This window comes from Streptomyces sp. NPDC004435, from assembly GCF_042873895.1.
In the GTDB taxonomy this organism is placed as follows: Bacteria; Actinomycetota; Actinomycetes; order Streptomycetales; family Streptomycetaceae; genus Streptomyces.
The window spans coordinates 166040-394085 of sequence record NZ_JBIAMB010000008.1; the positions used below are offsets into that span (position 1 = coordinate 166040).

Annotated in this window: 198 protein-coding genes and 5 pseudogenes; 102 read left to right on the top strand and 101 right to left on the bottom strand. The window is 72.8% G+C overall.

Annotation, left to right across the window (positions count from 1 at the left end; translation table 11 throughout):
• Positions 1–117 precede the first annotated feature (117 nt).
• Positions 118–630 carry a MarR family winged helix-turn-helix transcriptional regulator gene (locus ACFYT9_RS16655; protein ID WP_376602803.1) on the bottom strand — a complete coding sequence of 171 codons (513 nt, stop codon included), beginning with the start codon at positions 628–630 and terminating at the stop codon, positions 118–120.
• 107 nt (positions 631–737) lie between these two features.
• Here ACFYT9_RS16655 and ACFYT9_RS16660 point away from each other — a divergent pair, with 107 nt between their 5' ends.
• From ACFYT9_RS16660 to ACFYT9_RS16705, 10 genes are all read left to right on the top strand, one after another.
• Positions 738–1949, top strand: coding sequence for a PP2C family protein-serine/threonine phosphatase (locus ACFYT9_RS16660; protein ID WP_389164207.1), 1212 nt, complete (start codon positions 738–740; stop codon positions 1947–1949).
• A 116-nt stretch (positions 1950–2065) separates the two neighbouring features.
• Entirely contained in the window at positions 2066–2512 is a 447-nt protein-coding gene (locus tag ACFYT9_RS16665; protein ID WP_389164210.1) for an ATP-binding protein, read from the top strand.
• Between the two features lie 245 nt (positions 2513–2757).
• The gene (locus tag ACFYT9_RS16670) at positions 2758–3171 is read left to right on the top strand and encodes an STAS domain-containing protein (RefSeq protein ID WP_389164212.1); all 414 of its coding nucleotides are present in this window, start codon (positions 2758–2760) and stop codon (positions 3169–3171) included.
• Positions 3168–5381, top strand: a complete 2214-nt coding sequence (locus tag ACFYT9_RS16675) for a SpoIIE family protein phosphatase (protein ID WP_389164215.1) — start codon at positions 3168–3170, stop codon at positions 5379–5381. Before ACFYT9_RS16670 ends, ACFYT9_RS16675 begins: the two co-directional genes overlap by 4 nt.
• A 174-nt stretch (positions 5382–5555) precedes the next feature.
• Complete coding sequence (locus ACFYT9_RS16680; protein ID WP_387278653.1) at positions 5556–7238, top strand: PP2C family protein-serine/threonine phosphatase; 1683 nt, start codon at positions 5556–5558, stop codon at positions 7236–7238.
• On the top strand, positions 7235–8353 hold the full coding sequence (locus tag ACFYT9_RS16685; RefSeq protein WP_389164218.1) for a B12-binding domain-containing protein: 1119 nt from the start codon (positions 7235–7237) through the stop codon (positions 8351–8353). The genes ACFYT9_RS16680 and ACFYT9_RS16685 overlap by 4 nt, the downstream gene beginning before the upstream one ends.
• The gene (locus tag ACFYT9_RS16690; RefSeq protein ID WP_389164221.1) at positions 8350–8760 is read left to right on the top strand and encodes an STAS domain-containing protein; all 411 of its coding nucleotides are present in this window, start codon (positions 8350–8352) and stop codon (positions 8758–8760) included. The genes ACFYT9_RS16685 and ACFYT9_RS16690 overlap by 4 nt, the downstream gene beginning before the upstream one ends.
• 170 nt (positions 8761–8930) lie before the next feature.
• Positions 8931–9356, top strand: coding sequence for an SsgA family sporulation/cell division regulator (locus ACFYT9_RS16695; protein ID WP_376603986.1), 426 nt, complete (start codon positions 8931–8933; stop codon positions 9354–9356).
• 120 nt (positions 9357–9476) lie between these two features.
• The gene (locus ACFYT9_RS16700; RefSeq protein WP_389164224.1) at positions 9477–10334 is read left to right on the top strand and encodes an RNA polymerase sigma factor SigF; all 858 of its coding nucleotides are present in this window, start codon (positions 9477–9479) and stop codon (positions 10332–10334) included.
• A 352-nt stretch (positions 10335–10686) separates the two neighbouring features.
• Complete coding sequence (locus ACFYT9_RS16705) at positions 10687–11304, top strand: VanZ family protein (protein WP_389164227.1); 618 nt, start codon at positions 10687–10689, stop codon at positions 11302–11304.
• Positions 11305–11503: 199 nt separating this feature from the next.
• Here the strand turns inward: ACFYT9_RS16705 and ACFYT9_RS16710 are convergent, their stop codons facing one another.
• On the bottom strand, positions 11504–13003 hold the full coding sequence (locus ACFYT9_RS16710; RefSeq protein ID WP_389164230.1) for a cryptochrome/photolyase family protein: 1500 nt from the start codon (positions 13001–13003) through the stop codon (positions 11504–11506).
• A 287-nt stretch (positions 13004–13290) separates the two neighbouring features.
• Between ACFYT9_RS16710 and ACFYT9_RS16715 the strand changes: the two genes are divergently transcribed.
• A complete protein-coding gene (locus ACFYT9_RS16715; protein ID WP_389164233.1) occupies positions 13291–14208 on the top strand; it encodes an SDR family oxidoreductase in 918 nt (305 codons plus the stop codon).
• A 594-nt stretch (positions 14209–14802) separates the two neighbouring features.
• On the top strand, positions 14803–16017 hold the full coding sequence (locus ACFYT9_RS16720; protein WP_387278089.1) for a glycoside hydrolase family 64 protein: 1215 nt from the start codon (positions 14803–14805) through the stop codon (positions 16015–16017).
• A 173-nt stretch (positions 16018–16190) separates the two neighbouring features.
• On the opposite strand, the gene ACFYT9_RS16725 is transcribed toward ACFYT9_RS16720, so the two are convergent.
• Entirely contained in the window at positions 16191–16991 is an 801-nt protein-coding gene (locus ACFYT9_RS16725; protein ID WP_387278087.1) for a VOC family protein, read from the bottom strand.
• A 379-nt stretch (positions 16992–17370) separates the two neighbouring features.
• Between ACFYT9_RS16725 and ACFYT9_RS16730 the strand changes: the two genes are divergently transcribed.
• Positions 17371–17583 carry a hypothetical protein gene (locus ACFYT9_RS16730; protein ID WP_387278085.1) on the top strand — a complete coding sequence of 71 codons (213 nt, stop codon included), beginning with the start codon at positions 17371–17373 and terminating at the stop codon, positions 17581–17583.
• Between the two features lie 57 nt (positions 17584–17640).
• Here ACFYT9_RS16730 and ACFYT9_RS16735 read toward each other — a convergent pair whose 3' ends face one another.
• Positions 17641–18522, bottom strand: coding sequence for an alpha/beta fold hydrolase (locus ACFYT9_RS16735; protein ID WP_389164237.1), 882 nt, complete (start codon positions 18520–18522; stop codon positions 17641–17643).
• Between the two features lie 162 nt (positions 18523–18684).
• Here ACFYT9_RS16735 and ACFYT9_RS16740 point away from each other — a divergent pair, with 162 nt between their 5' ends.
• The gene (locus ACFYT9_RS16740; RefSeq protein WP_389164240.1) at positions 18685–20073 is read left to right on the top strand and encodes a serine hydrolase domain-containing protein; all 1389 of its coding nucleotides are present in this window, start codon (positions 18685–18687) and stop codon (positions 20071–20073) included.
• 67 nt (positions 20074–20140) lie between these two features.
• Here ACFYT9_RS16740 and ACFYT9_RS16745 read toward each other — a convergent pair whose 3' ends face one another.
• From ACFYT9_RS16745 to ACFYT9_RS16755, 3 genes are read right to left on the bottom strand one after another with little or no spacing between them, the layout of a single operon-like run.
• Positions 20141–20860 (bottom strand): response regulator, encoded by a 720-nt coding sequence (locus ACFYT9_RS16745; RefSeq protein ID WP_389164243.1) that lies wholly within the window; start codon positions 20858–20860, stop codon positions 20141–20143.
• Between the two features lie 3 nt (positions 20861–20863).
• Positions 20864–22033, bottom strand: coding sequence for a sensor histidine kinase (locus ACFYT9_RS16750; RefSeq protein WP_389164246.1), 1170 nt, complete (start codon positions 22031–22033; stop codon positions 20864–20866).
• A gap of 17 nt (positions 22034–22050) precedes the next feature.
• Entirely contained in the window at positions 22051–22845 is a 795-nt protein-coding gene (locus ACFYT9_RS16755; RefSeq protein ID WP_389164249.1) for a hypothetical protein, read from the bottom strand.
• 316 nt (positions 22846–23161) lie between these two features.
• On the opposite strand from ACFYT9_RS16755, the gene ACFYT9_RS16760 reads away from it, so the two are divergent.
• The 5 genes from ACFYT9_RS16760 (at position 23162) to ACFYT9_RS16780 (ending at position 27242) form a co-directional block, all read left to right on the top strand.
• Positions 23162–23653, top strand: coding sequence for an SRPBCC family protein (locus tag ACFYT9_RS16760; protein ID WP_389164252.1), 492 nt, complete (start codon positions 23162–23164; stop codon positions 23651–23653).
• A 196-nt stretch (positions 23654–23849) separates the two neighbouring features.
• Positions 23850–24410 (top strand): hypothetical protein, encoded by a 561-nt coding sequence (locus tag ACFYT9_RS16765; protein WP_389164255.1) that lies wholly within the window; start codon positions 23850–23852, stop codon positions 24408–24410.
• Positions 24411–24548: 138 nt separating this feature from the next.
• Positions 24549–25283, top strand: a complete 735-nt coding sequence (locus ACFYT9_RS16770) for an SOS response-associated peptidase (RefSeq protein ID WP_389164258.1) — start codon at positions 24549–24551, stop codon at positions 25281–25283.
• Between the two features lie 127 nt (positions 25284–25410).
• On the top strand, positions 25411–25950 hold the full coding sequence (locus ACFYT9_RS16775) for an ArsR/SmtB family transcription factor (RefSeq protein WP_389164261.1): 540 nt from the start codon (positions 25411–25413) through the stop codon (positions 25948–25950).
• On the top strand, positions 25947–27242 hold the full coding sequence (locus tag ACFYT9_RS16780) for an MFS transporter (protein ID WP_389164264.1): 1296 nt from the start codon (positions 25947–25949) through the stop codon (positions 27240–27242). The genes ACFYT9_RS16775 and ACFYT9_RS16780 overlap by 4 nt, the downstream gene beginning before the upstream one ends.
• Before the next feature lie 141 nt (positions 27243–27383).
• On the opposite strand, the gene ACFYT9_RS16785 is transcribed toward ACFYT9_RS16780, so the two are convergent.
• Positions 27384–28787, bottom strand: a complete 1404-nt coding sequence (locus ACFYT9_RS16785) for a hypothetical protein (RefSeq protein ID WP_389164267.1) — start codon at positions 28785–28787, stop codon at positions 27384–27386.
• A gap of 500 nt (positions 28788–29287) precedes the next feature.
• Here ACFYT9_RS16785 and ACFYT9_RS16790 point away from each other — a divergent pair, with 500 nt between their 5' ends.
• The 3 genes from ACFYT9_RS16790 (at position 29288) to ACFYT9_RS16800 (ending at position 30812) form a co-directional block, all read left to right on the top strand.
• A complete protein-coding gene (locus tag ACFYT9_RS16790; RefSeq protein WP_389164270.1) occupies positions 29288–29845 on the top strand; it encodes a GNAT family N-acetyltransferase in 558 nt (185 codons plus the stop codon).
• A gap of 116 nt (positions 29846–29961) precedes the next feature.
• Positions 29962–30516 carry a tellurite resistance TerB family protein gene (locus ACFYT9_RS16795; protein ID WP_376597749.1) on the top strand — a complete coding sequence of 185 codons (555 nt, stop codon included), beginning with the start codon at positions 29962–29964 and terminating at the stop codon, positions 30514–30516.
• A gap of 68 nt (positions 30517–30584) precedes the next feature.
• The gene (locus ACFYT9_RS16800) at positions 30585–30812 is read left to right on the top strand and encodes a DUF6296 family protein (RefSeq protein WP_389164273.1); all 228 of its coding nucleotides are present in this window, start codon (positions 30585–30587) and stop codon (positions 30810–30812) included.
• A 177-nt stretch (positions 30813–30989) separates the two neighbouring features.
• Here the strand turns inward: ACFYT9_RS16800 and ACFYT9_RS16805 are convergent, their stop codons facing one another.
• Positions 30990–31823: a restriction endonuclease gene (locus tag ACFYT9_RS16805; protein ID WP_389164276.1), complete on the bottom strand. Its 834-nt coding sequence runs from the start codon at positions 31821–31823 to the stop codon at positions 30990–30992.
• Positions 31824–32228: 405 nt separating this feature from the next.
• Between ACFYT9_RS16805 and ACFYT9_RS16810 the strand changes: the two genes are divergently transcribed.
• Complete coding sequence (locus tag ACFYT9_RS16810; RefSeq protein WP_389164279.1) at positions 32229–33053, top strand: glutamate ABC transporter substrate-binding protein; 825 nt, start codon at positions 32229–32231, stop codon at positions 33051–33053.
• 120 nt (positions 33054–33173) lie between these two features.
• Here ACFYT9_RS16810 and ACFYT9_RS16815 read toward each other — a convergent pair whose 3' ends face one another.
• Positions 33174–34115 carry a ScbA/BarX family gamma-butyrolactone biosynthesis protein gene (locus tag ACFYT9_RS16815; protein ID WP_389164647.1) on the bottom strand — a complete coding sequence of 314 codons (942 nt, stop codon included), beginning with the start codon at positions 34113–34115 and terminating at the stop codon, positions 33174–33176.
• A gap of 128 nt (positions 34116–34243) precedes the next feature.
• Between ACFYT9_RS16815 and ACFYT9_RS16820 the strand changes: the two genes are divergently transcribed.
• Together ACFYT9_RS16820 and ACFYT9_RS16825 are read left to right on the top strand one after the other, a co-directional pair.
• A complete protein-coding gene (locus ACFYT9_RS16820) occupies positions 34244–34888 on the top strand; it encodes a ScbR family autoregulator-binding transcription factor (protein WP_387278056.1) in 645 nt (214 codons plus the stop codon).
• Between the two features lie 49 nt (positions 34889–34937).
• Positions 34938–35711, top strand: a complete 774-nt coding sequence (locus ACFYT9_RS16825) for an SDR family NAD(P)-dependent oxidoreductase (protein ID WP_389164284.1) — start codon at positions 34938–34940, stop codon at positions 35709–35711.
• Between the two features lie 306 nt (positions 35712–36017).
• Here the strand turns inward: ACFYT9_RS16825 and ACFYT9_RS16830 are convergent, their stop codons facing one another.
• The gene (locus ACFYT9_RS16830) at positions 36018–37256 is read right to left on the bottom strand and encodes an IS701 family transposase (protein WP_389164287.1); all 1239 of its coding nucleotides are present in this window, start codon (positions 37254–37256) and stop codon (positions 36018–36020) included.
• A 439-nt stretch (positions 37257–37695) separates the two neighbouring features.
• On the opposite strand from ACFYT9_RS16830, the gene ACFYT9_RS16835 reads away from it, so the two are divergent.
• From ACFYT9_RS16835 to fdxA, 10 genes are all read left to right on the top strand, one after another.
• The gene (locus ACFYT9_RS16835) at positions 37696–38313 is read left to right on the top strand and encodes a TetR family transcriptional regulator (protein ID WP_389164290.1); all 618 of its coding nucleotides are present in this window, start codon (positions 37696–37698) and stop codon (positions 38311–38313) included.
• 672 nt (positions 38314–38985) lie between these two features.
• On the top strand, positions 38986–40230 hold the full coding sequence (locus tag ACFYT9_RS16840) for an FAD-dependent oxidoreductase (RefSeq protein ID WP_389164293.1): 1245 nt from the start codon (positions 38986–38988) through the stop codon (positions 40228–40230).
• A gap of 45 nt (positions 40231–40275) precedes the next feature.
• Positions 40276–40632 (top strand): cupin domain-containing protein, encoded by a 357-nt coding sequence (locus tag ACFYT9_RS16845; protein ID WP_376603249.1) that lies wholly within the window; start codon positions 40276–40278, stop codon positions 40630–40632.
• A complete protein-coding gene (locus ACFYT9_RS16850) occupies positions 40629–42230 on the top strand; it encodes a class I tRNA ligase family protein (RefSeq protein ID WP_389164296.1) in 1602 nt (533 codons plus the stop codon). The genes ACFYT9_RS16845 and ACFYT9_RS16850 overlap by 4 nt, the downstream gene beginning before the upstream one ends.
• Before the next feature lie 70 nt (positions 42231–42300).
• On the top strand, positions 42301–42669 hold the full coding sequence (gene panD / locus ACFYT9_RS16855) for an aspartate 1-decarboxylase (protein ID WP_376603247.1): 369 nt from the start codon (positions 42301–42303) through the stop codon (positions 42667–42669).
• 64 nt (positions 42670–42733) lie between these two features.
• On the top strand, positions 42734–44065 hold the full coding sequence (locus ACFYT9_RS16860; protein WP_389164299.1) for a SidA/IucD/PvdA family monooxygenase: 1332 nt from the start codon (positions 42734–42736) through the stop codon (positions 44063–44065).
• Positions 44062–45147, top strand: coding sequence for an NAD(P)/FAD-dependent oxidoreductase (locus tag ACFYT9_RS16865; protein ID WP_389164302.1), 1086 nt, complete (start codon positions 44062–44064; stop codon positions 45145–45147). Before ACFYT9_RS16860 ends, ACFYT9_RS16865 begins: the two co-directional genes overlap by 4 nt.
• The gene (locus ACFYT9_RS16870; RefSeq protein WP_389164305.1) at positions 45144–46478 is read left to right on the top strand and encodes a hypothetical protein; all 1335 of its coding nucleotides are present in this window, start codon (positions 45144–45146) and stop codon (positions 46476–46478) included. The genes ACFYT9_RS16865 and ACFYT9_RS16870 overlap by 4 nt, the downstream gene beginning before the upstream one ends.
• A 4-nt stretch (positions 46479–46482) precedes the next feature.
• On the top strand, positions 46483–47337 hold the full coding sequence (locus ACFYT9_RS16875) for a VOC family protein (RefSeq protein ID WP_389164307.1): 855 nt from the start codon (positions 46483–46485) through the stop codon (positions 47335–47337).
• A gap of 138 nt (positions 47338–47475) precedes the next feature.
• Positions 47476–47799 (top strand): ferredoxin, encoded by a 324-nt coding sequence (gene fdxA / locus ACFYT9_RS16880; RefSeq protein WP_389164310.1) that lies wholly within the window; start codon positions 47476–47478, stop codon positions 47797–47799.
• Between the two features lie 195 nt (positions 47800–47994).
• Here the strand turns inward: fdxA and ACFYT9_RS16885 are convergent, their stop codons facing one another.
• Complete coding sequence (locus tag ACFYT9_RS16885; RefSeq protein ID WP_389164313.1) at positions 47995–48909, bottom strand: LysR substrate-binding domain-containing protein; 915 nt, start codon at positions 48907–48909, stop codon at positions 47995–47997.
• A gap of 125 nt (positions 48910–49034) precedes the next feature.
• On the opposite strand from ACFYT9_RS16885, the gene ACFYT9_RS16890 reads away from it, so the two are divergent.
• Positions 49035–50249, top strand: a complete 1215-nt coding sequence (locus ACFYT9_RS16890; RefSeq protein ID WP_389164316.1) for a cytochrome P450 — start codon at positions 49035–49037, stop codon at positions 50247–50249.
• 74 nt (positions 50250–50323) lie between these two features.
• Here ACFYT9_RS16890 and ACFYT9_RS16895 read toward each other — a convergent pair whose 3' ends face one another.
• The 5 genes from ACFYT9_RS16895 to ACFYT9_RS16915 form a co-directional block, all read right to left on the bottom strand.
• A complete protein-coding gene (locus tag ACFYT9_RS16895) occupies positions 50324–51139 on the bottom strand; it encodes a thioesterase family protein (protein ID WP_389164319.1) in 816 nt (271 codons plus the stop codon).
• Positions 51129–52601 carry an amidase gene (locus tag ACFYT9_RS16900; protein ID WP_389164322.1) on the bottom strand — a complete coding sequence of 491 codons (1473 nt, stop codon included), beginning with the start codon at positions 52599–52601 and terminating at the stop codon, positions 51129–51131. The genes ACFYT9_RS16895 and ACFYT9_RS16900 overlap by 11 nt, the downstream gene beginning before the upstream one ends.
• Complete coding sequence (locus ACFYT9_RS16905) at positions 52588–52788, bottom strand: hypothetical protein (RefSeq protein ID WP_389164325.1); 201 nt, start codon at positions 52786–52788, stop codon at positions 52588–52590. The genes ACFYT9_RS16900 and ACFYT9_RS16905 overlap by 14 nt, the downstream gene beginning before the upstream one ends.
• Positions 52789–52948: 160 nt before the next feature.
• Positions 52949–54799: an asparagine synthase (glutamine-hydrolyzing) gene (asnB, locus tag ACFYT9_RS16910; RefSeq protein ID WP_389164328.1), complete on the bottom strand. Its 1851-nt coding sequence runs from the start codon at positions 54797–54799 to the stop codon at positions 52949–52951.
• 173 nt (positions 54800–54972) lie between these two features.
• Positions 54973–56190, bottom strand: coding sequence for an MFS transporter (locus ACFYT9_RS16915; protein WP_389164331.1), 1218 nt, complete (start codon positions 56188–56190; stop codon positions 54973–54975).
• Between the two features lie 434 nt (positions 56191–56624).
• Between ACFYT9_RS16915 and ACFYT9_RS16920 the strand changes: the two genes are divergently transcribed.
• Positions 56625–56849: a hypothetical protein gene (locus tag ACFYT9_RS16920; protein WP_389164334.1), complete on the top strand. Its 225-nt coding sequence runs from the start codon at positions 56625–56627 to the stop codon at positions 56847–56849.
• Positions 56850–56982: 133 nt separating this feature from the next.
• Entirely contained in the window at positions 56983–57954 is a 972-nt protein-coding gene (gene ppk2, locus ACFYT9_RS16925) for a polyphosphate kinase 2 (RefSeq protein WP_389164336.1), read from the top strand.
• Between the two features lie 14 nt (positions 57955–57968).
• Here ppk2 and ACFYT9_RS16930 read toward each other — a convergent pair whose 3' ends face one another.
• The 4 genes from ACFYT9_RS16930 to ACFYT9_RS16945 all read right to left on the bottom strand — a co-directional run bounded on the left by ACFYT9_RS16930 (position 57969) and on the right by ACFYT9_RS16945 (position 61787).
• Complete coding sequence (locus ACFYT9_RS16930) at positions 57969–58574, bottom strand: maleylpyruvate isomerase family mycothiol-dependent enzyme (RefSeq protein ID WP_389164648.1); 606 nt, start codon at positions 58572–58574, stop codon at positions 57969–57971.
• A 283-nt stretch (positions 58575–58857) separates the two neighbouring features.
• Positions 58858–60252, bottom strand: coding sequence for an MFS transporter (locus tag ACFYT9_RS16935; protein ID WP_389164650.1), 1395 nt, complete (start codon positions 60250–60252; stop codon positions 58858–58860).
• Positions 60253–60371: 119 nt separating this feature from the next.
• A complete protein-coding gene (locus ACFYT9_RS16940; RefSeq protein ID WP_389164339.1) occupies positions 60372–60977 on the bottom strand; it encodes an NAD(P)H oxidoreductase in 606 nt (201 codons plus the stop codon).
• A 51-nt stretch (positions 60978–61028) separates the two neighbouring features.
• Positions 61029–61787 (bottom strand): SDR family oxidoreductase, encoded by a 759-nt coding sequence (locus ACFYT9_RS16945; RefSeq protein WP_376604494.1) that lies wholly within the window; start codon positions 61785–61787, stop codon positions 61029–61031.
• Between the two features lie 199 nt (positions 61788–61986).
• On the opposite strand from ACFYT9_RS16945, the gene ACFYT9_RS16950 reads away from it, so the two are divergent.
• Positions 61987–65388: a BTAD domain-containing putative transcriptional regulator gene (locus ACFYT9_RS16950; protein WP_389164342.1), complete on the top strand. Its 3402-nt coding sequence runs from the start codon at positions 61987–61989 to the stop codon at positions 65386–65388.
• Between the two features lie 253 nt (positions 65389–65641).
• Here the strand turns inward: ACFYT9_RS16950 and ACFYT9_RS16955 are convergent, their stop codons facing one another.
• Positions 65642–66823 carry a hypothetical protein gene (locus tag ACFYT9_RS16955; protein WP_389164345.1) on the bottom strand — a complete coding sequence of 394 codons (1182 nt, stop codon included), beginning with the start codon at positions 66821–66823 and terminating at the stop codon, positions 65642–65644.
• A gap of 211 nt (positions 66824–67034) precedes the next feature.
• On the opposite strand from ACFYT9_RS16955, the gene ACFYT9_RS16960 reads away from it, so the two are divergent.
• A complete protein-coding gene (locus ACFYT9_RS16960) occupies positions 67035–67640 on the top strand; it encodes a dihydrofolate reductase family protein (RefSeq protein WP_376602124.1) in 606 nt (201 codons plus the stop codon).
• 49 nt (positions 67641–67689) lie between these two features.
• Here the strand turns inward: ACFYT9_RS16960 and ACFYT9_RS16965 are convergent, their stop codons facing one another.
• Positions 67690–68004, bottom strand: a complete 315-nt coding sequence (locus ACFYT9_RS16965) for a hypothetical protein (RefSeq protein ID WP_389164348.1) — start codon at positions 68002–68004, stop codon at positions 67690–67692.
• Positions 68005–68560: 556 nt separating this feature from the next.
• Here ACFYT9_RS16965 and ACFYT9_RS16970 point away from each other — a divergent pair.
• The 6 genes from ACFYT9_RS16970 (at position 68561) to ACFYT9_RS16995 (ending at position 73803) form a co-directional block, all read left to right on the top strand.
• Positions 68561–69748, top strand: a complete 1188-nt coding sequence (locus tag ACFYT9_RS16970; protein ID WP_389164351.1) for a sensor histidine kinase — start codon at positions 68561–68563, stop codon at positions 69746–69748.
• Positions 69745–70146: a roadblock/LC7 domain-containing protein gene (locus ACFYT9_RS16975; protein WP_376602127.1), complete on the top strand. Its 402-nt coding sequence runs from the start codon at positions 69745–69747 to the stop codon at positions 70144–70146. The genes ACFYT9_RS16970 and ACFYT9_RS16975 overlap by 4 nt, the downstream gene beginning before the upstream one ends.
• Positions 70143–70520, top strand: coding sequence for a DUF742 domain-containing protein (locus ACFYT9_RS16980; RefSeq protein WP_376602128.1), 378 nt, complete (start codon positions 70143–70145; stop codon positions 70518–70520). Before ACFYT9_RS16975 ends, ACFYT9_RS16980 begins: the two co-directional genes overlap by 4 nt.
• The gene (locus ACFYT9_RS16985) at positions 70495–71097 is read left to right on the top strand and encodes an ATP/GTP-binding protein (protein WP_376602129.1); all 603 of its coding nucleotides are present in this window, start codon (positions 70495–70497) and stop codon (positions 71095–71097) included. Before ACFYT9_RS16980 ends, ACFYT9_RS16985 begins: the two co-directional genes overlap by 26 nt.
• Positions 71098–71102: 5 nt before the next feature.
• A complete protein-coding gene (locus ACFYT9_RS16990) occupies positions 71103–72464 on the top strand; it encodes a cytochrome P450 (protein ID WP_389164354.1) in 1362 nt (453 codons plus the stop codon).
• 223 nt (positions 72465–72687) lie between these two features.
• A complete protein-coding gene (locus tag ACFYT9_RS16995; RefSeq protein WP_387274356.1) occupies positions 72688–73803 on the top strand; it encodes a tryptophan dimethylallyltransferase family protein in 1116 nt (371 codons plus the stop codon).
• Positions 73804–74078: 275 nt separating this feature from the next.
• Here the strand turns inward: ACFYT9_RS16995 and ACFYT9_RS17000 are convergent, their stop codons facing one another.
• Positions 74079–75383 (bottom strand): flavin-containing monooxygenase, encoded by a 1305-nt coding sequence (locus tag ACFYT9_RS17000; protein ID WP_387274358.1) that lies wholly within the window; start codon positions 75381–75383, stop codon positions 74079–74081.
• 262 nt (positions 75384–75645) lie between these two features.
• Complete coding sequence (locus tag ACFYT9_RS17005; protein ID WP_376602876.1) at positions 75646–76638, bottom strand: LacI family DNA-binding transcriptional regulator; 993 nt, start codon at positions 76636–76638, stop codon at positions 75646–75648.
• 330 nt (positions 76639–76968) lie between these two features.
• Here ACFYT9_RS17005 and ACFYT9_RS17010 point away from each other — a divergent pair, with 330 nt between their 5' ends.
• The 3 genes from ACFYT9_RS17010 to ACFYT9_RS17020 all read left to right on the top strand — a co-directional run bounded on the left by ACFYT9_RS17010 (position 76969) and on the right by ACFYT9_RS17020 (position 81159).
• Complete coding sequence (locus ACFYT9_RS17010) at positions 76969–79086, top strand: discoidin domain-containing protein (RefSeq protein WP_389164359.1); 2118 nt, start codon at positions 76969–76971, stop codon at positions 79084–79086.
• A 151-nt stretch (positions 79087–79237) separates the two neighbouring features.
• Entirely contained in the window at positions 79238–80617 is a 1380-nt protein-coding gene (locus tag ACFYT9_RS17015; RefSeq protein WP_389164362.1) for a DUF1996 domain-containing protein, read from the top strand.
• Positions 80593–81159, top strand: a complete 567-nt coding sequence (locus ACFYT9_RS17020; RefSeq protein ID WP_389164364.1) for a DUF305 domain-containing protein — start codon at positions 80593–80595, stop codon at positions 81157–81159. Before ACFYT9_RS17015 ends, ACFYT9_RS17020 begins: the two co-directional genes overlap by 25 nt.
• Positions 81160–81248: 89 nt before the next feature.
• Here the strand turns inward: ACFYT9_RS17020 and ACFYT9_RS17025 are convergent, their stop codons facing one another.
• On the bottom strand, positions 81249–81902 hold the full coding sequence (locus ACFYT9_RS17025; RefSeq protein ID WP_389164366.1) for a hypothetical protein: 654 nt from the start codon (positions 81900–81902) through the stop codon (positions 81249–81251).
• A gap of 153 nt (positions 81903–82055) precedes the next feature.
• On the opposite strand from ACFYT9_RS17025, the gene ACFYT9_RS17030 reads away from it, so the two are divergent.
• Positions 82056–82850, top strand: a complete 795-nt coding sequence (locus ACFYT9_RS17030) for an SDR family NAD(P)-dependent oxidoreductase (RefSeq protein ID WP_376606084.1) — start codon at positions 82056–82058, stop codon at positions 82848–82850.
• A gap of 47 nt (positions 82851–82897) precedes the next feature.
• Here ACFYT9_RS17030 and ACFYT9_RS17035 read toward each other — a convergent pair whose 3' ends face one another.
• Together ACFYT9_RS17035 and ACFYT9_RS17040 are read right to left on the bottom strand one after the other, a co-directional pair.
• The gene (locus ACFYT9_RS17035) at positions 82898–84034 is read right to left on the bottom strand and encodes a polyprenyl synthetase family protein (RefSeq protein WP_389164368.1); all 1137 of its coding nucleotides are present in this window, start codon (positions 84032–84034) and stop codon (positions 82898–82900) included.
• A complete protein-coding gene (locus ACFYT9_RS17040; protein ID WP_389164371.1) occupies positions 84031–85227 on the bottom strand; it encodes a tetratricopeptide repeat protein in 1197 nt (398 codons plus the stop codon). Before ACFYT9_RS17040 ends, ACFYT9_RS17035 begins: the two co-directional genes overlap by 4 nt.
• A 261-nt stretch (positions 85228–85488) precedes the next feature.
• On the opposite strand from ACFYT9_RS17040, the gene puuE reads away from it, so the two are divergent.
• Both puuE and ACFYT9_RS17050 read left to right on the top strand, forming a co-directional pair.
• Positions 85489–86403, top strand: coding sequence for an allantoinase PuuE (gene puuE / locus ACFYT9_RS17045; protein WP_389164374.1), 915 nt, complete (start codon positions 85489–85491; stop codon positions 86401–86403).
• Positions 86404–86677: 274 nt separating this feature from the next.
• The gene (locus ACFYT9_RS17050) at positions 86678–87883 is read left to right on the top strand and encodes an oxygenase MpaB family protein (protein ID WP_389164376.1); all 1206 of its coding nucleotides are present in this window, start codon (positions 86678–86680) and stop codon (positions 87881–87883) included.
• Positions 87884–87931: 48 nt separating this feature from the next.
• Here ACFYT9_RS17050 and ACFYT9_RS17055 read toward each other — a convergent pair whose 3' ends face one another.
• Positions 87932–89110: a TetR/AcrR family transcriptional regulator gene (locus tag ACFYT9_RS17055; RefSeq protein WP_376601527.1), complete on the bottom strand. Its 1179-nt coding sequence runs from the start codon at positions 89108–89110 to the stop codon at positions 87932–87934.
• A 108-nt stretch (positions 89111–89218) separates the two neighbouring features.
• Entirely contained in the window at positions 89219–89716 is a 498-nt protein-coding gene (locus tag ACFYT9_RS17060; protein ID WP_389164378.1) for a DUF4334 domain-containing protein, read from the bottom strand.
• 121 nt (positions 89717–89837) lie between these two features.
• Here ACFYT9_RS17060 and ACFYT9_RS17065 point away from each other — a divergent pair, with 121 nt between their 5' ends.
• Complete coding sequence (locus ACFYT9_RS17065) at positions 89838–90455, top strand: TetR/AcrR family transcriptional regulator (RefSeq protein WP_389164381.1); 618 nt, start codon at positions 89838–89840, stop codon at positions 90453–90455.
• A 26-nt stretch (positions 90456–90481) separates the two neighbouring features.
• On the opposite strand, the gene ACFYT9_RS17070 is transcribed toward ACFYT9_RS17065, so the two are convergent.
• The 8 genes from ACFYT9_RS17070 to ACFYT9_RS17105 all read right to left on the bottom strand — a co-directional run bounded on the left by ACFYT9_RS17070 (position 90482) and on the right by ACFYT9_RS17105 (position 100391).
• Positions 90482–91975 (bottom strand): aldehyde dehydrogenase family protein, encoded by a 1494-nt coding sequence (locus tag ACFYT9_RS17070; RefSeq protein ID WP_389164384.1) that lies wholly within the window; start codon positions 91973–91975, stop codon positions 90482–90484.
• Complete coding sequence (locus ACFYT9_RS17075; RefSeq protein ID WP_389164386.1) at positions 91975–92919, bottom strand: oxygenase MpaB family protein; 945 nt, start codon at positions 92917–92919, stop codon at positions 91975–91977. Before ACFYT9_RS17075 ends, ACFYT9_RS17070 begins: the two co-directional genes overlap by 1 nt.
• Before the next feature lie 308 nt (positions 92920–93227).
• Positions 93228–94229 carry an NAD(P)H-dependent flavin oxidoreductase gene (locus ACFYT9_RS17080; protein WP_389164389.1) on the bottom strand — a complete coding sequence of 334 codons (1002 nt, stop codon included), beginning with the start codon at positions 94227–94229 and terminating at the stop codon, positions 93228–93230.
• Positions 94222–96432: a 3-hydroxyacyl-CoA dehydrogenase NAD-binding domain-containing protein gene (locus ACFYT9_RS17085; protein WP_389164391.1), complete on the bottom strand. Its 2211-nt coding sequence runs from the start codon at positions 96430–96432 to the stop codon at positions 94222–94224. The genes ACFYT9_RS17080 and ACFYT9_RS17085 overlap by 8 nt, the downstream gene beginning before the upstream one ends.
• Before the next feature lie 27 nt (positions 96433–96459).
• Positions 96460–97668 (bottom strand): acetyl-CoA C-acetyltransferase, encoded by a 1209-nt coding sequence (locus tag ACFYT9_RS17090; protein WP_389164393.1) that lies wholly within the window; start codon positions 97666–97668, stop codon positions 96460–96462.
• A 153-nt stretch (positions 97669–97821) separates the two neighbouring features.
• Positions 97822–98985: an acyl-CoA dehydrogenase family protein gene (locus ACFYT9_RS17095; protein ID WP_389164396.1), complete on the bottom strand. Its 1164-nt coding sequence runs from the start codon at positions 98983–98985 to the stop codon at positions 97822–97824.
• Positions 98986–99153: 168 nt separating this feature from the next.
• Positions 99154–100266 carry an alcohol dehydrogenase catalytic domain-containing protein gene (locus tag ACFYT9_RS17100; protein WP_389164398.1) on the bottom strand — a complete coding sequence of 371 codons (1113 nt, stop codon included), beginning with the start codon at positions 100264–100266 and terminating at the stop codon, positions 99154–99156.
• Positions 100263–100391: a hypothetical protein gene (locus tag ACFYT9_RS17105; RefSeq protein ID WP_389164400.1), complete on the bottom strand. Its 129-nt coding sequence runs from the start codon at positions 100389–100391 to the stop codon at positions 100263–100265. Before ACFYT9_RS17105 ends, ACFYT9_RS17100 begins: the two co-directional genes overlap by 4 nt.
• Positions 100392–100914: 523 nt before the next feature.
• Here ACFYT9_RS17105 and ACFYT9_RS17110 point away from each other — a divergent pair.
• Positions 100915–102504, top strand: a complete 1590-nt coding sequence (locus ACFYT9_RS17110; RefSeq protein ID WP_389164403.1) for a long-chain-fatty-acid--CoA ligase — start codon at positions 100915–100917, stop codon at positions 102502–102504.
• 132 nt (positions 102505–102636) lie between these two features.
• On the opposite strand, the gene ACFYT9_RS17115 is transcribed toward ACFYT9_RS17110, so the two are convergent.
• The gene (locus tag ACFYT9_RS17115; protein WP_389164404.1) at positions 102637–104070 is read right to left on the bottom strand and encodes a carotenoid oxygenase family protein; all 1434 of its coding nucleotides are present in this window, start codon (positions 104068–104070) and stop codon (positions 102637–102639) included.
• A 195-nt stretch (positions 104071–104265) separates the two neighbouring features.
• On the bottom strand, positions 104266–104646 hold the full coding sequence (locus ACFYT9_RS17120) for a hypothetical protein (protein WP_389164407.1): 381 nt from the start codon (positions 104644–104646) through the stop codon (positions 104266–104268).
• Positions 104647–104895: 249 nt separating this feature from the next.
• On the opposite strand from ACFYT9_RS17120, the gene ACFYT9_RS17125 reads away from it, so the two are divergent.
• Positions 104896–105969: a PI-PLC domain-containing protein gene (locus ACFYT9_RS17125; protein ID WP_389164410.1), complete on the top strand. Its 1074-nt coding sequence runs from the start codon at positions 104896–104898 to the stop codon at positions 105967–105969.
• A 92-nt stretch (positions 105970–106061) separates the two neighbouring features.
• Here ACFYT9_RS17125 and ACFYT9_RS17130 read toward each other — a convergent pair whose 3' ends face one another.
• From ACFYT9_RS17130 to ACFYT9_RS17165, 8 genes are all read right to left on the bottom strand, one after another.
• Positions 106062–107906 (bottom strand): N,N-dimethylformamidase beta subunit family domain-containing protein, encoded by a 1845-nt coding sequence (locus ACFYT9_RS17130; protein WP_389164653.1) that lies wholly within the window; start codon positions 107904–107906, stop codon positions 106062–106064.
• 65 nt (positions 107907–107971) lie between these two features.
• Entirely contained in the window at positions 107972–109432 is a 1461-nt protein-coding gene (locus ACFYT9_RS17135) for a condensation domain-containing protein (protein ID WP_389164412.1), read from the bottom strand.
• Positions 109429–109767, bottom strand: coding sequence for an acyl carrier protein (locus ACFYT9_RS17140; protein WP_387270153.1), 339 nt, complete (start codon positions 109765–109767; stop codon positions 109429–109431). Before ACFYT9_RS17140 ends, ACFYT9_RS17135 begins: the two co-directional genes overlap by 4 nt.
• Positions 109764–109988, bottom strand: a complete 225-nt coding sequence (locus ACFYT9_RS17145) for an MbtH family protein (protein WP_389164415.1) — start codon at positions 109986–109988, stop codon at positions 109764–109766. The genes ACFYT9_RS17140 and ACFYT9_RS17145 overlap by 4 nt, the downstream gene beginning before the upstream one ends.
• A complete protein-coding gene (locus tag ACFYT9_RS17150; RefSeq protein WP_389164418.1) occupies positions 109985–113104 on the bottom strand; it encodes an amino acid adenylation domain-containing protein in 3120 nt (1039 codons plus the stop codon). The genes ACFYT9_RS17145 and ACFYT9_RS17150 overlap by 4 nt, the downstream gene beginning before the upstream one ends.
• Complete coding sequence (locus ACFYT9_RS17155) at positions 113101–114678, bottom strand: class I adenylate-forming enzyme family protein (protein ID WP_389164421.1); 1578 nt, start codon at positions 114676–114678, stop codon at positions 113101–113103. The genes ACFYT9_RS17150 and ACFYT9_RS17155 overlap by 4 nt, the downstream gene beginning before the upstream one ends.
• A gap of 14 nt (positions 114679–114692) precedes the next feature.
• Positions 114693–120542: an amino acid adenylation domain-containing protein gene (locus tag ACFYT9_RS17160; RefSeq protein WP_389164423.1), complete on the bottom strand. Its 5850-nt coding sequence runs from the start codon at positions 120540–120542 to the stop codon at positions 114693–114695.
• Positions 120539–123790, bottom strand: a complete 3252-nt coding sequence (locus tag ACFYT9_RS17165) for an amino acid adenylation domain-containing protein (protein ID WP_389164656.1) — start codon at positions 123788–123790, stop codon at positions 120539–120541. Before ACFYT9_RS17165 ends, ACFYT9_RS17160 begins: the two co-directional genes overlap by 4 nt.
• A 634-nt stretch (positions 123791–124424) precedes the next feature.
• On the opposite strand from ACFYT9_RS17165, the gene ACFYT9_RS17170 reads away from it, so the two are divergent.
• The 3 genes from ACFYT9_RS17170 to ACFYT9_RS17180 all read left to right on the top strand — a co-directional run bounded on the left by ACFYT9_RS17170 (position 124425) and on the right by ACFYT9_RS17180 (position 127865).
• Positions 124425–126293 carry a glycosyl hydrolase family 18 protein gene (locus ACFYT9_RS17170; protein ID WP_389164426.1) on the top strand — a complete coding sequence of 623 codons (1869 nt, stop codon included), beginning with the start codon at positions 124425–124427 and terminating at the stop codon, positions 126291–126293.
• Between the two features lie 222 nt (positions 126294–126515).
• Positions 126516–127160 carry a T6SS immunity protein Tdi1 domain-containing protein gene (locus ACFYT9_RS17175; protein WP_389164429.1) on the top strand — a complete coding sequence of 215 codons (645 nt, stop codon included), beginning with the start codon at positions 126516–126518 and terminating at the stop codon, positions 127158–127160.
• Positions 127161–127325: 165 nt separating this feature from the next.
• On the top strand, positions 127326–127865 hold the full coding sequence (locus tag ACFYT9_RS17180; RefSeq protein ID WP_389164432.1) for a helix-turn-helix domain-containing protein: 540 nt from the start codon (positions 127326–127328) through the stop codon (positions 127863–127865).
• 30 nt (positions 127866–127895) lie between these two features.
• On the opposite strand, the gene ACFYT9_RS17185 is transcribed toward ACFYT9_RS17180, so the two are convergent.
• Genes ACFYT9_RS17185 through ACFYT9_RS17195 form a run of 3 tightly spaced genes read right to left on the bottom strand, consistent with a single transcriptional unit; the run spans position 127896 to position 129318 of the window.
• On the bottom strand, positions 127896–128225 hold the full coding sequence (locus ACFYT9_RS17185; protein WP_389164434.1) for an Asp23/Gls24 family envelope stress response protein: 330 nt from the start codon (positions 128223–128225) through the stop codon (positions 127896–127898).
• Positions 128222–128842 carry an Asp23/Gls24 family envelope stress response protein gene (locus tag ACFYT9_RS17190; protein WP_389164659.1) on the bottom strand — a complete coding sequence of 207 codons (621 nt, stop codon included), beginning with the start codon at positions 128840–128842 and terminating at the stop codon, positions 128222–128224. The genes ACFYT9_RS17185 and ACFYT9_RS17190 overlap by 4 nt, the downstream gene beginning before the upstream one ends.
• Complete coding sequence (locus ACFYT9_RS17195) at positions 128839–129318, bottom strand: RNA polymerase sigma factor (RefSeq protein WP_389164662.1); 480 nt, start codon at positions 129316–129318, stop codon at positions 128839–128841. The genes ACFYT9_RS17190 and ACFYT9_RS17195 overlap by 4 nt, the downstream gene beginning before the upstream one ends.
• A 281-nt stretch (positions 129319–129599) precedes the next feature.
• On the opposite strand from ACFYT9_RS17195, the gene ACFYT9_RS17200 reads away from it, so the two are divergent.
• From ACFYT9_RS17200 to ACFYT9_RS17215, 4 genes are read left to right on the top strand one after another with little or no spacing between them, the layout of a single operon-like run.
• Positions 129600–130115 (top strand): Asp23/Gls24 family envelope stress response protein, encoded by a 516-nt coding sequence (locus tag ACFYT9_RS17200; RefSeq protein WP_389164437.1) that lies wholly within the window; start codon positions 129600–129602, stop codon positions 130113–130115.
• Positions 130116–130165: 50 nt separating this feature from the next.
• Positions 130166–130348, top strand: coding sequence for a hypothetical protein (locus tag ACFYT9_RS17205; protein ID WP_389164669.1), 183 nt, complete (start codon positions 130166–130168; stop codon positions 130346–130348).
• Positions 130345–131247 carry a DUF6286 domain-containing protein gene (locus tag ACFYT9_RS17210; RefSeq protein ID WP_389164440.1) on the top strand — a complete coding sequence of 301 codons (903 nt, stop codon included), beginning with the start codon at positions 130345–130347 and terminating at the stop codon, positions 131245–131247. Before ACFYT9_RS17205 ends, ACFYT9_RS17210 begins: the two co-directional genes overlap by 4 nt.
• Positions 131240–131767: a hypothetical protein gene (locus ACFYT9_RS17215; RefSeq protein WP_389164442.1), complete on the top strand. Its 528-nt coding sequence runs from the start codon at positions 131240–131242 to the stop codon at positions 131765–131767. Before ACFYT9_RS17210 ends, ACFYT9_RS17215 begins: the two co-directional genes overlap by 8 nt.
• 47 nt (positions 131768–131814) lie before the next feature.
• On the opposite strand, the gene ACFYT9_RS17220 is transcribed toward ACFYT9_RS17215, so the two are convergent.
• Entirely contained in the window at positions 131815–132282 is a 468-nt protein-coding gene (locus tag ACFYT9_RS17220) for an anthrone oxygenase family protein (RefSeq protein ID WP_389164445.1), read from the bottom strand.
• 97 nt (positions 132283–132379) lie between these two features.
• Positions 132380–133339, bottom strand: a complete 960-nt coding sequence (locus tag ACFYT9_RS17225) for an SDR family NAD(P)-dependent oxidoreductase (protein WP_389164447.1) — start codon at positions 133337–133339, stop codon at positions 132380–132382.
• A gap of 131 nt (positions 133340–133470) precedes the next feature.
• Between ACFYT9_RS17225 and ACFYT9_RS17230 the strand changes: the two genes are divergently transcribed.
• Both ACFYT9_RS17230 and ACFYT9_RS17235 read left to right on the top strand, forming a co-directional pair.
• Positions 133471–134811 carry a sensor histidine kinase gene (locus ACFYT9_RS17230; protein ID WP_389164450.1) on the top strand — a complete coding sequence of 447 codons (1341 nt, stop codon included), beginning with the start codon at positions 133471–133473 and terminating at the stop codon, positions 134809–134811.
• Positions 134808–135461 carry a response regulator gene (locus tag ACFYT9_RS17235; RefSeq protein WP_389164454.1) on the top strand — a complete coding sequence of 218 codons (654 nt, stop codon included), beginning with the start codon at positions 134808–134810 and terminating at the stop codon, positions 135459–135461. The genes ACFYT9_RS17230 and ACFYT9_RS17235 overlap by 4 nt, the downstream gene beginning before the upstream one ends.
• A 12-nt stretch (positions 135462–135473) precedes the next feature.
• Here ACFYT9_RS17235 and ACFYT9_RS17240 read toward each other — a convergent pair whose 3' ends face one another.
• Complete coding sequence (locus tag ACFYT9_RS17240; RefSeq protein WP_389164456.1) at positions 135474–136241, bottom strand: class I SAM-dependent methyltransferase; 768 nt, start codon at positions 136239–136241, stop codon at positions 135474–135476.
• A 93-nt stretch (positions 136242–136334) separates the two neighbouring features.
• On the opposite strand from ACFYT9_RS17240, the gene ACFYT9_RS17245 reads away from it, so the two are divergent.
• The 4 genes from ACFYT9_RS17245 to ACFYT9_RS17260 all read left to right on the top strand — a co-directional run bounded on the left by ACFYT9_RS17245 (position 136335) and on the right by ACFYT9_RS17260 (position 138958).
• Positions 136335–136868 carry a winged helix-turn-helix transcriptional regulator gene (locus tag ACFYT9_RS17245; protein ID WP_389164459.1) on the top strand — a complete coding sequence of 178 codons (534 nt, stop codon included), beginning with the start codon at positions 136335–136337 and terminating at the stop codon, positions 136866–136868.
• 146 nt (positions 136869–137014) lie between these two features.
• Entirely contained in the window at positions 137015–137365 is a 351-nt protein-coding gene (locus tag ACFYT9_RS17250) for a DUF6191 domain-containing protein (protein WP_389164664.1), read from the top strand.
• On the top strand, positions 137362–137847 hold the full coding sequence (locus ACFYT9_RS17255; protein WP_389164462.1) for a DUF3995 domain-containing protein: 486 nt from the start codon (positions 137362–137364) through the stop codon (positions 137845–137847). The genes ACFYT9_RS17250 and ACFYT9_RS17255 overlap by 4 nt, the downstream gene beginning before the upstream one ends.
• Before the next feature lie 154 nt (positions 137848–138001).
• Positions 138002–138958 (top strand): ankyrin repeat domain-containing protein, encoded by a 957-nt coding sequence (locus ACFYT9_RS17260; RefSeq protein ID WP_389164463.1) that lies wholly within the window; start codon positions 138002–138004, stop codon positions 138956–138958.
• 306 nt (positions 138959–139264) lie between these two features.
• Here the strand turns inward: ACFYT9_RS17260 and ACFYT9_RS17265 are convergent, their stop codons facing one another.
• Positions 139265–139903 carry an HAD-IA family hydrolase gene (locus tag ACFYT9_RS17265; RefSeq protein ID WP_389164466.1) on the bottom strand — a complete coding sequence of 213 codons (639 nt, stop codon included), beginning with the start codon at positions 139901–139903 and terminating at the stop codon, positions 139265–139267.
• 300 nt (positions 139904–140203) lie between these two features.
• Between ACFYT9_RS17265 and ACFYT9_RS17270 the strand changes: the two genes are divergently transcribed.
• Entirely contained in the window at positions 140204–140644 is a 441-nt protein-coding gene (locus ACFYT9_RS17270) for a ferredoxin (RefSeq protein WP_389164468.1), read from the top strand.
• Between the two features lie 13 nt (positions 140645–140657).
• Here ACFYT9_RS17270 and ACFYT9_RS17275 read toward each other — a convergent pair.
• Positions 140658–140993 (bottom strand): annotated as a pseudogene (locus tag ACFYT9_RS17275) (IS5/IS1182 family transposase); the annotation flags it as partial.
• 26 nt (positions 140994–141019) lie between these two features.
• On the opposite strand from ACFYT9_RS17275, the gene ACFYT9_RS17280 reads away from it, so the two are divergent.
• Entirely contained in the window at positions 141020–141784 is a 765-nt protein-coding gene (locus ACFYT9_RS17280) for a class I SAM-dependent methyltransferase (protein WP_389164470.1), read from the top strand.
• A gap of 113 nt (positions 141785–141897) precedes the next feature.
• Here the strand turns inward: ACFYT9_RS17280 and ACFYT9_RS17285 are convergent.
• The 4 genes and pseudogenes from ACFYT9_RS17285 to ACFYT9_RS17300 form a co-directional block, all read right to left on the bottom strand.
• Positions 141898–142182, bottom strand: a pseudogene (locus ACFYT9_RS17285) (transposase); the annotation flags it as partial.
• 475 nt (positions 142183–142657) lie between these two features.
• Positions 142658–142873: pseudogene (locus ACFYT9_RS17290) on the bottom strand (antibiotic biosynthesis monooxygenase family protein); the annotation flags it as partial.
• Between the two features lie 12 nt (positions 142874–142885).
• Complete coding sequence (locus ACFYT9_RS17295; protein ID WP_389164471.1) at positions 142886–143017, bottom strand: hypothetical protein; 132 nt, start codon at positions 143015–143017, stop codon at positions 142886–142888.
• Positions 143018–143186: 169 nt separating this feature from the next.
• Positions 143187–143786 (bottom strand): maleylpyruvate isomerase family mycothiol-dependent enzyme, encoded by a 600-nt coding sequence (locus ACFYT9_RS17300; protein ID WP_389164473.1) that lies wholly within the window; start codon positions 143784–143786, stop codon positions 143187–143189.
• A gap of 71 nt (positions 143787–143857) precedes the next feature.
• On the opposite strand from ACFYT9_RS17300, the gene ACFYT9_RS17305 reads away from it, so the two are divergent.
• Positions 143858–144778: a LysR family transcriptional regulator gene (locus ACFYT9_RS17305; protein ID WP_389164475.1), complete on the top strand. Its 921-nt coding sequence runs from the start codon at positions 143858–143860 to the stop codon at positions 144776–144778.
• Positions 144779–145076: 298 nt separating this feature from the next.
• Positions 145077–145280 (top strand): EF-hand domain-containing protein, encoded by a 204-nt coding sequence (locus tag ACFYT9_RS17310; protein WP_376597135.1) that lies wholly within the window; start codon positions 145077–145079, stop codon positions 145278–145280.
• A gap of 372 nt (positions 145281–145652) precedes the next feature.
• Here the strand turns inward: ACFYT9_RS17310 and ACFYT9_RS17315 are convergent, their stop codons facing one another.
• On the bottom strand, positions 145653–146042 hold the full coding sequence (locus ACFYT9_RS17315) for a hypothetical protein (RefSeq protein WP_389164477.1): 390 nt from the start codon (positions 146040–146042) through the stop codon (positions 145653–145655).
• Between the two features lie 320 nt (positions 146043–146362).
• On the opposite strand from ACFYT9_RS17315, the gene ACFYT9_RS17320 reads away from it, so the two are divergent.
• The gene (locus ACFYT9_RS17320; protein WP_389164479.1) at positions 146363–147868 is read left to right on the top strand and encodes a hypothetical protein; all 1506 of its coding nucleotides are present in this window, start codon (positions 146363–146365) and stop codon (positions 147866–147868) included.
• A 159-nt stretch (positions 147869–148027) separates the two neighbouring features.
• Here the strand turns inward: ACFYT9_RS17320 and ACFYT9_RS17325 are convergent, their stop codons facing one another.
• From ACFYT9_RS17325 to ACFYT9_RS17350, 6 genes are all read right to left on the bottom strand, one after another.
• Complete coding sequence (locus tag ACFYT9_RS17325; protein WP_389164482.1) at positions 148028–148174, bottom strand: hypothetical protein; 147 nt, start codon at positions 148172–148174, stop codon at positions 148028–148030.
• Between the two features lie 109 nt (positions 148175–148283).
• On the bottom strand, positions 148284–148754 hold the full coding sequence (locus ACFYT9_RS17330) for a hemerythrin domain-containing protein (RefSeq protein ID WP_389164483.1): 471 nt from the start codon (positions 148752–148754) through the stop codon (positions 148284–148286).
• Between the two features lie 285 nt (positions 148755–149039).
• On the bottom strand, positions 149040–149756 hold the full coding sequence (locus tag ACFYT9_RS17335; protein ID WP_387270123.1) for a nitroreductase family protein: 717 nt from the start codon (positions 149754–149756) through the stop codon (positions 149040–149042).
• Between the two features lie 123 nt (positions 149757–149879).
• Positions 149880–150110, bottom strand: a complete 231-nt coding sequence (locus tag ACFYT9_RS17340) for a hypothetical protein (protein WP_387270122.1) — start codon at positions 150108–150110, stop codon at positions 149880–149882.
• A gap of 123 nt (positions 150111–150233) precedes the next feature.
• Positions 150234–151373 carry a MerR family transcriptional regulator gene (locus ACFYT9_RS17345; RefSeq protein ID WP_389164485.1) on the bottom strand — a complete coding sequence of 380 codons (1140 nt, stop codon included), beginning with the start codon at positions 151371–151373 and terminating at the stop codon, positions 150234–150236.
• A 59-nt stretch (positions 151374–151432) separates the two neighbouring features.
• Positions 151433–151870 (bottom strand): SRPBCC family protein, encoded by a 438-nt coding sequence (locus ACFYT9_RS17350; RefSeq protein ID WP_389164487.1) that lies wholly within the window; start codon positions 151868–151870, stop codon positions 151433–151435.
• 348 nt (positions 151871–152218) lie between these two features.
• Between ACFYT9_RS17350 and ACFYT9_RS17355 the strand changes: the two genes are divergently transcribed.
• Complete coding sequence (locus tag ACFYT9_RS17355) at positions 152219–152602, top strand: DUF6479 family protein (RefSeq protein WP_376597121.1); 384 nt, start codon at positions 152219–152221, stop codon at positions 152600–152602.
• Positions 152603–153003: 401 nt separating this feature from the next.
• Here ACFYT9_RS17355 and ACFYT9_RS17360 read toward each other — a convergent pair whose 3' ends face one another.
• A complete protein-coding gene (locus ACFYT9_RS17360) occupies positions 153004–154230 on the bottom strand; it encodes a glycosyltransferase (RefSeq protein ID WP_389164490.1) in 1227 nt (408 codons plus the stop codon).
• 600 nt (positions 154231–154830) lie between these two features.
• Here ACFYT9_RS17360 and ACFYT9_RS17365 point away from each other — a divergent pair.
• Positions 154831–156780, top strand: a complete 1950-nt coding sequence (locus ACFYT9_RS17365; RefSeq protein WP_389164492.1) for a glycosyltransferase — start codon at positions 154831–154833, stop codon at positions 156778–156780.
• A gap of 73 nt (positions 156781–156853) precedes the next feature.
• Here the strand turns inward: ACFYT9_RS17365 and ACFYT9_RS17370 are convergent, their stop codons facing one another.
• From ACFYT9_RS17370 to ACFYT9_RS17380, 3 genes are all read right to left on the bottom strand, one after another.
• Complete coding sequence (locus ACFYT9_RS17370; RefSeq protein WP_389164495.1) at positions 156854–158197, bottom strand: MFS transporter; 1344 nt, start codon at positions 158195–158197, stop codon at positions 156854–156856.
• Positions 158198–158330: 133 nt separating this feature from the next.
• The gene (locus ACFYT9_RS17375) at positions 158331–160094 is read right to left on the bottom strand and encodes a sulfatase-like hydrolase/transferase (protein WP_389164497.1); all 1764 of its coding nucleotides are present in this window, start codon (positions 160092–160094) and stop codon (positions 158331–158333) included.
• Positions 160091–160660, bottom strand: a complete 570-nt coding sequence (locus tag ACFYT9_RS17380; RefSeq protein WP_389164500.1) for a PadR family transcriptional regulator — start codon at positions 160658–160660, stop codon at positions 160091–160093. The genes ACFYT9_RS17375 and ACFYT9_RS17380 overlap by 4 nt, the downstream gene beginning before the upstream one ends.
• A 227-nt stretch (positions 160661–160887) precedes the next feature.
• Here ACFYT9_RS17380 and ACFYT9_RS17385 point away from each other — a divergent pair.
• Positions 160888–161559 (top strand): annotated as a pseudogene (locus ACFYT9_RS17385) (SUMF1/EgtB/PvdO family nonheme iron enzyme); the annotation flags it as partial.
• Between the two features lie 23 nt (positions 161560–161582).
• Here ACFYT9_RS17385 and ACFYT9_RS17390 read toward each other — a convergent pair.
• Positions 161583–161954 carry a glycoside hydrolase family 3 N-terminal domain-containing protein gene (locus ACFYT9_RS17390; RefSeq protein WP_389164502.1) on the bottom strand — a complete coding sequence of 124 codons (372 nt, stop codon included), beginning with the start codon at positions 161952–161954 and terminating at the stop codon, positions 161583–161585.
• Between the two features lie 233 nt (positions 161955–162187).
• Between ACFYT9_RS17390 and ACFYT9_RS17395 the strand changes: the two genes are divergently transcribed.
• On the top strand, positions 162188–162802 hold the full coding sequence (locus ACFYT9_RS17395) for a TetR/AcrR family transcriptional regulator (protein WP_389164504.1): 615 nt from the start codon (positions 162188–162190) through the stop codon (positions 162800–162802).
• A gap of 194 nt (positions 162803–162996) precedes the next feature.
• Here ACFYT9_RS17395 and ACFYT9_RS17400 read toward each other — a convergent pair whose 3' ends face one another.
• Positions 162997–163602, bottom strand: a complete 606-nt coding sequence (locus tag ACFYT9_RS17400) for a TetR/AcrR family transcriptional regulator (protein ID WP_389164505.1) — start codon at positions 163600–163602, stop codon at positions 162997–162999.
• Positions 163603–163723: 121 nt separating this feature from the next.
• On the opposite strand from ACFYT9_RS17400, the gene ACFYT9_RS17405 reads away from it, so the two are divergent.
• Together ACFYT9_RS17405 and ACFYT9_RS17410 are read left to right on the top strand one after the other, a co-directional pair.
• The gene (locus tag ACFYT9_RS17405) at positions 163724–165223 is read left to right on the top strand and encodes an APC family permease (protein WP_389164507.1); all 1500 of its coding nucleotides are present in this window, start codon (positions 163724–163726) and stop codon (positions 165221–165223) included.
• A 6-nt stretch (positions 165224–165229) separates the two neighbouring features.
• Positions 165230–166120: a carbon-nitrogen hydrolase family protein gene (locus ACFYT9_RS17410; protein ID WP_389164510.1), complete on the top strand. Its 891-nt coding sequence runs from the start codon at positions 165230–165232 to the stop codon at positions 166118–166120.
• Between the two features lie 47 nt (positions 166121–166167).
• On the opposite strand, the gene ACFYT9_RS17415 is transcribed toward ACFYT9_RS17410, so the two are convergent.
• From ACFYT9_RS17415 to ACFYT9_RS17425, 3 genes are all read right to left on the bottom strand, one after another.
• Positions 166168–166296 carry a hypothetical protein gene (locus tag ACFYT9_RS17415; RefSeq protein WP_389164512.1) on the bottom strand — a complete coding sequence of 43 codons (129 nt, stop codon included), beginning with the start codon at positions 166294–166296 and terminating at the stop codon, positions 166168–166170.
• Between the two features lie 168 nt (positions 166297–166464).
• Positions 166465–167496 (bottom strand): hypothetical protein, encoded by a 1032-nt coding sequence (locus tag ACFYT9_RS17420; protein WP_389164515.1) that lies wholly within the window; start codon positions 167494–167496, stop codon positions 166465–166467.
• Between the two features lie 144 nt (positions 167497–167640).
• Positions 167641–168735 (bottom strand): serine hydrolase domain-containing protein, encoded by a 1095-nt coding sequence (locus ACFYT9_RS17425; protein WP_389164517.1) that lies wholly within the window; start codon positions 168733–168735, stop codon positions 167641–167643.
• Positions 168736–168830: 95 nt separating this feature from the next.
• Between ACFYT9_RS17425 and ACFYT9_RS17430 the strand changes: the two genes are divergently transcribed.
• Positions 168831–169607 carry a MerR family transcriptional regulator gene (locus ACFYT9_RS17430; RefSeq protein WP_389164519.1) on the top strand — a complete coding sequence of 259 codons (777 nt, stop codon included), beginning with the start codon at positions 168831–168833 and terminating at the stop codon, positions 169605–169607.
• Positions 169608–169868: 261 nt separating this feature from the next.
• Here the strand turns inward: ACFYT9_RS17430 and ACFYT9_RS17435 are convergent, their stop codons facing one another.
• Both ACFYT9_RS17435 and ACFYT9_RS17440 read right to left on the bottom strand, forming a co-directional pair.
• On the bottom strand, positions 169869–170717 hold the full coding sequence (locus ACFYT9_RS17435; protein ID WP_389164522.1) for an alpha/beta fold hydrolase: 849 nt from the start codon (positions 170715–170717) through the stop codon (positions 169869–169871).
• Complete coding sequence (locus ACFYT9_RS17440) at positions 170714–171307, bottom strand: TetR/AcrR family transcriptional regulator (RefSeq protein WP_376597110.1); 594 nt, start codon at positions 171305–171307, stop codon at positions 170714–170716. The genes ACFYT9_RS17435 and ACFYT9_RS17440 overlap by 4 nt, the downstream gene beginning before the upstream one ends.
• Positions 171308–171709: 402 nt before the next feature.
• Here ACFYT9_RS17440 and ACFYT9_RS17445 point away from each other — a divergent pair, with 402 nt between their 5' ends.
• Positions 171710–172294, top strand: a complete 585-nt coding sequence (locus ACFYT9_RS17445; RefSeq protein ID WP_389164525.1) for a DUF4383 domain-containing protein — start codon at positions 171710–171712, stop codon at positions 172292–172294.
• A 213-nt stretch (positions 172295–172507) separates the two neighbouring features.
• On the opposite strand, the gene ACFYT9_RS17450 is transcribed toward ACFYT9_RS17445, so the two are convergent.
• Both ACFYT9_RS17450 and ACFYT9_RS17455 read right to left on the bottom strand, forming a co-directional pair.
• Complete coding sequence (locus tag ACFYT9_RS17450; protein ID WP_389164527.1) at positions 172508–174676, bottom strand: MMPL family transporter; 2169 nt, start codon at positions 174674–174676, stop codon at positions 172508–172510.
• Between the two features lie 4 nt (positions 174677–174680).
• Positions 174681–174896, bottom strand: coding sequence for a hypothetical protein (locus ACFYT9_RS17455; protein ID WP_389164530.1), 216 nt, complete (start codon positions 174894–174896; stop codon positions 174681–174683).
• Positions 174897–175100: 204 nt separating this feature from the next.
• Between ACFYT9_RS17455 and ACFYT9_RS17460 the strand changes: the two genes are divergently transcribed.
• The 3 genes from ACFYT9_RS17460 to ACFYT9_RS17470 all read left to right on the top strand — a co-directional run bounded on the left by ACFYT9_RS17460 (position 175101) and on the right by ACFYT9_RS17470 (position 178584).
• The gene (locus ACFYT9_RS17460; RefSeq protein WP_389164533.1) at positions 175101–176249 is read left to right on the top strand and encodes a sensor histidine kinase; all 1149 of its coding nucleotides are present in this window, start codon (positions 175101–175103) and stop codon (positions 176247–176249) included.
• A complete protein-coding gene (locus ACFYT9_RS17465; RefSeq protein ID WP_389164536.1) occupies positions 176246–176917 on the top strand; it encodes a response regulator in 672 nt (223 codons plus the stop codon). The genes ACFYT9_RS17460 and ACFYT9_RS17465 overlap by 4 nt, the downstream gene beginning before the upstream one ends.
• A 269-nt stretch (positions 176918–177186) precedes the next feature.
• Positions 177187–178584, top strand: a complete 1398-nt coding sequence (locus tag ACFYT9_RS17470; protein ID WP_389164539.1) for a sulfatase — start codon at positions 177187–177189, stop codon at positions 178582–178584.
• A 139-nt stretch (positions 178585–178723) separates the two neighbouring features.
• Here the strand turns inward: ACFYT9_RS17470 and ACFYT9_RS17475 are convergent, their stop codons facing one another.
• The 16 genes from ACFYT9_RS17475 to ACFYT9_RS17550 form a co-directional block, all read right to left on the bottom strand.
• Positions 178724–180790, bottom strand: a complete 2067-nt coding sequence (locus ACFYT9_RS17475) for a radical SAM protein (protein ID WP_389164541.1) — start codon at positions 180788–180790, stop codon at positions 178724–178726.
• A 33-nt stretch (positions 180791–180823) separates the two neighbouring features.
• Entirely contained in the window at positions 180824–182356 is a 1533-nt protein-coding gene (locus ACFYT9_RS17480) for a GMC family oxidoreductase (protein ID WP_389164544.1), read from the bottom strand.
• The gene (locus ACFYT9_RS17485; protein ID WP_376604696.1) at positions 182353–183282 is read right to left on the bottom strand and encodes an adenosine kinase; all 930 of its coding nucleotides are present in this window, start codon (positions 183280–183282) and stop codon (positions 182353–182355) included. The genes ACFYT9_RS17480 and ACFYT9_RS17485 overlap by 4 nt, the downstream gene beginning before the upstream one ends.
• 163 nt (positions 183283–183445) lie before the next feature.
• Positions 183446–184330 carry an HAD family hydrolase gene (locus ACFYT9_RS17490; RefSeq protein ID WP_389164547.1) on the bottom strand — a complete coding sequence of 295 codons (885 nt, stop codon included), beginning with the start codon at positions 184328–184330 and terminating at the stop codon, positions 183446–183448.
• Positions 184327–184878 (bottom strand): NUDIX domain-containing protein, encoded by a 552-nt coding sequence (locus ACFYT9_RS17495; RefSeq protein WP_387270095.1) that lies wholly within the window; start codon positions 184876–184878, stop codon positions 184327–184329. Before ACFYT9_RS17495 ends, ACFYT9_RS17490 begins: the two co-directional genes overlap by 4 nt.
• The gene (locus ACFYT9_RS17500; protein ID WP_389164550.1) at positions 184875–185774 is read right to left on the bottom strand and encodes an SDR family oxidoreductase; all 900 of its coding nucleotides are present in this window, start codon (positions 185772–185774) and stop codon (positions 184875–184877) included. The genes ACFYT9_RS17495 and ACFYT9_RS17500 overlap by 4 nt, the downstream gene beginning before the upstream one ends.
• Before the next feature lie 14 nt (positions 185775–185788).
• Complete coding sequence (locus ACFYT9_RS17505; protein ID WP_389164551.1) at positions 185789–186853, bottom strand: ROK family protein; 1065 nt, start codon at positions 186851–186853, stop codon at positions 185789–185791.
• Positions 186846–188012: a sugar phosphate nucleotidyltransferase gene (locus ACFYT9_RS17510; protein ID WP_389164554.1), complete on the bottom strand. Its 1167-nt coding sequence runs from the start codon at positions 188010–188012 to the stop codon at positions 186846–186848. The genes ACFYT9_RS17505 and ACFYT9_RS17510 overlap by 8 nt, the downstream gene beginning before the upstream one ends.
• Positions 188005–190122 (bottom strand): glycogen/starch synthase, encoded by a 2118-nt coding sequence (locus tag ACFYT9_RS17515; protein ID WP_389164557.1) that lies wholly within the window; start codon positions 190120–190122, stop codon positions 188005–188007. The genes ACFYT9_RS17510 and ACFYT9_RS17515 overlap by 8 nt, the downstream gene beginning before the upstream one ends.
• Before the next feature lie 5 nt (positions 190123–190127).
• Positions 190128–191672, bottom strand: a complete 1545-nt coding sequence (locus ACFYT9_RS17520; protein ID WP_389164558.1) for a phosphotransferase — start codon at positions 191670–191672, stop codon at positions 190128–190130.
• Positions 191673–191675: 3 nt separating this feature from the next.
• Positions 191676–192482: an ABC transporter permease gene (locus ACFYT9_RS17525; RefSeq protein WP_376598626.1), complete on the bottom strand. Its 807-nt coding sequence runs from the start codon at positions 192480–192482 to the stop codon at positions 191676–191678.
• Positions 192479–193291 (bottom strand): ABC transporter permease, encoded by an 813-nt coding sequence (locus tag ACFYT9_RS17530; protein ID WP_389164561.1) that lies wholly within the window; start codon positions 193289–193291, stop codon positions 192479–192481. Before ACFYT9_RS17530 ends, ACFYT9_RS17525 begins: the two co-directional genes overlap by 4 nt.
• Positions 193288–194331: an ATP-binding cassette domain-containing protein gene (locus tag ACFYT9_RS17535; protein WP_389164563.1), complete on the bottom strand. Its 1044-nt coding sequence runs from the start codon at positions 194329–194331 to the stop codon at positions 193288–193290. The genes ACFYT9_RS17530 and ACFYT9_RS17535 overlap by 4 nt, the downstream gene beginning before the upstream one ends.
• Complete coding sequence (locus ACFYT9_RS17540) at positions 194328–195629, bottom strand: aspartate aminotransferase family protein (RefSeq protein WP_389164566.1); 1302 nt, start codon at positions 195627–195629, stop codon at positions 194328–194330. Before ACFYT9_RS17540 ends, ACFYT9_RS17535 begins: the two co-directional genes overlap by 4 nt.
• The gene (locus ACFYT9_RS17545; protein WP_389164568.1) at positions 195626–196057 is read right to left on the bottom strand and encodes a cupin domain-containing protein; all 432 of its coding nucleotides are present in this window, start codon (positions 196055–196057) and stop codon (positions 195626–195628) included. Before ACFYT9_RS17545 ends, ACFYT9_RS17540 begins: the two co-directional genes overlap by 4 nt.
• Positions 196058–196120: 63 nt before the next feature.
• Entirely contained in the window at positions 196121–197344 is a 1224-nt protein-coding gene (locus tag ACFYT9_RS17550) for a sedoheptulose 7-phosphate cyclase (RefSeq protein WP_389164571.1), read from the bottom strand.
• Between the two features lie 191 nt (positions 197345–197535).
• On the opposite strand from ACFYT9_RS17550, the gene ACFYT9_RS17555 reads away from it, so the two are divergent.
• Together ACFYT9_RS17555 and ACFYT9_RS17560 are read left to right on the top strand one after the other, a co-directional pair.
• Positions 197536–199200: a glycoside hydrolase family 13 protein gene (locus tag ACFYT9_RS17555; RefSeq protein WP_389164574.1), complete on the top strand. Its 1665-nt coding sequence runs from the start codon at positions 197536–197538 to the stop codon at positions 199198–199200.
• A gap of 70 nt (positions 199201–199270) precedes the next feature.
• Positions 199271–199381 carry a DUF5958 family protein gene (locus ACFYT9_RS17560; RefSeq protein WP_389164667.1) on the top strand — a complete coding sequence of 37 codons (111 nt, stop codon included), beginning with the start codon at positions 199271–199273 and terminating at the stop codon, positions 199379–199381.
• Positions 199382–199571: 190 nt separating this feature from the next.
• Here ACFYT9_RS17560 and ACFYT9_RS17565 read toward each other — a convergent pair whose 3' ends face one another.
• Positions 199572–199799, bottom strand: a complete 228-nt coding sequence (locus ACFYT9_RS17565; protein ID WP_389164575.1) for a hypothetical protein — start codon at positions 199797–199799, stop codon at positions 199572–199574.
• A gap of 158 nt (positions 199800–199957) precedes the next feature.
• On the opposite strand from ACFYT9_RS17565, the gene ACFYT9_RS17570 reads away from it, so the two are divergent.
• The 7 genes from ACFYT9_RS17570 (at position 199958) to ACFYT9_RS17600 (ending at position 209212) form a co-directional block, all read left to right on the top strand.
• Positions 199958–202603: a helix-turn-helix domain-containing protein gene (locus tag ACFYT9_RS17570; RefSeq protein ID WP_389164578.1), complete on the top strand. Its 2646-nt coding sequence runs from the start codon at positions 199958–199960 to the stop codon at positions 202601–202603.
• A gap of 236 nt (positions 202604–202839) precedes the next feature.
• A complete protein-coding gene (locus ACFYT9_RS17575) occupies positions 202840–203940 on the top strand; it encodes an alpha/beta hydrolase (protein ID WP_376598502.1) in 1101 nt (366 codons plus the stop codon).
• A 104-nt stretch (positions 203941–204044) separates the two neighbouring features.
• Positions 204045–205232, top strand: a complete 1188-nt coding sequence (locus tag ACFYT9_RS17580) for a DUF4185 domain-containing protein (RefSeq protein WP_389164581.1) — start codon at positions 204045–204047, stop codon at positions 205230–205232.
• A gap of 62 nt (positions 205233–205294) precedes the next feature.
• Positions 205295–206164 (top strand): hypothetical protein, encoded by an 870-nt coding sequence (locus ACFYT9_RS17585; RefSeq protein ID WP_389164583.1) that lies wholly within the window; start codon positions 205295–205297, stop codon positions 206162–206164.
• Positions 206165–206196: 32 nt separating this feature from the next.
• A complete protein-coding gene (locus tag ACFYT9_RS17590; RefSeq protein WP_376598507.1) occupies positions 206197–206754 on the top strand; it encodes a hypothetical protein in 558 nt (185 codons plus the stop codon).
• Positions 206755–207362: 608 nt separating this feature from the next.
• Complete coding sequence (locus tag ACFYT9_RS17595; protein WP_389164586.1) at positions 207363–207950, top strand: winged helix-turn-helix domain-containing protein; 588 nt, start codon at positions 207363–207365, stop codon at positions 207948–207950.
• Positions 207947–209212 (top strand): MFS transporter, encoded by a 1266-nt coding sequence (locus tag ACFYT9_RS17600; protein ID WP_389164588.1) that lies wholly within the window; start codon positions 207947–207949, stop codon positions 209210–209212. Before ACFYT9_RS17595 ends, ACFYT9_RS17600 begins: the two co-directional genes overlap by 4 nt.
• Positions 209213–209779: 567 nt before the next feature.
• Here the strand turns inward: ACFYT9_RS17600 and ACFYT9_RS17605 are convergent.
• On the bottom strand, positions 209780–210091 hold the full coding sequence (locus tag ACFYT9_RS17605) for a hypothetical protein (RefSeq protein WP_387270062.1): 312 nt from the start codon (positions 210089–210091) through the stop codon (positions 209780–209782).
• 1458 nt (positions 210092–211549) lie between these two features.
• Here ACFYT9_RS17605 and tpg point away from each other — a divergent pair.
• From tpg to ACFYT9_RS17625, 4 genes and pseudogenes are all read left to right on the top strand, one after another.
• Positions 211550–211961 (top strand): annotated as a pseudogene (gene tpg, locus ACFYT9_RS17610) (telomere-protecting terminal protein Tpg); the annotation flags it as partial.
• A gap of 105 nt (positions 211962–212066) precedes the next feature.
• Positions 212067–212399 (top strand): metalloregulator ArsR/SmtB family transcription factor, encoded by a 333-nt coding sequence (locus ACFYT9_RS17615; RefSeq protein WP_389164590.1) that lies wholly within the window; start codon positions 212067–212069, stop codon positions 212397–212399.
• Positions 212396–213142, top strand: a complete 747-nt coding sequence (locus ACFYT9_RS17620) for a DUF2071 domain-containing protein (protein ID WP_389164593.1) — start codon at positions 212396–212398, stop codon at positions 213140–213142. The genes ACFYT9_RS17615 and ACFYT9_RS17620 overlap by 4 nt, the downstream gene beginning before the upstream one ends.
• Positions 213143–213250: 108 nt before the next feature.
• Positions 213251–213613 (top strand): hypothetical protein, encoded by a 363-nt coding sequence (locus ACFYT9_RS17625; RefSeq protein WP_389164595.1) that lies wholly within the window; start codon positions 213251–213253, stop codon positions 213611–213613.
• A 125-nt stretch (positions 213614–213738) separates the two neighbouring features.
• Here ACFYT9_RS17625 and ACFYT9_RS17630 read toward each other — a convergent pair whose 3' ends face one another.
• Positions 213739–215715 (bottom strand): sigma-70 family RNA polymerase sigma factor, encoded by a 1977-nt coding sequence (locus ACFYT9_RS17630; protein ID WP_389164597.1) that lies wholly within the window; start codon positions 215713–215715, stop codon positions 213739–213741.
• A gap of 208 nt (positions 215716–215923) precedes the next feature.
• Complete coding sequence (locus ACFYT9_RS17635; protein ID WP_389164599.1) at positions 215924–216247, bottom strand: YciI family protein; 324 nt, start codon at positions 216245–216247, stop codon at positions 215924–215926.
• Positions 216248–216421: 174 nt separating this feature from the next.
• On the opposite strand from ACFYT9_RS17635, the gene ACFYT9_RS17640 reads away from it, so the two are divergent.
• Positions 216422–217120: a DUF998 domain-containing protein gene (locus tag ACFYT9_RS17640; RefSeq protein WP_389164602.1), complete on the top strand. Its 699-nt coding sequence runs from the start codon at positions 216422–216424 to the stop codon at positions 217118–217120.
• A gap of 385 nt (positions 217121–217505) precedes the next feature.
• Here ACFYT9_RS17640 and ACFYT9_RS17645 read toward each other — a convergent pair whose 3' ends face one another.
• Entirely contained in the window at positions 217506–217769 is a 264-nt protein-coding gene (locus ACFYT9_RS17645; protein ID WP_389164605.1) for a hypothetical protein, read from the bottom strand.
• A 1085-nt stretch (positions 217770–218854) separates the two neighbouring features.
• Between ACFYT9_RS17645 and ACFYT9_RS17650 the strand changes: the two genes are divergently transcribed.
• From ACFYT9_RS17650 to ACFYT9_RS17665, 4 genes are all read left to right on the top strand, one after another.
• Positions 218855–225586, top strand: coding sequence for a polymorphic toxin-type HINT domain-containing protein (locus ACFYT9_RS17650; protein WP_389164607.1), 6732 nt, complete (start codon positions 218855–218857; stop codon positions 225584–225586).
• A 101-nt stretch (positions 225587–225687) separates the two neighbouring features.
• Positions 225688–225987 carry a hypothetical protein gene (locus tag ACFYT9_RS17655; RefSeq protein ID WP_387280356.1) on the top strand — a complete coding sequence of 100 codons (300 nt, stop codon included), beginning with the start codon at positions 225688–225690 and terminating at the stop codon, positions 225985–225987.
• A 4-nt stretch (positions 225988–225991) separates the two neighbouring features.
• Positions 225992–226576 carry a hypothetical protein gene (locus ACFYT9_RS17660; RefSeq protein ID WP_389164610.1) on the top strand — a complete coding sequence of 195 codons (585 nt, stop codon included), beginning with the start codon at positions 225992–225994 and terminating at the stop codon, positions 226574–226576.
• Between the two features lie 128 nt (positions 226577–226704).
• Entirely contained in the window at positions 226705–227535 is an 831-nt protein-coding gene (locus ACFYT9_RS17665) for a glycoside hydrolase domain-containing protein (protein WP_389164613.1), read from the top strand.
• Positions 227536–228046 lie beyond the last annotated feature (511 nt).

The window sequence follows — 228046 nt, forward strand, 5'->3', positions numbered from 1 at the left end:
ACTGTATCCTTGAGGCAACATCTGACGGGGTGCCCGGAAGAACGCCGTCAAGGAAGACCAGAGGTGGCGATGAGGACATGGGGTGTGCGCCCGGCCGGAGCCGGCGTCGCGCGGGGATCAGGCCGAACTGACGTCCTTCAGTGGCGTGCGGGACGGTGAGGAGGCGGCCGCTCCGCCCCCTTCCACGGCCTCGTGGAACCCGGTGAGCCCCCGCAGCAGCGCCTTGCGGTGCGTCGGCGACATGTCCTCGATGACCGCGAGCAGGGCCTCCTCGCGCTGGGCCCTCAGGTCCCGCAGGTACGCCTTGCCGTGCGCCGTCAGGTGCAGCTCCAGCTGCCGCCGGCTCACCGGGCTCGGCAGCCGCTGTACGAAGCCCAGCGCCTCCAGCCGGTCGCACATGCGGCTCACCGAGGGCGGCGCGGAGCCGAGCAGCTCGCCCAGGGTCCGCAGGCTGATGCCCTCCTCGCGGTCCAGGCTGTACAGCACGCGCAGCTGACTCGCCGAGACCGGTGTCGACGACACCATGTCCCGGCCGCGCTCCCACAGCACCTCCAGCAGCTCGATCAGCTCCCGGGCGGCCTCGGCCGCCCGCTGCGGTTCCCGCGGCGACGGGGCGGGGTTGCTGTTCATGCCTGCCGACACTCCTCGGACGTCCGGGGCCGGGGACCCCGCCCTCGCGACGGACCTGTCATCTCCACAACTCTCCAGAAGGCGGTACGGATCCGGTGGATCGACACGTGACAGTGGAAGGCGCACTGCGCGGGGCGGCACCACACCTCCTCCTGGACTCCCTCCGTACCAGTCTCGCGCACCTGTACGCCGCGACCTCCGCCGACCTGCTGCTCGTCGACTACGGATGCACGACCCTGCGCCCCGTGGAGCCCGTACAGACCCCTGCCGGGATGCCTCACGTGCCCGTGGACGCGGGCCCCGCCGGCCGCGTCTTCCACACCCAGCAACCATATCTTTCCCGTGATGTCGGGCCCACGGCGACCGTTCACCTCCCCGTCACCGTCCGCGGCGACCGGTTCGGCGTCCTCGTCGTCGACCTGCCCGCGGACCGCTGCACACCGGAGACCACCGCCGCCCTCGCCCGCGTCGCCGAGACCCTCGGACACGCCCTGCGCGTCGCCGACCGCCACACGGACCTCTACCGCCGCACCCGCAGGACGCGCGCCCTCAGCGTCGCGGGGGAGATGCAGTGGGACACCCTCCCGGGCCGGGCCTGCACCGGACCCGCCTTCGACCTCCACGCCCACTGGGAACCCGCCTACACCTCCGGAGGCCACCTCCTGGACTGGAGCGCGACCGAGCGGGAGCTCCTGGTCGTCGTCGCCGACGGCACCGGGCCCGGCACCCCGGCCGCCCTGGCGAGCACCCTCGCCCTGACGGCGATCCGCAACGCCCGGCGGGCCGGACTCGACCTGGTGACGCAGGCCAGCCTCACCGACCAGGCCCTCTACGGGCAGTACCGGGGCACGCGTCCGCTCGCGGCCCTGCTGCTCCGGCTCGACCTGACCACCGGCGAGGCCGAGGTCGTGGACGCGGGATCGCCGACGCTCTGGCACGTCCGCTCCACCGGGACCCGACGCGTCGAACTGGACCGCCAACTGCCCCTGGGCATGTTCGAGGACACCGTCTACGCCACCCAGCGCCTGCGCCTCCTGCCCGGCGACCGCCTGGTCTTCGCCGCCCACGGCACCGGGGAGCCCGCGGCCGGCGGCGGGCCCGAGTCGCCGGACGGCCCCGTCGCCCGCGCGCTCTCCGGCGACGGCCGCCCGAACGGCGCGGACGTCCCCCGGGCCGTCGTACGGGCGCTGCGCGAAGGTTCCCACGGCGTGCCGGACGCCGTCCTCGTACTCTGTCTGGACTGGCACGGCCACGCTGCCGGGAAACCGGACACGGGCCCGCGCGGGGAACCCGCACCGGCCCCGCCGGTGTCCCCCTGACGTACGGCCCGCGGGTGCTATCCGAGGTGCCGGCGGTGTGGGACCGGTGAAGAGGGGAAAGGCGGGTACGAGAAGCCAAGCCGCCGACCCATCCGGACGAGGGGAGTACCAGCGCCATGACGGACGCGATCACCGCGGAGCGTGCCCTACCGGAGCCCCTGCTGTCCGCGGGGGCCGTCTACGACGACGGCTCCGGAGGCGGGGCCATCGCCGCCGCCCGCGCCTTCACGGCCGACTTCCTCGCGACCGCGACGACGGTGCTGCCGGGAGGTGTCGAGGACGAGCACGTCGAACTCGCGCAGCTGGTGGTCAGCGAACTGGTCACCAACGCGATCCGGCACACCGACGGCCCCTGTCGCCTCCTCCTCGAACTGGGTCGCGACACCCTGGAGATCTCGGTCTTCGACGGCGAGGCCGCCGCCCCCGTGCCCCGTGGACACGACCCCCGCCGCATCGGCCAGCACGGCGTCGAGATCGTGGTCGCCGTCTGCGAGAGCCTCACCGTGGAGCCCGCCCCCGGAGGCAAGCGCGTCCGTGCCCGCCTCTCCCTCCTGCCGGAGTAGTCCGACGCGGCGCGTCCGCCGGACGGGCGACCGCACCGGCCGGGCGCCCACCCCGACGCACCGGCACCCCGCCCTCCCCTTCGGCCCCACCGGCCCCACAAGGAACGACGGACGCCGGAGACACGCCGAATCCCACGCCTCCGCCATGAATCCGGAAGACCGGGGCACGCGGAAGGGCACAGTGGTGTCCCCGCCGCCCCGGCCGGGAACGTCCCACCACCAGGCACACACGGAGGAAGTCGAGGGTGTTCTCGGTCGACATCGGACAGGAGGAGCGGGGCACGGTGCTGGTGCTCCGCGGCGAACTCGACTTCGACAGCGCCGTCCAACTGGACGAGGCGTGTCGGACGGGCCTGGCCCCCGGCAGCGGGGAAGGGCCCGTCGTCGCCGACCTCGCCGCCCTGACCTTCTGCGACTCCAGCGGCATCAGCGCCCTGCTGCGGCTCTACCACCATCTCTCCGCCCACGGCAGATCCCTCGGACTCGCCGCCGTACCCCGCACCGTCCAGCGCCTGTTCACCCTGACGGGCCTGGACCAGATCTTCGCCGTGCACGCCGACGTGCACGAGGCGCTCACCGCGGGACCGGCCCGGCCGGACACCGCACCCGCACCCGGAGCCGGAGCACCGGCGCGACCGCACAGGAAAGAGACCGCATGATGCGCGTACCGGGTCAGCACCCCCACCGGCCCGATCCGGCGCAGGACATCGGTCATGCCGCCGCCGCCCCGGTCGAGGACGACCTCAGGGCCCTCTTCGGCGAATCCACCGCCGTCTTCGCCTCCCTCGCCGGACCGGCGCACATGGTCGAGAGCGCCAACCCCGCCTTCTTCGAGACGATCGGCGCAGGCCCCCGCGCCCGCACCGGCCTGCCCCTCGCACAGCTGCTGCCCGAACTCGCCGACCAGGGGCTCATCGGCCTGCTCGACCGCGTCTACCGGTCGGGCACCCCCCGCACCGGCCGCGACGCCCGGGTCCTCCTCGCCGACGGCACCGAGTCCCGGGAGGCGTTCTTCGACTTCAGCTACGAGCCGCGCGTCGACTCCGGAGGCAACGTCACCGGCGTCCGGGTCATCGGCGTGGAGACGACACAGGTCAGGCAGGCCCAGCGGTTCACGGCGGAACACCGCGTGCTCCTGGAGCAGATCGCCCGGCAGGCGCCGCTGAACGAGGTCCTGGAGGGAATGGCCCGCGCCATAGAGGAACTGTCGCCCGAGGACCTCGTCGTCTCCGTCCTCCTCGCCGACCACGAGGGCCGGCGTCTCCTCCACGGCGCGGCCCCCAGCCTCCCCGACTTCTACAACCGGGCCGTCGACGGGATCGGCATCGGTGAGGGCACGGGGTCCTGCGGCACCGCCGCGCACCGCCGCGAGACCGTCGTCGTCGGCGACATCGCCACCGACCCCCTGTGGGACGACTTCCGCGACCTGGCGCAGCGGGCCGGCCTGTCCGCCTGCTGGTCCACCCCCGTCCTGGGCCGCGACGGCGCCCTCCTGGGCACCTTCGCGATGTACCACCGCACCCCGAGGCTCCCGCAGCCGGCCGACCTCGCCCTCGCCCGCCTCTTCGCCGACACCGCCGCGCTCGCCGTCGAGCGGCAGCGGGAGGAGGCGGCCCGCGGGGCCGCCGAGACCCGCGAACGGGCCGCCCGCGAGGACCTCGCCTTCCTCCTCCGGGCCAGCACCGCCCTCACCGTCGACCTCGACGCCGTCCAGACCCTGGAGCGACTGGCCGCCTCCTGCGCCCCGCGCCTGGCACCCCTGTGCGCCGTCGACGTCGTCGAGAACGGGCGCCTGCGCCGCGTCGCCACGGCCGCCCCCGACGAACGGCAGCGCCAGGTCCTCGCCTCCCACATCCCGGTCTACGACGCCGACGACGACGCCGTCGCCCGGGTCCTGGCCACCCGCGTCAGCGAGATCGCCCGGCGCGCCCCCACCGGACCCGGCCCCTGGCGGGACCTCGGCGTCACGGGCTACCTCTGCGTCCCGCTGCTCGACCGCGGCACCGCCTTCGGCACCGTGACGCTGCTGTCCACCGAGGAGGAGCCCTTCGACGGCCACCGCGTGGCCCTCGCCGAGGAACTCGCCCGCCGCGCCGCCTCGGCCGCCCGCAACGCCCGCCAGTACACCCACCGGGTGACCCTCGCCCGGGACCTCCAGGCCGGGCTGCTCATGCCGGAACTCCCCGACGTGCCCGGCGCGGACGTCGCCACCTCCTACCACCCCGCCGGCGAGGGCCTCGACATCGGGGGCGACTTCTACGACGTCTTCCCGCTGGGCGACGACCGGTGGGCGTTCCTCCTCGGCGACGTCTGCGGACGCGGCGCCATCGCCGCCACGACCACCGCGCTCGTCCGCCACACCGCCCGCGCCGTCGCCCCCCTCCTGCCCGGCCCCGAGGACGTCGTCGCGGCCGTCAACCGCGCCCTCGTCAACCGCCCGGGCAGCCACGGCACCGGCTTCGTCACCCTCGTCTACGGCACGCTCACCCCCACCGGCAGCGGACTGGACGTCGAACTCGTCCGGGCAGGACACACCCTGCCCCTCCACCTCGACGCCCGGCACACCACCCACCCCGTCGACGCCCCCGGATCCCTGCTCGGCATCTCCGCCGCCACCGACGTTGTCTCCCGCACCCTCCACCTCGACCCGCACGAGAGCCTGCTGCTCTACACGGACGGCATCACGGAGGCCCGGGACGGCGCGGGCGAGCAGTTCGGCGAGGACCGCCTCGCCGAGGCCGTCGCGGGCACCCCGCCCGGCCCCTCGGCCCAGACGCTCATCGACGCGCTCACCCGGGCGGTACGGGCGTTCACCGGCGGGCTGGACATCGACGACGACCGGGCCGTCCTCGTCCTCACCGCCACATGAGAACCCCCTCCGGTGAAGCCCCTGTGCCGGAATCGTGGGGATAGTGCGGGGAAGCGCCGGGTACGTACCGGAGGGGAGGGGTTCACTTGCTCTGCGGCGCCCGCTCCGCAAGGGTGGAAGGACGAGCTGTCGTCGAGTCGGGAAGGTGGCGGGCCCGCACACGCGGCCACGCTTATGACTGTTTTCGAAGACGAGTCCGGTCGCTCCCGGGAGGCCCCGGGAGCGGCGGGCACCTCCTGGCTCGGATCACCGCACCCCGCCGTCGTGGCGGACCGCCACGGCGGGGTCGTGGAGTTCAACGCCGCCGCGGCCGACCTCTTCCCGCGGATGAGGGTCGGTACGTGGCTCGACGAGGTCGTCCCGGGATGGCTCGCGGACGCCCACCGACGCCTCGCCGACCCGCCCCTGGCACCGGCCGGCGCGGCGCCGGTGCGGAAGGGCCCCGCCCCGCTGCGCGGCAGCCACGACGGCCGGCTCCTGAGAGCCCACCCCACCGAGGCCGACCACGGCGACGTCGCCTGGTGGCTCGTCGACGACTCCGACCTGACGGCCGCGCAGGACGCCCTGCGGACCGAACGGGAGCGCCACGAGCTCCTGGCCGAGGCGTCCACCCAGCTGCTGGCCTCGCTCAACCCCGACCGCTGCCTGGAGAAGGCCGCCCTCCTCGCCGCCGCACACCTCGGCGACGCGGCCCTCGTCGTCTCCCCACCCGTGCGGAACCGGTACACCGTGGTCACCGCGATGGGCGAGGGCTTCGAGCGGACCCAGATCGCCCTCGACCCGGCCCTCGTACCGGGTCTCGCCGAGGCCCTCCAGGGCTTCCCGCCGGTGCCCGCCCGCTGGATCGACCCGGCCGAACTGCCCTCCTGGGCCGTGCCCGAGGGCTTCGGAGGAACCCCCGGATCCGTCGCCATCACCCCGCTGCCCGGTCACGGCGTCCCCGCGGGAGCCCTGATCCTGCTGCGCCGCGGCGGACGACGGGCCTTCGACGCCTCCGAGGAACTCTTCGCCCGCCTGTTCGCCGCCCGGGCCGGCGCGGCCCTCTCGGCCGCGCGCCTCTACGCGGAACAGGCCCGCATCACCCGCGCCCTGATCGCCGAACTCCTCCCGCCGCAGCTCCACCACGTCGGCGGCGTCGACTTCGCCGGCGGCTACCGCACCTCCCAGGACACCGAGCGGATCGGCGGCGACTTCTACGACGTGCACCCCGGCACCGAGGACGGCCGGGACACGCTCGCCGTCCTCGGCGACGTCTGCGGCAAGGGACTGGACGCCGCCGTGCTCACGGGCAGGATCCGCAGCACCGTCCACGCCCTGCTCCCGCTCGCGGGCGACCACCAGGACGTCCTGCGGCTGCTCAACGGCGCCCTGCTGACCGCCCGCCACACCCGCTTCGCCACCATGATCCTGGCCTCGGTACGGCGCACGGGCGGCACGGTCCGACTCCGGCTCACCAGCGCGGGCCATCCCCGCCCCCTCATCCTGCGCGCCACCGGCGAGGTGGAGGAGGCGGACACCGGCGGCACCCTGGTGGGCGCCCTCCCCGACGTCACCAGCCGGTCCGCCACCGTCCACCTCTCGCCCGGCGAGACCTGCCTGCTCTACACCGACGGGATCACCGAGGCCCGCGGCGGGCCGCTCGGCTCGGCCATGTTCGGCGAGGAGCGGCTGCGCTCCGCGCTCACCGAGTGCGTGGGCCTCCCGGCGGAGGCCGTCGTCGAGCGCGTGCAGATGGTCGCCGGGGACTGGGTGGGCCGCGGCCCCCACGACGACATGGCGGTCGTCGCCATCACCGCGCCCCACACCCACCACCTGTCCGCGGTGAACGGCCACACCCGGGGCAGGTACACCGGATGAGCACGCAGACCCCGATCCCCACCACCCCCTCCACCACAGGCCTCGCCGCCACCCGCCGACAGCTGTGGGCGGCCCTGGAGGCGCGGGACGAGCAGGCGGCCGCCGCGGCCGTCCTCGGCGCCCACGACGCAGGCGTCCCGGCCGAGGAACTCCTCCTCGACGTGATCGGACCCGTCCAGGCACGCATCGGCGCCGAATGGGCCGCCGACCGCATCGGGGTCGCCCAGGAGCACGCGGCGACGGCCATCCAGGACCGCGTCGTCGCCGCGCTCGCCCACCGCACGGCGGACGCGCCGGCCTCCTGCCTGAAGACCGGGACGGCGCCCCGGCGCGTCACCGTCGCCTGCGTCGACGGCGAGTGGCACGCCCTGCCCGCCCGCCTCCTCGCCGAAGTCCTCCGCGGCCGGGGCTTCCTCGTCGACTACCTGGGGGCGCACGTCCCCACCCCGCACCTCATCGCACATCTGCACCAGACCGGCACCGACGTCGTCGCCCTCTCCTCCTCGCTGCCCCTCCGGCTCCCGACGGCCCACGCCGCCGTCACCGCCGTCCAGGCCATCGGACTCCCCGTCCTCGTCGGCGGAGCCGCCTTCGGACCCGACGGCCGGTACGCCCGCCTGCTGGGTGCCGACGGATGGGCACCGGACGCCCGGGCCGCCGCCCGCCTCCTCGCCGCCGGCCCACCGCGACCGGACACGGCCCGGCCGACGACCACCGACGACCTGCCCCATCTGGCCGACCAGGAGTACACCCTGGTCACGCGCGCCCGCACCCAGCTGGTCCGCCAGGTCCTCCAGGGCCTCCAGGACACGGTGCCGGCCATGACCGGGTACACCGACAGGCAGCGCGAACGGACCGCCGAGGACATCGCCCACATCGTCGACTTCCTCGGTGCGTCCCTCTACGTCGACGACCCCGAGCTGTTCACCGGCTTCGTCACCTGGACCGCCGGGATCCTCCGCGCCCGCGGCGTCCCCGGCGACGCCCTGATCGCCGCACTCGACCTGCTCGCCGATGCCCAGCACGACTTCCCCCGCGCGCGGGCGCACCTGGCCGCAGGCCGCCGCGCCCTCCTCCACGTACCCGCCCCGCCGGCCCCAGGACCCCGCTCGTGAACACGCCCGAACCCACCTTCGAAGTCCGGGCGGCCGCCGCGCCCGACGGAGTACTGCACCTCACGCTCAGCGGCGAGCTGGCCTGGGACAGCGCCGAGGACCTGCTGGACACGGCACGGACCCACCTCGACCCGGCCTCCGCCCCCACGGACCTCCGCGTCGACTGCGCCGGACTGACCCTGTGCGACTCCATGGGCCTGTCCGCCCTGCTGACCCTCCACCGGCTCGCCACGGCCGCGGGAGCCCGGCTGCACCTCGATGACAGGCCGCCCCTCCTCGACCGGCTGCTCCTGCTCACCGGCACGTACGAGCACCTGACGGGCCGGCCCGGGTCCGCCGCGCCCGAAGGGGACACCCCCAGCGGCGCGGCGGACGCGGCGGAGAACCCTCGCCCCGTCGGACCCTGACGGTCCTTCTTGGCGCTCCTCGGCCTTCGCGGCCCCGACGCCCTGCGCGTCCTTCACGAAACCCCGACATCATCGGCACATCCGCCGCGGCGGCACGAGGTGTAACAGCGAGGGGACGGGTCAAGCGGACACCGCACCCGCACGCTGACACCCCCTCAGCCGGAGGATCCATGTACCAGCACCCCGTCGCACCGCTCCCGGCGCCGCGCGTCCTCACCCAGCCGATGGCCATGGAACTGCTCACCGCGGACATGGCGCTCCGGATCGACACCACCGTCTGCTACGACTCCCGCGACCCCCACGCCCTGAGCATCGCCTTCCACCTCCTGGGCGAAGAGCCCGTCGTGTGGCGCGTCGACCGCGAGATGGTCCTCGCCGGATCGCTGCGGCCCACCGGAGACGGCGAGGTGCGCGTCCACCCCGGCCCCGACGGAACGCTCCTCCTGCGCCTCGGACCCGCGGGCGCCCGCGCCGTCGTCAGGTGCGAGCAGGAGGCGCTCGCCCGCGTCGTGCGCGAGACCTTCGTCCTGGTGCCGCAGGGTACGGAGGAACGCCACATCGACTGGGGACCGCTGCTCGCGTCCCTCGGGGCCTGACGTGAGGAACGGACCGGAAACACCTCGGAATTTCGTGGGTGTGGACGTGGGAACTCCGGGTAGGCGGGCTTGGACAGGGCCGTGTGTCCCGGTTCGGGATCTGTGGGAGAGGGGATTGGTGTGACGGTCACCACGATGGCGGGTGCTGGGGTCGAGGTCGGGGCGGGGGCGTTGCCGTGGATCCCGGACACGATGGCGGTGGCGCCGAAGGATGCCAGGGCTCTGTCGAAGGTGTTCTTCCGTGAGCTGGCGGTGCTGGAGGAGGGGACGCACGAGTACCAGTACGCGCGGAACACGCTGATCGAGATGAACATGAGCCTGGTGCGGTATGCGGCGGGGCGGTTCCGTCATCGTGCGGACGAGATGGAGGACATCGTCCAGGTGGGGATGATCGGTCTGATCAAGGCGATCGACCGGTTCGAGCTGTCGCGGGAGGTGGAGTTCACGACTTTCGCGGTTCCTTACATCGTGGGGGAGATCAAGCGGTTCTTCCGTGACACGTCGTGGGCGGTGCATGTGCCCCGCCGGCTTCAGGAGGCTCGCGTGGAGCTGGCGAAGGCGACGGAGGAGTTGAGTACGCGTCTGGGGCGGTTGCCGACGGTGAAGGAGCTGGCGGAGCTGATGAGTCTGACGGAGGAGGAGGTGACCGAGGCGCGGCTGGCGTCCAACGGTTACAACTCCTCCTCCCTGGACGCGGTACTGGGCGGGGAGGACGAAGACGGTGACGCTTCCTTGGCGGACTTCATTGGCAGTGAGGATCCGGCGATGGAGCTGGTGGATGATTTCCACTCGCTGGCTCCGCTGATCGCGGAACTGGACGAGCGCGACCGGCAGATCATCCACCTGCGGTTCGTCGAGGAACTGACACAGGCCGAGATCGGCGAACGACTCGGGTGCTCCCAGATGCACGTCTCGCGCCTGCTCGCCCGCACGGTGAAGCGCCTGCGCACGGGCCTGCTGGGCACCGGCGTGGGCTGATCGGTCCGGCCGCTGCCGGTCGGCTGACACGGCTCCAGGTCTCCCGTACCGGACGCGCGTCCGGCACGGGAAACCTGGAGCCGTTCGCATGTCCTGCTCCCGGTCACCGCGAACCGTCGTGAGGGCGAGGAGCGACCACGGGACCGGAGGTTACCTCATGGCATGCCGTACACCGCCGGGGGTAAGCGGGATCCGTTCGGACGAGGATGCCCAGGGGAGGAGAAGACCCATGTTCGGTCGGAGAGCGTCGAAGAGACGGGGCGGAGCATCCGCCGGAGGAGACGCAGCACCCGGAGAGGGCGGGGGAGACACGGGTGCCGAGGCGAAGTCCGGCGGGTTGAAGGCCGGCGAGGTGAAAGCCGGCGGAGTGAAGGCCGGCGAGGTGAAGGACGACGAGGTGAAGGCCGGCGGTGCGGGGAGCCCGGAGCGTCATGAGCCGGAGACCGCAGCCCCGCCGTCACGGGTCCCGGCCCGTCGAGGCCCGGGACGGTTCGTGCGGGCGCTCGTGGCTCTCGCCGCCCTCGTGGGGATGGTGGCGTTCGCCGCGGTCCTGGCCCGGCTGACGCTGGAGGCGTCGCCGGCCTCCGTGTCCCTCACCCACAGCAATCTGACGCCCGGCCGGTCGATCGAGGCGTACCTCGGCCGCCCCGCCTTCGTCGACACCGTCAAGCAGCTCGGCGGGAACATCCTGCTGGGCGTCCCTTTCGGAGTCCTGCTGCCGTTGCTGTCCCGCAAGGCGCGCGGCTTCCTCCGGGTCGCGCTGGCCACCGCGGCCACCATGCTGCTCGTGGAGCTGGTGCAGGGGGCGCTCGTCACGGGCCGTGCCTTCGACATCGACGACGTCCTCCTCAACACGGCGGGCGCCCTGCTCGGCTACCTGCTCGTCGGGCGACGCCTCGGCCGTGCCGTGCATCCCCGCACCCACCCCCACTGGTGGCAGCGCCGACGACGCGCCGACGCCCCGGTCTGACGACCGGAACCGCGGCCCCCGGCGTACGACCCGCCGGGGACCGACGCGGCGGCCACAGCGCAAGACCGCACCTCGCCCGTCCGCGCCGGGGCGACGTCGACCCTCGGAACGAACCCCCGGCCCGGACCCCGACACGAACCCCCGACACGAGCCCCCGGCCCGGACCCCCGGCCCGGACGCTGCTTCACCCGCGGTCCCGTCACGGCGGGCCGGCGCCCCGCTGCCGCTCCTGCTCCAGGAGGGCGGGGAGGTCACGCAAGCGGTCGAGTCCCGCCACCGGCCGGGACGTGCGGGCGTTGTGGGCGAGCCGGTCACGGTGCCGGTGGAGGAAGGCCCAGTACCCGGCCGTGAACGGGCACGCGTCCTCGCCCACCCGCCGGTCCGGGCGATAGGGACACGGCCCGCACAGGTCGCTCATGCGGTCGATGTAGGCGCCGCCGGAGGTGTACGGCTTGCTCGTCATCCGGCCGCCGTCCGCGTACTGGGACATGCCGACGACGTTGGGCAGCATCACCCAGTCGTAGCCGTCGGCGAAGCTGCGGTGGAACCAGTCGGTCACGGCCGCCGGGTCCCAGCCGCGCTGGAGCGCGTAGCTCCCGAGGACCATCAGGCGCGGGATGTGATGGGTCCAGCCCGTGTCCCTGACCTCGCGCAGGGCCGTCGCCACGCACCGCGCCGACACGGCGTCCGCGTCCAGCTCCTCCCACCAGCCGGGGACGGCACCGGTGTGCCCGAGGACGTTGCTCGTCCGGTACTCCTCGCCGAAGTGCCAGTAGAGGTGCCAGACGTACTCGCGCCAGCCGGCGATCTGCCGGACGAAGCCCTCCACGGACGCGAGCGGCGCACCCCCCGCCCGCCAGACGGCCTCCGCCCCCTCCACGCACTCGGCCGGGTCGAGGAGTCCCAGGTTCAGCGAGGTCGACAGCAGACTGTGGCTCATCACGCCGTCGCCGGCCAGCATCGCGTCCTCGTGCGCCCCGAACCCGGCGAGGCGGTGGTCCAGGAAACGCCGCAGGGCGGCGAGCGCCTGCCGCCGGTCCGCGGGGAACGCCCGGGGGCCGTCCTGGCCGACGAAGCGGACGTCCCCGTCCCGTTCCCAGCGGTCCAGATCGTGCCGGACCTCCTCGTCGATGTCGTCCTCCCTGGGCCGGTACGGCGCCGGCGCGCCCAGCGTGCGGGCTCCGCGCGGAGGCGGTTCACGGTTCTCGTGGTCGAGGTTCCACACACCTCCGACCGGCCCGTCGCCTTCCATCAGGAGGCCGTGGTCGCGGCGCACCCGCCGGTAGAAGTCCTCCATGCGGAGCGTGCGCCGCTCCCGCGCCCAGGCGGCGAAGTCGTCGGGACCGACGAGGAACCCGCGGGGCGGCAGCACCGTGACGCCTTCGAGCGTTCGGACCAGGCTCAGGGCCGCCCGGGAGGTGGGGTGGTGCACCGTCACCCGCCCGCGGCCGACGGCACGCCGCAGTCCTTCCCGGTAGGTGTCCGCCCGCACGTACGTCACCCGGTCGCCGAGTTCGGCGGCGCGGTGCCGCATGGCCGACAGGACGAGGTGCGCCTTGGCCCGGTGGAAGCGCCGGCGGCGGAAGACGGCGCGGGACTCGACCATCACCACGGGGGCGTCACGCGCGGGCCCGCCCTCGCCCGGCGCCAGGAAGGAGGGCCCCAGCTGGTCCCCGAACAGCCAGTGCGCGTCACTCATGCCTCATCCGTCCCTCTCCGGGGGGTCCCGTACGCCGTGCCGGGTGGTCCCGTACGCCGTCGGTCCCGTCCCTGACGCCCTCCGGGGCAGTCCGCCGGGCGTCCGGGCCGTCCCGTACGCCCCCGGCCTCCGTGGACAGCTCCTCACGACCTCGTCACCCCCGATTCCTGCCGCGCGCGGCCCCCGGATGCGTCGTCGCCCGTTCGGAGCACTCCGCCGCATCCGCCGCACGTTCGCCGGAGGAACTGCTCACGAGTCCTCGTCCCGCCGACGCATCGGAGGCCCTCATGCCCCGCTCCTGGGAACTCGAAGGACGTACGGCCGTCGTCACCGGCGCCGCCCGCGGGCTGGGCGCCGGGCTGGCTCGCCTGTTCGCCGAGCGGGGGATGCGCGTGGCCCTGCTGGGGCGGGAGCACACCACGCTCGCCGCCGTGGCCGCGACGCTCGGCACGGAGAGCCACTCCGTCGAGGTCGACGTGACCGACGACGCGGCGATGGAGCAGGCCGCCATGGAGGTCACGCAGGTCCTCGGCGCCCCGTCGGTCGTCGTCGCCAACGCGGGTGTCGCCGAGGGCGGGCCGTTCGAGACCTCCGACCCCGGGACCTGGCGCCGTGTCGTGGAGGTCAACCTCGTGGGCAGCGCGGTCACCGCGCGAGCCTTCCTGCCCGGACTGCGGTCCAGCGGCGGGTACTTCCTCCAGGTCGCGTCCACCGCCGCCTTCGGCGCGGCACCGATGATGAGCGCCTACTGCGCCTCCAAGGCGGGCGCCGAGGCGTTCGCCCGCTCCCTGCGGGCCGAGGTGGCGCACCAGGACGTCGGCGTGGGCGTGGCGTATCTGCACTGGACCGACACCGACATGGTCCGCGATGTCGACCGCCACGCGGTGCTGCGCGAACTCCGGGGGCACATGCCCGGCCCCGCCCGCCGCGTGTATCCGGTGGACCGGGTGGCCACCTGGCTCGTGCGGGGAGTGGAACGGCGCTCCGCCTCCGTGTACGCGCCGCCCTGGCTCAGGCTCGCGCAGGCCGGCCGCCCGTTCTTCCCCCTCGCGGTGGACCTGCTCTCCCGGCGCGAACTGCCCCGCCTCCTGAGAGAGCACTCGTTCGAGCAGACCGGCCTCCTCGGCGCGGGCGGCCACATCGAGGAGAAACTGATCGACCGGACGCCCTCCGGCCGGCACAGGGACGGACGCCCGGCCCGCTGAGGTCGGTCACGGCCCGCATCCCTGCCGCGCGCACGTCAGTCCCCGCGGTCCGTTCCGCCGCTGGAGCGAATGCGTCGCGCTGCTCCTCGCTCGGCGGCTCCGGGCTCGGCTCCGTGCCGCCGGCCTCCAGCACGTGGTGTGCGCCCTCGTGGCCGGGCACCTCGGTGGGCAGCCGGTACGCGGACGTCTCCCCGGCCGGTAGGCCGGTGTCGGGCCGGTGCGGAGGGGACCCGGAGCCGGGCGACGGCACTCCCCGGCCCCTCGGCCCATGGCCGATACGAAGGCGCCGAGGCGGACCGTAACGAGGACCGGTCCTCGGAGCCCGGGGCGAGTCCGTCCGCCGGACACCTGCGGGCTGCGTGAGGGGACCTGCGTCGATCGCGTACGTACGCACTGCTCACCCCCTGCGTCGGCCCCGCGCTTCCCGTACGACCCGTGCGGCCTACGCGCCTCGCGCGGCCTGCGCGGCTCGGGTTTCCGGTCCAGTCCATTGACAGGTCCAGTTCATTCTCGCCATTCTTGAGAGCGCTCTCTTGAGAGCGCTCTCATTCGTCGTTCCCCCCCGTCCGGAGCCCCACCTCCGAGGAGCCCCTCATGTCCCCACGGCACAGGCGCGCCCGCGTCCGGCTCGTTCCCCTGGCCGTCGCCGCGTGCGTCGGCACCACCCTCACCGTCGTCGGAACCACCGGCCCCGACCCCGCCTCCGCGGCCGTCCCCGCCACCATCCCGCTCACCTTCACGAACAACTCGGCCCGCGGTGAGCAGGTCTACGTCTACAACCTCGGAACCGAGCTCTCGACGGGCCGACAGGGATGGGCGGACGCGAACGGGGTCTTCCACCCGTGGCCCGCCGGGGGTTCGGTCCCCGTGCCCGCGCCCGACGCGGCCATCACCGGACCGGCGGCCGGCCGGTCGATGACCATCCGGCTGCCGAAGTTCTCGGGCCGGATCTACTTCAGCTACGGCCAGAAGCTGGTCTTCAAGGTGGCGACCGGCGGCCTCGTCCAGCCCGCCGTGCAGAACCCCAGCGACCCCAACAGGAACATCCTGTTCAACTGGTCCGAATACACGCTCAACGACGCGGGCCTGTGGCTCAACAGCACCCAGGTCGACATGGTCTCGGCGCCGTACGCGGTCGGCGTGAAGCGTCCGGACGGGACGGTCCTGAACACCGGGCGCCTCAAGCCCGGCGGCTACCGCGGCTTCTACGACGCCCTGCGCGCCCGGCCCGGCGGCTGGGCGAACCTGATCCAGACCCGCTCCGACGGCACCGTGCTGCGCGCGCTCGCGCCCGGCCACGGCATCGAGGCGGGCGCACTGCCGGCCGGTGTGATGACCGACTACATCAACCGCGTCTGGACCAAGTACGCGAGCTCGACGCTGACCGTGACGCCCTTCGCGAACCAGCCCTCGGTCAAGTACCACGGCCGGGTTTCGGGCAACGTCATGAACTTCACCGACGGCTCCGGCAGGGTCGTCACCTCCTTCCAGAAGCCGGACTCCGACAGCGTCTTCGGCTGCTACAAGCTGCTCGACGCGCCGAACGACCAGGTGCGCGGTCCCATCTCCCGTACGCTCTGCGCCGGGTACAACCGCTCCACCCTGCTGACCAACCCGAACCAGCCGGACACCTCGTCGGCGGGCTTCTACAAGGACGCGGTGACCAACCACTACTCCCGCGAGATCCACGCCCGGATGGCCGACGGCAAGGCGTACGGCTTCGCCTTCGACGACGTCGGGGCGCACGAGTCCCTGGTCCACGACGGCGACCCGCGACAGGCGTACATCACGCTCGACCCGTTCGACTGACCGCGCCGGCAGACGGCCGGGACGGCCGCGTCACCCTGGCGGAACGCCCCGGGTGACGCGGCCGCCGGCAGCTCGCCGCCCGGCGGCTTCCCGCTCGGACGCTTCCCGCCCGGCCGCTTTCCGGCCGGCTGCCCACCGCTCGGACCCCTTCCGGTCGACCGCTGCCCGCTCGGTCACTCCCCGGTCGGGGCCAGGACGACGAAGTCGGCTCCGGAGGGGTCGAGGCAGACGGCGAGACGGCCCACGTCCTCGGCGTCGTCCGGTCCCATCTGGACGCTGCCGCCGTGCGCCCGGACCTTCGCGACGGCGGCGTCGCAGTCGACGACGTCGAAGACCGGGTGCCAGTACGGGCGGCCGTCCGTGAGGGAGAGTTGCTCGCGGGGGAGTTCCATCAGACCGCCCTGCATGCGCTCCTGCGGCAGTCCGGCCGGGGTGATCAGGGTGTACGTGCCCCCGTCGCCCGGCATCTCCATGTCGGAGTACTGCCAGCCGAAGACATCGCCGTAGAACTCCCGGGCGCCCGCGGCGTCGCTCGTGTACAGCTCGGTCCAGGACAGCGAGCCGGGCGCGTCCACCAGATCCACGCCCTTGGTCGTGCCCGGCTGCCAGACGGCGAACTGACCGCCCAGCGGGTCGCTGTACTGCGCCATCCGCCCCCACTCGTCGAGGTCCATGGGGGCGACCCGCACGGTGCCGCCGCCGCGTGTCACGGCCTCGGTCGTGGCGTCCGCGTCGGTGACGCCGTAGTAGATCATCCAGGCGGAGCGGGCGCCCTGCTCGGTGAGCTTGCCCAGGCCGGCGACGATCTTGCCGTCCTTGCGGAACATGCCGCCCTCCATGTCCTCCCCGCCGTCGGTCATGGGCTCGTAGTCCCAGCCCAGGACGGCGCTGTAGAAGGCCGCGGCGGCGGGCACGTCGGGCGCGCCCAGGTCGAGCCAGCAGGGGGAGCCAGGGGGGAAGTCGGTGGTGATCATGGGGTTCCCTTTCGCAGATCCCGTACGGCCCCAGGCTCCCACCGGCCACCCGTCCCCGCCCCTCGACCACCCACCGCCCGTCACGCTCCGGAGCCGTCCGATGCGGAAGGTGACCACCGGTGTCGCGTCGGCCGACGGTGTTCCGTTTCCCGAGGGCGGGCGTCGCGGCCCCCGGGCACCGTCACGACCGTGCGTGCGACCTCGCCGCCCCGGACCGAGCGCGGCGAGGGAGCACAGAGCGGCGAACACGGCGGACGCCGGGCGCGGCGCCGCGTCCGCCTGCGAGAGCCGGGCCGGCAGGACTCCGCGGAGCGGGCCGCCGGCTGTGGCGGGGGCTCACGCCCCGTGCCCTGTCGCGACCCGCGTCGTTGAGCCCGGCATGACGATCTTCAACCGCCGTGTCCTCGCCTCCGCCGCCGTCGCCGCAACCGCCGTCCTCGCCTCCGCCGGGGCGGCGTCGGCCGACAGCGTCGGCAACCACCTCCCCGGAGTCGGACTCCTCTCCCAGACCTTCGGGAACGGAGACCAGCAGAGCGAGGCAGCGGACACCCTGCCCACCCACGACGCCCTCAACAACATCACCGTCCCCTGACCGAAGTCGTCCCGCGGCACGGAGGCCTCGCCGGGAGTCCGGGATCTGACGCCCGGGTCAGCGGGTGGCTTCCGAGGCTTGGTCGAGGACCTGGCGAAGCCGGTGCGCGAACTCGTCCGGCTTCCCCGGGTATCCGAACTCCCCGTCGCAGAAGCCGCCGTGATGGCTCGGGAACACGGTCGCCCGCTGTCCGAGGAGTTCGGCGACCGCGGCGGAGGTGCGCCCGGTCTGCACGTTCTCGGACTCCTCGCCCACGGCGATCACCACGCGGGTCGGCGCTGCGGCGATCGCGTCGGTGTCCGGCCGGTAGCCGCTGATCGCCCATGACCGGTCGGACAACAGGGGATCCTCGCGCGTGCCGTCGTCCTCCGTGGGGAGTCCGAACGCGGCGGGGTCGGCTTCCGGCCGGGCGAAGTACGCGTCGGTGAACTCCCCCTCCCACGAGGTCATGGCCACGAAGGCGGCCATACCGGCCCCCCACCCGCGCTTCTCGTAGGTGTCCCGCACTTCCGCCCGCGCCCGGACGGCCGCCGGGCCGTCCGGCGTGAGGGTGATGAGCGGTGGCTCGTGGGCGACGAGAGTGACCACGTCCGTGGGGTACTTCGCCACGACCGCGAGCGCGGTGACGGCTCCGCCGCTGCTGGCGAACAGCTCGACCGGGCCGGCTCCGAGGGCCTCGATGACGGCGTGTACGTCGTCCGCCTGGGTCTGCGGAGTGTGGTCGTCTCTCCCGTCCTTACGGGCGCTGCGGCCGAGCCCGCGCGGGTCGTAGGTGGCGACGGTCCGCTCGGGGAAGCGGGCGGCGAGCGCGGCGAAGCCGGTGGCGTCCATGGGCTGCCCGATCATGAACAGCGGCGGGCGTCCGTCCGCGGTGGGCAGCGGCCCGCGAACGTCGTAGACGAGGTCCGCGCCGGCTGTCTCGAGTGTGTGCGTTTCCATATCCGTGCAGACCGGCCTCGGCCCGGAAACTCATCGGTGCCGCCCCGAACACGTCGGAAGTTCTCTTGAACTAAGTACTTGAACTTAGTGAAGGGAAGCATCTATCGTCCTCTTGTACTTAGTTCAAGCGAGTTCGGGCCGAGTCCCTGGGGGATCACCGTCATGCAGCAGCAGCACCAGCAGGACCGCGAGGACGCGTTCGGGGCGGTCGTCGCCCGCCTCGCCGAGGAGCACGGTGTGCCGGGCGCGTCCGTCGGCATCCTGAACGGCGGCCGGACGTCGTTCGTGAACCACGGGGTCACCAGCCTCGACCACCCGCGGCCGGTCGACGAGCACACCGTCTTCCATCTGGCGTCGATCTCGAAGACGTTCACCGCGACCGTGCTGCTCCGCCTGGTCGAGGAGGGCAAGGTCGAGCTCGACGCGCCGGTCCGGCGGTACGTCCCCGAGCTCGTCCTCGCCGACGATGGGGCCGCCGCCCGGATCACCGTGCTCAACCTGCTCAACCACACCGCGGGCCTGGACTGGAACCTCGTCGACCCCGAGGGCGAGGACGGCTCCCTCGCCGCGTTCGTCGCCCAGCTCGACCGGCTCCCGCTCGTCTCCGAGCCCGGCGCCCGGGCCTCGTACAGCCAGGCCGGCTACAACCTGGCCGGGCGGATCGTCGAGAACGTCACCGGGCTGACCTTCGAGCAGGCCGTCGCCGCGACGGTCCTGGAACCCCTCGGTCTCACGGACACCGTCTTCGACGCGGACGACATCATGATCCGGCCGTTCGCCACGGGCCACGTCCACGGCGAGGACGGCCGGCCGAGGGCCGCCCGCCCCTGGAAGGCGTTCCGCGCCGGAACCCGCGGGAACAACCCCGGCGGCGGGGTCGCCTCCACCACGGCCGACGTTCTCGCCTGGGCCCGCTTCCACCTGGGAGACGGCGACGGCGTGCTGCACACCGACACCCTGCACGGGATGCGCGAGGAGACGGCACCACTGCGCGGCAGCACCCTGGGCGACGGCTTCGGACTGGGTTGGTTCCGCCGCCCCGTGGACGGGGTGCGCACCATCGGCCACGGCGGCTCCGGCAACGGGCAGTACGCCGAGCTGCACCTCGCGCCCGAGCACGACTTCGCCGTCGTGGCGCTCGCCAACAGCGAGGAGGGGTACCTCTTCAACCAGGCCGTCGTCCGCGCCGCCTTCGAGCACTTCCTCGGCCTCGTCGAGAAGGCCCCGGAGCCCGTGCCGTACGACGAGTCCCGCGCCCGTGAAGTCGCCGGACGCTACGAGATCGACGCCATGAACCTCGACATCGCCACCGACGGGGTGCGGCTGACCCTGGCCGTGGAGATCAAGCCGGAGATCCGCCAGGCCTCGGACGCGGACATGCCGCCGGACATCGCCCCCGCCGCCATGGGCTTCCTGCCCGGCGACGGAGACGAGTACACGCTCACCGATGGCACCCTCGCGGGCCAGCGCGGCTTCTTCACCCGCGACACCGCCGGCCGCGTCACCGGGGTGGACCTGGGCGGCCGGCTCTTCAGCCGGACCACCGGTTGAACTTCGGAAGGGACCCGGCCGGTCGGCCGGGTTTCGCCCGGGTGGCCTCTCCGGACCGCAGGGCCGCTCAGCGTGTCGCCAGGCCGCCGTCGGAAGGTGACACGACGCCCGCCTCGTAGGCCGCGATCACCAGCTGGGCGCGATCGCGGGCGGCCAGTTTGGACAGGAGGCGGCCGATGTGGGTCTTCACCGTGCCCATGCTCAGGTGCAGGCGTGCGGTGATCTCGTCGTTCGACAGGCCCCGTGCGATCAGTTCCAGGACCTCCCGCTCCCGCTCCGTCACCTCGGGCAGCGGGGCGGCGCCACGGGCCGGGGCCGGAGCGGGGCGGCGGGTGAACTCCTCGACGAGGCGGCGGGTGACGGAAGGGGCCAGCAGGGAGTCACCCGTGGCGACGATCCGGATGGCGGCGAGCACCTCCGCGGGCGGGGCGTCCTTGAGGAGGAAGCCCGCGGCGCCGGCGTGCAGGGCGGCGTAGACGTACTCGTCGAGGTCGAAGGTGGTCAGGATCAGCACCCGTACACCGGCGGTCTCGGGGGAGCCGCAGATCAGCCGGGTCGCCTCGATACCGTCCGTCCCCGGCATCCGGACGTCCATGAGCACGACGTCCGGACGGTGCAGGCGGGCCAGAGCGACGGCCTCCGCGCCGTCCCCGGCCGCTCCGACGGCGGTCAGCCCCGGTTCGTTCTCGACGAGGATCCGGAAGGAGCCGCGCAGCAGCACCTGGTCGTCGACCACGAGCACCCGCGTCTCGTCCGTCATACCGTCCTCCCCCTCGGTTTCCTTCATCTCTCACACCTTCGTCCCCGTACCGTCCTGCGGCAGGCGGACGGAGACCGCGAAGCCCCCCTCGGGGCGCGGGCCCGCTCGGAACGTCCCGCCGTGCATCACCGCCCGCTCCCGCATGCCGATCAGCCCGTGACCTGCCGGCCGTTCGCGCCCCGCACTCCGGATGCCGTCGTCCGTGACGTCGATGCGCACCTCGTCCGCGTCGGCCTCGACCGTCACCCGGCAGCGTGCGGGGGACGCGTGCTTGACCACGTTGGTGAGGGATTCCTGGACGATCCGGTGGACCGCCAGGGCGAGGCCCGCGGACAGAGCGCCGTCAGGCAGCCGGACGACCGCGTCGACGTCCACGCCCGCCCGTCGTGCCTGGTCGGCCAGCCCGCCGAGCGCGTCGACGCCGGGTGACGGGCCGAGTGGTGCCGACGGGGAGCCGACACGGAGCACACCCAGGGTGCGGCGCATCTCCTTCATGGCGGCCCTGCCGGTCTCTTCGATGACGCGCAGAGCGTCCTCCGCCTCATCCGGGCGACCTCGGGCCACGTGCCCGGCGACCCCCGCCTTCACCACGATCAGGCTCAGACTGTGCGACACGATGTCGTGCAACTCCCGCGCGATGCGCAACCGTTCCTCCACGACGGCGCGTTCGGCAAGGTGCGCGGCCCGATCGGCCTCCCGGGCTCGCCGGGTGCGTACGGCGAAGCCCGCCGCCCACCCGCCGCAGAGGACCAGCCAGACCAGGGCGGTCACGCCGAGCGCCCCGCTCCAGGTCTCGGCCGGGGTGACGACGGCCTCCCCGGCGGTGACGGCGGCCGCCGCCAGCACGAGCGAGCCGACGAGGACGGGAACCGAGCGCCGTGGGGGCGTGGCGCTCGCGACCGTGTACAGAACGAGGCCGACCGCGGCCCACGGCTCGCGCGTGATGTCCGACAGCGTGGCGGCGGAAGCTCCGGCCGAGGCCGTGACCGCGGCCGCCACCGGCCACGGACGACGGACGGCGACCGGGAGACCCACCGCCGCCGCCACGAGCACGCCCGCCCACGCGGGTCCGGAGTAGGCGGGCTGGACGCCGTCGCCCGGCATCCGGGCGAATCCGACGTACACGACGGCGATCGACAGTGCGGCCGCCAGGTCGAGCGCGAGCAGATGAACGCCGTGCGGCCGCCGGGAGACACGCATGATCCGACCGTACATCGTCAACCAGCCCTTCCCACCAGGGTCATGAGAGCCGCCGCCGCGGAGACCACGAGGACCCAGCGCAGCACCGTCGCCCGGCCGGGCGACGGACCGTCGCGCAACACGGTGACGCCGAGCGGGACGAGCGCGAGACAGAGACCCGCTGCGGCCACCACCGACAGCGGCGTAGTCCCCTTGAGCACGCCGAGCGGCAGCGCGGAGACGGCCGCCAGGGCCAGTGCGCGGACGGGACCCAGCACGCGCGCCCGCCAGGCACCGGCGGCGAGGAACAGCCAGCCCCCCATGATCGCGACGTTGAAGGCGCTGAAGATGTGGAAGGCGCCGTACGTCTCCCCGACGAACCGGGCGGCGGCCTCCGCCCCCTGCCGATCGGCGAACTGGAAGGCGAGATGGTCCACACCCGCGTGGAACGTCCTCGCGAAGAGCCCCAGCACGGCGAGGACGCCACCCCACAAGGCCGCCCCCGGACTGCGGCGGCCCACCCGCACGGCCAGCACGGCGAGGGCCGGCCACAGCAGGACGGTCCCGGCCGCGAAGGCACCGTAGGAGACCGCGATCGGACCGGGGTGCTCGACACGGGCGGCGAGCTGGTCGGGGAAGAAGAAAGGGAACGGCAGCCGCAGCAGGACTCCGACCGTGAGCAGTACGGGCGCCACCACCAGCGCGACACCGCCCACCCACCGCCCGGGGAAGGGCGCGTCACCGTCCCATGCCACGGGCAGGAAAACGGACTTGGCCGGCGTGGTGGCGGTGGTGCCGGGTGCGGAGGGCGGTCTCCGCCTCGTGGTCGTCATGTCCCGAACGATCCCGCCCGGACGGCGGCCTCCGCATCGGAGCACGGTCCGATCCTGTCGCCGCCCGGCATCGGCCCGTGGTCCGACGGCCCCCGGTGGGACGGGGGTGAACCCCGCCTGATCGCCAGGGCAGTCCCCGCCGTGCCCGCCCCACGCCAGGCCGTGCCCGCCCCACGCCAAGCCGGCCGAGCCCGACACACAGGGGAGCTTCCAGGGGCGTCGACCCCGAACGGCGATGACCTTGTTAGGGCGTTCCTCGCGTGGGTGAGAGATCAGTGGTGTCGCCCGTTCGCTCAGGGACCTGGAGGGCTCCGCCATGAAGTACACCGTCTCGATCGAGATCGCCCTGCCGCGGGAGAGGGTGGTCCAGCTGCTCGCCGACCCGGCCCAGATGCCGAAGTGGCTGCGGGGCCTGGTGCTGCACGAGCCCCTGAGCGGCGTCCACGGGCAGGTCGGCACCAGGTCGCGGGTCGTGCTGCAGATGGGGCAGCGGAACTTCGAGTGCACCGAGACGATCACGCGCCGGGAGCCGTCCGACCTGAGCGAGATCCCGGAGGCGAGCGTCGTCCGCTTCGACCGCGAGATCGTCGGCGAGGGCATGTGGAGCGCCGTGCGCGACCGGCTGACCGAGGCGGGCCCGGGGACGACGCTCTGGGCGAGCGAGAACGAGTACCGGTTCAGCGGCTTCCTGATGCGCCTGGTCGGACTCCTGATGCCCGGCGCCTTCCGTAAGCAGTCGCAGCAGCACATGCGGGACTTCAAGGCGTTCGCCGAGGAGGGGAAGGACGTCCGCGAAGCGAAGGGCTGAGCCGCGTGCGGACCGCCGGCGGAGGGCGGCCGGCTCTCCCGGCCGGCGAGGACTCCTGCCATGTGCGTGAGTCCGCCCGTCGCGCCGGGTTTCGTCCAGCCGGGTGTCGTCTGTCCGGGGCTCTCCGTGGGACGGAAGAGGCGGGTGGGGGTAAGGCTGGGGGAAGTCCGAGCCCCCTTCGTCGAGGAGTCCGCGTATGGCCCGCACACCCGCCCTGGTCCTGGCGGGCGCCGCCCTGCTCGCCGCGGCGCCCACCGTCGCGCACCCCGAACCCCGGCCCGGCGGGGCCGTGGCGGAGAAGGCTCTCACGTACCGGGCGACCGCTCCGTTCCAGCAGCACGCGCAGGCCGTGCGCGCCGGCTACAAGCCCGATCGGTACTGCGTCGCCGACCGAGCGGGCGGCAGCGGCGCACTCGGCTACCCGCACTTCAACCACGACCACGACAACTCGACGGACCCCGCGAAGCCCACGGCTCTGTACTACGAGGACGACGGGCGGGGCGGCAAGCGACTCGTCGGGGTGCAGTGGACGGTCTACGACCGCGACCAGGACCCGCGGACGGACGAGGACCGGCCGAGCATGTTCGGGGTGCCTTTCAAGGGCCCCAACCGTGGCAACTTCCCCGGTCAGCCCGTCCACTACGCCCTCCACCTGTGGCTGTGGAAGAAGAACCCCAAGGGCGAGTTCACCACGTACAACCCGGCGGTCGCCTGCCTGCCGGGGACGACCCGCCCGCAGCCCGGCCGGCTCTCCTGATCCCGGGAGACGCTGCTCCTCCGTGCTCCGCCGCCGCGAGGGCGCCCGACGCGACCTGCTGCGGGCCGGTCCGCCGCCTGCCGCCGTGTCGGGGTGGCGTGAGCGGCTTCGAGCGGGGCGCGGTGGCACAGTGACCGTATGTGCGGCCGCTATGCATCCACCCGCAGTCCCCAGGATCTGACCCAGCTCTTCCAGGTCACCGACTGGCGTCCCGAGGAGGCGCTGGCTCCGAGCTGGAACGTCGCTCCGACGGACGACGTCTACGCGGTGCTCGAACGCGCCGACCGGGAGTCCGGCGAGGGTGTGACCAGGCAACTGCGCACCCTGCGGTGGGGCCTGGTGCCCTCCTGGGCGAAGGACGTGCGGATCGGCGCGAGGATGATCAACGCCCGGGTGGAGACGGTGCACGAGAAGCCCGCGTTCCGCAGCGCCTTCGCCCGGCGCCGCTGCCTCCTGCCCGCGGACGGCTTCTACGAGTGGGACCCCGTCGAGGACAAGGCTTCGGGCAAGGTCCGCAAGCAGCCGTACTTCATCCACCCGACCGACGGGCAGGTGATGGCCCTCGCCGGTCTCTACGAGTACTGGCGCGACCCCGACATCGCGCACGACGACCATCCGGACGCCTGGACGACGACCTGCACGATCATCACCACCGAGGCCACGGACGCCGCCGGCCGGGTCCACCCCCGCATGCCCCTCGCCCTCACCCCGGACCACTACGACACCTGGCTCGACCCGGCCCATCAGGACACGGACGACCTTCGCGCCCTCCTCACCCAGCCCGCCGAAGGACGCCTCCGGGCCCGCGCCGTCAACACCGCCGTGAACAGCGTCCGCAACAACGGCCCCCACCTCCTCGACGAACCGGCCTGAGCACGCCCGCAGCCGCATCCGTCGGCAGACGGCACCTCGCCCCTCGACCCCTCTCGCGACCGACCCCGCTCGTTCGGCCGCGGGAAACCCCTTGCCCAATGGTCAAGAATCGTTGACCATTGCTCGTATGCCTACGGATGATCTTCCCGAGACGTTTCACGTCACCACCGACGAGCAGCTGCGTGCCGTCTCCAACCTCACGCGCCACCGGATCATGGCCGTGCTCCGCTTCGAGCCGGCGACGATCACGCAGATCGCCGAACGGGTCGGCCTCGCCAAGGGGAGTTCCAGCTATCACGTGCGGCTGCTGGAGCGAGCCGGCCTGGTGGAGGTCGTGCGGACGCGGAAGGTGCGGGGGGTGACCGAGCGGTACTACGCGATGGCCGCGCGGTCGATCGTGCTGCCGGATCCGGGCGAGGGCGGGCCGGACGTCCTGATGCGCAACGCGGTCGCGGACCTGGAGGCGTCGCCGGCGGACGCGGAGCGGCACGTACGGATGGCGCATCTGCGGCTCACCGACGAGCAGTTCGCCGAGCTGGGCGCGCGCCTGCAGGCTCTGGCGGACGAGTACCAGGAGCTGTCTGATCCGTCGCTGCCGGACGCGTCCCTCGTCTTCGCGCTGTTCCACCCGGCATCGCGCACGCAGGCCGGGGAGGGCGCCAAGTGACGTCGGACGTGCAGAAGTTGCCGGCCGGGTTCGGTCGGCTGTGGACCGCGCAGACGATCTCCTCCCTCGGCGACGGGGTGACCCACGCCGCGCTGCCGCTGCTCGCGCTGACCCTGACGCGGGATCCGATGGCGCTCGCCGTCGTCACGGCCGCGGGGACGTTGCCGTGGCTGCTCTTCGGAGTGCTCGGCGGTGCGCTGGTGGACCGCTGGGACCGCCGACGCACCATGTGGGTCGCGGACACGGCACGTGCGGTCCTCCTCGGCATACCCGTGGCCGCGGCGGCGCTCGACGTGCTGAGCATTCCGCTGCTCGCGGCCGTCGCCTTCCTGCTCGGCCTCGGCGGCCTCTTCTTCGACACGGCCGCCACCGCCTATCTGCCGGATCTGCTCCGCCGTGACCCCGCACTGCTCGAGCGCGCCAACTCCCGCCTGCGCGGCGCCCAGACCGCCATGTCCGGCTTCGTGGGACCGCCCGCGGGCAGTGCGCTGCTCGCCCTCGGACGGGCGGTGCCGCTGCTCGCCGACGCCGTGTCGTTCCTGCTCTCCGCGCTGCTCGTGCGCACGCTGCCCGCCATGCCCCGGCCCGCGCCGGAGGCCCGTGAGTCGCTGCTCCGGCAGGCACGGGCCGGCGCCTCGTACGTCTTCCGGGACCGGGTGCTGCTCGGGCTCGCGCTCCGCCCGGCGGTCGGCAACATCGCCTTCTCCGCCGTGGCGACCGTCCTGGCCCTCTTCGCGCACGACCGCCTCGGCATCGACACCTACGGCTTCGGCCTGCTGCTCACCGCGGAGGCCGCGGGCGGCCTGCTCGGTGCGGGCATCGCCTCCCGCCTCGGCCGACGCCTGGGCACCGGCACCGCACTGACCTGCACGGCGGCCGTCGAAGGGCTCGCCATCCTCGCCCTGGCCGCTGCCCCGAACCCGTACGCGGCCGGACTGGCGCTCGCCGTCTGCGGGGCGGGCATGGGCGCCACGATGGTGCTCGGGCCCTCCCTCCGGCAGGCGATCGTCCCCGCCCACCTCATGGGCCGGGTCGCCTCCACCTCGCGCATGCTCGCGATGTGCGCCGCCCCCGTCGGGGCCTTCCTCGGCGGGTGGCTGGCCACCACCCACGACATCCGTACCCCCCTCTACGCCGCCGGCGGGCTCCTCCTCGCGATGACGGCCGTCACCGCCTCCATGACCAGCAACCGCCGCGTCGAAGCGGCGCTCCGTACGGCGGCCGCGGCCGACGGTCCGGATCGGCAGGCGCCCGAGGAACCCGCCCGGGCGAGCACACCCGAGGTCCTGTGACGCGGCCGGCCGCGAGCCGTCGAGCCACGTGCCGAGCCGTCACGTCCGTCCCGGTCCGCCGCTGCCGGCGTCCGCGCCGCCCCGGCTCCCGGGGAGGCCCGCGTTCCAGGGACGCGGGCCTCGAAGGTCGGAGCGGCCGGGTCAGGTCCGGGGCACGCAGGGATTGCAGCAGGTCGGTGCCGGTTCGACGCACACGGTGACGGAGTCGGTGTTGTCGGCGGGGTCCGGGTCCTTCTCGACCGCGGTGACCGTGGCGGTGTTGGTGACGCGGACCGGCCTGGTGGCCTTCGCCCGCAGAGTGAGGGCCGCTCGGGCCCCCACGGCCAGGGTGCCGACGGTCCACCGGCCCGTCGCGGGGGAGTAGGAACCGAGGTCGGCGTCGGCGGACAGGAAGACGAGGCCGTTCGGGAGCCGGTCGGCGACCGTGACGCCGGTCGCCGGGCTGGGGCCGGCGTTGTGGACGGTCAGGCGGTACGTCACGGTCTGCCCGACGGTCACGGTGGTCGCGTCCGCCGACTTCGCCACGCTCAGGTCCGCGGCGGGCCTGACCTCGGTCACGGCCTCGTCGGACGTGGACGACAGCGGCTCGGGGGTGGAACCGAGGCGGTTCTCGTACGTGGCGGCGGCGGTGTTGGTGACACGGGTGCCCGCCGTGTCCAGACCGAGCGTGACCCGGTACTCGACGGTGGTGCCTCCCGGCAGGGCCGCGGTGTTGGCCAGGCTGCCGCCCTGGGTGGCAGAGGCCCCGGTGCCGAGCCGGAAGACGACCGCGCCGGCCACCGGGTCGTAGGCGGCCTCGTCGTCACCCGCCTGATCGGTCTTCGCTCCGGCGTTCGGACCCTCGACGATCCGCAGCGACCCGGGTACGTACGCGGTCCCCGCGGGCAGGACGTCGGTGAGGGTCAGCCGCTCGGCCGCGCCTCCCCCCTCGTTCCTGGCGTTGATCCGATACGTGACGACATCGCCGACGTCCAACGGTCCGGCCGGTACGGCGGTCTTGGTCAGCACCACGTACGGGGCCGTGCCGAAGAACACGCCGTCCAGGAAGTTGCCGATCCCGCGGTTGCCGCCCGCGGCCGAGACGGACCGGAAGGCGAAACGGGTCGTGGTCTGCCCCGCGGGGACGGTGTACGTGCCGGTGTAGTACCCCCAGGCCGTGTTGCCGTCGGTGAAGGTGCGCTGCTCGACCACGCTGCCCGGGGCGCCGATGTCCAGGGCCATGGTGTCCTGCCCCTGCCGGCCGCGGTGGTAGAGCCGCCAGTACAGCCGGGACCCGGGGGTGGTCGGCAGGTCCTGGTAGAGCGTGGAGACCTGATTGGCGTTGAGCTCGGCGAACTGCTCGCCCTCCGCGGAGGGCACGCCGTTGAAGCCGGAGTGCCACACCTCGACCATGTGGTCGGTGGCGGTGGTGAGCCAGCCCGGAACGTGCCGTGGCGCCTGGGTCTGCGAGGCGTCCGGCAGAAAGGCCATGTCGCTGACGGTGGGGTGCTCGAAGCTCCCGTTGACGAGGGCGACCCGGAGCGGGACGGAAGGAGGTGTACCCATGGTGACGTCTCCAATCGGTCGACGGTGCGCGGCAGCCGCCTCCCGCACGCCGGGTTGCCGGCAGGGTGGGAGGACGGATCCGGAACGCTCCGTAGCTCACCGCCTCCGCTGCGCCCGGTACAGCCGGAGTGGAGACGTCCTGGCCAGCGCCCACCGGCGGGTTTACCGCTGCCGACACGGTCGGCCACGGCACGGCGGCCCCCGCCGGGCCGGTCGCACCGCCCCTCGGGTCACCGCCGGAGCACGGGCCGCGCGCGTCCCTTCCGTCGTGACCTGATGGCACCGTCGGCTGGCACCCACGCGCCACCCGAGGGGGTGAATCGGACGTCGCCGGATTGACGTTTCGTCCTGTCGGGGCGACCGGACACGACCGCTGCGACGGCGGTACGCGAATCGCGCGAACGCCTTCCGCGGGAGGTCCACCGGCTGTCGGCCGCCCTCCCCTTCCTTCCCGGTCAAACCGATGGCCGCAGACGATCGGGAAGGGCAGGATGCTCCGCATGACGCCGGCCACTCCCGAGCTGCACACCGCCCGCCTCCGACTGCGGCCGTTCGCCGACGCCGACGCGGCGCCGCTCTTCGCGTTGCACAGCAGCGCCCATGTGCTGCGGTACTGGGACTCCCCGCCGTGGACCGATCCGGCCCGCGCCCAGCGCTTCATCGCGCGCTGCCGGACGATCGAGGAGGACGGCACGGGAGCGCGGCTGGCCGTCGACCGTGCCTCCGACGGCGCGTTCATCGGCTGGTGCGGCCTGACCGACTGGAACCCTGAGTTCCGCACCGCGTCCCTGGGGTACGTCTTCGACGCCGCCGCGTGGGGCAGGGGATACGCCACGGAGACCGCGCGGGCCGTCGTGCGGTGGGCGTTCGACACCCTGGACCTGAACCGCGTCCAGGCCGAGACCGACACCCGCAACGCGGCGTCCGCCCGGGTTCTGGAGAAGCTCGGCTTCGTCCGCGAAGGCACCCTCCGTGAGGACTGCGTCGTCGACGGCGATGTCTCCGACACCTGGGTCTTCGGCCTCCTCCGCCGAGAGTGGCCCCCGACGGCCGGCTGAGGTGCGGCTCCCGGTGGCCGGGCGGAACTTCATGGTGTGGGGAACGCGTTGGCAGGGTGGTGCGCGACGACGCGTGTCCGAAGACGGACGGAACGGCAGAAGCCGAGGTGGCACGAGTGGCGATGTGGGATCGGATCAAGGACCAGGCGACCAGAGGTCTGCAGCAGGCGCAGGGGGCGCGCGGTGGGTCCGGTGGCCATGGACCGTCGGGCGCGCGGCCCGGCGGCGGTTCCAGGGCCGAGCTCGTGAGCGCGCTGAAGTTGCAGCTCACGTCGCTGAAGACGGAACTCAAGAGCGGCGCGTTCCGGGACGCCAGCATGGCCATGTGCGCGCTGGTGGCGGCTGCCGACGGCCGGATCGACCCGGCCGAGCGCCAGCACGTCGAATCGCTCATCCTCACCAACGACGTGCTCCAGAACTTCCCCGCCGACCAGCTCCGCCAGCGCTTCAACAAGCACGTCGACCAGCTCTCGGCCGGTTTCGTCATCGGCAAGGCGACGGTGCTGCAGGAGGTCGCCAAGGTGGCGAAGAAGCCCGCCGAGGCCCGCGCCGTCATCCAGACGGGCATCGTGGTCGCGGGTGCGGACGGCTTCATCGAGCCCGCCGAGGAGCAGATCATCCGCGAGGCGTGCGCGGCGCTCGGTCTGTCGGCGGCGGAGTTCGGCATCTGACCCGCTCCTCCCGGTGAAGAGGCGCGCGGCCGGTGCGCGGGTCACGATGGAGGAAGGTGGTGGCGTCGATGGAGTTTCCCGAGATCTACGAGCTCGTCTTCCAGGAGTCGGCGGTACTCGACGACGTGGTCGTGGTCCGCCGCACCGAGCGTGCCGGCCCGGGCGGCTGCCCGGTCTACGAGGACGACACGGGCATCGTCCGCGCGGAGATCAGCGAGCAAGGAGACGTACGCATGCTCGCGAGCGGCGGCCACCAGGCCCACTCCTTCCGCGTGACGGCCCGGGCACGGGATTAGGGCGGGGGCGACGCCTAGAGGGAGAGAGGGCGTGCCCGCTGTGTCGGGCGTCGCCTGACACAGGAGTGCGCGTCTCCGCGTCGCTCGCGGCCTCACCTGTCGGCGACAGCTGAGGGAAACCGCCGACGAAGAAGCCACCGACGCCTCGCCGGCTCCGGCAGGGGCCGGGTGGGCGTCTCAGGCGGTGTCGCAGGGGATGTCGTCGCGGGGGCCCGGGGCCGGGTCGTCCGCCCGTGCGGCCCAGGGAGGCGGTGCCGTCGACGCCGTCCAGGCCGCCAGGTCCGTACCGTCGACGCAGACGATCCCGCAGGAGGCCGCGTATTCCAGGGCGGGGTCCGTGAAGGAACTGGTGGTGACGAGGACGGCCACGTCGGCGTCGTGCACGGCGTAGCAGGTGCCTCCGAAGCGCTGGAGGTCCGGGGAGCCCACCCGGTGGTCCTCCCCGTACTGCTTGCACTGCAGGACCACTCGCGTGCCGGCGGGGGTCGTCGCTATCACGTCCGCGCCGAGGTCACCTGCGCCGCCGACCACCTCGACGGGGGAGCAGCCGTCACGGGCGCACAGCGCGGCGACCGTGTGCTCGAAGCCGTCCGGATCGACGGCCTCATGGTCCAGGGCCCCGGAGTCGACGGCGGGCGGGGCGCCGAGCCTGCTGGGGAGGGTTTCCGTCCTGTGGTCGCCGGGATCGGTCAGGGGGATCGTGTGGGCGACTTCGGTCAGCATGTTCTCCCCCGGGTCGTTCCACTCCCTCCCGTCCCGGCCCCGCACGCGCGTCGCCGTGGTCCTGCGCCGTCGGATCGTCGCCGCCGCGACGCCCAGCAGCAGTGCGAGGGCCGCGAGGATGACGGGGAGGTACGAGCCGGTCGCCCGAGCCGTCCTGATCATCAGGGCCGCACCTCCGGTGACCACCCCCACGAGCCCCACCACGAGCACCAGGTCTCGGGCGGACCGGGCAGGGACCTCCCGGCGCCCCATGCCCCCGCACGCGTCTCTGTCGTCGACCGTCGTCATTCGGCCCCCTCCTCGTACGGCCCGTCTTCCTCCGACCGGCCCTCCCCTGACACCGACCCGCCTCACCCCGACGGCACGGTCGAAACTCGTTCGGACCACGGCGATGGCCGGACACCAGCGGGAACGCGGGAGAGCGCGGGTGGGGGAGAACTGTGAGGGCGGCGTGATGCGGCCACCTCAAGTTCCGCTCAGATGTGATGACAATCCCTCGAACGTGTCTCTAGTGTCCTCGCAACTGAGGAGGACGAAGCACGTGCAGAGGAGAAGGCCGACCTCGTCCGGAGGTCACGAGAACACCCCCGGATCCACGAGGATCCGAAGGGCCTGCCCGGAGCGGGCAGGCACGGCGGGGACCGGACGCGGGACTGCCTCTCCAGCACACTTCTCCACGGGTAAGGCACCGTCGTGACACTTCGCAGCATCCGTTCGGCCGGCGTCTTCGCCGGCACCGCGGTTCTCGTCCTGACCATGTCCGCGTGCGACCTCGGGTCGGAACCCGGGGGCAAGGGCGAGAAGATCTCCATCGGCATCAAGTTCGACCAGCCGGGCCTGGGCCTGAAGGAGTCGGACGGCTACTCGGGCTTCGACGTCGACGTCGCCCTGTACATCGCCAAGAAGCTGGGCTACTCCGAGGACGAGGTCGTCTGGAAGGAAGCCCCGTCGGCGCAGCGCGAGAACCTCATCGAGAGCGGCGACGTGAGGTTCGTCGTGGCGACCTACTCGATCAACGAGAAGCGCCTGAAGGAGGTCGACTTCGCGGGCCCGTACTTCCTGACCCACCAGGACCTGCTGGTCCGCGGCGACGAGGTCTCGATCACCGAGGTCGAGGACCTGAACTCCAGGAAGCTCTGCTCGGTCACCGGCTCGACCTCCGCCCGGAACGTCAAGGAGAAGCTGGCCCCCGAGGCCGACCTCCAGCAGCTCGGCGGCTACTCCGCGTGCCTGACGGCCCTGGAGAACAAGAAGGTCGACGCCATCACCACCGATGCCGCCATCCTGGCCGGCTACGCCTCCCAGCAGCAGCACTGGGGCAAGTTCAAGCTCGTCGGTCTCTCCCTGAGCGACGAGAACTACGGCATCGGCCTCAGGAAGGGCGACACCGAGCTCAAGGGCCAGATCAACAAGGCCCTGGGGGAGATGGTGTCCGACGGCACCTGGCGGAAGCTCGTGCGGAAGCACTTCAATCTGTCGAGCTACAAGAGCGAGCCCCCGCCGAGGATCCAGGACTGAGCCGAGGATCCAGGACTGATCTTTTCCGCGAGAACGGCCGGAAGCCCGTGGCTCCCGGCCGCTCCCGGGCGCCGGTACCGAGAGGGGAGGCCGGCCGAAGGGTCAGGCGGGCACAGGGGCTCAGGCGGGCACGGGGGCGCACGCCTTCACGGTGACGCGCGCCGAGAACACCTCCTTGCCGTGCTGTCGCCCGGTGACTTCGGTGCTGACGACATCGCTTCCGCCGCGGCGCGGAGCGGTGGCCTCGACCCAGCAGGGGGCGTCCAGCTCGACGTAGCGGAGGAACCGGGCGTCGAGTTCCATGGGGACGGTACGGGGACTGCCGGACAGCGCGTGGGCGGCCTGGGCGGCGGCCTCCAGGAAGACCAGACCCGGTATGTGGTCGTGGGCGTGGTCGAAGAAGAAGCGGTTGCCGGTGTCCACGCGCAGCTGCCAGCGGTGCGGCTCGGCGAGCGGGCTCAGTACCGCGTTCTCCAGCGAGGTCTGGCCGCCGCGGACGGCCTCGTCGAGGGCGGGACCGGGCGGGAGGGCCCGCGCGCTGGCGGCCCGCGCGTCCGCGTAGGCGCCGCGCAGCCTGTCGTAGATCGCGGGCGGGTGGGCGGTGTAGCGGACCCGGGCGATGCCGAGCGGCTCCCCGTCGCGCGTGGCCGTGACCTGCGCGGCGAGATGGGTGGAGCCTAACCGCCGCCGGACCACCTCGGTGTGAGTGATCGTCAGGTGTACGTCGGATGTCGGCGCGTGGGTGCTCAGGGCTGCCGGGACGACGGCGCTGTCGTAGGAGTCCCACCCCAGTCTGAAGTCCAGGGGGACCCCGTGGGCGACGTGGGACAGCAGGGCGAGGGCCTGGCGGATCGTCTCGGAGAAGAGGAGGGGGTGGTAGTGATCCGTGTGGGATGTGTAGAGGGGGTGGTGCTCGGGCCAACGGGCGATGACGGTGTGGGAGACGCCGTCGGCGTGGCTGCGCCATCCGGACAGGAGTGCCTGGCCGGGTGCGGTCTTGCGGGTGAAGGCCGCGGGGACGTGCCGGACGCTGTCGAGCGTAGCGATCGAGCCAGTTGTCACGTTCAAGGTGTTCCCCCAGAGAACGGTGCGGTGAGGTGGTGGCAACTGCTGCGGGCAAGGAGCGTGAGACCGCTTCGTAACATAGTGATGGTTATGTTTATCTGTCGAGGGAGTGGGAGGACAGGTCTATGGCTCAACAAGAACGAAGCGTCCGGACGCGGGCGGCCATCCTGCGGGCCGGCGCCGAGGTCTTCGCGGAACTCGGCTTCGCCGGGGCGAGCGTCAGCAAGATCACCCGGAGGGCGAACCTCACCCTGGGAGCGCTCTACTTCCACTTCGAGTCGAAGGAGCAGCTGGCGCGCGAGATCGTCCGGGCGCAGCCGGCGCTGGTGACGTCGGAGGCGGCGACGGGCCTGCGGGGCGCCGTCGACATCACCCTGGCGTGGGCGACACAGCTCACGAGGGACCCTCTGCTACTGGCGGGCGCCCGACTGGTCATGGACCAGGAGTACTTCGTCCGCAGCGAGGAGGGCAACTCCTATCGCCAGTGGACCGAGGTGCTGCTGCCGTACCTCCAAGAAGCCCATGCGCAGGGCGAGTTGCGGTCCGGAGTGGACGTGCTGCCCCTCGCCCAGCTCGTGGTGAACGCCTGCACGGGGGCGCAGATGAACTCCCAGCTCGACAGCGGCCGGAGGGATCTGCCGGAACGGCTGCGCCAGATGTGGACCCTCCTGCTGCCGCTCGTCGCGACCGAGGAGGCCGCGGAGCGCGTCACGGAGGCGCTGGCTCCGCTCGGGCACGAGTCCCACGTCGTCGACGGGACGATGGTCTGATCCCCTCGGAGGACTGCCGCGTCCGTCGCGCATGGCGTTGAATCGGCCCATGCCATCTGCATCGCGAGCGTTACAGGGAAGAACGGTCATGATCACGGGGGCGTCGAGCGGCATCGGCGCCGCCGCCGCGAGGCTGTTCTCCGAGGAGGGTGCGGCCGTCGTCCTGATGGCCCGGCGCAAGGACAGGCTGGAGGAGCTGGCCGAGGAGATCCGCGGCGGCCGGGGGAGGGCGCTGGCCGTGCCGGGGGACGTACGGAAGCCGGAGGACGTACGGGAGGTGGTCACCCGGGCGGTCGAGGAGTTCGGGAGCCTGGACGCCGCCTTCAACAACGCGGGGACGGGGACCTTCGGCAGCGCCCTCCACGAACTCGACGAGGACGCCTACGACACGGCGATGGACGTCAACGTGCGGGGCGTCTGGAACTGCATGCGCCAGCAGATCCCCGTCATGCTGCGGCAGGGCCGCGGCGGATCGATCGTCAACACCTCCAGTGTCGCCGGCCATTCGGCGACGGGCGCCACAGCGCCTTACGTCGCCGCCAAGCACGCCGTCCTCGGCCTCACGCGTGCCGCCGCGTCCGAGTACGGGTACTCGGGGATCCGGGTGAACGCCCTGACGGTCGGGGCCACCCGCACGGCCCTTCTGGAGCCCTATACGGACGGCACTCCCGAGACAGAGGGGCGGTTGACCCGCCGCGCGGTGCAGAAGAGGCTGGCGGATCCGGCCGAGGTGGCGCAGGCCGCGCTCTGGCTGTGCGGCGACCGGGCGTCCTTCGTCACCGGCGGGGCGATCGCGGTGGACGGAGGGTGGAGCGCGGTGTGAACCCCCCGCTGCGGCGGGTCCTCCTCGGGCTGCGGCGTCGCGCACCGGCGCCACTGGGGGTGTTCGTGGGGCCGTGGCGCCGGGGGCGACGTGGCCCCACGGCGGACCGCCGGCCGTACGGGCATCACGGGGCGGAGCCGGGTGTCAGGGCCGCGTGCGAAAGGCGGGGGTCGGACGCCCGTCCTTCGCACAGCGGGCCCGAGACAACCGCTCCGTGGCTCCGTGGCTCCCTGGCTCCGTGGCTCCGCGCTCTCCCGCGGCGGCCCGCGTCTCCGCGCCGCGCGGGCCCGGCGGCGTGATCCGTGCTCAGACGCGCAGCCGTGCCGTGGGCCGGGCCACCCGGGGGAGCGAGGCGGCCGTGATGGTGCGGGACAGGCCGTCCGGGTCGACCTCCGACAGCTCCTGGTAGCAGCAGGCCGCCGAGACCAGCGTCACGTGCCGGTGCCAACCGGGGTACGACCGTCCCTCGAAGTCCTGGAGCCCGAAACTGCCCTCCAGGCGGCGCACCACCCGCGGTGTCGTCGCCTGGAGCGCGGCCAGCTCCAGGAGCTCCTCGACCGACAGGTGGACCAGCGTGGTGAGCCACGCCGCGGCCGGCCGCTCGCCCTCGCGGGGTACCTCGGCGAACAACCGGTAGAACCGCTGCGGCTGAGGGCCGCGGGGCAGGCGGACCAGCCCGGTGACCACGCGCGTCAGGCGGGTGGGACGCAGCTGGCCGCACTTCAGGACCGAACGCAGGAGCTCACCCTCGGTCTCCAGGAAGCGACGCGCGCTCATCGGGGGGACGGAGGCGTCCGCGCCGGCCCCGAAGGAGTGTGCGGGCGCCGTCGGCAGGACGGGCAGGGAGTCGGGAACGGCGGCCACGAAGTCGTGCGCACGCTCCCGCAGACCGTGGAGCAGCCGATCCGGTTCCTTGTACTCGCGCAGGTCGGCCACGAGCGGCAGCGCCGCGAATCCGCCCGCGGCCAGGCCGTCGGCCAGTTCGAGGACGTGCGCCCAGGCGGGCACGGGCTGGACCGCGTCCGGAATCCGGGTGCGGCGGCGTAAGCGGTCCTCGCTCCATTCGCTCGGCAGGTGAAGTCGCCAGTCGACGGGGACGTGGCCGCTGCCCGTCGCCAGGAACTGCCCCACGCCGATCTGGCAGTTGATGGTGCGACCCAGGGCCGGCACGAACCTGCGGTGCACTCCGCACGACTGGTCGCCCCGCTTGGGGACCATGGCGATGCCGACGGTCCACGCCTTGGGGCGCGCCCGGCTCCCCACCCAGCGGGCGAGCTCGCTCCGGGCCGGCTGCCATTCCCACGGGCTGGCGTTGACGAAGCGGTGCAGGGACTGGGAGGCGGTGGGGGAGTCGGTGATGGCGGCGGCCATGCTGCGCATCGACTTCCTGCCCGACACCGCCAGAAGCCCCATCAGGTACGCGGCGGCCCAACGGCGCTGGTCCGCCCGTGGCAGGTGGGCGAAGAGCTGGTCGGCGAAACCGACGACTCGCTGCTCGGCTTCGAGTGCGGACAGCCGGTCCGCGCCGAACGCGACGTGGGTCATGGGGGCTCCCGGGTGCGGCTCTGGGGGGTGATGCCAGAAGAATAATAGGGGTTGCTATTTTTTTAATCGGGATGAATCAGCCAGTCCCTCGCTTTCGGGGCCGGTGTCATGAGGTAAGGGCTTGCTCTGCGTGAACCAGCCAACCGTGATCCACGGGCTTGTCGCTGCTGACCTGCGAGGTCACACTGGCCGCCACGACCGCCGGACCGTCGAGGGCCGGCCCTTCGGCCGGGCCTGGGGGGATCGGGTCCCGGGCGGGTCGTCCTCCGGGCGGAAGGCCGTGCGGTGCTCCGCCGCGGACCGGGCAGGGGTCGGCGCGGCCGCCCGTTCCGCGTTCGCCGCATTGGGGTCGTACACGCGGCGCGGCCTGCCCTTCTGCTCCGCCAACGCTCCCGAGCGGGCGTCCAGTTGACCATCGACCAGCGCACCGGAGACTCGTATGACACGACAGTTACGTGCGGTACGCACCCGACAGGCCCTCGTGACCGCCGCGGCGTCCGAGTTCGATCGGAGCGGGTACGCCGGCGCGGCACTGAACAGAGTCTGCCGGGCTGCCGGGATCACCATGGGCGCCCTGACGTTCCACTTCGCGACCAAGGGCGAACTGGCCTCCGCGGTGCAGATGCAGGGGCTGGCCATCACCCGGGCCGCGCTGGCGGATCTGCCCGCGGGCCGGGTGCCGGCCCTGCACCGGGCCATCGACGTGACGCTCGAACTCGCCCGGTTGCTGGAGGAGGAGCCGGCCGTGCGCTCCGCCGCACGGCTCAGCCGCGAGCGGCCGGACGAGGACCTCGCCTGGTCGATGTCCTGGATCGCGGCCCTCCAGGACCTCTTCGGGCAGGCGTACCGGGACGGGCAACTGCACGCGGCCGTCCGCCCCGAGGATCTGGCCACACTGTCGCGGTTCCTGATTCTCGGTGCCGAGGACCGTGCGCGGGCGGAGGGTTCGCGGAGCGGTTCGGAGCCCCGCGAGCCGGGCGCGGTCGAGGAGGTCAGGCAGATGTGGGGCATCATCCAGCGTGGCATCTGCGGACCTTCCCGCGGTGAGCCGGCATGAGGGGTCCGCCCGTGGAGCGCTCGCCGCGGCGCCACCGGCCCCGGAACGTGACTTCCGCGACACCGGAGCCGGAGCACCGCTCCCACGACGCCGGCCCCGGTGCGCGGTCGCTGACCGTCACCCGCATCACCAACCCCACATGACCCTTTTCGAAACACCAGTCCCATAGCTTCGAATCCGCCTGGGAGGGAAGCGCACCGCATTCGTATCTCTGCGCGAATGGCGTCACGATTTTCGCGAGTCGGCATTGCCGCCACCGCCGAGGGCGCGGATCGTGGAATCGGCAACCGACACACATACGAGGGGCGACCCGTGGTGGAGACGGAACGGACCGGCGCGTGTTCCGCGCAGGTGGCGACAGTCGTCGTGTGGCCCCAGGACCCGCCCGGCCCCGCCCGGTGGATCTTCCGTGGCGCGTCGGAGCGTTCGGGTGCCGCCGAGTGCCGTCGCCGGACGGCGCCCGGGACGTAGGCCGCGCGACCCCGCCCCACCGTCCGGGGTGAGCCTCCCGGAATTCCCGCAGCAGTTCCGCCTTTCCCTGCCGCATCCACATCCGCATTGACACCCGGATTCAGCGGCGGTTCCCGTGCTCGACAGACTCGGAATTCCGGCTGCCCATTTCCGGGGCGGCCGACACCGCAATGCCTTGAAAAGGCTTCCGTGGAGGACTTCATGGCGACAGCTCAGCGTAGGGACGCAGTGGTGGTCGGGGGAGGCATCGCCGGATCCGCGCTGGCGGCGGCGCTGGCGGGGGACGGCTACGACGTCCTGCTCCTGGAACGGCAGACCGTCTACCGGGACAAGGTGCGCGGCGAGGTCATCAACTGCTGGGGCGTCGTCGAACTCCTCCGCCTCGGCCTGGAGCGGCAGCTGCTGGACGCCGGCGGCACCTACATCGACCGTTTCATCGGGTTCGACGAGATCGTCGACCCCGAGACCGCCCGCGCCAACGCCCTTCACCTGGACGACATGCTGCCCGGCATCCGGGGAGTGCTCGACGTCGGCCACCCGGAGGCGTGCGAGGCGCTCGCCTCCGCCGCCGCCGAGGCCGGGGCGACGGTCGTGCGGGGGGTCGGAGACGTCATCGTGACGGGCGGATCCCACCCGAGCGTGCGCTACGAACACGACGACGTCGAGTACGAGGTGCCCTGCCGCCTCGTCGTGGGCGCGGACGGCCGCACCTCGACGGTCCGGCGCCAGCTCGGCGTCTCCCTGACCCAGACCCCGCCGAACTCGCTGGGCGGCGGCATGCTCGTGGAGGACCTCCACGACTGGCCCGGCAACGTGACCTCGATCGGTACCGAGAAGGACCTGCTCTACTTCGTCTTCCCCCGCGAGGGCGCCAAGGCCCGGCTGTACCTGCTGCACGACGTGGCGCAGAAGGGCCGCTTCGCCGGCCCGACCCGCCAGGCCGACTTCCTCAAGGCGTTCCAGCTCGACTGCATCCCGAACAGCGAGATGTTCGCCGCGTGCACCCCGTCGGAGTCCTGCGCCTTCTACCCGATGAACGACGCCTGGACGGACGGCCCCGTCGTCCCCGGCGCGGTGCTCATCGGTGACGCGGCCGGATGGACCGACCCCGTGGTCGGGCAGGGCCTCTCCATCGCCCTCCGGGACGCGCGCCTGGTGTGGGAGGCGCTGCGGTCCCATGCCACCTGGTCGCCGCAGATCCTCAAAGAGTACGTGGACGAGCGCGAGGAGCGGATGCGCCGGCTGCGTATCTCGGGCTCGGTCCGTACCGCGATGAACATGACCTTCACCCCCGAGGGCGCCGCCCGCCGCAGGGCCTACGCGAAGGCGTGGCCCACCGACCCGGTGCTGGCCGGCTCCCGGCTCGCCACGTTCAAGGGAGCGTTCGGCGTCGATGCCGAATCGTTTCTCCCCAGCACCATCCAGCGCCTGCTCGCCCTCGGCTAGCCCGCGCCGCACCCGAGCACCCCATCGCATCGAAGGGACTCCGCCATGCACGTGAAGACCGACGCCGACGACGTCCGGATCCGGAAGAACGGCTGCGACATCCGCGAGCTCTACCCCTGGCAGGGGGTGGTCGCGCCGCCGTGGAACAGCACCCTGTGCTCCATCCGGCCGACCGAGTCCAGCACGCCCCACGGCCACGCCACCGACGAGACCTTCATCTTCGTCAGCGGCGAGGGCCACCTGCGGGTCGGCACCGAGCGGCGCCCGATCACCCCGGGCGACGTCGTCTACATCCCGCACGGCACCGACCACCAGGTCACCAACACCAGCGAGACCGACCCGCTGACGTTCGTGAGCATCTACTGGCTCCAGCCCGCCGAGCCCGCCGAGGACGCCCGATGACCGGAACCCCGGGCAACGGCGCCCCCGCACGCCGGCGCGTCAACGTCACCTTCTCGCCCCCCACCCCCAACGGCGACCTGCACCTGGGCCACCTCTCCGGACCCGTCCTCAACAGCGACGTGTGCGCCCGGTCCCAGAAGGTCCTCGGGCACGACGTGGCCTTCGCCACCAGCACCGACGACAACCAGACCTACGTCGTCACCACCGCCGAACGCCTCGGCACCACGCCCGAGGCACTCATCCAGCACGCCCTGGACAGCGTGACGAAGTCCCTCGAACTGGCCGGCGTCGACTGCGACCTCTTCGAACGCCCCGACGCCGACTACACCGCCTACGTCCGCTCCTTCTTCACCCGTCTCTGGGAACACGGCGCCTTCGACCTGCGCGAGGTGGAGCTGCCGTACGACGCGGCCACCGGCGAGTACAAGGCGGAAGCCTTCGTCACCGGACGCTGCCCCACCTGCCTGGCCCACGCCCGGGCCGGCGTGTGCGAGGCATGCGGGCTCTACAACCTGCCCGGCGCCCTGCTGCCCGTGGCGGACACCGCCTCGGCCCTCCCGCGCCGCCCCGTCTCCATCTGGGTCCTCGACCTCGAACGCCACCGGTCCCTGATCACCAACTGGTACCGGACGAGCGACGTGCAGCTGCGCCCGGACCTGGCCAAGGTCGTCACCGACACGCTCGCCGGGCGGCTCCCCTACATCCCCGTCACCTACCCCAGCACCTGGGGCATCACGGTGGACTGGGACGGCCCCGACGTCCACCCGCAGACCATCAACGCCTGGCCGGAGATCTACGTCGGACACCTGTACTGGCTCCAGCAGGCCCGCCTTGACACACGGGCCGAGTGCGACGAACTCGTCCAGTTCATCGGCATCGACAACGGCTTCTACAACGCCTTCGTCTACATCACCCTGGGACTGCTCGCCGCACGCCACGGCATGCCGGTGCACCTGCCCAAGACACGCACGCTCACCAACCAGTACTACATGCTGGAGGGCCGCAAGTTCTCCACCAGCAAGGGAGACGTGCGCTGGGCGCGCGACTACCTGGAGTCCGTCGGCCGCGACCGGGCGCGCTTCGTCCTCGCCCTGACCAGCCCCGAACTCCAGCAGGCGGAGTTCAGCGAACCCATCGCCGCCGACACGATCGCGGCACGCTACGACGCCCCGCTCGCCACGATCGCCGGAGCGCTCGAAGCCCTGACCGGCCGGCACATCGACACGACCCCCTCACCCTGGTGGGACGCCGCCCTCCAGGCATCCCGCCGGCGCTTCGAGGACGCCTACCGGCTGGACAACTTCAGCGTCCGCAAGGCGGCCGAGGCGGTGGCCCTCCACCTGGAGGTACTGGCGCTGCGCGCCGCCGACATCCGGCCCGACGACCCGGGCGAGGTCTCCGGCGCCCTCCGCTTCCTGTGGGCCCTGCGCACCCTGGGCTGGCCGGTCACCCCCGACCTCGCCGAGCACATCACCTCGGCGTTCGCCGGCCCCTCGACCGTCGGCAAGGCACCCCTGCTCGCCGACCTCTCCACCCCGCCGGACAACCCGTTCCGCGGGCTGACCGTCCCGGCCGCCCCCACGGCGACCACCCCGTGAACCGCGGGGCGAACCGCCCCGCCACCCCCTCCCGCACCCCGAAGAACCGAACCCTCCAAGGAGACCCGTCATGCTGCGCACCTTCATGAACTCCAAGATCCACCGCGCCACCGTCACCGACAGCAACCTCAACTACGTCGGATCCATCACCATCTCCCCCGAGCTGCTCGACGCCGCCGGGATCGGCGTCCACGAGCTCGTCCACGTCGTCAACGTCAACAACGGCGCCCGCTTCGAGACCTACACCATCCTCGGCGAGCCGGCCAAGAACCAGGTGATCGTCAACGGCGCCGCCGCCCGCCTCGTGGAGACCGGCGACAAGGTCATCATCATCAGCTACGCCCAGCTCACCCCGGACGAGGTCGCCGACCACAAGTCCCGTGTCGTCCACGTCGACGACACCAACGCGATCACCGAGACGGCGCTCCTCAGCGCCTGAGCCCCGGGGCCGCCGTCCCGCAACGACGTTCCTGCATGCACGACAAGTCGAGGATGCGTGAACAGTGACAACCCATGAGATCCACCCGGTGCTGGGAGTGGGGTTCGGACCCGCGAACCTCTCCCTGGCGGTCGCGCTCGAAGAGCGCGGCCGCCCCGGCCTCGCCCGCTTCATCGAACGGGCGCCGGCCTTCCAGTGGCAGCAGGAGCAGCTCCTGCCGGGAGCCGACATCCAGAACAACCCCTTCCGGGACCTCGCCATGCAGCGCAACCCGGACAGCCCGCACACCTTCGTCAAATACCTGGCCGCCCGCGGCGGTCTGACGGAGTACCTGCACCTGAACACGAAGTTCCCGCTGCGCAGGGAGTACTCGGCCTACCTCGCCTGGGTCGCCGAAGCCTTCCGCGACCGGGTGGACTACGGCCGGTCGGCCGCGCACCTCTCGCTCGTCGAGGGCGAGGACGGCAGCGAGCTGTTCCGCGTCGAGACCGACGACGGCGGCCGGTACCTCGCCCGGAGCATCTCCCTGGGCACCGGGCGCTCGCCACGGATCCCGTACGTGTTCCAGAAGGGCCTGGGGGAGAGCGTCTTCCACTCCACCCGGTACCTCTCCTCCATCGAGCGCTACAAGGACAAGGCGATCCGGGTCGCCGTCGTCGGCGCCAGCCAGAGCGCGATCGAGATCATCCTCGATCTGCTCGGCCGCCCCAACGTGCGACAGGTGACCTCCGTCCACCGCGGCATCGGATTCCGGCTCAAGGACACCAGCCCCTACAGCCGGCAGGTGTTCCTGCCCGAGTTCGTCGACTACTTCCACCCACTGCCCAGCGCCAGGAAGAGGCAGCTCCGCGACGAACTGCGCTCGATCAACTACGCGGCCTGCGACCAGGACGTCATCGACCGACTGGTCGGTGCCCAGCGCGAGTTCGACCTGTCGGGCTCCGACCGGCTCGTGATGCGGCCCTTCCGCGAGGCCGTCGTCAGCAGGCCGCACGGTGAGGGCCTGCGCATGGTCCTGCGCGACATCAACCACCTCACCGAGGAGACCCTCGACGCCGACGTGGTCGTCCTGGCCACCGGCTTCCGGGACTTCGGGGGCGAACCCGGCGACGAGCCGTACCACCCGCTCCTGGAGGGCATCGCCCACCGTCTGCCCCTCGACGAGGACGGATCCCCCGTCGTCGCCCGGGACTACTCGATCGAGCTGAAGACGGAGGCCGGCACCCCGCGCCCGCTCAAGGTCTACCTCAACGGGCTGTGCGAGGCGAGCCACGGCATGGGCGACGCGGGAGCCCTGGCCATGCTCTCGGTACGGGCGACCGACATCGTCGACTCGCTCCTGCGGCACGAGACCCGGGAGAGCGAACCGCTGCTGGCCGCCGGGACCACGCCGTGACCTCCTCCACGGTCACCGCCGACGTCGCCGTCGTCGGCGCCGGGATCATCGGGCTCGCCACAGCCGAACGGCTCACCGCCCACGGTCTCACCGTCGTCGTCATCGACCCGGCAGGCATCGCCGGAGGCGCCACCAGCGCCTCCGGCGGGCTGGTCCGCGCCTTCGACCTCTCCACCCCCCGCCGGAGGCAGGCCGCGGCCGGCCTCGACCTCTACCTGCGCCGGGGCCACCGGGGCACCTGGCCCGCGCTGCACCGCCGGGGCAGCCTGAGCCTCGTCGCGCGCGCCGACCTCCCCGAGGCCGTCACGGCCGTCGAGGACCTCGGAGCCGCCGGCCACAAGGCGGAGATCCTCACCGCCCACGACCTCGCCACGCGCTTCCCCGCCCTGGACGTGCCCGAGGACCTGGCCGCGGTGCACGAACCGAACGCGGGCTGGCTCCCCGTCCCGCAGGTGGCCCACGCCATGGCACGCGACGCGGGCCCCCGGCTCCGGCTGGTCCCGGAGCGAGCCACCCACCTGCTCACCGGAGGCTCCCGCGTCACCGGCGTCCACACCACGGCGGGACCCGTGCACGCCCGCGCCGTCCTGTTGGCCGCGGGCGCGGCCTGCACCGCCCTGGCCGCGACCGCCGGCGTCCACCTGCCCCTGCGCACCCGCGCCGTCGGCTACTGCTTGTTCCGCGTGGACGACCCCGCCGGCCTCGCCACGCTCCCCACCGTCGTTGACCGCACCACCGGAGCGTGGCTGCGCCCCTGGGGGGCGGACGCGCTCGTCCTCGCCGGGGTCTCGTCGCCGCAGACCGACGTCCCCGAAGCCGTACGCCGGGAAGTGCCGCCACAGGAGGAGGCACGCGTCCGGGCGGTCGTACGCCACCGCTACCCGCGACTGGCCGCGGCACCGCTCGCCGGCGGGGTCACCGCGTACGACGCCATGGCGCCGCGGGGCGACGGCGAGGTCACCGCGCGGACCGGACTCGACGGCCTGGTCACCGCGACCGGCTGGAACGGCGGCGGATTCAAACGGGCGCCCGCCATCGGCGAGCTCGCCGCCGCCCTGCTGCGGGAGGAGGCCGGCCGATGACGTCCGCCGCACGCCTCAACCCCACCGACGAGATGCTCCACCGCGCCGCCGACACCCTGGGCTCCAGCCGGATCGTCCAGGTGCTGTGGACCTTCCCCGACCCCGTGCCCCGGACCGCGCTCCAGGCCGCCTGGGAAGCACTCGACCAGGGCCGCCTCAGCCGCCGGGCCCGGCACGCGCACGTACCCGGAGCCCGCCGCAGCTGGGTCCCGGCCACCAACGAGGAAGCCCTCCACACCACCTCGACGCCGCTGACCGACGCCACCCTGACCGACTGGATCGACACCCAGGTCAAGGCACCGCTGCACCCCGGCAGCCCCGCCCTGTGGCGGCTGGCCGCCGCCCCGTACGGCCGGGGCACCCTCGTCTCGCTGACCGTGCCCCACTTCCGCTGCGACGGACTCGGCATCTTCAACGCCATCGGCTCCGGCGGGCACGACAGCCCACCCGCCCCCGCCCCCCGGCTCCTCGACGACCTGGCCGACCTGGCGCGGCAGACGCTCCACGGCGGCCTGGCCGCCGCGCACTGGCTCCCGACGACCCTGGCCAGCCCAGCCCGGCGCGAACGGATCAGGACCGCCCTGCACCCGCCGCCGCCCCCCGCCACACCTCCGACCGCACCCCGCTTCTTCACCTCGGCGATCTTCGAGACGGACGCGGCACGCTGGCAGCGGCAGGCCGACCGCTTCGGCGGGACGACGAACAGCCTCTTCATCGAGATCGCCGCCAACCTCGTCCGGTCCGCCACCGCCGACGACCCCGCCGAACCGTTCGACGTCGGCATCCCCGTCAGCCTGCGGAGGACCGCCCACGACACCCGGGCCAACGCCCTCGTCGTTATGCCGCTCACCGTGCCGGGCGGCCCCGCCCGGCACACGAGCCTCCGGCAGACCCGGGACGCGACCAGGGAACTCCTCGGGGACACGGGGGAACACAGCGCCACCCTCGTCCCCGAACCCCTGTGGCACCTGCTCCCCACCCGCCACGCCGATCGCCTCAAGAACCCCGGAGCGCAGCAGACCACCGTCGTCGCCTCCAACTTCGGCCGCACCCCGGACGCGATCGCCCGCTTCACCGGCCGCACCGCCGCCGGCATCGCCGTCCGCACCATGAACGTGCCCGGCGTCCTGCCGGACCGGGCACGCCTGCGCGCCTCCCTCTGCCTGCTGCGGACCGGGGACCGGCTGACCGTGACCGTGACCGGCATTCCCGACCGCTTCGGTGACACCTCGTCGCTCCGGCGCCTCGTCCACGAGGAGCTCGCGGCCTGGGACCTGACCGTCCACCGCTGGTGGGGCGCTCCCTCGCCGCACCGAGTGAAGGAGTCCTGACGCGATGCCCACCGTCCCCGCGGCCGCGCTGCCGGACCGCTGGTTCCGCACCACGCCCGACTCCGCGCTGCTGCCCCGCCCGCGACTGCTGGCCCGCTCCCTCATCGACGTCGCCGACCTGGACGACCGCATCCGCGCCTACGAACGGCTCACCGGTACCCCCGCGGACCTGCGGATGCCGATCCCGGACTTCGGCGGCCTGGAACTCGCGGCGGTCGGCAACATGCTCCTCATCGCCAGCGCCCGTCCCTTCACCCCCATCCAGCGCCGCACGGCCTACTCCGTGATCGTGCCCTCGCTCGACGGCGCGCTGCGCAGACTGGACCAGGCCGGCGGCACCGTACTGGAACCCACGGAGAGCATCCTCCCGGGCAGCCGGGCCCGCGTCCGGTTCCCCGACGGCGCGATCGCCGAACTCGTCGAGCACCGCCCCAACCCCGGCGAACGACCCCGCCCACCGGAGCCCCGCGACACGACCGCGGACACCGGCGTGCGACTCCTCCTGCGCAAGGAGGTGAGCCGGAGCGTGTTCGCCTCCCTCGTGCGGCTCTACGAGACGGTGCTGGGCACCGACTGCGACTCCCTCGTCCACCTGGACGTCCCCGGCGCCATCGAACTGGGCACGGTCGGCAACCTCCTCCTCGTCGGCACGGACGAGCCGGGGTCCACCCGCACCGCACACGTCCGGCTGGCCCTGGTGACCGCGACACCCCGAGACGTACCGGGGACCCGGCCCGCCGGCGACCGGCTCGTCCGCCTCGAAGACGGCTCCGTCGCCGAGGTCTGGGACAGCGCGATCGGCCTCCGCGCCGCGCACACGCACCCCGGGCGCACCACCGGCGGGACCGACGCCCCGTGACCACGGCACACGAGGTCCGGCGCCCGGACCGGACGACCGTCCGGCCCGCCGAGGCCGGCGTCGTCGCCCGCACCGTCCACGACACCTGGGCCGTCGCCGGCTGAAAGCCCGACGGAACGCTCACACCGGAGGTACCCCATGGCCTACGTCATCGCTCAGCCCTGCGTGGACATCAAGGACAAGGCATGCCTGGAGGAGTGCCCGGTCGACTGCATCTACGAGGGTCCCCGCAAGATGTACATCCAGCCGGACGAATGCGTCGACTGCGGAGCCTGCGAGCCGGTCTGCCCCGTCGAGGCGGTCTTCTACGAGGACGACCTGCCGGAGGACTTCAGCGCCTTCCGCATCGCGGACCGGGAAGCCTTCGACGGCCTGGGTCTCCCCGGCGGCTCCCGCGACGCCGAGCCGCTCGCCACGGACCACGCGGTCGTGCGGGCCCTGCCCGCGCCCTCCACGAGCTGAGCGGACCGGCGACCGCGCTTGTGTCCCGCCCGACACCCGCGCCCGCACGCGCCCTTCACGGATCGCGTTCCCACCGGTCGCCGCGTCAGCGGAGCGGCCCGGGGCGCGGTCGCCGCGGAACCCGTACTCCCTCGCGTCGGATCCGGCGCGGGGGAGTACGCGTGTCCGGCACCGTCGGCGCCGGGCCCGAAGCCGTCACTCCCTCGGCCGGCGCGGCACCGAGGCGTGGCAGAACGCGGTGAACGCCGCCGCCCGGCGCGTCAGCCGGACGCCGGCCGGGCGGGCCAGCACGACGTCCAGCGGGCGTATCCCGTCGCTGATCGTCCGGGTCACGAGCCCCCGTCCCTCGTAGCTGACGTCCGCGAAGGGGCGCTGGATGAGCAGGGAGTAGCCGACGCCCCGGGCGACGAGGCTGCGCACCGTCTCGAAGCTCTCCGTGCGGTGCCGGATGCGGGGGGAGACCCCGGCGGAGCTCAGCACCTCGTTGAAGTAGCGCAGGCTGGGCGGGACGTCGAGGGCGACCATGTCGTGGTCGCCGAGGTCGGCCAGCCGGATCTCCGCCTTCGCCACCAGCGGATGGGCGGCCGGCAGCAGGACGTACGGGCGGGTGGTGTACAGCGTGTCGTAGTCGATGCCGGCCTGGATGTCGACGCCGTAGACGACGGCCACCTCGCATTCCCCCTCACGCAGGCGCCGCTGCAGCTCGGTGAGCGAGCCCTCCACGAAATCGAGGGTCACCTGGGGATGCGCCGCCTGGAACTCCTCCAGGACCCGCGGCAGGAAGAACGGGGCGATGGTGCTGAAGCAGCCGATCACCAGACGCCCCGACGGGGCGAGCCCCAGGTCCCGCATCCCCGCCTGCAGTTCGTCGGCGCGAGCGAGCAGGGACCGGGCCTCCGGCAGGAGGAGCCGGCCGGCCTCCGTGAGTGTCAGCCCCTTCGCCTTCGAGCGCAGCAACAGCTGTACGCCGACCTCGCGTTCCAGCTGGGCGATCGCGACCGACACCGCACCCTGCGACACGAACAGGCGCCGTGCCGCCCCCGTCATGGTCCCCGCCTCGGCGCAGGCCACGAACGCGTGCAGGCGGCGCAGGCTGATGCGCTCAGTCATTAGGGAATCCCATAACACGCTTCATCATTCTCCCTTTTTCAATTCGAGGGTCATGACGGAGACTTGGAGAACCAAGTCGAGGAGGTTGCGCGATGATGCCGACGAATTCGGCCTCCGGGTGCCCTGTGCACCACAGTTTCGACCCGCTTGGCGACGCCTACATCACCGATCCCTACCCGATCCATTCCGCGGTTCGGGAGGAGACCCCCGCGTTCTACGCGGCGGCCATCGACATGTGGGTGATCACCCGCTATGAGGACATCGAGGCCGTCCTCAAGGACCCGGGAACCTTTTCCGCCGCTGTCGGGCAGAGGCCGGTCTTTCCGCTGTCGGAAGAGTCGCGGGAGATTCTGAAGAATGGTTTCCGCGCCTATCCGGTGATGTCGGACTGCGACCCGCCCCGGCACACCCGCATCCGGAAGCACAACATGACGGGCTTCTCACCCAAGCGGCTGGCCGCGTTGGAGCCGAAGGTCTGGGCCAAGGCGACGGAGCTCGTGGACGCCATCGAACCCGGTCGGGTGGACCTGGTGAACGCCCTGACCTATCCGCTGCCCGCGTACATGATCTTCACGTTCATCGGATTCCCCGACGAGGACATGGACATGCTGAAGAGCTGGTGCGGCAACCGCATCGCGTTCAGCTGGGGCCGGCCGACCGGCGACGAACAGCGCGAGATCGCCACGAACATGACGCATTACTGGGAATACTGCGAGAATTTCGTGGCCAAGCGGGCCGCGGAACCGGTGGACGACTTCACGAGCGACCTCGTCCGCATCCACCAGGAGAGCCCCGAGACGCTTTCGCTCGAGGACATCACCAACGTCGCCTACGGACTGAGCTTCGCCGGCCACGAGACCACCACCAGTTTCACCGGCAACGCGATACGCCAGCTGCTGGCCAACCCCGAGCAGTGGGCCGCGATCTGCTCCGACCGCGGACTCATCGCCAAGGCGATCGAGGAACTGCTGCGCTACGACAGCAGCATTCCCGCGTGGCGGCGCATCACCACCCGGGCGGTCAACGTCGGCGGCGTCCGCATCCCGGCCGAGGCCAAGGTCCTGATCCTGCTCGGCGCGGCCAACCGGGACCCGAACTACTTCGAGGACCCGGAGACCTTCGACATCCACCGGGGCGACGCCCGCCGCCACCTCGCCTTCGGCAAGGGCATCCACTACTGCATCGGGGCGCCGCTCGCCCGGATGGAGGCCCGCGTCGCCCTGGACCTGCTGGCACAGCGGGCCCCCGACATGAAGCTGGTGGCGGACCAGGACTTCGACTTCCCCGCGAACGTCTCCTTCCGCGGCCCCAGGAGCCTCCTCGTCGAGTGGCCCGGCTGACCCCCCGGAGCCGAACGGCGGCCGGCGGAGTGCGCACCGCACCCCGCCGGCCGCCGGCTTCCCGGCACGGCCGGTCACGGCCCGACGCGCCGCTCGGTGACCAGCAGGGTCTGCAGCACCTGCCCGCAGCTCCCCGAGACGTCGTCGAGCTCCCCGAGGGCCAGCCCCGAACCGTGCGGACTGGCCGCCGTGTGCGAGCGCAGGCACAGCCACTCCCCGACGGGATCGCGGTGCAGCGCGAGCGTCACGTCGGTGTTGATGACGAGATTCGTGTGGTGGTCCAGCTCGAAGCCGACGGCCCAACTGCTGTCGGCCACCGTGAGCGCCCGCGTCAGCGGGGAGTCCGGCACCCCCGCCACGAGGGGAACGCGCTGACGGACCCAGGCGGTCCCCGGGCCGAGCGTGTCGAAGCCGCCGCCGTCCGCGAACCGCCACTCCATCGCCGAGACGTAGCCGTCCAGATGGGCGCCCGCCATGGTGTGCGGAGGCTGCGGCGCCGGCAGCGCAGGGGCGGGCGGTACGGGCCTCAGCTCCGGAGTGTCACCAGGGCCGGCGACCAGCCTCCAGGCCCGGGCCAGCAGCACCGTGGTGCCGTCCGCCGACACCTCCCCTTCGAGCACCTCGACGCTGCCGCCGGACCGTACCGTCCGCACCTCGACCGTCAGGTCCGCGACCGGCACGGGACGCAGCAACTCCACGGTGACGCGGGCGATCCGCAGGCCCGGCCGGGGAGCGTGCCGCTCCATCACGTGCCCGACGAGGGCCGAAGAGGGCCCCGCGTGCTGCGACTTCGCGCTCCACGGGCCCGCGGTGGCCGACGTGCTCTCGTACCGGCCTCCACCGAGAGCGCGGTAGAAGGAATCGGGGGACGGAACGCACTCACTGTTCACGGGACGAGCCTCCAGGTCCTGCCTCATGCCTCATGCCTTGAGGACTGTCGATGCCGTCCGACCGCGGGACGCCGGCGAGTCCGCCGGCGTCCGGCCGGTGTTCCTCGACAGCCGTTCCCACCCGGAAGAGCAGCGACTCCGCGAACGGGGCGGCGATCAGCTGCGCGCCGATGGGAAGACCGGCGGAGTCCCTGCCCACCGGGAGGGAGAGCGCCGGCAGCCCCGTGATGTTGGCGGGCGAGGACAGCCTGACGTACGCGTCCGTGACCGTCTCGGTCACACCGTCCGGCCAGCGCACGGTCTCCTGCCCGCGCCGCGCCGCGGTGATCGGCGACGTGGGCGCGACGATCACGTCGACGTCCTCGAAGAGGCGGGTCCAGGCGTCGCGGATGACGGTCCTCGTGCGCTGGGCCCGCAGATAGTCCAGGGCGGACACATGGCGTCCCGCCTCCAGGAGCAGCCGGACGTCCCGGCCGTACAGGTCGGGCGCCGCGCGCAGCGCCTCCTCGTGGACGGCGGACGCCTCGGGCGCCATCAGGCCCCACTGCGTCGCCTCGACGTACTCGACCAGGGGGAGCTCCACGGGCAGCACGGTGGCGCCGAGCCCCGCCAGCAGGTCGACCGTCCCCCGGACGGCGGCCTCGACCTGCGGATCGACGCGGTCGAAGCAGTAGTTCACCGGCACGCCGACGCGCACCCCGCGCAGCCCGTGCGCGTCCGCCGGGACCGCCGCGGACCAGTGGGCCGGCGGGACCGTGCTGGCGGGGTCCGACGGGTCGTGGCCGGCCAGGACCCCCAGCACGGTGGCGGCGTCCCGTACCGTCCTCGTGAGGGGACCGACGTGGTCCAGGGACCACGACAGGGGCGCCACCCCGTGCCGGGAGACCAGGCCGTAGGTGGGCTTGAGACCGACCGTGCCGTTGAGGGCCGCGGGGATGCGTACCGAGCCCCCGGTGTCGGTGCCCAGCGCGAACATCGCCGATCCGGCCGCGACCGCGACCGCGGAGCCGCCGCTGGATCCTCCGGCGACGACGTCCTCGTGCCACGGGTTGGCCGTCTGCGGGGTGAGCAGTCCGTAGGCGAACTCGTGGGTGTGGGTCTTGCCGACCAGGATCGCGCCGGCGGCCGCGAGCCGCGCCGCCACCGTGCTGTCCCTCCCCGGCGTACGGCCGGCCCACGCCCGCGAACTGGCGGTGGTGGGGATCCCGGTGACGTCGATCAGATCCTTGAGGCCGTACGGGATGCCGTGGAGCGGCCCCCGGTGGCGTCCCTCGACGATCTCCCGTTCCGCCTGCCGGGCGTCCTGCCTCGCCTGCGGCGCCACGACGGTCACGTAGGCGTGCAGCCGGTGCTCCGTGGCCTCGCACCGGGTCAGGACGGACTCGACGAGTTCGACGGGGGACAGGGCGCGCGACGCGATGGCCGCCGCGGCGTCCGCGACGGTGAGCTCACAGGGCCGCACGGCGGCCTCCCGTCATGGGGGCCGGGACCCGGAAGACGGACGCCGGGGCGGCGCCTTGGAGGTCCAGGGCGCGCAGCCGTCCGAGGAGCCGTCCCAGGTGGTCGGCCAGCTCGGCCGCCTCCCTCGGAACGTCGGGCGGGGGCGGTGCGGATGGCGCGGACGGGCGGTTCGGTCGCGCAGCGTCCATCGGGGATGCCTTCCGGGTGGTCGGAGCCGGATGCCGGGTTCCTCGCCGACGCGAGGGAGCCCGGTGGCCCCCGACGGGGGATGGCGGGGGCCACCGGGAGGGTGCGTGCCCCGCGGCCGGACTGGCGCCGGCCGATCACGGGGCTACTCGGGAGCCGGTCCTACAGGTCGACCGTGACGTCGTAGGACTCCAGCCAGGCGTTCAGCCACAGCGGGACCTCCAGATCGATGCGGGTGATCTGGGTGCTGGCGGTGCTGATGCTGCCGTCGAGCCGGCCTCGGACGCGGTCCTTGTCGAGGAGCGGCAGGACGGGGGCGTCGCCGTTGCCGAGGATCTCCGCGAGCCGGTCGCGGAGCTTCTTCTCGTACCCCGAGTCCTGGGTGCTCGGGTACGGAGCCTTCACGCGCTTCACGATCGACTCGGGCAGCACGTCGCGGGTGGCCGCGCGCAGCAGGCTCTTCTCGCGTCCGTCGAAGGTCTTCATGGCCCAGGGGGTGTTGAACACGTACTCCACGAGCCGGTGGTCGCAGAACGGGACGCGCACCTCCAGGCCGACGGCCATGCTCATCCGGTCCTTGCGGTCGAGCAGGGTGTTGAGGAAGCGGGTCAGGTTCAGGTAGCCGATCTCCCGCATCCGCTTCTCCAGGCCCGTCTCGCCCCGGAGGACCGGCACTTCGGCGATGGCGTCGCCGTAGCTCGCCCGCCGGTAGCCGGGGATGTCGAGCCGGCCCAGGAGCCCTCCGTCGAACAGCGGCGTCCCGTCGTAGAAGGGACCCGGCGTCGTGGTGAGCCACGGGAACGTCTCGGCCGTGAGCACCTCGGGGTCGTGGAACCAGCTGTAGCCGCCGAAGAGTTCGTCGGCCGACTCGCCGGACAGGGCCACGGTGGACCGCTCCCGCACCGCCTTGAAGAGCAGGTACAGGGACGGCCACAGGTCGCCGTACCACATGGGCGGCAGGTCGGTGGCGGCCAGGACGGCGGCCCGCACGCCGGGGTCGCTGAGGTCGTCGCTGTTGAGCAGGATCTCCTTGTGCTCCGCCGCCACGTGCTGGGCGAGGTCGCGCACGAACGGCGCGTCCGGCGTCGCCCGCAGCGGGTCCGGGACGAAGTTCTCCTCGGCGCCGACGAAGTCGACGGAGAACGAGCGCACCGGCCCCGCGCCCCGGGCGGCCAGCGCCCTGGCCGCCAGCGCGGTGACGGCGGAGGAGTCCAGACCGCCGGAGAGCAGACTGCACAGCGGTACGTCGGAGATGAGCTGCCGGCTCACGATGTCGTCCAGGAGCCCCCGGACCGTGTCGATCGTCGTCTCCAGGGAGTCCGTGTGCTCCCGGGCCTCCAGCGCCCAGTAGCGGCGCTTGAGGAGGCCCTGGCGACGGACCCGGACCGTGTGGCCCGGCCGGATCTCGTACATGCCGGTGAAGATGGCGTGCTCCGGGGTCTTCACCATGTCGAGCAGCTCGCGCAGCCCGTTCTCGTTCACCCGGCGGGGGATCTCCGGGTTGGCCAGGATCACCTTGGGTTCCGAGCCGAACAGGACGCCGTCCGCCGTGGGGAAGTAGTACAGCGGCTTCACGCCCATCCGGTCGCGCACCAGGAGCAGTTCCTGCGTCCGGGCGTCCCAGACGCCGAAGGCGAACATGCCGTTGAGCCGGTCGACGACGCCCTCGCCCCACTCCAGGTAGCCCTCGAGGACCACCTCGGTGTCGCTCTCGGTGCGGAAGCGGTGTCCACGTGTGATCAGCTCCGCCCTCAGCTCGCGGTAGTTGTAGATCTCACCGCTGAAGGTCAGCACCGCCAGGACGCGCCCGTCCCGTTCGGCGGTCATCGGCTGGCGCCCGCCCTCCAGGTCGATGACCGAGAGCCGGCGGTGCCCGATGGCGGCGTGCCGGTCGATCCACACGCCTTCGGCGTCGGGACCGCGGCACGCCATGGTCTGCGTCATGGCGTCGACGACGGCGCGCTCCTGGGTCAGATCGCGCCCGAAATCTATCCAGCCCGCAATGCCGCACATAAGCGACGTTCTCCTTAGGTAGGACGTGAGCACCTGGCTCATCGAGAGGGTCCGGGAGAGGAAAGGGAAGGTGCCGCCCGCCGCGGCCGGCCCGAGGGGCCGGCCGCGACGGGACGGAGCACGCGCGTGGTGGGACAGGTGCGGGAGAGGCGGGCCGCCGCGGCGCGGTCAGGCTACGAGGCCGCGGGCCACGTGTACCTCCCCGCCCGGTGCGCCCAGGCCACGAGCACCATCAGGACGGCCGCCAGCCCGCCCAGCACCATGACGGTGGAGGGCGAGGAGCGGTCGAGCACGGCTCCGCCGACCAGGGCTCCGATGGAGATGGTGGCCTGGAAGGAGGCGGTGAAGAGGACGGACGACGCCTCGGGGTTGTCGGGCGCGGCCTTGGAGAACCACGTCTGGGAGCACACCGGTACGGCTCCGTACGCGACGCCCCAGACGACCAGGAGGGCCACGGCGCCGAAGTCCGAGCCGCCGAGGACGGGGAGGAGCAGGGTCGAGCCGGCGATCAGAGCGGCGGCCGCGGCGAAGGTGGCCCGCGGATAGCGCCCCACCGTGGATCCGCCGAGGAAGTTGCCGGCGATTCCGGCCGCTCCGTAGATGAGCAGATAGACCGTGATGAGCCCGGTGCTCACGTGGGTCACCTGCTCCAGGAAGGGGGTGACGTACGTGTACGTGCCGAAGTGGGCGAGGACGACGAGGAAGGTCATCACCAGCGCGAAGCGGGTGTTGACGCTGCGGAGCATCTCGCCCAGGACGTTCAGGCGTGTCGCCTGGTGGGCGGGGAGCGGCGGGACGACCACCAGGAGCAGGACGAGGACGGCCAGGGTGAAGACGCCCATGACCAGGAACGCGGTCCGCCAGCCCGCGATGTCGCCGATGAACGTGCCCAGCGGTACGCCGAGCACGGAACCGAGCGGCACCGCCGAGAAGATCACCGAGGTCGCCCGTCCCACCGACTTCGCGGGCACGAGCTGGCTCGCGAGGCCGGCTCCGATGGACCAGAAACCACCGATGGTGATGCCGACCATGACGCGGGAGACCAGGACCAGCCAATAGCTGGTCGCCACGGCGGCGAGGAAATTGGCCAGTGCCAGCAGCAGGATGAACACGCCCAGCATGACCCGCCGGTCGATCCGCCCCGTGGCCACCGTGACCAGAGGGGCGGAGACCGCGGCCAGGAATCCGGGCATGGTCATCATCAGACCAGCCATTCCGTCCGAGATGGTGAAACTCGACCCGATCGAGGTGAGCAGTCCGATCGGAAGAATTTCGGTGGTGACGATGGAGAAAATCCCCAGCATGATCGAGACGACCGCCAGCCAGGAAACCAAAGGCGATCGATCCGGAGCTGCGGGAGATTGGACAGAAGAGGTGGTTGCTGTGGACATGATTTCCGTCCTGAGTTGGGCCTCACATGCGGAGCGTGGTCTCCAGTCCAGCAGGAACGGGCTCCATCCTCTGGCAGATTCCCGACACCAACAACCACTCCGCCGCCGGCTCGCCGTGGCCCGGCTCCACCGACGCAAACCCGACGCAGCAAGTATCAGCAGGTCAGATGAGGTTCAGGCGGGAGGAGGCGGGCTCGCCGACGCGGCGAGGGGGCACCTGAACCCCCGAAGACCCGTGACGACTTCGCCAAGTCGCGTATCTGCCGATACGGGGGAGCGGCCGCCTTTCCCGCGAGCGACGGCTGACGTCCCGAACCTGCCGGTGCGGAGTTCCACCCTTTGTTGTTCAGGATTCCCGGAATCCCCTATCGTGTCGCTGCGCCGTCGTGCGGTCCCGGCGATCTGCCGAGGTCGCTGTCGAAAGGAGGGGAAGCGTGTTCGAGTCCGATGAGGCAGTGCGCGAAAACGTGAGGAAAAAGGCCGTGGGGCTCTCTCGCGAGGAGGTCGCCCTGCAACGGGACAATGCGCGAAACAGGTGCGAAGGTTCCCGTGTGCACTGTGCGGAGGCAGCCATGCGACGTGAATGGCTGGAACAGTACGCCGCGGAGTGGCAGCGCGTCCTCGACGAGCTGACCGAACGGGTTCCGAAGCCCCGCTGAACCTGCCTCGGGCGAGACCTGTCCGTCCCCTCGGCCGAGACCTGCTCCGTCCTCCCGGGCGAGCATGACGCCGCCTCCCTCGGATGACTGATCGTTTCGTCATGTTCCGATGACGATCGGGTAGGTGCGAGGTGTGACTGATGATCCGGAAGCGCGGCCGCGGGCGGGCGACGACCTGCTCTCCGGCCTCAGCGTGGACGACCGACGCCCGGAGCAGCCGGTTCTGCTGGACGGCTCCGGGGCGCCGATCCGTACCTGGCGGGAGAACTATCCGTACGACCGCAAGATCCAGCGGCGGGAGTACGAGCGGACCAAACGGGTGCTGCAGATCGAGCTCCTGAAGCTTCAGCACTGGGTCCAGGCCACGGGCGCGCGACTGGTGGTGATCTGCGAGGGCCGGGACGCCGCGGGCAAGGGCGGCACGATCCAGCGCTTCACGGAGCGGCTCAACCCGCGCGGAGCCAGGATCGTCGCCCTGCACAAGCCGACCGAGCGGGAGCAGGGGCAGTGGTATTTCCAGCGGTACATCGCGCACCTGCCCGCCGCCGGGGAGATCGTCTTCTTCGACCGCTCCTGGTACAACCGCGCCGGCGTCGAGAAGGTGATGGGATTCTGCACGCCGCAGGAGTGCGAGCTGTTCCTGCGCCAGTGCCCCGCCTTCGAGTCCATGCTCGTGGCGGACGGGATCCTGCTGGTCAAGTTCTGGTTCTCGGTCTCCCGCGCCGAACAGCGCACCCGCTTCGCGATCCGCCAGGTGGATCCGGTGCGACAGTGGAAGCTGTCGCCCACCGACCTGGCCTCCCTGGACCTGTGGGACGCGTACACCACGGCGAAGGTCGAGATGTTCCGCGCGACCGACACGGGCGACGCGCCGTGGACGGTGGTCAAGAGCAACGACAAGCGGCGCGGTCGCCTGGAGGCCATGCGCAGCCTGCTGGGGCGCGTCGACTACGCCCGCAAGGACGAGGAGGCCGTCGGCCGGCCCGACCCTCTCATCGTGGGCGCCGCCGACACCCTCCTCGAACCCGGAGAGGAGTCCTCCGGCCTCTCGCCGACGCCCCTGGCCGGATCGTCCGACGGCCCCGGCCTGCACCCCGCCACATAGGTGCCCCGGGCGATTCAGATCGCCGTGGCGAGCGTGGTGAGCCCGGGTCCTTCGAGGTCGTCCAGTGCCACCCTCCGGCCCGACACGGCCAGGAGAAGGGACAGCGCCGGCCCGCGCACCTCCGGCCCCTCGCCGATCGGCACGTCGGCGTCCGTGGCGGTCAGCCGGGTGCGGGACACCAGTTCCTTGGCCCCGCCGAAGGAGGCCGGAGTCCGGGCCTGGAGGCGAAGCGACCGGATGACGGCCTCCTGGGGGTAGGTGTGGGAGAGGCCCAGGGGCCGGCGAATGTCCTCGCCGTGCACGATCTCCTCGACGAGGCGGCTGTCGACGGGTGCCGGCGGGGTCGTCCTGCGCGTCGCCACCTGCCGCAGCCGCGCCAGCGTCTCCCGCGGTGAGGCTCCCCGTTCGCGCTCCACGCCGCGGGCGTTCTGGAGGTCGAAGTCGAACCGCGCCCGGGCGAGGCCGACCAGGAAGCCCAGGCGTGTCGTCCGGGCCGTGTCGGCCAGGTGGGCGACCACGTCGTGCACCGTCCACGAGGCACAGAGCGACGCCTCCTCCCACCGCTCCTCGTCGAGGCGCTCAAGGTCGTCGATGAGCGCCGCGCGCTCCGCGTGGACCATCGACCAGACATCTGCCACGGCTTCCTCCCTCGGTCGGTCGAGTACAGCATCTGCCCCAAGGGGGACTCCCCGCGCCCCGGGAACTCATCGGTCCCGTCCGCGGCGGTCTCTCCCCACCCCGCCCGCCGGGGACCGTCTTCCGGTACCTCCCCCAGGGCGGAGCACGTCCACGCTCGCCGGGGCCGTCGGGCGCATCACGTCCCTCCGGGGTCCTGCCGGACCGGGGACGGAACGCGTCAGGGCCCGTCCTCAGGACGGGCCCTGACGCGATGCGCGTCGCCACCTACTTCGTGGAGTTCCTCGGGACCTTCCGCAGCAGCACGGCCACCAGGACCGCCGTCAGCAGCGCGAAGCCCGCGCTGAGCCCCGATGCCGACTGCAGGGCCGTGGTGAAGGAGTCGCGTGCGGTGGCCAGCAGCTCCGGGTCCGCGACGGTGCTCGCCGCACCCAGCGACTCCCGCGCCGCGGCCGGCGCGTCGTCCGGGATCCCGTCGCGGTAGACCGCGACCGCCACGCTGCCGGTCACCGCGATCCCCAGCGCCAGACCCAGGTCGTACGCCGTCTGGCCGGTCGCCGCCGCCGCGCCCGCCTTCTCCGGGGGAGCGGCGCCGACGGCCAGGGCGGTGCCGAGGACGCTGATCGGGGCCGCCCCGAACATGACCACCGCGAGGCCCAGGGACGCCGTCCAGACTCCGGCGGTCAGGGCGATCGCCGCGTATCCGGCGAGCGACACCAGCAGGCCGCCGATCAGGACGTACGCCGGGCGGAAGCGGCGGGCGAGCGGCGGGGTCAGCTGCGACCCGGCGATCAGCCCCACCGCCCCCGGCAGCAGCCAGAGCCCGGCCTCCAGGGGCGACTGGCCGGCGACCGCCTGCAGGTACTGCGGGACCAGGTACTCCACCCCGTTCAGCGCGGTCATGCCCAGCAGGAGCGTGAGCAGCGCACCCGAGAAGGCCCGGTCGCGGAAGAGTCGCAGGTCGAGCAGGGGCGTGGCCAGCCGGTTCTGGCGGCGGACGAAGAGCAGCGTGAGGGCCGCACCGCCGGCGAAGGCCGCCGCGGCCTCCGCCGTCGGGCCGTGCGAGGCGACCGACTTCACCCCGTACACCAGCGGCAGGATCGCCAGCAGGAACAGCGCGACACTCGGCAGATCGATCCGGCCGGCCCCCGGGTCGCGGTACTCCGGCAGCAGCACCGGCGCCGTGACCAGGGCGAGCAGCATGATCGGCAGACCGATCAGGAACACCGAACCCCACCACCAGGAGGCCAGGAGCACCCCGCCGACGATCGGCCCGATCGCCAGGCCGACGGAGAGCGCCGTCACCCACATGGCGATCGCGGTCGCCCGCTGCCGTGCGTCGGCGAACATGTGGCTGATCAGGGCGAGGGTGGAGGGCAGTACGGCGGCCCCCGCCACGCCCAGCAGGGCGCGGGCGGCGATCAGGGTTCCGGCGTTCGGGGCGTACGCGGCGAGCAGCGAGGCCAGCAGGAAGCCGGCCGAGCCCGCCATCAGCAGCCTGCGCCGGCCCAGGCGGTCGCCGAGCGTGCCCATGATGACCAGGGTGCCGGCGGTGAGGAAGCCGTAGATGTCGGTGATCCACAGCAACTGGGCGCTGCTCGGCCGGAGATCGGCGGCCAGGTACGGGGTGGCGAGCCAGAGGACGCCGAGGTCGGCGGTCATCAGGGTGACCGGCAGGAGGAGGACGGCGAGGCCGAGCCACTGGCGGGCGCCCGCCTTCGCCGGCGCCGCCCCGGCCGGGGCGGCGGGGGAGGGGGAATCAGGGGTGGTGTGCGTGGTGGTCATCGCGGCAGCGCTCCGTTCAGGGATTCCTCGGCGGACTTCAGCAGTTCCCGCACCCGCTGCGGGCGCAGGGCGCGCGGCACGCCCGACAGCTCGGTGCCGTGGACGATCGCGACGGAGGAGTCCTCGATCCCGCAGAACCGGGAGACCGCGAACCGGAGTTGCAGGTCGAGGACGGCGGAGAGGCCGAGCTGTTCGATCTCCGCCTCCGTGTTGCCCATCAGGGCGAGCCACAGCATCCGCTTCCCGCCGAGCCGGGGCTTGCTGCGGCCGTAGGCGAAGCCGTAGTTCCACACCCGGTCGATCCATCCCTTGAGGACGGCCGGCGGTGCCATCCACCAGACCGGGAAGACGACCACGACGTCGTCGGCGGCCAGGATCCGGTCCATGTGGGCGTGGACCTCGGGGGAGTAGCGCTTCTCCCGGTTCTCCCAGTCCGGTTCGTCCGCCGGCCGCAGGACGGGGTCGAAGCCCTCGGCGTACAGATCGAGCACGTCGACGGTCGAGCCGCCGTCCTTCAGCCGGGCGTGGAGCAGATCGGTGACCTGGGCGGTCAGGGAGTCGGTACGGGGGTGGGCGTGGACGAGCAGGGTGTGGCGGGGCATGGCGGCGTCCTTCGAGAGGGTCGGCGGGGCGACGTGCGGGCACGGGGGACGTCACAGACCGAGGCCGGAGCCGCCGCTCGCGTCGATGTTCTGGCCGGTCACCCAGCGCGCGTCGTCCGAGGCGAGGAAGCCGACGACGTCGGCCACGTCCCCGGGCTGCCCGACCCGGTTGAAGACCGAGAACCCGGCGGCGTGCGCCTTGGCGGCCGGGTCGGCCATCCACGGGTGGATGTCGGTCTCGATCGTGCCGGGCGAGACCGCGTTGACGGTGATGCCCCGGGCGCCGAGGGTCTGGGCGAGGGTCAGGGTCAGCACCTCGACCGCACCCTTCGAGGCGGCGTAGGAGGTCATGCCGGGGAAGGCGACCTTGGTGACGCCGGAGGAGATGTTGATGATCCGGCCGCCGTCCCGCAGCCGGCCGAGCCCGTGCTTGACGATGAAGAACGGCGCCTTGGCGTTGACCGCGAAGACCCGGTCGTAGTCGGCCTCCTCGACCTCGTCGATCGTGCCGGCGCCGGCGATCCCGGCGTTGTTGACCAGGATGTCGACGCCGTCGGCGTGCTCGTCGAAGGCCTTCCAGAGGGCCTCGGCGTCGCCGGGGACGCCCAGTTCGGTGCGGAGGGCGAAGGCGGAACCTCCGGCTTCCTCGATCGCGGCGACCGTCTCCTTCGCGGCGGCCTCGTTGGAGGCGTAGTGGACGGCGACGCGGGCGCCGTCGGCGGCCAGTCGCAGGGCGATCGCGCGGCCGATGCCGCGGCTGCCGCCCGTGACGAGCGCGGTCTTGCCGGTGAGGGTGGTGGAGCGGGCCATCGGAGTCTCCTCGGTGGTGGTGTGCTGTTTCCTGCTGACGAGGAAGACTCTGCGGGAGCGCTGTTCGGGTACGGCTCGGGTTCTGTTCGGACCCGGTTCGGGGCCCGGTTCGGGACCGTTGCGGGCTCGGCGTGGGGCCGGCGAGGGTCCGGCGTGGGTCCGGTGCGGGGCCTGTACGGGCGGGAGTTACGGTGATCCCATGCGATTCGGGGTGCTGGGGGAGACGGCCGTCTGGACCGAGGACGGGCATCCCGTCCGGGTCCCTGAGCTCAAGGTGCGCGCCCTGCTCGCCTCGCTCCTCGTCGACACGAGCCGGCCGGTCGCCACCCACCGGCTCGTCGACGACCTGTGGGGCGAAGAACCGCCCGGTAGACCGCTGCGCGCCCTCCAGGCCAAGGTCTCCCAGCTGCGGCGCGTCCTGGAGGAGGCCGAACCCGGCGGTCGCGACCTGCTGGTGTCCCGCGCCCCCGGCTACCAACTCGTGCCCGCCGAAGGCGCCTTGGACGCGGAGCGGTTCGCCGTGCTTGCCGCCCGGGCCCGTGCCGTACCCGATCCGGGGCAGCGCGCCGCGCTGTTCGCCGAAGCGCTCGACGTGTGGCGCGGACCCGCGTTCGCGGACTTCGCGGACGAAGCGTTCACACGGGCGGCGGCGAACCGCCTGGAGGAGGAACGGCTCGTCGTCCGCGAGGAGGCGGCGGAGGCCCGCCTCGCCGCGGGGGAACACGCCCTGCTCGTGGGGGAGCTGGCCGAGATCGTCGTACGTCATCCGCTGCGCGAGCGGCTGCGGGCCGTGCAGCTGCGCGCGCTCTACCGTTCGGGCCGGCAGAGCGAGGCGCTGGCGGCGTACGAGGACGTGCGGCTCCGGCTCGCCGAGGACCTGGGCCTCGACCCGGGCCCGGAACTCGTCGCACTCCAGCGGGCGATGCTCAGCCAGGACCCCGCGCTGGAAGCGCCGCGGACCGGGGGCCGGACCGCTTCAGGGGACGCGGAGGCCGGAGCGGCGGCCCCGGCGCCGGACGCACCCCCACGAGAACCGGACGCCCGCCCGGAACAGGCCCCGGACGCCGGGTGGGACGGTACCGGCGCGGGCGGGACGCGCGGCAATCTGCCGATGGCCATCAGCGGGCTCGTCGGGCGCGACGCGGCCGTCCAGGAGATCCGCGAGCTGCTCGCCGGACGCCGGCTCGTCACGCTGACCGGCCCCGGAGGCGTCGGCAAGACTCGTCTGGCCGTAGAGGCCGCCGGGCGGGCCCGGCAGCTGTTCCCGGACGGAGTGTGGCTGGTCGAACTCGCCGGAGCCCACGCCGAGCTGGCCGAGGTCGTCGCCGCGGCCATGGAACTGCGCGACGACGGGGCCTGGGGCGTCCGCCCCGAGGCGGGCCGGACACCGAGCGGCGCCGAGCGACTCGCCGCCGTCCTGCGCGGCAAGCGGATGCTGCTCGTCCTCGACAACTGCGAGCACGTCATCGACGAGGCCGCCGCGCTGGCGGAACTGCTCCTGCGCACCGTCCCCGACCTCGTGGTGCTGACGACGAGCCAGGAGCCGCTGGCCCTCGCCGGGGAGACGCTGTGGCCGGTGCCACCCCTCGACCTCCCGGGCGCCGTCGAACTGTTCGTGGCCCGGGCGGCCGCCTCGGCGCCCGGGTGGGTCACCGACGACGCCCAGCGGGCCGCCGTCGAGGACATCTGCCGCCGCCTCGACGGCGTACCGCTCGCCCTGGAACTGGCCGCCACCCGGGTCCGCGCGCTCGGCGTGCACCGGCTGCTCGAACGGCTCGACGACCGCTTCCGGCTGCTCAGCGCCGGACAGCGGGGCGCCCCGGCCCGGCAGCAGACGCTCCGCGCGGTGATCGACTGGAGCTGGGAGCTGCTGCCCGGGCCGGAGAGCCTGGTCCTGCGACGGCTCGCCGTCCACGCCGAGGGCTGCACGCTGGAAGCGGCGGAACAGGTCTGCGCGGGCGGCGAGGTCGAAGCCGACGACGTACTGGACCTGCTGGCCCGGCTGGTGGACCGGTCGCTGGTCGTCGCCGTCGACGGGAAGGGCGGGCCGCGCTACCGGCTGCTCGAATCCGTCGCCGCGTACTGCGTCGAGCGGATGTCCGACGCGGGCGAGACCGAGGACGTACGCCGCCGGCACCTGACGTACTACACGCGTCTCGTCGAGGCTGCCGCGCCGGAGCTCCGAGGGCCCGCGCAACGCGAGTGGCTGACCCGCCTCGACGCCGAGGCGCCGAACCTGCGCGCCGCCCTGGACCGCGCGGCGCAGGGCGGCGACGCCGAGCACGCGCTGCGGCTGGTGGACGCCCTGGCCTGGTACTGGGTGCTGCGCGGGCGCCTGGGCGAGGCGGTCCGCTCGACGGCGACGGCGCTGGACAGTCCGTTCACCGCCACCCCCACCGCCACCGCCCCGACCTCGGACTCCGACACCCTCGCCCGGCTGCGGGCCCGCGTCTCGGTCTGGTGGACCGGGCTCACGGTGATGAGCGGCGACGGCACGGACCGCCACCGGCGTATCGCGAGCGCGCTCGCGTCCGTCGACACGGCCTACGGGGCCGGCTCCGCCGCGCTCGCCTCGGCCCGCTGGTTCCTCGCCCACGCGCTCTGCGGCACCGGAAGCCAGAGCGAGGGCGAGGAACTCACGAACGCGGCCCTCGACGGGTTCACGCGGACCGGCGAGGCGTGGGGCGAGGCGGCGGCGCTCGGGGACCGCTCCGTGCAGCGGCTGCTCAGGGGCGACCTGGCGGGTGCCGAGAGTGACGCGGCCCGCAGCGCCGCGGTCTTCGCGGCGGTCGGGGACGCGTGCGGCGGGCTGTGGTCGGTGTACCCGCTGGCGACCGTGGCGGAGATCCGCGGCGAGTACGAGCGGGCGGACGCGCTGAAGCGGGCCGCCCTGGACACCGCGGAGAGCTTCGGGCTCACCACCGAGGTGCCCGACCTGCTGTCGGGCCTCGGCCGGACCGCGCTCCTGCGGGGAGAGCTGGGGCAGGCGCGCGCGTACCACCGGGCGGGGCGGGAGAAGGCCGTCGAAGTCGGCTTCCGGGCGGGCGAGATCAATGCCGTCCTCGGCCTGGGCCTCGGAGCCCGCCGGGAGGGCCTGCTGGACGAGGCCGAGGTCCACCTCCGGGAGGTCCTCGACTGGCACCGGCTGGTCGGGCTCGACGGAGCCAACGCGCTCATCCTGGCGGAGCTGGGTTTCGCGGCGGAGCTGAGGGGCGACGCGGAGGGGGCGCTCGCGCTGCACGAGGAGGGCTACGCGACGGCACTGGCGAGCGAGGACCCGCGAGCGGTGGCCCTGGCACTGGAGGGGCTCGCCGGCGCCCACGCCCTGGGCGGGCGCGAAGGGGGAGCGGCTCTGCTCCTCGGTACGGCGGGGGCGCTGCGGGCGTCGACCGGGGCGCCGTTGCCCCCGGCGGAGCGGGGGGACGTGGAGCGGATCGAGACCGTCGCCCGGGCCGCGCTGGGTCATGACACGTTCCTGACCGCCCGGACCCGCGGCGAACGCCTCGACGCGGAGACCGCCGTGAGCGAGGCCCGCGGTGTCACGGGGACACCGGTCCGCGACAGCGCGGGCCACCCCGGCGTCCCCGGCCACGAGAGGTGAGGCGGGGTCCGGAACGGTGCCGCGTCTCCGGTCAGCGGAGGACGGCGGCGCAGGGGATCGCGCGGGGGACGGGCAGCGGACCGACGGCGACCGCCCCCTCGCGTTCCCCTGCGGGCGCGACGGTCCTCGGCCGTGGTGGTGCCTGACGGCTCGGCCGCCCTCGGCGGAGCCTTCGGGTCGGCGGCGGCGCTCGTGTCGCTGCCGGAGGAGTCACGGCCGTGCGGCGGTCGCACGGGTCGGCGCCGTTCCGGGGTCAGGGGTCGGCGCGCTTGGGGTCTCCGGTCGGGGTGAGGGTCCACACGCCGTGCGACCGGATGTACAGCAGGCAGGGCTTCTTCGGCGTGACGGCCTCCGCCGTGAACGCCCCGGTTCCCTCGCACAGGAGCTTCCCGGGCCGGAAGTCTTCCTGGAGGACGTGCAGGGAGAAGGCGGAGCCGTCGTGCTGGGTGACGCGCAGTGGCTCCCGGCCGCCGGGATGCCGCAGGACGTACGAGCCGGTCGAGCTCACCTCTTCGTCCAGGAGCGGGATGTTCTGCGGTGGGTGCAGCCAGATCCGCCACCCCCGCCGTGTGTGCATCTCCAGGTGGACCGTGTTGTGGCCGTCGGTGGGCACCGGGACGACGGCCCGCGAGAGCGAGGACCCGTGCGTGAGGATCCGCCGGGGCAGGTCGTCGTCGCCGCGCGGGCCGGTCAGTTCGACCCACGAGTCGGCCGCCCGCTCCAGGTGGACCACGAGCAGCGCGGGCTCGCGCGCGTCGGCACGGCTCAGCTGGACGCCGGCGTCGCCACGGCTCTCCCGGCGCTGCCGCGTTTCCGTGTGCGCGGGCCAGGTTCCGTACGGGTCCGTCGGCGTGAGTGACCGAGACGCCGCCGCCACCTCGTCCGAAGGGTGCTCGGGGCGTCGCTCCGTACGGGACACAGGCCGCGGGTCCGGGCTCCGTTCCCGCAGGCCGCTCTCGATCGGAGGGCGGCCCTCCGCCAGTCGTACGGCGTCGGCGGCGCAGACGGCGACCGTCCGCGCGGTCCCCCCGGCGGGGGCCCAGCGGACCTCCTCGGCCGACCGCCCGTGGCGGGGATCGAAGAAGCAGAGGGGAAGGCGAGGGGGGCGCGGCAGGCCGGCGACGGCGGCGTCCACACAGGCCAGCGCGTGACGCCCCTCGTCGAGCGCCCGCAGCACGTCGGCGGCGGCGTCGCGCGGGGTCCGGTCCCCGACGAAGCCGCGCTCGGCCCGCTCGTACGCGTCCAGCGCTCGCCGGTAGTCGGCGAGGAGCCGGGAGCCGTGCGTGCGGTGGTCCGGCACGAAGGGATGCCGGGCAAGTGCCTCACCGAACGCGGCGATCTCCGCTTCGACCCGATCCAGTCCGTCCGCGCGCTCGCTCGCCCGTCCGCGCCTCCGGAAGAGCCCGGTGATCGCTCGCACCATGCCGTCAGTCACGCGGGCGATGGTATGTGCGGCTCGGCTCTACGGGCAGGGGGGGGCTGTCGGGAGCGGCCCCGGCGGCCGCGCGCGCCGACACCTCGCGGTCACCGGCGCCGCAGCGCGAGACGCCGTTGTCGTGGGAATTCTCGACGCTCCACCGCGCGGCAGATGAGTTTGTGGCTCTCGGCCGGTCCAAGCTCGTGACAACCCAGGAAAGGACACCGCCATGCCGGAGCTTCTCGTCGACTTCATCACCTCCCTCGACGGCTACGCGTCGGGTGAGGGATGGCCCGGGTTCTGGGGCCTCGAAGGCCCGGAGTACCTGGCATGGCTCGGCGAGCAGCCCGAGCCCACCTACCTGATGGGAGCCAACACCTACCGTCTGATGTCGGGCTTCGCCGCGGGCGAGGTCCCGGACGGCCAGGACGAGTTCAGGCCCGAGGAAGAGGCGTCCGTGGACGAACTCACACGCGCCACCAAGGTGGTGTTCTCCTCCACGCTCGAAGGGCCGCTGACGTGGGCGAACGCCACGCTCGTCCGCGGGGACGCGGTCGAGGCGGTCCGTGCCATGAAGACGGGCGGCTCGGGGCTCCTCAGCACGATCGGCAGCCTCAGCCTGTCCCGGTCCCTGCTCCGGGCCGGGCTCGTCGACCGCTTCAGGGTCGTGATGTTCCCGGTGATCACCGGGGCCACCGGCGCGGAGCGCATCTACGACGGCTACCCGGACGTCGCCCTGGAGATGACCGAGCACCGCACCTTCGACGGTCGCATCCAGCTCGTCGAGTACAAGCCCCGCGTGCTCGAACACCCTCCGCTCGGCGCTCCCGCGTGACGCTGCCGGAGTCCGCCGGGGAGGGAGCCCTTCAGGCCCACCGCACCCGCTACCCCGCCGCTTCCTCGCGGCGGCGTCGAACGAGGTCGTCGCGCCGCTCGTGACGACGGCCGGTCACACCGACGGCCACCACGGTGGCGAAGAGGGCACCCGCGACCACGTAGCCCACGAGGGTGTCGGTGCCGACCAGTACGACCAGGACGGGGATCAGCGTCAGGCTTCCGACCCTCGACGTGGCGAGGGCGTCCGCGCGCAGGACGAGGCGCAGGAACCCTGAGGGTGTCGCGTCGGTCGTGCTCACGGCGCGCCGGGACGTCCGCGGTTCGGCACCCGCGTGGTCCGGTGGTGACGTGCGGTCGTCCATGCGTGGAGTCCTCTCCTCGAACCATCGCCGTAGCGGCCGACGGAAGATCATATTCCGAATGTCCGCCGCCCGCGCCGGACGGACTCCGTCCGGCGCGAGGCGTGACGGCGGCTTCGGCCGCTTCGGCGACCATCGGCCGCCGGCCCGTCCACGGGGCCGGGGCAGGCCCTCGCGGGACACCGGTGGCCGAAGGCCGAATCGAGCGGTGTCCGGACGGCCGTTCGAGAGCGGCGGGATGTCGTCGGAAGAGCCCCCCTGCGCTTGTGACCTGGGGTGACGTGCCGCCGTCGGCGGAGGCTCGGACGGAAGGCATGCCTCCGGCGACCGGGAGACCACCCCGTACCGTCCGACTTCTCTCGTCACCCTGTCTATTGACGGACAGTCACGTAATCGCACAGTGGTACGATCTTGCCGCAAGCGGGGCGGGTGGATGAGCGCAGTTCGACACCTCCGACCTCAGGGTGTTCCGCGCAGGTCTTCCGATGCGGACGGTTCGCCGGGACACCGCATCGACGGGAATTCAGTCACTGGCCATCGGCCGCCTGAAGAGAGTCTTATGACGGAATACATACAGAACCCGGCGCTGTGGGCTCTGTTGGTCCTCGTTCCTGCCGCCGTCGCCGTTATCGTGCGCCAGCGCAGGGCGGCCAAGGCCCTGAAGCAGCAGATCGACGGGCTTCGGAGCCACTACTCCGACCTGGAGAACCACTACACGCAGTCCGTCGAGACGGCACAGGAGCAGGCCGAGGAAGCGACGAAGACGGTCCTGAAGTCCGCGATGCGGACGCTCCAGGGCCTCGCCGCCGAGCAGCAGCTGGTCGTCTCGCGGCTGCAGAGCAAGTACGGCGAGTCCGCCATGCTGCAGGACCTGCTGGAGATCGACCACACCAACTCGCAGTTCGGCCGGCGCGCGCAGTCCATCGCCGTCCTGTGCGACGGCTGGCTCGGCCGCCACCGCGACGTCGCGTCCGTGTACGACGTGATCCGCAGCGCCCAGGGCCGGATCCGGCACTTCCGCCGGGTGGAGATCCTCTCCCGCGTCGACTTCGGCCTCACCAGCCGGGTCGTCGAACCGGTGGCGCTGGCGCTCGCCGAGCTCCTCGACAACGCCACCAGCTACTCCAGCCCGGACACCGTCGTCGAGATCAACACCCGCACCGTGCCCAAGGGCGTGTGCATCGTCGTCGACGACGCGGGCGTCGGCATGAGCGACGAGGAGCGGGTGCGCGCCGAGCGACTGCTCTCCAGCGACCGGGTCACCGGCGTCTCCGGACTCGGTAACCCGCCGCAGTTCGGCTTCGCGGTGATCGGCGTGCTCGCCGAGCGCTTCGGCTTCGAGGTGGCCGTGGACTCGTCCTCGCCGTACGGCGGGGTCCGCGCGGTCGTCCTGCTGCCGCACGAGCTGCTCACCAGCGTGCCGGTGCAGAAGCCCGCGGCGCCGCCCGTGATCGCCGCCCCCAGCACTCCGATCCCGGGAGGTCCCGAAGCCGTGCTGTCGCACCCCTCGCCCTCCCCGGCCTCCTCGACCGCCGACGGCCTGCCGAAGCGGCGCCGCAAGCGGCCCATGGCCATCGTGCCCAGCAGTACCCCCGCGCAGGCTCCGAGCCGCTCCGACGCCGAAGCGGCGGCGATCATGGGTGCCTTCCAGCGAGGCACGGAGTCCGGCCGGGCCTCCTTCCCGGAGGCGCCGGACCGCACGAGCGGCCCCTCTCGTGCAAGCAGCGAAGGACATGAGGTCACGTGAACGACGATCTGTCATGGATGCTCGACAGCGCCCTGGAGATTCCCGGGGCCCTGCACGCGGTCCTGATATCCGCCGACGGCCTGCTGATGGCCAGGTCGAACGGCTACGGCAAGGACAACGCCGACCGGGTCGCGGCCGCGATGAGCGGTGTGCAGTCGCTGAGCCGCTCGCTCGCCTTCTTCTGCGAGGACCCGGGCGCACGGTGGCGGCAGACCCTGGTCGAGTTCGACGGCGGCTGGGTTTTTCTGATCTCCGCCGGTGAGGGTGCCTACCTCGGCCTCTCCGCGTCCCCGGACGTCGACATGGCCGACATCACCTTCCGGATGCAGCAGCTCGTGGGCCAGCTCGGCAAGGTACTCATGACGCCGCCGCGCGAGAACCTCGGCACCCGCTCATGACGGGACGCGAGGACTGGGAGCCGGAGACCGCCGAACTCGTGCGGCCGTACGTCATCACCAAGGGACGCGGCCTGCCCGACGAGGAGCAGCTCTCCCTGATCACACTGGTCACGGCGGCACCGGAGGAGGGCCAGCGGCCCACCCGGCTCTCCCCCGAGGAGCAGCGGCTGATCGACATCTGCGCCGCCGGCTACCTCTCGGTGGCCGAGATCGCGGGCCACACCCGGCTGCCCCTCGGCGTGGTGAAGATCCTCCTCGCCGCCCTGACCGAAGGCGGCTACCTGATCACCCGCTCCCCGGTGCGCCGAGCCGCCCTCGCCGACCGGGAGATCCTGGAGGAGGTGCTGAATGGTCTCCGCGCCAAGTTTGGATAAGAGCGACTACGTACGCGACGGCGCTTCGCAGATCCCGGTGAAGATCCTCGTCGTCGGGCACTTCGCGGTCGGCAAGACCACGTTCATCGGCTCGATCTCGGAGATCGAGCCGCTGACCACCGAAGAGCGGATGACCCAGGCCGCCGAGCACGTCGACGACCTCAAGGGCGTCCGGAGCAAGACCACCACCACGGTGGCCATGGACTTCGGCCGGCTGACCATCAGCGACCGCATCGTGCTCTACCTGTTCGGCACCCCCGGCCAGCAGCGGTTCGTGCAGATGTGGGAGGACCTCGCGCGCGGGGCCCTCGGCGCTCTGGTCCTCGTCGACCCCGAGCGGCTCGCGGACTCCTTCGGAGTCATCGACCTGATCGAGCAGTACGGGCTGGAATACGCCATCGCCGTCAACCACTTCGACGGCACGCCCCTGCGGGACGAGGCGGCGCTGCGCGAGGCGCTGGACCTGCTCGACGACACCCCCGTCGTCACCTGCGACGCGCGCGACGAGCAGTCGTCCGCCGGCGCACTCACCACCCTGGTCCGCTTCCTGCTGGACCGCGCCCGACAGGAGCAGTAGCCGCCATGGACGCCCACACCCCCGCCCCGGTGCCCCCGCCCGGCTGCCCCGCCCACGCCTCGGGCGCGCGGATCCCCCTGCACGGACCGGAGTTCGCCGCCGACCCGCAGGCGTACTACGCGTACATGCGCCACTACGGGCCCACCGCGCCCGTGGAGCTCGCCCCCGGGGTGGACGCCACCCTCGTCACCGACTACGCCACCGCGCTCCAACTCCTCCAGGACCCCGCGACCTTCCGCAAGGACGCACGTCTGTGGCGGGACTTCAACGAGGGCCGGATCCCGCAGGACAGCCCCGTCGTGCCCCTCCTCGCCTACCGCCAGAACTGCATGTTCAGCGACGGCGGCGAGCACCTGCGGCTGCGCCAGGCGATCACGGACAGCATGGCCCGGATCGACACGCAGCGGCTGGCCCGGAACACCGAGCGGATCTCGGACTACCTGATCTCCCAGTTCGGCTCCCGGGGATCGGCCGACCTGCTCGGCGACTACGCCAAGCAGCTCCCGCTGTTCGTCTTCAACGAACTCTTCGGCTGCCCGGCGGGCATCGGCGACCGGGTGCTCTTCGGCATCACGGGCATGTTCGACGGGGTCAACGCCGAGAAGGCGACCGCGGTGCTGTTCGGAGCCGTGCAGGAACTGGTCACGCTCAAGCGGAGCCGGCCGGGCGACGACGTCACCTCCTGGCTGATGCAGCACCACGCCAAGCTGAGCGACGAGGAGATGGTCCACCAGCTCGCCCTCCTCCTCGGCGCGGGCGCCGAGCCGCTGCGCAACCTCCTCGGCAACACCCTGCACCGGCTGCTCACCGACGACCGCTACGCCGACGGCGGCGGCCTGATCGACGAGGCTCTCGACGACACGCTGTGGGACAACCCGCCCATGTCGAACTACGCGCCCCACTACCCCGCCCACGACATGGAGTTCGCGGGGGAGAAGGTGCAGGCGGGGGACCTGATGCTGGTGAGCTTCGCCGCCGCCAACTCGAGCCCCGCCCTGACGGCCGCCCGATCCTCGGGCAGCAACCGCTCGCATCTGGCGTGGAGCGCGGGCCTGCACGGCTGCCCGTCCAAGGAGCCGGCCCGGCACATCACCGTCACCGCCATCGAGCACCTGCTCAACCGGCTGCCGGATGTCGAACTCGCCGTGCCGGAGGACAGCCTGATCTGGCGTCCGGGCCCCTTCAACCGCGCCCTCGCCACGCTGCCCGCCAAGTTCACCCCCGTCCCGGCATCCGGACGTGGCGACGCACGGCCCGACGTGAGCGGCACGGCGGCCGGCGCGCAGGCCGGCGACCGGACCGGCGGGGAGGGCAAGGAGGAACGGAAGGGCCGCTGGAGCCAGTTCCTGTCCTGGCTCACCAGCTGATCCACGACGCGCCGGTAGTCTCCCTCACTCCGCATGACTATTCGATCTCCGGGGTAATGATCGATCGTCACCAAAGTTGCGTATGAGGTAGAGGAGATGTCGTGGACCACATATCCACCGACACCGCTATGGCTGAGCCACCGCCCCGTGGTGGTGCGCACCGGGATACCCGCCCTTGTGGGCGGGTATCTTCTTGCGTGCCCGAGTCTCCGGCGGGGTGCCGGTGAGCAGCCTGCCGCTCGACATCTCCCAGGACCCGGAGCCCGGTACGCTCGGCGCCTTCACCCGGGCCCAGTTGGTCCGTCTCTGCGACGTCGTCGGCCTTTCTCCGGCCGACACGGAGACGTATGCGGACACCCTGGTCGAGGCGCTGGGCCCGTCCGCCCAGCGGTCGTTGGCCCTGCCGCCCCCGACGCGGACCTTCCTCTCGGACGACCACACGCCCGTCGAGTACTCGCTCTCCTTCAGCCCCGGACGGGCCCCGGCTCTGCGGGTGCTGATCGAGCCGGGCTGCGGGGCGGAGAACCGGGCGGAGAACGGCCGGATCGGTCTGGACGTCGTCCGCGCCATGGCCCGGCGCTGGGACTTCTCCACCGAGCGGCTCGACGAGATCGAGGACCTCTTCTTCCCCGCCCAGCCGAAGGGGCCGCTGGCGCTCTGGATCGCCCTGGAGCTGGTGCCCGGCGGCGTACCCAAGGTCAAGGTGTATCTGAACCCGGCCGCGTCAGGAAAGAAACGTTCCGCCAAGACCTTGCGGAAGGCGCTGCGAAGACTCGGGCACAGAGAGGCGTACGCGGCGCTGCCGTCGGCCGACGGCCACCCCTTCCTCGCCCTGGACCTGGGCCGGTGGGAGACGCCGCGACTGAAGGTGTACACCCGGCACCTCGACCTGTCGGCCGCTGAGGCGGGCAACCTGTCCCGGACCGGCTCCGGCCCGGGGCCGGCGGAGATCCAGGAGTTCTTCCGGGCCGCCGCCGCCACCGACGGCCTCCACCGGCGGCCCGGCCTGTCCTGCCACTCCTTCACCGAGACGGAGACCGGCCGGCCCAGCGGCTTCACCCTGCACATCCCGGTCCGGGACTACGCCCGGGACGACGGCGAGGTCCTCGACCGGGCCGTGGACGTCCTGCGGAGCCATGGCATGGATCCCAGTGCTCTGGTCCGCTCGCTGCCCGCCCTCACCCCGAGGCGGCCGGAGGACGGAGTGGGCCTCATCGCCTACCTCGCGCTCGTCCACCAGCAGGGCCATCCGCCCCGCGTGACCGCGTACCTCTCGTCGGAGGCGTACGCCGTCAGACCGCCGGCGAAGCTGCGGCGCCGCGCGGCGGCCGGGGTCTAGGGCGTGTTTCGAAAGTAGCGCCGTCCGCCCGGAGGGCGGGCCCCCCGGCGTCTGGTGCGTGCGATCGCAAGGCGGAGGGTCGTCCTCGTACCGGGTGTACTCGGACGATCCCGACAACGCGGCGAGCGTGCGTGCCAGGCGTCGCGGGGCAGGCGGGACTTTCGAAACACGCCCTAGCGACGCCCGCACGACGGGGGCTCCCGGTGGATTTCCACCGGGAGCCCCCGTCGTCGAAGCGGGGCCCCGCGGCCGGCCCTGGTGGCCCGGCCGCCTCCTCAGGCGGTCTGGAGCCCTCGCATCTCCTTGAGGTACGGACCGACGTCGACCTGTATGGAGGAGCCGCCCTCCGCCGTCCCGTAGCGCGCCGCGATGCCGCTCAGGTACGCGTCGACCTCCTCGCGCATCGCGTCCGCGTCCGGCAGGACGACCTCGCCGGCGATGATGCGCGCGACCCAGTGCGTCTGGGCCTCCACGAGCCGCGTGATCGCGCCCATCGGGCGGACCAGGCCGACGAAGTACAGACCGGGGCGGCCGGGAGCGACGACCCTCCGGTACAGCTCGACCGAACCGCCCGGCCCGGCCGGGCACTTTTCGGGCAGGAACGGGAAGTCCATGTGGTAGCCGGTGCAGTAGACGATCGCGTCGGCCTCCTCCGAGGTCCCGTCGGTGAAGACCACCCGCCTGCCGTCGAGGTGGGCGATCCCCGGCCGCGGGTGCACGGCGCCGTGGCGTATCCGGCTGAGGATCTCGTCCGAGATGGTCACGGGGGAGGAGAAGAGCGGGTGGTCCGGCTCGGGCAGGCCGTAGTCGGACAGCCGCCCCCGCGCGACCTGCAGGGCCTTCTCGGCGAACTCGATCTGCTCGGGCAGGGACATGGCCGTGAACCACGGCACCTCGGCCATCGCGTCGACCGACATGCCGTAGAGCTGCTTGGGGACGATGTGCAGCCCGCGGCGCACCGAGAGCACGGTGTGCGCGGCGTGCCGGGAGAGGTCCGTGGCGATGTCCACCGCCGACGCGCCGAGACCCACGACGACGACGCGCTGCCCGGCGAAGTCGGCCCCGTCCTGGTAGTCGACGGAATGCAGGATCCTGCCGGCGAACCCGTCGGCACCCGGCGGCGCGGGCTTCGGCAGCGTCGGCACCGTGTTGTGCCCCGACGCGACGACGACATGGGCGAACCGCCGGGACTCCAGCGTCCCGTCCGCCCCGCGGCTGACGACCGTCCACGACGGGTCGTCACCCTCCTGCCGCACCGTCACGACCTCGACGCCGAACTCGATCCGGTCCACCACCCCCGCCCATTCGGCGAAGGACCGCAGATAGGCCGCGACCTCACTGTGCCGCGGATAGAGCGGGTACGCGTCGGGCATCGGGAACTCGGTGTACCCCGTGAGCTGCTTCGCGGTGTTCAGATGCAGCGACCGGTACCCGGGCCCCGGCTCACCGGCCCCCGGCTGCCGCCAGATCCCGCCGACATCGACCGCCCGCTCAAGGCAGACGAAATCGATCCCCTTGACCGCCAGAGCGTGTGCGGTCGCCAGTCCCGACAGCCCCGCACCGATCACGCACACACTCAAGGTTTCTCCCACAGAACGAACACTCTCCACTCGAACGATCTTTCACTTCCCACCAGCCCCCCGCCTCACACGCGCGACACCCCGAGGCGCCGGTCACACCCACCGCACCGCGCCGATCCGCTCGCCGACGGACGGCGGGCGCTCGCGGCGTCGAGGGCCTGGGGCCGGTTCCGTGATCCCGGCCGGATCGGCGTACCCGTACCTGTACCGGTTCCCGTACCCGCCGCCGTGGCAGCAGCCGTCGCCGATGTGTGCCGTGTGATCAGGTCGACTCGCGGACGACGAGTTCGTTCGGAATCACCACCGGCGTCATGGGGCCGCCCTCGATGAGCCCGAGGAGCAGGTGGACCGTGGCGATCGCCTGGTCGGCCATGGGGCTGCGGACGGAGGTGAGCGCCGGGGCGGTGTACGCCGCCGCCTCGATGTCGTCGAAGCCGATGACGGCCACGTCCTCGGGCACACGGCGACCGGCCTCACGCAGCGTGCGCAGCGCCCCGATCGCCATCAGGTCGTTGGACGCGAAGACCGCGTCGAGCGCCGGATCGTCATCGAGGAGCTGCCGCATGGCCTCGGCGCCCGACGCCCGGGTGAAGTCGCCGAGCGCGACGATCGACCGCCGACCCGTTCCCCGCAGCGCTTCGCGGTAGCCCTCCAGCCTCTCCCGGGCCTCGAACAGGTCCAGCGGCCCCGTGATCGCGGCGATCCGGCGCCGTCCGCGCTCCAGCAGATGCCGCACGGCGAGCGCGGCGCCGCCGGTGTTGTCGACCCCCGCGTACGGCACGTCCGGCACGGACGTACGGTTGAACGAGGCCATCGGCAGGCCCGTTCTGGCCAGTGCGGCCGGCAGCGGGTCCGTGCCGTGCAGGGCGACGAGCATGACGCCGTCCACATGCCCGCCGGCCACGTACGCCTCGACCCGCGCCCTGCTGCGCTCGGATTCCGCGAGCATCAGCACGACCTGCTTGCCGGCGGCCTCCAGCTCCCTGCTGACGGCGCGCACGACGGTCGAGAACAAGGGATCGTCGGAGACCACGCCCTGGGGCGGATCGGCGACGACGACGGCCACGGCGTCCGTGCGGCGGGTGACGAGATTGCGGGCGGCGGCGTTGGGCACGTACCCCAGTTCGCGGACGGCCCGCATCACGACCTCGCGGATCTGCGGAGCGACGGTCGTCTCACCGTTCACGACCCGCGAGACGCTCGACTTGGACACACCCGCGCGCGCCGCGACCACTTCCAGCGTGGGCCGTTTCATCCACGTCCATTCGATCGACGGTGCCGGACACCGTTCAGGGAGCGTTCTCTGGCGAGGATGAACGCCGTCCGCGCCCATGTCAACGGGCCCGCGGACGACATCCGCTCCGCTCAGGCGCGTCCCGCACCCCCGTCCGTACGGCATCTCCCCTCCTGGTCAGAGGCCCTCGAACTACTCCGGAACGACCCTCAGAAACCGCTCCCTCAAAGGGAGTTGTGGAGTCCTCAGTGTGTCGGGCAAGTAAACCGGAGCCTTGACAGTCCATGCGGACCGGCCCATTCTCACCCCTCAGGGAGCGCTCCCTGACCCTTCCCCACCCGAGGAGACGCCGTGCGTCCGCTGCTTCGCCGCGTCGGTCTGCTTGTCGCCGTCGTGGCCACCCTGCTCACCCTCACCACCGTTCCGTCCACCGTCGCCCGCGCCGCGGAAGTCCCGCTGTCCCAGGGCAAGAACGTCACCGCTTCCAGCAGCGAGGGCGCCTTCGCCCCGGCCGCCGCGGTCGACGGCGACGCCGGCACTCGGTGGTCCAGCGCCTTCACCGACACCCAATGGATCCAGGTCGACCTGGGCGCGAACGCGGCCATCGGCCGGGTCTCACTCCACTGGGAGGCCGCGTACGCGAAGTCCTTCCGCATCCAGGTCTCCACCGACGCCACCACCTGGACCACGCTCCACGAGACGACCTCGGGAACGGGCGGCGTCCAGAACCTCACCGTCGCGGGGACCGGCCGCTACGTGCGCATGGCCGCGACCGAACGCGCCACCGCCTACGGCTACTCCCTGTGGGAGTTCCAGGTCCACGGCACCGCCGGCGCCACCTGCGCCGGCACCGACGCCGCCCGGGGCGGCAACGTCACGGCATCCAGCGCCGAGGGCGCCTTCACCGCCGGCAACGCGGTGGACGGCGACGCCGGCACCCGCTGGTCCAGCGCCTTCGCCGACGCCCAGTGGATCCAGGTCGACCTCGGAGCCGTACGCGAACTCTGCGGCGTGACCCTCGCGTGGGAGGCGGCCTTCGCCAGGTCGTTCCGCGTCCAGGTCTCCGACGACGCCTCGTCCTGGCGGACCCTGTACGAGACGACGTCGGGCGCCGGCGGTACGCAGGACCTCACCGTCGCCGGGACCGGCCGCTACGTGCGCATGGCCGCGACCGAACGCGCCACCGCCTACGGCTACTCGCTGTGGACCTTCGCCGTCCGCACCACCGGCACCGACGGCGGGAACGACGGCGGCACCCTGCTCTCCTACGGCCGGCCCGGCTCGGCCTCCTCCTCGCAGAGCGACCAGAACTGCTGGGAATGCACCCCCGCCCGCGCCTTCGACCGCGACCCCGCCTCCCGCTGGGCGACCAGCTCCACCACCGGCTGGACCGACCCCGCCTGGATCTCGGTCGACCTCGGCGCCCCCGCGCGGATCAGCAAGGTCGTCCTCCAGTGGGACCCCGCCCACGCCAGGTCCTTCCAGATCCAGGTCTCCGACAACGGCACCGACTGGACCCCGATCTACTCCACCACGACCGGCACCGGCTTCAAGCAGACCCTCACCGTCTCCGGCACCGGCCGCCACGTCCGCATGTACGGTACCGAGCGCGCCACCGCCTACGGCTACTCCCTGTGGGAGTTCCAGGTGTACGGCACCGGCGGCGCCCCGAACCCGGCCCCGCCGCTCCCGCAGGACCCCGCGAACCCGCCCCGGCTCGTGTGGAGCGACGAGTTCGACGGGGCGGCCGGAGGAAAGCCCGACCCCGCCAAGTGGAAGGCCGACCCGGGCACCGGCCAGAACGCCGAGCTGCAGTACTACACCGACCACGACAACGCCGCGCTCGACGGAGCCGGACACCTCGTCCTGGAGGCCCGCAAGCAGGCCACCCCCGGCAAGGGCTGCCCGCCCGACCCGCTGACCGGCAGCACCACCTGCCAGTACACCTCGGCCCGCATGAACACCGGATCCACCTTCCAGTTCACCTACGGCCGGGTCGAGGCCCGCGTCAAGGTGCCCAAGGGCAACGGCCTGTGGCCCGCCTTCTGGATGATGGGCGGCGACTTCCTGACCGGCCGGCCGTGGCCCTACAACGGCGAGATCGACATCATGGAGGTCCTCGGCAAGGACGTGAAGACCTCGTACTCCACCGTCCACGCCCCCGCCTACCACGGCGCCGGCGGCATCGGAGCGCCGTACAAGCTGCCCCAGGACGCCGACTTCTCCGACGACTTCCACACCTGGGCCGCCGAATGGACCAGCAAGGGCATCGTCTACAGCCTCGACGGACGGACCGTCCTCACCCTCGACAAGGAACAGGTCGAGCAGACCCGAGGCCCCTGGATCTTCGACCACCCGCACTACCTGATCCTCAACCTCGCGGTCGGCGGTGACTGGCCCGGCCCCACCGACACCACCACCCCCTTCCCCGCCAGGATGCTCGTCGACTACGTACGCGTCTACCAGTAGCCCCCGACCGACCGAGGACTCCGGCGGGGCCTCGGCAGCCCCCAGGGGCGGCCCCGCCGACTCCCGGTCACCCGGCCTCCGGACGCACGCGCGACCGGCTGGGGCTCCTGGACCTCCTCGTCCCCCCAGCCGCGACACGAGAGGAACAGCCATGCACCGACAACCACCGATCCGCCTCACCACCCTGACAGCGGGAGGGCTGGCCTTCGTCCTGGCCGTCGCACTCGGCCTCGCGCTCACCGGCCGGCCCGCGTGGGCCGCCACCCTCGTCGTCCAGGCCGAGTCCTACGCGGCACAGTCCGGCGTCACCGTCGAGGCGACCGCCGACACCGGCGGCGGCCAGAACGTCGCCTATCTCGCCGACGGCGACTGGATGCGCTTCGACGACGTCGACCTCGGCGCCGCGGGCCCGCTCACCGCATCGGCCCGCATCGCCTCCGCCACCGGCGGACCGGGGGCCGTCGAACTGCGCACCGGCTCGACGACCGGCCCCCTCCTCGCCACCTTCGCCGTCGGCCAGACCGGCGGATGGCAGAGCTGGACGACCCGGACCGCCTCCGTCGCCACCCACCCCACCGGCCCGCAGACACTCTTCGCCGTCGTGCGCGGCACCGCACCCGGCGACTTCGTCAACATCAACTGGTTCTCCTTCGACGACGGCACCACCGGCGGCAGCGGGCCCGGCTGGGTCCCGATCGACCGGGCCGCGTGGGACACCCAGCTGGCACAGTTCCGCGCCATGACCCCGGCCCAGGTCCCGGCCGGCAACGTACGGGTCCCCGAGTTCAACGCCACCTGCGCCTACAGCCACTCCGAGCCCGACGACCCGATCGTCGCCCCCGGCCTGCCCGGCGCGTCCCACATGCACAGCTTCTTCGGCAACAGGAGCACCGACGCGCACACCACCACCCAGAGCCTGCTGGCCAACCCCGGCACCAGCTGCACCCCCGCGCAGGACCTGTCCGCCTACTGGGTCCCCACCCTCTACCAGGACGGCAAGGCCGTCGAGAGCGACGGCATGATCGTCTACTACGGCTCCAGGCTGCCCGACCCCTCCGCGACGGTCCCCTTCCCCCAGGGCTTCCGCATGATCGCCGGCAACGCCAAGTCCCAGATCCCCACCCCGGCCGGCTCGGCCAACCAGTTCTTCTGCGCCGGCGAGGGAGGCGAGATCGGCCGCAGCGCCGACGGCAACTGGCCGGTCTGCGCGCCGACCGCCAAGCTCGTCCATCAGCTCGTCTTCCCCGACTGCTGGGACGGCAAGCACCTCGACAGCCCGGACCACAAGTCCCACGTCGCCTTCACCTACAGCGGCACGTGCGGCGGCGACCACCCCGTCGCCATCCCGTCCGTCTCCTTCGTCATCAGCTACCCGACCTCCGGAAGCACCGCGGGCCTCTCCCTCTCCTCCGGCATGGCGTCGTCCATCCACGGCGACTTCTTCAACGCCTGGGACAACGCGGCACTCGGGCAGCGGGTGAAGGACTGCATCGTGCAGAGCGCCAAGTGCAACTCCGCCGGCGCCTTCTGACCCCGCGGACGGTGTGGGCCCTGCTCGCGGCGCTCCTGGTCACCGGCTGCACCGCGCAGCCGGTGACCGGCCCGTCGCGGGCGGCGGCCTTCAACGCCACCGACACCGCGTGGATCCAGCTGATGATCCCCATGAACGAGCGGGCCCGCCTGCTCACCGGCCTGGCCCCCTCCCGCACGGCGGATCCCGCCCTCGCGGACCTGGCCGCCCGGACCGGAACGCGGCTGCGGGAGGAAGAGGGGAGACTGCGGGCTCTGCTGGACCTCGCGGGAGTCCCCGACAGCCGCCCCCACGAGGGCCACGACATGCCCGGCATGGTCAGCCTCGGCACCCTCGCCGAAGCGAAGGAGGCGACAGGCGGAGCGTTCGAACGGATCCTCGTCGACAGCCTCCGCGCCCACTTCGAGCAAGCCGGCACGCTCTGCGCGAACGAACAGGTCTCCGGAAGCGCGAAGGAGGCGAAGGACCTGGCCGACGCCCTCGGACGGACCGCCGCCGAAGAACTCGGCCGGCTCGGATCGACGCACCGGCCCGAACCATGACCGGACGCGGCACGTCCCGCCGGCGACCGAGAGAACGGCCGCGGCGGGGGGACGCGCGGCGGTCGGCCGGTGCCACGGACGGCGGGAGACTACGGACGGTCCGCCAGACCGGCTCGGGTGAGGGCGCGGGCGACGACGTCCGGTTCCGGCTCCCCGCCGTCCGGGTCGCGCAGCCGCGCCAGCAACCCGTCCACGTCCCGCAGGGGACCGGCCTCCGCCTCGGCGAGGAGGGCCTGGATGTCGGGCCCGCCCTCCACCGGGGCGAGCCGCTCCACCAGCAGACGGGCCGCCTGCGTCCGGTCGGCCAGTTCGCCCAACCCGCAGTCGAGGCCGTCGTCCGCCAGATCGTCCGGGTACGGGGCGCGGGCCCAGGCGCCGTCCTCGTACCAGTAGACGCAGCCCAGTTCGCCGCCCGACCGGCGGTCCTCCAGCTCCGCCCACGGAAGCCACGCGGGGCCGCCGGCGAGGACGTCGACCGGCGGCCGGTGCCAGCGCGTCCCGCTGGACTCGTCCTCCCCGTACAGGACGTAACGGCCGTTCCCCGCCCGCGACATCACCCACCAGGTGCAGCCGCCGTCGTCCCGGTGCAGCCCGTCGTCCTCGATCCAGTGGCCGGTGCGGTGGACGCTCGGCCGGCTCTCCACGGCGGCGGTCGTGTGCACGGCGGCCACCAGCGCCCAACGGGCCCACAGCGTCTCCGCGGGCGGAAGGTCCCCGGGCAGCCCGGGACGATTGATCGTCATGACCCCACCGTACGAGGGCGGGCGCGGGACCCGCGGACGGGGGGACCGCCCCGAGCGCGGGGCCTTGGGCGAGACGGGCGGTTTCTGATGCCCCCGGCCGCGGACCGGGTACACGGCAGAAGGCAGTCCCCCGATCCGCAGGAAGGCCCTCCCATGCTCGTCGATCTGACAGGACGGACCGCTCTGGTCACCGGTTCCACGCAGGGGATCGGTGCCGCGATCGCCACCGGCCTGGCGCGTGCGGGCGCCCGCGTGGGGGTGAACGGGCGCGGTGAGGAGCGGGTGGAACGCGCGATCGCGGGGATCCGGGCCGAGGTGCCCGACGCGGAGCTGGTCCCCGTCGTCGCCGACGTCGCGAGCGCGGAGGGGGCGCGCCGCGCCGCGGAGGCGCTGCCGCGGGTGGACGTCCTCGTGAACAACCTCGGCATCTTCGGGGAGGCCGATCCGCTGGCCATCGACGACGACGAGTGGCGGCGCTACTTCGAGGTGAACGTGCTGGCCGCCGTGCGGCTGATCCGTCACCACCTCCCCGGCATGGGCGAACGCGGCTGGGGCCGGGTGCTGAACATCGCGAGCGACTCGGCCGTGGTGATCCCCGCGGAGATGATCCACTACGGGATGACCAAGACGGCGCTGCTGGCCGTCACACGCGGCTTCGCCAAGCAGGCGGCGGGCAGCGGCGTCACCGTGAACTCCGTCATCGCGGGCCCCACCCGCACCGGCGGCGTCGAGGACTTCGTGTACGAGTTGGTCGACCGCTCGCTGCCCTGGGACGAGGCCCAGCGGGTCTTCATGCGCGAGCACCGCCCCCAGTCGCTGCTGCAACGCCTGATCGAGCCGGAGGAGATCGCCGCCATGGTCGTCTACCTGGCGTCCGACCACGCCTCCGCCACCACCGGGGGTGCCCTGAGGGTCGACGGCGGGTACGTCGACTCGATCCTGCCGTGAGCCGTCCGGGGCCGCTCCCGCCTCGGGACCGGCCCCGGACGGCGGGCTCACCAGGCGCGGTCCAGCAGGCCGGTGCACAGTTCGTCCAGCTCCCGCGCGGTGGCGGGCACCAGCGGCACGGTGCGCAGGGCGCGGCGCGCGGTGTCCAGCCGTCGGTGCGCCTCCTCGTGGGCCGCGGCGCGGCCTCCGGCCCGCTCGACGAGCGCGGCGAGGTGCGCGGCCGCCGCGTCGTCGAGCTCCCGGGACGAGCCGAGCAGCGCCGCGAGTTCCCGCGCCGCGGGCCCTCCGCCGGCCAGGGCGGCGAGGACCGGGTAGGTCTTCTTCCCCCGGCGGAGGTCCGCGTGGACGGGTTTCCCGGTCCGCTCCGGGTCGCCCCAGATGCCGAGGACGTCGTCGACAGCCTGGAACGCGAGGCCGAGGTGGCGCCCGGCACGGTCGAGCGCGGTCACGGTCGGTTCCGGCGCCCCGCCGAGGACCGCACCGAGGGCGAGCGCGCATCCCAGCAGGGCGCCCGTCTTGTGCTCCGCCATCGCCCGGTACCCCTCCGGCGCGACCGCTCCGGGCCCGTGCCAGGGCCGGTCCTCGAAGCGCAGATCCTCCGCCTGGCCGGCGACGAGGGCGTTCAAGGTGCCGCAGAGGCGGCGGACCGCGGCGGGAGCGCGGTCGCCGCGTACCTCGGCCAGCCCCGTCACCGCCTGCGCGAGGAGCGCGTCTCCGGCCAGGACGGCGGGACCCGTGCCGTAGGTCGTCCAGACGGCCGGACGCCGTCTGCGCAGGGAGTCGGCGTCCATGATGTCGTCGTGGAGCAGGGAGAAGGTGTGGACGAGTTCGACGGCCACCGCGCCCGGGACGCCGTCGGCCGCGTCCGCCCCGACGGCCTCCGCCCCGAGCACGGCGAGAGCCTGCCGCACGCCCTTGCCCTCGGATCCGGCGGGATCCGGCGTTCCGTCAGGACCGGCCCAGCCGAGGGCGTACGCCGCCATCTCACCGGTCCAGGGGTGCAGCCGGCCGACCGCCTCCACAAGGGCGGGCCTGACGAGGGCGCGGCAGCGCCGCAGGACGCCGGGCGTCGCGCTCTCCCGACCGGCCGGGCCGGACGCCCCGCCCTCGGCCTCCGCCCCGCGGGCCCCGCCCCGTCCGGCCGTCGGCCGCACCGGGGCCGAGACCGTCGGCCGCGCGCTCATCGCGGGCCCCCCGGGTCGGGCGTGCGCGGCGCCTCCGGGTCGGCCGTGCGCAGTTCCTCCGGGTCGGCCGCCCGCAGGGCCTCGGCCCCGACGTCCGGCAGCGCCGGTCCGTCCGACGCGGGTCCGTCCGCGGAAGGCTCGGGAAGCGGTCCGACACCGAGTTCGGCGGCTGCCCCGTCCACCAGCTCCCGCGCGTGGAGGAGACCGATGCGTTCCAGGGACGTACGCAGCGCCGCCAGCCCGGCGACGGTGCCGGCGGTGTCGCCGCCGAGCCGGGCCTCGGCCTTGACCAGGCCGAGGTGTGCCAGGGCGGTGCCCCGCGGCTCGTCCATGGCGCGGAACTCGCCCAGGGCGCTCGCGTACTGCTCGCGAGCCTGCTCGTATCGGCCCGCCCGGTACAGGACGTTGCCGCGCATCTTGTGGTTGTAGGCGAGCGCGCTGCGCAGCCGTATTTCGCGGCAGGCGTCCTCGGCCCGCGACAGCAGGGCCAGGGCGCGCTCGACGTCCCCGTCGCGGACGGACACCACGTCGGCGATGCCCCTCAGGGCCCAGGCCCAGCCGCGCCGGTCCTCGGCGCGCGACGCGGTCTCCGCCGCCTCCTCGAAGAGGGCGAGGGCCTCGTCGAAGCGGCCGGTGTTCCGGTGCATCTGCGCGATGCCCTCCAGTGCCCAGACGGTGTGCCGGGCCTCGCCGCGGCGGCGCGCCTCCGTCAGCAGCTGCTCGTGCAGGCGTGCCACGGCCTCGTAGTCGCCCTGGATGCGGCCGGTCTCGGCGAGGCCCGCCAGCGAGTAGCCCCGGGCGACGACGTCCCCGCCGCGCTCGCCCGCCTCGGACGCCAGCTTCAGCAGCCGGTACGCCAGCCGGAACGCCCCGCGCTGCCGGGCCAGCGTGCCGCCGCTCCACAGGGCCCAGGCCATCGCCCCCTCGTGGCCGGCCGTCCGCGCCGCCCGGTAACTCGCCTTCCACGCCCGGTCGGCCTCGTCGGTCCGCCCGAGCCTGCGGCACGCCTCCGCGACGGCCAGCCGGCAGCGGGCCACCTCGTGGAGGTCCCCGGACCGCTCGGCGGCGCGGACCCCCCGCAGGGCCTCGTCGAGCACCTCGGGGAGGGAGGCGTTCACCGACAGGGACCCCAGGGCCCCCTGGTACTCGGGCGCGGACGCCCGCGCCGGCCGTGTGCCGGTCCGACCCGTCATCGGGTCCTCCTTCTGTCTTCCGCCGGCTCGACGATCAAGCCGGTGCGGGGGTCAAGACGGCGTCGGAGGGCGGGGGTTCCGCATCGGGGGCAATGTCCCTCCCAGTGGGGGCGCGGGGTCCGTCCCGGGTGCTACGCGCGGCGGTGCGGCCTCCTCAATGAGATGTACGGCAGAGTCCCGGCGCGTCCGTGCGCGTGGGGCCCGCACGGACGCGCCGCGCGTCGCGCGGAAGGCGGCCGCGGGCCGGGTAGCGTGCCGCCCGTGTCCGAGCACCCGCGCGACCTCGTCGGCTACGGCGCCGTACCACCGCGTGCCGCGTGGCCCGGCGGGGCCCGCGTCGCCGTCAGCCTCGTCCTCAACTACGAGGAGGGCGGCGAGCACAGCGTTCTGGACGGCGACGCCGCCTCGGAGGCGTTCCTGCACGAGGTCGTCGGGGCGCCGCCGGTGACCGGCGGCCGCGACCTCAACGTCGAGTCGATGTTCGCGTACGGGGCGCGGGCGGGTTTCTGGCGGGTGCACCGGACGCTCGTCGCGCACCGGACGCCCCTGACCGTGCACGCCGTCGGCCAGGCACTGGAGCGCAACCCGGAGGCGGCCCGCGCGATGGCCGCGGCCGGCTGGGAGGTGGCCGGGCACGGCTGGCGCTGGATCGACTACCGCGAGGTCCCCGAGGAGGTCGAACGCGCCGACGTCGCGCGGACGGTCGCGACGATCCGACGGCTGGTGGGGCGGCGGCCGGTCGGCTGGTACACGGGTCGGACGAGCGAGGCGACGCGCCGCATCGTCGCCGGGGAGGGCGGCTTCCTCTACGACTCCGACGACTACGCGGACGACCTGCCCTTCTACGTCGAGGCGGCGGGCCGGCCCCACCTCGTGCTGCCGTACAGCCTCGACGCGAACGACTTCAAGTTCCTCCTCGTCCACGGCTTCACGACCGCGGACGACATGCTCGCGTACCTCGTGGACACCTTCGACGCCCTGCACGCGGAAGGCGCGGAACGGCCCCGCATGATGAGCGTCGGCCTGCACGGCCGGATCATCGGCCGGCCGGGCCGGATCCGCGCGCTGGACGCGTTCCTGAGGCACGTGGCCGGGCGGGGCGGGGCGTGGTGCGCCACCCGCGAGCAGATCGCCCGGCACTGGCTGGCCACGCACCCGCCGTCGTCGCTGTCCTGAGCCCGGCGCGCTCCGGAGCGGAAGCCCTGCGCCCTCCGGAGCGGACGGCCGCCCGACCCGTGCCGGGAGCCGACGCCCGCCGTGGCGTCCCGAGGACTGCGCCCGAGGGGGCGAGAAGCCCTGTGTCACGCCCATTGCCGAGCCGGGGACGCCTCGCTATGTTAATCGAAAATCACATGCGCGTGACGGGAGTCCACAGCACGCGTGCTGCTCGAACGGTAAGTCCACCAAGGCATTTCCCACCCTCCGATCCCTCAGGGAAGCAGGTAAGTCAATGGACAACCTCAGCAGGCGAAAGGCGCTGTCGCTCGGCGTGGCCCTCGGCCTCGTGAGCGCGGCGAACCCCCTCCAGGCGTGGGCCGCGACGGGCCCGGCGGCGACGGGCCCGGCCGCCACGGGCACCGGCCCCGAGTGGATCTGGGACGAGGCGGCGGACCCGCTGATGGTCTCGATGCTCGAACAGGGAGAGGTGCCGGGGATCAACGCCACCTGGGCGTCCTGGGTGAACAACGACGACCCGCTGCCCGTCGGCCTGCCGCCCGAGTTCGCCGCGTACCTGGGGCGGGTCAACAGGCTGCCCTCCTGGGCCGACCCGGCCAAGCTCGCCCGCGCCGCCGACTTCAACCGGCGGCGGGACACGTACCTCTTCATGCTGTACGGCCTCGGCAGCGGCATCATGAGCACGGTCATCCCCCGCGAGGCCAAGAGCGTCTACTGGTCCGCCGGCGGCGCGGACATGCAGGACCGCGCGGCCAAGACCTTCACCTTCGGCTACGACCTGGCGGAGCTGAACGCCTTCGAGCCGTCGGGGCAGTTCGTCGTGACGGCCAACAAGACGCGTGTGGTGCACGCCGCCGTGCGCCACCTGCTGCCGCAGTCGCCGCACTGGCGGGCGGTGGCCGACGAGACCGTACCGATCAGCGCCGCCGACATCCTCGTCACCTTCCACAGCCTGGGCACGTACGTGTACCGGAAGCTGCGGGACTGGCGCATACCCTTCCCGGCCGCCGACCAGGAGGCGTTCCTGCACTCGTGGCAGGTGGCCGTCCATCTGCTGGGCGTGCCCGTCGAGCACATCCCCCGGACCTGGGCGGAGGCGGAGCGGCAGTCGGCGCAGGTCCTCACCCCGATCCTCACACCCTCCACCGAGGGCATCGCCCTGGCCGAGGAACTGCTCGGCCTGACCGCCCAGATCGACCTGGGCGTCACCCGCGGCTTCCTCAACGAGTTCGTGCGCTACGTCCTCAGCGACCAGGTCGGCGACTGGCTGGGGCTGCGGCGCGACTACGCCGCGGCGGCGCTGGTCCGCACCGCCTGGCCGGCCTTCATCCTCTTCCGCGAGGGGCTGTCGCCGATCATGCCGAAGAGCTTCTACATGTTCGACCAGTTCGTGCGGGCCCTGGCCATGCTCTTCCTCAACAAGGGCTCCTCGGGAAAGACGACCCCCATCACGATCCCCACGGGCAACAGGGCGGCCTGAGGCCGGCCCACCCGGCTCCGTCCCCTCCGCCGCGGCCGGCCGCGGCTCTCAGAGGCCCAGCGCCGCCATGGCCAGGCCGGTCGCGGCCGCCCGTTCGGCGGGGCCGTCCTGCCACCGCAGATGGCGGCCCGCCTCCACCACGACACCGAACGCGGCGTGCGCCAGCGCCCTGGCCTGGCGCGAGTCCAGCTCCGGCCGGACCAGGCGCAGCTGCTGCTCCCAGACGCCGACGTGCCGCCGCTGGGCGAGGACCAGGGGGCCCCGCAGCCCGTCGGGAAGGCCGGGGAGCTCGGCCTCGGCGACGCTGTTGAGGTCGGTGTACTCGAAGCTGTAGGCCACGTACGTCGCCGCCAGCGCGACGAGGGCCTCCCGGGGGTCGGTCACCCCGTGGAGGCTCCGCTCCACACCCTGGGACAGCAGCTCCGCCGCCTGCAGGCACGCCGCGGCCAGGATGTCGATCTTCCCGGGGTAGTGGCGGTAGAGGGCGGACGGGGTCAGTCCCACCGCTTCCGCGATCTGTCCGTTCGTGACGCTGGTGAAGCCGTCCCGGGCGAACAGCGGGACGGAGGCCGCCAGGATCTCCTCGCGGCGGGTGCGCGGCACCGGCCGCACGGGCAGCGCGACGGCGGGCGCGTCGCCCGCCCCCGCCGCCGGGTCGGTCGCGGCCACGCGGAGCGCGGACGCCACCAGCAGCTCCTCGGCCCGCCGGGGGGCGATGGAGGTGTGGTGCATCGTGATGGACCCGATCGCGCCGAGCGCCGCCGTGGCCCGCAGCCGCCCGTCGGACAGCGGGTGCTCGCGCCGCACGGCGGCGTCCACCCGCTCCACGAGACGGTCGAACTTCACGCCGAGCCGCCGCCGGTCCTCGCGGTTGAGGTACCGCGCCTCCCACCGGTACACCCCGCCCGACGCGCGATGCGCGACGGTGATCCGGGCGGCCGCGGCCAGGACCTCGGCCAGGGGCGCCTCGGGCGCCACCTCGTCCAGCGCCTCCACCAGCCCGTCCACCATGACGTCGGCGCACTCCGCGAACAGCGCGTACTTGTTCGGGAAGTGCCGGTACAGCGCCGTCGCGGTGATGCCCACGCCGACGGCGACCTCCTCCATGGAGGCGGCGTGGTAGCCGCGCTCGCTGAACACCCGCCCGGCCGCGTCGAGGATGAGCTGCCGGCGGTTGCGCGGCCGGGTGGCCGGTACGGGGCGGGCGGACGGGGCGGCGGGAACCATGCCGATCAGTGAATCACACGCCCCCGGACGGCAGGGGATCTTCCGCCGCACCCCCGTCACCTGCCCGTCCCCGGCGGCGGACGACGGGCGCCCGGACCCGTGCGGGGCTCACACGCCCTCGCCGGCCTCCGGGGCGCGTTCGAGGAAGAAGTAGAAGAAGGGGCCCTCGGCCGGCACGCCCTTGGCGTTCATGATCCCCATCAGGGTGGTGTCGTCGACCCGCTTGAAGTGGTCGAGGACCGGCTGCCCGTCGTAGACCATGGTGGCCGTCGTCTCCCCGCGGAACTCGACGCTCCACAGGCTGGCCTCGCCCTTGCCGAGGCGGCGGTCGGAGTAGAGCGCCCCCTCGGCGTCCCGGCAGATCAGCGGCTTGGCGTCGTGCGGGGACAGGAACGTCTTGCCGTACCAGCCGGCCTTCGCCAGCGTGCCGTTCAGGGGATGGCCGGTGCGGAACTCGCCGCCCTGCCACGCCCCGAGGACGTCCTCGGGGCGGACGGTGGGCAGCGCGGCCCAGATCGCGTCGAGCACGGCCGGGGCGACCGGTCCGTCCTCCTCCCGGAGCCCCCGGAGTTCCCGGAACCGGGCGCGGGCCTCGTGCACGTCCATGAGGATGTCCTCTCGTCGGTGTCGGTGTCGGTGTCGGCGTGGGTGTGGGTGTGCGTGTGCGGCTGGGTGCGGGTTGTCGGTGCCGGCGGCGCGGGAGCGGTCCGCCGGTATCGTGAGCGCCATGAGCTCTGACACGGACCACCCGGGGGGAGCCGTCCGGGTGGAGGCGGAGGACCGCACGGCGCTGAGGATCCTCGACGCCGCCCTGGAGCAGTTCACCCTGCTGGGGCTGCGCCGCTCCTCCGTGGACGACGTGGCCAGGCGCGCCGGGGTCTCCCGCGTCACCGTGTTCCGGCGTTTCCGGAGCAAGGACCGGCTCGTCGAGGCCACGCTGCTCCGCGAACTCGCCCGGTTCCACCAGCTGCTGGACGCGACGGTGGCGCCGCTGCCGACCCTGGAGGACCGGGTCGTCGAGGGCTTCGTCGTCACCCTGCGCCACGCGCGCGTCCACCCGCTCTTCGGAGGGCTGCTGCGCCTCGAACCCGAACTGGTCCTGCCCCATCTCACCGTACGGGGCAGCTCCACGCTCGCCTCGACCGTCGAGTACCTGACCGTCCGGCTGCGCCGTGCGCGGATGGCCGAGGGCCGCCCGGAGGAGGACCCCCGCCCGCTCGCCGAACTGATGGTGCGCGTCGCCGTGTCCTTCCTGCTCGACCCGGCCGGCTGCGTCGCGATGGAGGACGAGGACCAGGCGCGGGCCTTCGCCCGCCGCTATCTGGCCCCGCTCCTGAACGCCTGACCGGGCGGGGACACCCCGGTCGGGGTTCAGCGGCGCCGGTGCAGGGAGCGGGCCAGCCGGACCGCCCGTTCGCGGGCGGCGGCCGGTGCGGTGAACGACGTCAGGGACAGGGGCGGGGTGAAGCGCTGCACCGTCATCGACTGCACGGAGCTGAAGGCCCGCAGCCCCTCCTCGCCGTGGATCCGCCCGAAGCCGGACTCCCGGGAGCCGCCGAACGGCAGCGCCGGCACCGCGGCGAAGCCCAGCACGGAGTTCACCGACACCGCCCCCGCGCGCAGCCGTGCGGCGATCTCCGCGCCGGCCCGTCCGCCCCCGCAGAACACCGCGGCCCCCAGGGCGTAGCGGGAGGCGTTGGCCCGGGCCACCGCCTCGTCCACGTCCGCCACCGGATTGATCACCACCACGGGCCCGAAGGTCTCCTCCGTCATCGCCTCCGCGTCCTCCGGCACTCCGGTCAGCACCACCGGCGAGACGAACGGCGCCCGCACCGACGCCGGCCCGCCCAGCAGCGCCCGCGCCCCCCGCCCGACCGCCCCGGACACGTGCCGCTCGACGACCGCGAGCTGCGCTGGGAGCGTCATCGGCCCGTACGGGGAGTCCGCCCCGGTCCCCGGACGCAGGGCCCCCGCCCGCTCCACGACCCGCTCGCACAGCGCCGTGTGGACCTCGCGCACGGCGTAGACGCGCTCCACCCCCGCGCAGGTCTGACCGGCGTTGGCCAGGGCACCCCACACGATCGCGTCGGCGGCGGCGTCCAGGTCGGCGTCGGCGGTGACGATCACCGCGTCCTTCCCGCCGCACTCGGCGAGGAACGGCGTCAGCGTCCGCGCGCAGACCTCCATCACCTTGCGGGCCGTCCCCGGCGAACCGGTGAAGGCCAGCTTGTCGACGCCCGACCGGGCCAGGGCGTCCCCGGTGGACGCGGGACCGGTGACGGTGGTGAGCAGCCCGGCGTGTTCGGGCACGGCGCCGTCGAAGAGCCGGGCCAGCAGGACCCCGGTGGCCGGGGTCAGTTCGGACGGTTTGAAGACCACGGCGTTGCCCGCCGCCAGGGCGTAGCCGATCGAACCCATGGGCGTGTAGAGCGGATAGTTCCAGGGGCCGATCACCCCGACCACCCCGAGCGGCCGGTGCACCAGGGAGGCCCGCTGGTGGACGGTGAAGAGGCCGGTGCCGACCTTCCGCCGGCGCAGCACGCGCCCGGCGTTGCGGGCGGCCCAGGCCAGGTGCTCCAGGGTGAGCACGACCTCCAGTGCCGCGTCCCCGGCCGGTTTGCCGGTCTCCTCGGCGATCACGGCCGCCACCGCGTCCAGTTCGGTGGCGAGCGCCTTCTTCCAGCGCAGCAGGTGGTCGCGGCGCCTGGCGGCGGGCAGCGCCGCCCACCCCGCCTGGACGGTCCTGGCCCGCTCCACGGCGCGCGAGACCTCCTCGGGCCCGGCCAGCGTGTGCTCGGCGATCGGCTCGCCGGTGGCGGGGGAGTGGACGGCGAAGACCGCGGCGGTCGCGGTGGTGTCGGTCATCAGGACTCCTGACGGAAGGCTCGCGCCGTGGAAGGCGGTACGGGGGAGGGGGAGGGGACCGGCCGCGGCGGGGTCTCGTCCGCGAGGGGTTCCGGCGCGCGGGAGTGCGCCCAGTGGGGGCCCAGGTCGTCGAGGGTCCAGCCGAAGGGGTAGGTGCGCGCCACCGGTTTGCGGGGCAGCCACTCCGGGCGGCCGGGCAGCAGCCGGATCAGCGCCGCCCGGACGCGGAACGCGCGGTGGACCGCGGCCCGCAGCACGCGCGGCTGCGGGCGGAAGCCGAGCGCCGCCAGCAGCGGCTCGTCCAGGACGGCGAGCACGATCCGGGAGGCCACGCGCCGCAGCGGGGCCGGGTACCAGGACGCCATGACCCGCAGGGTCGCCGCCGCGACCCTGCGGTTGGCGGGGTCGTACGCGAACATCTCGCGCTCGTAGGCGTCGTGGAGGCGCTCGAAGGCGGCGTACGTGTCGGGCACGCCGGAGATGCCCATCATCTCGCCCATCCGACTCCCCACCAGCGCCAGGGTCTCGGTCTCCTGCGGGGACAGGCGCCGCCAGCCGTACCGGTCGATCCACCGCTTCGGCCCCACCACCGTGGTGGCCAGGACGTAGAGGAAATCCTCGTTGGGGATGCGGTAGCGCCCGTGGATGCGGTTGAGGTGGCGGGCGGCCGCCCTGCCGTGCTCCGAGTCCATCCCCTCGCGGACCAGCTCGTAGGCGAGCAGCACCGTGTCGTCGTACCGCTTCTGGCCGGCCCGCTCGAACTCCTGGGTGCGGTCCAGGAGCCGGGAGACGCGCGGGACGCCGTAGTCGCGGAGGAAGGCGATCGACGTCCCGTGGAGGTAGTCGCGGGGAAACTCGTACTGGGTGATCCACCGGAAGATCAGCTCGTGGTCCTGCCGCGGGTCCATGTGCCGGATGCGGCGGAGCCGGCTGTAGCGGCCCATGGGGGTTCCCTCCTGTCGGCACCGCCGCCGCCGGCGTGCGGTGCGAGTGAACGTGGGAAGGGGCGTGTACGGGGGCGACATCGGAGCACGGGGCCGTCACACGGTGCCGCGGGTCGTGGGCGGCGGTGACCCCGGACGTGCGGGCCGTGCGGGTGCCGGGGGACCCCCGGAGAGTCGATGAGACTGAAACTATTGACCCGTATCACGAGGCGTCAAGACTCCGGACCCACCGGCGGGCAGAGGCGTCGGTTCACTGGTGCCATCTCGGCAAGTCGCCCTGCCTGTAAATGACTTGATGAAGCATCAGATCAGTCGGGTGTGAACGTCCGCGACATCCGCTCGATCACCTCCCGTGCCTCGCGCACGATCCGTTCCACCAGCAGGCCCGCCGGGGCGATGTCGCGCACCAGCCCCTGGGACAGGCCGACGGACCAGATCCCGGCGTCGAGGTCGCCGTCCTCGAAGACCCGTCGACCGCGCGCCCCCGCCACCAGGGCCTGGACGTCCGCGAACACCCCGCCGTCCGCCAGGACGCGGACGACCTCCTCGCTGACCGCGTTGCGCGCCACCCTGGCCGTGTTGCGCAACTCGCGGAAGATGAGCCGGGTGTCGAGCTCGGACGCCTCGACGATCCTGCGCTTGACGGACTCCGCCACCGGCGCCTCGTCGGAACAGAGGAATCGGGTGCCCATGTTGACCCCGTCCGCGCCGAGGGCCAGCGCCGCCGCCAGTCCCCGCCCGTCGGTGAACCCGCCCGAGGCGATGAAGGGGACGGTCAGCGCGTCGGCGGCGGCCGGAATCAGCACCAGGCCCGGCACGTCGTCCTCGCCCGGATGGCCGGCGCACTCGAATCCGTCGATCGACACGGCGGCCACCCCGAGCCGCTCGGCCTTCACGGCGTGCCGGACGCTCGTGCACTTGTGGACGACCCGCACCCCGTGGCTCGCGAAGTACTCCATGTGCGGTTCCGGGCTGGAGCCCGCCGTCTCGACGATCGTCACCCCGGAGTCGACGATCGCCCGCCGGTACTCGTCGTAGGGCGGCGGCGCGATCGTCGGCAGGATCGTGAGATTCACGCCGAACGGTCTGTCGGTGAGCGCGCGGGTCCGCTCGATCTCCCGAGCCAGCGCCGCGGGGGTCGGCTGGGTGAGCGCCGTGACGATGCCGAGCCCGCCCGCCTCCGAGACGGCGGCGGCCAGTCCGGCACGCCCCGCCCACATCATCCCGCCCTGGACGACAGGGTGCTCGATCCCCAGCAGCTCCGTGAACCGGGTGCGCAGACGCGGCGCGGCGGCGACGGCCTCAGACATAGGTCTCGCCCCGCTCGGCACGCTCCACCAGCGACGCGGGCGGCAGGAACCGGTCGCCGTAGGCCGCGGCCAGCTCGCGCGCCCGGGCGACGAAGCCGGGCAGGCCGCCCTCGTACTGGTTGACGTACTGCAGGACGCCACCGGTCCAGGCCGGGAAGCCGATGCCCTGGATCGAGCCGACGTTCGCGTCGGCCACGCTGGTCAGCACGCCCGTGTCGAGACAGTCGATGGAGTCCAGGGCCTCCGCGAACAGCATGCGCTCCTGGAGGTCCCGCAGCGGCAGGACCAGCCGCCCCGACCCGAACCGCTCGCGGACGCCCGGCCAGATGCCGGTACGCCTGCCGGTGGCGTCGTAGTCGTACCAGCCGGCGTGCTCGCGTCGTCCGACGCGGCCCTGCTCCAGCATCCAGTCGATGACGTCCTCCGAGGGGTGCGCCACCCACTCCTTCCCCTCGGCCTCCTCGGCCGCCCGGGTCTCCACGCGGATCTTCCGCGTCAGGGAGAGCGTGAGCTCGTCCAGCAGCTGGAGCGCGCCCGCCGGGTAGCCGGCCTGGAGCGCGGCCTGCTCGACGCTGGCCGGTTCGACGCCCTCGCCGACGGCGGCGACGGCCTCGGCGATGAAGCGGCCGATCACCCGGGAGGTGAAGAAGCCCCGGGAGTCGTTGACGACGATGGGGGTCTTGCCGATCCGCAGGACGAAGTCGAAGACCTTGGCCAGCGTCTCGTCGGAGGTGTGCTCGCCCCGGACGATCTCGACCAGGGACATCTTGTCGACCGGGCTGAAGAAGTGGATGCCGATGAAGTCGCGCTCGCGCGCCACGCCCTTGGCCAGCAGACCGATGGGCAGGGTGGAGGTGTTGGACCCGAGGACGGCGTCGTCCTCCACGACGTCCTGGATCTCCTGGAAGACCCGCTGCTTCACCGGCACCGACTCGAAGACGGCTTCGACGACGAGATCCACCCCGGCGAAGTCGGCCGCCTCCGCCGTCGTACGGATCCGGCCCAGCAGCTCCTCGGAGCGCTCACGGGTGGTCCGGCCGGACGCCAGGGCCTTGGCCTCCAGGGCCCTGGAGTAGTCCTTGCCCCGCTCCGCGGCCTCGGGCGTCACGTCCCTGAGGACGACGTCGATGCCGGCCCTGGCGCTCACGTAGGCGATGCCCGCGCCCATCATGCCCGCGCCGACGACCCCGACCTTCCGCGCGGTGAAGCGCTCGTACCCGTCGGGGCGGCTCGCACCGGAGTTGATCTGCTGAAGATCGAAGAAGAACGCCTTGATCATGTTCTTGGTGACCTGCCCGCCGAGCAGATGGACCAGATAGCGGGTCTCCACCAGCGAAGCGGTGTCGAAGTCGACGTGGGCGCCCTCGACGGCGGCGGCCAGCGCGGCACGCGGCGCCGGCACGGGCGCCCCCCGGGTCCGCTTGCGCAGCAGCGCCGACAGCGCGGGCAGCGCTCCGGCGACCTCCGGGCTCCCCACCTCGCCGCCCGGAAGCCGGAAACCCTTCGCGTCCCACGGCTGCGACGCGTCCGGATGCGCGGCGATCCAGGCCCGCGCCCGGGCCTCGGCCTCCTCGGTGTCCGGAGCCAACTCGTCGACGAGACCGACGGCCAGCGCCTCCCCGGGGTCGAACTTCCGCGCGGACAGGATGATGTCGGACAGGGCCTTGCGCAGGCCGAACATGCGCACCGTACGGGTGATGCCGCCGCCGCCGGGCAGCAGCCCGAGGCTGACCTCGGGCAGGCCGAAGCGGCTGCCCGGCAGGTCGACGGCTATCCGGTGGTGGGCACAGAGGGCGACCTCCAGGCCGCCGCCCAGGGCCGTGCCGTTCAACACCGCGACGACCGGCCGGCCGAGCCGCTCCAGCCGGCGCATCCAGCCCTTCATGCGGTCGATGTAGGCGGTCTCCTCGGCGGCCCTGTCGGCGCTGCCCGCGCGGAGCCGGTTCAGGTCGCCGCCGGCGAAGAAGGTCTTCTTCGCGGAGACGAGCAGGACGCCGGTGACGTCGTGGCGCTCGGCCTCCAGCCTCGGGACGCACTCCTCCAGACCGGCCATGAAGGCGTCGTTCATGGTGTTGACCGAGGAGACGGGGTCGTCCAGGAGGAGGGTGACGACGCCGTCGGCGTCGCGCAGGTAGGTGATGGCGGTCGCGGTGGCCGTGGCGGATGTGGATGCGGTGGTGGCGGATGCGGTGGTGGCGGTCATGTCGGTGGTCCCCTTCTTCGCGCGGGCTCAGATGCGTTCGATGACGGTGGCGATGCCCATGCCGGCGCCGACGCAGAGCGTCGCGAGACCGCGGCGGCCGCCGGTCCGCTCCAGCTCGTCGAGGACGGTGCCGAGGATCATGGCTCCGGTGGCGCCCAGCGGATGGCCCATCGCGATGGCCCCACCGTTGACGTTGACCCGCTCGTCGGGGACCTTCAGGTCGCGCTGCCACTTCATGACGACCGCCGCGAACGCCTCGTTCAGTTCGAACAGGTCGATGTCGTCGGCCTCCAGGCCCGCCGCCGCCAGGGCCTTCCTGGTGGCGGGCGTCGGGCCGGTGAGCATGATCGTGGGCTCGGCTCCGGTGACGGCCGTCGCCACGATCCGGGCGCGCGGGACGAGTCCGAGGCGCTCGCCGACCTCCCGGCTGCCGATCAGGGTCAGCGCCGCGCCGTCGACGATGCCGGAGCTGTTGCCCGCGTGGTGGACGTGCTCGATCCGCTCCAGGTGGTGGTACTTCTGCAGCGCGACCGCGTCGAAACCGGCCGCCGCGCCGACACCGGCGAAGGCGGCGGGCAGGGCGGCGAGGCTCTCCGCCGTGGTGCCGGGCCGGCGGTGCTCGTCGTGGTCGAGCAGCAGGACCCCGTTCATGTCGCGGACGGGTACGACCGACCGGTCGAAGCGCCGCTCGCGCCAGGCGGTCTCGGCCCGTTCCTGCGAGCGGGCCGCGTAGGCGTCGACGTCCTCGCGGGTGAAGCCCTCCAGCGTCGCGATCAGGTCCGCGCCGATGCCCTGGGGCACGAAGTACGCGTCGTAGGCGGTGGTGGGATCCTGCGCGTAGGCGCCGCCGTCCGAACCGATGGGGACCCGCGACATCGACTCGACGCCGCCCGCAAGGACCAGGCTCTCGTACCCGGAGGCCACCTTCTGGGCGGCGAGGTTGACCGCCTCGAGGCCGGAGGCGCAGAAGCGGTTCACCTGGACGCCGGCCACCGTGTGCGGCAGCCCCGCCACCAGCGCGGCGGTACGGGCGATGTCGCCGCCCTGCTCACCGACCGGCGACACCACGCCGAGCACGAGGTCGTCGATCACCTCGGGGTCGAGCGAGGGCAGGCGCTCCTGGATCGCGTGGATCAGCCCCACGACCAGATCGACCGGCTTCGTGCCGTGCAGCGCGCCGCCGCGGTTCCTGCCGCGCGGCGTCCGCACGGCGTCGTAGATGTAGGCGTCGGGCATGACGCTCCCCTTCCTGGGGCGGGAACGGTCCGGACGGGTGCCGGACACCGGGTGTGACCGGCCGGGACCGGAAGCTGGGTGTGTGTCCGGACGGGACCCGGACACCGGGGGGCTCGACGGGGCAGGGGCGCCCCGGAGCGCAGAGACAGGGCCTTAGAGGCCCAGGTCGCGGCCGACGATCTCTTTCATGATCTCGGTGGTGCCGCCGTAGATCGTGGTGATGCGCGAGTCGAGGTAGTCGTGCGCGATGCGGTACTCCAGCATGTAGCCGTAGGCGCCATGGAGCTGGAGGCAGCGCCCGACGATGTTCACGTACTGCTCGGTGGCCCAGAACTTCGCGGCGGCCGCGTCCACGGCCGTCAGCTCGCCCCGGGAGTGCCGGGCGAGCAGGTCGTCCAGGTAGGAGCGCCCCACCCGGGCGGTGGTGACCATCTCCGCGAGCTCGAAGCGGGTGTTCTGGAAGGAGCCGATCGGCCGGCCGAACGCCTGCCGCTCCTTCACGTACGCCAGGGTCCGTTCGAGCACCCCCTCGACGGACGCCACCGCGTTGGCGGCGATCGAGATCCGCTCCTGGGCGAGGTTGCGCATCAGCGCGGCGAAGCCCGAGCCCTCCTCGCCGAGCAGATTGGCCGCCGGCACCCGCACGTCCTGGAAGAACAGCTCGCTGGTGTCCTGGGCGTGCAGACCGACCTTCTCCAGATTGCGCCCCCGGGTGAAGCCGGGCCGGTCCGCCTCCACGACCAGCAGACTGATCCCGCCGTGCCGGTCGGGGCCGGTGCGCACGGCCGTGACCACGAGATCGGCGTTCTGGCCGTTGGAGATGAAGACCTTGCTGCCGTTGAGCACGTACGCGTCGCCGTCGCGGACGGCGGTGGTGGCGATGCCGGCCAGATCGCTGCCGGTGCCGGGCTCGGTCATCGCCACAGCGACGATCAGCTCACCGGCGGCGATGCCGGGCAGCCACCGGGCCTTCTGCTCCTCGTCGGTCAGGTCGGTGAAGTAGGGCACCACGATGTCGTTGGAGAGCGCCACCCCGGCCAGTGCGTCGGAGGCGGCGTGACGGGAGAACTCCTCGCCGATCACGGAGTTGAAGCGGTAGTCGGTCACCCCGCCGCCGCCGTACTCCTCGGGGATGTTGAAGCCGAGGATGCCCGCGCGGGCGGCCTCCTCGAAGAGGGCGCGGTCGACCCGCCCCTCGGAGCGCCACCGCTCGGCGTGCGGGGCGGCGTGCTTGTCGGCGAAGGCGCGGGCCGTCTCCCGCAGCAGTTCGTGCTCGTCCTCGTACAGCGCGCGGCGGGCGGAGATCACATCGGTCATGGGGACCCCTGTCTCGGATCGGGTGGTGGGGCGGGCGCGGAGCCTGGCTCCGGGGTGCGTCCGGGCGAGGGACGAGGAGAGGGAGGGCGGGGGCGAGGGAAGAGGGGGCGGAGGGCGGGGGCGTGGGTGCCGGACGAGGAGCGGGCTGGCGTCGTGGGTGCGGGGCGGTCAGGCCCCGGGCAGAAGCACCGCCTTCAGCGTCAGCCCCGCCCGCTGGTCCGCCACCGCGCGCTCGATGGCGTCGAGGGGGTAGGTGGTCACCAGCCGGTCGAGCGGCAGCACGCCGTCTCGGTGGCGCCGGATCAGCTCGGGTATGAGCCGGGCCGGCTCCGCGTCCCCCTCGACACAGCCGGACAACCGCAGCCCCCGCATCGTCAGGGACCGGACGTCGACCGGGATTTCGGCGGGGCCGAGCCCGACGAGCGTGAGCGCGCCGCGCGGCCCGAGCAGGGCGAGCGCGCGGGCGATCGCCTCCGGTCGCCCGGTGGTGTCGAGGGCGTGGGTCACCGGGGGGATCGGCTCGTCCAGCGAGGCGACGGCCGTGGCACCGTACGCGGTGAGCAACGCGCCGCGGGCTTCGACCGGATCCGCCACGACCACCTCGACGCCTTCGGACAGCGCCACGAGTGCCGCGGCGGCCCCCACGCCGCCGGCGCCGACGACCAACAGCCGCTCGCGGGGCCGGGGCCGCAGCACGTTGAGCACGGCGCCCGCGCCGGTCAGGAAGCCGCAGCCCAGGGGAGCGGCGACCTCCGGCGCCAGGTCTCCCACGGGGACGCAGGACCGGGCACGGGTCAACACGGCCGTGGCGAAGGACGACTGGCCGAAGAAGGAGCCGAACACGGGCTCGCCCCCGACGCGCAGGGTCGGTGAACCGTCCCGCCGGCCTCCGGAACCGTTGAGCGCGGCCGAGCAGGCGCAGTACCCCGGGAATCCGGACCGGCACGGGACGCACTCTCCGCAGGAGGCGAAGGAGATCACCACCCGGTCCCCGACGGCGAGCCCCTCCGCGCGAGGACCCAGGCGCTCCACGGTGCCGCACCCTTCGTGCCCCAGCACGCCCGGCCGGCTCCCGAGCCGCTTCCGGGCGAGGAGGTCCGTGTGGCACACCCCGACGGCCTCGATACGGACGACGACCTCGTCGTCGCGCGGCTCGTCCAGTTCGGCCTCGACGAGTTCGCCGAGCGCGGAGCCTCGGGAGAGCAGGACGGAGATCGCCGTGCCGGCCCCGGACCGGGGCGCGGGCCCGTCCGCGAACCCCGTACCCGTCGCGCCGCTCACCGCACCCGCGAGCGGCGGAGCGGGGACGGCCGCCCGTCGGTCCGGCGGACGAGGCCGTACGGCGCGGGGGCGCCCACCACCGGCGGCGGCGGGGGGTCTTCGGTCTGTTCCTTCTCCGTGCGCATGGGGCTCCTCAAGGTGCCGACGGACGCGGGGCGGACGGCATGGCCGTGACGGGCTGGGCGCGTCCGCGGAGACTCCGCCGGGGACGCGGACCGCGCCGGCGCGCCGGGCGGAAACAGTGGTCCCGCCGACGATCGAACGCATCGAGATGTTAATCAGAAATCACATCGGTGGACAAGCGTGACGACGAGGTGGACTTGCTCTCTTGGGCCGCTCCACAAGGCGATTGGCGCGCCGGCGAGGGTCCGTAGGTGACGAAGGAATCTCGTGTGGAGGAGGGAAAACTCCCGTTCGCCACGCGTGCTCCCCGGCGGAGGCGACCCGGGTCTCGCACACCCGCGCGAGGCCGCTTGCGCGGCCCGCCGGGCGAACCGTCCCCGCACGGCGGAGCCTTCGCGGCGGAGGTCGGTGCGGTCAGGTCGCCCCGATGTGATTTCCGGTTAACAAAAACCTTCCTGGGCCGCTCCCCGTCATGCATAGTGGCCGCAGGATCCACCTCTGTCCGCTTGGAATCCGAGGAGTGGCATGTCCCCCGGTACGGCTCCCGCATGGTCCTTCCGGCACCACTGGATGGCCCAGGCGGCCACACACGCGATGATGCGTCCCGACAAGCCCGCACTCCGGTACGCGGGGGCCACCACGACCTGGGCCCAACTGTCGGAGCGCTCCCTCCGGCTCGCCGCCGCGCTCGCCGACCGTGGCGTACGGGCCGGTGACCGGGTCGCCATGCTCACCCTCAACCACCCCTGGTTCGTGGAGAGCGTCTTCGCGGCCAACAGCCTGGGCGCGATGGCCGTCCCGCTCAGCTTCCGGCTCGCGCCCCCGGAGCTCGGCTACATCCTCGACGACTGCGCCCCCGCCGCCGTCGTGGTCGACGCGCGGCTCCTCCCGCTGTTCCGGGCCGCCCCGGCCGCCGCCTCCGTCGCCACGGTGATCGTCATCGGCGAACCGGACGCGCCCGGGGGAGTGCCGGGGGAGGGGAGCGGGTACGAGGAGCTGCTGGCCGCGTACGAGCCGATGGAACTCCCGGACGTCAGCGAGGAGTCCACCGCCCTCATCATGTACACCTCGGGCACCACCGGCCGCCCCAAGGGCGTGATGCTCTCCCACCGCAACATGCAGGTGCAGGCCATCACGTGCGTGCGGGCGATGGACATGTCCGACGACTCCGACGTCAGCTTCCTCACGGCCCCGTTCTTCCACATCGCCGGCCTGGGCTCGATCGTCGCCGCCTTCCTCCTCGGCGGCACGGTGGTGATCCACCCGCTCGGCGCCTTCGACCCGGAGGCCGTCCTCGACGCGTACGAACGCGAGGGCGCCACCATCGTCTTCAACGTGCCCCAGCAGTGGGATCTGATCTGCGCCCAGCCGGACATCGACAAGCGGGACCTCAGACTGCGCGTCATCAGCTGGGGAGCGGCCCCCGCCACCGACACGACCCTGAGGGCCATGGGGCGGAGCTTCCCCGCCGCGCTCAACGTCGCGGTCTTCGGCCAGACGGAGACCTCCCCCATCACCTGCGTCCTGCGCGGTGAGGACTCCCTGCGCAAGCTGGGCTCGGTCGGCCGGCCGATTCCGAACGTCCAGTACCGCATCGTCGACGACTCCCTGCGCGACGTGCCGAACGGCGAGGTCGGCGAGATCGTCTACCGCGGCCCGACGGTCACCCAGGGCTACTGGAACAAGCCCGAGGAGACCGCGGACGCCTTCCACGGCGGCTGGTTCCACTCCGGGGACCTGGTCCGGCAGGACGCGGAGGGGTTCATCTGGGTGGTCGACCGCAAGAAGGACATGATCATCAGCGGTGGGGAGAACATCTACTGCGCCGAGCTGGAGAACGTCATCGCCGAGCATCCCTCGGTCCGCGAGGTCGCGGTGGTCGGAAGGTCCGACGAGCGGTGGGGCCAGATCCCCGTCGCGTTCGCCGCGGTCGCCCCGGGGGCGGACCTGTCGCTCCCCGCGCTGCTCGGCTTCCTCGACGGGAAGCTCGCCTCCTTCAAGATGCCCAAGGACCTCGTGACGCTCCCCCAGCTCCCGCGCAACGCGGGCGGAAAGGTGACCAAGGGAGCCCTGCGCGCCCTCGCCGAAGGTCCCCGGCCGGACGGGACCGCCTGACGGCGTCCCCCCGGCCCCGGGGCGCCGCCGCCCCGACGGGCCACCGGCCCAGGGGGATCGTGGGCCCGTGTGCGTGCCGGCCCGGGGGAGACCGTGGGCCCGTGTGCGTGCGTGAGGACACGGGCGCCCCGGTCACTCGCCGGGCGAGGACGGGAGCCAGGAGCCGTGGAGGCCGAGGGGGACCCGGACGGGAACACGCGCGCGGGCCACGGGGCCGGAGGCGGGGTCCTCGCCCGGGAGGACCAGGAGCCAGCTCGTGCCGTCGGTGCGGTCGGTGGCGAAGGTCAGCCAGTGGCCGTGCTTGTCGGAGTCGTCGCCCGGGGCGGGCGCGTACACCGGCTCACCCACCGACAGGTCGCCGGCCGGCCACAGGAGGGAGGTCCCCCGTGCCGTGTCGTACCAGCGCAGCGCGTCGTACTCGCCGGCCAGCAGGTCCGCGCGCCCGGTCTCGGCGGCGACGGCCAGGTACCGGTGCCGGCGGCCGATCAGCCGGTCGTCGACGCGCGGGAGTTCGACGCGCGAGTCGTCCAGTTCCGTACGGGTGACGGTGCCGGCGACGGCATCGATGCGGGCGCGGACGAGCGCGCACCGCGGTGGCCCTTCGCCCTCGTGCCCGGGGGCGATGGTCAGACGGCTCCACTGGACGTAGTCGAGGACGACGCTCCCGTCTCCGGCGGGGTCGTCGTAGGCGTTGACGGTGTGCCAGAGCCAGAACGCGTCGTCGGTCGCCCACACGACGGGACCGCCGTCTCGGGGGATGAGTGCCACCCGCGTGCCGCGCTCGGGGCGCCACGCCAGGAACGAACCGCCGGCCATCGCCGCTTCGAGGTCGAAGAAGACGGGGGCCAGCGTCAGGACGACGTAGCGCTCGGTGAGCGCCATGTCGTGGATCATCATGGGTTCGTCCACGCTCTCGACCGGCGTGGGCTTGCGGGTGACCGCGCCGTGCCGGTCGATGACCGACCAGGTGAGGTACGGCGGCTCCAGGGCGTAGCAGAACACCACCATCTCGCCGGTCAGCGGGTCGATCTTCGGATGAGCGGTGATGCCGGCGGGAAGGGCGCCGTCGAAGGTCTCGCGGCCGACGGTGCCGAGCGCGTCGTCCACGCGGTAGGGGCACGCCGACTCGGCGAGGGCCAGGAGCCGTCCCGCGTGGCCGACGACATGGATGTCGGGCATGTCCTTGAAGTCGTCGGCGAGCTCGGGACCGACCTGGTCGGCGCCGGGGAGGATGAAGGACTCGACCCCGCCCCACAGGGCGTGGCCGACCCGTTCCTCGGCCTTCATGGCTGCCGTGCGCACGAAGCGGTTGCGGTAGCGCGCCCGCCCTTCGGAGAGCCACACGCCGTGCAGCATCCCGTCCCCGTCGATGGGGTACAGGTAGGAGCCGATCGGGGTGAAGCGGGGGTTGGGGCCGTTGCGCACGTAGAGCCCGTCGAGACCGGCGGGTATCTCACCCGTCACGTCCAGGTCGACGGCGTCGACCTCCTCCGTCACCGGCGCGAACGAGCCGAGGAGGTGGGGGACGCGCTGGGGGTCGAACCGGGGCGGCGTCGAGGTGTTCAAGGGTCCTCCCGGAGAGCGGGTGGACGTCGGGGCGGGACGGGGGGCGTACGTGGACGCGCGCCGCGCGCGATGCTTCGGGCGCCGGGCCCCGGCCTCCACGGGGGCATGGTCTCAGCCTAGCGCCGCCTGCCGGTTCCGCGACGCGGGCGGGGTGGCGCCCGCCCGGGGGGCCGGTCGCCCCTGCGCCGCCGTCCGTCAGCTGCCGGGCCGGGCGGCCCGGTGCGTGCGGAGCGCCCAGACGACCAGGGGCACCTGGAGGGGGAGGCGGGCCAGCGCCGCCGCCTGGAGCGGGGCGGGGCGGTGGCGCCAGTCGTACGCCATCTTGACGTTGGCGGGGAAGACGGCGGTGAACAGCCCCGCAGCGGCCAGGGCTCCCGCGCTCCGGGTCCGCGGGTGGGCGATCGCGGCGCCGACGGCGATCTCCGCCACCCCGCTGAGCCGGGTCCAGGTCCGGGGCGTGCCGGGCAGGCTGCGCGGGACGGTCGCGTCGAAGGGCCGCGGAACCGCGAAGTGGGCGACACCGGCACCGATCAGGAGACCGCTGAGCAGGCGGGCGGAGGGAGTGGGAACGGGCATGGCGCGCCTCCGGAGGCGGGGGTGGGGCGGCGTACTGGCCTCGCATGTTACCTGAGGTAAGGGCAGGTCGGTGGGGTGGTGGGGGTGGCGCGTCTCACAGGTGCCGGTGGGCCCGATGCGCCCCGGATCGGGGGGTGCGGCACATTCGAGGGGGTGGGGTCGGCGGTGGTCGCGCCCGGTCCGGGTCCCGTCGGGCAGGGGGCAATCTCCCGGAGGGCGGCTATTCTTCCGCGCATGTTAAACGTGGACATGTCAATCAGGCGGAGGCTCGGTGCGGGACGCGGGGGGAGCACGCGGCGCCCCGCCGTCCTTCTGCTGCTCCTGCTGAGCCTCCTGGCGGCCCCGTCCGTGGCGAGCGCCGCCCCGCCGCCCGTACCCGCCCGCGCCGCGACGGCCGCGAGCCCGGCAGCGGCCACCGGCGCCGTGGCGCAGGCCCGGGCGCGGTGGGGCGACAAGCGACTCGACGAGGTCTCCTTCCTCGCCACCCACAACGCCTTCACCAACTACGAGGACGCGCGCTGGACCTCGGTCGCCCAGTCCGAGTCGATCCGCCACCAGCTCGACAACGGGGTGCGCGGCCTGAGCCTGGACACCCACTGGTACGAGAAGAGCCGGTGGCTGTGCGTCATCAGCTTCGGCAGCGACTGCTACCCGAGCGACGTCTACCTCTGCCACGGCGAGTGCAAGACCTTCGCCGGGGTCACGTACGCACTGCCCCGGCAGTCCTTCCACGGCAGCATGCAGACCGTCGTCGACTTCCTCGCCGCGAACCCCACCGAGGTCGTGAGCATCTTCCTGGAGGACTACGTCAGCCCCCAGCAGCTGGGGAACTCGCTCGGCCGGGTACGCGGCCTCGACCAGATCCTGTTCCGGCCGGACGCGTGGAACGTGCGCGGGCAGGGCTGGCCGCGGATGACCGACCTCGTCGCCTCCGGGAAGCGCCTGCTGATCTTCAGCGACGAGGGCGACCGCGAGCACCTCGGCGTCATGCACGACAAGGCATGGACCGTCAGCAACTACTGGAGCCTCGGCGACCTCGGCGACGACGTCTCCTGCGTCACCCGCTGGGCCGACGTGCCGCTCGACCGCCAGGAGCCCGGCTTCCGCAGGCTCTTCATGATGAGCCACCACCGCAACGTGCCCACGGTCATCAACGCCGCCCTCGACAACGGCTCCAAGCTGCGCGACCGGATCGACCAGCGGTGCCGCCCGGCGGCCGGCGGCCGCGATCCGAACTTCGTCGCCGTCGACTTCCACCGCCTCTCCGACAGCAGCGGACACCACCCCGCATCGATCGTCTCCGAGCTGAACGCCCGGAACTGACCGACCGGCCCCGGGCCGCCGGGGCGACCCTTCGGCCCGCCACCGCCACCGCCACCGTCACTGCCGCCCCGCCGCCGCCCGCCCGGCTGTTCTCACACCGCCGGGTGGCTGATCAGCCGGTCGTCCTCGGTCACCGCCAGCAGGCGCCCCGCGTACGCCGCCAGGGCCCGGACCGGCGGGAACGGCACCGCGGAAGCGGCGGGCGCGAAGGGCTCTCCGGAGAGGACGGGCGCGCGGGCGACGAGGCCGTCCGGCGTCACCGCGTGGAGCCGGGCCCCGAGGACGGTCAGCGCCGATGCCTTGCCCGCCGGACCCAGCCGTCGCCACGGCGCGTCGAAGTCGCCGGCCGGGCGCGCGTGGAGGGCGTCGTCGTGCGGGGTCACCGCGAACAGGCTGTTGTCGCACATCGCCAGCGCCGTCGTCCCCGCCGGAACCCGCCCCGCCGGGAGCCACGGGGCGGGGCCCGGCACCGGTGCCCGGTACACCAGCCGGTCGTCCCCGGTGACCGCCAGCAGGGCCAGCGGCATCGGGTGGGACGCCTCGCGCGGCGCGGTAAGACAGCGCAGCTCGGGCGACGGGGAACCGTCGGCGGGCGGCGGGCACGGAGCCCAGGGGAGGTTCTGCTCGGACGGCTCGCGGTGGAGCAGCGTCCGGCCGTCCCCGGCCACGGCGAAGAGCAGCCCCTCGCACGCGGCGAGCGCCCGCAGCCGGGGAGCCGTGCCGACGGTGTGCCAGCGCGGGGCCGGGACGGCGCCCGAGAGCCGGTCGAGGACGTTGCGCGTGACCCGGTCGACCGCCGGATCGTGCAGCGCGCGGCCCCAGTTGATGGTGGCGGCGTTGAAGACGGTGCCCGCCCCGGCGCGGAAGACGCCCATGGTCGCCCAGCCGCCCTGCCCGTACGTCCGCCAGTGCCGCAGGTCGGCGGTGGCGAGCACGGCGAACGACCGGGGAGTCCCGTCGCGGCCGGTGGCCCGCGGCACCCCGGCCGACCAGTCCAGCTCCGCCGCGTCCGTCTCGTACCCCAGCGCCCCGCGCGCGAAGGCGTCCCCGTCGCGCAGCCCGGTGCCCTCGAAGACCCAGTGGCCGGCGAAGCGGACCGTGTACGCCTCCCGGCCGATCAGCGCCATGCCGTCGCCCCACGCCCCCGCGCCCCGCCGGAAGCTGACGCCCGTCATCGTGTTCTCCGGCCGGTCGACCGGGGAGCTGGACCACTCGACGGTCGTCCGCGCCGGATCCACGGCGGCGACCGGGTCGGCGGCGGCGTCGCGGTGACAGACCATCGTGCGGCCCCCGTCCTCCAGCCGGATCTGCCACCAGGCGGTGTTGCCGGCGAAGACGGCGAGGTTCCCGCCGCGCCGCACGAACCCCTCGACGGAGTCGCGCATCTCCGCCGTCCAGTACTCGTCGTGCCCGTTCACCACCAGGAGCCGGTACGGCGCGAGGAGACCGGCCCCGTCGTGCAGGTCGAAGCCGGAGCAGTACTCGACGGGGCGCCCGGTCCGGTGCAGCCAGCGCAGCAGCGGCTCCTCCCACCGCTCCGGCGGCGGCCCGCCGCCCGGCGCGGCGAGCGGCACCCGGGCCGCCCGGGTGGGCTGCTCCGCGTAGTAGATGCTCCGACCCGGCTCGCCCGCCCGGTGGTAGGCCCGCCACGTCGGGAAGGGGACCGAGACCAGCACGGGGGACGAGGCACCCGGCCGCGCGGCCCGTACGACGAACCACACCTCGTGCTCGGCGTCCCGCTCCGGCGCGGGCGTCTCGGGACGGGCGTCGTGGAAGGACGCGCGGTACAGCGAACTCGGCCACGCCTCCGGCACGTCGAGGGTCCAGCCCGGCCCCGTGACAACGGCCTCCGCCACGACCCGCTCGGCCACCACGTCCGTGACGACCACCCGGCCCCGGAACCGGCCCCCGTCACCCGCCGCCACGTGGAACCGCATCCGCCCGCCCTGCACGCAGGACGTCGTGCCGGCGTGGGCGAGCGGCCGGGGCACCCGCCCGCCGCTCACCGGCGGGCCTCCGGTCCCGCGAGGAGCCCGGCCAGCAGGGAGAGCCGCGGCGGGCTGCCGGCCGCGGACGCGACCACGACCTCCTCGATGCCCCGCAGATGGGCGTGGATCGCCTCCGGCGGCAGATAGGCCGTGTCGGCGGTGAGGGTGACGGTCAGCGCGGTCGCGTCGCCGGTCAGATGGAGGCAGTAGCGGCAGGCCACCCGCTCCTGCGTCGCCGGGAAGTCGAGGACGGTACGCCGACCCAGCTCCGCCAGCTCCGCGGCCGTCGGCGCAGGGCCCGTGGCCGCGGCCCGGTCCACCAGGCGCATGTCGTTGAAGCAGCAGTACGGGTGCACCTCGGCGCCCCGGTCACGGGCCGCCCGCTCCAGCAGCGCGTCCCAGCCGACCGGATCGTAGGCGCCGGCCCGGTACCCGGCCAGCGCGGCCGGCCACGCCCCGGCCAGCAGATCCGTGAAGACCGCCTCCCCGTCAGGATCGTCCGGCAGCTCCAGGACGAACAGCGCGTCCTGCGACAGCGTGCTGACCAGCGTCCGCCGCCGCTCCGCCGCCCGGTTGCCCCCGATCGGCATCACCGCGGCGGCCCGGTGCCCCTGACCGGCCGCGACCAGCGCGGCGGCAGCGGTCAGCAGCACCGTGGACCCGCTCACCCCGTGGGCGACCGCCACCGCGTCCACGGCACGCGGCAGCGCTGCCGAGACGAGCCGGCCCGTCCAGAAACGCGGCCGGAGCGGCTCCGCCACCCGCTCCCCGAACATCGTCGGCGGCACCTGCGCCAGCCCGCGCTCCCAGTGCGCCAGCGCCGCCTCGCTCGCCCTGCGCCCGGCCGGACCGTGCTGGTGCCGGGCGAGGTCCAGCGGCGTCTCCGGACAGACCGGACCCGCCGCCCCGCGCCGCACCAGCAGCCGGAGGTCCCGTACGAGGACCTCCGCGGCGTGCCCGTCGGCGGCCAGGTGGCACAGCGCGAGCACCGCGTGCGTGATCCGCCCGCCGCTGCGCACCGCGCCCAGCCGCACCGGCCACTCCTCCGCGTAGGTGAAGCGGCGCCCGGACAGCTCCGCCAGCAGCGCCGCCGCCGTCTCCCCGGCCCGGTCCGGGACGGGTTCGTCCCGCACGACGAGCGGGACCCGCCCCTCCCCGTGGAGCCGCTGCGCCGGCTCGCCGTCCTCGACCGCCACCCGGGTGCGCAGTGCCTCGTGCCGCGCCATCAGGGCGGCGAGCGCCTTGCGGAGACGGAAGGTGTCCACCGGGGCGCCCCGGTCGGCCAGGGGCAGGACCCTGCCGAGGTTGAAGTAGTGGTCGTTGGGGGCGGTCCGGCCGATCGCGTGCCAGATGGCCCGCTGGCCCCAGGTGAGGGGTGCGGCCCCCGACCGCCCGCCGGCGAAGGGGACGTCCAGGACCTCGTCCGGGAGCCGGCCCTCCTCCGGCGGGGCCGCGGCGGTGGCGGAGGCGCTCACGGTGTGGCCTCCGCCCCGAGCCGGACCAGGCGCTCCGTGAGCCCGCGCAGGCCCTCGGTGTGCAGGCTCCGGTCACCGAGGTCGACGAGGACGCCGTACCGCTCCTCCACGGCGTCGACCAGACGCAGCAGGGAGAGCGAGCTGACGCCGAGGGCGGCGAGCGGCTCGGTGGAGTCGAGCAGCTCCCGCACGCCGACCAGCCCGTCGGTGGACCGCGACACGAGCGCGGCCACCTGCGGCCGGAGTGCCTCCGCGCCGCCGGCGGGAACGGCGGGCGACGGCGGCGTGCCGGGTGGCACGGCGTCGGAGGCCAGAGTCCCTTCCGGCGCGCTCATCGTGCCTCCGTCCGGACCTCGGAGCGCTCGGCGGCCAGCCGGCGGCGCAGGCTGAGCGGACGGATGTCGGACCAGACGCGGTCGACGTGGGCGACGCACTCCTCCTCGGTGCCGGCGAAGCCCTCGGGCCGCCAGCCCTCGGGCAGCGGGGCGCCCTCCGGCCAGACGGCGTGCTGCTCCTCGTCGTTGACGACGACGGCGTAACGGGTCTCGTTGCTCACGGCTGCTCCTCGCGCAGGGTACGGACGACGGCGGCGACGTCGCGTGCGGTGGGTGTGTCGAAGAAGACGTCCAGCGGGACGACGGCGCCGAGGCGCTCGTGGATCCGGGCGGCGATGGCGGTGATGGTCAGGGAGTGGCCGCCCAGGTCGAAGAGGTCCTCGTCCGGGGTGAGGTCGTCGAGCCCCAGCACCTCGCGCCAGATGGCCAGCACGGCGGCACCGACCGGATCGAGTGCCTCGTCCGCCGGCGGAGCGGCGGACGGCTCGGGGCGGACGGCCTCCGGCTCGGGCAGCGCGGCGCGGTCCAGCTTGCCGTTGGGCGTCAGCGGGAAGGCGTCCAGGACGACGTACGCCCCCGGGAGCACGGCCGCCGGGAGGGAGCCGGCGAGGAAGGCCCGCAGCGCGTCGGGGTGCGGGGACGCGCCGGACGGGACGACGTAGGCGGTGAGGCGGCGGTCGGCCTCCGGGCCGTGCAGGACGGCCGCCGCCTCGGCGACCGCGGGGTGCCGGGCCAGCCGGGCCTCGATCTCGCCCAGCTCGATCCGGTGGCCCCGCAGCTTCACCTGGCTGTCCGAGCGGCCGAGGAACTCCAGGACCCCGTCGGCGCCACGCCGGACCAGGTCGCCGGTGCGGTACATGCGGCTGCCGGGGGGCCCGTACGGATCGGGCAGGAAGCGGGTGGCGGTGAGCCCCGGCCGCCCCCGGTAGCCGTGCGCGACCCCGGCACCGCCCAGGTACAGCTCGCCCGCGACGCCGTAGGGCACCGGCCTCGCGTCGGGACCGAGCACGTAGGCCCGGGTGTTGGCGAGCGGGGAGCCGAGGGAGACGGAGCCCCCGGCGGTGAGGGCCGGCTCGGCGAGCGTGGACCAGATGGTGGTCTCGGTGGGGCCGTAGACGTTGACCAGCCGCGTCGCCGCGGCCGTCAGCCGGGCGGCGAGCGGCGCGGACAGGGCCTCGCCCCCGGTGAGCGCGGTCGGCACGGGGACGGTGCCGCCGAGCCCGGCGTCGAGGAGCAGCCGCCAGCCGCTCGGCGTCGCCTGCACGTGGGTGACGCCCTCACGGCGGATCAGGTCGAGCAGCGCGGGCCCGTCGCGGTGGGCGCCCTCGGGGACGAGGACGACGCGCCCGCCGGTCGTCAGCGGCAGCAGCAGCTCCACGGCGGAGATGTCGAACGACAGCGAGGTCAGGCCGAGCCAGCGGTCCTCCGGGCCGGAGCCGAGTTGCTCGGCGAGGCTGCCGAGGACGTTGGCGAGGGCGGAGTGCGGCACCTCGACGCCCTTGGGGAGGCCGGTGGAGCCCGAGGTGTAGAGCACGTACGCGGGAAGGGCCGGATCGGGGAGCGGCAGGGACGGCACGTCGGCGCCGGCCACCGGGGCGAGGTCCGCCGGGGTGAGGTCGCCCGCCCCCTCCGGGGCGTGGGTGACGCGCAGGGCGAGGGCCGAGTCCTCCCGGACGAAGGCCAGCCGCTCCGCCGGATAGCCGGGGTCCAGCGGCAGATGGGCGGCCCCGGCGGCCAGCGTGCCGAGGACGGCGACGAGCTGGTCGAGGCCCCGCGGCAGCCCGATGCCGACGAGGGTGCCCGGTCCGGCGCCGTGCCGGGCGAGCGCCGCCGCGGCGTGCGCGACCCGGCGGGTCAGCTCGGCGTACGTGACGTGCGCGCCGTCCGCGACGACGGCGACCGCGTCCGGACGTTCCTCCGCCCGGGCGGCGAGCAGCGCGGGGACGGTGCGCGCGGCGAGTTCCGGGCGCGCGGCGGGCGCGGCGAGCTGAGCGCGCAGCTCGTCCCCGTCGAGCAGCGGCAGCTCCCCGAGGAGGGTCGTGGGGTCGGCGAGGGCGGCGTCGAGCAGCCGCGTCCAGTGGCCGACGATCCTGCGGACGGTGCCGGCGGTCAGGCATCCGCCGCCGTCCGTGGCCGGGGCCTGAGGGCCGGGCATGTCCACGACCGGGCCGTCGCCCTCCCCGGACGCGTGCCCGAAGGGCGGCGCGGTCCGGAACTGCGCGCTGCCGTGGATCTCGTCCCCGCCGTCCACGAGCTGGAGGTGGAGGAGGTTGCGCACGGCGCCGGGGAAGCCGATCCAGCGCACCCCGGCGGTCACGGCCCCGAAGTCCGGCGCGGGCGCGGCGGGGCGGCGCCGGTAGCTGACCGACAGCGGGGTGAGCGCCGTCCGGGGGGCGAGGCCGCGGACGGCCTGCCCGAGGGGGACGGACCGGTGCGGGTACAGCGCCCGCAGCTCGCCCCGCACCACGCGCACCCAGTCCTCGAAGGGCAGACGGACCGGGTCCCGGCCTTCGACGGGGCCGACGCGCAGGGGCAGTTCGTTGACGGCGAGTCCGACGCCCACCGGCGCGCCGGGCGTCCGCAGGGACAGCTCGATGGCCGTGGAGGGGGCGGGATCCCCGTACCGGACGAGGAGCGCGTGCCAGGCGGAGAGGAGGAGTTCGAAGCGGGTGACGCCGAGCTTCCGGGCGGCCTCCGCGAGCGCGGCGCAGCGCCCGGCGTCCAGCCGGAACGGCACCTCGGCGCCGGGCGCGGCCACCAGGCCGCCGTCCGCAGGCGGCACGAGGCCGGGCAGGACGGGCGCGCCCGGCGCGTAGCCGCGCTCCTCCCAGTACGCGCGGGCGGCGGCCAGGGCCTCCGGCGCGGGCGGGCCCGCCGGGGCCTCGGCGGCGGGCGGCAGCGGCTCGCCCCGGTAGGCGGCGGCGAGGTCGGCGACGAGCCGGTCCTTCGACTCGCCGTCGAGGACGAGGTGGTGGGCGGCGACCAGGAGGACGTGGCGCTCGGGGCCCGTACGGAACAGGGTGAAGCGGCAGAGGGGACCGGCGTCGGCGTCGAACGGCGCCGCGCGCTCGCGGGCCAGGGTGGCGTCCAGCTCCCCGGGCGCGCAGTCGGCGCGCCGGGGGGCCGGGACCTCGCAGCGGTGGACGGAGCCGTCCGGTCCCGGACGGCTCGCGAGCGCCGGGTGGTGCGCCGTCACCGCCCGGCAGGCGCGGTCGAGGGCCTCGGTGTCGAGCGGGCCGGCGAGGTCCAGGGTGACGGCCAGGTGGTAGGCGCCGCCGGTGTCGCGCGTGCGCTCGGTGAGCCAGATGCCGTGCTGGGCCGGGCTGAGCTGGGTCATGGGGTGGCCTCGCGGGGGTCGTGGGTGAGGATCCGGCGCAGCTCCCGCTTGAGGACCTTGCCGCCCTCGTTGCGGGGGAGCGAGTCGAGGAACAGGACGGTGGCGGGGAGCTCGTGGGCGGACAGCAGGTCGAGGAGGAAGGCCCGCAGGGCGGTCGCGGTCAGACCGTCGCGGTCGCCGCCGCTGCCCACCGGGTCCGTGCCGCGCGGGACGACGGCGGCGGCCACGACGCTCCCCAGGACGGGGTGCGGGACGCCGACCGCGGCGGCGTCGAAGACGTCCGGATGGGCGTGCAGGGCGTTCTCGACCTGGAGCGTGGAGACCTTGTGGGCGCCGGACTTGACGACGTCCCGCTCGCGGTCGAGGAGGTGCAGGAAGCCGTCCGCGTCGACCCGCCCGAGGTCGCCCATCCGGGTCCAGCCGCCCCGGAACACCCCGTCGTCGCCGTCCCCCAGATAGGCGCGGGGGGCTCCGGGGGAGCGGAGCCACAGCTCGCCGGGCTCGCCGGGCGGCAGCGGGCGGCCCGCGCCGTCGGTGACGCGCAGGTCGGCCAGCGACGCCGGCCGGCCGGGCGACCACGGCCGGTCCGCGTCGAAGAGCAGCGTGATCTGGGCGGGGGCGGCCTCCGTCGACGTGTAGTAGTTGACGATCTGGGCCGGGGCGAACGCCCGGCCGAGTCCGAGCGCCACCTGCTGGGGCAGGGCCGCCGCCGTCGAGCCGACGAGGCGTACGGTGCCGAGGGCGCCGGCCTCCCCGGCGGCCGCCAGGGCCGGTGAGCCGAGCAGTTCGATCGCCATGGCGGGCACCACGAACACGCTGCCGACGCCGTGCTCGGCGATCGCCCGCAGGAACCGCGCGGGCGTGAACTGCGGCGCGGTGACACAGGTCGCGTGCGCGTCGAGCGCGTTGACGAGCATGGTCTGGCCCGCGTTGCTGCCCACGGGGAAGGCGTGCAGGAAGGTACGGGAGTGCCGGAGCGGCCGGCGCCGCTCGTCGCGCGTGCAGCCGTGCACCAGGTTCGCGTGCGAGGCCACCACGCCCTTGGGCACACCGGTGGTGCCGGAGGTGTACAGGATCTGGGCCGGCGCCGCCGGGTCGGGCTCGGGGAGGCCCGGGTCGGCGGGATGCCCGGCCGCGTCCTCCCCGGTGAGCCCCCGCACGCCCGGCGGCGTACCGGGCGGCAGGTCGGGGCCCGCGTGGACGAGGAGGCGGGCCCCCGAGTCCGTCAGGGCGTGCGCCAGGCCGGCGGGCGCCATCCGGTCGGAGAGGGGGACGGCGACCCCTCCGGCCCGCAGCACGGCGAGGAACGCCACCGCGTACTCCGTCCACCGGTCCGTGCCGAAGCACAGCCCGACCCGGTCCCCGGCGGCGAGCCCCGCCGCGCGCAGGGCGGCGGCCAGGGCACCGCTGCGGTCCCGCCAGTCGGCGAAGCCCAGCCGCGCCGGGCCGTTGACGATCGCCGTACGGTCCCCGTGCGCGGCGGCACGGTGGGCGAGCAGCTCCGGCAGCGTGGCGGGAGGGGGCGGAGGCGGGCCCGCGGGGGAGCCGCCGGTCCCGGGGCGGCGGCGTACCACTGGACGACCGTGGATCACGAGGCACCCGCCTTCGCCCGCAGGGCGGCGGCGTCCGTCTCCGCCGCGCGGTCCCTGGCGTCCGCCCGCGCCCCGCGGTCGGCGGCGTCCGGTGCCGCTCGCCGCTCGGCGATGTCCGTCGCCGCGCCGCGGTCCGCCGCGCCCGCCCTCGCCCGGCGGTCCGCCGCGGCCCGGGCCCGCTCCCGCAGGCCGACCAGGTCGTCCGGTTCCGCGTCGGGGACGTCGCGGTCGAAGCGGGCCAGCGTCGGCAGCCGCAGACCCAGGACGACCAGGCCCGCCATCGCCAGCCCGAACAGCACGTACATCAGGGCGATGCCGCGGCCGGGACCGGTACCGACGAGCGGCCCGAAGACCGGGGCGAGGGCGCCGCCGGGCTCCATCAGCGGCCCGAAGAACGCGGAGCCGAGCGGGGCGACCACGCCGTGGCCCAGCGGGATCGTGGACCAGGCGACCAGCGTGTTGAGGGCGAACACCCGCCCGTGGAACCGCTGCGCCACCTTCGTCTGGACGATCGTCGCGTAGATCCCGTTGACGAGGGCGAGGGCGAAGGACATCCCGAAGGCCCCGAGGGCGACCACCCACAGGTTCGCGCGCAGTCCCGTGACGGCGCCCGCCAGCGCGAGGAGCCCCGCGAGGGCGAGCATGCCGCGCAGCCGGTGCCGGCGCGGCCCGCCCCAGAAGCCCATGGCCACACCGCCCAGGAGCGCGCCGGCGCCGCCGGCGACCGCGACCCGCGCCGCGCCGCCGAGGTCGTCGAAGGCGAGGACCAGCGGGGTGGTGAGGAGGAAGAGCGGCGAGAGGAAGACGTTGAGCCCGGCGAACCACAGGAGCATCGAGCGGAAGCCGCGGTGCCGCCACGCGTGCGCGAAGCCGTTGCGGATCTCCGCGACGAGGGACTCGCGCCGGGTCCAGGGCAGTGTGCGCGGGAACCGCACCACGAGCAGGATCCCGATGGCCACGGCGTAACTGATCACGTCGATGACGAGGATGCCGCGCAGCCCGATCGCGGCCATCAGCGCGACGGCGGCCAGCGGCACGACGAACTGCGCCGTGCCGAAGGCGAGCTGGACGATGCCGTTGGCATGGCCCAGATAGCGCTTGGGCACGAGCTGCGGCACGGCCGAGGCGTACGCGAGCCGCTGGAAGGTCAGCGCGACGGAGAGCACGCCGAGCAGGACGTACACCTCCCACGACCGCAGTTGGCCGGTGAGCAGCAGGACCAGCAGCCCGGCCTGGGTGGCGCCGGCGGCGACATCGCCCACGAGCATCACCCTGCGCCGGTCCATCCGGTCGACGAGCGCCCCGGCCAGCGGGCCGACGAGGATGCCCGGGAGCATGGCGACGACCGCGTACAGCGCGTAGCGGGCCATCGACCCGGTCTCCAGGAGGATCCAGATCGGCAGAGCGAACTCGGTGAGCGCGGAGCCCATGATGGAGGCGAGCTGGCCGCCCGCCACCAGCAGGAAGCGCCCCATGCCGGGTTGCGGGCCCTCGTCCGGATCGGCGCCGGGGCCCGGGGCGGATCCGGTCCCGGAGTCCGATCCGGCGGCGCTCCCGGGGGCCCCGAGCTCGGCAGTCACCGGCGCCGTGTCGTCGTCGGCGGCAGGGCCGGTCTCACCGTGGAACCACCAGGAGTTCTCCGGGTCCGCCGCCGGCAGCGCGTCGGTCGTGCCGTCCAGGACCGCACGGTGCACCCGCGTGACGGCCTCCGCGACCTCGACGGCCCGGTAGGTGATGAAGAAGTGCCCGCCCTCGTCCAGCACGGCCACGGCGGACCGTTCGGCGAGGAGCAGCCACTCCCGGTAGCGCTCCTGGTAGAAGTCGGCGGCCGGGTCCCGGTCGCCGACCAGCGAGACGAGCGGTGCCCGCAGCCGGGGCGCGCCGTCGGCGACCTCCGCGATGGCGCGGGTGAACCAGTCCTCGGCGGCCAAGGTGTCCCGGCGCATGTTGCCGATGACGAACCGGACCTGCTCCTCGTCGAGTTCGGAGGTGTCGACGCCCATGCCGGTCAGCCAGTTCGCGTACGTCCGGTCGCCGACCAGCGGTTCGAGCGAGGCGATCTTGCCGAGAGCGGTGAGGAGACGGCTCCGCGGCTTCGCGAAGGGGTACTGGGCACCGGCGTACACGCCCTCCAGCTCCCGGCCGGACGCCTCCAGGGAGCGGGCGACGGCGACGGCGAGCGCCGTACCGACGGCGCAGTGGCCGTAGACGACGAGCGGGCCCTCCACCCGCTCCCTGACCTCCGCCGCGATGCCCTCGGCGAGCTCGTCGAAGGAGAGCCGTTCCTCGGTCACCCCGAGGTCGTGCCCGGGGATGGCGACGGCCCACAGCTCGGTGTCGGCCGGCAGCGCGTCGGCGACGGGCTGGTAGACGACGGCGCTGCCGCCCCCGTACGGGACGCAGACGAGGGTGAGCCGCCGCCGCTCGGCGGGGACCGCGCGGGTGAGCCGGTGCAGCAGGGACCTCGGGCCGCGCTCCCGCTCGTCCCGGGCGGCGACGGCGGCGAGTTCGCGGACCGTGCGGTGGGTGAACAGGTCCATCACGCTGATCGGGCGGGCCCCGGCCTCCGTCAGCCTCCTGCGGGCCTTGGCCACGACCTGGGTGGCGAGGAGCGAATGGCCGCCGAGGTCGAAGAAGTTCTCGTCGGCGCCCACCCGGGGCAGCCCCAGGACCTCCGCCCAGATCTCGGCGAGGACGAGCTCGGCCGGCGTCTCCGGCTCGGCCGCCCCGGCCGCGCGGTGGACCGTCGGCACGGGCAGGGCCCGCCGGTCCAGCTTGCCGTTCGGGGTGAGCGGCAGCGCGGGCACGACGGTGAAGGCGGTCGGCACCTGGTGATCGGGCAGGCTCCGCCGGAGCGTGGCGCGCAGCGCGGACGGGTCGGGCTCGTCGGCGCCCGGGGCGGCCACGAGGTAGCCGACGAGGCGCTTGTCGCCGGGCCGGTCCTCGCGCAGCACGACGGCGGCGTCCGCGATGCCGGGCTGTGCCCGGAGCGCGGCCTCGGTCTCGCCGGGCTCGATCCGCAGACCGCGCAGCTTGATCTGCTGGTCGATCCGCCCGAGGTGTTCGAGCGTGCCGTCCGGGCGCCGGCGCGCGAGGTCGCCGGTGCGGTAGAGCCGGGAGCCGGGCGGGCCGTACGGGTCGGGCACGAAACGGGTGGCGGTGAGACCGGGGCGCCGGTGGTAGCCCAGGGCGACGGCGGTCCCGCCGATGTGGAGCTCCCCCGGGGCGCCGGGCGGAACCGGCCGCAGGCGCTCGTCGAGGACGTAGAGGCGCGTGTTGTCGATGGGGAGACCGATCGGCACGGTCTCCATCGGCCCCGCGCACTCCCAGGCGGAGACGTCCACCGCGGCCTCGGTCGGCCCGTACAGATTCGCCAGGGCCAGGCCGGGCAGCCGCGAGATCAGCTCGCGGGCGGCGTCCGGAGGCAGCGCCTCGCCGCTGCACACCACGCGCCGCAGCCCGGTGCAGCGCTCCACGCCCTCCTCGGTGAGGAAGGTCGTGAGCATCGCGGGCACGAAGTGGGCGACGGTGACGCCGGCGGAGACGATGAGGTCGCGCAGGTAGCCGCTGTCCTTCTGCCCGCCGGGCTTGGCGAGCACGATCCGCGCGCCGGCGGTGAGCGGCCAGAAGAACTCCCAGACCGACACGTCGAAGCCGGTCGGGGTCTTCTGGAGGACGGCGTCCTCGGGCCCGATCCGGTACGCCTCCTGCATCCACCGGATGCGGTTGGCGATGGCCCGGTGGGTGGTGGGCACGCCCTTCGGACGGCCGGTCGAGCCGGACGTGTAGATGAGGTACGCGGTGTCGTCCGGCCGCGGACCGGCGGGCACGGTGCGGGCGCGCGGCCACTCGGCGGGGTCGTCGAGCAGCAGGACGCGGGCGGCGCAGCCGTCGGGGGTGGCCAGTCCGCGCTGGGTGAGCAGGACCGGGGCGTCGCTGTCGGCGAGCAGGAAGGCCAGGCGCTCGGCCGGGTAGTCCGGTTCGAGCGGGGTGTACGCCGCTCCGCTGCGCAGCACGCCGAGGAGCCCGGCGACGAGCTCCGGCGAGCGCTCGGCGCTCACCGCGACCAGGTCGCCGGGGCCGACGCCCTCCGCGGCGAGACGGGCGGCGATCCGGTCGGCCAGGGCGTCCAGGGCGCGGTACGTCAGGGCGGGCCGGTCCTCGACCGCGACCGCCACGGCGTCCGGGGTGCGGGCGGCCTGCTCGGCGAAGAGGGCGGTCAGGGTGGTGGCCGGGCGGTCGACGGCGGTGTCGTTGAACCGCTCGGTCTCGAAGGCCCGCTCCTCGTCGGTGAGGGCGTCGAGGCCGGAGAGGGGCACGTCGGGCGCGGCGGCGACGGCGTCGAGCAGCCGTCCGAGGTGGGCCGCGAGGACGGCGACGTCCTCCTCGGCGAACAGGTCGGTGTTGTAGTTGAAGGAGCCGTACAGGCCCTCCGGCCACTCCTGGAGGAAGAGTTCGAGGTCGAACCGGGTGCCGCTCGCCCGGACACCGAACGGCTCGACCTCCAGGGGCAGTTCGAGGGCGGTGTCGTCGCGCTGGACGGCGTAGTTCTGCACGGCGAGGACGGCCTGGAAGACCGGGGGCCGCGAGACGTCCCGGGGCACGTTCAGCTCGCTGACCAGCTGGGCGAAGGGCAGCTCCTGGTGGGCGTACGCGTCGAGGCAGGTCTCGCGGGTGCGGCGGACCAGCTCGGCGAAGGACGGATCGCCCTCCAGCCGCGCGGGCAGCGCGAGCACGTTGACGAACATGCCGACCAGCGGCTCCAGTTCGGGCTCTGGACGGCCGGCGACGGGCGAGCCGACGGCGAAGTCGCGCCGCCCGCCGTAGCGGGACAGCAGGATCTGGAACGCGGCCAGGAGCACCATGTGGGGGGTGGCGTCGTGCCGGTCGCCGAGGGCGGTCAGCCGGTCGAGCAGCGGCCGGTCCACGGAGAAGGCGTAACCGGCGCCCTCGAAGGTCTGCCGGGGCGGCCGGGGCCGCGAGAAGGCCAGCTCCAGCGGCTCGACCCCGCCGAGCTCGCGTCCCCAGTGCGCGAGTTCGGCGGCGAGCCGCTCGCCGCTCAGGCGCTCGCGCTGCCACAGTGCGAAGTCGCCGTACTGCACGGCGAGTTCCGGGAGCGGGTCCGGCGCCCCGGCCACCCTGGCGGCGTAGCTCCGCAGCACCTCCCCGAGGAGCACCTCGCTCGACCAGCCGTCGCTCACGCTGTGGTGGACGAGCAGCAGGAGGACGTGGTCGTCGTCGGCGAGCCGCACCAGCAGCGACCGGAACAGGGGCCCCTCCTCCAGGTCGAAGGGGACCGCCGCGGCCTCGTCCACGATCCGTTCGGCGCCGGCCTCGTCGGCCGCCTCGACCAGCGTGAACGCGGCCGGCCCGGGCGGGTCGACGACGAGCAGCGGACGCCCGTCCTCGGTCGCCGGGTAGCGGGACCGCAGCGTCTCGTGGCGGGCGACGCTCCCGTCGAGCGCGGCCCGCAGGGCGCCGGCGTCCAGGGGGCCGCGCAGCCGCCGTACGACGGGAATGTTGTAGGCGGACGTCCCGGGCGCGAACTGCTCCATGAACCACAGGCGTTCCTGCGCGAAGGAGAGCGGGACGGGCGTGCCCGGGGCGCGGCGGGGAATGACGGCCGTGGGCTTCGCCCGCGATGCCAGCCGACGCCGGAGCAGCTCGCGCTTGGCGTCGGAGAGGGCGGGCGCGAGGGGACCGGGTGCCGGGGGCGGACCGGCCGGAGTCGCGGTGGCGGAGGCCGGGGCGGGCGGGGGAGCGGTGCCGTTGGCGGGGGCGGGGGCGGGGGCGGGCGCGGGTTCCGGGGACGGGTCGGCCGGGGTCGTGGTGTCGGTGGTGCTCATGACGTCGGTCGGCTTCCTTCCAGGGCGTCCTGGGCGGCCAGGAGTTCGACGGCGGCGGCCTCGGACAGGGTGTCGATCTCGGCGGCGAGGGCGGCTTCGACGGCCTCGGCGAAGGCGGCCACCGTGCGGTGGGTGAAGAGCGCGCGGAGCGGGACGGACAGGTCGACGGCGGCGCGGACGCGGGCGACGACCCGGGTGGCGAGGAGGGAGTGCCCGCCCAGGGCGAAGAAGTCGTCGTGCGCGCCGATCCCGGCGACGCCCAGGACCTCGCCCCAGACGTCGGCGACGAGTTCCTCGGCCTCCGTACGCGGCGGGACGTGCACGGCACGCGGCGCGGCCCCCGCGTCGGGCGCGGGCAGCGCGGCCCGGTCGAGCTTCCCGTTCGGGGTGAGCGGCAGCGCGTCCAGGAGGACGAAGGCGTGGGGGACCGCGTGCGGCGGCAGCACCGCGGCGAGTCCGCCGCGCAGGGCGTCCGCGTCGGGTGCGGGAGCGTCCGGGGCGGGGACCACGTGGGCGACGAGGACGTCCCCGCGCGCGGTGACGACCGCTCGTCCGACGCCCGGGAGCGCGAGGAGCGCGGCCTCCACTTCCCCGGGCTCCACCCGGTAGCCGCGCACCTTGACCTGGTCGTCGATGCGCCCCAGGAACTCCAGCTCCCCGTCGGACCGGCGCCGCACCAGGTCGCCGGTCCGGTAGCGGCGGGCGCCCGGCGGCCCTTCGGGGTCGGGGACGAAGGCGCGTGCGGTCGCGCCGGGCCGGCCCAGGTAGCCGTCGGTCACTCCGACACCGCCGATGACGAGCTCCCCGGGGGTTCCGGGGGGCACCGGGCCGCCGTGCCGGTCGAGGACCGCGACGGTCGTCGCGCCGATCGGCCGCCCGATCGGCGGACGCGCGGTGCCGTCCCGGTCGCCGAGGTCCGCCGTGGTCGCGATGATCGTCGTCTCGGTGGGACCGTACGAGTTGACCAGCCGCACCCGGTCGCCGAACCGCGCCCGCCAGGCCGCGACGGCGTGCGGCTGCACCTGGTCGGCGCCGAGGATCAGCAGCCGGAGCCGGTCCGGCCAGGGGGTCTCGTCGAGGTCGGCGACCAGGTGGTGCCAGTAGGGCGTGGGCAGGTCGAGGACGGTGACGCCGGCGGCGTACGGCTCGGCCAGCTGGTCGGGGAGGGTGGTGTCGGGCCGGGCGGTGACGAGGACGGCCCCCGCGGCGAGCGCGGGGAAGAGTTCCTCGGCGCTGGTGTCGAAGGAGAGCGTGGCGTACTGCAGCACGCGGTCGTCGCCGGTGAGGCCGTACCCCTCGCGCATCCAGGCGACCCGCGCGGCGAGCGCCCGGTGCGGCACGAGCACGCCCTTGGGCGTCCCCGTCGAGCCGGACGTGTAGATGAGGTACGCCGGGTCGTCGGGGCCGGCCTCGTCACCCGGGGCCGGCTCCGACGACGGGCCGGGTGCGGGCTCCGCCGGGTCGGGGAGCAGGGACAGCAGCGGGACGCCGGCGGGTGTCCCGGGGACGGGACCGTGGGGAGCGGCGTCGGGGAAGCCGTCGGGCAGGGTCCCGTCCGGGGTGACGAGCAGCGCGGCGCCGCTGTCGGCGAGCATGAACGCGAGCCGGGAGGCGGGGTACGAGGGGTCGAGCGGGAGGTATCCCGCGCCGAGACGCCAGGCGGCGAGCATGGCGACGACGGCCCGCGGGCCCCGCGGGAGGCAGAGCGCGACCAGGTCGCCTCTGGTGACGCCGCGCGCGGCCATCCGGGCGGCGAGCGTCCGGGAGGCGTCGGCGAGCGCGCCGCGGGTCAGGCTCTCGTCGGGCCCGACGACGGCGAGGGCGCCGGGCCGCTCGGCCGCCGCCAGATCGACGGCCCGGAGCACGGTCGGGGCGGCCGGTCCGGTGAGGCCGGGACCGCGGGACCCGTCGGCGAGGAGCCGGAGTTCGTCCGCGTCGAGCAGGGGGAGCCGGTGGACCGGTGTCTCCGGGGCGTCGAGTGCGGCCCGCAGGAACGTCTCGAAGCGGGACGCGAACGCGGCGGCCGTGCGCGCGTGCAGCAGATCGGTGCGGTAGCCGAGGACGGCGTGCAGGTCGTCCCCGTCCGGCCGGATGTCCAGGCCGAGGTCGAACTTGACCGCGGTGTGGCCGCCGTCGGTCTCGGCGCACGTCAGATCCGCGAAGCCCTGCTCGCCGAGCGCGCCGCCCTCGTGGGTGTGGACGGCGAGCAGGGTCTGGAAGACGGGCGTGCGGCCCGCGTCCCGCTCCGGCCTCAGCTCCTCGGCCAGGCGCTCGAAGGGGATGCGCCGGTGGCTGAGCGCGCGCAGCCAGTCGGACCGGGTCCTGCGCAGGGCGGCGGCGAAGGTGGGGGCTCCGGCGAAGCCGGCCCGCAGGACGAGGGCGGAGGAGAAGTAGCCGATCGTCCGCTCGCTGTCGACGGTGTCGCGCGCGGCGGTGGGCACGCCGACACAGAAGTCGTCCTGCCCGGTGCTCCGGTGCAGCACGCCGGCGTAGGCGGTGGCGAGGACCATGAACGGCGTGACGCGGTGCGCCCGGGCGAAGGAGTCCAGGGCGGGGCCGATCCCGCGCAGCACCCGGGTGTGGTAGGCGCCGGAACTGCTCGGCGCGGCAGGCCGGGGCAGATCGAGCGGCAGCTCCAACGCGGGTGCGCCGGACAGGTGCTCGCGCCAGTGGGCCAGTGCGCCGGCGGCTTCGGGACCGTCGAGCCAGGCGCGTTCGGCGGCGGCGTGTGCCCGGTAGGAGGGCACGGCGGGAAGACCGGGATCGCGGCCTTCCCGGAAGGCCGCGTAGTGGTCGGCGAGTTCGGTCCGGAGCAGTCCGAGCGACCAGCCGTCCGCGACGATGTGGTGCAGGACGAGACAGAGCAGGTGCTCCCCGTCGCCGGTGCGCAGCAGCGCCGCCCTGAGCAGCGGTCCGGTGGCCAGGTCGAACCCCGCGTTGGTGAGTTCGGCCAGCGTCTCGGCGGCCTCCCGCGCGTCGCCGCTCCGCAGGTCGCGCCGGTCGAGGGTGACCGGCCCGGGATCGTCCACGACCGCCGCCGGCTGCCCGTCCTCGGCGGGGAACCGCGTGCGCAGGGCCTCGTGGCGGGCGACGACGCGGTCGAGCGCCCGCTCCAGGGCCTCGGTGTCGAGCGGGCCGCCGAGCCGCAGCACGTACGGAATGTTGTACGCGGGGTTCCCCGGCTCCAGCTGGTCCAGGAACCAGAGCCGTTCCTGCCCGACGGACAGCACCCCGGCGTGCTCGTCCATGACACCGGCCGGCGGCTCGACTCCCGAGGTCACCACATGGACTCCTGCTCGACGCGGGGCGCGGCACCGTCGAGGGTGCGGCGCGGAAGGGAACCGGGCGTACCTGAAAGGAACGATTCCGGACATGGAGGGAGGGGGTGTCCGGGGGACAGGAGCCCTCGTGGGGCGGCCGCCGCGACGGCACCGATGCTAGGGAGGGGACGGAGGCGAGGTCAATGGTCTGGACCATCCGGTCGCATCGGCCGGCGGTGACGGAGGCGGGTCGGCGCAGTTGGGAGTACTGATCGGACCTTCGCCGCACAGCGGCTGCGGCGCCCCGTCGGGAGTGGGTGCGCCGGTGTTCCGCGCGGCACCGGGATGCGAGGAGTCGACGGCGGGCCGGACGCCGGGAAGGCCGCGCCGTGGCCGGATCTGTGCACCGGCGGGCGGCGTGGACCCGCTCGGGGCGGGCCGGCACGTGTATCCCGCACACAACAACCTGTTGGTCCATACCACTTGACGGTTGGTCTAGTCCTTTCTAGGGTCACGGCAACACTGCGGTGGGTGCAGAGGAGGGACACCACGCACCCAGCGACCCGCAGGGTCGACAGGCCAGGGGACATCCCTGTCCGCCGAACCCCTCCGAGGAGCATCCTTGAGCACTCTCACGCGACGGCGCGGTCCCGGATCGCCAAGGCGCATCGCCCCGAACACGCGGTCCAAAGCCCTCGCGGGCGCCACCGCCCTGCTCCTCCCGCTGGGCGCCATGGTCGCCCTCGCCGCGCCCGCGGAGGCGGCGACCTCGGCCACCGCCACGTACGCCAAGGCGTCCGACTGGGGTTCCGGCTTCGAGGGCCGGTGGACGGTGAAGAACACCGGCACCACCACCCTCACCTCCTGGACCGTCGAGTGGGACTTCCCCGCCGGCACCAAGGTCAACTCCGCCTGGGACGCCACCGTCACCAACTCCGCCGACCACTGGACGGCCAAGAACCTCGGCTGGAACGGCACCCTCGCCCCCGGCGCCTCGGTCTCCTTCGGCTTCAACGGCAGCGGGACCGGAGCCCCCACCGGCTGCAAGCTCAACGGCGCCTCCTGTGACGGCGGCACCACCAACCCCGGCGACAACGCCCCCTCCGCCCCCGGCGCCCCGGCCGCCTCCGCCGTCACCGACACCTCGGTGAAGCTCACCTGGGCCGCGGCCACCGACGACAAGGGCGTCAAGAACTACGACGTCAAGCGCGGCGGCACCACCGTCGCCACCGTCACCGGCACCACCCACACCGACACCGGCCTCACCGCCGGCACCGACTACAGCTACACCGTCGTCGCCCGCGACACCGCCGACCAGACCAGCCCCGCCTCCGGCGCCACCACGGTCCGCACCACCGGCGGCGGTGGCGGCGGTGAGAACCCCGGCGGCAACGGGAAGATCAACCTGGGCTACTTCACCAACTGGGGCTCCTACACGGTGAAGAACCTCGTGACCTCCGGCTCCGCCGCGAAGATCACGCACATCAACTACGCCTTCGGCAACGTGCAGAACGGCAAGTGCGTCCTCGGCGACCCCTACGAGGACCACCAGAAGTCCTACACTGCCGCCCAGTCCGTCGACGGCGTCGCCGACACCTGGGACCAGCCGCTGAGCGGCCACTTCAACCAGCTGCGCAAGCTCAAGGCCCAGTACCCGCACATCAAGGTCCTGTGGTCCTTCGGCGGCTGGACCTGGTCCGGCGGCTTCGGCCAGGCCGTGCAGAACCCCGCCGCCTTCGCCAAGTCCTGCCACGACCTGGTCGAGGACCCGCGCTGGGCCGACGTCTTCGACGGCATCGACCTGGACTGGGAGTACCCGAACGCCTGTGGCCTGACCTGCGACAGCAGCGGTCCGGCCGCCTTCAAGAACATGATGCAGGCCATGCGCGCCGAGTTCGGCCCGAACAACCTGCTCACCGCCGCCATCACCGCCGACGGCTCCAGCGGCGGCAAGATCGACGCGGCCGACTACGGCGGCGCCGCCCAGTACATCAACTGGTACGACGTGATGACGTACGACTACTTCGGCACCTGGGCCGCGCAGGGACCGACGGCCCCGCACTCCCCGCTGACCTCGTACCCCGGCATCCCCGCGCAGGGCTTCAACTCGGCCGACGCGATCGCCAAGCTGAAGGCCAAGGGCGTCCCGGCCTCCAAGCTGCTCCTCGGCATCGGCTTCTACGGCCGCGGCTGGACCGGCGTCACCCAGTCCGCGCCCGGCGGCAGCGCCACCGGCCCGGCCGCCGGCGTCGAGCCCGGCAACCAGTACTACAAGGTCCTCAAGACGACCTGCCCCGCCACCGGCACCATCGCGGGCACCGCCTACGCGCACTGCGGCACCAACTGGTGGAGCTACGACACCCCGGCCACCGTCGGCACCAAGATGACGTGGGCCAAGAGCCAGGGTCTGGGCGGCGCGTTCTTCTGGGAGTTCAACGGTGACACCACCGACGGAGAACTCGTGAACGCGATCAGCAACGGCCTGAAGTAGGGGGGGGCAACCCCTTCCCGAGCGAGCAACCGGCCCGCCCGCCCCGACCGAGGGGCGGGCGGGCCGTCGCGTGTCCGCGACCGGGTGGGGGATCCCCGTCGCGGAGCCGCTGGACCGTTCGGGCCATCGCGGTCTCCCTCCGCGGACGGCGCAGCGGGTCGGGAAGCGCGGCCCGCGGCCGGGTGACACCATCGGCGAGGTCGAGACCACCGAGGAGTGGACATGTCCCTGGAGATCCTCCTTCGCCGCTTCCCCGTGACGGACACGGCGGAGCCGACGGCGCCCGCCGAAGGCCGGCACCCCGTGCCCGCCACCCTCGCCGGCCTGTTCGAGCGGGCCGCCGGCAGCATCCTCGTGGACGGTTTCCTGAGGTTCCACACCCCGGACTCCGCCCGGGAGTCGTACGAGGCGTGCGCCCGCATGATCGAGGGCGTCGAGGGGCGCTACTACCCCTTCGCCTTCGACTGGACCGGCCGCGAGCTGCTCTTCGACATCCGCGACCCGGAGGCCAGGCCCCGCTACGTCATCGCGATCGACCCGGCCGAGGGCGAGCACTTCACCACCGGCCTGACCGTCGACGAGTTCTTCGAGGCCGCGGCCGACGAGGACGAGGACGCCCTCGCCTTCCCCTACTTCCAGGAGTGGCGGGAGGCCAATCCCGGTACGGGACCGCTGGGCTTCGGCGAGGTGGTCGGATACAAGGTGCCGCTGGCCCTGGGCGGCTCGGACGACGTGGCGAACATGGAGGTGACCGACCAGCGGGTGTACTTCGAACTGTGCACCCAGCTCGCCCTCCAGCTCCGCGACCTGCCCGAGGGCACCGAGACCGACCGCGCCTCCGGCACGCCCCCGGAGCCGGGAGCCTGAGGGCCACGTCAGTGCGTCGAAGGTCCTCCCCGACGGCGTCGTGGAGGAGACCCACGACCCCGGCCTCCTGGTCGCTCGTACCGGGTCCTGACACCGCGACGAGCCGTTCGGGTGAACCGTCGGGATCACGCGTCACGCGCAAGGCATGCGGATTGTCACATCGATATGACAACAGCGCAGCAGGTCTTCCCCCGTCAGGTTCCCCGCCCCGCGATCACGGCCTTCCCGCGCCGTCCGGGAGAGCTGCCCGATCCGGGCGAGCGGCGCCGTCTGCGCGAGCAGTGGGGCCTGTCGACCCGGCAGGTGGCTCTGGCGTTCGGAGTGACACCGGCCACGGTCCGCTCCTGGGAGCGTGGACGTTCGACGCCCCGGGGCGGGCGCAAGGAGGCGTACCGCCGGTTCCTCGCGGGGCTGGCCCAGCACGGCGCCGCCGGTGCGGGCACCCCGGTCCTCTCCGAGCGCGGCGCGCGGCGCCCGGCGGCCCGCACCCCGCGTCGGGCGCCGACCCCCTCGGCCGCCTCGACGCGGGACGGTACGTCCCACCGGCCGACGGCCCCCGCGCCGCTGCGCGTGCGGCACGTCGGCCGGAGCGGGCCCGACCCCGTGGCGCCCGAGCGGGTCCGGCGCCTGCGGCTGCTTGGCGCCGCGGCCTGCGTGTGGTCGCTCGCCTGGTGGGTCGTCCTCACCTGCCCACCCCCGCTGTAGCGGCGGAGGCCCCTCGGTGCGGCGGCCGGCTCACACGATGCCGGTCACGTTCACCCGCACCACCTCCGGCGGCGCCGCGGCCGCGACGGCGGCCGCGGCGCGGACGGCCCTGGCGGTCCGCGCGGCCTGATGCCGTTCCCGTACGACGACGTCGACGCGCACGCCGCTCACCGTCCCGCCGGCATCGACGCTGACGAACACCGACGCACCGGCCGTGCCGCCCCCGGCGGCGCCGGCCGGGCCGGTCACGGAGGCGCGCAGCAGACCGCGCAGGCCCGGCCGGAGGCAGGCCACTCCGGGCACGCCCAGGACGGCCTCGGCGACCGCCTCGGAGAGGAGCCGTGCCTGTCGGGTCGTCATGTCCGTTGCTCCCGAGGTCGGTCGTGCGGGTCGTGCAGGTCGGTGACCGTCACGTCGAAGGCGGAGACGGCCAGACCGAGGCGCTCCAGAGCGGCGCGGGCGAGGCCGTCGCGCACCGCGTCGGTGACGCACCGCAGGTCGCGGCCGTACTCGACGGTGATGGCGATCCGGACGCCGACAGGGCCGCGACCGGGGCTCAGGCGGCTGCCCTGCGGGGTGATGCGGCAGCTGCCGGCGCGGACCCCCGGTACTTCCTCGGCGGCCGCGCGCAGGGTGCGCGCCGCGACGGACTCGTAGATCCAGCTGTCCTCGTCGGACGCACCGAGCGGAAGATCGCGCCCCGGCCGCAGTTCCAGCCGGACCACGTCCATCACGCGCTCGACCAGCGCGGAGGTGTCGACGTCGGCCGGCGGCGTCGCGGTGGCGAGGGGAAGAGCCGCGGCCCTCAGGCGTTCCAGGTCGGCCACCGCCTGCGAACAGAAGACGCAGGAGAGCGTGTGGAGGTCGTCCGCGGACGCGAGGGTCGCCTGTTCCCACACGGCGGCCAGATCCCGGCCGCACGCCAGGAGTTCGAGGCCCTCGTCGTCGGGGTTCTCGCGGGGGCGGGGAGTGCTCATCGCCACGCGGCCATCGCCTCCATCAGCACGCGCCGGGCCCGGAAGACGCGGGCCCGGACCGCCTCGGGTCTGATCCCCACCGTCTGGCCGATCGCCTCGTAGGGCTGCCCCTCGACCTCCCGCAGGACCCAGCAGACGCGCTGCTCCGCGGAGAGCGCGTCCATGGCCTGGGCGAGGTCCCGCACGGCGGCGTGCGACTCGGCCGCGCGGGCGGGGGAGGAGCGATGGTCCGGAGCGGCCGGTTCGGCGACCGCGTCGAGGTCGGCGGCGGGCCTGCGGGACCGCAGCAGGGTCAGACAGCGATTGGTGACGATGCGATGCAGCCAGGTCGCGAACCCCGCCTCGCCCCGGTACTCGGGAAGGCTGCGCCACGCGCTGACGAACGCGTCCTGGACGGCGTCCTCGGCCTCGGCACGACTGCCCATCAGGCGCTCGGCGAGCTGGAGCATGGCACCTGAATGGCTTCGTACGAGCATCTCGAACGCCTCCTCGTCCCCCTCCGCCGCCCTGACGGCGAGCAGCCGGCCTCCGGGATCAGCCGTCTCCCCGGACCCGTCCGGGCTCCACGGACCGCACCGAGCACTCACTCGCGGGCTCCTTCCAGCTTCCACCGCTTTGACGGCGCCCGCGCCGGTTCCGTTACGCCCGATCGATTCGCACTGTTGTCCCTCGCGTCCACGGAAGAGCTGCGTAACGAACGGCCTCCCGGCGCCGTCAAAGGAGTGCCGCCGTACAAGGACGAGTGCAGGGAGCAGAGATGACCATCACGCAGGAGAAGACCCCAGCCCGACACGGTCACACCGACGGGACCGGAACCGGAGCCGGGAGCGCGACGGCGACCGGGAGCGGGGGAGGGGCCGGGCGCACCGAGGTGACCGAGCCCGCAGGGACGCGGGGCAGGACGGTGATCGCGGACGCCGTGGTCGTCAAGATCGCCGGCCGGGCGGCGCGGGAGGTCCCCGGCGTCCACGACATGGGCGGTGGCCTGTCGCGCACGCTGGGCGCCGTACGGGACCGGGTTCCGGGCGGGCGCCCTCAGCTGGGGCGCGGGGTGAAGGTGGAGGTCGGCGAACGACAGGCGGCCATCGACGTCGAACTGGTCGTGGAGTACGGCGTCCCCGTGCCCGACGTCGCCCGCGACGTCCGGGAGAACGTGATCGGTGCCGTGGAGCGGATCACCGGCCTTGAAGTCGTGGAGGTGAACATCGCCGTGACCGACGTCCACCTGCCCGGCGACGACCGGGACGAGCCCACCGACACGCGGGTGGCGTGATCCCCGCGCACGCTCCGCGAGAACCTCGTCGACAGGAAAGGCAGGCAGCCGTGGGCAAGGACGCTCTGGGGCTGATCGGTGGGATGGCGCTGGGATTCGCCGGCTGGTTCGGAGGGTTCGGAGCCTTCCTCCTGATCGCCGCCCTCGGCGGGCTCGGCTACGCGGCCGGCGGGTTCGTGGAGCGCGGCGGCGACCTCCGCGACCTCCTCGCCTCCGGCCGCGGGCGACGATGAGCGGTCCCCGGCGCGGCGTCACCACGGTGGCCGACCGCGTCACGGCCCGGATCGCCCGGCAGGCCGCCGCCGAGGCCACCGCTCCGCTCGGCGGACAGGTGCTGAGCAGCAGCGCGTGCCGGACCGGTCGCTCCGTCGAGGTGACGGTCGAGGTGGACCTGCCGCTGTCGGCACCCTCCGACGTCGACCGCATGGCCCGCCTCCGGAGCGACCTCGTCCACAGGACGGGGCAGTTGACCGGGCAGGCCATCGCGCCCGCCCGGATCCGGATCCGCGCACTCGGCGTCGACCCGCCGCTCGCCCAGCCACCGCCTCGGGACGCGGCTCCGTCGCCGGCCACCGTGCGCGGATCCTGGTCCCGGCGGCGACCCGCCACCGCGTGTCTGGCCCTCGCCCTGACCGCCGCGAGCGGCCTGCTGCTGTGGACCGCGCTGTCCTGGCACTTCCCCGCCGTCGGCGCGCCTCCATGGCCGCGCGTCGAGAACCTCGTGCGGCGCGTCACCGACCCGTCCGCCGTGCGGCACTGGGGCGCCCCCGCCGCCGCGGCGGCGGGAGCGTGGCTGATCCTGCTGGCCGCCACACCGGGCCGATCCCGCGGGCTGCCCCTCGGCTGCGCCTCCCCGGCCCGGGCCCGGACGACCCGCACGAGCGCCGCCCGCCTCGTCCGCGGGGCACTCGCCGACGTCCCCGGGCTCCGCGTGCGCCGCGTCCGCTTCACCCCCCGCCGCGTCACCGTGCGGGCGGAGGCGGTCTTCGGGTCGCCGGAGGAGCTGCGTGGCAGGGCGGTCGGTGTCGTCGCCGCCACCGTCGCGTCCCTGCCCCTGGCGCGCGGACCCGCCGTGCGTGTCGTCCTGAGGGAGACCCGGAAGCGGAACGAAGGGAAGGACGCCGATGGCTAGCCGCCCCGCCCTGGCCAACCGGTCGATGCTCGCCCTCTCGGGGTGCGCCCTCCTCGCCGCGGCGGCGGGCGCGGCCCGGTGGGGCGGGCACGACGTCCTGCGTGCCGGACTCCGGCACGTGGAGCGGGCCGGACACGGATACGTGGCTCTGGCGGGCCTCCTGGGTACGGTCGCCGGGCTGTGGCTGCTGGCCGCGCAGCTGCCGCGACGGGCGCCCCGGCGACTGCGGCTCGCGGCGCCCGGGTGCTCACTGGACAGGAGGGCGGTCCGGCGGGCGGTCCGGACCGGCTGCTCCACGGTCCCGGGAGTCGTCCGGGCCCGCAGCCGCCTGACACGCGATGGGCGGAGCCTGGGCCTCTCCCTCACCCTCCGGATCGCCTGCGGAACGGACCCCGGCACCGTCCTGGCCCACGTGTCCACCGTGGTGCTCCCACCCGTCGAAGCCCTGCTCGGGCCCCGCCCGCCGCGGACCCGCATCCTTCTGACGGTCGCGCGCCCCAAGGCCCGCCGGACCACATGACGCGCCCCGGCGCCGGCGCCCGGCGACCGGCACCCGGCTTCGACACGTCAGCGTGCGGCGCCGGAGCGACGCAGGGCGAGCGCGATGAGCAGGACGAAGGCGGCGAACGCGGCGCCCGTACGGGCGTAGTTGAACGCCTCCCAGCGGTCCAGGATCTCGGCGTGGTCGAGAGGCGCCGTCGAGACGGCCCACTCCTTGATGCGACCGTTGATGGGAACGTTGCCGAGCCGGGTGATCAGGAAGGACGTGAGAGCGAGCAGCCCGGCGCCGCCGGCCAGCCACCGCGGGGTGCCGCGGCTCATGACGGCGAGCACCGCCGAGCTGACCGCGGACAGCCCCATGGCGCCCTGCATGGTGATCCCGTTCATCTCCATCAGCCGGGCGTGGAACGACAGCCTCATGGGCAGCGGTACGGCGTCGAAGGTGGGGACCAGATTGGCCGCGCCGTAGCCGAAGGCGCCGGCGAGGGCGCCGGTGGACAGCAGGGCGAGACCCAGGACGAGTCGGATGGGCATGCGGACTACCTCGTGGCTCGGGCGGGGACGGGCGAACTCTGCGGTACGAGGGGAGGACAGCGCGCGTCCGCTGTCCCCCCGGTGGCGACGGGGAACCTCAGGCCCCGCTCGGCTGGACCATCTTCCGGCCCGCGGTGCTTCCGCCGTCCACGGTGATCGACGCCCCCGTCATGAAGGGGAAGTCGTCGGAGGCGAGGCCGAGCACCGCGCGGGCGATCTCCTCGGCCTCGGCCATCCGTTCGAGGCCGTCGACGTTGAGCGGGCCCCACGCCTGCTTGTACGCCAGCCAGTCCGCGTCCGGGATTCCCGGCGGGCGCACGAAGGGGGTGTCGGTGGTGCCGGGCAGCAGCGCGTTGACCCTGATCCCCTGGGGCCCGTACGCGAGTGCCGCGGCCTTCACCAGGCCCTGCACCGCCCGCTTGCTCGCGGTGTACGCGGCGCCGTTCGGCCGGGCCTGCCCGGCCGCCGACGACGAGGTGCAGATGATGACGCCACGCCGGGCCCGGAGCATGTGCGGAATCTCGTACTTGATCGCGAGGAACACCCCGCGCGCGTTGGTGGCCTGGATGTCGTCCCATTCCTCGACGCTCAGCTCGTGAGGCAGCCTGCCGCCGCCGATACCGGCGTTGTTGAAGGCCACGTCGATGCCGCCGTAACGGCTCGCGACCCGGTCGACGAAACCGCGCACCTGGGCTTCGACGCGTACATCGGCCTGGACGTAGGTGGCTTCGCCGCCCGCGTCCCGGATCTCCCGTTCGACCTGGCGGCCCAGCTCGGCCCTCCTGCCGCAGAAGCCGACGTGGGCCCCCTCGGCGGCGAAGGCACGGGCGGTCGCCCTGCCGATCCCTGAGGTGGCACCCGTGATGAGGACCGACCTCCCGTGGAAGCGTCCCCGCCCGGAGCGGGACGAAGGCCCAACGCCGGTGGCGTGGGCGGGGGAGGCGAGGGCCACGCTCCCCAGCCCGAGCACGGCCGCACCGCCGAGCAGGGACCGCCGCCCCAAGGCGGCTCCAGCGTCCGTCTGTTCACTGCTGCCTGTCTGCGCATCGGTATCCATGACGACCACCCTCACAGGCGTGGCGGGGGTCCCGGCTCCGTCCGAGGGGCCGACATCGCGGCCGGTGGGAGGAGGCCGCCTCCTCCTGTGGCAGGACCCCGGGGCACGGGCACCCGCCTATCGTGACGGGCGTGAACCGACCTTGGATCGAGCCGGCGTTCGACAGAAGATTCGCCGCGATACGGATCACTGCGCTCGCCGGTGTACTGGTGGGGTACTCCCTGCTCGTGCAGCGGCCGTCCGGGGCACGCGACTGGGGCCTGGCGGCGGCCGGGCTGGTGCTGTGCCTGGTCGCGGGGAAGTGGGTGTTCGGCGCGCTCCTGGCCCAGTCGGGACTGCTCGTGGTCGCGCACGCGCTGGAGTCGGGCACCGCGTCCTCGCTGAAGGTGCTGGCCGCCGTCACGCTCTTCGAGCTGGCGGTGCAGCGGTCCGGCCGCCGCCTCGCCATCGGGGCGACGGTACTGGCGCTCACGGTCGCCGCGCACCGTTTCGGGGAGCTGCCCGGCGGTTCCCTCACCGTGTTCTACAAGATGTGCATCGTCGCGGGGGTGCCCCTGCTCATGGGCGCGTACGTACGGGTGACCCGCGACGCGGCACTGCACGCGCGGGAGTACGCGCGGCAGCAGGAGCTCCGGGCGGAGCAACGGCTGACGGCGGGCCGCACCGCGGAACGCGCCGCCATCGCACGCGAGCTGCACGACCTGGTCGCCCACCACGTCTCCTCCATGGTGCTGCGCGTCGGTGTCGCCCGGCACGTCACCGCCGCGACGGGGACCACCGACCCGCGCATCACCGACGTCCTCGACGACCTGCACGCCAGCGCCGGTGCGGCGCTGGCCGACCTGCGGCGCCTGGTGGCCGTGCTGAGGGCCCCCGACCGGACCGGTCCGGAGACCGGCTCCCTGGTCACTCCCGGGGCGCTTCCGGCGGCACTGGACGCCGTGGTGGAGCACGTCCGTCAGACCGGCCTGACCGTGACGCCCTCCGTGGACCCCCGTATCGCGGCGCTCGACGCGGTACGGGGACTCGCCGTCCTCCGCCTGGCCCAGGAAGGACTGGCCAACGCGGCCAAGCACGCCGGGCCCGGCGCGCACGCCCGGCTGACCGTGCGGACGGCCGACGACGCGGTGCGCGTGACGATCGAGGACGACGGGGCCGGCAGGGCGCAGGCGGAGACGTACCCTTCGGGGCACGGTCTGATCGGCATGCGCGAACGCGTGGACCTGCTGGGCGGCCGGCTGGACGTGGGTCCCACGGCGGACGGCTGGCTGCTCACCGCCGAACTGCCCCGCTCCACGACCGATGCCGTCGAACGGTCCGACTCCGTGCCCGATGCCGTCGAACGGTCCCGCTCCACGGCCGATGCCGCGGAACTGTCCGGCCCCGTGCCTGATGCCGTCGAACGCTCCCGCTCCATCCCCGATGCCGCCGAACCGCCCCTTTCCACGACCGACAGGGAGCCCCGCCCGTGATCCGTATCCTCGTCGTCGACGACCAGCACCTCGTCCGCATGGGCCTGCGCATGCTGTTCGAGCAGACTCAGGACATCCGGATCGAGGGCGAGGCGGACAACGGCGCGGAGGCGGTACGACTGGCCGAACGCCTCACTCCCGACGTCGTCCTGATGGACCTGAGGATGCCCGGCATGGACGGCATCACCGCCACCCGACGCATCATGGCCGCGCGCCCCGCGACCCGGGTCGTCGCCCTCACCACGTTCGACGACGACGACCACCTGTACCCGGTGCTGGCCGCCGGGGCCTGCGGCTTCCTCGTGAAGGACACCCCGCCCGCCGAGCTCCTGGAGGCCGTCCGCCGCGCGGCCGACGGAGAGTCCCCCTTCAGCCGGGACGCCCTCGACCGACTCGTCGCCCAGGCCCTCCACACCCGTGCCGCTCCGGTCACCCCCGAAGACCTGCCGGTGCCGGGCATCACCCCGCGCGAACGCGAGGTCCTCGGACTGCTCGGCGTGGGCCTGTCGAACAAGGAGATCGCCGACCGGCTGCACCTCGGGGTCACCACCGTGAAGACGCACGTGGCGGGCCTGATGGCGAAGACGGGCCGGGACAACCGCATCCGGCTCGCCGTCCTCGCCGTGCTCACCGGCATCACCGCGGACTGAACCGCCCCCGCCTCAGGTCCGGCGGACGGCGTACCCCAGGTACGTCACCACCGGGCTGCCCCCGGGGTCGAGCACCATGTCGACCAGCTCCGGCAGCCGTTCGTCGGTCAGCGTGCCACGCCTGCGCCCGCGCGTCGCGCGCACCAGGCTGCGGATGTCACGCGGCTTGAACGCCGACACGCCGCGTGCGGACAGCCCCGCCCGGTCGAGGGCGTCGGCGATCTCCGCCGGACGGCGCAGCCGGTGCGCGGCGTAACGGCCGCGCGGCATGATCCGTGTCCCGGGGAAGGTCTGGAAGGCGCCGAGGTAGATCAGGCGGGACACCGGCGTGCGGTTGACCGTGTCGTACACCAGGACGCCGCCGGGACGCAGGACGCGTGCCGCCTCGGCGACGACCGCGTCCGGCCGCTCGGTGATCTCCAGGGTGTCGGCGCAGTACAGCAGGTCGAACGATGCGTCCGGGAGGCCGAGTTCCTCCGCGGGTCTCGTCAGGTACGTCACTCCCGTCCCCCGGTCGGCCGCCCGGGCGAGGGCCGTCGCGGCGGGGGAGGGATCGGTGGCGACGACCTCGAACCCGAGCCGGGCCAGTCCGTGTGCCAGGAGGCCGCGACCGCTGCCGACGACGAGCGCCCGGCTGCCGGCTGCCGGGAGGCCGGTCTCGGCGAGCACCCGCCGCAGGTAATCGAGGCGTACGGACTGAAAGGTGACGGCCCGGATGTGGCGGCCGTCGACGGCCGTGGGTCCGGCGGTGTCGAGTGCGATGTGCGGGGCGGTGGCCATGGGGGGCTCCCTCGACGCGTCGGGCTGAGTTCCCTGAGTAAACCTAGCATTCGCGAGTTCCCCAAGGGAACCTGACGGCGGTACGGTGCACCCGTGACCCGCACTTCCCTCTCCGGCGTGGCGTGCTCGATCGCCCGCGCGACCGATCTGTTCGGCGACGCCTGGACGGCGCTGATCATGCGTGACGTTCTCCTCGGCATCCGCCGCTTCGAGGAGCTGGCGGAGGACCTCGGTCTGTCCCGCAAGACCCTCGCCGCCCGGCTCGCCCGGCTGGTCGAGGAGGGGGTCCTGGCGAGGGAGCGCTACCAGGCGTCCCCGCCGCGCGAGGAGTACGTCGCCACGGAGAAGGGCCGCGAGCTCTACCCCGTGCTGCTGGCCCTGATGGCGTGGGGCGACAAGTGGTACGGCGCACCCGCGGGACCCCCCGCCCTGATCCGCCACGACGCCTGCGGGCACCTGACCACACCGGTCGTGTCCTGCGACACCTGCCGCGAGCCCCTCACCGTGGCCGACACGACGCAACTCCCCGGCCCGGGAGGACAGGTGGGGCCGGGCACCCGCCTGCTGGGACCGCTGATCGCCGCGCGCGGCGAAGACGATCACGAGCGCACGCCTGAGCAGGGGTAGGTACCCGGGTAGCGATCGCCCGGAACCGGGCGACGCCCCCGGCCGGCGCTTCCACGACGTCTCGGACAGCGGCGGGGGAACGACTCGGTCGCCCACGCCGTTCCCCGACCGACGACCGTGTCGAGGGGGAGGGGACAACTGTGGCGATGTGGGCCGCTTCGTTTCCGGCGTTCGTGTGCCTGCTGGTGCTCTTCGCGCTGGTGGAGGGAGCGTGGCGATGGTTCACCGGTCTGGGACTGCTTCCCTGGGTCCGCAGGCGCACGGGCCGGTCGCTCTCCAGCGTGGCCTTCGACGAGTTCACGGCGACCGTCAACGGGAACAAGACGGCCGAGCTGGAGCAGCGCCGGATGGAACTTCTGCGGCGCGACGACGAGAGCGACGGAGCGCCGCCCCGCTCCACCATCGACCTGGACCACGGCACGGCGTTCATCGTCGTGCCGCAGGCCCCGGCCGGCCGCCGGGGGGACGGGCGAGCGGCCCAGGAGGTCCCTCAGTGAACCGCGGACAGAAAGGCCGAGGCACCTCCGCACCCTCCGCACTGTGGGGGCGCATCGCCTGCGGATGGTCGGCGGCCTTCGCCGCGTTGCACTTCTACTGGGCCCTCGGCGGTGAGATCGGGCTGAGCGTCTCCGCCGGCCCGCTGGCCGCCGAGCGTCCCCTGTGGTTCGTCGTCGTCGGCCTGTGGGGCGTGGGCGGACTCTGCCTCGTCGGCGCTCTGCTCGCACTGCTGCTCACCCGGTCCGACCTCCGGGGCACGCCCGCCGCGTCGGTGAGGTGGCTGGGGTGGGGCGTCAGCGCCGTCCTCCTGGCCCGTGGCATCGGCGTCGAACTGATGCTGCTGACCGGCACCGGAGACCTGGACACGTCCGTGAGCGAAGAGCAACGGACATGGACGCTGGCCCTGTGGAACCCCTGGTTCATCGCCGGAGGACTGGCCTTCGGACTCGCCACCCTGCGCGCGAGCAGAAAACCGACGTAGATTCGAGGCCCACGCCCAGCCCCTGACTGCGAACGCCGTTCGCCATGGCGCAACTTGTCGCCTCCGCGATGCGGGCGCGCTGCTCGGCCCCGATGTCAGACCCCTGTGCGAGCGTGTATGGCAGGGAAGCGAACGACACGACCGAGGGGCGAGGGTGGCAGCGGAGAATCACGGCTGGGTCGGCATGGGCTGGGACTGGACGGACGTCGACGACATCCGCCGCCGCCTCGACGAAGGCGCCGACCCGGAGAAGTGGAGCGGGGGGCGACCGCTGCATCGCGCAGCGGTGTTCGGGTCCCCCGAGGTCGTCGCGGAGTTGGCGCGCCGAGTCGAGGACGTGGACGCGCCGGAGAACGGGGTGACGGCACTCTGGGAGGCGGTCGTCTCACGAAAGCCGGACAACGCACGGGCCCTCGCCGCCGCAGGGGCCGACCCCTGGCGCCCGTCGTTCGGAGGCTACTCACCGGGGCGCCTGAGCCTGGCCGGACCGACGCCGCACCTGTTCTCGGTTCCGGAAGGCGTCGGCCTGACGGCCTCGGAGCGTGCGGCGGCGGACGAGGCCGCCCGGCTCATCACGGCACTGGGCACGTTCGACTACGACGGCATGGGTCTGGCCTGCGTGACCGGCATCGACGTGGCCGAGGCGGTGCGCCGCCTGGAGGCGGCACCGGTGGCGGACGAGGTCATGGAGGAACTGCTGGAGGCCCCGCACGAGTACGACATGGACGAGAGCTTGCAGTTCATCGGTGTGACGTCCGTGCCGGGCGGCTGTGTCGTCACGCAGCCCTGGGGATACGCCCCGCAGATGCCGGGCGTGCTGACCCGCTTGTCCGTCGACACGGTCTGCTACGGCCTGTACGCCAATCCCAAGAGCGGCAACCAAGGCAGCATCGCCCGTCACGGAACCGTCGAGGGCTGGGACCTGCACCCGGGCGGGGGAGTGCAGGAGAACGACACGTCCGAGGAAGTGCTGGCCTCCTACCTCTACCAGTACAACGCCGTGGCCTACTCCTGCGCGTTCGCGGGCCTGCGGCCGACCGACAGACGTGCCGTGGTCGGCCCCCCCGACCTGTGGGTCGCACTGCCCCGCCGCGACTACTGGAGCCACTGAGCGGTGTACGGGCGGGCGACTTCGCGGCGGGCGCCGCCCCGGCACTGCATCCATGGCGTCGGCGTCGGCGAAGTCGGCGTCGAAGACCGCGAGATACGGTGCGTGTCCCTCAAGCCGTCAAGTCATCGGAGGCGGTACGGACGCCGGGAGGGCACGACGTGCTCCTTCCGAACGCCGACTGACCGGCACGGACTCCTACCGGCCCGCCGGCATCCCCGCGTACGAGCGGAACAGACCGCAGGGAGCTAGTCAGCCACTTCCCCGCCTGGCCGGGAACCGCCGAGGACAGGCCGGCCAGGCGGGATGTCACGCGAGCGGGACAGTCCGGGGGGCCAAGGCCCCGGCGTCCAGATGAGCCGCGATGCGCGCGATGGTCCGGGCGTTGTCCTCGAACAGGTGCGCCTGCATGCCCGCCGCTCGGGCGGCCTCGACGTTGGCTGCGGCATCGTCGATGAAGAGACAGCTCTCAGGCCGCACGTTCAAGCTGTCGCGTGCGGCCTCGAAGGCCCGAAGGTCGGGCTTCTCGATGCCGATCTCGTGGGAGTAGACGATCTGCTCCACCAGTTCGTCGAAGCGATACAGCGTCGTCTCCCGTTCCCGGGCGCCGACGAAACTGTTGCTGAGGATGCCCAGCCTGCAGCTTCCGCGCAGCCCCCGGACGTAGTCGATGAGCTCCTCGTTCGGCGTCCCCAGGTATTCCGACCAGAGATCGGCCATGAAGGCTTCGACCTGAGGGGCATCGAGCCCCAATCGGGCCGCCACCTGTTCGCTCACCTCGCGTTCGCTGATGTTCCCCAGGCTCCCGGCCTGCCACACATCGTGCATCCGCTCATGCACAGTGCCCAGCGGCAGTTCCAGCCGCTCCTCCCACCGTCGAACCCATCCCGTGTCCGGCGTGATCTCCAGCACGCCCCCGATGTCGAGAATGACGCAGGTCGCGGTCACGTGATTCCCCCTTCTCGCCCTGGCTTGACGAGCGAGCACAGCTCGCTCGCACTTGTGATCGACAGAGACACTGTCGTCTCTCCCCCCGGAGCAAGGTCAAGTCATCTTCGAACCCTGTGACAGCCCTGTCGCAACCCGCCGACCGGCCAACCTGGACTCTCCTCGATCAGCACGTGCCCTCACCACAAGCGACGATCCGTCTGGGCCAGGCCTCAGGGGGCCTGCGTCGGCGACGCCGGACAACGACACCCGGCACAACCACACAGGGTCCTGAGGTGGTCGGATCAGACATGGCTCAACGTGCCTGGGCCGTTCTATGGGGCCGAGACCGACAACTGCGGCACGGGCCGTATCCATGCCCCGGGGCTCGCGCTCTACGAGGCTGAATACTTCTCCGAGTACGTGTACCGGCAGCCCAGGACGACGGACGAGCTTCAGCAACTGGTCGACGCGGCGGAGGCCGAGGCGTTCTCCAGCTACAGCTGTGATGGTGACACCCATTGGACGCCGGCAGCGGTCCGTGAATGGTGGCGCGACCGCGGGCGGATCACGGAGTACCTCGCGAGTCGTCGAGCCGACTGGGAGGCCGACGACGCGCAGGCGGGGCAAGGGGTGGCCTCGGCTGCCCAGGACTACGCCGCATACCGCGACGGCGAGCTGGCTGCGCACCTCCGGGTCTATCTCTTCTGGCTTCAGGAGCGACGATCTCCGACGGAGGCGGACCGATTGCCGCTGCTCTGACGGCGGTGGAGCATCAGTGGCGGAGCCAGAGACGGATCGCGGCGACAACCACGGTGCCGTGAAAGACGTAGGCGCGCTTGTCGTAACGTCTTGCCACAGCGCGGAATCCCTTCAGCTGGTTGATCAGGGATTCGACTTCGTTGCGGCGCTTGTAGGCGGCGCGGTCGAAGCCGGGTGGACGGCCGCCCGCTGAGCCTCAGGCCAGTCGGTGGCCGACTTGGTCCTTCTTCTCCGGGATGCTGTGTGGGATCTGACGTTTGCGCAGGTAGATCCGTATACGGCGGGAGCTGTACGCCTTAGGCGTTGTCTCCTTTGGCGCGTTGGCCTGCGTAGGCGTTCTTGCTTGGTCGTGATCCCTGGGTGAGGATCGGTTCCGTGGGCCGTGTCTATGACGATGAGCAACTGGCCGACGCCTATGAGCGTGGCAATGAGATGCCCGGGGCGTCGTTGCGAGCCTGGGTCGAGCTGATTGCTGCCTATGCGCAACGGTCGTCGCCGTCCATCGTCGAGATCGGATCGGGAACGGGCGTCTTCTCGGCCGCGATGGCTCGTTGGATCGAGGGAAGTGAGGTGATGGCCGTCGATGCGTCAGAGGCGATGCTTGCCGAGGCTCGACGGCATCATCCGCATCCCGCGGTGCGGTACCTGTGGGGGGAGGCAGAGGCGGTGCCCGCCGCAGGGGGTGTTTTCGACCTGGCCTTGTTGTCCCGCGTGATTCATCACATCCCCGACCGCGCGCGAGCGGCCCGGGAGCTGGTCCGGGTGTTGCGTGGCGGCGGGAGGGTTGTCGTTCGCACCACGTTCCGCGAACGGCTGGATGCGCTGGTGTATGACTTCTGGCCGCGGCTGCGGGCGATCGATGAGCAACGTTTTCCGGGGGAAGGGGAAGTGGTCGGCGACTTCGTCTCTGCCGGGCTCACGTTGGACGAGGTCACCTCCTTTGCCCAGCCGGTCGCAGCGAGCCTGGCGGAGTACCACGCCAGGCTGGTCAGCCGGCCTCAGTCGAAGTTCACGTATCTCACCGATGAGGAGTTCCATCGGGGCCTTGTCCGCTTGGAGGCCGCGGCTCGCAGCGAGGCGTTGGGCGAGCCCCGGCCAGTCCTCGAACGCTACGACGTGGTCGTCTTCTCCCGCTCGTGACCGTCGCTTCGTCGCTCCAGGCGGCGGTAGCCGATGAGGGGTGCTGCTATGCCGGCGAAGGCGGGGAAGTATTCGGTCTTGCGTTCGTTACGGCGGTGGAGGCGTCGGCAGCCGGCCCACTCGGGGCTGATCGCCTCGCTCAGCCGTTCGGCGATCCGACGCCGCACCGGCAGCGGATCCCACGGCGACTGGTTCACGAACTGCTGCAGGGCCTGCATGTTCCCGTCCGGCAGCCGCTTGGCCATCGGCTGGACCGACTTGCGCCGGCCGTCCAGCATCAACCCCCGCAGATAGCACCCGCCCCACCGACGCTGATCCCGCCTCGGCAACGAGGCGAACGCATCGGCAACGAACTCCACCACCTCGCCCCGGAGCCGTTCCACCTCCCCCACTTTCATAACCGGAAGATGCCCACCAACAGGTGAGGTCACCCAACGTAACGAAGCACTGCTAATCGGCACTCAGCGCGTCCGGGCGGGTGCGGGGGTGGCAGCCCACGTGCCGGAGGACCTGGACCTCGGCCATGACCTGCTCGTGCATGCTCCCGTCGTGGGCTTGGCCGGGAGTGATGAGCAGGCCGAGTGGTCGTCGGCGAGGAAGCCGAGGTAGGACCTCTGCTCGCGTCCGGTGGTGTAGGTGTCGGTTGAGCCGCACCTGTTCCGGCGGACTGGTACGAGGTGTTGTTTCGTCGGCGGCCGTACAACGGGTTGCGCGCCGTCGAGGCGAAGTCGGCGAGGTCTCGTCAACACCGGCCAGTCACCAGACTCAGGTCGACCGAGGCCGGCGGAGGCGGACGCTTCGCTCGGCCGCTTCAGCTCAGCTGCTCCTCCAGCACGTGTCGTCGCCTCGCGGCGCGGCCGTCCGCCGGTGGGACTACTTCGGATCCGCTGCTGAGGCGGAGAACCCGACGGCCACGTCGTACAGGCCCCGGCTCGACGTGACCGGCGTCAGCGGGTCGCCCTGTGCGGCATGGACGCGCTCGCGGAATTCCGGATCCCCGGTGGCTGCCTCCCACGCCTCTCGGCTCTCCCAGTGGGACACGTTGACGAGCTGGAACCGGGTCTCCGAGGAACGGGCCCGGTGCAGACGGAAGTCGAGGAATCAGGGCTTGGTGCTCAGCAGTGCGGCGCGCTGCTCCCACTGTGCGACGAACGCATCGACGTGCTCGGCGGATATCTCGAAGATGTTGATGAACGTGACGGAGGTGTTCTCGGGTCGGCTCTCTGCGGTCATGGGGAACTCCAAGATCGGCGAACGGCTTGTGCGAGCCGAACGGGCTCGGCGCCGGCTTCCGGGGTGGTCGGCGGGCGGCGGTCAGGTCCGCCGTACAGAGCGGCGGGGAGGGGGAGGCTGAAAGGGCGAGGCGTAGCACCTCGCCCAGGGTGGCGTCTCACGACGGGGTTCAGGTCGCCGCGCGATCGAGACGGCCTTCGGGCAGCCTCCGGCCGAAGGCGAGCAGGAGCAGGTCCTGCGCGGCACCGGTCACGGGCGTGCCGCTGCCGAAGACCCAGTCGGTGTCGTCGGCGCGCAGTTGTGTGCCGGACAGGTCCGCGCCGAAGAACTTGGCGCTCCTGTGCGTCACATGGTCGAGGAGGACCCGTAGGCGTTCCGCGGGCACCTTGCGGTCCAGGCCGAGCGCGACCGTGATGTCCAAGCCGTGCACGACGTCATGGCCGAGAGCCGAGACCAGACCGCCGACCGGAGGCGTCCAGGGGTGGTGGGCGTTGTCACGGAGCCAGGCGGCGAGTTGCTGCGGCGTCGCGGCCGCCGCGTCCCTGCGGGCCAGGCGGTCTGTCATCCGGTGCAGGTTGCCGCGCGCCCTGACGAGCTGCGCCATCACCTGGGGCGTCGAGTAGCGAAAGCCCATCGACATGTGCGCCGCGACCTCCCGCACCCGCCAGCCGTCGCACAGGCTCGGTGCGTTCCACTGCTGGTCCGTCAGACTGTCCAACAGGTCGGCGATCTCCCTGCGTTCTCCGGCGATCAATCTTGTGACGTCCATGCCTCCAAGATCGCCTCGACCCTTGCCAGAAGTCCAAGAGCAGATTCTTCTCCACCTTAGAATCAGCAGTTATGGAGCTGAGGCAGCTGCGGTACTTCGTCACCGTTGTGGAGGAAGCCAACTTCACCCGGGCCGCCGCCCGGCTGCACCTGGCGCAGCCGGGCGTCAGCGCGCAGATCCGGCAGCTGGAGAGGGAACTGGGCCAGCAACTGCTCGACCGTTCCGGCAGGGCGGTGACGCCCACCGAGGTCGGCGAGGCCGTGCTGCCGTACGCGCGGGCCGCGCTCGCCGCCGCAGAGGGCGCGCGGCGCGCGGTGGAGGAGTTCACCGGGCTGCTGCGCGGCCAGGTCACGATCGGCCTCGTCTCCGGGGCGGCCACTCAGGAGTTGAGCGTGGCCGCCGTCCTCGCCGACTTCCACGACGCCCACCCAGGGGTCGACATCGCGCTCACGGAGGACACCTCGGAGCGGATGCTGGCCGCCCTGGTCGAGGGAGCCTTGGACATCGCCGTGATCGGGCTCACCGGTCAGAGTCCAGGTCCGGGCATCACCCACGAGGTCCTGATCGATGTACCGCTGGTCGCCGCCGTCGGTCCGAACGATCCCCTCCTGACGTCGACCGGCCCGGACGGTGTGCCTCTCACCGCGCTGCGCGACCGCGCGCTGATCAGCCTGCCGCGCGGTACGGGACTGCGGGGCGTGCTCGACGGCGCCTGCGCGGCAGCGGGCTTCCGGCCCCGCATCGCCTTCGAGGCGGCGGCCCCCGCCCTGCTCGCCCAACTCGCGGCCAGGGGCCTCGGAGTCGCAGTCGTGCCCGAGATCCCCGCGCCTGAGGCCGCGGCCCTCGGCCTGCGCACCCTGCCGTTCACCGACCCTCTGATGCGCGGCCGCGTCGCACTCGCCTGGCGCACCGACGGCCCGGCCGGCCCCGCGGCCCGCTCCCTCCTGTCCCGGCTGCTTCACGTCCGCCTCGCGTATCCGTCCCCCGAGTGATACGAGGGCCGCGCCGCGCCTGTGCGACATCCTGAGGGTCGCGCTGAGCCGACCGCCGGACGCGCCAGGCCCTCCTCCACCACGGAGATCGCCGCGCCCCGACCGGCGCCGACGGCTCAGCGCGCGATGCCCCCGACCACGACGAGCTCGGCCACGCCCACATGGTCGGGGGCTTCGCCGCCCTGGCCCGGCGAGGCGGCCCCGTCCGCGGGCGTGGCCGTCAGCGAGCCGTCGAGGGTGTGGCAGGGTGGTGGGCATGTGGGCCTTCGCGGCCCGTGAACGTGAGAAGGGGTATGTCGTGAACGAGGCTGAGCTCAGGGCGCTGTTCGACGAGATCGACGCGGATGGCGACGGGCGGATCAACATCGTCGAACTGGCGGAGGGCTTCAAGGCCGAGGGTGCCCACGGGCACCTCGCCGAAGAGGTCAGGAAGGCCATGGCGGCCGACGCGAACCACGACGGGGTCCTCGACTTCGACGAGTTCCGCACCCTGCTGAAGTAGCGTCAAGCCGGCCTGACCGCGTGAGCGCCTGGGCAAACCTGCCAGGAAGTCCGGGCAGGCCCCTCATGACGGGTCTGCCGGGCTCCCGCCACGGGCGCTCGTGCCTCAGGCGCAGACGGCGACGCACCGGGCCACGATCGGGGAGGTCCGGTCGAGTGTGGGACGTCCGGGTACCGCGTGCGCAGCGAGGCCAGGCGCCCAGGGGCATCCCCCGGGGCAGTACCGCCGAGCCGGCCCGCATCACCGCCGAGCCGCCCGGCATCACCGCCGGTGCTCAGCTCCACCACCTGGATGAGCAATCTTCCTGGAGAGCGTGGAGAGCGTGGAGAGCGTGGAGAGCGTGGAGAGCGTGGAGAGCGTGGGGAGGGGATGTCAGACGCCGGAGTCGGCCGCGGGGTGGGTGAACCGCACGGGCTTGCCCAGCGACCGAGCGTAGGCGATCTCGGCCCGGGTGCTCTCTCCGATGTAGTCGCCGACCACGAGCACCTCGTCAGCGAGCCGGATCTTCGCTCGATGCAGGGCGTCGAGTCGAGCCTTCAGCGCCTCTGCCTCGACAGGATCGGGCCGGAGTTCGTGCGGCGACTTCATGTCGCAGGCCGGTTTGACGACGATCCTCCCGGCCTTCGTCTCCTGGATGTCGGCCTCGGCCATCTCGATCATGAAGCGGATGGAGCCGCAGATCACGACGATGTGGGGGAGGCTCAGCTGTTTCTTCGCGTCAGCGAGCCTCTCCTCAGGTGTGAGCGGCTGAGCGTGTGACACTAATTCCTCCTGGTGATGTGGTCCAACGGGACCTGCGCAGTCGAGGACCACGGTGCCCGACAACGTGGTGCGGCGACGTACGCACCCGGTGAACACACTCTCCATCCGGCTACCGGTGGAACCGGGCCGACGTGCCCATGACTCGACAACTCGACACGGACAAGCACCGGTTCGTGGATCATTCCCGCTCGCGTCCGCGGAATCGGTGCTCGACGTCGAGTCGCGTCGCGGGCAGGGGATCGGCCTTCACGCCAGATCGCGGCGAGCCGGCTTTCCTGACGGTCTGTCGGAACCGACACTGAGCGCAAGGGGGTACGACGATGACTGATCAACCGTTCCAGCCCGCGACCGCTGAGGACGAGACGGACCCGGACACACCGGCCACGAACGCCGAGTTGCGGCAGGCGGTCCAGGCGGTGCTGGCGCTCAGGGCGAACGCGATCCCGTTCTGGGCGCGCGACACGGCCAAGACCGCGTCGCTCGACGGGCACTTGCAGCACGTACCGGACGGGCCACGTCGTGTGCTGTGGCGCGCCCTGGTCAAGGAGTGGCTCAAAGTCCGCTCGGACGCTCTGCTCGCCGCTCTGCGGCAGCAGTTGGACGACTCGATCAAGGCGGCGATGAGCTCCTTGGCCGGTGTGCAGCACGGGCTGGTCCATGGAGACCTGTCGCCGCGGCTCACCGAGGACGCCGTACAGCGGCTCGAACAGTTCGTGTACGACACGGACTTCGCCAAGGCGGCCGATGCCCACCTCGCGTCACTGAAGGCGGATTTCCTCGCGTACTGCGCCCGCGCGGCGGAGCTGGAGCCGTATCTGGAGGAGTGCCGGGAGGGCCTGGTCAAGGCGCACACCGATCTGAAGGCCGCGGTGCAGCAGGTGGACGCCCAGAAGCAGCAGGTCGTGCAGGCGGGCCTGGCGCTGTTCCTCGAACCGCGCGTGCACACCCTGGACGGGATGCTCACGGCGGCCGAGCAGGTGGTGATCGCACAGTCGCCGGACCTGCTGGTCACCCAGGTGGATACCGCGTGGACGCAGTCGGTCATGGCCTCCGCCGCGGATCAGAGAGCCGTGATCACCGGCTCTCTGGCGTCCGGCGCGGCCTACTGCGACATCGCCCGAGGCAATCTGACGCTTCCCCTGATCCGGATCGGGAGCCCGGTCGTGGCCCAGTTCCAGCAACTGGGCGCTCTTCCGGCCGCCAACGCGGGGCGGAAGGGCTGCGTGGACCTGCGCAAGGCCTTCGGCGAGCCGTGGATCCGCGCGCTGGGCTCGCTGACACAGCCTGAACTCACCCGGATCGTCTCCTTCTGCGGCCTCAAGATGGTCCGCGACACCCTCGTCAAGCGGCTGACCGCCCAGCGGATCCACGAGATGGATGCCGCCGTGGCACTGCTCGCCGCCCCCGGCGACGTGGACGTGGCCTGCGGGAAGATCGCGAGCATGGGCTACACCCGGATCGCCCTCCCGCCCGGTGTCACAGCCTTCGGCTGGCAGATCGTCGGCCAGTGGCTGCTGCCCAACGCCTTCTCGGACGCGGGCTACGAGACCGACGACGCCTGCCTGAAGCACATGCACCAGGAGCTGCACCCGCAGGTCTCGAAGGCCACGGCCGAGGCGTACTTCGCCGACCTCGTCACCGCCTGCCGCACGGCCCGTGCGGCATGGGGCCACCGAGTGGACAAGACCGTGCCCCTCGACCAGGACGACATCGAGTTGACCCACCAGGCGCGGTGGCACATCTCGATCAAGGCGTACCTCTCCACGTCCCAGGTCTTCCATGTGGACGGCGGCTACGGGAAATCCCCCTGGCGCGCGATCCAGTAGCGCCGGAGCCACCTCGGGGCGGGAACCGCGGGTGCGCCGTCCACGGACGGAGGGCGGACTCCGCGCTGTCCGAACCCGTGGGATCCGGGGCGGGTGTGAAGAGGTGAAACGACGCCGGCGCCGGCGGCGGCGATCATGGCCCTGGCCACTGCCGTCGCTTCAGCGCCTCCACCGGCGCTCCGGTGCGGTCACCCAGAAGGTCAGACCCACCAGGGAGAAGATCACGGCTCCGACGATGGCCATGGGGATGCCCATGGCGAGAACGAATGTCCGCAGGAGTTCTCCCCATGTCGGCTCATCACCCATGGTGTTCCCTTCGTGTGCCATGCAGGTCATGACTCGGCGAACTACGCTTCGGTTCCCCCTGGCGGCGGGGCCCGGCCGTTCGCATCGACCACCACGGAGTCGTTCCCGGTCATATCGGGCCCAGGACCTCCCCCGGAGCGGCGTCCAGCTCAAGGGTTTCGAGCACGGACAGCAACTGCCGTTCCTCGTAACGGAAGTGGCTCTCCATGATGGCGGCGATGCCCTCGAGGTGCTGGTCCAGTTCCTCGGGCGGGGCGGCCCGCCCGACCGCGGCCTGGAGGCCGCCCAGGAGGTGGGCGATCATGGAGTGGTCCTGCTCGAGGGAGCGCAGCACCGGGCGCAGTTCGGGATGCGCGGCCGCTATCGCCGGGAACAGGGTGCGGTCCTCGCCCCGGTGATGGCCGTCGAGGGCCGCGCAGAAGCCGTGGCAGTACAGCAGCAGTTCCCGGGTGGCCGCTTCCCCGGGAGTGCCGTCGGCCAGGGATGAGCGCGTGACCGACAGTGCTTCGCGCAGTCGTTCGTGTACCTGACGGAGTTCTCTGCTCCAGGCGACGAGCCTGGTCGTCTCGCGCTCAGACACGCGAGAACGAAGGGTGCGACGAATGCATCGTCGACCTCCTTCGGTTCGACGCCTCCATGCCTGACACGGACTGCCACCGGCACGCGACGTTGCCAGAACCCTAGCGCACCCGTCACCCCCGGCGGGCCGCCCGCTCGGGGTGAGAGACGCGGGCGACCGATCAGTGTCCGCCCTGCCGATCGGTGGACCGGTCGATCAGCCCGGCCGGTAGGTGCCCGCGCTCCACTCGTGACCCTCGGGGTCGAGGTCCCCGCCCCGGCGGTCGGGGCGGCGGCCTGCCGAGACCTACCAGCCGTTGAGGTGCACGACCTCCGAGACGGGGCGGCGGCGCACGGGCCCGAAGTTGCCCATCGGCCGGCCGACGGGTATCGCGGCGAAGGTGCGCATGTCCTCGGGGATGCCGAGGGCCTGCTTCCACTCCTCCTCCAGCATCAGGTGCCAGATGGTGATGTTCGCTGCGAGGCCGAGCCCTCGGGCGGCGAGCAGCAGGTTCTGCACACCGGGGTAGACACAGGAGCCTTCCGCGAGGGCCATGAAGCGTTCCTGCGTGTCCATCATGCGCTGGGTCGCGGCGGGGCCGAGGGCCTGCGCGGAAGCGAGGTAGCCCTCCTCGGTCACCCGCGGTGCGGGGAACTGGTAGCAAGGGATGATCAGTACGGGGGTGTCCGCGAAGTGGTCCCGCTGGTACTCGATGGCGGCGACCATCCGCCCGTAGGCCGCGTCGTCCATGCCCGCGGGGGCCAGCGCGCCGGTGGTGGCGAGGTAGGCGTCGACGCAGCGCTTCCACAGGGGAGCGAGACGGGCCATGACCTCCCGATCGGTGACGACGACGTACTCGAAGCGCTGCATGTTGCCGCCGCTCGGCCCCCAGACCGCGGCCTGCACGAGCTGTTCGACGAGGTCCTCAGGGATCGGGTCGGGCTTGATGCGGCGCATGGCGCGCATGGTGGACATGGTGCCGAAGAGACGCGGGTCGGTGTCCGCACCGATGATGTCGTTCATGATCGCGGAGTGTAGACCCCGTGACCGCGCCCGCAAGAGACTGCCGCGGGCGGTCGGGGCCGAGCCCAGGGACTACGCCGTCCGCGTCGACGCCGGGCTCGGGTACGTGACCGCGTACCGAACCTAGTCCTCGGGCGCGTCGTCCTCCGTCTCGTAGTTCGCCAGGGCAAGCCCCAGCGCGAAGAAGGTCGGTGCCCACTCGCCGACGAAGATGCCCCAGCGGTCGGCGCGTTCCAGATTCTCCCGTCGACTCGAGGCGAGCCACGAGGTGAGGGACAGTCCGATCGAGCCGACAGCCGCGAGGTAGGCGTGCTCACTGCGAAGGCCGGCGTCGTGAAGTCGCTTGACGACCATGTCGATCTTCCCTTCGGTCGAGGTGCCGGACCTGGGGGCGGGGCCGGCAGGACCGTCGCACCCCGTAGATCCCGAGAATGCTTCCTGCGTAGGTGTTTCCGTCCCGGCCGGCTCTCGGATGCGTCACGGGGCGGTGTGGTGGTCCGGGTCGCCGTAGAACCGGCAGATCAGGTCGATGCCCTTCCGCAGGCCCGTGGGGCGGACCATCCCCGGGGCGAGTGCCCGGCCGCTCCAGCCGGGGCCCGCGAGCACGACCAGGGGGGCGAGCCTGGCTCCCCGTACTCCGAACGTCGTTCCCGCCACGCGGCGGGCGAGGGCGTGGTCCGCGGTGAACCTGGACTGTGACCAGAGGGCCACAGCGGCCGGACCCGACCGGCGTACCGCGGCGTCCAGGGCATGTGCGGGCACGGCCGCGCCGAACATCCTGGTCGGCAGACCTCGTTCGGCGAGGCCCGCCGCGAGGGCTTCGAGGGGAAGGGTGTGCTCTTCGGAGGGGACGCAGGCGAGGACGACGGGAGGGCCGGAGGCGGTGGGCGCCGGGCCGGTGACCGCCGCCGCCCGCAGTGCGGTGGAGACGTGCCACGACAGCAGGTGCTCCACCTCGACGTAACGGTCGTCCGAGGACTCCCACTTGCGTCCCACCGCGTGCAGGGTCGGAGCCATCACCTCCTCCCACGCCGTGACGAGCCCGTACCGTGCGAGGACCTCCCGCAACAGCGCCTCCATGGCCGGGGCGTCGAGCCGCACCGCGGCGCGGGCCAGACCGCGGCACTCCTGCCGTACGTCACCCAACGGCAGCCCACCGCCGGGTCCCGCGCGTCGAGCCCGCGAAGGTGCCCTCCCCGCCGTTGAGGCGTCCGACGGCACGGACCCCGCCGACTTCGCGGGTTCCGGCACGGAGACGGCCGACGGCTCGGCCGGCCCTGTCACCACCCCGGGCACGGCGACGGTCAAGGGCTCGGCCGGCCCTGTCACCACCCCCGGCATCGCGACGGCCGACGGCTCGGCCGGCCCCGTCACCGCCCCGGGCCGGGAGGACCTGGCCGCGTGGGCCGCCTCGGCGGGCGGGACCCCTGACGCCGTGAGCCGGCACATCTCCTCCAGCATGGCCACGTCCGCCGCGCTCCACCGCCGATGCTTCCCGTCGACGCGCGCGGCGGGCCCGATGCCGTAGCGCTGGTCCCAGGAGCGCACCGTGGTCGGCGAGACGCCGAGCCGTCGCGCGACCGCGCCTGTGGTGATCCCGTGGGTCTCTGCGGACATGCCACCCGCCATGAGGGGAGGAAACGATGCGTGAAGGGGGCCGGCAGCCGGCGCGGCCGTCAGGTGCGCCGCGCCGCGGCGGCGGTCGGAAGGCGGGTGGCCACGCCGTCGGCCAGCCGCTCGAACTCCGACCGCAGGAACGGTGTCGCCAGCTTCGCGAGGCCCTTGAACGTCAGCGAAGCACGATAGGTCAGCCGCGTGCCGTTCCCCTCGGGCTCGAAGCGAAGGTCATCGACCGCGGTGACCGTCTTGTTCTCCCCGATGAACACCAGCCGCGCCGACTCGCGTACGTCGAGCCGGTACTCGAGTTCGCTCGTACGCCCCCGGAAGACCGACTTGTTGCGCCACCGCGCGCCCTCCCGCACCGGTCCGTCGTCCAGCCGTACACACGACACGGTGCCGGGATCCCACTCCTCGGCGTGGGCGAAGTCCTCCATGTACGACACGAACTCGGGCAGGGGAAGCCCCACCACGAGAACCCTCTCGACACTGATCACCGCACGGCCTCCCTCTCCCTGCCACCGGTCCCTCGCTTCCGGGTCGAGCCCGGACACCGATGCTTCCGTGTACGGGGGGTGCCGGATGCAGGGTTCCGCCGCCCCTCGCCGACCAGATCGGTGGCGAGTGCCCGGGGCCTTGGAGCCGTGGCACCGTTCCGCCCGAGAACGCTGCATGAACGATGCGAGTGGTATCGGTGTATATGTCGGAGTGAAGCTGATTTCCTTCCGCCTCGTCGCTGTCTCGTCCTGGCCGACGGCCTCACGGACGCATCGTGGAGGTGCGACGGGGCGAGGCCCGCCCGGGCCTCGCCCTGCGGGCGGGGTTCGATGATTGGGGAGACGCTCATGAACACCCACGTCCTCGCAGTGAACGGACTGGCCGCCGGCGTCTGGCAGTCCGGACTCGCCCAGGTGCTCGGCGGCCTGGTCGTGGTCGTCGTACTCATCGGCGCCTTCGCCCTGGGGATCAGGCTCACGAGGAAGGAGCTGCCGCCCCCCGCCCCCGAGACCCAGCCGCACCGCCCCGAGACCGACCGGCATCCTGGTGAGATGTCCGAGTACCGCAAGCCCTCCGAGATGCCGCAGACGGACGGTGAGCACCGGCTCATGCCCTACAACCTGAAGAACTGCGGCGATGCCTCGGCCGTCCCGCCCAGCGAGGAGCAGCGCAAATGGGGCGGGATCTCCAGCGGAGGCTTCGGCAGCGGAGGCACCGGCCACGGCGACTGAAGCGTCCGGCCCCCCCGCGCGGAGCGGCGAACGGCGTGCCAGGGTCACTCCTGCGCACGCCGTCCCCGTGGCTACGGGCGGCAGCCCTCAAGAAGGAGGCCGAAGACGTCGCTCAACAGTTGCTCGCGGACGTCTGGTCGTACTCCGCCGGTACTGCCCGTGCCGCTGAGAGCTCGGCCCGTGGTCGCGCGGCATCGCGGCCCACAAGGCAGCCGACCCGTCCGGCGCGGTGGTCCGCCACCACGAAGGGTTCCGCCGACTCGGCAAGGGACTCGGCAAGGGGCACCGCGGCCGAGGCGGCCTCGTCACCCGCACCGCCCGGGATCGCACGACGCCTCGCTCTGCCCCGGGCAGGGTCAGGAGCCACACGAGAAGGGCGCTGCGCTCCCTCGCCGACGTCGTCAGCGAAGGGGGACGACGCCCGCTCGGACAGGCCGGACGGGCCGGACGCCATCCGGCGCCATCGCTCCCATGAGCCGGTGCGCCACCCAGTCGGGCCCTCGCCGGCCCACCCGCCGGGACCAGTGCCGAAGCCCCGGGGGAGGGGCGTCGAGCAGCCGCCGAAGGGCTGTTCCGGCCGTCCTCTCGTCGAGGCGCGACGGGTCGAGGCACAGGGCGAGCCCCGCTCGCTCGGCGTCGTGGGCGATGGCGAACTGGTCGCTGGAGAAGGGCAGGACAAGGGCCGGCGTCCCCGAGGCCAGGGCTTCCGTGAAGGAGTTGTTCCCGCCGTGGTGGACCATCGCGTCCACCTTCCCGAGGAGCCATTGCTGGGGCACCACGGCGTCGATGTGGACGTCGGGTCCCGCCAGGTGCGACAGGGCCGCCGCGCGGTCGCCCGCCGCCACGATCGCCGCCGTGTCGGGCAGGTGGGCCCGCAGACTCCTCACGAGGAGGGCGAGCACGTCGTCGCGGGCGGAGAGGAAGGTACCGAGAGCGATCAGCACCACCCTCCGGTGCGTGGCCCTGAGCCGCCCCAGCACCGCCTCCCACCGCGCACCCGGGTCCGGCGGCACGGCGGGCACGCCATGCCCCCCGTGGACGAAGGCCGGACCGCCGTCCGGCCGCCCGGGCAGCCAGGGGAACTCGGGGTAGTTGAACACCACAGCGTGCGGTGAGGCCAGCGCGAAGGCGCGCCCCGGAGGCGGAGCGTCCGGAGCGTGGAGGCGCGCCGTCTCCGCGAAGCGCCGCGTGAACTCCGTGTCGACCTCCCGAGCCGCCCGACGAAGCTCCGCGAGTTCCCCGCCGGAGGGGCGGATCGCCTCGGGCCACGCATAGGGCACACCGAAGAGCGCGCTGTCGGAAGCGGGAACGTACGTCGGATGGCCGGGGCAGAACGTGGCGTAGCGAAGTCCCAGGCAGTGCAGGGCCAGCGTCACGGGGTAGCTCAGCTGGTCGACCACGTACCAGTCCGGCGCCAGCCGGGCGTGCAGGGACCGGATCCGCGCCAGCGTGGCCTCCGGGTCCGGCAGCATGTCCTGGCCGCGGTGACGGCACTGCGTGAGCAGGGCGGACACGGCTCCGCGCCGGGTGGATTCGAGGAACTCGTCGAGACGCCTCCGCTCCTCGGCGGCCTGCGGGGTGCTCCGGGCGACCCCGGTGTTCGAGTTCCGCGTGATGGCAAGGGGCACGAACGTCACCCCCGCCCGCTGTGCGAAACCCTCGAAAGGCGGACCGCACGCGAACACGACGTCCGCGCCGCGACGGGCGAGCGCCCCGGCCAGCACGGACAGCGGCTGGGCGTGCGAGGCGAACGGAGGACTGACGACGACCACGCGCGGAGGACGGCTCCCCGGGGCTGATGGCTCCATGCCGACACGTTCACCCCCGGGCACGCGGCCGGATGCACGGGGACCGCGGTCGGCACGTGGACGGAGCGCATACGTTCAGTGACCGACCGACCAACCCACCGACCGACTGCTGACCGACCGCCCCACCGCCCACTGACCGACGAACCACGGCCGCCGCACGCCTCCTCACGCGCACCCTCACGACGCCCCGGCCCTGCATCCGGAACCCGCATCGGTCGCGAACAACTGCTCGCCGAACGTCGACGACGAGGAGTTGCGATGAAACGCTCCCACCCTCCCGCGGCTCACGGGGGACACAGACCGCGACTCTCCGCGCGTGTCCAGCCCGAGCCGTTCCTGGCCGTTCGGGCCGGGCACTGGGGGAGAGCCGCGGACGACTCCGTACGGTGGTCGAGGACACCGAACCTTCTGGCGGAACTCGTGCGGGCCGAGTACCACAGGGAGGGTCCGACGGCGCATGCTCCCCCGAGGCTCGCCTCCCCCCGGGACCTGGCCCTGGCCGAGCTGAGGAAGCGGCTGCGCCTGGGGAAGGTCCCCGCACCGGAGGAGTGCGTACGCCTCCTCCTCGAAGGCTGCGACCACACGCGGTCCGCGGTCTTCGACGCCTGGCCGGAGGTCGTACGGCGCCACGGGCCGGCGCACGCGCGGGCCGCTCTGCGCAGCGGCCTCCGGGCCGGTCGCGCCCCCGAGGCGGTACCGCTGATGCTGGACCTGGCCGCCGCGACCGGCCTGCGGCCCCTCTCCCTTCCCGAACTCCTCGGAGCGGCGTCAGCGCCGTCGTCCGGACGCCGGCTGCGACACGCCGCCTGGCGCCTCCTCGCGGCGATGGGCGAACTCTCCCTGATACCCGACGCCGACACCGCCGGGGACGCGTACGAGAAGGTGCTCCTGACCGCGCTGGGCGGGGAACCCTCGCTCGGCTCGGACACAGTCGGCCTGAGGCCGGGCGTCCTGGTCGCCCAGTCCATGCTGATGGGGCACCTGGACCGTCCGGGCGAAGGCATGAGCGGCGGACTGGGCGTTCTCCTCGGCTCCCTGGGGAACGCCCTCGCGGACACCGAGGCCGTCGCCGGCGTCCTGACCGTCGTGACGGCCGACCTCGCCGAGCTGGAAGCGGACCCGAGCCTGCTGCGGCGCCGGGGCCGGAGGCACTGGGTGCTCAGGATCCCCGTGGACAGCGATCACCCGGTCCGCCCCGAGGAGACCGGGGCCCACCGGGACGCCATGGCGTGGTGGGCGACCCTCCTCCTCACCTCGCTGCCCAGGCCGGTCGACGTCCTGCACGTCCGCTACGCCGACGACGGCTCGCTCGCCCTCGCCGAAGCCGCCCGCAGGGCCGGCCTCTCCCTGATGTTCACCGCCACCCCGGACCCCCATCGACAGATGACCGAGCGCTACGACGCCCCGGGCGCCGACCCGCGCGCCCTCAGGGACGACCTGCACCGCGTCTTTCTTGCGGACCGGCTGCTGGAGAGGGCGGACCGCGTCGTGGGGATCGCGGGCCGGGGCGGGGGAGCGGCGGAGCTCGTACGGTACTTCCCCCAACTGGTGGACAGGTACGCCGAAGGTGCGCCGAGCGCCCCGCCCGAGGGCATCCCGCCGTACCTGCCGCCTACGCACGCGGCCCGCAGGCGCGCCGCCCTCCTCCGGGCGGTCGACGACGCCGCCGCCCCGGCGGACGGCCGCGCCGCCTCCTCGGTGCTGCTCAGCGTGGGCCGGCTCCACCCGGTGAAACAGCAGGATCTGCTGGTCCGTTCCTGGATCGACGCGGACTGCCATCGGCACACGGTCCTGGTGCTGGTGGGAGGCGGCCCCCGATCCGGCGACGCGGTCGAACGCATGATGCGCGCCCGCATCGAGGAAGCGCTCCGCACCCGCCCGGAGGCGCGTCGGCGCCTGCTCCTCCTTCCGGCCCTCCCCAACGCGGAGGTCCGGATGCTCGAACGAGCCCTCGCCGATCCCGCACGACGGCTCTCCGCACGATACGTGTGTCCCAGCGCCAAGGAGGAGTTCGGCCTCGCGCTCCTCGAAGCGATGGACGCCGGACTGCTCGTGGCCGGCCCCCTGCGCGGCGGGGTGCCGCACTACGTGGTCGACGGCCACAACGGCCTGCTCGTCGACACGTCCACCTGCCGGACTCTCGGCGAGGGACTGACCCGTCTGCTCGCCGTCGACGACGCGCGGGCGACGGTGATGGCCGCACGCGCCCGGACCCTCGTCAGGTCCACCTACTCGTCGACCGCCATGGCCCGCACGCTGGCCGAGCACTATGCCGAGATGGCCTCGCTCCACGCGGCGAAGTCCGCCGGGACGTTCCCACCGGGCTTCGCCTCCGCTTCAGGCTCTCCGTGGGGGCGGGGCGGGCGGTGACGTCCCGGGGCGGGTGCGTGCGCGAGTCCGCTCGTTCCGGGGCCGCGCCGCGCGGGGACACCGTCGTGTGTGCTCAGTTGTCCGCTTCGAGGGCCCGGACGCGCCGCGCGTCCAGGTCTCGCTGGACGCGGGCCACGTCCTCGGCGTACGGGCGGTAGAGGAGCGTGAGGAACGCGCCGTTGACCGTCATCAGGATGACGAGCGCCCACAGGAAGACGGTGCGCAGGCCGACGACGTCGCCGAGGAAGCCGGCGCCGAGGCTGAACGCGGCCCAGGCGATCGCCTCGAACACCGAGACGTAGAGGGCGAACGCGGCGCCCCGCAGTTCGGGGGGTGTGACGGCCATGACCATCGGCCGGTTGAGGCTGGGGTTCACGCCCTGTGCGGCGCCCATGAGGGCGAAGAAGACGCCGAAGAGCGCGATGTGGCCGTAGTCGAACTGCGTGCCGAAGAAGGCGACGACCGCGAAGGCGAACTGGGCGGACTGCAGGACCGCGACCGGGCCGTGGCGCGGACTGCGCCGGGTGGCCCAGTCGGCCGCGAAGCCGCCGAGGAGGGTGCCCAGGAAGTAGCCGATGCCGAAGGGCAGCAGCACGATCGCGGCCTTCTGGGTGCTGAAGCCGTACTCGTCCACGAGGAAGACCACCCCGAAGGTGCCCACCAGCAGGTGCCCCGACAGCAGCCGTGACACGAGGAGCAGCACCAGGGTACGGATGCGCAGCAGGGAGAGGACCTTGGCGCGGGTGAGCTTCGAGTGGGCCTCGCGGGTGGCTCGGTCGAGGCCGCTGAACTGCTGCTCGGACGCTCCGCGCCCCGGGTCGCGGAACCACACCCACAGGCCGATGCCGAGCAGGATGTTGAAGGTCCCCACGCCCCACAGGCCCCAGCGCCATCCCTCGTCGACGCCGGCCAGCTGTCCCTTCAGCGGACCGATCCCGGCACTCACGAGGGAGACCGCGCCGAAGACCAGGCCCACCGCCCGGCCTCGGGACGAACCGCCGAAGAGGTCGCCGATCAGCTCGGTGATGATCGGGTGCGCGGCGGCGTAGCCGGCGGCCAGGATCGTGTAGAGGACGAGGAGCTGGGTGAAGTTCTGTGCGAAGCCCGCGGCCACGCCCCACACCCCCCACAGGCCGGTGGCCACGACGAGGACGCCCTTGCGTGACCAGCGCTGCGCGGCCCACACCCAGAACGGCCCGGTGAAGGCCCCGACGATCTTGCCGGCGGCGGTCAGTGTGCCCAGGGCGCCGAGCGAGACGCCGAGGGACTGGCGGATCAGGGGGAAGAGGCTGCAGACGAGACTCGCCTCGGTGCTGTCGACCAGCATGGTGCCGCCGAGCAGGGACAGCTGTCGCCAGCGTCCCTTCACGGGTACCTCGGCAGGGGGCACGGCGGTGCGCTGGCTAAGCTCGGTCATCGCGCCATCTCTTTCTCTGCGGTTTCCTGGCGGGAGATCTACGGGAGGGCAGGGCGCAGGCCGGTGACGGGGCGGCAACCCCGTCACCGGCCGCAGGCCGGCGGAACCGGTGGGGTGTACGGGCGGGCGTGCGTCAGAGGCGGGCGAGTTCCTCGGCGACCATCCGGAGCCGGGGCACCGGGAACAGCGGACCCGCCGTCGCGGCGACGTCGATGAGCGGTGCGGAACCCAGCATCTGGAGCAGCTCGGAGTCCACTACGCCGGGCAGGTGCCTGCGGAGCACCTCGACGGCCCTCGGATCGGACAGCAGTGCCTTGAGGGGGGTGCGCAGCGAGAGACGGCCCTCGGGGTACTCCTCGGCGCGGGGCAGGGGCAGCGCGGCCCGCTCGGCCTGCCCGCGCTGGGCGCGGACCAGCAGGTGCTCCCTGGTCACCGGACCTTCGGCGGGCAGCCCCAGTCGTGCGTACTGGCTGGCGGGGGCGTCCTCGGCCCGCATCAGCCCCACCATCAGGGTCGCCATGCGCAGCTCCGTGTCGTCGTCGACCAGGGGAGTCAGCTGACCGGGGTCGGTCTGCAGGTCGAAGAGGAGCGTTCCGTGATGGTGGGGGTTGACCAGGGTGCGGCCGCCGGTGCGCAGCGTACGGACGCCCTTGGTGAAGTCGAACGGCTCCGCCAGCTCCAGGTCCGCGAGTTCGGCGGGCGAGAAGCGGCCCCTCATGTGCGTCGGCATCAGGGTGTGCTCGAAAAGCGGCGCGTTGTCCGGCGACACAGGGGCCCGCATGTAGACGTGGCGTCCGTCGGTGACGTTGACATGCCCGCCGTGGGCGCCGAAGAGTCCTGCCTCGCGCACGGGCACGTCCTCGGCGATCGGCAGCGGCGCGCCCCTCATGTCGCCGGGCCGGTCGACGCCGAAGAACTCCAGGAACGTCGGCGCCAGGTCGACGGTCTGCACGAGCGCCTCGCGCCGGGCTCCGGCCGTGGCCGAGCGGGGATCCCAGGCGAACAGCGGCAGGTGGACGAGTTCGTCGAACCAGGGCTGGACGCTCTTGCCCCACCAGCCCTTCTCGCCCAGCAGCAGGCCGTGGTCGGTGCACACCACCAGCAGGGTGTCCTCCCACAACCGGAGCTCGTCCATGGTGTCCAGGACGCGTCCGAGCGAGTGGTCGCACATGGACAGCAGCGCCGCGTACTCGAACCGCGCGTGCTCGACCTGGTCGGGATCCTCCACGACGCGCTTGTAGTCGGGCCAGTCGAAGTGCGGACCCTCATAGGCGTGCGGGTAGAGGTCCTTGTACGGCTGGTGGCTGAAGAACGGCTCGTGCGGGTCGAAGGTCTCGATCTGTACGAACCACCGGTCGGCATCCCGGTTGGTGCGGATGAAGTCGAGGCCGGCGTCGAAGGTGAGGGTCTGCGGGTGGACGTCCTCCGTCGCCATGTGGGGACGGTTGACCCAGTCCTGGCGGTAGACGCCGAACCGGACCTTCTTCAGGTCCTCCGGTACGACGGGGTCGGCGACCTGCCCCTTCCAGGGGTCGCCCTCCTGGCCGCGGAAGAACTCCCAGGTGTGGTAGCGCCCGTGGTAGGTGGCGCCGCCGTCCTCCCAGTAGTGCGGGTGGTCGCTGACGAGGTGGGTGTAGACGCCGTTCTGCTTGAGCAGTTCCGGCATCGAGTCGTCGAACGGTTCCAGCGGGCCCCAGCTGCGGTGCAGGAAGTTGTGGCGGCCGGTGTGGAGTTCGCGCCGCGCCGGCATGCAGGGGAGGGAGCCCGCGTAGGCGTGGTCGAAGGTGACCGCCCGCTCGGCGAGCCGCGAGAAGTTCGGCGCGTGGGTCCAGTCGCCCCCGTACGGCGGCAGCATGTGCCGGTTGAGGCTGTCGAACATCACCATGACGGCCTTCATCGGACGGGGCTCCCCTCGGTCAGGCTGCGCAGGGTCTCCTCCAGCCAGGCGACCCAGCGGTCCATGGCCGCCGCTCCGGCCCGGTGCAGCGCGTTGTGGATCTGGAGGTCCAGTTCCCGGTCCAGTCCGGGAACCGGGTCCTCGTAGGTCAGGGTCCGGTCCCGGCCCCGGTTCTCGGCGATCTGCCGCCGGCGGTGGTCCAGCTCGGTCTCGACGAGCCGGACCACCGCGTCGTGGTCGAGCGGCCCCGCGATGCTGAACCGGGCGATGAAGTCGATCTCCTGGAAGCGGCTCGGCGGCTCGTACGGTGAGCGCACCCACTCCAGGAGCACCTCGTGGCCGCGGGGAGTCAGCCGGTACACCTTGGCGTCGGGCCTCCCCTCGCGCGCGTCGACCTCGTGCCGTACCCATCCGTCGGCCTCCATCTGGCCGAGCTTTCGGTAGATCTGGCTGTGATGGGCCCGGGCCCACAGGAACTGCCCCTCCGTCTCCAGCCATTTGCGCAGGTCGTAACCGCTGTAGGGCCGACGGGTCAGCAGACCCAGCAGGACGTGCTCGAACTTCACGGACGTGGACTCCCAGCGTGAGGTGCGAAGAGGGATGGCCGGTGATTCACCACCCCGTTACCTATGTGCAAGTTCACCTATGTGCGAATTCATATACTGGGGTTATGGAGACGTCAATGGGATGTTGCGCCCCGGTTACCCGGACCCACTCCGCCCCCGTGCGCCCCGAACCAGCCGAAATCATGCCTGACCATGACCAAGCACTCCTGGCGGGCGGGCGGTTCCTGATGGGCGACCACTTCGACGAGGGCTATCCCGCGGACGGCGAAGGACCGGTGCACGCGGTCCGCGTCGCTCCGTTCGCCATCGACACCACGACGGTGACCGTGGCCATGTTCGAGTCCTTCGTCCACGCCACCGCGTACGCGACCGTGGCGGAGCGGGAGGGCAGCTCGGCGGTGTTCCACCAGGCCGTCGCCGCGAGGCGGGCGGACATCGTCGGCGTCGACCCGGTCGCCCCCTGGTGGCTGGAGGTCCGGGGGGCCGACTGGCGCCGTCCGCACGGCCCGCTGTCCGAGGCCGAACGAGACCACCCCGTGGTCCACGTCGCCTGGGAGGACGCCATGGCCTACTGCGCGTGGGCGGGCCGCCGTCTGCCCACCGAGGCCGAATGGGAGTACGCCGCCCGCGGCGGCCTCGAAGGACACCGCTTCGCCTGGGGCGACGAACTCAGGCCCGGCGGCCGATGGCCCTGCAACATCTGGCAGGGCTCTTTCCCGCACACCAACACCGCCGAGGACGGCTGGCTCGCGACCGCACCGGTCCGCAGCTACCCGCCCAACGCCTTCGGCCTGTACGAGGTCGCCGGCAACGTGTGGGAGTGGTGCGCGGACTGGTTCGCCGCCGACTACTACGCGCGCTCTCCCGCCGACAGCCCCCAGGGCCCCGCGCACGGAGAGCGCCGCGTCATGCGCGGCGGCTCCTACCTCTGCCACGCCTCCAACTGTAAGTTGCGCCCGCAGAGCGGGCTGCGCTTGATGTTGACGCCGGGGCCGAGCAGCACGTGGACGCCGTGCGCGAGGCACTCGCGGGCCAGCGCGTCCCCGACGCGGCGCGCCAGTTCGGTGTCCCAGGTGCTCGCGAGGGTGACGGCGGGCGGGAAGCAGGTGGCGGGGGCGCTGACGGCGATGCCGAGGTGGTCGGCCTGCTCGTCGCTCTGCACCCGCAGCCCGTGCGGCCCGTCGGAGAAGCGCAGTCCGGGGACGCCGGCCCGGGGGAGGGCGGCGGTCCGCCACCACCCGGAGCCGGTGGTCAGCGCGGCCTTCTCCTCCGTGGTCAGGTGCGCGGGGGTCATGCCGGGTGAAGGGGGTGCGGGGGTCACGCCGGGTGAAGGGGGTGAGGGCGTCAGGCCGGGCGAAGGGGGCGTGGGTCGGATCGGGCTGTTCAAGGGTCCTCCTCGGGGGGCCGCACCGGCACTGAGGAAGAAACAGTACGTTGTACTGTTTCTGGCGGGCAAGGCTCGCCCGAGCGCGGAAGGGCTGCGGGGTCAGGCGGAAGCGGGCCGAGGGGGCCACGTAAGGTGACCCGGTGACAACCAGAAATCCCTACCCCAAGGGCGTCGCCAAGCGGGAGGAGATCCTCAGGGTCACCCTGGAGATCTTCGGCCGAGGGGGCGAGCGGGACACCACCCTGCGGACGGTCGCCAAGGAGAGCGGCATCAGCCTGACCGGCCTCATGCACTACTTCGCGTCCAAGGACCACCTGCTCACGGAGGTCCTGCGCGCCAGTGACCGGGCGGCCGAAGAACGCTTCCACTCCCAGGGATCCGCGAGCGACCCGGGTGACTTCCTGGCCCGCGCCCTGACCGCGAACGCCGCCGACGGCGCCCGTATCCGCCTCTACGTCACGCTCGCCGCGGCATCGACCGACCCCGCCCATCCCGCCCACGCGTACTTCGAGGAACGGTTCGCCCTCCTCCGTACCACCATCGCCGCACACATTGCGGAGGAGCAGCGGGCGGGCCGGGTCGCCCCCGGGATCGATCCGCACTTCACCGCGTCGGCCCTCGTCGCCGCCTCCGACGGGATCCAGCTCCAATGGCTGAGCGACCCCGGCATCGACATGGCCGCCCACGTCCGCCGGGTCTGGAGCATCCTCGTCCCCGAGGCCGACTCCCCGCCCGGCGCGGCACCGCCCGCGTAGATCCGCCGACGCGACCGCTCCCGGCCGTGGCAGGCCCCGCAAGCCCCCGGATCTGCTGCACATTCGTACCGGCCCCGGGAGCCCCCGGATCCGCTGGACTCCCGTACCGGCCCCGGGGGCTCGGCGGAATCCGCTGAGCCCAGGACGTCGGTCGACGGCGCTTGTGGGGCCTGCCGGGCGGGCGGCCGGCCTGCTCAGGCGTGGTCGGGCAGATCGTGGCCGGTGACGGCCCGGGCGTAGGCGCGCAGTGCGGTGATCACCTCGGCCCGGGAGCGGCGGCCCGCGAGCAGTTCCATCTGGTACCCGTCCTCCATCGCGACGAAGCTGGCGGCGAGCAGCCGGGGCGGGTCCTGGAGCGTGAAGTGCCCCTGGGCCTGTCCCAGGACGAGGATGCCCGAGTAGACGGCGATCTGGCGCTCGGTCAGCGCACTGTCCAGCGCCGCCGCCTTGGCGTCGCGCAGGCACCGGGGCCAGTACTCGAAGAGCAGGCGGGTCAGGGTGTCGTCCGGCCCGGAGGCCACCCCCTGCTCGATGCACGCGGCGAGCTGCCTGGACGCGTCGTCGAAGGCGGTCGCGGCCTGCTCGCGCTGCCGGCTGTAGCGCTCGATCGCCTGCTGGTAGGCGGCGTGCACCAGGGCGTCCAGATCGCCGTAGTAGAGCACCGCGGCCGAGGTCACCCCCGCCTCCTCCGCCACGTCGCGCAGCCGCAGCCCTTCCAGGCCGCGCGCGACCAGCGCGCGCTCCACCGCCCTGCCCAGCTCGGCCCGCCGGGCCTCCTTCCCGCCCTTCCTCGCGACCACACCGCTCCCTTCGTCGATCTGTTGCAGACAGATTTAACGGTATCCCGACGCCCCTTGACCAGCCAGAGAACCATGTCTTAAATCTGCGTTTAACAAATCCGTCGCTGCCCGGAGGCACCTCATGCCCCACCCGAACGACGCCGACGCGGGACCCGCATCCGCTCCCGCCCCCGACAAAGGCCTGCGCAGAGGCACGGTGGGCCTCCTCGCCTCCGTCACCCTCGGACTCTCCTGCGTGGCCCCCGCCTACAGCATCGCCGTCACCCTCGGCTTCGTGACCCTGACCGTCGGGGACCTGGCGCCCGCCGCCCTCCTCCTCGGCTTCGTCCCGATCCTCCTGACCGCGTTCGCCTTCCGGGAGCTCAACCGCGCCATGCCGGACTGCGGCACCACCTTCGTGTGGACCACACGCGCCTTCGGGCCGTTCGCCGGCTGGCTCACCGGCGGCTGGGTCGTCCAGGCCGCCACCTTCCTCGCGATGACCGCCCTCTCGCAGGTCGGAGCCACGTACCTCCTGCGCGTACTGGGTCTGGGCTCCCTGGCCGACAGCCCCCTCGCCGTCACCGCCACCGCCGTCGGACTCCTGGCGGCGGTGGCAGCGGTCGCCTACCGGGGCCTCGACCTCTCGGCCGCCGTCCAGTACGTCCTGCTCGGCCTGCAACTGGCCGCGCTGCTCGGCTTCGGCATAGCCGCCTTCGCCCGTGACGGCGCGGCCGTACCCTCCCTGGCCTGGCTCGACCCGCTCGCCTTCCCGGGCTTCGGCCCGTTCGCCGAAGCGGTGATGCTCTGTCTGTTCATCTACTGGGGCTGGGACGCGCTGATCACCGCCAACGAGGAGACCCGCGACGGCGAACGCGTCGCGGGACAGGCCGCCGTCCTGTCCACCCTCGTCCTTCTCGGCGCCTACCTGTTCACCGCCTTCGCCGCCATCAGCTTCGCCGGCACCGGAACCACGGGCACCGGACTCGGCAATCCCGACAACGCCTCGGACGTCCTCGCCACCCTCGCCCCGCCCGTCCTCGGCCCGGCACTCGCCAAGGCGATGGAGCTGGCCGTCTGCGTCTCCGCCGTGTCCGCCCTCCTCACCAGCGTCGTCGGCTCCTCACGCGGCACCCTGTCGATGGCCGCCCACGGCGCCTTGCCGCCCGCCTTCGCCCGCGTGCACCCACGCCACCACACCCCCACCTTCGCCACGCTCTTCGCCGCCGGCGCGACCGCCGGCCTCCTCGTCCTGCTCCGGCTCGTCTCCACCGACTTCCTCGGCGACGCGATCCTCTGCGTCGGACTCCTCATCGCCTGCTACTACGGCACCACCGCACTCGCCTGCGTCTGGTACTTCCGCGACCGTCTCCGGGACTCCACCCGCGACCTGCTGTTTCGCGGAACCCTCCCGCTCCTGGGAGGACTGATGATGCTCGCCGCCTTCGCCCGCAGCGCGTACGACATGTACGACCCGGACTACGGCAGCACCTCCTTCCACGGCATCGGCGGCGTCTTCCTGTTGGGTGTCGGCTCCCTCGCGGCAGGGGCCCTCGCTCTCGCCGCCGCCCGCGCCCGCTCGCCCCGCTTCTTCCGTGACGACCGCACCACCATGACCGAACCCGCCCTCCTCAAGGACTGACCTCCCATGCGCACACTCGCCCTCGCCGCCATCCAGACGGCCCCCGTCCCCCACGACCCCGAAGCGACCTGGCAGCGCTTCGCCGACCAGGTCCGCGCGACCCGCGACCTCTTCCCCCACGTCCGGCTCGTCGTCGTGCCCGAGCTGCTGCTCGCCGCGGAAGGCGCGCTCCTCCAGCCCTCCGAAGGCGACCGCATGGAGGAGGCCGCCGTCGCGATCCCCGGCCCGCTCACCGACAGGATCGCCTCGCTGGCCGTGGAGACCGGCCTGTGGCTGGTCCCCGGCAGCCTCTACGAGCGCGGCGACGGCGGGCGGGTCCACAACACCGCCCTCGCGGTCTCGCCCGAAGGCGCGATCGCCGCTCGCTACCGCAAGGTCTTCCCCTGGCAGCCGTACGAGAGGACCGCCCCGGGCGACCGGTTCACCGTCTTCGACATCCCCGGTGCCGGCCGCGTGGGCCTGGCCATCTGCTACGACGGCTCCTTCCCCGAGACCGTCCGCCAACTCGCCTGGCTGGGCGCGGAGGTCATCCTCCAGCCCACCCTCACCCCCACCCGCGACCGGGAGATGGAACTGGTCTGCGCCCGCGCCAACGCCTGGACGAACCAGGTCTACGTCGTCAACGTCAACGCCTCGGACTCTGCCGGAGTCGGACAGAGCACCATCGTCGACCCCGAGGGCATCGTGCGCCAGCAAGCCGGCCCCGGAGAGGAGATCCTCGTCGACGTCCTCGACCTGGACGCCGTGACCCGCACCCGTACCTACGGCTCGTCCGGCCTCAACCGCCCCTGGTCACAACTCGCCCGCCACGGCGCCTCGGTCCAGCTCCCCATGTACGGCGGCGGAGGCTTCGTCACACCGGCCTGGCACACCGAAGACCCCGACACCCAGCCCTGAAGGCACCCCCACCGTCAACCAGCTCGCGCCCGGAGCGCCCCGGCTCGTTACGTGCCCAGCCCCGCTGCTCCGCCGAGCGCGGCCACGGCGGCCCGGTCGTACCGGCCCCGGGCGATCCGGCCGCCGTGATCCGGCACCCCCGAGCGCTCGAAGACGCCGATCCACCGGCTGCTCACCGACGCCCGCCGACGGGGTCACTAGTAGTGCTTCGTCAGGTCCTTCTGACCTGGGCCGATCCAGCGAGTCTGACGATCACTCTGCGGCTTGCGCGAGTCGGGAACTGCAGTTCACAGGCTTGCTGCGAGAACCAGGCCCGGCCCTGGTTCCGCAGACCCGACAAAGCACTACCAGGGCCTCAGAGTGCCGGCCTGCACGGACTTCAGCCGGTCATGGGCCATGCGGGCCCTGGCGAGGGCTTCGTCCTCGTCGGCCTTGGAGTTGCTCAGGAGCTTGTATTGGAGCTGCATGACGGTGTTCTCCTCGCGGATCGTGATGACGATGGTCCGCTTTGAGGATCCGGTATAGGCGAGGGCGGTGCTCTCGTCGCCGAGCTTCGGCAGTCCCAGCTTCGTGGGAGTGGTGCCTTCCCCGTCGAAGCCTGACCACTCCGCCATGTGCGGGGGTGCGGCACGGGCAGCTGCTTCTGACGGGCAGGCGTAGACAATGAACCGAGCGATTTTGTAATCCTTGCCGGCGGTGCCTCCGTCCACTTCGTACTCGTTGCCGTTGGCGCGGCATCCGTCCGGCCGGGCCTGGATGCCGCTGTCGGAAAAAAGGTCCCAGTTCCTGGGCAAGTCGCTCGGCTGGAGCATGGCCAGGGAGATCTGCGCGTCCGTCAGGACGGCCCCACCCCCGTTGCCGTTCGTGTGCCCGGGCTCCTGCGAGGAGGACCCGCTTCCAGCAGAGGTATCGTGCCCGACCACCAGCTGGCGGACTCCGTAGAGGGCCAGGACCAGTACAGCAACGGCCAGCACGACGACCACGCCAGCCAGGACGCGCGCGCCGGCGGTGTTGTTCACGGTGAGCGGGCCCAGGGAGATGTGACTGCGCGAGACCCGGCTGCCCGTGATCACCACTGCGTCGCGGTAGGACCGGGACGAGAAGTCCATCTGCGCGCTGAGCTGGGTGCGCAGATCCGCGTCGGTTTCGATCTCCCCGACCAGAACCGTCTCGGCCTCCGTGCGCGCGCCCGTGTCGCCGGGGTCGGCCTCCAGTGCTGTCAGCGCTGTCTGCCCCCGCGGGGTTCTGGCCAGCCCGCCGCGGACCAGCGCGGTCAGCGCCGTACCCCCACCATTGACGACTGCCGCCGCCGACGCACCGGCCAAGGCTGTCACCAGACTCGTGACGGCCGCGGCCGCCAGCTCCGAACTGTCCATCCATCTCCCCCTGATGTCTGTCTGCGGAGCCATCATCACCACACCAACAGCATTTCTGAACCCGCATCACACCGGCTGGCGCGATGCGCGTCCCAGGTCGTCCCTTTCGGAGCTTGTCTGCCGAGTCCCCGACACCCGCAAGATCTAGGCGAACACCGCCTTGACCAGTGTCCGCTTCACCTTCTCGAACGTCCCGGCCATGGCGGGCAGGTCCATTTCGACGTCCCCGAAGGTCAGCGAGCCGGTCAGGGTTTTGGTGCCGTCGGGCGTGCTGTACATCAGCGCGCCCCAGCCCCAGAACCCTCCGTTGTGGTGGAGGACGGTACCGCCGCCGTCCAGCTCCTCCACGAACACCCCCAGGCCGTAACCCATCGTGGGGTCCGCGACGCGCATCTCGGCCAGCAGCTCGGTCGAGATGAGCTTGCCGCTGTTCAGCGCGGAGAAGAACATGTGGAGGTCCCGGCTGGTCGAGATCATGTCGCCGGCGGCGGATATCCAGGAGGGGTTGAAGCGGGTGGTGTCGGCCACCTTCCACTGCCCGGCGTCGTCGTAGCCGAAGTAGCCGTGGGCGTGCGGCTCGGGGATGTCCTCCCGGGTCTCCGGCAGTAGGGTGCCCGTGAGACCGAGCGGGCCCAGGATCAGCCGGTGCGTCTCCTCGGGCAGCGAGCGGCCGGTGACCTGCTCGATCAGCAGCCTGGCCAGGACATAGTTGGTGTTGGAGTAACTCCAGGCCGTCCCCGGCTCGAACCGCGCCGGCTTCGCCAGCGCCCCCCGCACCAACTCCTCCGGCCGGTAGGTCGCGTGCTGCAGGTCCACCCACTCCTTGCCCCATCCGGCGACCACACCGGGCTCGATCGACCCGTCCCTGGCGAACTCGCCGGTGAAGTTGAACAGCCCGCTGGTGTGCTGCAGGAGCATCCGTACCGTGATCCGCCGGTCGAGCCCGAACCCGGGCAAGAGGTCGGCCACCAGGTCCTCGAGGCCGAGCCGGCCCTCGGCCACCAGCTGTAGGACGACGGTCGCGACGAAGGTCTTGGTGACGCTGCCGACCCGGAAGTGCCCGTCGGCCGGCGGCTTCGCGGTCCCGCCCAGCTCGCTCACCCCGGCGCTGCCGACCCACTCGCCGAGCTCGTCGTTCACGCGCAGCTGCACGCCGGAGAAACCGGCGTCGACGATCTCCTGCATGGCCTTCCGCAGCGCGGGGCGGTCCTGGGCGGCGGCGGTGTTGTGCTCGGTCATGGTGATTCCTCATCTCGCGTCAGCGGGTGTGAGTCGAGCGTGGACCCTGACCCAAGGTCAAGGTCAAGGCAACAGCGGAGCGTTACTCTCCCCCCATGGCAGAGGGACTCACGATCGGTCAGGCGGCGGCTTTCGTCGGCATCACGGTCAAGACGGTGCGGCACTACCACCGGCTCGATCTGGTCGCTGAACCGGAACGGGACCATTCCGGCTACCGGCGCTACGAGTCGGCCGACCTGCTGCGCCTTGTCCAGGTCAGGGCCCTGGCCGGGGCGGGCGTGCCGCTGGCCGAGATCGGCGAGCTGCTCGACGCCGAGCCCGAGCGGTTCGCCACCGCCCTGGACGACGTCCGCCGCCGGCTCACCGAACAGATCGAGGAGCTGACCGCCCGCCGCGACACCATGCACCGGCTCGCCCTTGGTGACCGCGCCCTGCTGCCCGACCGGGCCTGCGCGGTCCTGGAGCGACTCGCCGAGCTCGGCTTCAGCCCCGACTACGTCACCACCCAGCGGGAGGCCCTGGTGCTGTCGCGGGCGCTGACTTCTGAGGTCTTCGACCTCTTCCTGGCCAACCTCGAGCACCGGCTCGACGACCCCGAGTTCGTCCGTCTGACCAAGCGCAGCTGGGAGGCGAGGTCCTGGGATCCCGACGACCCGCGGATCGAGGAGCTGGCCTCGGAGGTGGCCGCCAACCTGCTGGGCGTCCGCGCGCTGCTGACGCTGCCGGCCGGGCGACCGCACGGGCCCGACGCGGCCTCCCGGTACGGCGTGGTCAACCACCACCGGGTGGACGAGGCACCGTCCATCGCCCGGCTGAACGGGCTGGTCGAGGGGCACCTGCGCGCGGCGGGCATTGATCTGCCGCGTCAGTGACGGACTGCTGCGAACTCGATCGCCCGGACAGGGCTTGGGCCCCTCCCCGACACGACACGACACGCAGGCCTGGCCTCAATCGGCCTCTTCAGCCGGCGGGTGTGTGGCCCCGGCTCTGTGCTGCTCGGTGGACGATGCCCGCACTGGCACCGACGTAGTCGCCGACGTTTCGGTCGTCGGTGTCGGAGCTGTGGGGATGCGGCCGGTGAGGGCTTGTTTCTTGGCGCGGTGCATCGGTGTGGGTGGCCGGGGGAGCGGGCCTCAGGTGTGGAGGGCCTTCCCCAGGGCTTCACCGAACTCGGCGGGGTGTGTGGTCAGTCCGATGTGGCCGCCGGGGAAGTGCCGGAGGTCGGTCCCGAGTCGTTCGGCCAGGGCAGCGGCCGGACGGTACGGCAGCTCGCCGCGCGAGTCCTCGCCGCAGGCGAGCACGAGCCGGTCCGACAGCGCGGCCAGCCGGTCGATGTCCGGTGTGTAGGACATGAAGCTGGGGACGATGCGGCTGACGAAGTACGGCAGGTTCGCCGCCGTCCGCTCGGGCCGCGCCGTCGCCCGGGGCGACGGCGACGGCGACTGCGCGCTCTCGGCCTGCGATTCGGTGGAGGCGCCGCCCTTCTTCAGTCCCGCGGCGAACACGGCCATCGCCGGCATGAGCCCCTGCGTGCGGAAGGTCTCCTCGACACGCGCGAGGAGCGCGCGATGCTCCATGACGTCCGGGAGGACCTCAACCAACGGCGGCTCGTGCGCGACGACGCGCGCGACGCGTTCGGGGTGGGCGGTGAGCAGGTGCACCGCGACGATCGCGCCCGAGCTGGCGCCGAACACCCTGGCGGGCTCGTGCGGCGACAGCAGTTCCAGGATCCGGAAGGCGTCGTCGGCGTGCTCGGACACTCGCTGCTCGGCCTCGGGTTCGTCCAGCGTGCTCCGGGACATGCCGCGCGGGTCATAGGTCGCGACGGTGTACTCGGCCGCCAGGTCGTCGGCGATGCCGTCGAAGGAGGACGCGCCGCCCGTCCCTCCGGGGATCAGCAGGAGAAGCGGACCTCGGCCGCGCTTTTCGTAGTGCAGGGTGGCGCCGTTCACGCGCAGGCTGCCGACGGTCGGCGAGGTCATGCCGGGTCTCCTTCTCGGGATGGGGGCCAGTGCTCCAGGAGTGTGTGCAGGGCGTCGAGGGCGCGCACCCAGGAGTGCTGTGGAGAACGCGCCTGCGCGAACCCGCCCGCGGCCTCCAGGGCGACGAACCCGTGGAAGGTGCTGCGCAGCAGCCGGACCGCGTCGGTCAGGTCGGGCTCGGCGAGTCCGTAACCGCGCAGCATGCCGTAGGTCAGCTCGACCGCGCGCCGGGGTCCGGGCGCCGTCGCGGCCAGCTCGGGGTCGATCCGGACCGGGGTCTGGGTCGCCGTGTAGCGGCCCGGATGCTCGTGCGCGTACGCGCGCCAGGCGTCCGCGAACGCGACCAGGGCGTCCCTGCCCGACCGGCCGGCGGTCGCCTCCGCGATGCGAATGGTCTTCTCGTCCGCCGCCAGCAGCGCGATCCGCCCCCGCAGGTCTTCCAGGTTGCGGACGTGCGCGTAGAGGCTCGCGTCCTTCACGCCCAGCCGCCGCGCCACCTGCGACATGGTCAACCGATCGAAGCCGACCTCGTCCGCCAGCTCGGCAGCCGCGACCGTCACCCGCTCCGCCGTCAGCCCGGCACGCACCATGCATCCTCCCGGTTCCTAGGGTCCCTAGTTTTAACCTAATACTTCTAGGAAGGCAATCAGGTGGTCCGGTCTGTTGCCTGGATGTCGGCGCCGTGAAGGGGTGCCGACGCGGGTCCTCGGCCGGGGACCGGAAGAGGATCTCGGCCTGCGCACGATCACGGTTCACGGGGCGACGAGACCTCGCGAGCTGTCGCTTCCGGCAGGGCCAGGGCGCCGGCCCTGCGCTGCGCTGCCCGGACGTGGCGGACGCGCGCTGAAATACGCGAGGCGAGGGCCCCGCCCGGCTCCGCCCGGCCCGCGCATCCGGATCACGCTGTGAGGCGAAAGCCCAGTGAGCAGTGGAGTGCAAGTGAGCAGTGGAGTGCACAGGTCCGGTCGTGCGACAGGCCGAGGAGGCCCATTGTGAAACTCAAGGAAGAGCTCCCCGTCGACCACCACCTCGCCACGGTGTACCGGATCGGGGCGGCCGGCTGCGGCTGCCTCCTGCTGGTCTTCGGCTGTCTGGGCTTCGCCGACGTGCTCAGTCCGTTCGACACCGCGGGGGACCAGATCGCGGGAATGACGACCAACGCCGCTCTGAGCGTGATCTCGGTCGTGGTGGGCCTGGTCCTGCTCGCGGGTGCGGTGGTGGGGGGAAACTTCGCCTCCACGGTGAACATGGTCGTGGGGGCCCTGTTCCTGCTGAGCGGCTTCTACCACCTGTTCGTATTGGACCGGCCGGCCAACTTCCTCGACTTCGGCCTAACCAACGTGATGTTCAGCTTCGTCATGGGTCTGCTGATCATCACTTTCGGCATGTACGGGAGGGTCTCCAGCAAGCTGTCGCACGACAACCCGTACTGGCAGCGACGGCATCCCCGCCAGGCGGCGGAGGAGGCTGCCAGGCGGCGCTCCATGCCCTCGCCCGACGCGCGGGAGCACACGGCGCCGGGTCCCACCCCCCGTCGCGTACTGTCCGAGGGCGACGGAATCGACCCGCCACGGTGATCCACACGGGCGCGAGTACCCGCCGCGGCGAGCGCGAGTACCATGGCCACGGTGAGCCAGACGGTGTTGCCCATGCTCCCCTCCTACCCCGAAACGCCCGGCAGCTCAGGGACAGGGCGGACAGTGCCCTCCTGACCGCCGCCTCCCCGGTGGCGGGACGGGGAAGCGGCAGCCGCGCCCCGCCGGCCTCGTGGCCCCCTGTGCCTCGGCGGGCTACTCGAGGGACACCTTGGGGAGTTTCCTGGCGAGCGGAGCGGGCAGCCACCAGGCCCACCGGCCGAGTTTCTGCATGACGGCGGGCACGATGAGGCAGCGGATGACGACGGCGTCGAGGAAGATGGCGACGGCCAGGCCGAGACCGAACTGCTGGAGCATGCGGTCGGCACTGAGGACGAAGGCACCGAAGACGAACATCATGATGGCCGCGGCCGCGGTGATGACCTTCCCGGTGGAGGCCACGCCCTCCCGTACGGCCAGGGAGTGGTCGCTGGTGCGGGTCCATTCCTCGTGGATGCGGGAGACGAGGAAGACCTCGTAGTCCATGGAGAGTCCGAAGACGATGGCGAAGATCAGCGCGGGGATGAAGGCCTCGATCGGGCCTTGCTGGGCGCCGAACCAGCCGTGCTGGAACACGAGGGTGATCACGCCGAGCGCGGCCGAGATGGACAGCAGGTTGAGGACGGCCGCCTTGACCGGGATCCAGATCGAGCGGAACACCAGGAGAAGCAGCAGGGAGGAGACTCCGACGACGACGGCCACGAACAGGGGCAGCCTGTCGGCGAGGGTTTCGGAGACGTCCTGGGACGCGGCTGTGGAGCCGCCGACCAGGACGTCGGCGCCGGTGGCCCGTTCGAGCGGCGGAGCGACCTCGTCGCGCAGGTGGTGCAGGAGGGCGACAGTGCCTTCGTCCTGCGGCGAGGTGGTGGGGTAGACGAAGACGGTGGACAGGGCTCCGTCCTCGGAGGGGAGCGCGGGGCTGGCCTGGGCGACGCCCTCGGTCCTGGCCAATCGGGCCTGCACGGTCTGTCCGGCGGCCTGGTCGCCCTTGACCAGAACGACGAGAGGCCCGTTGAAGCCGGGGCCGAAGCCTTCGGCGAGGAGACCGTACGCCTGGCGGGAGGTGCTTCCCTCGGGGTCGTTGCCCGAGTCGGCGAAGCCCAGGCGCATGCTCATCGCGGGGGCGGACAGGGCCAGGAGGGCGATGACGCCGACGAGCAGGGTGGGGACCGGACGGCGCTGCACGGCCCGAGCCATGGCGCGCCAGCGGTCGCCTTCCCTCCTGCCCTTCCCGGTCGCGCCGGCCGTCCGCTTCAGCACGTGGCGTTGGATGCGGGCGCCGAACAGGGCCAGCAGCGCGGGAAGCAGCACCAGGGAGGCCGCCATGGTGATCAGGACGGTGATCGCCACGGCGAGGGCGATGCCCTGGAGCGAGCCGAGGCCGAGGGCGACCAGGCCCAGCAGAGCGACCATGACGGTGCAGCCGGCGAAGAAGACGGTGCGCCCGGCGGAGTCCAGGGCCTTGCGGTTGGCTTCGTCCGGCCGGGAGCCGGCGACGAGTTCCTGGCGGTAGCGGTAGAAGATCAGCAGGGCGTAGTCGACGCCGACGCCGAGCCCGACGAGCATGAGGATGGGCGGAGTGAAGTCGGCGACGGTGAAGACGTGCGAGGCCAGAGCGACCAGGCCGATGGCACCACCGACGGCGAAGAGCGCGGTGATCAGCGGCAGGGACGCGGCGAGCAGCGAGCCGAAGAGCAGGACGAGGATGACCAGGGCGGCCACGATGCCGGCGAGTTCGGCGGTGGGTCCGGCCTTGTCCTCGGCGTTGCGGGCCGCCTCGCCGCCGACCTCGACCTGGAGGCTGCCGGAGCCGATGTCCTGGGCGACATCGATGATCTTGGCGACATCTTCCTTCGGGACGTCCTCGACCTTGCCCTCCAGCGTGACCGAGGCATAGGCGATCGTGCCGTCCTGCGACACGGCGGAGCTGTCGGTGAAGGGGCTGCGTACGGCGGCGACCCCGGCCATGCTCTGGACCTTGCCGAGCATCGGCTCGATGACCGCCCGGGCGTCCCTAACACCGGCGGTGTCCTTGAAGACGATCTCGACGCTGTCGCCGGCCTGCTCGCTGCCGTGCCTCTTGAACAGGTCGGTGGCCGCCTGGGAATCCGTTCCCGGAAGGGTGAAGTCGTTCCTGTAGGCGGAGCCGACGGCACTGGATCCCAGGGTGATGGCGGCGACGACCACCACCCAGAGCGCGATGGCGGCCCATCGGTGGCGCTGGGCCCAGCCGGCCAGGGCGCCGAACCGGCCGGTCCGTACAGCGGTCGCCGGCTCCGGCGGGGGCGGGGCGAGAGGTGCGGCCGAGCCGCGGGGTGAAGACACGTTGCTACCTCGGATTCGAGCGGGCAGTACCGGAAGTCCCCGCCACGCCCACTACCGTGCCGACCAGTGCGGGCACGCTGATCGCCAGGACGGCGAAGAGCCGGCTGACCGTGATGGAGAACGTTCCCGCGGCGGTGACCAGCAGGATTCCGGCCGCGGCTCCGACGAGCGCGCCGACGACCGCGTTGCCGAATCGCACGGAGGGGGTGGACGAAGACATGCTCTCGATCGTGCCCGGACGGCCCTGACCAGGGCGTCTGTCCCTGGCTGACACTCTCCTTGCACCCCTGGCAGTACGAGCGTCCCGCAGCCCTACTCCAGCGGAAGCAGCCGGCGGGACGGCCCGTACGCCGACGGGAGGCTCTCCGGGAGGAGACCCGGCACAGCGCCTGGCCTGCGGTGTTCGCGAAGGCACAATGGCTCCATGTCGCCCTTCGATCCCCTGCGCCGGCGCCTGCCGGGCGGCCTGCGGGCCGAGCACGCGCTGGCTCTGATCGTGCTCACGCTCTCGGCCATCGCCGAGGGACAGAGGCTGGGCCCCGACGGACACGCGACACCGACGCTGGTGGTCACGTGGTTGCTGGCCGTGGCGGTGTGCGGAGTCTTCCTCCTCCGGAGCAGGTACCCGGTCGCGGTGGGCTGGCTCACGGTGATCGGTACTGGCGCCTACTACCTGCTGAGTACCGTGGACGGCCCGCTGGTCCTGGTACCGATCGCCGTGCTGTACGGACTGACGTCCAGCGGCCGTCTCCGGGTCGCCGTCACCCTGGCCACCGTGATGATCATCGCCGTCGGAGTCGGCGCGTCGGCAGGAACGGGCGACGTGAACGGCACCGCCGTCTTCATGCTCGCGGGCTGGCTGATCGCCGTTCTCGCCCTCGGAGCCGTGTGGCACGGCCGGGTCGCCTACGCGGAGGAGCAAGCCGTCCTGCGCGCCACGGAGGAACGGTTGCGGATCGCCCGCGAACTGCACGACGTGGTGGGCCACAGCATGTCCATGATCAATATCCAGGCGTCGGCGGCTCTCCGGCGCCTGGAGAAGGATCCGGCCAAGGCGGCGGAAGCGCTCACCGTCATCAAGGCGGGCAGCCAGGAAGGGCTCCGAGAGCTCCGCAGGACCCTCGGCGTGCTGCGCGACACCGAAGAAGAAGCACCTACAACCCCGGCCCCCGGGCTGAACCGGCTGGACGAGCTCGTCACGTCGGCCACGCCGACGGAGATGACCGTCAGCGTGGAGCGGACAGGGGCGGACGGCCCCCTGCCTCCCACCGTCGACCTGGCCGCCTACCGGATCATCCAGGAGTCCCTCACCAACGCCGCGAGACACAGCCACGCACGCCATGTCCACGTCGAGGTCCACCGTGGGCGGGATCTCCTCACGCTGAGCATCGAGGACGACGGGCGCGGCACCCGGGCCGGCGTCAGGGGCAGCGGCATCGCCGGCATGACCGAACGCGCACGGGCCCTGGGCGGGACCCTCACCGCGGCACCACGCGCCCAGGGCGGATTCGCCGTACACGCCGAGCTCCCCCTCGGCGGCGACAACACCCCGGCAGAGCGGAGCACACGATGATCAGGATCCTCCTCGCGGACGACCAGCGGCTCGTCCGGCTGGGAATCCGCTCCATCCTGGAGGACGAGAGCGACTTCGAGGTCGTCGCCGAGGCCGCCGACGGGCAGGCGGCGATCTCCGCCTGCCGCGACCATCACCCGGACGTGGTGCTGATGGACATCCGCATGCCCGGCACCGACGGGCTCCAGGCCGCACGGGAGATCGCGGCCGACGAGCAGTTGGCCGCGGTGAAGGTCATCATCCTGACCACGTTCGACCTGGACGAATACGTCTACGCCGCGCTGCGCGCCGGGGCCTCGGGCTTCCTGGTCAAGGACTCCGAACCGGAAGAACTCACGCACGCCGTACGCGTCGCGCACCGCGGGGACGCCCTCATCAGCCCTTCGGTGACCCGCCGGCTCATCGAGGAATTCGCGAGGAACCGACCGGCGAGCAGACAGCCCGACCCCCGCCTCGACGTGCTCACCAACCGCGAGACCGAGGTGATGCGACTGGTCGCGGTCGGGCGCACCAACGACGAGATCGCCTCCACCCTCGTGCTCTCCCCCCTGACCGCGAAGACTCATGTCAGTCGCATCATGACCAAACTGGGCGCCAGGGACCGCTCACAACTCGTCGTGCTCGCCTACGAGTACGGCCTGATCACCCCCGGCCGACTCGACCGCTGAGCAACTGCCGCCGGTGTGCCGGTGGGTGGAGCCGTCGAACTCCGCCCCGACCGTCGAGGACAGCGCGCTCCTGCCGAAGCACCGGGCTGAGGCGGTCGAAGGCGGCTGAGCGCACGCGGCGATCAGACGGGCTGTACGCTGCGGCCGCCGCGCCGCAACAACCCGGCAACGAACCCTTAGTGCCGCGTGCATGGAACGCGTCTCGGTGCGCCCATAGCCTCCTTCTCGGCGCCGTCCCGCCGACCCCCGACCGAGAGGCTTCCCCCGTCATGGGTACATCCAGCGCGTCCGGCCCCAGCCGCCGCGGAGTCCTGGGCACCGCAGCGGCCGTCGCCGCCGGTGCCGCCCTGCCCGCACTCACCGCCTCACCCGCCCGGGCCGCCGGCGCCGCGCGGCCGAACGTGCTGCTGATCGTCACCGACGACCAGCCCAAGCAGACCGAGTGGGCCACGCCCAAGACCGTCGCCTGGCTGGCCGGCCAGGGAGTCCGCTTCACCCACGGACACGTCACCACTCCGCTGTGCTCCCCCTCGCGCTCCTCGGTCTTCTCCGGCCGTTTCGCCCACAACCACGGCGTGCGCAACAACAGCGCCTCTCACTCCCTGGACCAGCGCACCACCCTCCAGCGGTACCTGAAGCAGGCCGGGTACCGGACGGGGCTCTTCGGGAAGTACCTCAACGCCTGGGACGTCGCCGACAATCCTCCGCACTTCGAGGAGTTCGCGCTGCTGAGGCCGTCGTACACGGACGGCACGTTCAACGTGAACGGCACCGTGCGGACCATCCCCGGCTACACGACGACCGTCATCAAGAACCGCACCCTCGCCTTCCTCGAAGCGTCCCGCACCGACGATCGCCCCTGGTTCGCCTACGTCACCCCGTACGCCTCGCACGGCCCCTTCACACCGGAGCCCAAGTACGCCGGTACCGACGTGCCCGCCTGGGAAGGCCGCCCCTCCGTGCCCGAGGAGGACCGCAGCGACAAGCCGAAGTACGTCCGCGACGCCACCCAGACACTCGCGGAGGGCCGCGAGGTGCGCGCGAAGCAGTTGCGCGTCCTGCGCTCGGTGGACGACGCCGTGCAGGCCTTCCGGGACAAGCTGGCGGCCCTGGGACAGCTCGACAACACCCTGGTCATCTACATCGGCGACAACGGGTTCAACTGGGCCGACCACGGCCTGACAGGCAAGGCCGTCCCCTACCGGCCCGCCCACGAGGTGCCGTTCTACCTCTCCTGGCCCGGCGGCGGGCTCGGCGGCGGCACCACCGACGACCGCATCGTGGCGAACATCGACATCGCCCCCACCATCCTCGACGCGGCCGGGATCACCCCGGACACCCCGCACGACGGACACTCGCTGCTCGGCACCCACTCCCGCGACCACCTCCTCGTCGAGTGGTGGAGGCAGGGCTCGGGGGCGGGTGCGAAGAACACCTGGTCGTCGTACGTCGCCAAGGACCGTCAGTACACGGAGTACTACGACCTCCTCACCGACGCCGCCGGCACGGTGACCGGTACGGGGCAGGTCAGGTTCCGCGAGTACTACGACCTGCGGGCGGACCCGTACCAGCTGCGCAACAGCCTCCACCAGGCCACGCCCGCGGACGAGCGGGCCCTCGGGATCCCCGCCCTCGCGACCGCCCTGGCCAATGACCGCACCTCCTGACACCACCTCCTGACGCCACCTCCGGGAGGAACCACCGAGGGGCCGCGACCGCTGCTCTCCAGGCCGCCCGGCCGCCCGGCTGCCGGAGGCGTACCGCCGGTGCAGGAGCAGCAGGAGCACCCCGGCCTCGGCCCCCCGGTCAGTCGGCCGCCGCCACGCGGCGGTGGCCGGTGCGGGCGCGGATCGCCTCGCCCCGGGCACGGATGCGCGACGGGTCGCGGAGCTCGTGGGCGAGGAGTCGGGCCGCAAGTTCGGCGCGGCGGTCGGCCGTGGTGGCGCGCAGCGCGGTGGCCAGGCGCTCGGCGGCGGCCTGGTCGAGGGTGTCCTCGTCGGCGAGGAGGCGCGAGAGTTCTTCGTCGGCCGGGGCCCCGGTCCGTCGCTCCGGGTTCAGAAGGGGCGCCGCGGCTTCTGGCGGGAGGAGGGCGGCGTAGTCGGCGAGGGTCCCGTCGGGGGCGATGAGCAGGAGGTGCTTCGCCGACAGGTCGGCCTCCGGGAAGTCCTCCCGTACGGCCAGCGGCGTCAGGGTCTCCGGCGGGAGGCCGAGGACGCAGCCGGCGTGCAGGAGGATCTCGCGGACGCGGTCCGACTGCGGGGTGTCCGCGGGGAGCAGGCCGGAGGTCCGGTGGAGGAAGCGCGCCACGACCGCGTCGGCGTCGGACGTGTCCAGGGCTTCGCCGCCCCGGAAGTAGCGGCCCATGTACGCCTGCCACCAGGCCAGTTGGAGTTCGTAGAGGCTCGCGATGGTGGCGTCGTGGTCGGCTTCGGCGACGAGGCCCTTCTCCGTGAGCTCCCGCAGCAGCGGCATCAGGTCGCGGTAGACCAGGCGTATCCACGGGTGCGGGGAGCGCTGGACGTCCCAGCAGTATTCGTGGGCGTGGTCCGAGAGGAGCTCGGCGAGACCGATCTCGCCGGCCGCGAGCTCGGTCGTGACGCCGCCGTCCCGGGTGACGTCGAAGCGGTAGAGGTGGTCCTCGGAGACCGGTGGCCGCGAGACCGGGAGCGCGGTGTCGAGGAATCGCTCCAGGTCGGCGTAGCGGGTGTGGAGGGCGTCCAGGTCCAGCGTGAGCCGGGGGTGGACGGGGTCGGCGAAGCGGTCCTTGAACTTGATGATCTCCTCGGACAGCGCCTGGTAGAGGAAGTACCGGTCGAAGCGGTAGCTGAAGGAGAGCCCGATGTACGGGAAGACCGTGCAGCTCCGGCACTCGGAGCGGTGGCCGACCTCCTCGTCCCTGACCCGGACGAACTCCTCGTCCTGGACGAGGTCGGCGAGGTCCCGGTCCCACAGCACCGAGTTGTCGAAGGCGTGGTAGCAGGGCAGGACCAGACGGCCGTCCGGGCCGATGGTGAGGATCCGCTTGTTGGCGTAGCAGTCGGTGGGGGAGGTCGGGTCCAGCTCCTCCACGTACTTGCGGAAGTGCAGGTTGATCACGGCGAAGGGCTGGTAGAGGAGGCGGAGGAGGTCCTCCGCTATCTCGGAGGAGGTCGGGCCGGACGGGGCGGGCGCCGCCGCGACGGGGAGCGCGGAAGCCGGGGCGCCCGTGCTGCAGGATCCCGAACCGCCGTCCGCCGGCGTGCCGTTCGTCTGGACGATCTTCAGCTTGCGGGCCGTCCGGTTCATGTCCCGGACCGTGTCCTGCTCGTCGAAGTACTCGAACATCGTCGAGAAGTAGATGGAGACCCGGTTCTCCTGCGCGAACGCCAGCAGGTCGGGCACCTCGTCCACGTTCTCCCGGGTGACCACGCAGATGAGCTTGAGGTTGCCGGACCCGGTGGCGCCGATGCGCCGGATGACCTCCAGGGCCCGGTCCAGGGTCGGTACGCCGCGGATCTGGCGGTAGCGCTCCGGCTTCAGGGTGTCCAGGGAGACGTTCATCGTGTCGACGTACGGCACGATCGCGTCGATGTGCTTCGCGAAGCGGATGCCGTTGCTGGTGATCTCCGTGGCCATGCCGAGGGACTTGGCGTACTGGACGATCCCGTTGATGTGCGGGTGCAGCACCGGTTCGCCGCCGGTGAAGTCGACGTACCGCACACCGAGGGCGTGGAGCTGGTCGAGGATCTTCCGCCCCTGTTCCAGGGTGAGCTCGTCGTACCCCTTGAACTTGTCGTCCTGCCAGACGTTGCAGTACCCGCAGAGCGAGTTGCAGCGGAAGGTGATGTAGAAGCGGGCCGACTGCAGGGTGCCCGGTGCGATGCTGGATCTCATGGCTTCGTGTCGTTCCGTCCGTGTGGGATGAGCTCAGTCCTGGAAGGTGGTCGCGAGGAGTTCGGCGACCGTGATGACCGGGAGTTGGGAGTTGGAGGCCGGGACCGTCGGCAGGATCGAGGCGTCGGCGACCCGCAGGTTCGCGGTGCCCCGCACCCGGCCTTCGCCGTCCACGACCGCGTCCGCGTCGTCCGGCGGACCCATGGCGCAGGTGCCGACGGGGTGCCAGTAGGTGCCGAGCAGGTCCCGCAGCTCCCGTGTCTCCCGCGCCGCGAGTTCGCGGGCGGACCGGCCCGGTACGGGGTCGGCGAGGGCCTTCAGCGCGGGCGAGGCGAGCAGCCGCTCGACGAGCCCGAGGCCCTCGCGGAGCACGGCCGCGTCGCGGCCCGCCGGGTCGGTGAGGAACCCGGGGTCGATGTCCGGGGCGTCCGTCGGGTCGGCGGAGCGCAGGCCTACGTGTCCCCGGGAGGCCGGTTTCATCGCCAGGACCGAGAACCCGGCCTCGTACCGGCCCGGCGGCAGCCGGCCGAAGAGCGGCGGGCCCGCCGAGGGCACGAGGTGCAGGTCCCAGGACCCGTCGGCGCAGTACGTGCTCGCGGCCCTGACCAGCGCCCTGTTGACGTACAGGCCGCCGACGGCCTCGCTCACGGCCAGCGCCGCGTCGAGGCCCTGCTTCGGGGCCATCGGCACGAAGACGGCGGGCTGGTCGACGAGGTTGGCCCCGACGCCCGGCAGGTCGACCCGCGGGCGGAGGCCGAGCCGGTGGAGGCGGTCGGCCGGGCCGATGCCGCTGCGGAGGAGGACGGCGGGCGAGCCGAACGTGCCGGCGGCCAGCACATAGGTCCCGGCCGTCAGGGAGTGGCGGCGGCCGTGGCGTACGAGCTCCGCCGAGCGGATCCGGCCGCCGTCGCCGAACGTCATCCGGTCCACGGTCGCGTCCGCGAGGATCGTCAGGTTCGGGCGGGCCCGGGTCTCCGCGTCGAGGTAGGCGAAGGCGGCGTTCCAGCGTAGGCCGTCGAGCGCGTTGACCAGCGGGCTGCCGAGGCCGGGGCCGCCGGTGCGGCCCATGTCGACCTCCTCGTAACCGAGTTCGGCGGCGGCCGTGAGGAAGCCCCGGCCCCAGGGCGAGATCTCATGGTCCGGCACCCGGCGGAGCCGCATCCGCTCGACCGCCGCCTCCCGGTGCCGGTTCAGCTCCGCCTCCCGCCAGCCCGGACCGCCCGCCGCCCGCCAGGCGGCCAGGTCGGGGGCGGAGGGCCAGGTGTTCCAGCAGCCGTTGACGCAGGAGGAGCCGCCGAGGACCCGGGCCCGGTAGCGGTGGACGGGGACGTCGCGCTCCCACACGTCGGCGCGGGTCAGGGCGCGGGCGTCGCGGACCTCCGCCGGCCAGGCCGACCGGTCGGGGCCGTAGTCGGGGCCCGCCTCCACCAGGCAGACGGACCGGCCCGGGTCCTCGCTCAGACGGGAGGCGAGGACGCAGCCCGCCACTCCTCCGCCGAGGACGACGACGTCGTGGCCGGTGGGGCGCACGGCGTCGTGACCGGCGGCGGTCCGTCCGAGCGTCATGCGGGCCCGGCCGACGCGCCCGCCGCCTCCAGCTCCGCGGCCCGCGCCAGCAGCCCCGCCCGGTCGACGCAGTCGGTACGGGTCGCCGGGACCGTACAGGCGAAGGCGCCGGCGATCGAGCCGTACAGCGCGCTGCGCAGCGGCGTCTCGCCGGACAGCCAGCCGAACAGGAACCCGGCCGCGAAGGCGTCGCCCGCGCCGTTCGAGTCGACCACGGGCGCGGGCGGCGTCACGGCCGGGACGTGGGTGAGCGTCCCGTCGGCCAGCAGGTGGCAGCCGTCGGCTCCCGCCGTGCCCACGACCACCTGGGCGCGGCCCCGTTCGGCGATCTGCCGCAGGGTCTCCTCGGGCTTGGTCAGGGCGGTGGTGGAGACGAAGACGACATCGGCCTGGTAGGCGAACGGCTCCTGGAAGGAGCCGACGCCGTCCCAGTTGTGCAGGTCGGTCGAGATCGTCACTCCGGACTCGCGCAGCGCGGGGATCGCCTCGGCGCACGGGTGGGTGATCGAGACGTGGGCGTGGCGGCTCTTCGCGGCGAGCGCCCGGACGACCTCGTCGGGCAGCCGGTCCTCCTCGCGCCTGCGGGTGTCGTCGTACAGCGAGAGCCGGCGCCCCTCGGGGTCGACGAGGTTGACCGCGCGCTTGGTGCCGGCCGGGGCCGGGACCTCGGTGAACGGGATGTCCCACTCCCGGTGCAGGGCGCGGACGAGTTCGCCCTCGTGGTCGTCGCCGAGCACGTCGATGTGGTGGGTGCGCAGGCCGAGGGCGCTCACCGCGAGCGCGACGAAGTCGCCGCTCTGGGCGGCCCGGCGCTCGATGGCGGGGACCATGTAGCAGTCGGAGTACGGGAGCGGCAGTTGCGGGACGTGGACGATGGTGTCCACGCCGGCTCCGCCCAGGACGAGGACGTCAATCTCGGTGTTCATCGGGGTTCCTCTCCGTCGTTGCGCCGGTGCGGTCGGGGGTCAACTCGCGCCGCCGGGAGGTGAGTCAAGCAGGCGGCACGAGTAGGCCACAAGATCTTGCAGTGTTTTGCAGAAAATCATTTCAACGGTGAGTGTGGAGCTGCCGGACGCGCACGCGGCGCTCTCACACCGGGAAGAGGCGCTCCAGGACCGCCGCCACGCCGTCCTCCTCGTTCGTCGGCGCGATCTCGTCGGCCCGGCGCAGGAGTTCGGCGTGCGCGTTGCCCATGGCGACGCCGTGACCCGCCCAGGACAGCAGCGGGATGTCGTTGGGCATGTCGCCGAACGCGACGGTCCGTTCGGCGGTGAAGCCGAGCAGCCGGGCCGCCGCCGCGAGGCCGGTCGCCTTGCTGACACCGGCCGGGAGCAGTTCGACCATGTTCTCGCCCGAGTGGGTGACCGCGACCGCGTCCCCGCAGACCTTTTCGGCCACGGCTGAGAGCAGGTCGTCGCCGAGCCGGTGGTGCCGGAGCAGCACCTTGTCCACCGGATGCGTCCAGAGTTCGTCCGGATGGCCGACCACCCGCCAGCCGCACCACGGATCGTCGTCGAAGGCCGGGGTGACCCGGAACTCGCCGTCCAGGCCCGAGGTCACCACGGCGAGCTCCAGCGGGCCCACCTGGTCGACGATCCGGGCGACCAGGGCCCGGACGGTGGGGCGGTCCAGGGTCGCGGAGGTCAGCAGGCGGTCGGCGCCCACGTCGTACAGCTGGGCGCCCTGCCCGCAGACCGCGAGACCCGTGTACTCGAGGCGTTCCAGGAGCAGGGCGCGGCAGCCGGCCGCCGGTCGGCCCGTGATGACCAGGTGCAGGGCTCCGGCGTCCCGGACCCGCGCCAGGGCCGCCCGCGTGCGGTCGGAGACGCTCAGGTCGCGGCGGAGAAGGGTGCCGTCCAGATCCGTCGCGACGACGGAGAACCGTGCGGGCCGTGCGGGCTCCGCAGCTCGTGCTGCCCGTGCTGCCTGTGCCGTTTGTGTCACCTGTGCCGCCTGTGTTGGCTGTGCTGTCATCGGGCCGTCTTTCCTTCGGTGTCGTGCAGGTCGAGCAGGGTGTGGGCGGCGAGCGTGGCCGCGTCGGTGATCCGCCCGGCCCTGACGAGGTCGCGCCACTCACCGGGGTCGGCCCACCGCTGGCGCATGTCCGCCTCGGTCGCCTCCCGTTCGGCCGGCCCCTGGACCAGCTCCTCGGCCAGGAAGACATGACAGCCCTGGCTGGCGTAGCCGTACGCCACGTGGACACGGCCCAGGTACGTCATGCGGCCGGCCCGCAGTCCGGTCTCCTCGCGCAGCTCGGCGCGCGCGAGCCCGAGCGGGTCCGCCGGCGCGTGGTCCTCGGGCCAGGAGCCCTGCGGGAACTCCCAGTACCGGCCGCCGACGGGGTAGCGGTACTGCTCCACGAGGTGCACCCGGCCGTCCTGGCGGGGGATCGCCAGGGCGTAGTCGGGCTTGTCGACGACGCCGTAGAGGCCGGGGGCGCCGTCGGCGTGCCGGATGTCGTCCTCGCGGACCGTCATCCACGGGTTGCGGTAGACCTCGCGGGAGCGGACGGTACGGATCACTCCGCCTCCTTCAGCAGCACGCGCAGGCCCTCCGCCACCCCGCGGACCCGCAGGCCGCGGGCGGCGAGGAAGTCGTCGAGGAGTTCGCTCGTGAGGCAGGTGTTGGTGGGGCGGCTGGCGTAGCGTCCGGCGGCCTTCGGCACCCGGACGACCAGGGACCGGGGGACGCCGAGGGCTTCGGCGAGGGCCTCGGCCCAGTCCGCGCGGGAGATCCGGTCGGGGCCGCCGAGGTGGAGCAGCGGGGGAGCCCCGGAGGGCAGCACGGCCGCCGTCACGGCCGCGACGTCCTCGACGAGCACCGGGGTGGTCCACTGGTCTCCGGGGACCTCCACCCGCTCGCCCGCGCGCAGCCGATGGGCGCAGGAGGAGAAGAAGTTGAGCCACTTCGTGGTCTCGGGCGGCTCCCAGCCGTAGATCAGGCTGACCCGCAGCACCGTTCCGTCCGTCGACTCCCGGACGATCCGCTCGGCGGCGAGCTTGGCCCGGCCGTAGGCGTTGGCCGGGGCGGTGGGCGCGGACTCGCCGTTGACCGGGGAGGTGCCGTCGAAGACGTTGTCGGTGGAGATCAGCACCGTGCGCCGGCCGGGAGCGGCGGCGATGAGGTGCGTCGCCGCGGCCGTGTGCAGGGCGGCGGCCCGTTCCGGCTCCGCCTCGCACCAGGTCACGTCGGAGGGGCCGTGCACCAGGACCAACTGGTCCGGACGCACCTGCGCGACGGCCGACGCGCACGACCGGGCGTCGGCGGCGTCGAGTCGTACCCACGGAACGACCCCGGTCCCGGTCCGGGTCTCGGGCGGACGGCGGGAGGCGAGGACGGGATCGCCGCCCGCCGCCGCCAGACGCGCGGCGACCGCGCGGCCGACGAAGCCGCTGCCGACGACGAGCGTGCGGGTCATCGGGCCGTCACCACTCATCGGGCCGTCACCACCGTCGGGGCCGCGCCGCGCAGGGCGAGCAGCCGTCCCGCGCCGATCAGGCCGTGGTCGTCGTCGGGTTCGCCGAGGACGACCATCGCCCGGATCTCCTCGCCGGTGAGACCGAAGCAGCCGAGGCGGACGAGCTCCTCGGTGAGCAGCTCGGCGTAACGGGCGCCCACGGCCAGCGCGAACCCGCCCATCAGGACGTACCGGCGCACGCCGATCGACGTGAACACGGAGGTGATCGCGGAAGCCAGGTGCGCCAGGCCGCCCCGCAGCACGTCGGTCGCGAAGGCGTCGCCCGCCCGGACGGCGGCGGCGAGCATCCGGTTGTCGAGCCGTTCGGGATCGGGCGCGGTGAGCCCGAGGTACGAGCGGGCGTACCGGTCCGGTTCGGCGAGGGCCGCGCGGCGGGCGGCGGCGAGGGCGCCCCGCCCCGAGGCGATGCCGCCGAGGTGGCCCCGTCCGCCGCAGTCGCACAGCGGCGCCCGGGGGCTCGGATCGCAGGTCCAGTGGCCGAGTTCGCCGCCGTGGCCTTCCGGGTCGAGCAGGACCTCGCCGCCCCGGTAGATCTTGCTGCCGATCCCGGAGCTGACGGTGATCAGACAGAACGGCTGGTCTGCGTCGGTCTCGACGTACCGCCAGACGGCGGCCGTGATGTCGTTGACGACGACCACCGGCAGCCCGAGACGCTCCTCCAGGAGGAGGCGCAGCGGCAGCTGCTCGCCCCGGCCGCCCCACACGGTGGGGGCGGTGACGACCCTGCCGTCGGCGGTGACGGGGCCCGCGAAGGCGACGGCGAGCGCGCTGCTGCCGTGCCGTTCGACCGCCTCGGCCGCGAGGTCGGAGAACTGCCGGACGATCCTCGACTGGAGCTCGGGGACGGAGGCGCCGGGATGGCGGGCCATGCCGTCCGTGGGCGTGCGCCGGACGTCGGTGAGGGCGCCGGTTCCCGTCCCGTAACGGGCGATCCGCAGCGTGGTGCCACCGAGATCGGCGACGGTGAGGGCGGAGCCGGAGAACCCGGAGGATTCGCCGTACTCGGAGGACTCAGACACGGGCCTCTCCCCGGGGGTGTGCGGTGGCCGCGCCGTGCGCGGGCTCCGGTATGTGGACGGGGGTGCCGCCGTACGCGGACGGGGCATCCACCTGCTGGACGAAGCCGTCCTCCAGGACGATCGCCGAGTCGATCTCCGCCCCGGGCGGGACGACCGCGCCGGGCAGCAGAACGCTCCGGGTGACCCGCGCGCCGCGCCCGATCCGTACGCCGGGGAAGGCGACGCTGCGCTCGATCCGTCCCTCCAGGGCCAGGTCGGAGGGGACGACGCTCCGCTCGATCCCGGGCGCCGCCACCACCAGGCGGCGTTCCGTCCCCGGCGCGAGCGTGCGGGGCAGCCGCCCGAGCGGCAGGGTCGCGCGGTCGTCGAGCATGGCGAGGTGGGCCCGGTGGTACCGGTCGACGGTGCCGATGTCCTCCCAGTGGCCCGCGACCTCGTGACCGAGGATCCGTTCGCCGCCCGCGAGCATCGCGGGGATGACGTCCCGGCTGATGTCGTGCTGCCAGTCGGTGCCGTCGAGGAGCTCCAGGTAGCGGTGGAGCACAACGGCGTCGAAGACGCAGAACGCGGCGAACACCAGGTCGCTCGTCGGCTCGGCGGGCTTCTCGACGAACCGGGTGAGCTGCCCCGCGCCGTCGAACTCGACCATGCCGAAGAGGTGCACGTAACGGCGCTCGATCCGTTGGTACGCGACGGTCAGCGCCGCTCCCGAACGGCGGTGCCGCTCGATCAGCGGGCGGTAGTCGAAGCGGTAGACGTGGTCGGCGTGCAGGACCAGGACCTCCGAGGCGCCGCCGCCGAAGACGTACGGGGCCTTGCGGATGAGGGCGTCGGCGGTGCCGCGCTCGGGCGTCGCGGCGACCCGGTCCGGGGTGGCGCTCCCGCCCTCGCGGTAGGCGCGGTCGTGGGGCCCGAAATGGACCCGGAAGCCAGGCCGCCACCAGGTGCGGTACAGGTCGTCCATCAGCCGCCGCTCCTCATACTGGGAGAGCAGCAGCACCTCGTCGAGGCCGGAGTCGGCGGCGTTGGCGAGCGAGAAGTCCACCAGGCGGCAGGAGCCGCCGAACGGGACCAGCGGCTTGAGCCGCCCGTGGCCGAGCCTGCCCATGCGGCGGCCCTCGCCGCCGGCGAGCAGGACGGCGCGTACCCCGTCAGTCATGGTTCACCACGTCCCAGGTCGAGCGGCCGGTGTCCAGCGTGACGAGCAGGTGCAGCCGGCCGCCGCTGTCGTCGTTCACCTCTCCGGTGAACTCGTCGCCGTTCCGCTCCAGTGGCCGTACGAGCACCTCGCGGCGGCCCGCCGTGGCGCCCGGGGCGAGCCGGACGAGCTCCACGCGCTCCGCGTGCGGCAGCCGGTAGACGACGCGGCCGTCCCGGACCGCGCAGCGCCTGTCGAGGCGGGCGCGCAGGGCCGGGTCGCTGTCGGCGGTCCGCTCGCAGCGCACGAAGTCGGCCCGGTTCCAGGCCGCTTCGAAGAGCGAACGGGCGGCCTGCGGGGACAGCGGGCGGCACCGGGCGTAGGCCTCGGCGTCGCCGAGCCGGAGCGCCGCCTCGGTGACGGCGTCGCGCTCGCTCTCGTACGCCTCCTCGGGCAGCAGGTCGAACCAGCCGTACCGCAGGATGACTTCGGTTCCGAGCGGGTCGGGTCGGCGGCCCTCCCAGAGCGGGGTGAACGCCTCGACGTGGAGCCGCGCCACACGCTCCCAGGTGAACTGCCGGGCATTCGACATGGCGTTGGCGCGCAGCCGGCGGTACTCCTCCGGCCGCTCGCGGAGCAGGGCGGCGGCCTGGCGGACACGGCGGGCGAGGGCGTCGGCGAGCAGGGGGTCGTCCTCGGCGAAGGAACGGTTGACGGCGAAGCCGGTGGCCCGGTCGGCCTCGGGGCCGTCCAGGGGGTCGGCGACGTGGCCGAAGTGCGCCATGCCGAGCTGGGCGGTGGCGATCGGCACCGCGCCGGCGGCCATGGCCTCGCCCTGGGCGATGAGGAAGGTGTCCATCTCGAACTTGGACGGGAAGAGGCAGAAGTCCGAGGAGGCCGCGTACGCGAGGAGCCGCTGCTCGTCGACGCGCCGCCACTCCAGGTGGACGCGGTCCTTGTGGCGGGCGACGACCTCGTGGACGTACGGGTCGGGGATGCCCTCGTCGCTGATGCAGCGGAGGACGAAGTTGGCGGCGAGGCCCTCGCCGAGGACCCGGTCCACGGCCCGGAACAGCTCGACCTGGCCCTTGTGGTTCACCGCGTAGCGGGCGTTGTGGAAGAACGTCGGCAGCGCGGGGTCGAGGCCGAGCCCGCCGAGGACGGCGGCGCGGTCGACGTCCGGCGGTGCACCGGTGGTCCACGTGTCGCCGACGGCGCAGCCGCCGACGAAGCTCTTGTGCGCGTTGCGGCGGACCGTGCCGTGGACGGGCAGGGTCGCGAAGAGCTGCTCGAAGGGGGTGTCGGCGAAGGCGGTGTAGAAGTCCCGGTGTCCGGGGGAGAGGAAGTCGACGAGGTCGGCGTGGTCGGCGACCAGGTCGTAGACGCCGACGTGGTCGGAGCCGTACTCGTAGTGGAGGTGGGTGAGTTGCTGGTACCCGCTCATCACCGGGTCGGGCCGGGCGGGCACGCCCTCGGCCTCCTCGGTCGGGAGGGCGACGTGGCCGGCGCCGAGGAAGTCGAGGAGTCGTTCCACCTTGGGGCGGTAGACCTTCTTGGTGATCGGCATGTTGCTCTGCACGGTGCCGACGACCAGCTTCGTCGGGTCGTCCCGGAAGGCCGCGGGCAGCAGGTAGTGGTAGTACGGCTCGTGGGCGTGGACCACGGCCTTCTCGTCGGCGAAGCGGTGCCGGACGAAGCGGACGCTGTCGACCTGGAAGGCGAGCGGCTTGAAGAAGACCAGGTCCTGGCCCTTGCTGGAGTACGGCGGGTAGAACCGGTCCGGGAGCTGGTCGAGCAGCTCGTTGGAGAGGAAGTAGAGGTCCACGCCGTCCAGGCGCAGCAGGTGCGCGGTGGTGGTCAGCGGGATCCGCACTTCGGCGGGGTGACCGTCGCCCCAGACCCGCGGGTCGAGGACGAGCGGCAGCTCGTACGTGTCGCGGTACCCGACCTCCTCCAGCGGGTAGTGGCGGCGCAGGTCGTCGAGACGGCCGTGGGCGGGAGTGACGACGGAGACGCGGTGGCCCTGCTCGGCGAGGGCCTTGGAGAGGTTCCACAGGTAGACGGATATACCGCCCTGGAGGTAGCGGTGGTCGAAGCCGCCGCACTCGAAGTAGGTCTCGATGATGTGCACGGGTGTCAGTCCTCCGCCCCGGCGCCGCGCGGTTCGGGGGCCTCGACGGCGTGCCGCAGGTTGATCGCCGCGTGGTAGCCGCGGTCGTGGGCGTACGCGTAGTCGAGTTCGTGGATCAGGCGGCGCAGCCGGAAGACGCGCCAGGCGGGGTGGTCGGTGAGGGCCTGGCCCTCGGTGATGAGGAGTTCGCCGGTGCGGGTGGCCCAGAGGTTCGCCGCGGCCTGGAGCCGGGCGAGTTCGGCGAGGTCGCGGTCCGTCCAGCCGGGGGTGTCGGGGCGGCTGCCCGCGGCCGTGAGGAGGGCGGTGCGGCAGGTGTCCTCGGAGTCCTTGCCGAGGACGTCGGCGGCGTGGTCGGAGAACTCGTCGGCGGTGAAGATCTCCAGACCGCGCTGCATGGCGGCGAGGTCCTGCCAGGGCGACTGGGCCGTGGCGGGGTCCGCCGGGTCCGGGTGCGGGGTCGACAGGTCGATGACGCACAGGTCCCAGCCGCCGTCCGGCCGGACGCTCCGCAGCAGGTGGGAGAGGTGCAGGTCGCCGTGGCAGGGTCCGGCGGGCCACGGGCGCGGCGGGAGGGCCGCCGCCCGCGCCAGCTCCCGTTCCAGGCCGGCGACGGCCGCCTCGCGTACGGCCACCGGGAAACGGGCGTCGGCGAGGAGCTGTGGGCGCAGGGCCGCGAGCCGCTCCGCGGTCCAGTCGCGGAAGCGTGCGGACGGGAACTCGACGTGCGGGCCGAGCCGTTCGGCGAGGTCGTGGTGGAAGCCGCGGAGGAACGCGCCGGCCTCGCGCAGCGGCGCGACGAGCGCGCGCTGCGAGACGGCGACGGCCTCGTGCGGGTCGGCCCCGGCGGCGAGGAGCGGCCACATCGCGCGGATGCTCTCCCGCAGCGGGACGTTCAGGCCGTCGCCCTCGGCGTAGCGGTAGAGCACGCCGAGGGGTTCGCGGGCACCGGTGGAGGTGTCGACGTAGGCGTACTCGCCCACGGGCCGCTGGGTCCGGCCGCTGTCGGCCATCAGCCGCAGGAGCTCGGGCTCGCGGGTGCCGGCGCCGATCCGCCGGTAGCTCTTGTGGGCGTGCGGGGCGCCCGCGAGGTCGATCAGGGAGAGGGCGTTGGAGGACCAGCCGGGCTCGAAGGGCAGCTGCCCCCGGTACTCGGCGGGCTCGCCGCGGAACTCGACGACGTTGCCGCGCCGGGTGGGCAGCCGCAGGCCGTCGCGCATGGCGCCGACGACGAGGCGGTCGTAGGCGTCGGTGCGGTCGGCGGCCGTGCCGCCCGCGCCGGCCGCGTCGTCCCGGTCCGCGACGGGCACGAACCACCGGCCGGTGGCGTCCCCGGTGCCGTCACCGGTCCTGTCTCCGGCTCCGTCTTCGATCCCGGCTCCGGTGCCGTCTCCTCCGGCGGAGGTGACGATCAGCAGGCGGACGCTGCCGAGGAGGGCCTCGTCGACGAGTTCGAAGCGTCCCGCGCGGCGGGCGCTCTCCTCCATCCAGGGCGCGGTGCGCAGGAGTTCGACCGTGGTCGGCGGAAGGCCGCCGAGCAGCAGGGTGTCCAAGGTTCAGCTCCCGGTCATCTCGTAGCGGTCGACGCCCCGGTTCCAGACCAGCAGGGCGAGCGTCGCGACGGCGACGGTCACCACCGGGAGCCAGAGCAGCAGCTCCGTCTCCCCGAACAGCAGGTAGGACACCGGGACGTACGCGGTGAAGGCGTAGGGCAGCAGCCAGGTCAGCAGCCACCGGAGGGACGGGTGGTACAGGCCGACGGGATAGCCGGAGAAGTCGCCGAGCTGGTAGGCCGAGCAGAGGGCCGGGAAGCTGTTGGTGGTCCAGAAGGCGAGTGCGGCGAACGCCGTTTTGATCGAGGCGAGGATCAGGGCCCCGCACAGCGCCAGGAGCGGCAGGAGCAGGAGCCCCCCGAGGCCCGGACCGTCGTCCATGGCGTACACCGCGTACGCGATGATGCCGATGCCCGTGACGACCTCGCCGAAGCCGTCCGGGTACAGGAAGCGCTCGGAGAGCACCGCGTACAGCGGATGGACCGGCCGGATCATGTACCGGTAGAACTCGCCGGACTGGACGAGCCGTTGGGCCACCAGCCACAGCTGGTCGGTGAACATCCGGTCCAGGCCGCGCGGCAGCTGCGAAAAGCCGACCAGGAACAGCACCTGGTGGTAGTTCCAGCCCGCGATCACCGGGACCTGCGCGAAGACCATGCCGATCACCGCGAGCTGGCAGCCGACCCGCAGCAGCAGCCCGCCGGCGCCGATCAGGAAGTCCATCCGGTACTCGGTGAGGCGGCGCAGGCTGACGCCGCTGAGCTGCCAGGTCAGCCGGGAGTAGCGGCCGAGGGTGGTGAGGGCGCTCATCCGCCGAGCACCTCCACCCTGCGGACGGCGGACCGCCAGGCGAGCGCGGCGAGGGCGGTCGTCACGGCCGCCCACACGGCCTGCCCCACCAGGATGCCGGCGGCCTCGCCGTATCCGTCGTAGTCGCCGAGCAGCAGCCGCAGCGGTCCGTCGATCATGCCCTGGAACGGCAGGGCGTGCGCGACGGCGGCCAGCGGGGCGGGCATGAGGGCGAGCGGCACGACCTGGCCGCCGAGGAACGCGACGATGCCGTCCTTGACGACCCGGATGCCCCAGATGTTGGTGGTGACGAAGGCGGCGAGGCCGACGAGCAGGTTCACCCCGAAGCCGATGACCAGCGAGAACACGGTGGCGACGGCGAACATCAGGGCGTCGGGCCAGGTCGGCGTGGTGAGCGGGACGAACGGCGCGTACAGCAGCACCACCGGGACGGCGACCAGGGCGGTGTTGGTCGCGGAGATCGGCAGCGCCGCCGCGAACCGGGTCAGCGGGTAGCTGACGGGACGCAGCAGCGAGACGGCGATGTCGCCGCGCCGCACCTCCTCGGAGACCGCCTCGTCGACCCGGTTGGCCTGGAGCAGCCCCATCACCTGGGCGAGGAGCACGTACGTGGTGAGCTGGGCCAGGTCGTAGCCGCCGGGTGCCGCGCCCGACCGGCCCGCGTACACCGCGCGCCACAGGAAGACCTGCACGCCGACGGCCGTCGTCGCGGTGACGGCGCTGACGACGAAGGTCGAGCGGTACTGGAGGAGGCTCTGCAGGCTGCTCGTGGCGAAGGGGCCGTAGCGGCGGAGGGCGAGGGCGCTCACGCACGGACCTCCTGTGCGGCCCGCGTCGTCCCGGACCCCTGGGCTCCGGCCCGCGCGGTGTAGATCCGCCGCAGGACGGTCTCCAGGTCGGGTTCAGGGGCGACGCAGTCGGCCAGGTCGAAGTGGTCGAGCAGGAAGCCCATCACCTGCCGGGCCGACCAGCGGTCGGACGGGTAGTCGACGCGGATCCGCCCGCCGTCCGCCGCCCTGGCGGACACCCCGGGCAGCTCGCGCTCGACGAGCGCGACCGCCTGGTCGGCGGACGGCCCGCCGTGGTACTCGAAGACGACCGCCCGGGTGTCGGCGGTGCGCAGCAGCTCGTGCATGCCGCCCTGGTGGACCACCTCGCCGTGGCTGACGACCAGGACCTGGTCGCAGATGGCGGTGATGTCGCCGATGTCGTGACTGGTGAGCATGACGGTGGTGCCCAGCTCCGCGTTGACGTGGTTGACCAGCTCGCGGACGGCCTCCTTGAGGACCAGGTCGAGGCCGACGGTCGGTTCGTCGAGGAAGACCACGGCGGGGTCGTGCAGCAGGCTCGCGGCGACCTCGGCGCGCATCCGCTGGCCGAGGCTCAGCTGCCGCACGGGCGTGTTGCCGAGGGCGTCGATGTCGAGCCGGTCGCGGTAGAGCGCCAGGTTCCGTTCGTAGACCGCGTCCGGGATCTCGTAGATCCGGCGCAGGATCCGGAACGAGTCGATCACCGGCAGGTCCCACCAGAGCTGGCTGCGCTGACCGAAGACGACGCCCATGGCGGCGGCGGTGCGGCGCCGCTCCCTGTACGGCTCCACGCCGTCGACCAGGGCGCGGCCCGAGGTCGGGTTCATGACGCCGGTGAGCATCTTGACCGTGGTGGACTTCCCGGCGCCGTTGGCGCCGATGTAGGCGGCCTTGACGCCCTTCGGGATCTCGAAGGAGACCCCGGAGACCGCGCGGACGACACGGTGCTCGCGGCTGAGGAGCGTGCCGAGGCTGCCGAGCAGGCCGGGCTTGCGCTCGTAGACCTTGAACTCCTTCACGAGGTTCTCGGCGACGATCACCGGCTCGCCTCCGTCACGCGCTCAAGGGCCTCGGCGAGGAGGCCGACGCCCTCGTCGAGGAGAGCGCGGTCGATGGTGAAGGGCGGCGCGAGGCGGATGACGTGGCCGCCGATCGCGGTCCGCAGGCCGAGGTCGAGCGCCGTGAGGTAGACCTCGCGGGCGATGTCGGGCGCGGGCTCGCGGCTCTCCCGGTCGCGGACGAACTCCAGGCCGTGCAGGAGCCCGAGCCCGCGTACGTCCCCGAGGACGTCGAACCGGTCCTTGAGCTCGGCCAGGCGCTCGTCCATGAGGCCGCCGAGCTCGCGGACCTGGTCGACGAGCTTGTCCCGGGCGACGACTTCGAGGGTGGCCCGGGCGGCGGCGATGCCGAGCGGGTTGTTCGCGAACGTGGAGGCCGTCGACCCCGCCTTGCCCGCCGCCGGGTGGCGCAGCACAGAGGAACGGCCCGCGAGCGCGGCGAACGGGAAGCCGGACGCCGTGCCCTTGGCGAGGGTGACCAGGTCCGGCTCGATGCCGAGCCGCTCGCTCGCCAGGAAGGAGCCGGTGCGTCCGCCGCCGGTGAGGACCTCGTCGGCGACGAGCAGGACGCCGTTCTCGCGGCAGGCGTCGGAGATCTGCTCCCAGTACCCGGGCGGCGGCACGATGACGCCGGCGGCGCCGAGCACGGGCTCGAAGACCAGCGCCGAGACGTTCGGCTTCTCGGCGATGTGGCGCCGCACGAGCGTCGCGCAGCGCACCCCGCAGGAGGGGTACTCCAGTTCGAGCGGGCAGCGGTAGCAGTAGGGGGAGTAGCCGAGGACGCTGTTGCCCGCGAAGGCCTGGTTGCCGATGTCCCAGTGGACGAGCATCCGGGCGCCCTGGGTCTTGCCGTGGAAGCCGTGGCGGAGCGCGCCGACGCGGTTGCGGCCGGGTTCGGCGACGGCCTGGACGGCGCGCAGGGCCGCCTCGACGACCTCGGCGCCGGTGGAGAAGAAGGCGTACGTGTCGAGCTCCTCCGGCAGCAGCCGGGAGAGGAGTTCGCAGAGTTCGGCCCGGCCCTCGGTGGCGAAGTCGTGGACGTTCCACAGCTTCGACGCCTGCTCGGTGAGGGCGGCGACGACCTCGGGGTGGCAGTGGCCGAGCGACTGGGTGAGGGTGCCGGCGGCGAAGTCGATGTACTGGTTGCCGTCGAGGTCGGTCAGGACGGCGCCCCGGCCCTCGACGAAGACCCGGCGGCCGAGAGCGGACTCCTCCGAGGCGCCGGGGGCGAGGTGGGCGGACTCGCGGTCCAGCAGGTCGAGCTGGCGGGGGCCGGTCATCGGGCGCCGCCGATCGGGGCCAGCTCGAAGACGAGGAGGTGGAGGTCGGTGCCGGTACCGCCGGCGGAGTCGGAGTCGGTGCCGGAGTCGTTGGTGAGGCCGTGCTCGCCGTGCGGCCGGTTGACGACGACGTCGCCGGGGCCGACCGCGAACTCCTCGCCGTCCACCACCATCCGGCCCCGGCCCGACAGGATGACGTAGGTCTCCTCGTCGTCGCCGTGGCGGTGCGTGCCTATGGAGGTGCCCGGCGGCATCACGACCAGGTCGATGAAGGCGACGCCGGCCGGGGCCCGCATCCGGTCGAAGGCGCGGTGGACGTGGATGGTGCCGATCCCGTCGTGGTCCGCGGTGACCGCGCGGAGCAGCCCTTCGTGCAGGTTGGAGACCCGGGCACGGGTGACGGCACGGGTCGTTTCGGACGGGGTCATCGATGCGGCTCCAGACAAGGGGTGGGGTCGTACGGGCGAGCGCGGCCGGCGGGCCGGACGCGCTCAGCGGGAGACGGGTGCGGCGGGCACGGCGGGCGCGGGACGGACGGCCAGGGCGTCGAGCGCCTCCTCCAGGGCGGTGGCCGGGATGTCCTCCAGGTCGTCGACGAACACCGCCGTGCCGATCCCGTCCGGCACCACGAGGTGCAGTCGCCTGCCGCGCCGCTCCCAGGAGGCGCGCAGCGCCCGGCCCATGAGTTCGGGCGTACAGGTGGCGGGGTCGTACACGGGCAGGTCGAGCGAGGCGATCAGACGGACGATCCGCTCGCAGTCCTCGGGGCTGATCAGGCCCATGACGCGGGCGAGCTCGCTGGAGATCGCCATGTCGACGGCGACGGACTCGCCGTGCGCGACCCGGTAGTCGCTCGCGGTCTCGATCACGGGCCCGAAGGTGTGCCCGAAGTCGACGAGCCGGGCCAGGTCGTGTTCGCGGAGGTTGGGGCAGAGCTCCTCCATCATCAGCGCCATGGAGGTGCGGAGCACGTAGTCCTCCACCCCGCGCCCGCCGGAGGCGCCGGCCAGCCACCCGGGCTCGTCCACCGGCCGCCGGAACACCTCGGGGCACTCCTCCAGGACGCGGAACAGCCGTTCGTCCCGGATGATCGCCATCTTGGCGATCTCGCCCATGCCACAACGGATCTGACGATCCGGCAGCGTCGCGAGGAAGGCGGGGTCGTTGAGGGAGGCGTGCGCCGGGTGGTAGGCGCCGAGCATGTTCTTGGTGCCGAGCGCGTTCACGCCGGTCTTCACGCCGACGCCGACGTCGACCTGGCCGACGAGGGTGGTGTTGACCTTGATGTAGCGGACGCCGCGGTTGTAGATGGCCGCCGCGAAGCCCACCAGGTCGCAGGTGACCCCGCCGCCGAAGGCGAGCATCACCCCGCGCCGGTCGAGCCCGGCGGCCTTCGCCCGGGCGCAGATCGTCTCGACCGCGTCCATCGTCTTGTGGTGCTCGCCGCCGCCGATCGGCACCACCGTCCAACTACCGGGAGCGAGACGGGCGTCGAGGTAGCGGCGTATGCGCTCGCCGTAGAGCCGGTCGACGGTGGGGCCGAGGAAGGCCACCGTCCGGCGGCCCTCGCAGTGGTCGGCCAGGGCCGGGTTCTCGGGGTCGAGCACCGAGCCGACGAGGTCGACGCGGTACGAGACGCCTTCCGGCGACAGAAGGGCGAAGCCTCTCTCGTCGGCTCTGACTCCGGGTTCGGTGACTGCTGTCTGCGTCGTCACGACACTCCTCGGATCGGCCGGCTGCACGCCGGAGTGATCGTCAACTCCCTGGGAGGCGCCAGTGAAACAGCTGATCGATATCGGCCACAAGAGATCTCTGAAAATTTCAGCAACCTCTTGCATGCCGATCGGATCCGCTGCGACCATCGGGGCCGCCGTCCCGACCGACGGGACCCGCCGAGGAGTTGTCCATGACCGCACCCGCCGCACCGGCTCCCGCCCGGAGCGCGACCTGCCAGGGCTGGTGGCACGACGCCGTCATCTACCAGGTCTATCCGCGCAGCTTCGCCGACAGCGACGGCGACGGCCGCGGTGACCTCCCGGGAATCCGCAGCCGCCTCGGCTATCTGCGGGAGTTGGGCGTCGACGCGCTCTGGATCTCGCCCTTCTACACCTCGCCGCAGGCGGACGGCGGCTACGACGTGAGCGACTACCGGGCCGTCGACCCGGTGTACGGCAGCGTCGCCGACGCGGAGGCACTGATCGTCGACGCCCACGCCCACGGGCTGCGGGTCGTCGTCGACCTCGTCCCCAACCACTGCTCGGACGACCACCCGTGGTTCCGTCAGGCCCTGCGGGAGGGCGCCGGATCACCGCTGCGCGACCGGTTCCACTTCCGGCCCGGTCGTGGCCCGAACGGTGAACTGCCGCCCAACGACTGGATCTCGCTCTTCGGCGGCCCCGCCTGGACTAGGACCACCGAACCCGACGGCACCCCCGGCGAGTGGTACCTGCACCTGTTCGCCCCGCAGCAGCCCGACTTCGACTGGGACTCCCCGGCGGTGCGCGACGAGTTCCGGACCATCCTCCGCTTCTGGCTCGACCTCGGCGTCGACGGCTTCCGGGTCGACGTCGCCCACGGCCTGGTCAAGGCCGCGGGACTGCCCGACGTCGGCCACCACGAGCAGCTCGAACTGCTCGCCGAGAAGCGTGTCCCGTACTTCGACCAGGACGGCGTCCACGAGATCTACCGGGACTGGCGCACGATCCTGGAGGAGTACGGCGACCAGCGCATCGCCGTGGCGGAGGCCTGGACCGACACCCTGGAGCGCACCGCCCGTTACGTCAGGCCCGGCGAACTCCACCAGGCCTTCAACTTCAAGTTCCTGAACGCCGCCTGGGAGGCGGAGGAGCTGCGCGAGCTGATCACGCTCTCGCTCGACTCCATGCTCGCCGTCGACGCGCCCACCACCTGGACGCTCTCCAACCACGACGTCGTCCGGCACGCCAGCCGGTACGCCGACGGGGACCCGGCCCGCGGCACGCGCCGCGCCAGGGCCGCCGCGCTCCTGATGCTCGCCCTGCCCGGCTCCGCCTACCTCTACCAGGGCGAGGAGCTCGGCCTCCCCGAGGTCGAGGACCTCCCCGACGAGGTTCGCCAGGACCCCTCCTTCCGGCGCCCCGACGGCGGCAACGGCCTGCGGGACGGCTGCCGGGTGCCCCTCCCGTGGTCGGGCACCGAGGCCCCGTACGGCTTCGGCCCCGCGACCACCGCCCCCACCTGGCTGCCCCAGCCGGCCCGGTGGGCCGAGCTCAGCGTCGAGGCGCAGTCCGGCGACCCGCGCTCCGTCCTGGAGCTCTACCGCAGCGCCCTGCGACTGCGCCGCGACCACCCCGCACTCGGCGCGGGCCGCGCCGTGGAGTGGCGGGAACCGGTCCCCGGCGTCCTGGCCTTCCGCCGGGACAGCGACGCCGGCGCCCTGGTCTGCGCGGTCAACACCTCGGACCGCCCGGCCCCGATCGACGCCGAAGGCCTCGGCGACCTCCTCCTCTGGTCCGCCGAACCCCCCGCCACCGACGCCACCGGAGCCGTACTCCTCCCGCCCGACAGCACCGCCTGGTGGCAGGCGCGCTGAACGCCACGAGGGCCCGGGGGAGTGACCCCCGGGCCCCTCGTACTCCATTCGTACTTCGCGATCTGTCGCTCTGCTCGGCGTGGCCGACGAGCGGCGGCGGGCTCGGTTCTGTGCCCAGGGGTGCAGCCATGCCTGGCACCATCCGGGCACGAGCGCAGGAACAGGAGCGGCCACCACGTGATCATCACGGGCTGTGTGGACTCCTGAAGACCATGCTGTGGCCGCGGGCCACGAGACGGGCCGACAGCGGACAGCGCATGGCCAAGCACCCGCAATCCTGACGGCTCCCTCATGCCGAGTCGCCGATCGCGGCCTTAGGACCTCCCCGCCCGCCACGCCCGAGTCGACGCGGCACACCGACGGGTGGCGCGTCAGCGGCGGCAGCTGGCCAGGACGGCCAGCAGGACGAGCGCGACGGCCGCGAGCTGGAGGCACGCGCGGGCGACGCCCCGGCCCCTCCCGCGGCTTTCGACCTGGCCGCCGGGAGGCGTCCCGGGATGCCTCCCGGCGTAGTGCTCGACATGCCGGCGCAGCCCCTCGGACTCTCCTGACCAGGGCGTCTTGAAGCCGCAATCGCCACACCAGTAGCGGTAGACCACGTGGACTCCTCGGCTGCCGTCGGTATGCGCGCTGGACCCACGACAGTGACCTTCATCATGCGCAGGGAACAGGCCATAGAACCGGCCATCCGTGACCGGTGGTGAAGGGCCGTCGATAGGCTCCCGCCCGTCCGTACCGCCGAGTAGGGAGTTGCTCCGTGACCGATGACCTCGGCACGCTGCTGCGCACGCTGCGCGATGCGGCGCAACTGACGCAGGAACAGGTGGCCGAGCGGTCCGGGGTCAGCGTGCGGACCATCCGTCGGCTGGAGAGCGGCGGATCCACCAACCACCGGATGGGCACGGTCCACCTCCTCGCCGACGCGCTCGACCTCGGCGAGGAGGACCGCCGCCGCCTGGCGGCCGCGATCGCCCGGCCGCGCGGCGGGCCGGCGCCCCGGCCGAACGGATCCACACCCCGCTCCGAAGCCCCGTCCCCCGGCGAGTCCGGAGGCAGGCCCCCGGAGGACTCCGACGGCGTGCCGGAACACGCCTCCGGGGCGTACGCCTCCGTCGCCGGGCCCGGCCGGCCGCCCGGCGGCGGGAGGCCTGAACCCGGCCGGCCGCCCGGCGGCGGGGGGCCTGAACCCGGCTTGTCCACGACGGCCACGGCTTCCGCCCCGCCCCCCGTACACCCCGCACTCGCCGACGCCGCACGAGAGCTCGCGATGGAGGTCCGGCGCCGCTGGCGCCGCGAGGAGGGGCAGCGCCGGGTCCACGACCCCTTCCCGCTTCCCGTCCGCTGGGAGCCGGCACCGCCCGAGCTGACCGACCGGCCGGAGAACGTTCAGCGCCTCGGCCCCGGGGGGACACCCCGGGAGGTGGACATGAGCGGTGACCTCGGTGGCGTCCTCGACGTCTACCGGAGGATCCCCTCGGGACGACTGACGGTCCTCGGCCGCGCGGGCTCCGGGAAGTCCGTCCTCGCGATCCGATTCACCCTGGACCTCCTGGAGGCACCGGCCACGCACGGCCGCGTACCGGTCATCTTCAGCATCAGCTCCTGGGACCCGACCCTCACCACCCTGCGGGACTGGCTGATCGGCCGCCTGCTGCGCGACCACCCCCATCTGGCCCGCCGCGGCCCGTACGGGACGACGCTCGCCGCCGCCCTCGTCGACGCCGACCTCGTCCTCCCCGTCCTGGACGGCTTCGACGAGATCGCCGAGGGCCTGCGGGGGGCGGCCCTGGAGGCGCTCAACGCGACCTCGTCACCTCTCGTCCTCACCAGCCGGCGCGCCGAGTACGCCCAAGCCGTGCGGGCGGCGCACGCGCCACTCGTCTGGGCGGCTGCCGTCGAACTCGCCGACCTCGCTCCGGACGACCTCGCGGGGTACCTGCCCCGTACGGTCCGGACGATCGCGGGCGAGACACACGACGTGGTGGGCACTCGCCGCGGCAGCGGGCCGGCAGGCCCCGGCGTTTCCGGGACGGCCGGTACCGGTGCCGACGACGTCTGGGACCCGGTCCTCGAAGAGCTGCGCACGCGGGGCACCCCCGCGGGCGCGAACCTCGCCACCGTACTGACCACCCCGCTCATGGTCATTCTCGCCCGCACCCTCTACAGCGAGACGCCCGGCCAGGACCCCTTCGAACTCCTCGACAGCGCCCGTTTCCCCACGGCGAAGGCGCTGGAGGAGCACTTGCTGGCCGGCTTCGTGCCCGCCGTCTACCGCCCCCGCGCCCCCGAACGGGGTGCCGGGAGCCGGCGGCCCAGGAGTCCGCGCCGGGACTCCGTACGTGCCGAGCGCTGGCTCGGGTACCTCGCCCACCACCTGGTCCGTCTCGACCGCGACCGGCACGACCTCGCGTGGTGGCAGGTCGGCGACTCGCTGCCCCGCTCGACCCGCACCCTCGCCATCGCCGTCGTCACCGCCCTGTGCGTCGCCCTGGCCGACTGGTCGATCGGCCTGCTGCTCACCCCGATCGGGATCGCCGAACTCCTGTTGCAGGGCACCCTCATGGGCTCCGTCGCGGGACTCGCCTTCAGCTCCGTATACGCGCTCATGGACAGATCCGGAGGCCGGACGGACTTCGAACCGGCCCGCTTCCGGCTGACGCTGCGGGCCGCCCACGACCGGCTCGGCCGCAGCCCCCTGCGCACCTTCCTCGTCCGGTTCGGACACGGCCTGCTCGGCGGGGGCGTCATGGGCATCGGCTGCGCCTGCGCGATGGCCCTGGAGCGCTCGTTGTACTGGGGGATCCCGCTCACGGATCCCCGGGCCGTCGAGAGCACCCTGATCAACATGCTGTTCCTGGGGCTGACCTTCGGCTCGGCCGCCGGCCTCGTCTTCGGGCTCATCGCCGCGCTGGAGGCGCCCGTGGACGTCACCGCCGCGGCCACCCCCGTCCGTGTGCTGGCGTCCAACCGCACGACGGTGGGCCGGCAGTTCCTCGTGCTGGCCACCGCGCTCACCGCGGCCATCGCCGGTGGCGGGTACCTGCTCGTCCTGCTGTTCCACGGCTCACTGGGCCCGCTCAACTGGGACATGCCGGACAGCCTGTTCATCGGGATGATCGGCGGGCTCGGGGGCGGGGCGTCGTACGTGCTCGCCTTCACCGCGTGGGGCCAGTGGTTCGTGTTCGCCCGGCTCTGGCTGCCGCTGAGCGGGAGACTTCCCTGGGATCTCGCAGCCTTCCTGGAGGACGCCTACCGCCGTGGGGTGCTCCGGCAGACGGGCGCCGTGTACCAGTTCCGGCACGTCCGGTTGCAGCACCATCTCGGGAGCGCGTTCCGCCGGCAGGACGCCGCGTTCGCCCCGGTCACCCTTCCCCCTCCACGGGCCGGCGCCGGCGCCCCCTGACGTCGGGCCTGCGACACCGGACGGCCGCCAGGACGACCGGCCGAGGCGGGGACCCACGGGCCGGGGCTCGTCGGGACGACCCGGTCGAGGCCGGGGTGGCCCCCTCCCGTACACGCCGGTCACATATGGCCGGTGGCACGGCCTGTCCGTCGAGCGGGGGCGGACACCAGCATCAAGGCGTCCGGTCCGCCGCGCCTCACCGTGCCGCGGGCACACCTTTCGACGAAGGGTTCCCGATGATGTCCCTCCGCCTCGGCGCAGCGGGCGCCGCCCTCACGCTCGCCGCCCTGACGGGCGCCTCAGCGGCGCACGCCGACGCCCCGAAGACCGTGCCGGGGGCGGCCGCCGCCGTCGCCCCGCCCGTCTTCAGCGACGGTCACGGGCTGACCGTGCTCCCCGGGGCCACCGAGGTGCACAGCCCCACCGACTTCACGCTCACCGTCACCACGAAGCAGCTCTCGGGGCAGCACAAGATCCGCGTCCTCCTTCCCGCCGGGTACGACGCGGCCCCCGAACGGCGTTGGCCGGTCACCTACTTCCTGCACGGCGGCGGCGGCACCGTCGACGACGTGGCGGCCGCCCCGGCACTCCACTCCGACTCGATGATCACCGTCGTGCCGGACGGCGGGCTGAAGGGCTGGTACGCCGACTGGTTGATGCAGAACACCGCCGAAGGCGCCGCGAACTGGGAGACCTTCCACCTCACCCAGGTCGTCCCGTTCATCGACGCCAACCTCCGCACCCGCGCCGACCGGGACCACCGGGCCGTCGTCGGACTGTCCATGGGCGGATACGGCTCCCTCCACTACGCCGAGGCCCGCCCCGACCTGTTCGGCCACGTCGCCGCGCTGTCCGGAGGCATCGACTTCGGCATGGCGCAGGTCCGCGCCGCGGTCCTGGCCACGGAGCTCAACCTCACCGGCGCCTGGTGTGCCGTGAGCAGCTCCTCCAGCACCTCGGGCTCCGGCAAGTGCACCGGCTACGGCCCCTACGTCGACAGCGACGCCATCTTCGGCTCCCCGTACCCGGTCTTCAACGCCGACCGCGTCTGGAAGGCCGTGGACCCCGCCGCGCCGGCCAATCTCGCCAAGCTGTCCCGGACCGGCATCACCCTCTACACCGGCAACAACGACATCATCGACGTCCACACCGAGGCGGCCTCCAAGACCGTCAAGGCCCGCCTGGACCAGCTCGGCATCCCCAGCCGCCTCGTCAACTACGGCAACGGCGCCTCGCTCGCCCCGAGCTGCAACGGCGGCCACAACTACGGCTGCTGGGCCCCGGCCTTCGCCGACTACGTACCGCGCCTCGAAGCCGCCTTCGCGGCGGCGGGCTGACGCGCGCTCCGGTCCGCCGGCCCCGCGCCTGCCCCACCCCCTCGCACTCTCCCGCGCGATCTGCGCCCCTGCCCCTCCCTCACACCCCCTCCGGAGGAACGACCATGACCGAAACGCCCCCCACCGGCCCGCGACCCCGCGTCTCGCGCCGTACCGTCCTGAGGGCCGGCGGCGGCGTCGCCCTGGGTGCGGGCCTGGCCGCCGTCGCCCCGGCCACCCCCGCCTGGGCCGCACAGCGCGGCACCCCCCTGTGCGACGAGCCCGGGGACTCGGCCGCAGCCCAGGGGATCGGCTCCAGCGACCTCGCCATCCCGTACTACCGCGAGCACGACGGCACCTGGGGCTACGTCTTCGGCGACACATGGTCCGGCATGCAGCAGTACGGCGACTACCTCGGCTCGCCGCTGATGCTCTGTCAGGACAGGTTCGACGCCTCCGGCGGAACCCCCATCTCGTTCACCTGGGCACTGCCCACGGGCGGTCAGGCCCGGCAGTTGTTCCGCTACCGGACGAACGCGGACAACGGGTTCGGCTTCGAGGTGACCCGCATCCCGAATGACTGCATCGAGTTCGGCGGACGCACCTACATCCAGTACACCTCGGTGGGTACGTGGGAGCCGCCGCCGGGCTACGACGGCTCGGTGATGTCCGGCGTAGCGTACTCGGACGACCACGGCGTCACCTGGCACGACTACCCGTACCACTGGGCGGGGGACATGCAGGGCGTGAACCAGTCCATGTACGGGATGTGGTCCTTCGCGGGCATCGACCCCGACGGCTGGCTGTACATCTTCTCGAAGAGGTGGAACGGGACCCACCGCAACACCGCCGACGGCGGCGCGATCCAGCTCTTCCGGATCCGCCCCGGCGACTTCCGGGCGGGGAACTTCGGCGCTCAGCAGAACTGGGCGCACCACGAGGGACGCTGGCAGTGGACCACCGCCGTCGGTCCCTCTCCGATCCTGACCGGCAACCACATCGGCGAGTTCTCGGTCAAGCGGATCGGCGGCCGGTACTGCATGAGCTACTTCGACGTCACCGACTACTCCATCAGCACCCGGTCCGCGTCGCGTCCGGACGCCGTGTGGACCGCGCCCAAGCCGCAGATCGTCGGCGACAACCGGTGGCCGGCGAGCCACTGGGGCAAGCCGCAGGTCCCCTACCTGTACGGCGGCTACATCCATCCGGGCAGCGCGAGCGCGACCTCGCTGACCCTCATCGTCTCCCAGTGGCCCGGCGTCCTGCACCAACCGCCCTACCGGGTGCTGCAGTTCGACGGAATCAACCCCTAGCCGCGGCCGAACACGCCGACGCACGCGCCATGAACAGCCACCCCGACAGACAGGAAGCACCCATGTTCCGACGACTCGGCACGCTCACCACGGCCCTGGCACTCGCCGGGACCCTCGGCGCCGGCACCGCCTCCGCCGCCGGCACCTCGCCGCAGGACGGCGCCTCCGGCAAGCGCGTGTACAACGGCATGCAGATCGCCTTCGATCCGTCCATGCCCGACGCGTTCTGCACCCTGGGCGCGGTCGGCGGGGACGACTACGGGCGGAAGATCGCCATATCCGCGGGCCACTGCATCAACGCCCCGGCCTACGCGGACCGCGAGATCCACGAGAACATCGCCCCCGTCTACCACCGACAGGACATCGCCGCCGGTCCGATCGGCTACGTGCGCTACTTCAAGGACCGCGAGGGTTCCATGACCGGACACCCGACCAAGGACTACATGATCATCGAGCTGGTCGACGGAGTCGCGCTCTCCTCGCAGGGGCCGCACCTGAAGCAGACCGACGAGATGGAGGCCCCCGGCGGCAAGGCCAGTCCGAACGCCCTGTCGCCCGCCCGCGACGACGAACGTCTCCTCGGTGCCGCCCTGTTCAACAACAACGAACTCCTGGTCTCCGGACAGCTGGGCGTCTGGTACGGGCGGGTCACCAACAACGGCAACGGCATCTACCAGTCCCACGCCAAGCACAAGGCCGGCGACTCCGGAGGCCCGGTCACCTGGCACGTACCCGGCACGCCGTACCCCTCCCAGGCCAACGGATTCCAGGCGGAGGGCCCCTGGGCGGGCATCACCAAGGCCATCATCCTCGGCCTGCCCCCCTACGTGTACACCAGCTCGGCCAACATCCTCGCCGACCTGCGCGCCCGCGACACCGCCGACCCCGCCGACGTCTACGGCGCGGGCTTCGAGGTGACGCGCAACCCGTAGAACGGCCTTCGACCACGGACACAAGGGGAACATTGAACACGCGTACGGTATGCGCCGTCCTCGCCGCCACCGCCACAGCGATCGCACTCACCGGATGTTCCGGCACCCGGGAACTGTCCTACGGCGCCACGGCGAAGAAGGACAACCTGGAGGTGAGCGTGTTGCGGGTGGTCGCCGGGGACTCCGGCGACCTGTCCGTCCTCAAGGATGCGGCCGAGTACCAAGGCCGTACGCCCTACTACGTCCATTACCGCGTGACCAAGACCGACGCCGGCGAAGTGAACGGGCCCTCCTTCGACGTCACGGCGGACGGCGCCCTCCTGACCCGGCTGAACATCATGAGCCCCTTTCCGGAGCCCATCGTGGGCCCGGACGGGAAGCTCGGCTACAAGGAGCCCCCGAAGTTCGACAAGTGCCTCGACGAGCACCGCTCCGCCGACTTCGAGCGGGCCGCGGCCGGCGAGAGCTACGAGGCATGCGCGGTCTACCTGGCCGTCTCGGGTTCCACCGCGACACCCGAGAAGGTCGAGTGGGTGAAGGGCGGCCTGTTGCGCCGCAGCGACGACCAGGCGTACGCCGTCTGGAAGTGAGCCCACCCGTGACCACGTCCTTCAAGCACCCGCGGGGTGACTCCTTCCGGTTGCGGGCCCGCTTCCGATCTCCGTCCCGTGCGCGGAGCCGGGCGCCGACCCGGGCATCCCTCCCGGCGGGTGGCCGAAGGAGAGGCGGTAGGCGCTGGGGGTGAGGCCGGTGTGGCGCAGCACGTGGTGGCCGAGCGAGTCCGCAGTGCCGAGGCCCAGGCGCGTGTCGGCGAAGGCCCCGCCTCGCTCGGTCGGCAGCAGGGTCTCGGTGAACCGGGCCTGGCCCCCCGGGCCCGACGGGAGAGGATCCCGGCCTCCGTGGACGCGTGGTGGGCGACCAAGAGGTATGGCGGTGCGGTCGGGCGCGCGTCGAGCCGGGCCATCATCTCGGTGGCCCATGTTCTCTTGGGCCGGGTGGGTGCTGCGGGTTGCGGGAGGCCGGGCTACGAGTTCTGCCGAGCTGTCGTCCGCTCCGGAATGCCCGGAGGCAATGGCTCATCGGTGCCGGCACCTGAAGGGAAGGGTCCCTTCTCGGGGGTCCCTCCCCACCCCGATACACAGAATAATTTCCGCAAAATCTGTTGCGCAACTTTTCTTTCGTATCTACGGTCGTGGGCATGACCTCCCCCGAGACCCACCGGATCACCGAGCTCAGCACCCTCAAAGCCATCTCCCACCCGCTGCGCATGCGCCTGTACCGGGCCCTGTTCGTCGCCCGCACCGCGACCGCCTCGCAGCTCGCCGATCAGGTCGACGAGGCCGTGTCCCTGGTCAGCTACCACCTGCGCAAGCTCGCCGACGGCGGGCTCATCGAAGAGGCGCACACGCAGTCCACCGACGGACGCGAGCGCTGGTGGCAGCCCAGCTCGTACGGCTTCCGCATCAACGAGGCGGACGTGGAGGACGCCCCCGAACTCGCCGCGGCCAGTGCCGCCTTCGGCCGTACCGTCAGCGAGCAGCGGGCCGGGATGCACGCGCGCTTCCTCGACGAGCGCCTCACCTGGCCGGTGGCCTGGCGGTCCGCCTCGATCAGCTCCGAGTGGCTGCCCCGGCTCACCGCGGCCGAACTCGCCTCCCTCGGTGCGGAGCTGGAGGCTGTCCTGCAGAAGTACGACCAGGCCGCCCGTGCCGCCGAGGCGGCCGGTGACACCGAGGGGCGGGAGAACACCGCCGTCCACCTCCACGGTTTCCCCTATCGCCCGTGACCGCCGTCGACGAGGCCGCTCCCGCGCGCCCGGCCCACCGCAGCCCCCAGGTCCTGCGCTGGCTCGGCGCCTACACCGCCTCCACCCTCGGCGACAGCGTCTACTACCTGGCCCTCTCCTGGAACGCCGTCTCCAGCGGCACCCCCGCCCAGGCCGGGCTCGTGATGGCCGCCGCCGCCGTACCCCGCGCGCTGCTCATGCTCTTCGGGGGAGTGATCGCCGACCGCTTCGGCCCGCGCCGGGTCGTCATCGCCTCCGACGCCGCCCGCTGCCTGCTCACCTTCGGCCTCGCCGCGCTGCTGCTCCTCGCGACGCCGGACCTGTGGGCTCTCGCGGCCGTCGCTGTCGTCTTCGGCGCCGTCGACGCCGTCTTCCTGCCGGCTGTCGGTGCCCTGCCGCCCCGGATCGCCGAGCGCGGCCAACTCGCCCGCGTCCAGGGCATGCGCGGCCTCGCCTACCGCATGGGCGCCGTACTCGGCGCCCCGCTGGGCGGCCTCGCCGTCGCCCTCGGCGGCACCGCGAGCGCCTTCGCAGTCGCCGGCTCGCTCTTCGCCCTCTCCCTGCCCCTGCTCGCCGCGCTTCGGATCCGCCCGCTGCCGCAGGAGGACCGGGCCGGCGCCGGCACCGCCCGGCGCGACCTCGCCGACGGCCTGCGCTACCTCCGTGGCCATCCGGTGCTCGGCCCGCTGATGATCGTCGTGCTCCTCAGCGACCTCGGCTTCGCCGGCCCCCTCAACGTCGGCCTCGCGCTCCTCTGCGAGCAGCGAGGCTGGGGCGCCTCCGGCATCGGCTGGATCCTCGCCGGCTTCGGCACCGGCGCCGGCGGCGCCTCCCTGCTCCTCACCGTCAAGGGCCGAGTCGGCCGGACCGGCCTCGTCATGGGCTGGACCATGGTGCTCGGGGCCGTATCCATCGGAGCGCTCGCCCACGTTCCCCAGCTCGCCTCCGCCGTCCTCGTGGCCCTCTCCATCGGCCTGCTCGCCGGCTTCTCCGGAGCCCTGTGCAACGCCCTCGTCCAGACCGAGTGCGACCCGGCGTACCTCGGCCGCGTGAGCGCCGTCGCCGCCCTAGGCAGCCTCGGCATCGCCCCGCTCGGCTATCCGGTGACCGGCGCCGCCATCGGCGCCTGGGGCCTTGGCCCGGTCTTCGCCGCCGGCGCCGTGGTCTGCGCTCTGTCCGGCGTCTACGCTCTCGCCGTTCCCGCGGTCCGCCGCGCGGAACTCCCCGGGAACGGGGACATCCGGGCCGCGGACCCGGCCTGATCCGAAGGACACAGCCCTGCACCGCACCCACCGCCCCACCCGAACCGCGCCGCCGACGACCGTCCCCGCCGGGTTCCAGCTCCGGAACCCTGGGTCGAGCCGAGCGGCGACCCGCCGACGAAGACCGCCTGACCGTCCCCAATGCCCGCCACAGCTGCTGCCACCCTCGCCCGACTCTCCGCCACCCCGATCACCCGCCTGACCGCGCCCACGACACCCCCACGCGCCACCCCCGGCAGCGTCCCTGAACCCGCCCGGATCCCGCCCCGGCTCCGCCGGACCGTCACCCGGCCAAGCGCATCCGGGGCCACCCGCCCCCCGCCGCCGTGGCCGGCGGAAGGCGCCCGCCACGCCGTCCCCTTCACCGCTCCCGCCTGCCCGTGCACCCGGCAGACCTGCGGCGGCATCACCCCCATACCCCGGTGCCCGCCCCGACCACGGCAGCCCCGCAACACCCGCCACACAGCGACAGACCGCCGCCGACACCCGCTGCGGACGCCCCGCCCGCCCGCTGCGCACACCCCGCCCGCCAGCGGCGGCACCAGCCTGCAGATGCTCTCCCGCCGGTCAGACGTCCGTCCTCCCGCTACCGATGCCGAACTTCTCGGGCGGGGTGCGAGCGCCGTTCCGGAACGCTTCGAGGCCTGCCTCGAACCCGATCGCGGAACCCGCGAAGAGGGCTGTCTCGTCGGGCGCGATGTAGATCTTGCCGCCGCCGCGGGCGGTGTGCACCAGGCAGACGCCGAGGCCGCCGGAGAGCCTGATGACTCTCAGCGCCGCATTGCCGGCGAGCCCGGCGAACAGGGCGCGGCCGACCGCGATCAGCCGCTCGGTGTCGGGGATGGAGGGGACCGGGTCAGAACCCCGAGACGTCGCCATGCGTGCCTCCCTGGCAACAGCTCGCGTCATAGAGGCTCGCCGGGCGAACGGCCCGGCGAGCCGGCCGGACCGTTTGTCCGTCCCTGGCCACCGGTCGCTGCGGCACTTTACCGGGGCTGCGCCCGGACCCCAGGGGCCCGGCAGGGAGTGCGCGTCGAGTTCGGCGGCGCGGGGGAGGAGTGAGGAGTACGGTGCGGATCCGCCGCACGAGCTCGGTGCTCTGGGCGGCGGAGGGCACCGCTGCCCTGCTCGCCTCCTTGCCGCCGTCGGCGCGGAGATCGACCATCCGGCCGAAGGCCGCGGCGAGCGTCTCGGGCGGCAGCACGCAAACCCGGTCGACGAACTGCCAGGTGACAGCATCGGGCACGGACGAGCCCCTTCGCTCATTCGGAATGCCGGCCGGGGGCTCGCTCCGAGCCGACGAGCCGGGCCCCACCCCTCCCTCGATGTCCACCGCAAGATCAATTGGCACAACAGCTGTCTGGGGGGCATGGTCCGGTGGCACGAGTCCGTGGGCTGTGAACGCCGCGGTGAGGTCGGCGTACTGATCGGGTGTCAGCCGCTTGCGTCTCCAGATCGCCTGCGCGGTCTGCGTCGTACAGGAAATGGCCGATCGCAGGCCGCCTGGGCGCCCGGCCCGCAGTTCCGCGGCGCGCGGGGCGAAGGCATCCCGGACCTGCTTGTGGAGGTGCTGAACTGTGCGGCGGACAGCGCCGGAACCAAGGAGGTGTCGTACGCGCCCGAGGCCACCGCCGCCGCGGTAGCCCGCCGGATCGCATCCAGCGTCCGATAGGGCATCTGCGAGGCCATGGAAACGAATGCGGTCACGTCAGGAGGGACCATGGGCATGCGTCCACGATATCCGGCGGTCCATGCGGAGGGACGTGTGGTCTCAGGCGCCAGGACCCCGCAGAACCGGACACCGACGGGTGCTCGTGTGTCGTTCGGTGAGGGACCCGTACATCCCGGGCCGCTGCTGCCGATCGCCGGTAGCGTCGGCCGCGGCAGCCCGTTGCCGATACGGCGGGCCGGGGCAAGGCCGAGTGCCTGGACGTGTTCTGGGAGGAGCACCGCCGGGCCGCTCGGAGGGATACGCGGAGGGGCGGGCGCGCACGTGACAGATGACAGCAGCTCAGGCCGCGACGAGGCCGAGCGAACTGTCGGGGCCCACATCAGGATCGCGGTTGGCCTCCTACTCCCAGGTCACTGCAGCAACGCCCGCAGGGCCTGTGCACGTACTCCACTCCGTCTGTCCGGTTGCCGCTGCACGCGCAGACGGCGACCGCGCCCGCTCCGACGGCCGAGCAGAGCAGCGGATTGCGTCGTCCGATCACACCGGCCTGCCAGCAACCGAACCGGCACCGCACGCCCTGTGGAGGGCCTGCTCGCGGCAGGCGGAAGCGGCTGGATCGTCGCCCATCGTCACATGCCGGGCGAGCCGCAGACGGCCCGAGCCGGCGCGCCGATCTCGCCGCGAGCATGGAGCGCGAGGTGAAGAAGCGGTGGCAGCCGCGGATCAGGGCGAAGGCCAGGGCGCAGGCGGCGGCCACGGGGGCGTCGTCTTCGACGCCCGGGCCCGTACGGGCCACACCGCGCCGGTCGGTTCGACGGACGAGTCCCGTGTCCGGGATCTGACCGTCACCCTGCCTCCGCGGTACGCGACCCGCGCCCCGCATCCTTCGACGCCCGGGAGCGGGGTGCCGGCGACGCCCGGCTTCAGCAGATCGCGGCCGAGGGGCACAAGGACGTGTGCTTCCAGGACGGCGGCCGCCGCTCCCGCTCGCTGGAGGAAGTCCGGCTCACCGGCATCGGGCACCTCGAGTTCGAGCTGTGGGAGCCGCGACCGCGGCGCTCGCCGTGTCGGCTGTGACGGAGCGCTTCAGCCGGCGAGTGAGCGGTCGAGTCGGAGGGGTCGACTCGAAGTGGCCGACCACACCCCTTGTTCGATGTTTAGCTAACTTGTTAAATACCTGGCATGACAGAAGCTCAGGATGAGGCGGGAGCATTCCGCGCTCTCGCCGATCCGACGAGGCGCCAGATCCTTGAGGACCTCAGGTCCGGCGAGCTCGCGGCAGGTGAGATCGCCGCCAGGTTCGCGATCAGCGCGCCGTCCATCTCACGGCATCTCGGCGTGCTCAAGGGAGCCGGGCTGGTCACCGAGAGGCGTGAGGGGAACCGGATCTACTACGCACTGGCCGAGGATCGCCTGGCCGCCTGCATCGGCCGGTTCCTCAGCGCCGTCTGCCCCGAGCAGATCGTGCTCCGCCACACCGCATGGCGCCGCAGGGCGCAGAACGAGGGATCATGAGGCAACCACGACTGTCCAGTGTCGTCGAACGACGGCTGCTGGTGAACTACCGAGTCGCCCCGGACGTCGCGGAACGCCTGCTTCCCGCGCCACTGCGCCCGCAACTGGTGCACGGCCATGCGGTCGCGGGCCTGTGCCTGCTGCGACTGGGGGGCGTGCGGCCCTCCTGGGCTCCCAAGGTCCTCGGACTGCGGAGCGAGAACGCGGCGCACCGTGTCGCCGTCGAGTGGGACGGACCGGACGGTGTCGAGACCGGCGTGTACATCCCGAGGCGCGACACCGCCTCGCGGCTCAACGTCTGGGCCGGAGGCCGCCTCTTTCCCGGTGAGCACGGTCGCGCGGACTTCGAGGTGCACGAGACGCCCGGTCGGATCAGCGTCGCGCTGGCCACACGCGACGGTGACACCCGAGCTGATGTCACCGTTGAACTGTCCGACGAACTGCGAGGCAGTGCGCTCTTCGCCGATCTCGCCGAGGCTTCCCGTTACTTCCGGGGCGGGGCGAAGGGCTTCTCGGCCACCAGCTCCGGCCATCACCTGGACGGCATGGAACTACAGACCGATGCCTGGCACGTGGAGGCATGCAGCGTTCGCTCCGCCGCGTCGTCCTTCTTCGACGATCCGCAGCGCTTCCCGCCGGGGAGCGCCACCCTGGACTGCGCTCTGGTCATGCGCGACGTCCCCGTCCGCTGGCGGCCGCTCCAGGCGATGGCTTCCGGGCGAGGTGCTCAGCTCGCCGGCTGAAGCGTCGTTCCGGAGGGCTTCGGGACCGGCCCCGAAGCCGATCGCGGAACCCGTGAGGAGGGCTGTCTCGTCGGGCGCGAGGCAGATCTTGGCGCCGCCGCGGGCGGTGTGCACCAGGCAGACGCCGAGGCCGCCGGAGAGTCCGGTGACTCTCGGCGCCGGATCGCCGGCGATCCTGGCGAGCAGGGCGCGGCCGACCGCGATCAGCCGGCCGGTGTCGGGGACGGAGGCGACCGGACCGGAACTCCGGGCCGTCGCCTTGCCGAACCGATCCCGGCCGGCACCGGCCGCGCGTCGGCCGTCACCGTCAACGACACGGGCACCGGCACCGGCGCCGACAGTGAGCCCGTCGTCAGCGGGCTTGCCGACATCAACATCGACATCGCAACCGACACCGACACCGACACCGACACGGGCGGCGTGCCGCCCGATGCCGCCCCGTGGCGGGCAGTCACCCGTAAGGCCCGGTAGCGCAGCTCGCAGTCGGCCTGAAGCGCGGGACAAACCCACCCCCGCCGGGAGCTGACCCGCACCCTCGTCCCCGCATGCGCGGCTCCCGGCGACACTGCCCCGCCCGGTAGCCCGGGCGGGGCGGGTCACCGCGCCGACGGCCGGGGTTTGAGCTGGTGAAGGGTGTAGCCGTTGCGTGCCGGATCGAGGGACTTGGTGTGCTCCTTGAACAGGTACTCGGCCCGTTCGTAGGACAGGCGCCGGCGGCCGGTGTCCGGGCAGAGGTCCGCCGGCGCGGGTGTCCGGGCCGGTCCGGGCCGCCGGTCGGAGAGGAAGACCGGGCCCCGTGTCCGGCCGTCCAGGAGCTGGGGCAGGAGCGCGGCGGTCCGGGAGCGCCAGCTCAGCCGGCCGCGCCCGGTGCGTGCCCAGCGCTCGTCCAGGTCCAGGTCCTCGACGTCGAGTGCCAGGACGGTCTTCACCCCGGCCGCGGACTCGTGCAGGAGGCTCCACAAGGTCCGTTCGCGCAACGCCAGGTCGCTGCGGCCGAAGAGCGCTTCGAGCGGCGGGCGGTCCAGCGCCCGGGAGCCGGGGCGGGGGCGGGTGTCGGCCCGGCGTTCCAGCCCGGCCGCGAGGTCGCCGAGCGACGCCCAGGTGCCGAACGAGCGGACGGCCGAACGGTGCCGGTTCCAGGTACTGGCCGCAGCCCCTGCCCAGGCGGTCGCGAACGTCTGCGCCACCTGCTCGGCGGTCAGCGCGGCCAGCGGCAGCTGCCCGCCGAGGGTGAGGCACAGACGCCGCAGCGTCTGCCCGTAGGAGTGGAGCGTCGCGGCGTCCAAGTCGTCACGGCCCAGGAAATCGTGCGCGGCCTGCGCGAGCGTCGGAAGGGCGGCACCGCCGGTGGGCGTGATCGCCTCCGCCCGCCGGCGCAGGAAGGCACGCTCGGATGCGTTGCCGGTGAGTGCCGCGGCCCGGTGGAACTCCAGCCGCGCCTCCTCTTTCCGGCCCAGGCGGAGCAGCAGATCCCCCCTGACGCTGGGCAGAAGGTGGTAGTCGCGCAGAGCCGGATCGGTGAGCAGGGAATCGACCAGGTCGAGGCCCGCCCGCGGACCGTGGGCCATGCCGAGTGCCACCGCCCGGTTGAGCTGCACGACCGGTGTCGGAAGCAGCCGGACCAGCGCCCCGTACAGCTCCGCGATCCGTGTCCAGTCGGTGTCCTCGGCGGTACGCGCCTGGGCATGGCTCACGGCGATCGCCGCCTGCAGCAGGTACGGGCCGGGTGTTCCCCCGATCTCTCTGGCCCGTAGCATCGCGGTGAAGCCGCGGCGGATGAGCAGCTGGTCCCAGCGGCCCCGGTTCTGCTCGTGCAGCGGGACGGGCTCGCCCGCCGGGTCGGTGCGGGCGGCCGAGCGCGAGGCCTGGATCTCCATCAGCGCGACCAGGGCGTGGACCTCGGCCTCGCCGGGCGCTGACTCGGCCAGCAGCCGCCCCAGCCGCAGGGCTTCGAGACAGAGTCCGGGCCGCATCAGATCGTCGCCGGAGGTCGCGGAGTACCCCTCGTTGAAGATCAGGTAGATGACCTCCAGCACGGAGGAGAGCCGCCCGGCCAGCTCCGCGCCCTCCGGCAGGTCGATCGGCACCCGCAGCTCGGCCAGGGTCCGCTTGGCGGCGGCGATACGCTGGGTGATCACCGTCCCGGTGACCAGGAAGGCCCGTGCGATCTCCTCGGTCGTCAGACCGCCGAGCAGACGCAGCGTCAGCACGGCCCGGGCCTCGGCCGGCAGCACCGGATGGCAGGAGACGAGCATCAGCCGCAGGACGTCGTCCTGTTCGCTGTCCTGCTGCTGTTCGAGCCGGTGGGCGAGCTGCTCCTGTTTGCGCGTCAGCCGCTCGGAGCGGCGGATGTGGTCGACGGCCCGCCGTCTGGCGGTGGTCGTCAGCCACGCGGCGGGATTGTCGGGCACACCCGAGGCGGGCCACTGCTCCAGTGCGGCGACGAGCGCGTCCTGAGCCAGTTCCTCGGCGAGCCCGACGTCACGGACCATCCGCGTGAGTCCGGCGACGATCCTGGCCGACTCGAGTTTCCAGACCGCGTCGACGGTGCGGTGGACCTCGGGCGCAGACACAGGCCCGATGACAGCACGAGCCCTGGCTCACCCGCAACCCGGGGGTACGCCCCGAGCCCCGGCTCACCCGCAGCCCGGGGTACGCCTCGCCGCATCCCGGGGGTACGGCCCCCAGCTCACCCGCAGCCCGGAGTACGCCCCGCCGCGACCCCGGCGTACGCCCCGCCGCAAGCCGGGGATACGCCCCCGGCCGCGGCGACGGCGCGGCTCAGGGGCCGAAGACCTGCTGGACCACGCTCTCGCCGTCCCCGACGATCCTTCGGAAGCGCCGGGCCAGTTCGATCGCCTCCTCCCTGGACCGGACCTCGATCAGCGCGAATCCGGCCACGGCCTCCTTGGCTTCGGCGAACGGCCCGTCCGTGACCGTGATCTCGTCGCCGGCCGAGCGGACCAGGACGCCTCCTGGCTCCAGGCCGCCGGTGGCCAGCAGTGAACCGGCGGCCGTCAGTTCCTCGATGAACCTGCCCATCTCGGCGTACAGCTTCTCGTCGGGGACGGTGGCGGAAGGCCTGGTCGTCATCAGATAGCGCACGGGTATCCCTCTTCTCTTCTCGTGCCGGACCGCCGGGACGGTGAATCGCGGCGGCCCCTGTCCACCCTCACGTCGAACGAGCCCATGTGACAGGGAATTCCAGCATTCCCTGTCACATCGCTCCTTCGACGTGAGGGCGAGCACCGAACGAACACGACGAGCCGGAGGCACCCGATGACCACCCTCGACCACCGCACCCCCACTACCCCCACCACGTCCACCGCGACGGGCCCCCAGGCAGCCGCCGCCCGATCCACGACCCGCCGCCTGCTCACCGCCGCGGTGGTCGCATCACCTCTGTGGGCGGTCGTGGCCCTGACCCAGGCCGCCACCCGGGAAGGCTTCGACATCACCCGCCACCCCCTGAGCGCCCTGAGCAACGGCTCTCTCGGCTGGCTCCAGATCACCAACTTCCTCGCCGTGGGCACCCTGCTCGTCCTCGGAGCGACCGGCCTGCGCCGGGCTCTGCACGGCACCCCCGGAAGCACCTGGGCACCCCGACTGGTACGGGTGTCGGGCATCGGCATGATCGCGGCGGGCGTGTTCGTCATGGACCCGGCCGACGGCTTCCCGGTGGGCACCCCCTACGGAATGCCCACCGCACTCACCTGGCACAGCTACGCCCATTTCGCCGCGGGCGCGGTCACCTTCCTCTCGATGATCGCCGCCTGCTACGTCCTGGTCCGCCACTTCAGCCGCACCGCCCACCGCGGCTACGCCGTCCTCGCCCGTACGGGCGGCACAGCTCTCCTGCTCGGCAACGCCTGGTCGATGAGCGGCGGCAAGGCGGGCAGCCTGACGCTGGCCGTGGGCGTCATGACCGCCATGTTCACGATCTCCCTGATCGCCGCCCGCTACCGCCGCAGCCACTGAGCTCGACACGGACAGCGGCGCACGCTCCCCGGCAAGGCGCCCCGGCCGCGACGCCCCCGCCACCGGAAGCATCACGCCATCGCAGCAACGCACCGTCCGGCCGCGCAGCACCACCACGAAACACGGTCACCCTCGCAGAAAGCGGCCGGGCCCGGCCGAGTGCGCCCGAGTGCCTCAGCGGGCAGGACTCGGCGTCGGGGCCGGCCCGCAAGGCGGTACATGGGCATGTGCCCAGAGACGTCCGCGTGCCGGCACCGATCGCGTGAACCCCTGGCACGGGTCGGTGAGGCGGGCGGCCAGGATCGGGGCCGGGGCCGGGAATTCCGGCCACAGGCCGCACCGACCGGCAGCGACCTCGTGTACCGGGCCACACGTGAGGTCGACCTCAGGGCAGGGCGGAGGCCCATCGCATCGGCACGGCACCACCGATGAGAAGGAGCAGCATGTCCACCGACCTTTCCGGCCAGGGGCCCCATGCCGCCCTGAGCCGCAGAAGGTGATCCAGGAGCCGGCCGAGTCCGGCTTCCTCGGCGTCCAGCTCCAGGGTGAACGACGAGCGGGGCGAAGGGGCCGGCAGCGCCGGTGTGCGCGAGCTGGGCCAGAACTCCGAGCCGCCGGCGAACGGGCACTTCCGTATCGGCAGCGGCACCGAGAACTTCGCGCGATTCCCTCAGCGAGTGCGACTTCCCCATCGCGGACAGCAATCTCGTACATCCACCGGCCGATCCCCGTGAGCTCCTCGCCCGGCCGCGGTTGCAGATCACGCCGGTCCACATCGCCCAGGTTCCAGTCCCGGATCGCCGAGTAACGCCCGTAGTCGCCTATGGCAACGGTCACCTCCACACCACAGTGAGGGCATTGAAGGCCGTAGAAGTCGTCCGCGAAGTCCCCCAGAACGTTGGCCCAGTGGTACTGCTCCTCGCCGCAAGCAGCGCGCGGAAGGTAACCAGGTAATCAGTTGGCCGCGACTGCAGGTGCCGGACCAGTAGAGCGCCGAACTGGGCGATCACGTCGACGCTCTCAGCCAGCAGTTCGTCGCAGCCATGGTGGCTGGCCGCGCGCTCCATGATCTCGCCGGCCAGGTGGCGTGCCTTCCTGCTCCCCGATGCGAGTCGTACAGTCGGGGCAGGGCAGCAATGCCGGCGGGCGACACCAGGTCATGCTCAAGGATCAGTCGGTGTCCCAGCTCCGTCCACGCTTCGGAGTCGTACTCACGCTCCACCCGAGCGAGAAGCTCAGGGACGCGATCTACGTCAAAGTGACAGTCGTGCATCTGTGCCCAGTCCACCACCCAGGCATTGAATCGCCCCGCGAGCTCCGAGTCGACTTCGGACACTCACGCCTTGTGCGCTCCCGGCCCTCCCGGACACCGGCATCGCCGCCCAGGAGAGTCGTACCGTCGCCGGCGGGATACCGCATGCTTCGAATGACGCTCCCTGCCGACTGAGCAGACTCCGTGGAGGTCGGCGCGGCGTGAGGCGTACGCGAACGACCAGGCCGGCGTCCTCGCTGACACCCCCCGGACCAGCGGCCGTGCTGCCGACAGGTGGAGTGAGCGCGTGGGAGCGGTGCAAGCAAGACCCCTGCAGTACCTGTGTCGCACATCACCCTGCGAATTGATCGATCAGTTCCAATTTTGCCTGATCTTGGTCGTCTCGTGACCGTTCCATTCCTCGGTAGGTTCACAGCTGCGTCACAGCTGTGGCGCAACTCGACGTGACGCACTGAGGAATGATGACGATTCACATACCCGCTCCGGAGGAGCGGGACCGGCCCTGGACGGGGAGAGGCCTGCGGCATATCGCCGGCGGCCTCGCCTTGGTCCTGGCCGTCACCGTGCTGGACGGCGCAGGCCACGCCATCGCTCAGCCGCGGCAGGCGCCTGCGGCCGAGCCGAAGCAGGAGGCGGTGACGCAGGCGGCCGACATCGCGTCGGCGCGCGTGGCCGCGAAGCTGTCCGGCAAGAGGGTCGAGGCGCTCTCCGAGCGGACCGATTCGTCCACCACGTGGGCCAACAAGGACGGCTCCCTCACCACCGAACTGGCCGCCGGGCCGGTGCGATTCCAGGACTCCCTGACGGGCGACTGGCGTGCTGTGGATGTCGGCCTGGTCGCCCGGAGCGACGGCTCGGTCGCCGCCAAGGCGCATCCGGAAGGTCTGATCCTGGCCGGCAGGACCGGTGTGCCCGCGCGCTCGCTGCGCGCGGCCCAGAAGGCGGCCGCCACCGACCTGGTCACGCTCGGCCAGGGAGACGATCAGATCACCCTCCAGTGGCGCGGTGGACTGCCCGCGCCGCGGCTGGACGGCACGCGCGCCACCTACGTGAACGCGGTGCCTGGCGCCGATGTGGTGGTCGAGGCCACCCGTACAGGCTTCGAGCAGTTCGTCGAGCTCAAGCAGAAGCCCACCTCCGACGGCTTCTCCTACACGCTCCCGCTGCGGACCAAGGGTCTGAAGGTCGAGCAGCAGGCCGATGGCAGCGTGCTGTTCACGGACCGGCAGTCGAAGAAGTCCGCGACGATGCCGGCCCCGGTGATGTGGGACGCCTCCGTCGACGAGGTCTCCGGTGAGCACACCCGCCGGTCCAGGGTCGGGATGGAGGTCGTCAAGACCAGGGGTGGCGTCGACCTCGTCATCACCCCGGACGCCGGCTTCCTCGCCGACCCGGCCACCCAGTACCCCGTGACGGTCGACCCGTCCACCTCCGCTCTGGGCAACCTGTTCGACACCTACGTCCAGCAGGGCGAAACGGTCGACTGGTCAGCCGACACCGAACTCGACCTCGGCAACCCAGGGACGAAGAACGCGGACGGCACCTACCGCATCGCCCAGTCGTACATCACCTGGAACAGCGCACCGGTCTCCGACGCCCTGGTCTCCAGCGCCACCCTGAGCCTGTGGAACTTCCACTCCGGCAACACCGACTGCTCCGCACAGCCGTGGGAGGTGTGGACGGCGAACAACGCCACCACCGCCTCCCGCTGGACGAACCGGCCGGCGATGGCCGCCAAGATGGCCACCTCCACCCAGACCAGGGGCAACGCCGGCTGCTCGGCGCAGCCCGACGGGTGGATCAACGCCGACGTGACCGATCTGGTCCAGCACTGGGCCAACAACAAGTGGTCCCACGCCGGCATGGGGCTGAAGGCCACCGACGAGAACGACGTCAAGGAGTGGAAGCGGGTCAACTCCGCCAACGCCGCCTCGAACGTTCCCAAGCTGACCGTCACCTACAACTACCGGCCGCGCACCGGCACCAAGCAGGAGGCCGGCCCGCCGTACTTCTCCTACAGCGGCGCCTACGCGGTCAACACCGTCACGCCGACCCTGCGGGACACCTTCGTCGACGCCAACGGCGACAAGGTCAACGGCACCTTCCAGATCTTCGACAACGCCACCAACACGCAGGTCGGCGACGTCATCGTCTCCCCGTGGGTGAACTCCGGCCAGGTCGCCTCCGTGACCGTCCCGACCGGAGCCCTGACCAACGGCAAGACGTACAGGTTCCGCACCTCCCCCTACGACGGAGCCCACTACAACCCGGGCTGGTCGGCCTGGAAGACCTTCACGGTCGACACCGCCGCCCCCGTCGCCCCCACCGGCATCACCTCGGCGGACTACCCGTCCGCCGCGTGGGTCAAGGGCGCGGGGCAGGCGGGCACGTTCACCGTCACACCCAGCGGCACCGACCACAACTGGCTGGAGTGGTCCCTGGACGGCGTGACCTGGACCAAGGTCGCCACCGGAGGCTCCACCGCCGCCAAGGCCATCAGCGTCACCCCGCCCAAGAACGGCACCCACACCCTCCAGGTGAGGCAGGTGGACAAGGCCGACAACAAGTCGGAGCCGGTCGCGTACACCTTCCACGCAGGCCCCGGCGGATTCGTCCAGCCGAGCGAAGGCGAGCGCACCGCCCGCCGTCTGCCGCTGGTCGCCGAGGCCGACGGCGGCACGTACGACAAGGTCTCCTTCTCCTGGCGCCGCTCCGAGGCCGACCCCTGGGTGACCATCCCGGCCGGTCAGGTCACGTCCGGCGGCACCGCGCTGACCGCATGGCCGGTCCCGCTCAGCGGCGGCAGGAACAGCCCGCTGGTGTGGAACGCCACGGATACGGTCGACCCCGACGGCACCGTCCAGATCAAGGCCGACTTCACGGGCCCCGGCTCCGCGGCCGGTAGCACACAGCCCCTCTCCGTCGTCGTCGACCGCAGCGCGTCCGGTGCCGCGGTGGACGAGATCGGTCCGGGTTCGCTGAACCTGCTCACCGGTGACTACAGCGTGTCCGCCACCGACACCACCCACTTCGACCTGTCGGTGACCCGCACCGCGTCCTCCCGCAAGCCGGACGCCGGCGCGCAGCAGACCGGTCAGGCGGCCATCTTCGGCAAGGAGTGGGTCTCGGGCACCGCCGCGGAGGCCACCAACTCCGACTACTCGCATCTGCGCAGGGTCTCTGACACGGCCGTGGCCGTCGTGGACCTGGAGGGCGAAGAGACCTCCTTCACCGCGAACGCGGCCAGGAACGGCTGGATACCCGAGCCCGGCTCGGAGGACCTGACGCTCACCGGCGGCGTGACCGCCGGCTTCACCCTCTCCGACACCGAGGGAACGGTCACCGAGTTCACCAAGCCGGAGCCGGCCGCGACCACCTGGCAGGTCTCCAGCGCGCTGCTGGACGGCATGGCCCAGACCACCACCACCGTCGTCTCCGAGACGGTGAACGTCGCAGGAAAGACGCTGGCCCGCCCCAAGCGGGTCATCGCGCCCACCTCGGCGGCGTCCGCCGCGGCCTGCACCGCTACGCCCGCCACCAAGGGCTGCCGCGCGCTGGAATTCGTCTACGCGACCACCACCACGGCCGACGCCACCACGCTCGGCGACTTCACCGGCCAGGTGAAGGAGATCCGACTGTGGTCCACCGAACCCAGCGCTGCCTCGGCGACGTCGAAGGCCGTGCAGACCTACCGGTACGACGGCGCGGGCCGGCTCAGCGAGACATGGAACCCGCTGATCAGCCCCGCGCTGAAGACGCAGTACTCCTACGACTCCGCAGGCCGCGTCACCCAGGTCACGCCGTCCGGACAGCTGCCGTGGACGTTCACCTACGGCAAGGCCGGGTCCAGCAGCGCGGCCGGTGACGGCATGCTGCTCAAGGCCTCGCGGCCCGCACTGCGCCAGGGCACCCTCGACGTGGTCGAAGGGACGGCCGCAACCAGCGTCGTCTACGACGTGCCGCTGACCGGCACCCTCGCCCCTCACAAGATGGGCGCCGCCGACGTGAAGGCGTGGGGCCAGACGGACGCGCCGACCGACGCGACCGCCGTGTTCCCCGCCGACGCCACCCCGGCGTCGAACGCGGGCAGCGGCCTGACCGCCACGTCCTACCAGCGCGCCGACATCACCTACATGGGCGTGTCGGGCCGTTCGGTGAACGCCGCCACTCCCGGCGGGCACATCACCACGACCGAGTACGACCGCTTCGGCAACACCGTCCGTGAACTGACGGCGGCCAACCGGGCCGTGGCCCTCGGCACGTCCGCCGCGGACCGCGCCACGCAGGCCGAACTGGGCATCGCCTCCCGGCCCGCGGCCGAGCGCGCCGACCTGCTCACCACCAAGTCCGTCTACAGCGACAACGGCACCCGCGAGCTGGAGGAGTTCGGCCCGCTGCGGCGTGTCGACCTCACCGCGGACCTGAAGTCGGGAACGACGGTCCTGGTGACGGCCGGAACCTCCGCCGTCGCGCGCAGCTGGACCGTCAACGACTACGACACGGGCCGTCCCACCGACGGCACCGCCACGATCAAGGACCAGGTCACCAGGGTGACCACCGGCGCCCAGGTCCGTGAGCACCCCGCGGTCCACGCCGAACAGCGTGTCGCTGAGACGCGGTACGACTGGGTCAGGGGCCTTCCGACGAAGTCCGTCCAGGACCCGGCCGGGCTGGCCATCACCACCACGACCGAGTACGACGCCCAGGGCCGGGTCACCAAGACGTACAACACGGGCAGCACGGGGGCGGACGCGGGCGCCGTGGCGACCACCTACTGGTCGGCCACCGGCACCGGCGCCTGCGCCGGCCGCCCGGAGTGGGCCGACCTGGTGTGCTCGACCGGCCCCGGAGGCGCCGTCACCGGCGGCGGAGGCAACCCGGCGCAGCTGCCGACCACCACCACCCAGTACGACTGGTGGGGCAACGCCACGACCGGCACCGACACCGCCAACGGCGTCACCCGGACGTCGTCCACCTCGTACGACGCGGCGGGCCGCCCCGTCACGGTGAAGGTCACCGGCGGTGTCGGACAGGCCGTCCCGGACGCCACCACCGAGTACGACCCCGCCACCGGGCAGGAGACCCGGACGACGTCGCCCACCGGCGGCACCATCACGAGGGTCTACGACCGTCTCGGCCGAATCGCCTCGTACACGGACGCCGACGGCGGCAGGACCACGACCGAGTACGACTTGCTGGACCGTCCCGTCAAGGTCGGCGACACCGTCCCGTCCACCGTCCTCTACACCTACGACCACACCACCGAGCCGCGTGGCCTCGTCACCAAGGCGACGGACTCGATCGCGGGCGTCTTCCAGGCCACGTACGACGCGGACGGCTCCGTCGCCACGGAGAAGCTGCCCGGCGGATACACCCTCGCCCAGACCGAGGACACCACCGGCACTCCCGTCAAGCGCACATATACCCGTGACAGCGACGGCACCGTGGTCATGTCCGACACGGTGACGGAGTCCGTGCAGGGCCAGACGACCACCCACGCCGGCTGGTCGGACCAGACCTACCGCTACGACGCCGTCGGACGCCTCGTCCAGGTCGACGACACGGTGGAGACGGTCTGCACCCGGCGCACCTACGGGTTCGACAAGCACGCCAACCGCACGTCCCTGACCACCGCCGCGTCGACGCCCGGCATGGATTGCCCCACCACCGGAGGAACCACCAGGACCTCGACGTTCGACAGCGCGGACCGCATCACGGACGCGGGCTACGTCTACGACGCCTTCGGCCGCACCACCGCCCTGCCGGGCGGCGTGAGCGTCGGCTACCACGCCAACGACCTCGCCCACCAGCAGACCAGCGGCTCCAAGCGGCAGACGTGGACCCTCGACGCCGCGCAGCGCTTCCGCGGCTGGACGGTCGAGACCAACAGCGGCGGAGCCTGGTCCCCGACCGAGAACAAGCTCAACCACTACGACGGTGACAACGACAATCCGCGCTGGATCGTCGAGAACACCGCCACCGGTGCCCTGACCCGCAACGTCGACGCCCTCTCCGGGAACCTCGGAGCCGTCACCAGCGCCACCGGTGACACGGTTCTCCAGTTCACCGACATCCACGGCGACGTCGCACTCCAGCTCCCGCTCAACGCGGGCGAGGCACCGATCGTCCTCGACACCGACGAGTACGGCAACGCGCGCGACAAGCAGCAGGCCGTGCGGTACGGCTGGCTGGGCGGAAAGCAGCGCTCCAGCGAGACGGTGGCCGGCTTCACCCTCATGGGCGTACGCCAGTACAACCCCGCCACCGGCCGCTTCCTGTCCACCGACCCCCAGCAGGGCGGCAACGCCAACGCCTACGAGTACTGCTCGGCCGACCCGGTCAACTGCTACGACCTCGACGGCAAGTGGGGCTGGAAGAAGCTCTTCAAGAAGGCCAAGCGCTGGGCCTGGCGCAACAAGTGGGACATCGCGCTCACCGCGGCGGGGTTCATCCCCGGTCTCGGCGCCGCCGCCTGGGGCTATCGGGCCTACCGCGGCTACCGCGCCCTGCGGGCGGCACGCACCATCGGCCGCAGCTGCCGCGGCAACTCCTTCCTGCCCGAGACGCCGGTCGTCATGGCCGACGGCAGCACCAAGCCGATCGGCGCGGTGAAGGTCGGAGACCTGGTCAAGGCGGTCGACGAGATCACCGGCGAGACGAAGGTCTCCCCGGTCTCCGACGTGATCACAGGTCACGGCGTCAAGGACCTGATCACCCTGTCGGTGGACGCGGACGGCGACGGCACGTCCCGGAAGATCACCGCGACCGCCCAGCACCCCTTCTTCGTCCAGGGACGGGGATGGGTCGACGCCACCCAGCTGACCCCTGGCTCCCGCCTGTCGAACTCCAGCGGGCGCGCCCCGACGGTCACGGCCGTCGAGCGTACGCAGGCCGTCCGCACCGTCTTCAACCTGACCGTCGCCGGCACCCACACGTACTTCGTGGCCGTCGACGGGCGGTCCGCGCTCGTCCACAACTGCTCCCGCAACAGCAGCAAGTGGTTCAGCAGCAAGCGGAAGGCGTACCAGCAGCGCAGGAAGGACCACGAGCGTCTGAGGCGGCAGGGCTACTCCTGCGAACTCCGGGGCCCGTGCAGCAACGGCGGCCACGCGCATCTGACGTGGAGCAAGAACGGCCGGTGGGGAACCATCCACTACCGTTGGCACGGCCGGGGCCGCGGCCGCATGGGGTGAGGTGAGACCCACCGAACCGACCTGACGAGAGCCGTCCCCTGACCAGGGGACGAGACGGCGGGGCCGCACTGCGGCCCCGCCGTCACCCATGGGGAGTGCAGATGAGTGGAATGAGCGCCAAGGCCACGATCAAGGACGTGGTCATCGCCTATGCCGTCCTGGTCGACGAGAGCAACGACTGCGACGCCCTCGACGAGGTGGTGGTGGCCGCGGACAGCTGGAGATCGGCCACCGACCTCATGCGTGCCTGCGGATACCGAAAGGTTCCCCGGCGCCCCGCCCGCAACGCCATCGACGACGACGTCGTGGAAGTGGCGTTCGCGAGGCCCGGCACGGTGTTCCGCAGGCGTTTCGGCAGCAGCGCGCCGTGGGCCTGGAACTCCCACGGCGAACAGGAGTGAGCCCATGGACGTACCGATCGCCATGGAGCAGCTGATCGCCGCACTGCGGCGACACGCCTGGTTGATGTCCGAGCCGGCTCCGGAGGGAGAAGCCGGCATCGACGCCTTCGATGCACTGCGGTCCGCAGCGGTCGCCTACGGCAGAACGGTCCGTGAGGCAACCGGCTGGGACAGTCCCTTCGACGAACTGGAAGAGTTCGAGGAATTCGGCGGCGCCGCCGACCAGGAGCAGGATTCGACACGCCCCGACCGACCCGGCGACTCGGGTCGAGCCACGGAGACCCACCCCGACACCCGCTTCGTGGTGTCCGGATCCTGGGAGTTCGAGGTGACCGATCCTCGCCTCTGGTCGGACTTCGTCGCGCGGCAACCCGGCGCCGCCGAACTGTTGGATGGCGGTACGCACATCCCAGCGGCCGAAGCCGCCGCCGCCCTCCTGGCCGGCGACGCCCTCTCCCGGCTCCTCGCCCCGCACGGGGCGGTGCTGACACACGAGGAGTGGGGGGTCAGCGACACCCTTGACGAAGACCCCGACGAGGACTCGGACGAGGACCCGGACACCTGCATGGACGAGCCGGGGAAGCGCTGATCACCTGCCTCCACGTCGCGGCCCCGCACGAGCGCGGATCGCCGCCGACCGGTCGCGGAGGTGCCGGCACGTCCGGATAGGCTGGGCGAGCTCCGGGGAACCGGAGCCCGATCATTGATGGGGGGACCATGCCGAAGCACCGGCTGTCCAGAAAAGGCCGCACCATAGCCCTGACGGCGGCAGGTGCCGTCGGCGTGGCCACTGCCGGGATCGCGGCGCAGACCTCGATGGCCGCGTCCGCGTGGCCCGCGCAGAAGACCTACACCGGACGGGCGTTCGACGCCTGCACAGCGCCCTCGCTCACCGCGATGAAGGCGTGGAAGAAGGACGCCTACTACGGCGGCGTCGCCGTCTACATCGGCGGCAAGAACCGCGGCTGCGCGCAGCCCAATCTGACGAAGTCCTGGGTGAAGTCCGTCGACACCCTCGGCTGGCGGGTCATCCCCCTGTATGTCGGAGCCCAGCCGCCCTGCCAGAAGAGCCGGAACAAGGAGAGGTTCACCGCGGCCACCGCGGCCTCGACCGGCGTCGCCAACGCCAACGACGCGGTAGCCAAGGCGGCGGCGCTCGGAATGAAGGCCGGCAGCCCGATCTTCCTCAACATGGAGTCGTACGACATCGCCGACAAGGCATGCAACGATGCCACCCTCACGTACGTGCGGGCCTTCACCAAGACCCTGCGCGCCAAAACCTACCGCGCCGGCCTCTACGGCTTCAGCAGCTCCAGCGCCCACGCGATCGCCACCGCCGAGAACCGCACCGACCTGCCCGGCAACCTCTGGTACGCCCGGTGGAACGGCCTGGAGACCACCACCAAGGACTGGCCCTGGAACCCGAAGCTGTACACCGACCACAGCCGCGGCCACCAGTACAAGGCCAACAGCAAGGAGACCCGCGGCGGCCACACCATCAACATCGACCGCAACGCCTGGGACGCCCCGGTCGCCATCATCGGCTGACCGGCTGACCGGCTGACCGGGTCGTGAGGCATCGAGTGCGGCCGGCCGCACGAGGGCGGGACGCAACCGCACCGCCCGAAGCCACCGGCCGCGAGGGTCACCGATCGGAGGGGTGTTCAGGGAACATTGCGGTCATGGCCACTGAACATCCCGCCGAGCCGGGCGGTGCCGGACGTGACCGGCTCGCCAGGTTCTCGGATCGGGGCCTCCGGGAGGACCCAAGCCGCCGCGATGGTCATGCCTGGGCGCGAATCCGGCCATGCGTGCTTCCCTTGCGGGGTGGCCGCCGCATGCGCGCGGGTGCTCCAGCAGGTTCGCCAGCGGGTCTGACAGCGTCTGGCCCGCCCCTGTACCGCCGCTACTGTGGCGTTGGGCCCGCAAGGTCACGACTGGTCAAGTCCCCTTCCTGCGGGCCCGTTCCGGCCCCCGCCCTCCCCGTTGCGGGGGGGGGGGGGGGGGGGGCGGCCCCCCCCCCCGCCGGGCGGGAGTGCGCGGGGGGAAAGTTGGGTGG

Excerpts from the sequence above, each read along its gene's own strand:
- ACFYT9_RS16655 (WP_376602803.1), bottom strand. The coding sequence starts at position 630 with ATGAACAGCAACCCCGCCCCGTCGCCGCGGGAACCGCAGCGGGCGGCC.
- ACFYT9_RS16665 (WP_389164210.1), top strand. The coding sequence starts at position 2,066 with ATGACGGACGCGATCACCGCGGAGCGTGCCCTACCGGAGCCCCTGCTG.
- ACFYT9_RS16675 (WP_389164215.1), top strand. The coding sequence starts at position 3,168 with ATGATGCGCGTACCGGGTCAGCACCCCCACCGGCCCGATCCGGCGCAG.
- ACFYT9_RS16680 (WP_387278653.1), top strand. The coding sequence starts at position 5,556 with ATGACTGTTTTCGAAGACGAGTCCGGTCGCTCCCGGGAGGCCCCGGGA.
- ACFYT9_RS16685 (WP_389164218.1), top strand. The coding sequence starts at position 7,235 with ATGAGCACGCAGACCCCGATCCCCACCACCCCCTCCACCACAGGCCTC.
- ACFYT9_RS16695 (WP_376603986.1), top strand. The coding sequence starts at position 8,931 with ATGTACCAGCACCCCGTCGCACCGCTCCCGGCGCCGCGCGTCCTCACC.
- ACFYT9_RS16710 (WP_389164230.1), bottom strand. The coding sequence starts at position 13,003 with ATGAGTGACGCGCACTGGCTGTTCGGGGACCAGCTGGGGCCCTCCTTC.
- ACFYT9_RS16715 (WP_389164233.1), top strand. The coding sequence starts at position 13,291 with ATGCCCCGCTCCTGGGAACTCGAAGGACGTACGGCCGTCGTCACCGGC.
- ACFYT9_RS16720 (WP_387278089.1), top strand. The coding sequence starts at position 14,803 with ATGTCCCCACGGCACAGGCGCGCCCGCGTCCGGCTCGTTCCCCTGGCC.
- ACFYT9_RS16725 (WP_387278087.1), bottom strand. The coding sequence starts at position 16,991 with ATGATCACCACCGACTTCCCCCCTGGCTCCCCCTGCTGGCTCGACCTG.
- ACFYT9_RS16730 (WP_387278085.1), top strand. The coding sequence starts at position 17,371 with ATGACGATCTTCAACCGCCGTGTCCTCGCCTCCGCCGCCGTCGCCGCA.
- ACFYT9_RS16735 (WP_389164237.1), bottom strand. The coding sequence starts at position 18,522 with ATGGAAACGCACACACTCGAGACAGCCGGCGCGGACCTCGTCTACGAC.
- ACFYT9_RS16740 (WP_389164240.1), top strand. The coding sequence starts at position 18,685 with ATGCAGCAGCAGCACCAGCAGGACCGCGAGGACGCGTTCGGGGCGGTC.
- ACFYT9_RS16745 (WP_389164243.1), bottom strand. The coding sequence starts at position 20,860 with ATGAAGGAAACCGAGGGGGAGGACGGTATGACGGACGAGACGCGGGTG.
- ACFYT9_RS16750 (WP_389164246.1), bottom strand. The coding sequence starts at position 22,033 with ATGCGTGTCTCCCGGCGGCCGCACGGCGTTCATCTGCTCGCGCTCGAC.
- ACFYT9_RS16755 (WP_389164249.1), bottom strand. The coding sequence starts at position 22,845 with ATGACGACCACGAGGCGGAGACCGCCCTCCGCACCCGGCACCACCGCC.
- ACFYT9_RS16760 (WP_389164252.1), top strand. The coding sequence starts at position 23,162 with ATGAAGTACACCGTCTCGATCGAGATCGCCCTGCCGCGGGAGAGGGTG.
- ACFYT9_RS16765 (WP_389164255.1), top strand. The coding sequence starts at position 23,850 with ATGGCCCGCACACCCGCCCTGGTCCTGGCGGGCGCCGCCCTGCTCGCC.
- ACFYT9_RS16770 (WP_389164258.1), top strand. The coding sequence starts at position 24,549 with ATGTGCGGCCGCTATGCATCCACCCGCAGTCCCCAGGATCTGACCCAG.
- ACFYT9_RS16775 (WP_389164261.1), top strand. The coding sequence starts at position 25,411 with ATGCCTACGGATGATCTTCCCGAGACGTTTCACGTCACCACCGACGAG.
- ACFYT9_RS16785 (WP_389164267.1), bottom strand. The coding sequence starts at position 28,787 with ATGGGTACACCTCCTTCCGTCCCGCTCCGGGTCGCCCTCGTCAACGGG.
- ACFYT9_RS16790 (WP_389164270.1), top strand. The coding sequence starts at position 29,288 with ATGACGCCGGCCACTCCCGAGCTGCACACCGCCCGCCTCCGACTGCGG.
- ACFYT9_RS16800 (WP_389164273.1), top strand. The coding sequence starts at position 30,585 with ATGGAGTTTCCCGAGATCTACGAGCTCGTCTTCCAGGAGTCGGCGGTA.
- ACFYT9_RS16805 (WP_389164276.1), bottom strand. The coding sequence starts at position 31,823 with ATGACGACGGTCGACGACAGAGACGCGTGCGGGGGCATGGGGCGCCGG.
- ACFYT9_RS16820 (WP_387278056.1), top strand. The coding sequence starts at position 34,244 with ATGGCTCAACAAGAACGAAGCGTCCGGACGCGGGCGGCCATCCTGCGG.
- ACFYT9_RS16825 (WP_389164284.1), top strand. The coding sequence starts at position 34,938 with ATGCCATCTGCATCGCGAGCGTTACAGGGAAGAACGGTCATGATCACG.
- ACFYT9_RS16830 (WP_389164287.1), bottom strand. The coding sequence starts at position 37,256 with ATGACCCACGTCGCGTTCGGCGCGGACCGGCTGTCCGCACTCGAAGCC.
- ACFYT9_RS16835 (WP_389164290.1), top strand. The coding sequence starts at position 37,696 with ATGACACGACAGTTACGTGCGGTACGCACCCGACAGGCCCTCGTGACC.
- ACFYT9_RS16840 (WP_389164293.1), top strand. The coding sequence starts at position 38,986 with ATGGCGACAGCTCAGCGTAGGGACGCAGTGGTGGTCGGGGGAGGCATC.
- ACFYT9_RS16845 (WP_376603249.1), top strand. The coding sequence starts at position 40,276 with ATGCACGTGAAGACCGACGCCGACGACGTCCGGATCCGGAAGAACGGC.
- ACFYT9_RS16850 (WP_389164296.1), top strand. The coding sequence starts at position 40,629 with ATGACCGGAACCCCGGGCAACGGCGCCCCCGCACGCCGGCGCGTCAAC.
- panD (WP_376603247.1), top strand. The coding sequence starts at position 42,301 with ATGCTGCGCACCTTCATGAACTCCAAGATCCACCGCGCCACCGTCACC.
- ACFYT9_RS16870 (WP_389164305.1), top strand. The coding sequence starts at position 45,144 with ATGACGTCCGCCGCACGCCTCAACCCCACCGACGAGATGCTCCACCGC.
- ACFYT9_RS16875 (WP_389164307.1), top strand. The coding sequence starts at position 46,483 with ATGCCCACCGTCCCCGCGGCCGCGCTGCCGGACCGCTGGTTCCGCACC.
- fdxA (WP_389164310.1), top strand. The coding sequence starts at position 47,476 with ATGGCCTACGTCATCGCTCAGCCCTGCGTGGACATCAAGGACAAGGCA.
- ACFYT9_RS16885 (WP_389164313.1), bottom strand. The coding sequence starts at position 48,909 with ATGACTGAGCGCATCAGCCTGCGCCGCCTGCACGCGTTCGTGGCCTGC.
- ACFYT9_RS16905 (WP_389164325.1), bottom strand. The coding sequence starts at position 52,788 with ATGGACGCTGCGCGACCGAACCGCCCGTCCGCGCCATCCGCACCGCCC.
- asnB (WP_389164328.1), bottom strand. The coding sequence starts at position 54,799 with ATGTGCGGCATTGCGGGCTGGATAGATTTCGGGCGCGATCTGACCCAG.
- ACFYT9_RS16915 (WP_389164331.1), bottom strand. The coding sequence starts at position 56,190 with ATGTCCACAGCAACCACCTCTTCTGTCCAATCTCCCGCAGCTCCGGAT.
- ACFYT9_RS16930 (WP_389164648.1), bottom strand. The coding sequence starts at position 58,574 with ATGGTCCACGCGGAGCGCGCGGCGCTCATCGACGACCTTGAGCGCCTC.
- ACFYT9_RS16935 (WP_389164650.1), bottom strand. The coding sequence starts at position 60,252 with ATGACCGCCGACCTCGGCGTCCTCTGGCTCGCCACCCCGTACCTGGCC.
- ACFYT9_RS16940 (WP_389164339.1), bottom strand. The coding sequence starts at position 60,977 with ATGCCCCGCCACACCCTGCTCGTCCACGCCCACCCCCGTACCGACTCC.
- ACFYT9_RS16945 (WP_376604494.1), bottom strand. The coding sequence starts at position 61,787 with ATGGCCCGCTCCACCACCCTCACCGGCAAGACCGCGCTCGTCACGGGC.
- ACFYT9_RS16950 (WP_389164342.1), top strand. The coding sequence starts at position 61,987 with ATGCGATTCGGGGTGCTGGGGGAGACGGCCGTCTGGACCGAGGACGGG.
- ACFYT9_RS16960 (WP_376602124.1), top strand. The coding sequence starts at position 67,035 with ATGCCGGAGCTTCTCGTCGACTTCATCACCTCCCTCGACGGCTACGCG.
- ACFYT9_RS16965 (WP_389164348.1), bottom strand. The coding sequence starts at position 68,004 with ATGGACGACCGCACGTCACCACCGGACCACGCGGGTGCCGAACCGCGG.
- ACFYT9_RS16970 (WP_389164351.1), top strand. The coding sequence starts at position 68,561 with ATGACGGAATACATACAGAACCCGGCGCTGTGGGCTCTGTTGGTCCTC.
- ACFYT9_RS16980 (WP_376602128.1), top strand. The coding sequence starts at position 70,143 with ATGACGGGACGCGAGGACTGGGAGCCGGAGACCGCCGAACTCGTGCGG.
- ACFYT9_RS16985 (WP_376602129.1), top strand. The coding sequence starts at position 70,495 with ATGGTCTCCGCGCCAAGTTTGGATAAGAGCGACTACGTACGCGACGGC.
- ACFYT9_RS16990 (WP_389164354.1), top strand. The coding sequence starts at position 71,103 with ATGGACGCCCACACCCCCGCCCCGGTGCCCCCGCCCGGCTGCCCCGCC.
- ACFYT9_RS17005 (WP_376602876.1), bottom strand. The coding sequence starts at position 76,638 with ATGAAACGGCCCACGCTGGAAGTGGTCGCGGCGCGCGCGGGTGTGTCC.
- ACFYT9_RS17015 (WP_389164362.1), top strand. The coding sequence starts at position 79,238 with ATGCACCGACAACCACCGATCCGCCTCACCACCCTGACAGCGGGAGGG.
- ACFYT9_RS17025 (WP_389164366.1), bottom strand. The coding sequence starts at position 81,902 with ATGACGATCAATCGTCCCGGGCTGCCCGGGGACCTTCCGCCCGCGGAG.
- ACFYT9_RS17030 (WP_376606084.1), top strand. The coding sequence starts at position 82,056 with ATGCTCGTCGATCTGACAGGACGGACCGCTCTGGTCACCGGTTCCACG.
- ACFYT9_RS17035 (WP_389164368.1), bottom strand. The coding sequence starts at position 84,034 with ATGAGCGCGCGGCCGACGGTCTCGGCCCCGGTGCGGCCGACGGCCGGA.
- ACFYT9_RS17040 (WP_389164371.1), bottom strand. The coding sequence starts at position 85,227 with ATGACGGGTCGGACCGGCACACGGCCGGCGCGGGCGTCCGCGCCCGAG.
- ACFYT9_RS17050 (WP_389164376.1), top strand. The coding sequence starts at position 86,678 with ATGGACAACCTCAGCAGGCGAAAGGCGCTGTCGCTCGGCGTGGCCCTC.
- ACFYT9_RS17055 (WP_376601527.1), bottom strand. The coding sequence starts at position 89,110 with ATGGTTCCCGCCGCCCCGTCCGCCCGCCCCGTACCGGCCACCCGGCCG.
- ACFYT9_RS17060 (WP_389164378.1), bottom strand. The coding sequence starts at position 89,716 with ATGGACGTGCACGAGGCCCGCGCCCGGTTCCGGGAACTCCGGGGGCTC.
- ACFYT9_RS17065 (WP_389164381.1), top strand. The coding sequence starts at position 89,838 with ATGAGCTCTGACACGGACCACCCGGGGGGAGCCGTCCGGGTGGAGGCG.
- ACFYT9_RS17070 (WP_389164384.1), bottom strand. The coding sequence starts at position 91,975 with ATGACCGACACCACCGCGACCGCCGCGGTCTTCGCCGTCCACTCCCCC.
- ACFYT9_RS17075 (WP_389164386.1), bottom strand. The coding sequence starts at position 92,919 with ATGGGCCGCTACAGCCGGCTCCGCCGCATCCGGCACATGGACCCGCGG.
- ACFYT9_RS17080 (WP_389164389.1), bottom strand. The coding sequence starts at position 94,229 with ATGTCTGAGGCCGTCGCCGCCGCGCCGCGTCTGCGCACCCGGTTCACG.
- ACFYT9_RS17085 (WP_389164391.1), bottom strand. The coding sequence starts at position 96,432 with ATGACCGCCACCACCGCATCCGCCACCACCGCATCCACATCCGCCACG.
- ACFYT9_RS17090 (WP_389164393.1), bottom strand. The coding sequence starts at position 97,668 with ATGCCCGACGCCTACATCTACGACGCCGTGCGGACGCCGCGCGGCAGG.
- ACFYT9_RS17095 (WP_389164396.1), bottom strand. The coding sequence starts at position 98,985 with ATGACCGATGTGATCTCCGCCCGCCGCGCGCTGTACGAGGACGAGCAC.
- ACFYT9_RS17105 (WP_389164400.1), bottom strand. The coding sequence starts at position 100,391 with ATGCGCACGGAGAAGGAACAGACCGAAGACCCCCCGCCGCCGCCGGTG.
- ACFYT9_RS17110 (WP_389164403.1), top strand. The coding sequence starts at position 100,915 with ATGTCCCCCGGTACGGCTCCCGCATGGTCCTTCCGGCACCACTGGATG.
- ACFYT9_RS17120 (WP_389164407.1), bottom strand. The coding sequence starts at position 104,646 with ATGCCCGTTCCCACTCCCTCCGCCCGCCTGCTCAGCGGTCTCCTGATC.
- ACFYT9_RS17125 (WP_389164410.1), top strand. The coding sequence starts at position 104,896 with ATGTCAATCAGGCGGAGGCTCGGTGCGGGACGCGGGGGGAGCACGCGG.
- ACFYT9_RS17130 (WP_389164653.1), bottom strand. The coding sequence starts at position 107,906 with ATGCGGTTCCACGTGGCGGCGGGTGACGGGGGCCGGTTCCGGGGCCGG.
- ACFYT9_RS17140 (WP_387270153.1), bottom strand. The coding sequence starts at position 109,767 with ATGAGCGCGCCGGAAGGGACTCTGGCCTCCGACGCCGTGCCACCCGGC.
- ACFYT9_RS17150 (WP_389164418.1), bottom strand. The coding sequence starts at position 113,104 with ATGACCCAGCTCAGCCCGGCCCAGCACGGCATCTGGCTCACCGAGCGC.
- ACFYT9_RS17160 (WP_389164423.1), bottom strand. The coding sequence starts at position 120,542 with ATGAGCACCACCGACACCACGACCCCGGCCGACCCGTCCCCGGAACCC.
- ACFYT9_RS17165 (WP_389164656.1), bottom strand. The coding sequence starts at position 123,790 with ATGGACGAGCACGCCGGGGTGCTGTCCGTCGGGCAGGAACGGCTCTGG.
- ACFYT9_RS17175 (WP_389164429.1), top strand. The coding sequence starts at position 126,516 with ATGTCCCTGGAGATCCTCCTTCGCCGCTTCCCCGTGACGGACACGGCG.
- ACFYT9_RS17180 (WP_389164432.1), top strand. The coding sequence starts at position 127,326 with ATGACAACAGCGCAGCAGGTCTTCCCCCGTCAGGTTCCCCGCCCCGCG.
- ACFYT9_RS17185 (WP_389164434.1), bottom strand. The coding sequence starts at position 128,225 with ATGACGACCCGACAGGCACGGCTCCTCTCCGAGGCGGTCGCCGAGGCC.
- ACFYT9_RS17190 (WP_389164659.1), bottom strand. The coding sequence starts at position 128,842 with ATGAGCACTCCCCGCCCCCGCGAGAACCCCGACGACGAGGGCCTCGAA.
- ACFYT9_RS17195 (WP_389164662.1), bottom strand. The coding sequence starts at position 129,318 with ATGCTCGTACGAAGCCATTCAGGTGCCATGCTCCAGCTCGCCGAGCGC.
- ACFYT9_RS17200 (WP_389164437.1), top strand. The coding sequence starts at position 129,600 with ATGACCATCACGCAGGAGAAGACCCCAGCCCGACACGGTCACACCGAC.
- ACFYT9_RS17210 (WP_389164440.1), top strand. The coding sequence starts at position 130,345 with ATGAGCGGTCCCCGGCGCGGCGTCACCACGGTGGCCGACCGCGTCACG.
- ACFYT9_RS17215 (WP_389164442.1), top strand. The coding sequence starts at position 131,240 with ATGGCTAGCCGCCCCGCCCTGGCCAACCGGTCGATGCTCGCCCTCTCG.
- ACFYT9_RS17220 (WP_389164445.1), bottom strand. The coding sequence starts at position 132,282 with ATGCCCATCCGACTCGTCCTGGGTCTCGCCCTGCTGTCCACCGGCGCC.
- ACFYT9_RS17225 (WP_389164447.1), bottom strand. The coding sequence starts at position 133,339 with ATGGATACCGATGCGCAGACAGGCAGCAGTGAACAGACGGACGCTGGA.
- ACFYT9_RS17240 (WP_389164456.1), bottom strand. The coding sequence starts at position 136,241 with ATGGCCACCGCCCCGCACATCGCACTCGACACCGCCGGACCCACGGCC.
- ACFYT9_RS17250 (WP_389164664.1), top strand. The coding sequence starts at position 137,015 with ATGTGGGCCGCTTCGTTTCCGGCGTTCGTGTGCCTGCTGGTGCTCTTC.
- ACFYT9_RS17295 (WP_389164471.1), bottom strand. The coding sequence starts at position 143,017 with ATGACCGCAGAGAGCCGACCCGAGAACACCTCCGTCACGTTCATCAAC.
- ACFYT9_RS17300 (WP_389164473.1), bottom strand. The coding sequence starts at position 143,786 with ATGGACGTCACAAGATTGATCGCCGGAGAACGCAGGGAGATCGCCGAC.
- ACFYT9_RS17305 (WP_389164475.1), top strand. The coding sequence starts at position 143,858 with ATGGAGCTGAGGCAGCTGCGGTACTTCGTCACCGTTGTGGAGGAAGCC.
- ACFYT9_RS17320 (WP_389164479.1), top strand. The coding sequence starts at position 146,363 with ATGACTGATCAACCGTTCCAGCCCGCGACCGCTGAGGACGAGACGGAC.
- ACFYT9_RS17325 (WP_389164482.1), bottom strand. The coding sequence starts at position 148,174 with ATGGGTGATGAGCCGACATGGGGAGAACTCCTGCGGACATTCGTTCTC.
- ACFYT9_RS17335 (WP_387270123.1), bottom strand. The coding sequence starts at position 149,756 with ATGAACGACATCATCGGTGCGGACACCGACCCGCGTCTCTTCGGCACC.
- ACFYT9_RS17340 (WP_387270122.1), bottom strand. The coding sequence starts at position 150,110 with ATGGTCGTCAAGCGACTTCACGACGCCGGCCTTCGCAGTGAGCACGCC.
- ACFYT9_RS17345 (WP_389164485.1), bottom strand. The coding sequence starts at position 151,373 with ATGTCCGCAGAGACCCACGGGATCACCACAGGCGCGGTCGCGCGACGG.
- ACFYT9_RS17355 (WP_376597121.1), top strand. The coding sequence starts at position 152,219 with ATGAACACCCACGTCCTCGCAGTGAACGGACTGGCCGCCGGCGTCTGG.
- ACFYT9_RS17370 (WP_389164495.1), bottom strand. The coding sequence starts at position 158,197 with ATGACCGAGCTTAGCCAGCGCACCGCCGTGCCCCCTGCCGAGGTACCC.
- ACFYT9_RS17375 (WP_389164497.1), bottom strand. The coding sequence starts at position 160,094 with ATGAAGGCCGTCATGGTGATGTTCGACAGCCTCAACCGGCACATGCTG.
- ACFYT9_RS17390 (WP_389164502.1), bottom strand. The coding sequence starts at position 161,954 with ATGACCCCCGCGCACCTGACCACGGAGGAGAAGGCCGCGCTGACCACC.
- ACFYT9_RS17405 (WP_389164507.1), top strand. The coding sequence starts at position 163,724 with ATGCCCCACCCGAACGACGCCGACGCGGGACCCGCATCCGCTCCCGCC.
- ACFYT9_RS17410 (WP_389164510.1), top strand. The coding sequence starts at position 165,230 with ATGCGCACACTCGCCCTCGCCGCCATCCAGACGGCCCCCGTCCCCCAC.
- ACFYT9_RS17420 (WP_389164515.1), bottom strand. The coding sequence starts at position 167,496 with ATGGACAGTTCGGAGCTGGCGGCCGCGGCCGTCACGAGTCTGGTGACA.
- ACFYT9_RS17425 (WP_389164517.1), bottom strand. The coding sequence starts at position 168,735 with ATGACCGAGCACAACACCGCCGCCGCCCAGGACCGCCCCGCGCTGCGG.
- ACFYT9_RS17430 (WP_389164519.1), top strand. The coding sequence starts at position 168,831 with ATGGCAGAGGGACTCACGATCGGTCAGGCGGCGGCTTTCGTCGGCATC.
- ACFYT9_RS17435 (WP_389164522.1), bottom strand. The coding sequence starts at position 170,717 with ATGACCTCGCCGACCGTCGGCAGCCTGCGCGTGAACGGCGCCACCCTG.
- ACFYT9_RS17440 (WP_376597110.1), bottom strand. The coding sequence starts at position 171,307 with ATGGTGCGTGCCGGGCTGACGGCGGAGCGGGTGACGGTCGCGGCTGCC.
- ACFYT9_RS17455 (WP_389164530.1), bottom strand. The coding sequence starts at position 174,896 with ATGTCTTCGTCCACCCCCTCCGTGCGATTCGGCAACGCGGTCGTCGGC.
- ACFYT9_RS17460 (WP_389164533.1), top strand. The coding sequence starts at position 175,101 with ATGTCGCCCTTCGATCCCCTGCGCCGGCGCCTGCCGGGCGGCCTGCGG.
- ACFYT9_RS17465 (WP_389164536.1), top strand. The coding sequence starts at position 176,246 with ATGATCAGGATCCTCCTCGCGGACGACCAGCGGCTCGTCCGGCTGGGA.
- ACFYT9_RS17470 (WP_389164539.1), top strand. The coding sequence starts at position 177,187 with ATGGGTACATCCAGCGCGTCCGGCCCCAGCCGCCGCGGAGTCCTGGGC.
- ACFYT9_RS17475 (WP_389164541.1), bottom strand. The coding sequence starts at position 180,790 with ATGAGATCCAGCATCGCACCGGGCACCCTGCAGTCGGCCCGCTTCTAC.
- ACFYT9_RS17480 (WP_389164544.1), bottom strand. The coding sequence starts at position 182,356 with ATGACGCTCGGACGGACCGCCGCCGGTCACGACGCCGTGCGCCCCACC.
- ACFYT9_RS17485 (WP_376604696.1), bottom strand. The coding sequence starts at position 183,282 with ATGAACACCGAGATTGACGTCCTCGTCCTGGGCGGAGCCGGCGTGGAC.
- ACFYT9_RS17490 (WP_389164547.1), bottom strand. The coding sequence starts at position 184,330 with ATGACAGCACAGCCAACACAGGCGGCACAGGTGACACAAACGGCACAG.
- ACFYT9_RS17500 (WP_389164550.1), bottom strand. The coding sequence starts at position 185,774 with ATGACCCGCACGCTCGTCGTCGGCAGCGGCTTCGTCGGCCGCGCGGTC.
- ACFYT9_RS17510 (WP_389164554.1), bottom strand. The coding sequence starts at position 188,012 with ATGACTGACGGGGTACGCGCCGTCCTGCTCGCCGGCGGCGAGGGCCGC.
- ACFYT9_RS17525 (WP_376598626.1), bottom strand. The coding sequence starts at position 192,482 with ATGAGCGCCCTCACCACCCTCGGCCGCTACTCCCGGCTGACCTGGCAG.
- ACFYT9_RS17540 (WP_389164566.1), bottom strand. The coding sequence starts at position 195,629 with ATGACCGGCCCCCGCCAGCTCGACCTGCTGGACCGCGAGTCCGCCCAC.
- ACFYT9_RS17545 (WP_389164568.1), bottom strand. The coding sequence starts at position 196,057 with ATGACCCCGTCCGAAACGACCCGTGCCGTCACCCGTGCCCGGGTCTCC.
- ACFYT9_RS17555 (WP_389164574.1), top strand. The coding sequence starts at position 197,536 with ATGACCGCACCCGCCGCACCGGCTCCCGCCCGGAGCGCGACCTGCCAG.
- ACFYT9_RS17575 (WP_376598502.1), top strand. The coding sequence starts at position 202,840 with ATGATGTCCCTCCGCCTCGGCGCAGCGGGCGCCGCCCTCACGCTCGCC.
- ACFYT9_RS17580 (WP_389164581.1), top strand. The coding sequence starts at position 204,045 with ATGACCGAAACGCCCCCCACCGGCCCGCGACCCCGCGTCTCGCGCCGT.
- ACFYT9_RS17585 (WP_389164583.1), top strand. The coding sequence starts at position 205,295 with ATGTTCCGACGACTCGGCACGCTCACCACGGCCCTGGCACTCGCCGGG.
- ACFYT9_RS17595 (WP_389164586.1), top strand. The coding sequence starts at position 207,363 with ATGACCTCCCCCGAGACCCACCGGATCACCGAGCTCAGCACCCTCAAA.
- ACFYT9_RS17605 (WP_387270062.1), bottom strand. The coding sequence starts at position 210,091 with ATGGCGACGTCTCGGGGTTCTGACCCGGTCCCCTCCATCCCCGACACC.
- ACFYT9_RS17615 (WP_389164590.1), top strand. The coding sequence starts at position 212,067 with ATGACAGAAGCTCAGGATGAGGCGGGAGCATTCCGCGCTCTCGCCGAT.
- ACFYT9_RS17620 (WP_389164593.1), top strand. The coding sequence starts at position 212,396 with ATGAGGCAACCACGACTGTCCAGTGTCGTCGAACGACGGCTGCTGGTG.
- ACFYT9_RS17640 (WP_389164602.1), top strand. The coding sequence starts at position 216,422 with ATGACCACCCTCGACCACCGCACCCCCACTACCCCCACCACGTCCACC.
- ACFYT9_RS17650 (WP_389164607.1), top strand. The coding sequence starts at position 218,855 with ATGACGATTCACATACCCGCTCCGGAGGAGCGGGACCGGCCCTGGACG.
- ACFYT9_RS17655 (WP_387280356.1), top strand. The coding sequence starts at position 225,688 with ATGAGTGGAATGAGCGCCAAGGCCACGATCAAGGACGTGGTCATCGCC.
- ACFYT9_RS17660 (WP_389164610.1), top strand. The coding sequence starts at position 225,992 with ATGGACGTACCGATCGCCATGGAGCAGCTGATCGCCGCACTGCGGCGA.
- ACFYT9_RS17665 (WP_389164613.1), top strand. The coding sequence starts at position 226,705 with ATGCCGAAGCACCGGCTGTCCAGAAAAGGCCGCACCATAGCCCTGACG.